This is a genomic window from Parabacteroides sp. TM07-1AC (assembly GCF_003480915.1).
Lineage (GTDB): Bacteria > Bacteroidota > Bacteroidia > Bacteroidales > Tannerellaceae > Parabacteroides > Parabacteroides chongii.
Window position 1 is genome coordinate 230,687 of record NZ_QUKD01000001.1, and the last position, 230,686, is coordinate 461,372.

Genomic DNA, 230,686 nt, shown 5'->3' on the forward strand with positions numbered 1-230,686 from the left:
CATCTGGGGTTGGCACCTCAAAGCATTCTGGCACTTACTTTTACCAACAAAGCGGCGCGTGAAATGAAAGAACGTATTGCCAAGATAACCGGTGACCAGACGGCACGCCGGTTGTGGATGGGAACGTTCCACTCGATCTTCTCACGTATCCTTCGTTATGAAGCAGAACATATCGGTTATCCTTCCAATTTCACGATTTACGATGCTGCCGATTCGAAAAGTTTATTGAAGGCTATTATCAAAGAGATGCAGCTGGACGACAAAGTGTATCGTATCGGAATGATACAAAGCCGCATTTCGAATGCTAAGAATGCGCTGGTTACTTGGAAGGCTTACGAGCAGTCTAAGGAGTTGATGCAACACGATATAGACTCGAAAGTCCCTTTGTTGCGTGAAATATATAAACGTTATCAGAATCGTTGCCAGCAGGCAGGAGCGATGGATTTCGACGATTTGTTGCTTCAGACGAATATCCTGTTCCGCGATCATCCGCAGGTATTGGATAAATACCGTAGCTTTTTTCAGTTTGTATTGGTCGACGAGTATCAGGATACCAACTTTGCCCAACATTTGATCGTCCAGAAGCTTTGTGAGCAACACCGCCGTATTTGTGTGGTGGGAGATGATGCTCAGAGTATCTATTCTTTCCGCGGAGCCAATATCGATAATATCCTGCAATTCAAAAATCAATATCCGGGTTGCCGTATCTTTAAACTGGAACGTAATTATCGTTCTACACAGAATATTGTGAATGCAGCAAACAGCTTGATCCATAAAAATAAAGAACAGATATTCAAGAACGTATATTCAGAAAAGGAGCAAGGCAGTAAAGTCCGTGTCTCTTCTTCCTATTCCGATTATGAAGAAGGATACGCTGTGGCCGCTATGATCAATGAAATGCGGATGCGCAAGGATTATGATTATTCCGAATTTGCCATCCTGTACCGGACAAATGCCCAGTCTCGTATTTTGGAAGAGGCGCTTCGCAAAAGAGGAATACCTTATAAGATATACGGCGGTTTGTCTTTCTATCAGCGTAAAGAGGTGAAAGATGTGATTTCATATTTACGTCTGATTATCAATCCTCATGATGAGGAAGCATTCAAACGTGTTATTAATTATCCATCGAGAGGGATCGGGGACACGACGGTTAATAAAATAATTAGTGCTGCGACCGAAAATAACGTAAGTCTTTGGACGGTTTTGAATGCTCCAATAGACTATGCGTTGCCGATCAATAGCGGTACAGCGAAGAAATTATCTGATTTCCGTGAAATGATCGAACGTTTTATACAAGAGAATGAACGTCTTTCCGCAGAAGAAATGGCGGCAATGGTTGTGAAGGAAAGTGGAATAGTCAGTTCACTTTTTCAGGATCGTTCGGTAGAAGGAATCAGTAAGCAGGAGAATCTGCAGGAATTATTGAAAGGTATCGCCGAGTTCTGTGAACTGAGACGTGAGGAAGGTGTCGAACAGGTTTCTTTGGCGGACTTCCTTTCCGAAGTATCTTTGTTGACCGATCAGGATAATGACAAAGACGAACAGGCGAATAAAGTAACTATGATGACGGTTCATGCTGCCAAAGGGCTGGAATTCAGGAATGTGTTTGTTGTCGGTTTGGAAGAAGAGTTGTTCCCGTCTTCCATGTCGAAAGATAATCCGCGTGCGGTGGAGGAAGAGCGCCGTTTATTTTATGTGGCAATCACTCGTGCCGAGGAAAACTGTGTGCTGACTTATGCGAAGAGCCGTTTTCGGAACGGACAGAGTGCCATGTGTTCTCCCAGTCGTTTCCTGAAAGATATCGATGTGCAATTTTTGGAACTTCCGGCTGATACGTCGGCAGATACGTTTGCTGTTGCTCGCGAACGGTTCGAGCGTCCGGCTTTTTCTTCTCCGTTCCAGCAGCCGCGGGCTGTGGAGAAAGAAGAATCTTCTTTCATTTCTCCGGTGGCGCAGGCACAGCAACGTCAACGTCTGACAAGAGTAGAAACAGCAACTTCCAAGCCTGTGACGTCTTCTGCTCCCGCATCCGATCTTTCCGGCTTACGTGTCGGAGCCAAAGTACGTCATGATCGTTTCGGTGAAGGAGAGGTTATTGCTATTGAGGGAGATGGTGGCAATGCTAAAGCAACGGTGGCATTCATCCATTTTGGACAAAAGCAATTGCTACTAAAGTTTGCCCGGTTGACAATTGTTGAATAAGTTATAACAGGTTGTTTATTTTTTGTTTGGTATGTGGGTTGCTGGGGCGTACCACTGTTCCGTAATCTACAATAACTCCTTCGCGGTTGATCAACAGGTAGTGAGGATACCCTTTTAGTGCCAGTCGATTTTGTATTTTCAAAAACGAGTTATTATCAGTCATGTCGGTATAATGCAAGCATTCTATTCCGGACTGTTTGAGTTCTTGTCGTTTGATAATATCTTCATATGTTTTTTTGTCTTCTTTAGAACCACTGGCACAGATGCTTATCATGGCAACATCTTCCGGAGAATATTCTTTACGAAGTTTTTTTAATGGCTCCATTTCTGCTAAACAAGGTGGGCAAAAGGTTGTCCAAAAGTCTATATAGATAACTTTCCCTTTATGTTTGTCTAATATATCATAGATCGGTTTCATGTAATCCATATGAGTTTCTAAAACCTGTTTGTCGGAATAATTGCCGTAAAGCATGTAGTCGGATACGGTACGCGGATTTTTTAGAAAGTCTTTTTTATTTTGGAAAGCCGCATGAAGTGTCTGCTTTAAAACCGGGATATGTACGATTGAGTCCAGTTGGCCCCGTCGTTGGGAGAAGAGTAAAGTGTCGTTAGCCTCCAATGATTGGGAGACGGATGCTGCAAAAATATACTGTTTGGTATTCTTTCCAGTTGGATAGTTTATAAAGTCATCGAACGTAGCTCTCTTATTTTCTTTGTAGAAGGTCTTGCTGAAGATAAAAGAGTTGACGACTTCTGCCAATTTGAATATGTTGGATGGAATAATTTCGCCTTCGAAAAGGGAGTCCGTTTTAGCTAATAGCTCCTGTTCGTTGTATCCGGATATATCTTTTTTTCTCCAAAGTTGTTCGTTTAGGTAGTCGATCAAACATCTATAATAATCAATCTTTAATAATTTGTCGGTATATTCCTGGATTACATTGTCTGGCTGGAAGGTTTCGATAAATTCCTGTCTGCGTTTTAAACGTTGCTGATATTCTTGCTGAAGTTCTTTATTGAATGCTTCCGGCTCTTGATCCCGTCGGATAGAATAGACTTCTATGTAATAACGTCCGCTTTGTGCAAACATATTTATCAGTTGATTCCTTTTCTCTTCATTTCCGAATACTTTTGGATTTAATAAGTCTTTAAAATTTATTTCCACATGCAGGCTGTCGCCCGGACTGACGAGTAGGTGATCGGCATATTTATGGATTTGCACATTGCGCAGTTGTGCATATGGAGAAAAACGAAACGAAAAACTTCCGTCTTCAGCAATAGGGACAATATACTTTGTCTCCTGACCACGGAAAAACGGAACGATGAGTGTTAAGTCTTTTTCCTGCGGGTAAAAATCACTGTTCAAGACTTTTCCGGTAATAATAACTTTCTTCGAGTAATCCTTATATTCTTTGTCGGATGAATTACAAGACAGGCATAAAAAAGGAATCAGAGGTAATAATAGTCGTTTCATGGTATTCGGGATTACAGGTACTTTGTAAACAAAAGTACGATTTTATATCGAGTAAGGAGTACGAATCTAATAAAAATCTATACTTTTGTAGTACTAACTACTAATAAATAAAAGTATTCCCTTTTTCGAGAGGGCGGGGCATGTTATCTTTATTATCGCCTGGCAGCATTTTGAAGATTTCATGCCTTCTTTGTGTCTACTCAAAAAAGGGAATATGTGTTAAACCGGATTGACTATTGTAATCTGAAAATAACAGGAACTGTATAAGCAATTCTTATAATTTCGCCATCCTTATTTTTACCCGGAGTCCATTTGGGCATTGACTTTGCAACCCGCACAGCTTCTGCATCTAAAGATGGAGAGACGCTGCGTGCTACTTTGATATCTGATATACTACCGTCTTTTTCTACGATAAATGTCAGGGTCACTCTTCCTTCTTCTTTCTTTTCAAAAGCTTCAGCCGGATATTTTATACTTGTGGCTAAAAACTGCAATAGTTTTCCCTGTCCACCAGGAAATTCAGGCATTACTTCACAAACAGTGTACACTTTATCATCCTGAGGTAGCGATACCTCCTCTGTTTTTTCCGGGACAAACTCGGGAGTCGTGACAGTAACAGGTGCTTTAGAGGCTTCCGTTGTCCGGTTATTTACAATCCGGGCCATTACATCGATGTTGTTGAATAGCAACATGGCAGCGGCCACCGGAATTAATGCCAGATACTTTACTTTTCCGACATTCTTCGTTCTTTTTTTGTTTAACATAGAAATTCTCTTTTTTAATGGTAAGACACTAAAATTATTATATAGATTTGCTATAGCCATATTTGAATGCTCCATTCCTATAAGGTGATACTGATATTCTTTTTTATTATATCCGGCATACATAACCTCTTGATCTGCCAAATATTCCAGATTTATATTAATCTCCTTCTTAAAGTACCAGGCAAACGGATTTATCCAACAAATAATCGAAACAAGTTCCCCAAGTAAAACATCGAAAGAATGCATTTGCCGGGTATGTGCCGTTTCATGCTGAAGTATTTCTCCCAGTACAAGTTTGTTTTGAGGTTTGGTTGGAATAAAGATCCATTTGAAGAAAGAGTAAGGTTCTTCTGTTTCCGGAATCAGACATACTTTAATTCCGTTTATCAAGCCCTTTTTACTCCGACGATAAGTGACGAACAAGTTTATCATTTCAGCAAAACACCGGATGGTTAAGAGCAAGACTCCGGCTAAGTAAACTATGATAAAACAGTTCATTACGACTTTTCCCCAATCTGCATTTACTTCCTCGGTTGTCTTGTTTATGTGGGTTGTTGCTTCGACGATAATATCTTTAGGTAAAATCGTTGAATAATAGGATACCATTTCCGATATAGTCGGGCGTGTCGACAACCAATTGCTGATATCTGGCAATTGATATAGAAAAGCAACCAGTAACATACCTAATAACGTTATTCGTCTCAGTCCGAAAAATGTATCATTACGGAACAACAGACGGTAGCTTATATAAAGTAAAGCCAACGCCAGGTTTGCCTTGATAAAATAGATAAATAGCGGCGTCATAACAGTTTGCTTTTTAATTATTCTTCGTTTTCAATCAAATCCATCAGATCCTGCAAGTCGCTTTTGGACAGCTTCCGGTCTTTCACAAAGAAAGATACCATTTCCTTATACGAACCGGTGAAATAATCTCTGACCACATTCGACATAAAGGTCCGCTTGTATTCCGTTTCCTTGACCAACGGGGAAAATTCGGTAATCGTTCCGTACTTTTTCGGAGAAACATATTTTTTGCGCTCCAAATTGCGTATAACGGAGGCGACACTGGTATAAGGAGGACGAGGTTCCGGTATTTCATTCAGTATGTCCCGAATGAAACAAGGCCCTAACTTCCATATATACAACATAATCTCTTCTTCTTGTGCTGTCAATCGTTCCATTTGTTCGTAATTTTCTGATTAATAGTCTACTATTTTTTAGCAAAGCTACTAATATTTAGTAGTAATGCAAGAGGAGAGCTTGTAAATATTGTTAATTGACAAAGAATGAGTGTTTACAAGTGGATGGATAGTATATTATGAAATATAACATTATCTTTGCTGCTTATTTAATAGAAAAGAGTAAATGATCGATTTCAATGTAATACCATCTCCTTGTTATGTGATGGAAGAGAAACTGCTCCGTAATAATCTGTCACTTATTAAGAGTGTGAAGGAGCGGGCAGGAGTGAATATAATTCTTGCATTCAAAGCATTCGCTTTATGGAAATCTTTTCCGATCGTTCGTGAATATATACCGTATTCAACAGCCAGTTCGAAGTTTGAAGCACAGTTGGCTTTTGAAGAAATGGGAAGTCCGGCTCATACCTATTCACCGGCTTATACAGAAGCTGATTTTCCTGCCATATTGAAATATAGCAGTCATATAACTTTCAACTCGTTGTCCCAGTTCGAACGTTTTTATCCGATGGTAAAAGCGGATGGGAACCGTGTCTCATGCGGCTTGCGTATCAATCCGGAATATTCGGATGTGGAAACAGAGTTGTATAATCCTTGTGCACCGGGTTCGAGAATGGGCATTATTTCCGATCTTTTAGGAGATAAGTTGCCGGAAGGAGTGGAAGGGTTGCATTTCCATACACTTTGTGAATCATCTTCATATGATTTGGAAAAAACATTAGGGGAAGTGGAAAAACGTTTCGCTCGTTTTTTACCACATATCAAATGGTTGAATATGGGAGGCGGACATTTGATGACACGTAAAGGATACGATACGGAACATCTGATAGCTTTACTTCTGTCTTTCAAGGCTAAGTATCCTAATTTAGAGATTATTATGGAGCCAGGAAGTGCTTTTGCCTGGCAAACGGGATTCCTGTTGACTACTGTGGTGGATATCGTAGAGAATCATGGTATAAAAACTGCTATTATCGATGCTTCATTTACCTGCCATATGCCGGACTGTCTGGAAATGCCGTATAAACCGGCTATCCGTAATGCCACTGACGCGGTCGAAGGGAAACCGACTTATCGTATCGGCGGAAACAGTTGTCTGAGTGGTGATTATATGGGCGACTGGTCGTTTGAGGAACCGTTGAAAATAGGTGATAAGATCATTTTTGAAGATATGATCCATTATACGATCGTAAAGACATCCATGTTCAACGGTATCCCGCATCCGTCATTGGCTCTTTGGAGCAAAGACGACGAATTGATAATATACAGGACATTTGGTTATGAGGATTATAAAGGGAGAAACAGTTGACAGGTGATAGTTGACAGTTTACAGATTTTGGATAACTTTCCACTGTCAACTGTCAACTGTCAACTAAAAAAGTTGTAACTTAGCGGTCTCATTCTAAGCAGAAATAAATTAAGCGGATTAATATATGGGTATTTTTAGCTTTTTCAGTAAAGAAAAAAAGGAAACTTTAGACAAAGGGTTATCTAAGACCAAAGAAAATGTTTTTTCTAAAATCACCAGGGCTATTGCCGGTAAGAGCAAAGTCGATGATGAAGTGTTGGATAATTTGGAAGAGGTACTTATCACTTCTGATGTCGGTGTAGATACAACGTTGAAGATCATCGAGCGTATCGAGAAACGTGTGGCCCGGGATAAGTATGTGACTACCCAGGAACTGACAACGTTATTGCGGGATGAAATCGCAACTCTGCTGACCGAGAATAATACGGAAGATGCCGAAAGCTTTACTGTGCCGGAAGATAAAAAGCCCTATGTAATCATGGTTGTCGGAGTAAACGGAGTAGGTAAGACCACGACAATCGGAAAACTCGCTTATCAGTTCAAGAAAGCAGGAAAGAACGTTTATCTGGGAGCTGCCGATACATTTCGTGCAGCAGCAGTGGAACAGCTGGTTATATGGAGTGAACGTGTGGGTGTTCCTATCGTAAAACAAAAAATGGGTTCTGACCCTGCATCAGTGGCATTCGATACACTTAGCTCAGCTAAAGCGAATGGTGCCGATGTTGTTATTATAGATACGGCAGGCCGTTTGCATAATAAGATAAATCTGATGAATGAGCTGACTAAGATCAAAAATGTGATGAAGAAGGTCATTCCTGATGCTCCGCATGAAGTTCTGTTGGTGCTGGATGGTTCTACAGGGCAGAATGCTTTTGAACAAGCCAAACAATTTACTGCTGCTACGGAAGTAAATGCACTGGCAGTCACAAAATTGGACGGAACAGCTAAAGGAGGTGTGGTAATAGGCATTTCCGATCACTTCCGTATCCCGGTGAAATATATTGGTTTGGGTGAAGGTATGGAAGATCTGCAGGTCTTTAATAAAAAGGAATTTGTCAATTCATTATTTGGAGAATAACTTTTGAAAAAGAATAAAGTAGATATAATAACGCTTGGTTGTTCGAAGAATCTGGTCGATTCGGAACAGTTGATGCGTCAGTTTGTAGCGAATGGTTATACGGTCGAACATGATCCTCATAAAATAAACGGAGAGATCGTGGTTGTAAATACCTGCGGTTTTATTGGCGATGCCCAGGAAGAGTCGATCAATATGATTTTGGAATTGGGTGAAGCCAAGAAAAAAGGAAAGATCGGCCAACTATATGTCATGGGATGCCTTACGGAACGATTCCTGGAGGAAATGAAGCAGGAGCTGCCTGAAGTGGATCGTTTTTACGGCAAATTTAACTGGAAACAGCTTCTGTCCGATATTGGCAAATCCTACCATCGTGAACTGGCTTCCGACCGTGTGTTGACAACTCCGAAGCATTATGCCTTTCTGAAGATTGCGGAAGGATGTAACCGTACTTGTTCATATTGCGCGATCCCTATCAGTACCGGACATTATCAATCTCTTCCGATGGAACAGATCGAAGAGGAAGTTCGTTTGCTTGTAGCCCAGGGTGTAAAAGAGTTTCAGGTGATAGCACAGGATCTGACCTATTATGGACTGGACTTATATAAAAGGTATGCGCTGCCGGAGTTGGTCGAGCGTATTTCCGATATTCCTGGTGTAGAATGGATCCGTCTGCATTACGGTTATCCTTCCCATTTTCCTTATGACCTGTTGCGGGTGATGCGTGAGCGTGATAATGTCTGCAAATATCTGGATATAGCCTTGCAGCATATCAGCGATCCTATGTTGAAAATGATGCGTCGTAATATAACGAAAGAAGAAACATATGCCTTGTTGGAACGCATCCGTAGAGAGGTGCCGGGCATTCATCTTCGTACAACCTTGATGGTCGGTCATCCGGGAGAAACGGAACAGGACTTTGAAGAGCTGGTCGAATTTGTGAAGAAAGCACGTTTTGAACGTATGGGAGCTTTCGCTTACAGCCACGAAGAAGGCACTTATTCTTTCAAAAATTATACGGATGATGTTCCGTCTGAAGTGAAACAGGAACGTCTGGATTATTTGATGCGGATACAAGAACGTATCTCAGCCGAGATAAATGAAGAAAAAGTAGGCCGGACTTTTAAAATAATACTTGATCGGGAGGATGAAGATTATTATGTCGGACGTACCGAATTCGACTCACCCGAGGTTGACCCGGAAATCCTTGTTTTTAAAGAACAATCGCTGAATCCGGGAGATTTTTATAACGTAAATATCGAAGAATCACAGGCTTTTGACCTTTACGGAAAAGTGTTGCTTTGATATAAAAACCATTAATAAGTTTGTCTGTTTACAAAAAAATAACTAATATCGCTGCTGAATCTATTGATGAAGCAAGTATGAAAAACAAAGAACTGATAACAGAGTTGTCTGCAAAATTAGGATGGACTTCACAGGAGGTGACAGAAATGTTGTCTGCTTTTGGAGCTGTGGTCGGTTCGAAGTTGATGGATAATGATGCTGTCTATTTACAGGGATTTGGTCTGTTTGAAATCAAAAAGAAGGCAGAGCGTATATCTGTAAATCCGGCAACAGGAAAGCGTTATCTGGTGCCTCCGAAGCTAGTGCCTGTTTTCAAGCCCGGGGCAACCATTAAATCTAAACTAAAAGAATTGAGCGACAATGAATAGTCGGCTAACGATACAAGACCTGGCTGGTTTACTCGCCGAGCGTACCGGAAAGGAAAGGAGTAGCTCTGAGCAATTCCTCCGGGAGTTTATTACAATCGTATCACAGGGTGTTTTCACAGATAAAATAGCCAAAGTGAAGGGATTGGGAACCTTTAAAATTGTTTTGGTAGAAAAACGGGAAAGTATTCATGTGAATACAGGAGAGCGTTTTACAATTCCGGCACATTATAAGTTCTCTTTTCTGCCTGATAAGGAGTTGCGTGAATTGGTAAATAAGCCATTTTCCTTCTTCGAGACGGAAGAACTGAATGAGGGTGTTGATTTTACGGATCTGGATATATCTAAGGAGGCTGAAGATAAAGAAATTGAAGACGAGTCGGTTGAAGAGATACTTCCTTCTTCTGTTCCGGATGAAACAGAAGAAGTAGTCGAGTCTGATTTACAAACTGCAGAGATTGTAGAAAATAAGACGGAAGAAATAGCTGATGAACCCATTGAACAGAAACCGGCCGAAATAAAAGAAGCGGAAGAACCTGTTCCTGAAGAACCTCAGGAGACTGTAGAGGAGCCTGCTGAGACGGAACAGTCGGAGCCCGAAACTGAAAAGGCTGCAGAAGAACCGACTGAACAGTCAGAAGAAGAAACACAGCAACCATCTATAGCAACTGATTTTAGTGAAACGGATTACCAGTTTGAAGACGAAGAATCGGCTCCGTCCCATTGGGTGAGAGTCTGGGTTTCGGTTGGTGTCGTAGCCCTGGTTGCCGTGGCAAGTTTCTTTTTGTATCAGAATCGTAGCTTCTTCCTGGGACCGGAAATACCGAAAGCCTCTTCATTGGTTGGTAATTCCTTGCCGGGTTCGGCAGTTGCTTCCCCCGATACTGTTCAAATAGAAAATACAGACGAAGTCATTGCTGTGGAAGAAGAGAAGCCGGATACAGTTTCTACCGTATCTCCGGAACAAACAACTGAACCTGCTACGCAAACGCCTAAGGTTTTGGCTAAAGTGAAAATAGAGCCTGGAAGCCGGTTGACTTTGATTTCCCTTGAATATTATGGAAGTAAGATCTTTTGGGTTTACCTGTATGAGTTCAATAAATCGGTGATCAAAGATCCTAACAACGTTCCGGTAGGCACTGAAATACAAGTCCCTGCTCCGGAAGTATACGGTATAGACAGATATAGTCGTGCTTCCGTAGATAAAGCAGCGGCACGTCAGACAGAAATACTGAGCGGAAATTTGTAACTAAAAATCCACCTTTTTAAGTAAAATAAAACAAAATAGTTATCGTTGGGTTAGTATTATTTAACTGCAAAAGTGAAGGATACGAATTTAACATTTCTAATTTTGTGCAACCATAAAAACAAGCAGAAACAATAAACAATATAAATAGAAAAATCTATGAGTCAGACAGTAGACATTCGTGAGTTGAATGAACGGATTGAGAGTAAAAGTTCGTTCGTAAACATGATTACGATGGGCATGGACCAGGTAATTGTAGGACAGAAGCATTTGGTGGAATCTTTATTGATCGGTCTGCTTTCAGATGGGCATATCCTTCTTGAAGGTGTACCCGGTTTGGCTAAGACCTTGGCCATTAAAACATTGTCTTCACTGATCGATGCAAAATACAGTCGAATACAGTTTACACCGGACTTGCTGCCGGCCGACGTGATCGGTACTATGATTTATAGTCAGAAAAGCGAAGAATTTCAGGTAAAACAAGGCCCGGTCTTCGCTAATTTTGTGTTGGCGGATGAAATTAACCGTGCACCGGCTAAAGTTCAGAGTGCACTTTTGGAAGCCATGCAGGAACGCCAGGTGACAATCAGCGAAAATACGTATAAACTGCCGGAACCGTTCCTGGTAATGGCTACGCAGAACCCGATCGAGCAGGAAGGTACTTATCCGCTGCCGGAAGCGCAGGTCGACCGTTTCATGATGAAAGTGATCATTAACTATCCGAAGAAAGAGGAAGAAAAGTTGATCATCCGTCAGAATATCTCCGGCGTGAAACCGGACATCAAACCGATCCTGACAAAGAATGAAATTCTGGAAGCCCGTAAAGTGGTCCGCGAAGTATATTTGGACGAAAAGATCGAACGATATATCGTCGATATCGTATTTGCTACCCGTTTCCCGCAGGAACATGGTTTGGCAAACCTGTCTAACATGATTTCTTTCGGTGCATCTCCCCGTGCTTCTATCAATCTGGCACTGGCTGCACGTGCTTACGCATTCATCAAACGCAGAGGTTATGTGATTCCTGAAGATATCCGTGCCGTGTGTCATGACGTGATGCGTCACCGTATCGGTTTGAGTTATGAAGCGGAAGCCAATAATTTGACATCAGAGGAGGTTATCAGCGAAATCCTTAATAAGGTAGAAGTACCTTAATTTTAATCCCATCCGGGTGAAAAATAAATTTCTCTCGGATGAAAATTGATTTTCTTCCGAAAGGAATCTTTTTTCCGTTCGGAAGAAATAAGAGATACAGTGATTAAATAATTAAAAGGATTACGATGGAAACAAGTGAACTATTAAAAAAAGTCCGGCGAATCGAGATAAAGACCCGTGGCTTGTCGCGCAATATTTTTGCAGGACAATACCATTCGGCGTTTAAAGGTCGTGGTATGGCGTTCAGTGAAGTTCGCGAATACCAGTACGGCGACGATATCCGCGATATCGACTGGAATGTGACGGCTCGTTATGTTCGCCCTTACGTAAAGGTGTTTGAAGAAGAGCGAGAGCTGACCGTGATGTTGCTGATCGACGTGTCGGGTAGTAGAGACTTTGGTTCCGTGAACGTAATGAAGAAAGAGGTGATTACCGAGATTGCTGCTACACTGGCGTTTTCTGCCATACAGAACAACGATAAGATCGGTGTGGTGTTCTTCTCTGACAAAATAGAGAAATTTATCCCTCCGCAGAAAGGGAAAAAGCATATTCTTTATATCATTCGCGAACTGATTGATTTCAAACCTCAGGATACGAAGACCGATATCGGTCAGGTTCTGAAATTCCTGACCAACGCCATTAAGAAACGTTGTACGACATTTCTGATATCCGACTTTATCGATAAGGAAGGTTTCAAGGACGCCCTGACGATTGCCAACCGCAAACATGACGTGGTGGCTATTCAGGTATATGACCGTCGGGAAACCGAATTGCCGTCTGTCGGACTGATGAAAATAAAAGATGCTGAAACTGGAGCAGAACGCTGGATCGACAGTTCTTCTGCCCGTGTCCGTGAAGCCTATAAGGAATGGTGGGACCGTCGGCAGGCAGCGATGAGCGATTCGTTCAAGAAATGCCGTGTCGATTCAGTGTCTATTCGTACGGAAGATGATTATGTGAAAGCATTGATTGCTCTTTTTGATAAACGTAGTTAAGCATGCAAAAGAAAATTATGAATAAAGGCTTTCTGTTTCTGCTTCTGATTCTGCTGGCGGGAGGGAAGATGTTTGCGCAGCGGACACTGATCGATGTGAAGCTCGACTCGGCTGCCATTCTGATCGGGGAACAGACGGTTTTACATTTGACGGTTACAACAGATAAGGATAAATCGGTTCAGATTGTGATCCCCAATGATACGCTGATGCGTGGGGTAGAGGTTCTGAGCCTTTCCAAAGCGGACTCGTCGGTGATAGAGAATGACCGCTTGCTCATCAAGCAGGATATTCTGGTTACTTCGTTCGATTCGTCTTTGTATTTATTGCCGCCGTTCAAAGTGATCGACGGGATGGATACGGTTTATTCCAATCAGGTAGCCCTGAAAGTTTCGACCATTCCTGTGAATGTGGACAAACCGGAAGAGTTCTATGATATAAAGGATATCTGGAAGCCACCTTTCGTACTGGCTGATTATTATCCGATTATCTATGGGATTTTACTGGCTCTTTTCCTGATTTGCGTGATTGCTTATATCATCAAACGTATACGCAACAAGCAATCTCTTATCCCATTCAAGAAGCCGGAACCGAAACTTCCGCCTCATGAACAGGCTATCAAGGAACTGGATGAGATCAAACAGCAGAAACTATGGCAGCAGGGACGCAGCAAGGAATACTATACACTGATTACTGAAACATTACGTCGCTATATTGTCGATCGTTTCGACATCAATGCGATGGAAATGACTTCCGGTGAAATTTTGGATATCATCCGCAAGCAGCATGAAGCTGATTCCGTATACGAAAATCTGAAACAGATATTGAACCTGTCTGATTTCGTGAAATTCGCTAAAATGAATCCGCTCCCTGATGAGAATGACCTGAGTATGGTAAATGCATACTTGTTTATTAATCAGACGAAGATTGAAGAAGTTGTCACTCCTGAGGCTGCAGAGGCCGAAGAAAAGGCAACAGAAACAAACGATTCTAATATAACAAAAGAATAAAATGGTATTTGCAAATCCTACATATCTGTATTTGTTATTGCTGCTTATCCCGATGATAGGATGGTATATCTGGAAGCTCTGCAAAAGTCAGGCTAGTTTGCAGGTATCTTCTTCGGAAGCATTCGATGCACCGGGGGCAACTTCGTGGAAAGTGTATCTGCGGCATGTCCCTTTTGTCCTGAGAATGGCAGCAATAGCTGTACTTATTATTATATTGGCACGTCCGCAGTCGACGAATAGCTGGCAGAACACTTCTACGGAAGGTATCGACATTGTCATGGCGATGGATATTTCCAGTAGTATGTTAGCACAGGACTTTAAGCCGAACCGTCTGGAAGCATCCAAAGATGTGGCAGCTTCCTTCATCAACGGTCGTCCGAACGATAACATCGGACTGGTGGTTTTTGCGGCTGAAAGTTTTACGCAATGTCCGCTTACAACCGACCATACCGTGCTGTTGAATCTGTTCAAGGATATCCAACCGGGTATTATCCAGGATGGAACAGCGATCGGTTTGGGACTGGCAAATTCGGTAAGTCGTATCAAAGACAGCCAGGCTAAATCGAAAGTGATCATCTTGCTTACCGACGGTGTGAACAATGCCGGCGAGATCGCCCCTGTTACGGCAGCTGAAATTGCCAAAACATTCGGTATACGTATTTATGCGATCGGGGTGGGGACACAAGGTTCTGCTCCTTATCCTTTCCAGACCGCATTCGGCGTACAATATCAGAATATTCCTGTCGAGATCGATGAACCGACTTTGAAGCAGATCGCAGCAACGACCGGCGGACAGTATTTCCGTGCAACGGATAATACAAGTCTGAAGGAAATCTATTCTGAGATCGACAAGATGGAAAAGACCAAGATCAGTGTACAGCAATACAGCAAGAAACAGGAAGAATATAAGAACTGGGCTTTGCTGTTATTCGCTTTGCTTTTGGTTGAGATTTTATTGAGAAATACATTGTTAAGAAATATACCGTAAATAGAAAGGCTTATGTTTCGTTTTGCACATCCGGACTTTTTGTACTTGCTTTTCATCCTTCCGGTACTCATTGCATTTTATGTCTATGCAATGATTCTGAAGAAAAAAGCAATAAAGAAATATGGTAATCCCGAATTATTGGCAGAGTTGATGCCGGAGGTTTCTCCCAAGCGTCAGCATCTGAAGTTTTGGCTATTGTTCGGAGCCATCACAATGGTTATCTTTGTTATTGCCGGGCCGCAGTTCGGCTCCAAGTTGGAAACTGTAAAACGGCAGGGTGTGGAGATCATGGTCTGTCTGGACGTGTCCAACTCCATGCTGGCAGAAGATGTTTCGCCCAACCGATTGGATAAAGCTAAACAGATGCTGTCGAAACTGACGGATGGATTTAAAGATGACAAGATGGGACTGATCGTTTTTGCCGGTGATGCTTTCACACAGCTTCCGATCACTTCCGATTATATTTCAGCCAAGATGTTCCTTTCGTCTATCAATCCGTCGATGGTTTCGACACAGGGCACGGCAATCGGATCGGCTATCAACCTGGCGATGCGCTCGTTTACTCCGAGTGAGACATCCGATAAAACGATAATCCTGATCACTGACGGTGAGAACCATGAAGACGATGCGGTGAAAGCGGCTACAGCAGCTGCAGAAAAGAATATCCATGTAAATATTGTCGGTATGGGTGACCCGAAAGGTTCGCCGATCCCTGTAGCAGGAGCCAACAATTATATGAAGGATAAAGACGGCAATGTCGTTATCACGAAGTTGAACGAACAGATGTGCCAGGAAATTGCTGCTGCAGGTAATGGCATGTATGTACGTGCGGATAATACCAACTCAGCATTGAAGGCATTGCAGAAAGAGATAGAGAAGATGAATAAATCGGAACTCGACAGCAAAGTCTATTCCGAATATAACGAACAATTTCAGACACTGGCATGGATCGTACTGATCCTGTTGATAGCAGACTTCCTTACATTAGACAGGAAGAATCGTATTTTCAGAAAAGTAAAATTGTTCTCTTTAATTTTCCTGTTTTGCTCGGGAGCGATGTATGCCCAAAAGGCTGAACGTAAGAATGTACGGGAAGGAAACAAGTTGTACAGCAACGAGAAGTTTACCGAATCGGAAATCGCTTACCGTAAAAGCTTGGAGGTAAATCCCCGTTCTGTTGAAGGTACTTACAACCTGGGAAATGCTTTATATAAACAGAAAAAGTTTCCGGAAGCAGCCGAGCAATATCAGTTGCTGACCGGACAGGCAGAGAAGATGGTCGAAACAGAAGAGGGGAAAGCCCGTCTTGCCGGTGTCTTCCATAATCTGGGTGATATCAGTATGCAGAGTAAAGAATATGCCAAGAGCGTGGAAGCATTCAAACAATCCCTGCGTCTGAATCCGCAGGATGATGAGACCCGCTACAATCTGGCATTGGCACAGAAGTTGCTCGAAGATCAGCAAAATCAGGATCAGGATCAAAACCAGGATCAGCAGAACGAGGATAAAAAAGAAGATCAGGAAAATAAAGATGATCAACAGCAACAAGACCAGCAGCAACAGCAGCAGGATGACCAAAAAGAAAATAAGACTCAGCAAGAACAGCAGCAGAATGAACAAATGAGTCAGGACAACGCTCAGCAGATGTTGGATGCATTCCTGCAAGACGAAAAGAATACGCAGGAAAAAGTGAAGAAGGCACAGGCCCAACAACAGCAGCGTCGTAAAACAGATAAAGAGTGGTAATAGATACAGAAAACAGAAAAAACAACAATATAATGAGAAAATTAGCTTTCTTATTCGTTCTCTTTCTAACAGCCGGGATGATGGCAAAGGCCGCTGACGTGACCTTCAAAGCTGTCGCTCCGAGTGCTGTTGTGATGGGGCAACAATTCAGATTAGCATACACCGTAAATGCAGAAGCGAAGGCCAGCGATCTTCGTATACCTGAACTTGCGGATTTTGATGTCTTGATGGGACCTTCTACTTCCAGTAGTATGAGTACTCAGATTATCAACGGAAATGTATCATCTGAGACGGCATTCACATTTACTTATATCCTGATGCCTAAAAAGGAAGGTACATTCAATATCGGGGCAGCATCCATAAAAGTAAAAGGAGCGAATTATACATCCAATGCGCTAAGCATTAATGTGCTTCCTCCTGATAAGGCAGCAGAAGCAGCCGGTGGTACTGGTTCCGGACAGTCCGCTTCCATAGGAAAAGACGATTATTTTGTAAGGATGGAAGTTTCCGACCGTAGTGTGTATGAGCAGGAAGGTTTTTTGGTGACGTTCAAATTGTATGCAGCGCGTATGTGCGGATTGGATAATGCTAAATTCCCGGAGTTTGAAGGTTTCCTGGCACAAGAGATCGAGCAACCGAATCCACAATGGATACAAGCACATTATAATGGTCGTAATTATTTTACCGTTGTTTTGAAACAAACGGTTCTTTATCCGCAGCGTTCCGGAAAACTTACTATAGAAAGCGGGAAATTCGATGCTGTTATTCGTGTTCCGACCCAGCGGAAAATACGTAGTATCTTTGATGACTTTGCCGATACGTATGATAATGTAAAGAAAATATTGGTTTCAAGTCCTGTTACGATCGATGTGAAAGCGTTGCCATCGGGAAAACCGGCTTCATTCTCCGGTGCAGTGGGTAATTTCACCATGACATCGGACATTAATTCCAATAATGTAAAAACAAATGATGCGGTAACGATCAAACTGAAAATTACAGGTAACGGTAATATCAAACTGATAAAGAATCCGGAAGTTGTCTTCCCGAACGATTTCGATATTTTCGATCCGAAAGTAGAAACAGACGTGAAAACGACAGCAGCCGGAGTCAGTGGTAGCAAAACGATCGAATACATGGCTATTCCTCGTTATGCCGGCGATTTTGAAATACCGGCTATCTCTTTCTCTTATTTCGACCCTAAATCTGCCACTTATAAAACATTGAAATCGGAACCTTATAAGTTGCATGTAGAGCAGGGCGAAGGAGGAAGCAGCAGCTCTCCGGTCGTTTCAAACTTCAGTAACAAGGAAAGTGTGAAGTATCTTGGCAAAGATATTCGTTTCTTGAAAGTAAAAGACTTCAATTTCGTTGCCAATAACGACATCTTCTTCGGATCGTTCATGTATTACATGTGCTATCTCGTTCCGGCAATTTTGTTCATAGTCTTTTTCTTCATTTACCGCAAGCAGGTGAAAGAGAATTCCAATATCGCATTAGTCCGTACCAAAAAGGCCAATAAGATCGCTGTAAAGAGATTGAAGAACGCCGGTAAGCTGATGAAGGAAAACAAGAAAGAAGAGTTCTACGATGAAGTTCTACGTGCATTGTGGGGATATCTGAGTGATAAACTCAATATATCTCAGGCAAGCCTTACCAAGGACAATGTCGAGACCGAGTTGACCAGATATGGCGTGGATGAAGCCTTGATAAACGAATTTATGGATATTCTGAATACCTGCGAGTTTGCCCGTTATGCACCGGCACAGGCTTCGGATGCTATGGATAAATTATATGAGTTAACCGTAGATGCCATTGGTAAGATGGAGAATACAATTAAAAAGCAATAAAATGAAGACGAGTATAAAGATGAAAAAAATATTGTTTTTTCTATTGATTCAGTGTCTGGCATTAACAGCTTATGCGCAGGATGCAGCGATCAAAGAAGCTGAAGCTGCATATACGAAAGAGGATTATGGAAAAGCAATCGAATTATATGAAGGGATACTGAAAAGTAATGGCGATTCTCCTGAGATATTCTATAATTTGGGAAACGCCTATTATAAAGCAGGTAAGATAGCCTCTGCTATCTTGAATTACGAACGGGCACTTGCCTTGGATCCGGGTGACAGCGATGTCCGCTTTAACCTGCAGATGGCGCGTCAGAAGACAGTTGACAAAATTGAACCTGTTGACGGATTTTTCCTGTCCAGATGGTTTGATTCTATCCAGAATATGGGGGCAGCCGACTCATGGGCTAAAACAGGAATTGTTTGCTTCATTCTGTTTATCGGGTGTTTGATCTTATTTTTCTTTTCAAAGCAGATTCGCTTGAAGAAGGTCGGTTTCTATTTGGGAGTATTGCTTCTGTTGTGTGTGATCATTTCAAACATTTTTGCAAGAAACCAGAAGAATGAGCTTGTAAACCGTACACATGCTATCGTTTTTGCTCCAACGGTGACTGTGAAAAGTTCTCCTGATGCAAGTGGCACTGATTTGTTCATTTTGCACGAAGGAACCAAAGTCTCTGTAAAAAGTACATTGGGCGAATGGAGCGAAATTGCATTGGAAGACGGAAATGTTGGCTGGATGCCGACTAAAGATATTGAAACAATCTGATGGTAGAAAAAATATTAGCTTACGAACGAGATTTGTTCTTCATGCTTAACGGCAGCGATTCTCCTTTTCTTGACCGCTTTATGTGGTTGTTTTCAGGAAAGGCAGTCTGGCTGCCGTTAGCAGCTTTTATATTGATCGTATTGCTGTATAAAAAGAAATGGAAAGAGTCCATTCTGATCCTGTTGGGTATAGTGTTTGTTGTCACTCTTTGTGACCAGTTTGCTTCTCATGTGTGTAAACCCATTTTTACCCGTTTCCGTCCGACTCATCATCCGGACTTTATGGATCAGGTGAAAACTGTTTTTGATTACCGGGGAGGTAGATATGGTTTTATTTCCAGCCATGCGGCAAATGCATTTGGTTTTGCAACCTATATGTCGTTGCTTTTCCGCTACCGCTTATTTACATGGACTATTTTCCTTTGGGCAGCTCTTACTGCTTATACACGCGTTTATCTGGGAGTTCATTTTATATCAGATATCGTACCGGGAGCCATCGCCGGAGTCTTTTTCGGTTGGTTGGTATATTGGCTGTATGTAAAAGTGCATCCGGTCGTTACCGGTTCGGACGGGAAAGTCAGCGCCATCTATTCAGACAGCCGGAAACGTATTATTGTGTATGCTATATTTATCACAACCTTGCTAATCGCCATCTTTAATGTGCCTTTAGCAGGCTGGTTAAGATAAAGTTAATTTGTAGCAGAGTTTTGCACATGTCGTAAAGCATGTTTGTTTATGAGCTGATTTTAACTAAATAATTTGTGGCTCTGATATATATTGTTTAAGTTAGTGCCATAAATAATTAACCGAAGTATTAACCTTCAAAATAAAGGAACCATGACAAAGACAATCACTTTTAATGAATTGCGCAGAATTAAAGACCGTTTGCCTGACGGTAGTACTCATCGTATCGCAGATGAGTTAGGTTTAGCAGTTGAAACTGTCCGTAATTATTTTGGTGGATATAATTATAAAGATGGTAAAAGCTGTGGGATACACATCGAACCGGGTCCTGATGGCGGTTTGGTAGTATTAGATGACACAACAATATTTGAACGTGCTTTACAGATACTGGCAGAAACAGAAGGCGTATCGGAAGCACAACAGGCGTAAAGAAATTTACAGTACATAAAAAATCCCATAGCTGACTGAACAAAAACGCTGTGGGATTTTTTTATTAATATACATTTTCCGATTGTTTAATCTATAAAAACACACCAGTATGGAAGATAAATTAGTAACATTGGCTATTCACACGTTCGAGAAAGCACAAATCCTGAAAACAATACTTGAGACGGAAGGAATTGAAGTTTATATACATAATGTAAATCAGATTCAGCCGGTTGTTTCAGCAGGTGTTCGTGTGAGAATTAAGGAGAGCGATCTGCCCCATGCCTTGCGCATTATTGAGGACAGCAAATGGCTTAGTGAGGATGCTCCGGAAGAAGTTGCAGCCCAGCAGGTAAAGAAGATCCTGATCCCGGTTGATTTTTCTGATTATTCCATTAAGGCTTGTGAGCTGGGTATCAATTATGCTTATCATGCAGGTGCAGAAGTCATGATCATGCATGCCTATTTCAGTCCCTATTTCCCTTCGGCAATTCCTATGGGAGATACACTGGCTTACCAGGTGAATGAAGAAGAGTCTGTACAGAATGTGTTGAAACGTGTACAGATCGATATGGAAAATATCTGTACTTTGATCAACCGTAAAATACAGTCTGGCGAATTACCGAAAGTAAAATATAATTATATACTTCGGGAAGGCTTGCCTGAAGAAGAAATTTTGGCTTATTGCAAAGAATATCATCCAACGCTTATTGTCATGGGTACGCGTGGAAAGAGCCAGAAAGAAATGGATCTGATCGGCAGTGTCACAGGTGAAGTAATCGAGGTTAATAAGGTTCCGGTTCTGGCTATTCCTGAAAACGTACGGTTCAATGATTTAAGCGAAGCCAAGAATATCGCATTTGCAACTTCTTTCAATCAGCGTGACCTGGTAGCTTTCGACGAGTTTATGGAATTAGTGAAAGGATATGATATTCAGATTCACCTGTTCAATATATCGACCAGTAAAAATGAATGGAATGAAATACGTTTAACGGGTGTCCGTGAATATTTCCAAAAACAATATCCGGATGCGAATATCACTTATTCAGTATTGGCTGACGGTGATTTATTACTGGCAATTGAAAAGTTCGTACGTGACGAGCAGATCGATGTAATAGCATTAAGCACATATCGCCGGAATATCCTGGCGCGTATGTTCAATCCGTCTATAGCACGTAAGATGTTGTTCCATACGGATACGCCATTGTTGGTAATGCATGCTTAAAAAAGGACATAGGTTTATATCTATGAAAGATTTTTTTGTACAATAGTTGATTTTTTGTTGCTCATGAACTAATTATTTATATTTTTGTGCTTCGATTTAATAATAAAGAAAATCAAAAGTAAAATGAAAGAGTTAGTAGACAAAATCAATGTAGCAATTGAAGAGTTTAGCACAAATGCTAAAGCACAGGTTGAAAATGGTAACAAGGCAGCAGGTACACGTGCTCGCAAGGCTTCTTTGGAACTAGAGAAGTTGCTGAAAGAATTTAGAAAAGCATCTATCGAAGCATCTAAATAAAATTTTATTTCAGTTATAGGAAAGGTGGTTATCTGTTTATGGTAATCACCTTTTTCGTTTTATGAATATCAATCACTCCGAATATCTGTTTCGAAAAAAGACATTATGCATATGAACAATGTGAATTTAAGATTGTTAGATGAAAGATAAAACAATATTAATCAATCTAAAAGAATAGAAAGTATGATACCTAACACTGAATTGGAAAATGGTAAAGTAGAATTGATCCGTGAAATACTTGATATCAACGATATGCACGATATCGACTTGCTTAAAGAATACAATAAAGAACTGACCGATTCTTTAAGTATACAGGAAGTCGCCTCAGGCATGGAAAGTACCGACTGAAAACTCTTCCCTCTTTATAAATAATGATCATACAAAAAACGCAATCTGAAAATAGGTTGCGTTTTTTGTATAGATACACCAAATAGTTACGCAGCATCCCGCCGGGTGTTGCGCAGCTTTTTGTGTGTCTAAGAGTACCTTTTCCCTCTTCGAGAGGGGGCAGGGGGTATGTAAGTTTTGAATTGTTAATGTGCGTAAAAAAAGGAAAGAGAGAGTATGAAAAATGAAGCAAAAATAAAAAAGAATGATTTTGAGCAATCAAATGAAATTCAAAACGATAGGAGAAGAATGAAAATCTCTTTCTTACCGAGAAAGAGAGCGGGTATCAAAATGCTTGAAAAACTAGCATTATTGGGCGCTAAAGTAGCAACTTTTAACGACAGGAGCAACGTTTTAGGGTACTTATTTGATACAATTTATTAAAGTTAAAATATGTCTACTCCATAAGCCTAATGCGAAAACGTATTTTTATTGCATCTAACTAGCTGTAAAACAGCAGTTAATGAGAGGGATCAAAATTGGCTCTCTTTCTCGGTAAGAAAGAGAGAGTTGAAAAAGTCGGAAAACTCATAAATGATGTAGTGAAAAAAGGTAAACGGAATGGGACATATAGGCAGTAAATTACAAAAACAAGGAGTTCTTATAGTACTCTTTACACTGGTATTAATAAACGCAAGTTGCGATGGACACATCGACAATTCAGCTGTGAATCCGACGGATGAAAAGAAGGTGGAAGTCAGCATGGCTATCGGCTTTGCCGACGAAGCTGATGCCTGTAATCTGTCTGCCTCTACCAAGGCAAATGCAAAAGGGAAAGGCTCATTCGATGTGGAGTTGGTTCCGACAGCGACAACCCGTGCGGATGCGGCTAAACCGGATAAACTCTATAGGCTGGAGATTCGTCAATACAAACAAAATGGCGAATGTTATACCGGCAGTGGTCAAGATCCTACCGATCGGGAAATCGGTAAACGTCTTACTGTGTCATTGACGAAAGATGCCGACTGTCAGCTAGTTTTTGTTGCCTGGGGAAAAGATAGTCCAAAGTTGTTAGGAAAAATAGCTCTTTCCGAAGCACAGGAAATATCAATCGATGCAGCTACAATCAATGCTATTTCCACGGCTGATATGTCTCAAATGCCTTACGTTCTCCATCTGAAACATGTCAATGTGACAAGTGAAGGTAAGATTACCAATCCCGATGGTGAAGATGTCCGCATCCTTCTCAAACGACTGGCTACCCGATTAAATATTTTCTGGAATTATAATGTGCCTAATTATGACTTGAAGCAGATCATCCTGCAAAGTATCCCTCGTAATTATAAGGTAGTACCAGCTCCTGATGAAAAGAGCATGAATACAACATACCCTTCAGTTATGGATCAATATATGGATATTCAGTTGACAGACGCTCAGATAAGTGCAGCCGATAAAAGTTATTCCTGCTGGGTTCCTGCTAACGTGCGTGGTATCAACACCGTCTCCAACGGTCCGCAATATCGTATCAAGGAGAATGCGCCGGTGGGTAGTTCTTACGTTAGTTTTATTGCAGCTAATACCTCGGATGGAAAAAAGAAACTCAACTATCGCGTCTACTTGGGAGGAAAAGATTATTCCGATTACAATCTAAATGAAAATACGGATTATAGCTATAAGATCAACTTCAAACATATCGGTCTGCCAGTCGACGACAAGCGCGTGGCGATTATCGACCCGATACCGGCATCAGATAACAATGAGAATTTCGTTCCGACCGCTAACTGTTTCATGGTGGCTCCCGGTGGTGCGTTCTGCTTTAATCCTTACAAATATTATGTCAATGGAAGTATTTCCGAGAATGAATTATTGCAGGCATGGTGCGCTTCCTCTAAAGTCCAATCCGTAAAAGTTTTGTGGCAAACGAAAGAGAACGGTGACGTAGGCGACCCGGTATTAGGTGTAGTCAACTCTTCAACCGACCATACGAATATCGTGGACCTAATAGATGGAGACAATTTCGACAAAGCCCGTATTTATTGTCGTGTTGCTCCGAATACCACCGGAGGAAGCGGTTTGATAGCTGCTTATGATGGTAAAGACGGAACAGGTAATATCCTTTGGAGCTGGCATATTTGGGTGACCGATTATGCTCCGTCAGCAACAGCAAATGAAACAATTCTTGAACCGGCTAATAAGCGTATCCTGAAATTTACAATAGGCAGTGCAAATCAGCGACCTATGATGGATCGTAATTTGGGGGCAATATCCGGCTATATCGACCAAGCTCCCGATAAAGAAATCGATCGTGCCAAAGCGAACGGTTTCCATTATCAATGGGGAAGAAAAGACTTATATCCCAGCAGTTTTACCAATGACAAAAGTCAAAGGACAATTACGATTACATCCACGACAGAACCGACTCATGGTATCATGAACCTGTTTCAGGCTGATGGAGTAACCTATCAACCCTATGATGTAAAAGACGCACAAGCGTCTCACCAGGAAGCTTACCGGAATCCGTTGTCTCTTTATCTAAAGAAAGATTGTAGGCGTTGGATAAATCCCATGCCTGACGGTTTTCGTACGGTCTGGCTTAACAAAACGGTTCACGACCCTTGTCCCGCCGGATGGCGTATTCTTGTAAGTAGCGAATATACTCCATTGTGTAATCAGAAAGCGAACACGGGTAGTGTTGTTGACGATGGAGGTATATTATTGTATTTCGATAAAGAGAAGAAACATTCTACTTATATCCGTCTTACAGGCTATTGGTATAGTAATAATATATTCAAATTCATAAGTACGAAAGCATTGATTTGGAGTGGCGATGATACAAAAAGTGGTAACGATCCAACTGGAGGCGGCGATGGCTTTTATTTATTCATAGATTATGACGGTAGTGCGATGATAAACGGAGAGATCATAAACACCGGCCATGAAATAGCCGCTTTAAGCCTCCGTTGCATCCAGGATCGAAAGTAATAAACAACCCGGCGCAAGCTGGACTTGGATAAACAAAATATAAGGTCTACCCCGGACCTGCCAGCAACCGGGGCAAACGAGTTCTTTGACATGATGAGATTGATAAAAGGAGGGGAGTAATACCTATCCGGATAGCGATTGATAAATTTGCTTATAAAATAGTGATAAATATTCTACATCGTATGAAAATAAAAGTATATATTTGTCGCACATCCAATATCGGATGTACAAAACTATTTAGCTATGAGTAAATTTATCAATCCCTTTTCAGATTTCGGATTCAAGAAAATCTTTGGCAGTGAAGTCAGTAAAGACTTAATCATCAGTTTCCTGAATGGAGTCCTCCACGAAGAAGTAATTGTAAACATCACCTTTCGCAATGTCGAATTACTCGGTATGAAACAAGAGCAGGGTAAGGTCGTATTCGACATATTCTGCGAAAATGAGAAAGGCGAAATCTTCGTGGTCGAAATGCAAAAAGCCCGTCAGAAGTTCTTTTCCGACCGTATCCTCTATTATGCTTCGTTCGCTATCCAGCAACAAACGATGATTGCCCGTGAAAAGACGAAGAAGGGTAAGAAGAAAGGTGACAAGAAACAATGGGGGTATAATATAAATAAGGTATACATCGTCTGTATCCTTAATTATGTAATGGATAAAAGTTATCCTGCGAAATACCGCTGGGACGTGGTGCGTATGGAGCGTGAACTGAAGATACCTTTCAGCGAAACACTGAACGAAGTGTATCTTGAGATGCCGAAATTTGTATTACCTTTGTCGGAGTGTAAGAGCATTTATTTGAAATGGCTGTATGTCTTAAATAATATAGATATAATGGAACGTCTACCGGAAGAACTGAACAATCAAATCTTCAAGAAGCTTAAAAGCATCGTGGAGATTGAACGTATGTCAGCCAACGAACGTTTGGAATACGAACTGAGCATGGCCGCCGAACGTGATATGCTTGGCGCTCTTGATGCCAAATATGAAGATGGTTTGGAAGAAGGTGAAGTGAAAGGTATTAAGAAAGGACGAGAAGAAGGTATTAAAGAAGGCATTCAAAAAGGTCGTGAGGAAATCGCAACCAACCTGAAGTCATTAGGCATGTCTCTTACAGATATAGCAAAAGCAACTGGTCTCACTATCGAGGAGATCGAACAACTCTAAAACATTCCCTTAAATTTTATCAATCGCATCTGTAAACTATATCAGATGCACCGAAAAGTTACGCAGCATCCTGTCGGGTGTTGCGCAGCTTTTTGTGTGTCTAAGAGTACCTTTTCCCCTCTTTGAGAGAGGGCAGGGGGTGTGTAAATTTCGAATTGTTAATGTGCGTAAAAAAAGGAAAGAGAGAATATGAAAAATGAAGCAAAAATAAAAAAGAACGATTTTGAGCAATCAAATGAAATTCAAACGGATAGAAGAGGAATGAAAATCTCTTTCTTACGGAGAAAGAGAGCGGTATCAAAATGCTTGAAAAACTTAGCTTAATGGGCGCTAAAGTAGCAACTTTTAACGACAGTAGCAGCGTTTTAAGGTATTTATTTGATACAATTTATTAAAGTTAAAATATGCTTACCCCATAAGCCTGGTGCGGAAACGTATTTTTATTACATCTAACTGGCTGTAAAACAGCTGTTAACGAGAAGAACGAAAAATTGCTCTCTTTCTCCGTAAGAAAGAGAGAGTTGAAAAAGTTGGAAAACTCGCAAATGATGTAGTAAAAAAAGGTAAATGGAATGAGACGTATAGGCAGTAATTTACAAAAACGAAGAGTTATTATGGCACTCTTAACACTAGTATTAATGAACACAGGTTGCGACGAACGATTCGACAATCCGGCGGTGAATCCGTCGGAAGAAAAGACGGTCGAAGTCAGCATGGCTATCGGCTTTGCCGACGAATCCGATGCCTGCAATCTGTCCGCTTCTACCAAGGCAAATGCAAACGCAAAAGGGAAAGGCGCATTCGATGTGGAGTTGGTTCCGACAGCGACAACCCGTGCGGATGCATCAGTGAAACCGGATCAACTCTACAAGCTGGAGATTCGTCAATATAAGCAAAATGGCGACTGTTATACCACTAAAGGTCAGACTCCAACAGATAAGGAAATCGGCCAACGTTTTTCCGTATCATTAACGGAAGATGCCGATTGCCAACTGGTCTTTGTTGCCTGGGGAGAAGGCAGTTCACTGTCGTTAGGAACAAAAGCTCTTTCCGATGCACAGGAAATATCAATCGATGCAACTACAATCAATGCAATTTCCACGACTAATATGAATAAAATGCCTTACGTCCTCCATCTGAAACATGTCAATGTAACAAGTGACGGCAAGATCACCAACCCTGATGGCGTAGATGTCCGCATCCTTCTCAAACGATTGGCTACCCGATTGAATATTTCCTGGGATTATAATGTCTCTGGTTATGACTTGAATCAAATCATCCTGCAAAGTATCCCCCGTAATTATAAGGTAGTGCCAGCTCCCGATGAAAAGAGCATGAATACATACCCATCTCTGATGGATCAATATGCCGATATCCAATTGACAGCAGCCCAGATAAATGCAACCAATAAAAGCTATTCCTGCTGGATTCCCGCCAACGTGCGTGGCATCAACACCGTCTCCAACGGTCCGCAATATCGTATCAAGGAGAATGCCCCTACAGGTAGTTCTTATGTCAGTTTTATTGCAGCTAATACCTCGAATGGAAAAAAGAAACTTAACTATCGCATCTATTTGGGAGGAAAAGATTATTCCGATTACAATCTGAATGAAAATACGGACTATAGCTATAAAATCAATTTCAAACATACCGGTCTGCCAGTCGACGACAAACGAGTGACCATCATCGACCCGATACCGGCATCACAGAATAATGAAAATCTGATTCCGACCGCCAACTGCTTCATGGTGGCTCCCGGTGGTGCATTTTGCTTCGATCCGTTTACTTACCAGCAAAAAGGAATAACAATAAACAATGATTCTTTAATAAGTTGGGCGAAAAATGAAGGTGGTATCACCTCTGTAAAATTACTTTGGCAGACCAAAGAGAATGGAGATATCGGCGATCCGGTAATGGGTGTTGTAAATTCGGCAGACGATCATACCAATGTGGTTGACATCAAGAGAACCGATGGAACATCGATTAGTACTAACCCTTTAAAGGCAGTTGGAGACGGTCGTATTTATTGTCGTGTCGCCCCAAACACAACCGGAGGGAGCGGAGTTATAGCTGCATGCAATGCTAAAGGGGAGATTCTTTGGAGCTGGCATGTTTGGGTAACTGATTATAGCCCTGATTCAAGAGGAAATATAGATGTACAAACACCTGAAAACAAGCGGAAACAAAAATATTACAGATCCGATTTTACCTCTCAGCTGCCTATGATGGATCGTAACCTGGGAGCCGTAGCCGGTTATAATAATATTCCGGAATCGGAACTGGATCGTTCGAAAACGAATGGTTTCCTTTATCAATGGGGACGTAAAGATCCGTTCCGAAGCAGTTATTCGAATAAGGCGATGAACAAAATTGATGTCCCTGCCATCGATAAACCGATTGTAGGTTTACTGAGTCTCTTCAAAGAAGACGGAGTCACTTTCTATCCGTTTGAGACGATTAAGAAAAAGAAATATTACCGGGATGCTTATAAAACCCCTCAGTATATGTATAAAGAAAATAGTACTTCATGGTATCCAGACTACGGGTCAGAGAGCTACTATCTTAATTCATGGGGGCAGAATGGTGATAAAGGACTTCACGATCCATGTCCGGCTGGTTGGAGAGTATGTCAAAAGAGTGACTATTACCCCTTGTTTACTAGTTCAAGCTATGACCCGGGGACAGTATCTTATAAATCTGCTACTTCGATTGATAAAGATGGTGGATTACTCATTTGTTACGATGGGAGTAATTATACCTATTATAGGTTTGCCGGATATTGGCAGGGTTTGACATTATATAGAGGTATAAACTTATTTACTTTTTTATGGTGCAGAGACATGTATTTCAACTATGGAAAAGGATCAAGAGCATATCACTTGATACTTAATAGTGAGACTTCACCATTAATAACACGGATTTATAATGATGGTAGAGGAGTCGAACAGGAAGCTCTGTCGCTCCGCTGCATCCAGGAACAAAAATAAACAAACACCCGGCGTAAGCCGGACTCAATAAACAACTAGTATTAACATTTAAAATTTACCAACATTATGGCAGATTACGAAAAAGACCATTACTGGGAATTTACCTTACGTGACAACCCATTGACAAAAGACAATACGGAAGATTGTGTTGCCGAGGTGAAAAGCGGTCCCAGAACCCTCCGCAAAGATGATATGGCGAAGGAAATTAAACGTACCGGCTCCGAGCTGAAGTTACAAACAATCCTGTCGGTCGTTTCGCAGGACAGCGAGATCATTCTCGAAGCCTTGCTGGACGGGAACAGCGTGATAACCGATCTCTTTCAGATCACTCCGCGCATCATAGGTGCTTTTGATAATCCGGATGCACCTTTCGATCCCACTATCCACCATCTGACACTCGATATCGTGCCTACCAAAATGGTTCGCGAAGCATTGAAAAAAGTCAAAGTCATTAACAATGGAGTGAAAGGCGACGTGGCACGTATTTCTTTGGTGACGGACACGCTGACCGGTTTGACCGATGGCACGATTACTCCGAACGAAGATATCATGATTACAGGCAACCTTATTAAAATAGCAGGTGACGAATCCGTAGCCGGTATCTTCTTCGTTGCCGAAGACGGTACGACAAAGAAAATATCCCGTCGTCTCACTCAGAACGATCCCAGCAAGATCATAGCCCGTGTCCCGGCCCTGGCCGACGGCAGCTATACACTGCGTATCGTGACTTTTTACAACAGCGGCAGCACTTTACTGAAAAATGTACGAACGCTGGAATATAAGAAAAAACTGATAGTAGGTGATGCCGGAGATGGTGAAGACGACCGTCCGGTGATCGAGTAATTAGTGTGCCCCTTCCACTAACGTTGGTGGAGGGGCGGCACTAACGTTAGTGGAAGGGGCACACTAACACGGGTGGCGATGGCCCACTAACGTTAGTGTTTTTCAATCCCGTTTACCGGTTGGGAAAAATCGGAAAAAGCGTTCTTTGACATGATGAGATTGATAAATTGTTTATCTTTGTGTTCGTACTTAAAAAGCGGAAACATGGAAACAATGCCGATCAGAAAACTCCCGGTTGGGATACAGGACTTCACCTCTTTAATAGAGGATGGATTTATATATGTAGACAAAACAGCTTTGGTTTATAAGATGGCAACGACCGGGAAGCCTTATTTTCTGAGCCGTCCACGCCGTTTCGGCAAAAGCCTGCTACTTTCTACCCTTGAAGCTTACTTCCTCGGACGAAAAGAAGTGTTCAAAGGATTGGCAATCGAAAAGTTGGAGAAGGACTGGAAAGTTTATCCGGTGCTTTATCTGAGTCTCAATGCTAAATACTATGAAACGAAAGAGAGCCTGGAGCAAATTTTGGAAGCTCATTTCATTGAATGGGAAAAAAAGTATGGTGCAACAGATCGTGATCTGGGGTACGAAGATCGTTTTATGCAGATCATCCGCCAGGCATACGAAAAGACGGGTGAAAAAGTCGTTGTTCTGATCGATGAATACGACAAACCGCTGCTTCGCTCACTTTTTGATGACAAACTTCATCATACTTACCGTGAGATGTTGACCGGTTTTTACACCGTTCTGAAAGATGCTGACCGCTATCTGCGTTTTGTGTTCATCACCGGAGTAACGAAGTTTGCGCAATTAGGAGTATTCAGTAATCTGAACCAGTTGATGGATATCAGTATGAATCCGGCTTATGCAACTGTCTGCGGTCTGACCCGGAAAGAGATTGAACGCGAATTTCAACCCGAACTGGCGGCTTTGGGCGAGCTTCATAAGCTGACCTACCAGCAGACGATGGACAAATTGACCTGGCTATATGACGGTTATCGTTTTTCGCCGTTGGGACAGGAAGGCATTTATAACCCATTCAGTATCTTGAATGTATTCAGCAGTTTATTGTTCCAGAACTATTGGTTCTCTTCCGGTACACCGACCATGCTGGTCGACATGTTGAAGAAGACCGATTACGACCTGCGACAGTTGGATGGAATCGAAGTACCACAGGCGGCACTGACCGATTACCGGGCCGATTTCCATAATCCGGTGCCGATCATCTACCAAAGCGGGTATCTGACGATCAAGGGATATGATGAAGAGCTTCATTTTTACCGTCTCGGTTATCCGAATGCAGAAGTGAAATATGGATGGTTGAACTTCATAACACCTTATTATACTCCGTTATCGGAGGCAAATGCACCGTTTTATATCGGTAAGTTCAGTCAGGAACTGCGGGCTGGTGATGTGGATGTTTTTATGGAGCGTTTGCGTGCCTTCTTTGCCGGCGTACCTTACGAGTTGAACGATGAGACGGAGCGTCACTATCAGATCATTTTCTATATTGTCTTCAAACTATTGGGGCAATATGTAGAAGCCGAAGTGCGCAGTGCCCGTGGCCGTGCCGATGCCGTAGTAAAAACGGCCGATTATATTTATGTCTTCGAGTTCAAGCTGAATGGCAGTGTCGATGAAGCTCTCCACCAGATCGACGACCGAGGCTACCTGATTCCTTACACTGCAGATGGCCGCCAACTGGTCAAAGTAGGCGCCTCTTTCGACAAGAAGAAACGCAATATCGGGGAATGGAAGCAATTGACAGTTGAGAATTGACAATTGACAGTTGGGCTTCGCGATCGAACATAGAAAGATATGAACTATTTTAATAAGAACCAGGTACGCGGATGACACGGATTAGGCGGATCAAAACGGATTAAATGATCCGATCCGTTCAAATCCGCTCAATCCGTGTCATCCGCGTACCTGGTTCTTTTATTTCGACAAATAGACTCATATCTGATAAATACTGAACTTATCGCCATTGCTATCTCCATTGACAAATTGCCAAATTATCCCATTTGACACATTATCCCTTTTATCAATCGCATCTGTAAAACGATAAAAACAGATGCACCGATCGTTACGCAGCATCCTGACGGGATGTTGTGCGGCTATCTGTGTATCCATAAATAAATTTATAAACAAAAAGTATGAGACTGAATTACATTGTAGCAAAACCGTTCCTGCTGGGTATCCTTCTTTTGTTGGGAGCCTGTCACGACGATGATAAGTCCGGGCCGGAACATAAAGGGGAAGGGCAACTGGTTGTTACGGTCAAGAATCCCGCGGGGCAGCCTTTGACACTCCGTGTTTTCGGGGAAGGGCTGAAGGAACCCTTCGAAAGCCGCCTGGAAGCGACCGAGAAGGAGGGAACATTCGGTGCGTGGCTGGCAGAAGGAGAGTATGACGCATTGGTGACGGCAGATGCACCCGGAGAAGTCGTGATAGACGGTATCGGTAGTTTGGCTACTGCAACCGCCTCCATACCCGTTCCCGAAGGGTCGGCAACGCTGCCGGCATTGAACGAACCCGTCTACACAGCTGCCAGTTCGGGTATCGTCCTTACCGAAGGAAAGACGAATGAACTGACGCTGAACCCCAAGGATATCCGTAAGATCGTGCGTTTTACGGTAACGGTTCCTGACGGGATGATGTCCGGTCCGATAGCCGCCACCCTGCGAGGCATTGCTTCGGCAGTCAGCCTGGCAAGCGGGGAGGTCGCTGCTTCCGCCACACTCCGCCTGACCCTTCCGGCACCCGATGCACAGAATACCAGCCGTACGACAGCAGGGATACTCGGCGTTGTCCGGACGGAAAATGTAATCCCCGGTGTCGACGACGATTCCCATCTGCTGGCACTTACCTGGAAGGCTGCCGACGGCAAGGAACAGAGCTATAGCGAAGACGTATCCAGTCAATTATATAAGGCTCTCGAAGCCGATGCCGATACGATAGATGTAACCGTGACTATTGCCGCCCGTGCCGATGATGTCCCTATACATTTATATACGGCTATCCGGACGCGTAGCCTTGTCGATGAGTTCAAGGATACCCCTGTAAATATCGCCGCCGGGACAGCATCCGGCAAATATGCCGAAAGTTGGGAAGGCATCGCTTCCGCCAACGAGATCGTGCTCAACCCCGAACGCTATTATCCTGCCGACGGTTCGCCGGTCTACCTGCGCGGTTATTATCCGGTCGCCCCGCTGGAGAATGGCGAAGTACATTATACACTGACGGGTAAGGAAGATCTGATGCTTTCCGTAGAGCAAAACGGTTCGCTGGACAACCGGTTCACAGCCGTCAGCACGCCGCTCACCTACCAGCATTTACTGGCACAGCTCAACTTCAAGCTAACCTTGAAAGGGGTGACCAACCAGTATCGTATACGTTCTGTCAAGCTCAACGGCATGGCAGAACGGGCACGTGTCAGTCTGGCTTCGGGCACAGTGGAACCGATCGGGCAGAGTGCCCCGGTTGTGATCTATACCGATCCGGGAACGGGTGGTTTCCCTATCACGGACGGGTCGGTGATGTTGCCCGGTTATGTCCTGGTACAGCCGGAAGCGGAGTTGACGCTCGATTTGGTATTGAATGTGGATGGCAATCCGGCAAATGACAAGGTATTCAAGAATCTCCCTGTCAATTTCACCGAAGGAGGTACGGAAGGGGGAAGTGCCTATGAGGTGGAAATATCCTTTGAGGTGCCGGATGATCCGGAGCCAACACCCGACCCGGAACCAACGCCTGACCCTACGCCTGATCCCGACCCTGATCCAAGTCCCGATCCTGGTCCTTCCCCAAAGCCGGACCCCGATCCCGAACCTGAACCCGAGCCGGAAAATGGCATCAAGGTAGAGGTAACCGCCAAAGTGACGGACTGGAATACAGGTGATAACGGTGGAGTGATCATTTGAAGTAAAGAAACAACAAAGAATTATATATCACTTATTATTAACAATTTATACAAGTAAAAAATGAAAAAGATTTTAAGTATGGCAGCATTGGCATTGATAATGGCAAGCTGCTCGAATGACGAAGAAACTCCGGAAATCAATCCGGGAGAAGTGACAAACGCTGTACCTGTACAGATCAGCCAGAAAGTGGCTGGGGTAGAGACGAAAGCGGCAGTGGGTTTGGGGAGTGAAATGACGGCCAATATAATAATGGTCGATGCAGGTAGTGATGCTAATAATCCTGATTTCAGTGCTTTTAGCCCTAAAAAGCTAAATACATTTACCGACAAACAGAGTGGTGGCTCCGGAGAAAAAGAACTTGCAAATGATGCCGCCCGTGCCAATGTAGCAATCGCCACATTTACGGCAGATGCAAACGGAAATAAGATTAAGTTGAATCCTACATTGTATTATCCTGTAACAGACAGTAAAAAGACTTGGATACTGGGTGTTGCTCCACAGGGTGTAGTGGATCAAACAAAGGTGACCTTTAACGATGTAGATGGTTTACAGGATGTGATGTATGCTGCAAAGGCAGGTGGTGTTGACAAGACAGCAACAGAAGCAATTGCACTTGAGTTCAAGCACCAAACGACCCAGCTTCTCTTCGTTGCCAAGTTTGCGGCAGGTACTGATCTGAGCACAACAGAATGGAAAGGCAAAACAGTCAGTGTAACAAGCATTGAAATACCGAATGCACAGGTTCCTAATGCAATAAATATCAAAGATGGTACATTGGAATGTACAGAAAAGAAACTTACCGTTGCCGGATGCAAGGAAGCTCTTGGAACAGATGCTTGCGCCAAAAGTGTGCCTGTAATGATAAAAGCATCTGCAAGCTTGGTTGTTAATCTTGTTTTGAAAGTAGGCGAAGAAACAGTTACATACAGTAACTTGGAAGTTAAAAAAGCAACGGGGGATAATTTGGCAACGGTAGCAGGTAAGTCTCATCTTATCACATTTGAAATTACTGCACCGGTAGGTTCGAGCCAGCCCCAAGTTGGTGCAACAGCTAAGGTCGTAGACTGGACTGTAGGTGACGAAGGTAAAGTCGAAATAAAATAACATATACAAAATCAGATGCAAGTGAAACGACAAAACATATATCTGCTGTTAGCCACGGCGCTATTGTCGGTATCAGGCTGTTCAAGTCCGGAGGAATCCGGGCTTGAATCAGTCCCTATCGAATTGCGTGCATCCGAAGCGGGAGAAGTGGAAACGAAAGCCGACGGGAACGGGATCGATAAGGAATTTGACACCCGCATTTTTGCCTCTAAACGCGACGGCGATTACACCAAGCTGACAACACCGGCAACTGACGACGAGTGGTATGCAGACACGAAGGTAACAACGAACGGTTCGATCTCGCTGTCGGATAACCCTGTTTATCCCCAATACGGAGACTGGCTCTATCTGGTTGCCGTTGCCCCTAAGCCTACGTCGTATGCCGATGCCGGAACAGTAGGCTATACCCTCGATGGTCAGACCGACATTCTGTATGCCGAACAGATACAGGGCAACCGATGGGACGGAAGTCGTTTCAGTAATAACACAGATAAGACTGTAACACCTCTCGAATACACCCACCAGCTTACCCAACTGAAGTTCAAGGCAAAGAAAGCCGCGGACAAAGGGCTGACAGTGAAAGTAAAGAGTATCACCGTAAAAGCCGTGACCTCCGCCATGACACTTACCTTGAAAGATGGCAATGCCACTTTCTCCGGATCAACAGACCTGGCGCTGACTTTGGCTGGTGATGGTACGGAGATTAAATCTGCTACTGCCACCGAGCTGGGTGTTTTGTTATTACCCCCGTCAACGTCAGACAAAGCCTACCAGGTTACCGTCGATACTTCCGTCGGTAAATTTGAAGATTTATCGATCGACTTTAGCAGTTCGAGCAATTCGAGTAGTTCAAGCGGTTCAAACGGTTCGAGTGGTTCCGGCAGTGCATCCGGCGATCATTTTGCGAAGGGACATTCGTACGAAGTCACTCTCAATATCAGTGACAAGGAATTAGAGATCCTGTCTGTTACCGTCGCTTCCTGGAGTTCGGAAGATAAAGGCGATCTCGACCTCAACTGATAATCAATGTAAACATAAAAAAACAACTAGTATTAAATTCAAACAAAATGAAACAAGTAAAGAATCTAAGCCTACTTATTATGGCAAGCCTGATGCTCTCCAGCTGTGGTAAAGAAGAAAATCTCCAATCCCCCATAGACAACACCGAAAAGGTAGAACTGGGTATTACGGCAGGGGTGGCACTAACGAAGAGTGCGATTGATGGGGGAGAACAAAAAAATACAACAAGTGGAAGCTTGATGGGGGCGATCGCTGTGTATGCGAAAGATAAAACTACTACTACTTCTTATCAAACAGGGAACAACTATGCATTGTATACGCGAACTGATGATAAGTGGGCAGCTACAGAAATTAGTTCAGAAACTCCTAAAATATATCTGACCAGTGATGTGGCAACAATCTATGCCTATCATCCGGCGTATAAACCGAATACAACAACAAATGCAATGGAAACGTCGGGTACGGCTTTAAAAATTACAGGTACGTTAGGGACTGATGCAAAAATTCCGGTAACGGTTTTTGAAGGAGGAACAGATACGGGTAATTCTTTAGACACAAAAAGTATAATCACTGTTCCTAAAAATTTTGATGCATCATCTAGCAAGATAATACTTTCTGCCCCCGGTGAAGTAGATTATATGTGGGCTGAAAAATCAGATAATACAGATAAATTCGAAGCCAGTAATGGTAAAGCAAGTGGCACGCCTCCAACATTCTCAGTTGCTTTAAACATGAAACATACCCTTTCAATGGTTAGTTTCCGTATCTATAATAATGGGCATTATAATAAAGCAGGGCATTTGACACAGATTAAATTGGAGAATGCTTCAGATGCTGTATTAAGTAAAGGAACTAATCCGACAATGGATATTGCTTCCGGAAGCATAACTCCAGGTAATGGATCTGCAGCAACATTCACTCGTATAATAAAAACAGCAACAGATGGTGGTTCTAATGATTATTATGAGCTACCCAAGCAAGGAGCTAGTGGCTATGAAGGAAATGATGCCGCCAAAAACGCCGCCGCCACTTTCAGCATCCTCGTTTTACCCGACGCTTCAGCCGTTGCTAAAAATACCATTAAAGTGACTTTCACGATTGATGGAGAAGCTTACTCTGTTAATCTGGCAGCAGATGCAACAACAACTAAGTGGGAAGCCGGCAAAAACAACATCTACACCGTTACATTAAGTGGTCAGGAACTCACTCTTAGCTCAGTTACAGTTGCAGCCTGGGGCGATGGACCTAAAAAAGATCTTGATGTCAAATAATAACGATAGATGATAAGTGATTCATATTTAGAAAGTTCTGAACTATTTTAATAAGAACCAGGTACGCGGATGACGCGGATTAGGCGGATCAAAACGGATTAAATGATCCGATCCGTTCAAATCCGCTCAATCCGTGTCATCCGCGTACCTGGTTCTTTTATTTCGACAAATAGACTCATATCTGACAAATATTGAAACATTCAAATCTGACGGCAAATGAACCTGTAATGGTGAAGTGATCATGATTAATATTAATTACAACATATAAAAACATTCAAACAATATGAAACCGTATAACTACCAGCTATTATTCTTGTTGCTAGGTGCGATTAGTCTCTCCTGCTCAAAAGAGGTGAAGGAAGAGGAGAGCGGTCCGGTAAGTCTTACTCCCCATATAGCCGGTATCTCACTGACGCGTGCCGGAATAGATGCAGCCGAGAAAGTAGATGCAATCGGCTTTTACGCCGTCAGTAAAGAAAGTACCGACAACACCTACGGAACATGGCCTGTCGGTACATACGGCAAGTTCACCGGAAATACATCAAATGGTCATACGACTTTTGCCCCTGCCACAGAACAGGACATCCTCTGGCTGGAACCCGAGAAAAACGCCATAATCTTCTCCTGTTACCCTGCGCCAACCAACGCATCTGACATCGTCGATGCCAGCACACTGAACGAGGACGGAACAACTATCTCTACCGGAACAAATGCTCCTGCGGCTACCCTAGACGCCCCTGTTCCGGTCATTCCCGTATCAACCAATGTATTTAGCCTGTCCCCGGCATTTCCAGCTGATGCAAACTTCGACTTTACCCTTCCCGCATACGATTACATGTACGGGGTTGCCTACGACGACAGCAATCCCAGTGCAGGAGAAAGTACTAAATTTCAATCGACCCAGCCTGTTGCCAACGGTAACCGTTCAGGCGGAACCGTCAACCAATCCGGTCCTAACGTAGCCATCGGTTTGAAACATGCTTTCTCACAAATCAAACTTATCATCAAGAAAGGAGATTCATATCCGGGCACAGCAACTAGGGTTACCGAAGTGAAATATACCCGCAAAATGAATACCCTGACAGACAACACCAAAATGAAACTGACTGACGGTACATTTCTAGGGATAACCCTTACAAATGATGCCGCTTACACCTACGATCTGAAATCGGCTACTCAAAATAGTGAAGGATTCGAGCTTACCTCCGACAAGAACAGTAACCTCACAATCACCAATTACGCCCTGCCTTGCGATGCCGCTAAATCGGTCATCAGCCTGACCGTCGATAAAAAAGAAATGACTATCGAATATGCCGATGACCCTCAATGGAATGCAGGAAAGATATACACCTACGCAGTAACGATCAACGGTACCGGCCTCGCTTTTTCGGGTGTCTCGGTAGTCGATTGGGACGACGACGGTAATAATAACAGTTCAAGTGGAACCCTGTAAAACAATCAGATCATGAGAAAACAAGACCATATAAAAAGCCTTTTTACGGCATTACAAAGAGCCGCTATCACCGGTATCGTCCCTATCATCGGAAACAGCCTGATCGCAGCATTTTTATTCACCGCCTGTTCGTCCGATGAATGGCAGGCTGACAACGACCGTGTACTTCTCTCTCCCCAAATACAGGTAGGAGAGAGCACCACCCGTTCGGTTATAAGCGGAACGGCAGCCAATCCGGATGGAAATGGGAATCTGATCAATCAGGTTCAATTGTATATAACCCGCGACAAAGACGATCATACGGTCTATCCGGGCTTAAGCGAAAGCAAGGGGCTGGCTACTTTTACATTGGGAGCTAGTAACGACTGGACGAGTGACCCAAAGGTCAGCCTTTCCAGTGATATGGCACGTATTTTTGCCTTTTATCCACCGATAGCAGCAGGTGATGTATCTACCAATTTTATAGCTTCCTCCAGCGATGAAAAGCATAAAATAAAGGTAAGCATACCTTCCAACCAGACTTTCGACGGTGCAACTGCCTGGGGATGCAGTACAACCGACTATCTGTACGGCTCGTCTTCTTCTACCAAAGGAGATGCCAAACCGATCACCGCCAACAATGGCAATGGGGATGCCACGGGTCCGAAACCCTTTTCCCCCGAAATATCCATGCAACATGCCTTGTCGCTCCTGGTCTTTTACCTGGAGAGTAAATCGGGACGTGATGTGGATAACACATACGATTATGTAAAGGAAATACGCCTGTCGACAACAGATGCTACTCATACGTTCCGTATCTCCGGAAGTGCTGACGATCAATGTACCATGTTCATCAACGACGGTACACTAGCATTAACAACAAGCTCGTTATTGAAGTTCAAGGCAACGACTGCGGCTACCGGTGGAACCGCCACCACCGCCCAGTTATGCGGCAAAGCAGGTTCTCCCGCATTAGTCGCCTACGGCTTGGTAGCTCCTTTGACGGCAGCTCCTTCCGACCTGACACTGACTGTTGTGCTGGATAAGAAAGATGAAACAACCGACATGAAGCGTGAATTATCCCTCACATTCGGTACTTCGGGTAACACCCCGAAAGCCTGGAAGAAAGGGAACCGCTATAAATACAACCTCACACTGACCGACCGCGACATCGCCATTAAAAGTACGTCGATCACCGAATGGCCGGATGGTTGGAGCGGAAGTAGTAACGATAAGGGTGACGGTTCGCTCAAACCCGATGGTTTCTAATCCATTCGGGTCGAGTAACCACCCAATAATCAGCAATAACATAAAAAATAAATAATATGAAAACAGTAAACTTACAAATCCGGACAGTCCGGCTGGCAGGTCTTTTCTGCCTGCTCCTGGCGTGGACTGCCTGTTCGGATGAGACGGCGATCGACCCTCCCGCAGAGGATACCCCTATCATGATAAGGGCGGAGATCAGCACATCCGATGCCGATACCCGGGCAGACGGGAGAGAGACGACGGAGACGGTAGCCGATGATCCGGCAAATGCCTACGACCGCAGCAGTTTTATAGCGGGTGATAAGATCCGTGTGACGCGTACCAACCCCAGTGACTCCAAGGATTATCAGTTGAGAGCAGATGGAAAATGGGCTGTCGTCGGTACTGCACCGCTCACCTTGCGTATCGGGGCAAACTATGAAGCTACTTTCCCCCACGATTACAAAAACATTCAACAGAATCAATCAACGCAGGCGAATTATCTGGCAAGCAACCTGCTGAAATCACCGGCAGCAACATCTTCTTCCGGTGAATTGAACTTTACGGGAAACAATGCTTTCCTCCATCAGAACACGAAAATCACTCTGGTCTTTACCGGTAAGGCAGGAGCTGACGCAGATGGTGCTGCATTGACCGGCACTTTTTCTGATTTCACGATAACCGGCACCGGCTTATACACAGGAGGTACATCTCCCGAACATATGTCTTTCTATCGTCCGAAGACCAATGTTGCTACCTGGCACGGTATCGTCTATCCCAAAAAAGGAACCGGTACAACCGGTACAGATATCTCGCTGGCACTGACCTATGACAATGTGAAGTATTCAGCGACGATCAAATGCCCTATGGTAGCCGGCAAACATTATCAGTACGATCTGAAGATTGAGGATGACATACTTGTACCTGACGGCATGAAGATAGAAAACTGGCAAAGCGGCGATTCATATACGGGCGGGTTTGATACGGCTCCAAACACTTAATAGTAACACAGTATGAAACAGTATTCAATACAAATAGCAGGTATCATCGGGATATGTTTCCTGATGCTGACAGCCTGTTCAAACGAATCTCCTGCCGATAACACATCGGAGGGAAAGGAGCTGGTCGTATCTGCAGAGATCATCCCTTCGGGTGAGAGTAAAGCCGTGGGAGCAGCTACCAATGGGACGGATAAAGTGTCCTTTGTGAAAGATGATCAGATTCTGATCACTCAGGCAGAGAAGAAAAAGACATACAAATTATCGCAGAATAATCAATGGCTTCCGCAGACTGATGGGGAGAATTTAGCTGCCGATGGAACGGAACAGACGTATACGGCTTCATTCCCTCACGATTTTACCAGTATTCTGGAAAAGCAGAATGAAGCAGCCGCGAGTGGAGCTTTGAGCAATTATGAAAAAAGCAACAAGCTGATATCGGAAGTGACAACAGCGAGCAATTATGTGCCTTTCAAATTCAGCCATGCTTTTTCAAAGATCACCGTCATTGTCGCCTATAAAAACAAACGAAAGAATGTGAGTGCGAAGTTGGTCGGTAACAATATACGGACGGATGAAGTAAATGGAACAACAACTGAGGAAACGATTCAGATGTTGCGAATCTCGCCTACAGACGAAACAGCATCGGTAAGTCATACATTTATTTGTATCCTTAATCCGGGTACCTTGCGCGGATTTAAGCTTACGGTATCCGGATATGCAGTAGATGTTACGCCAACTGGTGACGCAGCAACTCCTGCAACAGGTGATGTAGTTTCTGATGAAACATATACTCAAAAAGCTAAAGAGTTCAACCCCGGATTCAATTACGTCTATAACTTCTCCTCCAACGATAATCTGATCCTGACGGGTGTCAAGGTAGTCGATTTTGAAAAAGACGGAGCTGACTACGATGCCGGAAATGCGACCTGATACATGGAATAGTCCGATTACTAACAGTTAATAACAGAATTATATGAAGTACATATCAAACAGAAATATCGGCTGGCTTGCCGGCTTTTTGCTGACAGCCTGCCAGTCGGAGGTCGTAACGGTGCCGGACAACGATAACGCGTTGCAGGTGCTTTCCGTCGGTCTGAATCAGGATGAAGGTACACGGTCGGAGATGACGACGGATGAGATCAAGCAAATAAATGTGTATACAACGACCAATGATCATAAAGAGATAGATGCTAATACACTGGCAACCTATACAAATGACGGGAATGCCTGGAGTTGTACCGCACCGTCGGAGCTGACGACCGCGACATACAATATTTTCGCTTATTATCCTCCTACACGGGTAGATGGCGGGGAGGCAGTTACGGTGACGAACAGTTCTATCGGCGAGCATACCATTAAGGTCTATATCTATGCCGAAGATGCCTTCGGTAGCCCGAAACAGGATGACTATTTGTATAACTATCAAACAGATAAATCTACGGGAAACTATGAACAAATCACGGCTTCTACGGCATCCAAGACGGTCAGTTTCTCGATGAATCATGCCTTGTCGAAAGTAAGTTTCCAGATCACGAAAGATGCATCGGCTACGGAAACGCTGACCTTGACGCAGATAGATATTATCGGGAAGACCAACAGTCTGCAAACCGGAGCAGGCGACATGTATCTGAAAACGGGAGGGCTGGTCGGCCTGCAGTCCAAAGATCAAATCAGCCTGACCGGTTCGGTCGCTTTGCAGAACACACTGACTTCTCCGAATATTACCGCTTTGGTGGCTCCTATGAGTAAAGAGGAAAAGGTGCTTTCATTCCGTCTGACAGTAATGGTCGATGGGGTGTCGCGCGTCTTCGAGACAGGGACCGTCAAAGATGAAGCACCTACTTGGCCCGGTGTGAAGTGGCTGGCAGGAAAGCATTACGTTTATAAGATCAAAGTCAGCAAAATGGGAGGTGCCATCAACGGTGTTTCCGTATATGACTGGCAAAAGGATTCGGACCAGAATACGCAAGTAGGTATTTAATATAGGAGGATCAGACAATGAAAATAAAGCAATTATTTATACAACTAACGTTAGGGATGCTTCTGCTGCTGTCAGCTTGTCAGAACGAAGTGATCCCGGAGCAGACCGGCGATAAGATCGCTTTGTCGTTTAACCTCTATTGGGGGGAACTGACCAAAGCGGCAAACGCTACTTCTTTATTACCCGAAGGCAGTAAGATCCGGGCGTATGCCTATACAAAAGACGCAGTGACAATCAACTCTCCTGTCGGTTACGGCGATTATGTAGTAGATGCCAGCGGTAGAGCCACCGCATTACAGGAGAACGGGGTAGATAAAGGACTTACGCTCTATCGCGGAAATTACGATATTTACCTGGTATCATACAATGACAAAAACTACGTACCTGAAACCGCAGACGATTATCTGCTCCATGTCTCCAACGGGAACGATTTTATGTACTCTACCCTCAAAGGCATTACGGTCCAGCCAACCTCAGGCGGTAAAAATATGATGTCAGTCGACCTGCCGGAACCGTTTACACGGCTTTGCTCGCAGGTGATTGTGACGGTGAAAGCAGGAGATAAGCAACCTGTAACAGTATCTGGCTTATCAGTAAGTTCTGTGAATATAAAGAAACTTTCCAGTGATCTATCTTATCAATTGGGCAAAACGGCCTGGAACATAGATTCCGGTATTGAACAAACCGGAACAGGGGCATTGAATACTTTTACAGAAGGGGATGTAGATAATGTAAAGATACCTCGTGTAAGTGATCCTTTAGTTGTTTTACCTTTGGTAGGAACTGATCCTTTGGAATTTGAGCTTAATCTGAATATTGGATATACGAAAGGAGGAACATTGGTAACCAAACTTTTTACATATAAACCCAAAGTTTATAAATCATTTTTACCGGGAATGACGTATCGGTTTGAGTTTACTTTGACATTCTTTGGAGATGCAGAAATAACCAATTTGGAATTGGCTATTTTGGAATATACAACTGTAACATCCTCGACAGATAATGTTGGAATTTAAAAAGAAAGGAGAAATGATTATGAAAATAATAGCAGAAAAAGGAATATGGCTTTTGTTGTTGGCGATATATGTTTGTAGTTGCCAAAAAGAGGAACAACCGGAGAAAGTAAAACAGTTATATATACAATTGACTATGCCGGAATCCATACATGTGGATACAAAAGCTGATGACACAGGTAAGAGTACCGTTCCAAAACTAGGTGACATAGAAGTGAAGAATGTTTGGATAGTACAATTTGATGCGAAGACTAATTCCTGTCTTAAAGCTCTCTATGTCCCTCAATCCGGCATTTCTCAAAATGAGAGTTTAGCAGGACTGGTTGTAAATTTGTCAACGGGAGATTCAGGAGATGAAATAGCCAAATTCATGGATAATGACAGTCGCTTTTATGTGATTGCCAATGGCAACAGGAATTTGCTGACGGAGGATACAACCAACGATGACATGTATTCATTGACTGAGGCTGAGTTACAGGCTTTAACAGAAGAGGATTTAAAAAAGAAAGCGAGACTGATAGGGCAAGAAGGTGCTCCATTGGTTGCAACCAGTCCAACACTGTTAGCATCCGAAGCCTTTGAATATATACCTAGTAATGATGGTGTAATAAAAGTCAGGGCTCAGATGTTTAGAGCTTTTGCCTGGATGACAGTCAAGATCAAGTCTTCTTCACCTTCCGGTCTTTTTAGTTTGGATAAGAATGAGGCAAGTCAGACTATTTTCAAAATCCATAATCTGCCTCAAAATATGGCGGTTTATAGAGCCGGAGGTGGGAAAGGAATAGCTTATCCGGAAGTAAAAGATACAAGTATAATTAAAGGTCCCTTCAATGTCAATATTGACCCAATTACAACTACCGGAGGAGAGGTGACTGCAACGTTTTATATGGCGGAAAATCTGCGTGGTATCGGAACATCGACAACCCAGCAGGGAAAGAATCTGCCAGCGAATGGACCTGGAAGCAGTTCCGATAAATTAGCGGGATGTACCTATATAGAACTGACTGGAACCTATAAATACAACTCCAGTCATACCGACGGCGTAAAAGTAAAATATACTTTCTACCTGGGCGGTAACTTTACAAACGATTATAACATAGCACGTGACTATTCTTATGAGCTGACATTCAATATAGCGGGTCCTAACAGTGCCGATGTGCGGGTACAGATTACGGATGGGAATGTGGCTGTTTTCGATGAAGTGCACGTAGTAGATAATATTGAAGTAAATTTTTAAAGTATGAATAAAACGGAGTTTACGAAAAAGCTGGCTTCCCGCTTATCAGTTTCTGTTAAGGAAGCCCAACAGTTCATGAATGTTTATCAGGAGATGTTAGGAGAAGTTATTCTGGACGAAGGCAATATGGTTTGCCAGGGATTCGGAACGTTCTCTTTATGGCAGCAAACGGAAAGGATGGGACGCAATCCCAAAACAGGCACGGAGGTCCTTATCTCCGCCCGTAACAGCATCAAATTCAAACCGGGTAAAGAGTTGCTGGATTTCTTGAACCGAGAGAAAAAATAATGTACCAATTTACCAATATGCCAATTTAGAAAATATTGAACCTACTTTTGGCTTGATCCAAAAGTAGTCAAAAGATCAAGGCTGAACCGGCTTCACTGCTCCGGTGAAAGACTACGCTGAAAAATCCGAAACTCGCTGCGCTCAGACAGCGGATTTTTTAACCGCTTCGTCTTTCCCCTCCGCGGACGTTCACCCGCTTAGGCCTTTCATAGGAAGCAGAGCTTCCTTTAAAGATTGCCGATACCGACACCTAATATAATATAACAGGTGCTTTCAGTTTTAACAAGCTGTATCGGCCATCCCAGGAGAACGCTAAGCGTTCTATGAAAGGCCTCAGCTGGCGAGCGTAAAGCGCAGCAGCCGTAGAGAGCGCCCGGAGCATCCGCTGTTTGAGCGTAGCGAGTTTCGGAGGCGACAGCGAACGCAGGATGCGGAGTAGCGAGGCAGGTGCAGCCTTGAACTTTTGGTTACTTTTCTTTCAAGAGAAAAGTAATATTCAATTTTGATAAATACTGAACTTATTGCTATCTCCATTGGCACATTGGCAAATTAGCATATTAGCACATTATTCTTTTTAAGTCGTCATAAACGGTAACAGTTTGGCTGTTAAAGAGGACAATACATTCCTCCATTTGCTGCCTAAAGAGGGTTTGACCTCTTTTTCTATTATAGAGGGAGAGACCGTTTTTGGTTCAACAGACTTTTCCTCATGCTTCTCTTCGCTATATTTCTCCTGTTTGCTCTTCCCTGATTTCGGACGGACCAGGTTATCCAGCATAACCTCGGATGCCTTGTCCATTTTCGACTTTGACAATTTTCCCAGGTAGATTTCCGTTGTCTGCAACGACATATGACCGAGTGACTGGCTGATCACACCTATCTCCGAACCGGCTTCCAGCATTAAAGAAGCCCAACTATGACGCATCACATAAGTCGTGAGAGGATAAGGAAGTCTCAGTTCGTCCCCGATATCTTTCAAGTAACTATTCATGCGATGTAACGATGATTGGGCTGTCAGAGTACCTTTCCCTATTAATTTCTCATGTAGGAACGGGAATACCCAGCGGCACTCTTTTCTCTTGTACAACTGCATGATCTGGTGCATTTCCGGCGTGATCTTGACCTGAAGGATTGCCTGGGTCTTGCTACGGTTGTACTGGATATATCCGTTGTGCACATTATCCTGTTCCAGTTTATAGGCATCGACAAAACACATGCCCCGTGCATAAAAAAGGAAGAGCGAGAGATGAAGCGCATCCATTTGTTCAGGTTTGCCGGTAAGATCGAGACGCGCCAGCTTTTTGATATCCCGTTCGGGAAGTGCCCGTTTCCGAGTAGACGGAACGGTGATATGGAGCCCCTCAAAAGGATTACCTGCCGGATCATGATAATGCAAGTCCTTCTTTATGTTATTATAAATCGCTTTCAGGTTACGCAGGTAGAAATCCTGGCTTCCCGGACTAAGCAGATTATTTCCCGATTTTTCGTCTTCCAGCAACCACATGACGAACTCCTGTACCAACCCGGCAGACAGGTCTGTTATGGTCAGTATCCTCGCTCTACGGCCCAGAAAAGTCGAAAATTTGTTCCATGTACTGCGGTAATTGGCAGCTGTCCGCTCCCTGTCCGCTTCTATTTTCCGTTCGATCAAACGTGCAACACAATCGCGTAACGACGGGTAATAAAATTGTTTTGCTTCTATATTCATTTTAATTGTTTATTTAATAGGGTAAAAATGCAAGAAAAATCAACAAAAACATTTGATATATAGAAACAAAAAAATGCAGGATAAGTTGATTTACATTGGAAACTAACTTTTTAAACAAAAAGCCCCGGATTTTCGTCCGGGGCTGAAGAATAAGGATTCGTATCCGATTTACCCTACAATATATTTAGCTTTTTTACCGGCAACCCGGTAGATCAGATAAACAATTGCCCATGAAACAGCGAATGCCAATACCGCAGCACACGGGATTTGCAGACATAGCGGAATGCCGATCATACGCATTACGACTACACTCGGACCGGTAAAGAAAAAGTGCACCATATAGACTCCGAAACCACAAAGCGTGAGGTTTGCCAATGCTTTCTGTACAATTGGCGATTTTATATTCACCTTCTTGACCAGCATAAAGATCGGGGCAGTCATCATGACAACATTCAGCGAGTTGTAAGTAAAGAAAAGCTCCAGCTGTTCATCGCTGAACTCCGGCAATCCCGTCATATGCCGGAATCCAAAGAACGTAACGGCGTAGCCGATCACGAACATCGGGATACCGATCGCCAGTATCTTACCGACAGGCCACTCCAGTTTGCGCAGATAATGTCCCAGCATCAGATAACCGTTGAAACCGGCGAAATAATAGAGCATGCCGTATGAGTTCCAGGAACAGGTTCCCCACAGGTACGGTGATACGTATTCATAATAATAGGGAAGAAGCGTTGTTATTCCCCAGGCTGCCAGGAACCACAGCTTGGCTCTGTCGGAGGCTTTCTCCACCCAGGCGGAGAAGATCGGCAGATAGAGATACAGACCGATCAATAGGTAGATGTACCACATATGCACATCCAGCAGAGAAAAATTAAGAGGTATGTCAGCAATGTTTTTCAACGATACACTCAAAGATTGACGAGTGGCTTCTTCGCCGGAGAATGGGAAAAAGTCGAGTATCACATCCGGACTAAATCCTAACAGACCAGTGAACCAGGGGAAAAGATTATACAGGACCGACCAGATCAGGAACGGCCATAATACACGGGGAATACGTTTTTTGTAAAAAACAGAGGCTTCTCCTTTTACCGGCAAAAGCAAGGCTCCGGTAATCATTACAAACAAGGGGACGCAGGGACGGAGAAAGGCCCCATAGGCGGCTCCCCAAAATTTTATTTCCCCGATATTGGCAGGAGCTTCCCCGGGGAAAAAGTTGAAAGGGTCGGCACAATGGCAACATACGACTGTAAACATCGCGACGAATCGCATTACATCCAGCCAGACAATATGGTTGCCGGCATTTGGAAGAGTTTTGTTTTCCATAAGATTAAAATATAAGTTTCTAATTATTTGTTTATTGGCTTTTATTGATTGTGCAGAGCCTCGATCAGCAAGGTGATATTGGCTGTGAACAACCTGACAGAGATCGCCAGCAGGATAATACCGAAGAATTTGCGAATGATGTAGATACCGCCTTTCCCCAGCAAATGTTCCACTTGTTTGGTCATGCGGACAACAAAATAGACCCACAGCATATTCAGTATCAAGGCGACTACGATATTGATATTGGCATATTCGGCCCTGAGTGAAAGCAGTGTGGTGAATGATCCCGCACCCGCCAGCAAAGGGAATACAAGGGGTACCAGCGTGGCTTCTTTGATCGGTCCGTTATTTTTGAATATCTCGATATCCAGTATCATTTCCAGTGATAACAGGAAGATGACAAAAGCGCCTGCCACGGCAAAGGATTCTATATCCACATGAAAAAGTTTCAGTAGAAAGTCTCCGGCATAGAAGAAACCGATCATCAGGATAAAAGAAATGACCGTAGCTTTTAAAGCGTTCACTTCTTTACCTTTTTCCTTTAGATTTATAATGATAGGAATGGAACCGATGATGTCGATTACAGCAAAAAGCACGATAAATGCACTGATCATTTGTTGAAAATTAAATTCTGAAAACATATACGGTCCTCCTTTTTTTAGTTTCTCCCGTGAAGATACTATATTTCAATGAGAAGACGTATCTTTGAATCCGATATTAACAAAAAAGTTATGGGTATAGTAATTGGTATAGACGTAGGAGGGAGCACGACGAAGATCGTCGGCATAGATGGTAAGGAAATCAAAAATCCGATGTTCGTCAGGGCAACCGATCCGGTGACATCTTTATTCGGTGCTTTCGGAAAATATTTGTATGATAACGATATTCCTCTTTCTGCCATTGAGAAAGTGATGCTTACCGGCGTGGGAAGTGCATCTATCAACCAACCTTTGTATGGTTTGCCGACAGCTAAAACGGATGAATTTCTGGCGAATGGGCTGGGAGCACAGTATATGACACAACTGGATAAGCTGATCGTTGTCAGTATGGGAACTGGTACTTCGTTCGTTAAAGTGGACGGAACAAAAATAGAGCATATCGGCGGTATTGGGATCGGCGGCGGAACAGTATTGGGATTATCCCGGTTATTGCTGAAGACACAGGATTTCCATCAGGTGGTCGCCCTTGCTTTGAAAGGTGATATTACGACCATAAACCTGCAGATCAAAGATATTTGTAATATACCTTTACCAGGTTTGCCGCTGGACGCTACTGCCTCTACCTTTGGTAAAGCTGATGCAAATACTTCGCATGAAGATGTTGCTTTGGGTATTATTTATATGGTACTGCAATGTATCGGCCAGTCGGTGATCCTGGCTGCTTTAAACAGTGATATACGCGATTTCGTATTGATTGGGAATCTGACCAAACTGCCTCAGTGCAAGGATATATTTCCCCGTCTTGAAGATATGTACGGCGGTCGTTTCCACATACCTGATTATGCAGAATACCGGACGGCGATCGGGGCGGCACTGACCTATATAAATAAAAGAAATTATCTGCCTATCGGCTGAATAAAAAAGCTCCGGAAAGTTCAAAGTGACTTTCCGGAGCTTCTGTTTTATCCGAAGTAAAGGCCCTGTATCACGCCATTACTTACATATATCTGCCCATTTTTACGCTGTATGTAGATTTTGTTTTCACGTGCCAGCCAGCCGATAGCCATTGTCGTATTTTCGTGGCTTTGGTCGATTCGTCTGCTCAGTTCTGGTATTGTCAATTCTCTTCCTTCATTCAGCACATGCCAGATTTTTCCGGCGTTTTCTCCGATCTTCTCTAGTTCCATAATTATTATTTATTAGATGTAATACATGTCCTCTTTCTATATAAAAACAAAAGAGAACTCTTTCGGTTCATTTTTCTTTGATTAATCATTTGCAAAGTACACGGATTTGAAAAGAATGGTCAATTCCTATTATTGGGTTTATATGTTCTGTTTTTGCGATTATTATTGTAGAAAAATCAAATATACTATCTTTGAAAATCATTAATCGGTACAATATGGGAGCAAACATACAAATATTTGACATTCCTACGGATTTTATTGCTGGTGACAATATCTCCGGAGATATGCTGAATCGTTACGTGCATTTCTCATGCAAAATGAAAGCTGCGCTCTTTGCTCTATGCGTTAAAGGCTCTGTGAAAGTCACTATCAACTTATCCGAACATAAAATAAAAGAATACGATTTCGTCACATTAACCCCTGATTGCTTTGTGCAGATCAATGAGGTATCGGCGGATGCCCGTTTCTTTTTTGCCTGCTTTTCACAGGAGTTTATGGATAACAATAATCTGATCTTAACGACTATCCGGTTACTTCCCATGCTGGCGGAAGAGCCTGTTATCTGTTTGTCGGAAGATATTTGCCAATTATATATGGATTTGTTCAAGCCTTTGATCCATGCTTATTCTTTTCCTTGTACGCTGGAAAATAAAGATATTATCAAATCCGTATTTACCATTTTCATACAGGGGACAGCCGAGTTATACAAGAACCACGGGAAATGGAAGAACCAGTTGCGCACACGAAGCAAAGAGATGTGCCGGGAGTTTATCAAACTAGTCATGTCGCATTATACAACACAGCGCAATGTCGCTTTTTATGCGGAGCAACTCGGGGTTACTGTTTCACACTTCTGTTCGACTATCAAGAAAGAAACAGGAAAAACGGCTTTGGGCATTATAACGGCGATCGTACTGATGGATATCAAGGCACAACTCAAATCGACCGAACTTCCCATCAAGGAGATTGCTTTCTCGTTAGGGTTCAACAATATGTCTTTCTTCAACCGGTATTTCAAGCGGCATACGGGCATGACTCCCCAGGAGTATCGTAATAGTTAGTCATTGGGACTTTAGTAACCGGAGGAAATCATCTTTGTAACTGGTAGAAACTTCTATTTCCGTATTATCGTCCAGCACGACATAGCCACCAGAGCTTTTATGATAAGATTTGATGCAATGAAAATTGATAATATGCGATTTGTGTACACGGACAAACGGGAACGGGAGTATTTCACTGAAGTATTTCAGGAAACGGCAAACCATCTTCTTACTTTTGTCTTTCAAATAGATATCGGTAAAGTTTCCGTTTCCCTGTAACCGGATAATATCTTCCATCCGGATCACTTCAAAACCTTCGAGGGTAGGAAGTATGACCTGGCGTTTTTCCGGTTTAGGTTCATGCAGGTTTTCGACCAGGATCTTGTTCCGGTTGAATATCTCTCTGTTTATGATATGTTGCTGCACCTTGTTTACGGCGAGTATCAGTTCTTCGATGCTGACAGGTTTCAGCAGATAGTAGGCGGCACTCTGATTGAGTGCGCGAAGTGAATATTCGGAAAAAGCTGTGACGAAGATTGTTTCGAAATACAAATCCCTGCAACCTTCCAGCACATCGAACGCGTTGCCGTAGGGCATTTCAACATCAAGAAAAACCAATTGAGGTTCCAGCTCGTGGAGTAGAGGAACGGCTGATTTACAATCGTGGGCTTCACCGATCACTTCGACAGCCGGACAATATTTTGTCAGGTAGTTTTTCAGTGCTTCACGGGCAGCCGATTCGTCTTCAACGATTACACTTCTTATTTTTTGCAGCATTTCCATATCAGCATTCTATATCGATCATTCAACAATTTAACTGATTTTACTCAGGCAAAGATAATATAATCAGTCATAAAAAATCCCTTGTCTCAGCACAAATGTCTGAGACAAGGGATTGGGATGTTTTATCTAAAATCGTTTAGAATTTGCACATATTTAAGTCCTGGTCGACCAGTATGCCGTCGATGGCTTTCAGGTTAAATTTGACTTTACGTTTTGCTTTCAGCTTCAGAATGAACAAGTCGGAAGTGCCTTCCAGTGTTTCCTTGTCGCCTAGATTGACGAAAGTAGGATACAGGGCTTTTTGGCCGCTGGTATGCAAACGGTCGTAAGTCAGGTTTTCCATCGCTTTCAGGTTTAGCGGTTCTACGCCGATAAATTCGTAATCCTGCTGGTCGTAAGGTAAAGCGAAGCTTAATGCGTTGACAGCTTTCAAATCTGTACCTTTTACCTTTATTTCAACGATTTCGTCTTTGTTGTAGTTCTGTTTCGGAGTACTGAGTTCGATTGTACCGGCTACTTTTTCCGTTCCCTGTTCTTCGATACCGCCATCCAGCTGGGTTGCGACAACCGAAATATCATATGCATCGATCAAACCGTTCTGGTTGATATCGCCTGCACTTACATAATCGAAATCGCTGTCGCCTTTGCGCAGACCGGTATAGTTCATGTAAGAAGTCAAGTCGTTGCTGTCGATCTTCTTGTCGTTGTTGATATCACCCGGCAGATAGCTTTCTGTTCCCGGAACTTTGAATACATACAATTCGCGTCCTGAACCGTAATTGCCTACACCTTCCGTTATATTTAGCTTGATGTAGCGTGCTTTCGGTTTATCCTTGAATTCGAAAATCTTCACATCGCCGTTGCGTTCAAACTTGAAGGAGTCGACCGGTGTCCAGTTTTCTTTATCCATACTATAAGAAACGAAGCCTCTCAGCATAGTACCGTTGCCGCCGTCCTGACGGGACAGATAATGGAACTTATCCAGTTGGTTGACTGTACGCAGGTCGATGATCATATCGAACGGTATAGCATTCTTGCGATATTTCGTATGGAACATATCACCCAGTTCTGCAAAGTCGAACAGACGGAATATTTCAAAGCCGTCCTGCTCTTCTGCCGTCACTTCACCGCGGATACCCTTAATGGCAAATTCAAGCGGGTTGGATTTTGTCTTTACACCGAAAGAAGCCCAGTCAGAATAACCGTCTTTGTTAACTGAACGGATCTTGAATGTGTAATCTGTTTCAGCATTCAGTCCGTCAAACAATAGTTCTGTATTCTTGATAGTCGTATACAGCATATCGTTGAACTCGATTTCGTAGAAGTCAGCACCTGTCACTTTGTTCCAGGTCGGTTTCAATGTGTAGGCTTCCCTGTTTTCTTCTGTTACCTGTGCAGTAGGAGCGGTCAGGGTTCCGGTTGAAACACGGTGGCTGTCACCCATATCGAATTTATAACCTTCGAAAGTAACTGTTGTCGTATTTTCCGTAATATCCGTGGCGGCTAGTTTAACCAGCAACTGAGGATTTTTGGTAATCGTAACCTTTTCAAAATCGCTTCCTTTCGTGGCGAACTTGTTCAAGTTAGGAGTAGCGTCGTAGAAATAAACGTTTTCACCTTTCAGATATTCGTCCATAGAACGGGCTTCTGTCAGTTTTACTTTGTCTTTGCCTACTTTTGCTGCGACTTTTTTCGGCATTTCGGAAACATTGAAACGCAGCTCTGTCGCTTTATCTTTTACAAAGCCGTTGAAGTATCCAGTAGCCGGCTGGATCGTGACAGTTACGTTATTCTTATTACCCACTTCCGATTCGATCAGTGTCGTTACACCTTCACCTTTCAGATAGGCCTGTGTGATACCATCATCGTCATATTCGGTAAATGAACTGTAACCATCCGGATAGATTTCGTAGATACGCAGATTCTTATTGATTTCCGCCACGTTGTTGTTCGGGTTTGTCATCGGGATGATAGCACCGCTTTTTACAAATACCGGCAGTTTCCACAGTGGAGAAGCGAAGTTATTGATCACACAGTTGCCTGCATATTTTTCTCCGGTGAAATAGTCAACCCAGGTACCTTCCGGCAGATAGATTCCGTCGCGGATATCATTTCCTTTCTCGTCAGCCTGTGTTTCCTGGTAGATAGGAGCCACCAGGAAGTACGGTCCGTACATGAACTGGTATTCTGTTGCCTTACCATACGTATAAGGATTCGGATATTCAAGGAACATTGCACGGATCATCGGCTTACCGTCCACCGCTTCTTTAGCGATACTGTAGGCGTAAGGCATCAGTTCGGACTTCAGTTTCAGATACCAGCGGTTGATGGAGGTAGCCGGTTCGCCGAGGGCATGCGGATATTTCTCGTTAGCCCCCCAGCCGTCCATGTTTAACTCCATTGGTGTCCATGTCTTCCACTGGAAATCGCGGGTATTCATCGCCAGGTTTTTGCCACCGAAGATACCGTCCATATCAGATGTGATATTCGGTTGCCCGGACAATCCGGAACCGATGTATGTCGGGATATGGAAGCGGATATATTCCCACTGGCCGCCTGTCTGGTCGCCCGACCAGATACCGGCATATCGTTGTGTTCCGGCCCAGCCGTCCAAAGAGATAATGAAAGGACGGGCGTCATTTCCGTAATAAGGCATGATGTGGCCTACATCGGCTACACCATTCAGGCCGAATGAATAACCGGCACCAACCCATGCCACGTCTGTTTTCAGTACACGGACACCGGCATCACGAACCTCTTTTACGATATCGCGCTGCAGCAGGGCACTGACTTCTGGTTTCGGATGCAAGTCCGATTGTGTCCAGAGTCCGATTTCCACACCGTTCTTATGGGCATAATCAGCCAGGCTCTTCAGGTTTTGAATATTTCCGTCCAGGGTTTCCGTCTGTCCGTATCCGGCACCGTAACCGTCGTTAGGTAACAACCAGCCAAGCGGCATATCCTGATTTTTATAGCGGTCGATCACGGCACGGGCGGAGAACTGGTAGTTATTCTTTTCTCCGTTCAATGATTCTTTGATACCGCCGTTATCTTTTTGACTTTCTTTATAACGTTTACCGTCTTCGAACAGGATTCCCTTTTCGTCTTCCACCCAATAGTCGCGGTTGTAGGCATTCAGATGTCCCTGGTAGAAACCGAACTTCGGCAATAAGACGGGATTACCTGTCAGCTGGTAGAAGTCGTTCAGCAGAGGCACTGCACCATCGCTGACCATACAGAATGCGTCCAGATAATCGGTATCATGAGAAAGTATTACGCTGCCTTTTTCAGCTGCACCAAAATCATATTTACCTTGTTTGAAAGTATACCACATGAAACCGTAACCGTTGGTTGACCAGTAATAAGGAGTAGGAGAGGCAACTCCGCCGTCTGTCCAGCTGTTCTGATTTTCGATGGCTATCGCTTTTCCTTTGTGAGAGAAACGTCCGTTCTGCACACCGCCGCCATAAAAGTATTCACCCGGATTTTCTTTCAAGGTAAGGATTGTTTTTCCTTTGTCATAGAGAACCGGTTTTACTTCCTCGAATGCTACTTTGTCAGTAACCAGATTGATTACTTTCAGCAGGGAGGTGCTTTTATCCAGTTCCAGTCTTATCTTATTAGTGCTGATAGAAATAGTGTTGTTATCTTCTTTCAGCGTCAGTGGAGAGAGGTTTCTTCTGGGGTTGTCGACCAGGATCTGTGCTTCCGGTTTGGCTTCCGGGTCACGGAGGATTCCGCCGTTGACATCCTGAAACATTCTGAAGATGTTTTCCCCGTAAAAATCATAGGTTACTCTCTGATTGTCGGAGAACAGAACTTCTACTGTCGTGGGATTGATCTGTTTTACACCGACAATTGTTTTACCCTGCTGCATTTCCATACATACATTATCGGCTTTTTGCATGGCCTGCATGGGTAATGGTGAAAACAAAGGAAAGGCAAGAGCGAGTATGAGCACTTTCTTTTGCTTCATTTTTCTAATAGTGTCATTCATGTTTGTCTGTTTTAACGAATAAATGATTTAAGCAACAAACTTACTGGTTATTATTTTCATGAGCAAAAAATAATAAATATATCGAATAATAAAAATAAAAGATGCAATCAGACAATAAGGGGGAAGCGAAGCAGGACGATTACACCGGTGCCGTTTTCACTGTTTTCTTTTTCGGTTATTTCGATTGTTATGTGCATATTGTACAAACTATTCAACAGGTTGATCCGTTCGCGGGTATTGGTCAGCCCGCGTGAATGATGTTCTTTCTGATGACGGGTTTTAAGTTCGTTACTTTTTTTCAAGCCGATGCCGTTGTCTTCAATTTTGACACAAAGACTGTTGCTTTCCGATTTGACGGACAGGCGTAATAATCCGCCGGATTCCTTATAGCGTAGCCCGTGCCATACTGCATTTTCCAATTGCGGTTGTATCAGCATATTAGGAATGGAAATATGATCGGGGTCGAGCGATTCGTCCACGTCTATTTCATAGACAAACTTATCGCTGAAACGCATGTGTTCCAGGTCCAGGTATTCTTTCAACTGTTCCAGTTCCGTCGAAAGAGGGGTGAAATCTTTGTTAGAGTTTTCCAGTATGTTTCGCATCAAGCGGGAATAGGAGGAAAGGTATTTGTTTGCTTCCAGCTCATTGTTCTGGGCTATGAACTGATTTACACTATTCAGGCTGTTGAAGATGAAATGGGGATTCATCTCACGGCGTAACGACTGAAGGGCGATCTTTTTGTTTTTTTGGCGAATGGAATACCAGGCTTTTACCGTGAATATGAGAAAGACAAGGATCAAGACAATCGAACCGATCAGGACATAGTTGAATGTGTTTTTCTTTCTGATTAGTTCATCTTTAAGAATACGTTCCTTCTCCAACTGGGCGATCCGTGCCTCGTGTGCCTGGAAGAATTTCTGATCGATCAGTGTGCTGTCCGACTTGACCAGCGGTTCCAGATTCTCTATAAAGCCGGCATACAGGTCCAGCGCTTTCCGGGGCTGGTTGTCTTTCCGGTATTGATCGACCAGCTGTTCCAGGCTTTTCTTCGCTTCCATGGTGTGCCCTTCTTTTAATGCCATGTCGTAGGATTGCTGGAGGGAGGCTATTGCTTTAACCTTTTGGCTGTCGGCGGCATAGACTTTGGCTATTTCCCGTTGGACTTTGATGGTCTCCACCGGTTTGTCTTTCACTTCATCTAATATGCTGTTTAAGTTGCTTAGGGCGGCTTCCTTATTATTCATGGTCAAGTTTACATTTGCCATCTGGTGGAAAGCGGCGACACGGTCCACCTGCTGTTCCGGCTTGTTGGAGGCGTTCAGTAATTTTATATTGCTCTTGATATAAGGTGATTGAGCTATCGGATCGGATATATTCTTTAACCGATTGACATCATTATTGTTCAACTCCCTGAACTCTTTATTCCGTGATAAATGAGCAGCACTGGCGTAACTAAGAATGGCGGCATCTATCTTTCCCAATGTCTCCTGGATGCGGCCGATCTCCCGGTCTGCACGGGCTATTTTCTCTTTATCTTTCAGCTTTTCATATAGTTTTCTGGCATTGAGAAGGTAGTTTTCCGCTTTTTCATATTCTCCTTGTACGGTCAGTGTCTTTGCCAGTTCTTCATAATCACTTGCTAGCAATTCATCCGATTTACCACTTTCAAGCGAAGTGGATAGTTTCATGACGGCGCTTTTCGTACTTTTTTTCGACACAGAAGGTATTGAATCCTGCGCTGTTATAGTCACAGAAAGGCTACCAAGTACCCATATTGTCAGATATATGATCAGTCTGTTCATTGAATGTTTTATTGAGATTGTAAAGTAAGCATATGTAAAACATTTATATCCTATATTTCACCAACTCAAAACGCCGGTTCACCCATTCTTCCCGGAATCTTAATTTCTAACATCTTATTTTTGAGCCATAAACCTATTAAAAAAAATCCGAATATGAAAAGAATTATTCTACTATGCATCTTATTTACTGCATTGACAACGGCCATAGGCTGTATGTTGGAGGCGAGAAACACAACGGCATCGGCAGAGCCTGTCTGTACTCCGGTTGTAAATGAAGTGTCTGCCAAAAAGACAAAAATACAAGTGGCTATCCTGTTGGATACTTCCGGCAGCATGCAGGGATTGATTGAACAGGCTAAGTCCCGTTTGTGGAATATCGTGAATACACTCACCACGCTGAAATATAATGGTGAAGCGCCGGATATTGAAATTGCGTTGTACGAATATGGTAGTTATAAACGGTACGATGGCGATTATATACGCCGGATCACTCCTTTGACAGCGGATCTTGATCTGATCTCGAAAGAGCTGTTTGCTTTGACGACCAACGGTAGTGAAGAATATTGCGGTACGGTTATCCAACGTGCTGTGAATGAATTGGAGTGGGGGAATAGTAAGGATGATATGAAGCTGATCTATATAGCTGGAAATGAAGAGTTCACCCAGGGAAATATTTCCTATAAAACGGCAATAGCCAATGCACTTAAAAAAGATATTTTTGTTAATACGATCCATTGTGGCAGTGAAGATGTCGGTATAGGTGATTTCTGGCAGGATGCAGCATTAAGGGGTAATGGCAAGTTTTTCAATATAGATGCGAACGCAACGGTCAGAGCGATCAAAACACCTTTCGATCCGCAGATCATTTTATGCAATGAAAAGCTGAATGACACGTATATCGGTTATGGTATAGTTGGAAAAGAACGTAAAATGAATCAGACCGTTCAGGATAGAAATGCCGGTTCTATTTCTTCTGCCAACTATACGGAACGGGCTGTCAGTAAATCCAAAGCTGTTTATAAAAACACTTCCTGGGACCTGGTCGATAAGGTGAAAGAAGACAAAGATGCTTTGTCACGTATAAAAAAAGAGGAGTTACCAGAGGAATTACGGAACAAATCTCCGGAAGAACTGAAAACATTCATCAAGCAGAAAGAGGAGGAGAGAACTTTAATTCAGAAAGAAATCAATGAATTGGCTGTTAAACGTCAGATTTATATAGATGAACAACTGAAAAAGGAAGGAGAAAACAAAGGGGATGATCTGGGAAAGGCTATTACGGAATCTGTTCTTGCCGTAGCAAAAATAAAAGGATATACGGCTGAATAATACCCTTTGCCTATTTGGAATAAAGACTTTAGTTTATAATAGAAAAGCCTTGCAGTTTCTGATGTATAACCATCCGCGATAGCAGATAAGGCAATAAAAAATAGCCGTCCAGTTTATTTGGACGGCTATTTTTGCGTATGTATCCAACGATCAGGCAGTAAATCGCGATATTTTTCTATGGGAGTGTTTGGTGCCCATGCAGCACATTTGTCAATGATGTCACAGAAGTAATCAAACACATAAACTCCACATCGGTGACATGTTATTGCCAACGAGTGATACAATGCGGCAGCTTCGGCTCCTGTGTGGGAGCCTATTGTAAGCCTGCGGCGCGTCAGGGATATGTAGCGATTGATCCGCTCCACTTCATTGTTGTCAAGTCGATATGTCGGTGATGCAAAAATCAACGGTATCTCATGCCATTGTTTAAGAGCGTGATTAGTAGCTGCGAGCAAAGGGTCATCGGGTGGTATGCCAGTACGGTCTTTTACAGCAATTAGCCTCATGTAGATTTTCTCAAGTATCACCTTTGAGTATCGCTGTCTCCACTGAATGTGTGTGTTCTCTGTCCATCCATCTTTACCGATGCGATGCATGTGCTCAAAGTGATACAGCAAACCAAAGAGTTTTGCTATTTCCTGAGCTTGACTATTATCCTTTATATCAAGAAACTTGCGCTTTATATGCTGAAGACATGGCAGTCGTTTTATTCCGGTCATCTCACCGATGCCGATATTGCGATAGCCAGAGTAATAATCGCATTGAAAGGCTCCTTTGAAGCCCTTAATCTGGCGTTCAAACACCTCAGCACTGCGTGAGCCGTCATCATAAAAGAAGAAAACAAGACCTGTGGTCATACCGACGAATACCCATATATCCTTTTTTGATTTTCTTTCCCGATGGAGTAGCTACCTGAAGTCGCACTTTTTGATATGTTTCATCACCACAGATATAATTGTCATCAAGTATGGCTTTAGCAAGAGCCTTATACAGATTTTCCAGTTGCACCTTTGTCTTGCTGACAAGTTTCTGTGCGGTACCCTTGTCAAGATCAAAGCCGTGTGCACGGAAGTATTCGACTGCATTCTCAAGTGGCATTCCATGTAGATAGCGCAGTTCCGCGAGTCCGGCTATAAAAGATGCCGTATACTGAGAGTTGAAAAGAGGCGCTACAGGTGCCATTCCTTTGAAGACCTTGTCATCCTGAACATACTTCTTTATCTTGTATATTTTCTTGATAAAGCGTGTTGGTATCATTTCATACCGTACCACCTCACATGTTCCGATAAATGTAGCCAACTCAGCTCTGAAGTCAGGAGTGTCAGGCTCAACCTCGATAATTTCAACCTTACACTCCGGATGAGTTTTTCTTTTAGCACCATTATTAGTCCGTTTTCTTTGAGGCTTCTGCTCTGTCTGCCCGGCAACAGCTTCTATCGGTTTTGCCTGCATTTCAGAGGATGAACCTTGTAAACGCTGCACCGCTTTACGTGCAGCCTTCTCTTTGCTTAGTTCTGCACCTTTTCCTTTGACCACATCCTCCAGCGAGATTATCTGTTTGCGCAGTTCTTCTACGGTTGCAATCAGTTTTTCATTTGCTAAAGTAAGCGAACTGACAGAACTCAGTGCCACATCTAACTTCCCTTGAAGAAAGTCGATTTGGCGTTGTAACAGTTCTATCAGTTCATCTTTTTTCATACTCTAAAGATATGAAAAATATCTGATACAGGCAACTTTAATAGGTGTTATTATTGCTGATTGTCAATACATTAAATACTATTTAACGGCCATTCTGAAGCGACTTTCGACTGTAACCTTTACAGGCGTCAGACCTCTCATCAACATATAAAAATCGTCCCACTGAAGCCGGCGAACACTCGTATCATCTTTTTTGGCGACTTCTCTGAAATGCCCTTGCGACAATCTTTTAGTGTACATTAAAAATCCATCGCCATCCCATCTTAAAGCCTTCATGGTCTTGCGGTCACGTGAGAAAAACACATAAACATCACCCGAGGCAGGTGAATGGCCTTTCCATGACCACACCTTTTGTGTCAGTCCGCGTATACCATAACGCATTGATACCGGAGATGGGCATACCCATAATCGCAAACCCTGTTCAAGCCCCCACATAACCTGCCTCCTTTCTTGTCCTGTCGGCAAACTTTGCTATAACATCAATATCTGTGTCAGAGGGAAAACTGACAGTTACGTGTCCATCCACTTTCACTGTTATAACACGGTCAAGGGTGGAGGGAAGAAAACCTGCTTCATCAAAGATAATGTCTTCAAAAGGTACTTCCTGGTATTGTTCTCGTTTATGCCCTATCGGTTCCGAGTATCCGGGCAAACCGACAACCTTTAGTTTGTGGGAGTTAAGATAATTGTGTATTTGCTTACGGGTTACTCCATGTTTGTCACAAAAACTTTGGAATGTTCCCGGTTGTTTTCCTTCAGCACACAGTTCTTTAAAATCATCGTAAATTTGAGAGTAAAGGAGGCCTTTCCCTGTTAGTCTTCTATATCCTGTAATAGTTTGTACCTGTTGGAATTCACCCTTGAGAACAATTGGCATTTGACATTGAGACACCCCATGTTCCCGACAATAATCACTAAATGAACCTGGTTGCTTTCCTGAAGCACATAGTTCTTTAAAAGCAGAAAAAACCTGCCTGTAGAGTTTAACTTTATCCATAATTTTATTTTTATGGCAAGGTTAATATTTCTACAGGCAGGCTACAATACGCTATCGCGGATGGTTATACATTACAAACTGCAAGGCTTTTATCTTTTTTGTGACGTTTCAGTTAAAAAGGATGAACTTATCCGATCAACTGGACGCTACGTTTGATAAACTGGCTTAATGCCTCGCCTTTCAGCATGCCGTTGGCGAGCAGAGCCAGGTCGATCAACTGGCTGACCAACTTGTTGCCAGCAGCATATTCGGCCAGGATGGCATTACGCTGTGAAACCAGTTCGTCGATCTTATGATTCGTATTCGTCATGTCTTCTTTTTCTTCAGAAGTGATCTCTTCTTCTTTCTTGTTGTTTTGAGCATCACGAAGATCTGATTGACGAGCTTTCCAACCTTTCAGATCTGCCAGGATCGGTTTCAGCCTTTCTTCACAGTTCTGTTCTTCGTCCGAAAGTACTTTCTTAACCAGTTCGTGATCCGTATTCAGTACCAGGTTGTAGTTGTCAGGCATTTCGCCATAGAATGACATACCCGGCTGCATAGCAGACATTTCACGCATACGGCGCATATATTCGCTCTGTGTCAGCATGACAGGATTTGAATTTTCACCCAATGCTTCGAAAGTAACGATAAAGTCTGTCTTTTCTATCTTCGGCAACTGACTCTTGAACATTTCCTGCAAGGCATTCTTCTGATCTTCATCCAATGTTACCTGACCAACATTCTCTTTACGGATCAGATTGTCGATCGTATCGCTGTCTACACGGACGAAACGAGTCTTTTCAAACTTCTGTTCCATCTGGCTGATGGCATGCACATCCAGCTGACCGTCCATGATCAATACGCTGTATGCTTTATCTTTAGCAGCCTGGATATAACTGTACTGGTCGTTTACATTCGTTGTGTACAGGTAGATCAGGTTGCCGTCCTTGTCCGTCTGATTCGTTTCAACCAGTGCTTTGTATTCTTCGAATGTGTAGTATTTGCCGTCCACGTCTTTCAGAAGAGCAAATTTGGCAGCACGGTCATAGAACTTTTCGTCGCTCAACATACCATACTGGATGAATAACTTCAGACTATCCCATTTTTCTTCAAACTGAGGACGGTCGTTCTTGAAGATTTCTTCCAGGCGGTCGGCCACCTTCTTGGTGATGTGGTTGGATATCTTCTTCACATTCTGATCGCTCTGCAGATAAGAACGGGAAACGTTCAGAGGAATGTCCGGAGAATCAAGTACACCATGCAACAGTGTCAGGAACTCAGGAACGATACCTTCTACGGAGTCGGTTACGAACACCTGGTTACTGTAGAGCTGTATCTTATTGCGATGCAGGTCGAGATTGCTCTTGATACGCGGGAAATACAGGATACCTGTCAGGTTGAACGGATAGTCTACATTCAGATGAATCCAGAACAGAGGTTCTTCTGACATAGGATAAAGGTCACGGTAGAATTTCTTATAATCTTCATCGGTCATATCGGTCGGTTTGCGAACCCATGCCGGTGTGATCTCGTTAATGATATTGTCTTCGTCAGTATCGACATATTTACCGTCTTTCCATTCCTGTTTTTTACCGAATGCAATAGGAACCGGAAGGAACCGGCAGTATTTTGTCAGCAAGCCGTTGATCTTGTCTTTATTCAGGAAGTCTTTGTTTTCATCATCGATATACAGGATGATATCTGTTCCGCGATCGTCTTTTTGTGTTTCTTCCAATGTATACTCAGGTGTACCGTCGCAACTCCATTTCATAGGAACAGCACCTTCTTTATAAGATTTGGTGACAATCTCCACTTTCTTTGAAACCATGAAAGAAGAATAGAAACCCAGACCGAAATGTCCGATGATAGCTGCTGCATCATTCTTGTATTTCTCTACGAACTCTTCAGCACCAGAGAAAGCAATCTGGTTAATATATTTGTCGATCTCTTCAGCGGTCATACCGATACCACGGTCGGAAATCTTGATGATCTTGTCGTCGAAACTTACATGGACTGCCAAATCTCCCAGCTCGCCTTTGAATTCTCCGACAGATGCCAGTGTTTTTAATTTCTGAGTAGCATCGACAGCATTTGACACTAATTCACGAAGAAAGATTTCGTGGTCACTATACAAAAACTTTTTAATGATAGGGAAGATGTTCTCGCTTGTAACACCTATGTTTCCTTGTTTAGCCATTTTATTTATATTTTTATGTTATACTATTCGTTTGACGTTACGATATAAACAAAAAAAATGCCAGATAGGTTCTATCTGACATTTTGACTTTATTACCGGAAGAAACGGCTTATTCCTGTTCCTTCTTTTCTACGGATGTTACTATTTTCTGTTCTTCTTTGTTGAAGTCTACAACGATCTTGTCGCCTTCACCTACAGAAGCACGGATGATCAGTTCTGCCATTTCATCTTCCAGGTATTTCTGGATAGCACGTTTCAGTGGACGGGCACCGAACTGTACATCGTAGCCTTTCGTTGCGATGAAGTCTTTTGCCTCATCGGTAAGAACCAATTCGTAACCCAGACCACAAACACGTTTGTAAAGTCCCTGTAACTCAATATCGATGATCTTGTGGATTGCATCTTTATCAAGCTGGTCGAACATGATGATGTCGTCGACACGATTCAAGAATTCCGGAGCGAACGCCTTGTTCAACGCTTTCTGAATTACGCTGCGTGAGAAATCCTTATCCGGTTCACCGGCAGCCTGCGAACTGAATCCGACACCACGACCGAAGTCTTTCAACTGACGTGTTCCGATATTGGAAGTCATGATCAGAATAGTGTTCTTAAAGTCGATCCGTCTGCCAAGACTGTCAGTCAAGCGACCTTCGTCGAGTACCTGCAACAACAGGTTGAATACATCGGGATGCGCTTTTTCGATCTCATCCAGCAATACGACAGAGTAGGGTTTACGACGAACTTTTTCTGTTAACTGACCACCTTCTTCATAACCTACGTATCCCGGAGGTGCACCGATCAGGCGGGAAACCGCGAACTTTTCAAGATATTCACTCATGTCGATACGAACCAAAGCATCTGCCGAGTCAAACAGGTATTCTGCTAACTTCTTGGCAAGGTGAGTTTTACCTACACCTGTCGGACCTAAGAACATAAAGGTACCGATCGGCTTGTTCGGATCTTTCAGACCGACACGGTTACGCTGGATCGCTTTTACGATCTTCTGAACGGCATCGTCCTGGCCGACTACCTGCTTTTTCAGGTTCTCTGCCATTTCCAGCAGTTTCAGGTTTTCAGCTTTAGCGATACGCTGAACGGGAACGCCTGACATCATGGCTACTACTTCGGCAACTTTGTCTTCATCCACTGTTTCGCGGTGCTCCTGCAATTCCTGTTCCCATTTGGCTTTTGCGGCTTCCAACTGCAGCAGATATTGACGCTCTTTATCACGGAAACTTGCGGCCAGTTCGAAATTCTGAGACTTCACGGCTGCCAGTTTTTCTGTTTTTGTATCTTCTATCTTTGCTTCCAGTTCTTCGATGCTTTTCGGAACGGTGATATTAGATATATGTACGCGAGAACCTGCCTCATCCAGGGCGTCGATCGCTTTATCCGGGAAGTTACGGTCGCTGATATAGCGCTCTGTCAGCTTTACACAAGCATCGAGGGCTTCGTCAGTATAGATCACATTGTGATGTTCTTCGTAACGCGGTTTAATATTTTTCAATATCTGCAATGTCTCTTCGGCTGTTGTCGGGTCGACGATCACCTTTTGGAAACGACGTTCCAAAGCTCCGTCTTTCTCGATGTTCTTACGATACTCATCCAAAGTCGTAGCGCCGATACATTGTATTTCACCACGTGCCAGGGCCGGTTTCAGCATGTTGGCCGCATCCATAGAGCCGGAAGCCGATCCTGCACCTACGATCGTATGGATCTCATCGATGAACAGGATGATGTTCGGGTTCTTCGAAAGTTCGTTCAGGATGGCTTTGATGCGTTCCTCAAACTGTCCGCGGTATTTTGTTCCGGCTACGATAGAAGCCATGTCCAGGCTGATCACGCGCTTGTCGAACAATACCCGTGATACCTTTCGCTGGATAATACGTAGGGCAAGTCCTTCTACGATAGCAGATTTACCAACTCCCGGTTCACCGATCAGTACCGGATTGTTCTTTTTACGACGGCTTAATATCTGTGCCAGACGTTCGATCTCTTTTTCACGACCGACGATCGGGTCCAACCTATTCTCGGCAGCAGCACGTGTCATATCTGTACCGAAATTGTCCAGTACAGGTGTATCGTTTGGCGACTTCGGTTGTGCGGCTCCGGTTCCGGAAGAGGAGCGGGGAGACTCTTTGCGGGAAGAGAAGTCTTCATCTTCGTCGTCTTCATCATCTGTGTAACCGTCGCTGATCTCGTCGATCTCTTCCAGCTCTTCCATGCGGTTCATGTCGGTTCCGCCAACCAGGTTGTTGTATACGTTACGATAGTTTATACCGGCTTCGCTCAGTGCTTTGGCGGCTACGTTGAACTCTTCTTTCAGGATGGCCAACAACAAATGTTCCGTGCCGGTCTCGTCTGTCTTGAACAAACGGGATTCCAACATGCTCATACGTAAAACACGTTCTGTTGTCTTACTGATCGCTATATCATGCAGTTCGGCCTCTTCTGTCTCAAATGTATTTTTGATCTCCTGCTCAATTCTTCTCTTTATATCGAATACGTCGGCATGCAAATCACGCAATAACTGCATGGCTTTACCTTCACCGTCGCGGATGATACCAAGCATTAAGTGTTCCGGCCCGATATAGCTGTTTTGAAGCCTGGCGGCCTCTTCGCGGCTATATTCTATAACGTCAATAAGCCTTTTCGAATAATTATTTTTCATATTAAAATGAATCCTTCTCTTTATAAATAATGTATGTGAATACAAAGTTAGTAAACTCTCTCTATATATCTAACAAAATTCATGCCATTATTCCTAAGAAAAATGAAGAAAGTGCTTAAATATCCTTATTAAGCTCCTTGTCTATCCGGTAAAAGTACGGCAGAAGAATAGTGTTTCACTAGGGTGAAACAGTTGTTTCTCCTAGATGAAACACTTGTTCCATTAGGATGAAACACTTTTTTGAAAAAAGAGCTGTTTCCCCCGGATGCGGAATAAAAACATTTTTTTCAGCATAAAAACTTTCGTGATACAGGGAAAAGCCTTACCTTAGTGCACTTTTTAAAAGATGAGATATTGAGTGTAATTAATATAAAACTAAATGGTTGATCAAGACAGAATTATTAAGATTAACATCGAGGAGGAAATGAAATCGGCATACATTGACTATTCAATGTCTGTCATCGTTTCACGTGCCCTTCCGGATGTTAGGGATGGTTTTAAACCGGTTCATCGTCGTATTTTGTTTGGAATGAATGAATTGGGAAATACATCCGACAAACCTTATAAAAAATCTGCGAGAATTGTTGGTGAAGTTTTAGGTAAATATCATCCACATGGCGACTCGTCCGTCTATTTCGCAATGGTTCGTATGGCACAGACATGGTCTATGCGTTATACATTGGTCGATGGACAAGGTAACTTTGGTTCTGTGGACGGTGACAGTCCTGCCGCTATGCGTTACACGGAGGCAAGATTAAGTAAGCTTGCCGAGGAAATGCTCCGGGACATCGAGAAGGATACAGTAGATTTTCAGCTGAACTTTGATGATACGCTGAAAGAACCGACTGTGTTGCCGACCCGTATTCCTAATCTGCTGGTAAATGGAGGTTCGGGTATTGCTGTTGGTATGGCTACAAATATGCCGACACACAATTTGACCGAAGTACTTGACGGATGTATTGCCTATATCGACGCTCGTGGAGATATTGACGTAGAAGGATTGATGCAATATATCAAAGCTCCTGACTTTCCGACCGGTGCAACGATCTACGGATATGCCGGCGTAAAAGAAGCTTTTGAAACCGGTAGAGGACGTATCATCCTCCGTGGTAAAGCAGAGATTGAAGTAGAAAACAATCACGAGAAGATTGTTATTACCGAAATTCCTTATCTTGTTAATAAGGCTGAATTGATCAAGTATATAGCTGATCTGGTAAACGATAAACGTATTGACGGTATTTCCAACGTGAACGATGAATCCGACCGTAACGGTATGCGTATTGTCGTCGATGTGAAACGTGATGCCAACTCTGGTGTTGTACTGAATAAATTGTATAAGCTGACTGCACTGCAATCTTCTTTCAGTGTAAACAATATCGCTTTGGTCAACGGTCGTCCGAGACAGTTGAACTTGAAAGATATGATCAAGGCTTTTATCGAACATCGGCATGAAGTTGTTATCCGTCGTACACGTTTCGAACTGAAGAAAGCGGAAGAAAGAGCGCATATCCTGGAAGGTTTGATCATTGCCTCAGACAATATCGACGAAGTAATCGCTATCATCAAATCATCGAAAAGCCCGAATGAGGCTATCGAACGTTTGATGGAACGTTTCTCGCTGTCTGATATTCAGGCACGTGCCATTGTTGAAATGAGACTTCGCCAGTTGACCGGACTGGAACAGGATAAACTGCGTGCGGAATACGAAGAAATAGAGAAGTTGATCGCCCGTTTAAAAGAAATTCTTGAAAACGAGGATGTTCGTATGGACGTTATCAAAGGAGAACTGGAAGAAGTAAAAGAAAAGTTTGGCGATGAGCGTAAAACGGATATCGTATATGCTTCCGAAGAACTGAATCCGGAAGATTTCTATGCGGATGATGAAATGATCATCACCATTTCTCACATGGGATACATCAAGCGTACGCCACTGAGCGAATTCCGTGCCCAGGGACGTGGCGGAGTAGGAGCAAAGGGATCGGTAACACGTGACGAAGACTTCGTAGAATATATCTATCCGGCATCCATGCATGCAACCTTGCTGATATTTACGGCAAAAGGTAAATGTTATTGGCTGAAAGTATACGAAATACCTGAAGGAGCTAAGAATGCGAAGGGTAGAGCTATCCAGAATTTATTGAATATCGAACCGGATGATAAAGTAAATGCTTTTATCCGTGTAAAGAAACTGACAACTGATACCGAATTTATCAATTCACATTATCTGTTGTTCTGTACCAAGAAAGGTGTTATCAAGAAAACATTGCTTGAAGCATATTCACGTCCGCGCCAGAATGGTGTAAACGCCATCACATTGCGTGAAGACGACGGCTTGATCGAAGTTTGTTTGACAAACGGCAATAATGAAGTGCTGATTGCAAACCGTAATGGACGTGCTATACGTTTCCATGAAAGTGCTGTTCGTGTAATGGGACGTACAGCATCCGGAGTAAGGGGTATGACATTGGATGACGATCCTGCCGATGAAGTTGTAGGAATGGTATGTATCAAAGACAAGGAAGCCGATACGGTATTAGTTGTTTCTGAGCAGGGTTACGGAAAACGTTCGGTTGTGGAAGATTACCGTATGACGAACCGTGGCGGTAAAGGTGTTAAGACGCTCAACATTACAGATAAGACAGGTAAACTTGTTGCCATTAAAAATGTTACAGTAGAAAATGATATCATGATCATCAACAAGTCCGGTATTGCTATTCGTATGAAAGTTACCGACTTGAACGTTATCGGACGTGCAACGCAAGGTGTACGCCTGATCAACTTAGGTAAACGTAACGATGAAATAGCCTCGGTATGTAAGGTATTATCCGAACCGGATGAGCAGGAGGTGGATGACGAAAACGCTGAACTGGATGCTCAGAATGAGAATAATGAAAAATTAACCGGGTTTGGAGGATCTGAAGATATCGCAAATGATACTGAAGAGACAACAAATGAATAATTTAAACAAATAGAAATATTAATCTCAAATTACTATCACAATGAAACGATTATTGTTAACAGTTGCATTATGTGTTGCAGCATCTTCTGCCTCTTTCGCTCAAAAGAAAGCCGTTAAAGAAGCACAGGGTATTGCAAAAGGAGACAAGGCTGACTTTACTGAAGCAAGAGCCTTAATCAAAGGAGCCATGGAAAATCCTGAATCAAAGGATGATGCTCAAACATGGTATGTTGCAGGTTTTATCGAAGATCAGCAGTTTAGTGCAGAAAGAACAAAACAGATTTTGGGACAGCAGCCGAACGAACCGGTTATGTATGATGCATTGATCGCTATCCTTCCTTATTTCAAGAAAGCTTACGAACTGGATCAATTACCTAATGAAAAAGGTAAAATCAAACCTAAATATACAAAAGACATCAAGAGTATCTTGAGTGCTGATCATGTATATTATTTCAACGGTGGTGCTTACTATTTCGATCAGAAAGATTATAAGAAAGCTTATGATTTCTTTAATCAGTATCTGGAAATCTCTGAATTACCCATGTTTGAAGGAACTCAGACTGCAGAGAAAGACTCTACTTTCATGACAGTTCAGTTCTATGCTGCTGTAGCTGCAACTCAGCTGGGTGATTCTCCTACAGCTATCAAAGCTTTGAGCCGTGCTAAAGACACAGATTTCAGACAGAATGATGTTTATCAGTATCTGGCTTATGAATATCAACAGGCAGGTGATTCTGTAAATCACATAAAAACATTGGAAGAAGGTTTGGTAAAATTTCCGAATGAAGACTTTTATCTGATGAGTTTGATCGATACATATGTTCGTTCAGGTCAGAATGAAAAGGCTATCGAAAATCTGACAACAGCTATTGCTAAGAATCCGGAGAACGGACAGCTTTATCATGTGATGGGTATCGTTTATGAAACAGGTTTGAAAGATTATGCAAAGGCTGAAGAATTCTTCAAGAAAGCATTGGAAATCAATCCGGAATCAGCTGAATCTTTGTCTAGCTTAGGTCGTGTATATTACAACCAGGGTGTAAACAAACAAGGTGAGGCTAATATGATCAATGATAGTAAGAAATATCAGGAAGAATTAGCTGTAGCTAAAGATCTTTTCAAAAAAGCTCTTCCTTATTTTCAGAAAGCTCACGAATTAAAACCTGATGAATCAGAATATATGATTGCTTTAAGAGGTATCTATTATAATCTGAACATGGGTCCGGAACTGGAAGCTATCGAAGCTGAAATGAACAAATAATAATCATTTTATTATATAAAAAATAGCCGTCTCACAATCGAGACGGCTATTTTTTTGTCCGTGTATCTCCAGACTATCGTATTTTCCATGCGTTTCAAATTCAAGAAAATAGGCAAGAGATAGAGATTTCAAATATTTCTATTAAACATAATGGTGATTATAAAAAGTAGTAGTGAAAGTATATTATATTGATAAAGTGTAAAACAACGAATTATACTATATAAAAAATCCGTATATAACTTCACAGTTACATACGGACCAAACAAATAACAAACTCTACTTATATGAAAAAACAAATACTACTAACATAATTATTACAGAATCTTTCTTCTAAGCTCTGTGTATCATTATAACAATGATAAGGTTTATTTAGTTCTGACTACTAACTAATTTTCTGTTATTTTTTCCTGCTTATTTCAAGCATATATACAGAACTATTTTCGTCAAAGAACTATATTTTATACGCTATTATAACAAAATGTCATTTATATATGTTTTGCTTCCGTATGCTAATAAAAGCTAAAAAGGCATATGTCGTATCAGGTAAGATACGACATATGCCTTTTTGCGTTGTATTTGTTCGTTTTTAAATAAATGCGATATGCATATCCCTATACCTGTTAATCTGACAATTAACAAGGTTTTCCTTTGCTATCATCTCACAATCTTCTATATCCATGCCGTTTTCAGGAACACTCCAATACCACAACATAGGTACTTGATTTTCTCTTTTTGTTGTTTCCATTTTTCTCCTTTTTAAATTCAACTTCATACATAAGACAGAAAAAAAGAAAATACCCCTATCATCTTCCTTAATTATTTAGAGATTTTCTTTAATCAAGAGCTACAATGTTTTTAATTGAGCTATTAATATATTTTATCAATCTTCTTTGCAGCATTTTCAAACTCTTATCCATCTTCTTTCATATAAACAATTAATAATTTAGTGATATAAGCTATGAAGACGTTGAGATTATTTTTAATGGCCACAGGCGTTTTGTTTACTTCTCTGACTTTTCAGTCATGTTTAGATGATAATGATGACTATCATTATGGATATATGATTCCAAACGCACTAGTGACAGTGAAGCCGGTTAGTGATAATTCATTTTTCCTGCAATTGGATGACACAACAACCTTGCTACCTGCAAATATAACCTCCTCTCCTTTTGGGAATAAGGAAGTTAGAGCATTAGTTAATTTCAGTGAAGTGAACGAACCTAGCGAAGGTTATAGCAAAGCTGTTCATATCAATTGGATAGACAGTATATTAACTAAGCAAACTGCTCCGGATTTGGGAGTCGATAATGACTCTGTATATGGAGCTGATCCTGTTGAAATGATTAAAGATTGGGTGACAATAGCAGAAGATGGTTATCTGACACTTTGTTTCAGAACATTATGGGGAGATCGTAATAAGGCTCATTTCGTAAATTTATTGGTAAACCAGGATCCTGCTAATCCTTATGAGGTAGAATTCCGCCACAATGCTTATGGAGATGTTTACGGTGCTGAAGGTGATGGATTAGTCGCGTTCAAACTGGACAGTCTGCCTGACACACAAGGTAAAACCGTTAAACTGAAATTAAAATGGAAATCATTTAGCGGAGAAAAATCTGCAGAGTTCGATTATTGTACACGTAAGTCAACTCCTTCCAACAAGTCTGGAATTGGTGAAGAAAGAAGTGTTTTGAATCTGAAATAACTTTTTCTCACTATGGTATAGAAAAAAGGCATCTGCAATACGGATGCCTTTTTCTTTTACGGAACTATTATGATTATGAAAGATTCAGAACGACAGTCTCATTGTACAGCGAACTCCTTTTGTTTGAATACCTGGATGATCACGATAATTCAAACGCCATACATAATCAATACGAAGGAACTGAAAGATATTTTCAACACCTACACTAGCTTCCATATAAGGAGTTTTGCCCAATGTATAAGAACCATAAGGGAAAAGATACAGTCCCTCCCTCCCTTTCGCAGGATTATTCTTATCTGTCAGATGTCCCCACAAACCGCGAAAAGCAAAGACTTCTCTTGCTTTTAACTTCTTGATAAGGGGAAGACGGTTCAGGAGATTTCCATTCATATAATATGTTAAATCCCAGGATGCATACTCATCATTGATGAATTCCATCGCATTCATATTCGTATAGGCTTCCGGCTGAATAGTATAGGATAGATTGGCATTCGGCAGGATCAATAACGGATATGGAACTTTGGTCCACACTTTTCCTGCTTTGGTTATAATATCGAGATAACCGAAAGCCGAGAACCATAAACGTTTCTGAACACCAATATCTGTACGATGATAATCATAAGCTGAGCCTAGCAGGTCTTTTTTGGCCATCACATGGCTGAAATTAAAAATTAGAGCATCGTATGTAATTGGAATACGATTGTTGCGTGTCTGATAAAACTTTTCATTTCTAGCATAACGAAACTTCAGTTCCAGTTCAGTCATATCGTAATGTCTAAGAGAGCTGATGGTTCCGTCTGTGTTGATACGATCGAAAACAGCATATTCTGTGGCATATTCACGACGGTTGCGTACAATTGTATTATATGACAGGCCATTGTAATGTTCATAAGAATAAGTCAACTCAGCTTGACGGAGATACGTAGCCCGTGTATCCTTTTGACGTCTTATTGACAAAAGGATGTTATCTTTACTTGTATACATATATTGTTGTCCTAATTTATTGATATCGTACATATATTCAAAACGGATTGAGTTCAATGGAAATTCTTTGCGGAACTCCTTACGATCATTGAATGAATATTCTACAAGAGCATTGTATTTCAGCTTCTTGTCTTTTGTTCCATATGCCATGTAACCATCGAAAAATAAATTTTTGTTGAATGCCGGTGTCGTTGTTCCTCCTACACGAAAACGGGCACCTTCAATAGAATTACCACTGATTGTTGTATTCATTGGACCAAATTCGAATTTGCTTTTCATTGGGTCTTTATTTGTTGCGATATAGCCAGACACTAGTGTCGAAACAACTTTTTCTGTTACATAAAAAACTGGAACAGAACGAAGTTTCGCCATCAAATTTTTCACCGAGTTTGGATTTTTCTTAGCTGCTTCATCAGGTCGGTTGTCTGTCCAAAAATCTTCTGGCTGCTGATATGCTTCTTTCAAGGTTATAACAGGTGCACTTTCTTTAAAGATCCGGGCCTGTTCAGCATCAGGTTCCTCAAAGGATTGATTGCTGTAAATATTCAACCGTCGTGCATACATTCCCTTAGTTTTCTCATTTAACTTAAAGTTCACACTGATATCGTCTTTTGTGATAATACGAGTACCATCCGGTACACGTTCGAAAGCCTGCTCGATTGTCATTCTGGATACAAAATTCAGGTTGATGTCTTTAGGCACATTGAATATTGCTTTCTGAACAAAAAAGGTAGAATCAAGTGTCACGTAAAGATGACCGGTAAAACCAAATGTTTCTGAATTGAAGGGTACAAAACCCAGATCCACGCATTTTTGCCCGCTCACATCCAGTGTATCGAGTAAATAGTATTTATAATAGTTCGGTCCAATCGTAGAAAGCGGACTTACAAATCTCTGCAGAAATAAAGGTATATCATTTTTGAAAATATCGACTTCCCGGAACACTTCATTCAGAAATTGCTGAATACCGTCGCGGGAAAAAACTTCATCTACTCCGGATGATTTGTTACCTTTCACAATAAATTTCTCTGACTTCGGATTTTTGCGATAATAAACCGTTCCGACTTTTTCTTTTTCAGAAACAGGAAGAATAGTCGTACCTATATCCAACGTGTCAATAAAATCAATCAGAAAATCAAATTTTCCAGTCTTACCGTTCTTTTTAGGTTTTGGAGTATAATCATTCATTGCAAAGATCATTTTTTCATACTGGTCGTACCGGAAATAGTCATGATTGCGAGGATTATTGCTTTCCCGCAAAGCAATCACCTGCTTCACAAATTCGACAGCCGGATTTTCTTTTTTACTGTATCTTTCCTTTTGGGGTTTGATAACCACTTCATTCAATATAATTCCGTTCGGAGCCAATTGTATTTTTAAGTCATTTGTTTTTCCCAAAGCAATTTTCACCTCTTTCGGGTCATATCCCAGATACGATACTTCCAGTATCCGAGCTGAAATTACAGTTGAGAATGAAAAATTCCCATCACCATCGGTAGCTGTTCCTATAGTCGTACCCTTGAATATGAGAGAGACATAAGGTAGTCCTTCTCCAGTAATTGAATCGATTACGATACCCTTTATTGTCGTATTCTGAGCATTTATTTCCCAGACGAAGAACAAGGATATCAGCAAAAAAACAATCTTTTTTCCCATTACAACATCCTATCATCAATTTCTACTTTACCCCTAAACAAAACATTACAAAAGTACGACAGTCTCTTTTTTATCGAGTGTCCCGAAATACGCGTATAATATTCTATTGAGAACATAGTTCTTTGCAGAATTTTTCATGTTTGAAACGCATGTGATAATAGATCGCTGTCATTATGACAATCTCAAAAAAGAAGTAAATCCATGGTAAATCAATCAAGCAAGTAATATATAATACGATGGCGCGAGTATTGAACGTAAGAATGTTAGTCCATTTCATCATCGGTAGTGAAAGTGAGCGAAACTTGTCACGGAAAGATTGTGGAATATTCTCTGTTGTTCCATATTTTTCACGAAGCTTTTCCATCAACAATTGAAAGTTCGGAGTTCGTATTTCCTGATTTTTGGTATAACCTACATAGGTTTTTAGAAATACTTTCCAAAGTAAGTTTCCCTTCCAGGGTGTTTCATTGTATATTTTTTGCTGCTGGATCGAGCTATCAAGTTCGCTACCTGACTCCCCTTTTAGGAAAAAGAGGTGGATCTGCCGATAATAGTCGGCAAGCCCACATTGACGGCTGTGGCAACCAAAACCGGAGTACAGCGCCAATACAAAGAGTATCAATGTAATGATCAGCGTATTCTGTTGATTGTTCTCAATACCCAAAAGGCTAAACTCAAGTTCGTGATGAATATAGAACCGATAGACGAGACCAAGATAGATAGGAATAAACCATACCTCACTGGCAGCTCCGTCGAGAATCCGTCCGAGTTGGGTTTTCTTTCCCGTCATACGGGCCAATTGCCCGTCTGCACTGTCGTAGAAGTTAGCCCAGGCCAATAATAATATGGCTATTACATTACACAATAATCCATTCATTCCCTCTGTTCGGTAAGAACCTTGTGCAAAGAAGAAAGCAGATCCTGCACCGATGATCATTGAAAGAACTGTTACTGTATTTGGGTGAATATCCAGTCGTTTGAAGAAAAGTGCCCATTGATAACCTATGGGACGTGTCCAAACGGTATCGAGCCATTCTTCTGTATCATTGGACTTATAAGTGGATTTGACATTTTCTGTCATAAATTTATTCGATTTTGATTCATTATTTATTACAATATCATTCATACCTACTTCAGGTATTTATCCTGCCATTTTTGATAATAATCAGGTTTGTCTACCATTAATTTCCCCTTAGGATCGATAAACAGCTGTACGGTACTTCCAACGGCACATAGTATATGGTCATGTTCACGATATATCTCATAACTGTAATCAAGCCGTGCTCCCGGCTTGTAGATATAAAGCGTATGCACGATGGCCGTTTCATTTATGGCAAGGGGCGCATAATATTTGATATGGATATCATAAATGGGCGCATAAATATTGGCATGTTGCATGTCTGCATAGCCTATACCTGGATAATGTCGTCCGAATGATTCACGTCCATCCTCAAAATAGGTAACATATGTCCCATGCCAGACCCTTTTCATAGAGTCTATCTCGCTGAATTTCACCTGTACGCGACAAATATCTTTAAGTATAAAGTCCTCCATTGATTGAAATTATATTGCCAGTAATGTAGCCGGCGTTTTTTGATGCTAAAAATCCTACAGCTTCAGCAACTTCTTCAGGAGTTCCAAAGCGATGAGCAGGAATCGTTTTTTTCAAGGTTTCCTCGTCGAGTCCCTCTACCATATCTGTCTTGATAAAACCTGGTGCAACAACATTGACTGTTACATTTTTACGTGCAACCTCCTGGGCCAGAGCTTTTGTAGCTGCAATAATTCCTCCCTTTGCCGCAGAGTAGTTAGTCTGTCCGGGCATTCCCTTGATACCGCTTACGCTTGCCATATTTATGATGCGACCGAATCTATGAACTAGCATAGATTGTAGTAGCGGCTGTGTCACATTGTAGAAACCATTAAGTGTGATGTCGAGTACACAGCTCCAGTCCTCTTCTGGCATGAACGCCATAACATTGTCACGACGTATGCCCGCATTATTCACCAGTACTTCGATATATTCTTCTGTATGGGCCATCTCCCAGGAGTCGAGAGCTTCACGGGTTTGCTGAAGGTTACTCACATCGAACTTGAGCATTTCACCATCCTGCCCTGCTTGTCGTACCAGTTCAAGTGTCTTTTCAGCTTCTGTTGCGTTGTTTACGTAATTAATAATGATGTGATAGCCCATTTGGGCCAGTTTCACACAGACAGCACGACCAATCCCGCGACTGCCTCCGGTTACTAATGCATACTTCATTGTTATATTTCTTTTTGGTTCTTTACTATATTCCATATATGTTCTTTTCCCAGTATCTCCGCACAGGTAAAGAGTGTTGTCATTGTTACGCCATGCAGACCGTGCAGCATAAGATTCTGCCCTGTCAGGTACAAGTTTGAAATAGGTGTACGCGGTGAGAGCAAGGTTATCACCGGATCCCTGTAATCTTTACGTAGACCATAAGCAGATCCCTCCGGAGTTAGAGTGTAATCGCGGTAAGTGAGCGGTGTACTGGTATAGTAGCCGGTGATCATATCCCGGAGTCCGGGTATGAACTTTTCAGCAAGTGTGATACATTCATCGGCAACACGTTTCTTCATTGCTTTATATTCATTTCCACGACATCCGACCTTTGTGTGATTCCACTGTTCACACTTATCCCAGGTCATCGGCGTGAGCAAATCCAACTGTTGTAGGTATTCACTGCCATCTTCCGGAATCCGGCTGCTTATCAGTATTCCATTGACCGGACCATCTTCAAGATAGAATGTCCATACATTAGGTTGTTTATAAACATATTGGTTCCAGTTGAAGTATTTAAGACTTTGGCCTTTGAGACAAAGCGATACGGTAAACATACCGAAAGTATTTTCCATACTAGCCAGGCGATTACGATAGATTTTTTTCATCCTATCGCTTTGTTTTACTAAATTACAAGTTGCTGCAGGATGAACATTACTGATGAAAATGCTCCCCTCGTAAGTTTCACCATTAGAACATATAGCATAGACGAGTTTTCCGTTTTTTTCCACTAACTCCTGTACCTCGGTATTACAAATGATCTTGCCGCCATATTTACGGATATCATTAACCAATGAGTTTACGATCAGTGAACCATCGCCTTTCAATCGCCAGCTACTTTCGATGAAGCTACTGTTACCATGAGCGAAAGTAAACAACGGAAGTGATTCTTTTCGTAATTCCATTTTCAGAGAAGTGCCGCTGAGTATGTTTATAAGTAACGGATCATGAAATGTCTCTGTTAAATAGTGATAGGCACTTGTTTCAAAAAGATTGAAAAACTGTGATGGTTTACTGATTTGGGGGTTCAATGCATCAAACTGATGTTTTTCTGCCTGTTTCAGCATATTTACATATTTATTCAGACCATCCCGTTCGGTAGGAAAATCAGCAGCCAATGTCTTGGCAAACATATCATATCCTTCTGCAAAAGCAAAGGTACGCTCCCCTATTGTCACCCGGTCAAAGTGAGGATCAAGGCGTTGCCAAGGAAGATGTAACAAGCCCAAATGTCTGAAAGCTAAATGGAGTGACTGGCCTTCGTCGAGTCCTCCTACATAATGGAACCCGGTGTCGAAAGCTATACCATGCCGTTTGTAGCTAAGAAGGCAGCCACCGGCTTGTGTTCCTCTCTCAAGCAAAAGGACGCTCATTCCGGCTTGTGAAAGAATGTGGGCACATTCCAATCCCCCCAATCCGCTGCCTATGATAATTACATCGTATTTCATTTCGTATTCTTACTGCTGAGTTCTGTCAATAATCATATCTCCTTTGTACTCTATGTATGTTCTGTCCGTATCAACTATTGTTGCAGTGATGGTAAATCCATTGTCTGTAAGTGAGATACCTATTGTCACATTCACTTCCGGACAAACGACAGGTGAAGCAACTGCTGTTAAACGGCATTGCTTAATAGTACTGATCAACAGTTTTTCACCAGTCAACAACATTGCACATTCTTTGATGGTTTGAATGTTACAAACTCCTGGACAGACCGGATTATCAGGGAAATGGCCGCGATAAACATCACAATCGGACAAAAAGACGATGCGGAAAACTGCGTTCAATTCTTTATTGCATATGTCGGTTATTTTATAATATTTATTCTCTAACAGCATGTCAAATATGTAATTCAATTATTTTGCCTAATGAAAATCTTCATTTGCGTATCAGCGATTATCTCATCTTGAAGGCGAGTTTCACCGGTGATGATGGTCACCCCTGCTATTTCTGTTCCAAGAATAATTGTTGTACGCAATTCTGCTCCTATATACGGACGGCGATAACAATGAAATTTTTTTATTTCACCGATGTAACCTACAGGAGGAACAATAGCTCCTGCAGTTATTGCCTTGTGCCCTGCAAAGGCCGAAGCCGACTGAGCAATATGTTCTATAAGCCCTGACTCCGCCAGCAGACCGTCTTCATCTATAAAATAATTGTCGTACCTGACTGTGAGCGTAGTTACGGCTGCATCACCGTTCACATCCAGTACTTTATCGACCATTATGATAGGATCACGTTGCGGTATCAGCCTCTTTATATCTTTATTATCCATTCTGCCCGAAGTGCGATTCTATGTAGTCATAGAGATTATTGAAAGTCTGAATTTCCCGCAAATCAGTTGCCGGTATTTTTATTTTATAGGTTTGTTGAATGATAGCCACAAGATCCACCAGGCTGAGACTGTCTAGCGAGAGCGTATCCTTAACATTTGCATCCGGTGTAAAAAGGTTAGAATCGACTTCAAATTCTTCTGCCAATATAGCATTTACCTGTTTGATAATGTCTTCACGTGTCATAATAATCTATTTTATTTGTTTATTATAAGTTTTTTACAATAAGGGTTGAGTTTGTTCCACCAAATCCGAACGAATTGGAAAGGAATATGTCGAAATGTTTTTCGTATGTTTCCGGTACGACATTGATGGAAGCCATTTTTTCGTCGGGATTTTCAAAGTTGATGTTTCCGGCTATAAAACCGTTCTTCATCATTAGCATCGAATAAATCAATTCACTGGCTCCGGCCATCCACATCTCGTGACCTGTCTGGCTTTTGGTAGAAGTCACCGGCACTTTGTAATCGTCAAATATTTGTGCTATGGCAGATGCTTCCCTGAGATCACCAATACGTGTCGAAGTGGCATGCGCATTGATATAACCTATCTGGCGTGTAGTTATACCTCCATTCTTCAGGCATAATTCCAATGAACGAGCGGGACCGACTACATTCGGAGTAGAGATATGATCTCCGTTACCAGAGAATCCCCAACTTACTATTTCTGCAAGTATTGGTGCACCTCGTTTCACAGCATGTTCGTAACTTTCGAGTATTACCGTTGCAGCACCTCCTCCTGGAACCAAACCATCGCGGTCACGATCGAACGGACGGCAGGCTTTCGCCGGTTCGTCTTCCCGCATGGAGAACGACTGAATACCATCGAACGAAGCAACACTGTATAAATTGGCCTCCTGAGCACCCCCACATATGATGCAATCCTGTAAGCCACTGCATATGAGGGTCTGTGCCAAACCTATTGCCTGCGAACCGGAAGCACAAGCCGCTGAGGCTGTCAGATTGATACCGCGTAGTTTAAACAGGCAGGCAAGATTCATTGACACAGTGGAGTTCATAGACTGGAAAATGGCACCACTTCCACAAGCTGATGTATCTTTGAACTCACGAAACTTGTCTAGTGCATGCATAGTCGCTTCAGCAACAGAATCGTTTCCATAAATAATACCCACCTCGTGACCATCTATATAGTCTTGATCCAGTTTGGCATTTTCCAAAGCCGAACGTGTCGCCATATAGGCATATTGTGCTTCTTCGGGCATGAACTGTCGCAAATTTCGCGGAAGAAACGGCTTGATGTCAGGTAGTTCTATGTTAGCGCATAAAGCGGAACGAAATCCGGCATCCTTACGTTCCTGTCTAAAGATGATGCCACTCTTCCCATTATACAGCGAATCGCGTACATCTTCAAGTGTCTTTCCCAGGCATGACCATATGCCCATGCCCGTTATCACTACTCTTTTTTCCATATTTTTTTCGTTTATAATTTCTTTTTATAGCATCGCCTTCTTTTGGTAAAAGTGGGATGCAGAGGTTTCCATTGTGTCAGTTCTCTGATGTTATCTTCCAGTTGCGGACCTGTTTCTGCCCACTTAAAGTTACATTTATTATAGATCGGTATAAGATCATCAAAAAACAGTGCATTTACACCTAACCCCTGATAATCCGGACGAACTGCCATTAATAAAAGTTCAGCTTTCTCTTCTCTTTTCCATTTCAAGGACCGAACCAAGTGATACCATCCAGAAGGGAAAAGTTTTCCTTTAGCTTTTTGCAGTGCATGTGACAAACTGCCCATTGTTATTGCTACTCCTACAACTTCACCTTCTTCATTTTCGACAACAGGCAACAATTGTTTATCAACCAAAGGCAGGTATCGTTTAATATATAGATCAATCTGTTTGTCAGATAGTTCAGTATACCCGAAAAGAGGTGCATAAGCAACATTCAATAAGTTAAATACTTTTTTTCCGTACCCATGCTCTGATATATCTGTATTCGTCAACTTCCTGACATGCAATCCGAACATCTCTTTTGCCAGTTTGGCTACGCGAGTATATTTTGGAGGGACCTCTTCCGGTACTTCAATACACACTTGTACCCAGTCTACCTCTTTCTCATAGCCTAAAGCATCCATATGTTCGGGATAATAAGGATAGTTATATATCGCAATCATCGACCCCAACTTATCGAAATCTTCAATGAGCATACCTTCCTTGTCAAAGTCAAAAATACCCATCGGTCCCTGTATATATTCCATCCCCCGTTCTTTACCCCATTGTTCCACTGCTTTTAGTAAAGCGGCTGACACTTCCGGATCATCGATAAATTCAATGAAGCCAAACCTGGCATTTTTTCTTTGCCACTTCTCATTCGCATGGTGATTGATAATACCGGCAATGCGACCTACAGGCTTCCCTTCTTCGTTGTATGCAATGAAAGGTTGTATATCGGTAAACTCCAGTCCTGCATTTTTAGACGGATCAAACGTTTCGCGAATATCCATTTCCAAGTCAGGTACATAGTATTGACAGCCAGCATATAACCTGCCTGGAAACTTCACGAAATCGTCCATTTCGCGTTTTATTCCAACCTTTTTTACATTAACAATTTTCATAATGAGAGTAAATTTATGAAAGGTTTATTTAATTCCAAAGCGAGTAAAAATAGCTGCGACTTATCCACCAATATTGAAGAATTTGAGAATATTTCCGGAAAAGTGCAGGAGATATGAGCTCATTTTTTATATCCTAACTGTTTACGAAACTCTTTAGGAGAACATCCCAAATGTGACTTTACATATTTTCCAAAAAAGGAAATATTGGAAAACTCCAGGTATTCGGATATCTCTTTAATAGACTTATCCGTATGTGTTAGTAAATGCTGAATATCGTCTACGACATATTCATTGATCCAATCCATTGCCGTTCTCCCACTGACTTGTTTACTGACTGTTGAAAGATATTTGGAAGTGACAAATAACCTATCCGCATAATAGTTCAGGGTACGTTGTTTTATTTCACTGTTTACCAGTATTTCTATAAACTTCTTAAATAAGATATCACCTTGTTTCATGGAAGTTGGAATTGATTCAACCGTATTATGATCCAGATCCGCCAACAATTCATAGATTGCTGCTTTCACAAAAGCGGTCATGATCTCTTTATGATAAGGCCGTTGGGGAAGCTTCAGTCTTAAACGTATTATCTCAGAGTACAGAGAAAACAATTGTTGACTATCTTCACCTATACAAATGACTGGATTTTGACTGAACAACAGGAACTTATTCCAAATATCACTTCCATTATGAAGGATATTTTGGACAATCCGGGTAGAAAGGCACACAGCATTACCCTTGAAGTAAGAGATGTTTTCATGATCATATAAAATAATATTAGGTCTGCAAATCAAAACTTCATGCGGGTGTAGAGTATAGAATTTGCCATTCAAATTTATATGCATCTTTCCTTCCAGACAAGCCATTATCATAATCATATCTTTCGACAGCTTGATAGATCCGCGTTCCGTCATGTCCTCCAGGTGTTCTATTACAATAATGTCTTTATCGGTATAAGTTATACCCGCATTGATCTTTTCACTGGCATCTACAATATCATTTATACCTACTTGCCGAATTGTATTTTCTCTTTCCATATTTTTCAGATTTTCAACTCTGTGCAAATATAGTCTGATCAAGCTATTCCAATATACTTCATATTCCCCTGAAAGTGTTCTATTTTCCTGATTTTGAGACACTAGAAGCATAACGGAACATTTGTTGCACATTTGAGAACACACAATGCATACATCTTTTCATCAATTTTACAACAAAAAGGAAAAACAGAGATGAGTATGAAAAACGCAAATTTACTTATAGATGTCCATCATCATTATAATCCGTTACCATTGTTGTCGCTGGATGAAAAGATAAAGCAAATAGTCATGAAAGAAGAAATACGTTTTCAAGATATATCTGAAAGCCTAAAGATGATGGAAACATATGGAATAACTAAAAGTATCCTATCCTATCCGGCAAATTTTCCATTATTATCAGATAAAGAATATGCTATCTTGTGCACCCGTATAAATGAGCATTATGCAGAATTAGTGGATAAGTACTTCTGTCTGGGAGCCTTTGCCTCCCTCCCGGTTTCCCGAAATACGGAAATGATGATACAGGAAATGGAATATGCTTTGGATATATTGCATTTAAACGGCGTTTTATTACCTACTTGTATTTCTGGTATATATCCGGGATGCGATATTTATAACGAATTATACAAGGGGCTGAATGAGCGTAAGGCAACCGTTTTTCTTCATCCTGATGTTTGTATGACAAAGACTGAGAAAACGAATAAACATACTTACGAGTTGATAGCCGAAGTAACCAAAGCGGCATGTGAACTTACATTCAACAGAATTATGCATCGGTATCCCAATATACGTTTTATCCTACCCTATGGAGGTGGAAATGTGTCTTTTTTCTTTCAGGAAATGGAATACGGTATCCTTCATTTAGGGAATTATACTTTCGGTCCATCCAAAAATACGACTAATGGTATAGAATCACACTTAAAAAGCTTACATTATGATACCGTATTTTTTGACCCAACGAATCGGATTGATTATTTAAGAAGATTTGCTGATAAAAATCATATTCTATATGGAAGTGATTATCCTTTTACTTCAATAGACAAAATAGAAAAGAATATGAAAATACTGGAAGTTAGTAAATATGAAGACTATAAAAGCATTATTGAATATTGTAGAAGAAATTCTATGCAAATATAGTCTTTATGTGTGACCGCGACAGGATTCAAACCTGTAACCGGCTGATCCGTAGTCAGCTACTCTATTCAGTTGAGCTACGCGGCCAATCTTTCGTGATTGCGAGTGCAAAGGTAGCTATTTCTTTTAAACCTGCAAGTCTTTGCGCTATTTTTTTTCAAATTAATCCAACATTTTTGGATTAAAGATCAGATAACCGATATTCAGCCCGAAGTTGAAATTCTTGGCCGGATAACTATACCCGTTGGCATACAGGCTGATAGATGCAAAAGGCAATTGAAGAACCAGAGCAGCCTCCCCCATATACTTAAATGAATGAAGAAATTTACCATAATAAGGAGCTGCCACATATGGATTTTCACTTTTGACTTCTTTCTTTATTTCATATAATGGTGCAAAACCATATAAGTCCAGCCTGAAATGCAGAAGCTTACTGAATTTATAGATAGGTGAAATTCCGGCAGCAAAATATTGATTCGCCCTGAAAGCTTCGTTGAAAACGATTTTACTATGTGGCGTAGGAGTAAATGCCGGAGCCTGTAAAACCGATGCCGTATAGTTATTCATCAGATTTTTGCTTGACACGACCAATTCCCCCTGGAGTCCCAGATTAAAGCGATTACTTAATACTTCATAATGCTGCCACTCCCCTTTCAGCTGCAACCAACTATGAACTTTTTTCTTGAAGGACCGATTTTCGTTCGTTTGGGATGAAGGATCATAATTCTCCGTTCCTGTGACATACTGTGCAATCAACTGTTGCTTTCGTCCGGATATAGGATACTGTTTTGCATCCAGTGAATTCCGCTCGATACTGAGTGAACCGCTAAATAGATTGTACCAGCCATGATCAAATTTTGAATTTGGGAGCATCATGCTGTTGCTTTGATAATAATAATCATTTAGCTGCCCGTAAGCGAATCCTATTTCTGATTTCGCCCTATTCAGGAATGGAAATCCTAACTTCACTTTTGTATACAGTTCTTTTTGCTGTATAAAGGCCGGCAGAACATCCTCATAGAACAGAGATTGGCTTTCCTGATATCTTTTATCAGAATATACTCCTTCCCAATTAAGATAAGTCGGAATTTTAGTCTGCAAATAAATTCGTCCATTCAGCAATACTCCGCTAAAAGAGTTTCCCACCTGGAAATTGGCATTGACATCCGCAGCAAATCGACCCAGGTATTGATACCCCAGTCCCAAGAATAGTTGGTTTGCCTGATGTGATGAAATATTGCCGCCGAAGCCAACCGTTATCTCTTCTTTCATTTTTACGTCCAGATACAGGTCGAACTTTTTCTCTCTGCGGTTGTAGACCGCATGCGGCATAATCTCCCTGATCTTCGAAGAAGTAAGCATCTTGAAATAAGCCCGCTTAAATTCTTCCATCGAGAAGTCATGATTCATATCACGATGCAACTGCGATTCAATATATTTACGCTGTGATTCGGAAACCCCTGTCACATAGATATTTTGAAAAATCAATGGAGGCAAACTTTCCTTATAAGCAGCCCTTCTCATATTCACTTCTGCAAGCGGCACTCTGCGGGGAACCCTTTGCTTGATTGAATCGATCATACCCATAGTACGTTTATAACCGATATCCATCAGCTCCTTTGCTTTTTGAAAATCCAATAAGGAGACAGTCGGGAAACTGAATTTGATCATCATGCCGTCTTCTTCGGGAACATCATAATCCGTCTTTTGCATGATCATGGTTTCCAACTGGTTGTATGCACTGTTGGATGGTTTATTGTTTCCTCCTGCCACTGTGGAGCCGAAGATGAAATCAGGATGAAAAGCCTCTTTCATCGGACCGACCGGGAAATTATCGTAAATACCGCCGTCAAACAAAGGGACACTATCCTTCCAAATCGGTTGAAAGAAGAAAGGAAAGGTCATGGAAGCACGAACGGCATCCCCTAAGTCTCCATTCTTGAAGATGATTGCTTTCTTATTATAAATATCGGAACCGACACAGCGGAACGGAACGAACAGATTATCAAAATTCCATCCAGCCTTGGCTGTTGCCTGCGAGAAAAGAGCCATAAAAGCCTGATTCATCTGGATCGGATTGATAAGGCTCTGTGGCAAAAAGTTTGCTTTTATCTGCAGGGAGTCGGTCATGTCGATAGAGAAATGACCAAATTCAGGAGTTGGGTCCGGTCGCTTGAAATAATATTTATACTCATTCTCAACCGTTCCCGTCTGCCAGTAACCGAACTCTTCGGACAACATTAATGCCAGCATTTCTTCCGGCGAATATCCCATAGCATACAAACTACCGATAATGGATCCGATAGAAGTACCAGTTATATAGTCGATAGGTATTCCATTTTCTTCCAGCGCTTTTATTACCCCGATATGTGCAGCACCTTTCGCACCTCCTCCACTTAATACCAACCCTACTTTCTGGGCATTGAGCAGTTGCAGGGAGAGCAGAAAAAAGGTTGCCAGAACAGCTACTTTCTTCATAATCACTTTTTCTCTGTTTACATCTTCAAATGTAAAGCTAATTTCTCAAACTACAAGGAGAGTTGATTGTATATTGTGGAAATATTTAGGGGAGTAATTGAAAAATATTATGAAAATCAATAAATTTCAAGAAGTATTTGAAATATAAATGATACATTTGTCAAAATTTGCAAGGGGTAAATAATTATTACAGTTTTATGGGAATGCTTATTTTGATGAATAGTATATTTTTGATGGTAACAGTAGAAACAACCCTATCACTTCTGCTTCTTCTGCTAGTATTTGTTATTATCCTTTTACTGTATAGAAATCAGAAATTAACCCGCGAAAACAATCAGTACAAAAGCAAGCAGGCTGGGGAGCAAATACTGGACGAAACTGTGAAAGAACGCCTTTTCAGCATCGATATCCTTGATAATCTTCCTTTTCCGGTATTTGTCAAAGACATCAATGACGATTATAAATATCTCTATTGGAATAAAGAAGCAGAATTGCGGTCCGGAACCCGGCGGGAAGAAGTTTTGGGACATACGGATTTTGATATTTATGGTGCAGAGAGAGGTTTGAAATATCGTAAAGTCGATGAGCAGTTAGTCAGGAAAGGTGAAAGCTACAAAGCTGAAGAAGACTATGTAACTCCTGACGGTGTCGTGCATAATACGATTGTAAATAAATCTATCATCTCCCACGACAAGAACAGATGGCTTCTGATCGTCCGCTGGGATATTACCCAGATAAAGGATTATGAAAAAGAATTGATCCAGGCTAAAGAAAAACTGGAAGATGCTGCCGATACACAAAACCTGGTATTGAACAGTATAAACTTTGGGTTGATCTATATTGATAAAGAATATAAGGTACAATGGGAATCTACGTCCAATCTACAGGGAAAAGTAAAAGGACGTCGCTATACACCGGGAAAAATCTGCTACGAAACGGTTATGGGCAAAAAAGAACCCTGCGCCCAATGTGCGCTTAGTGAGGCAATCGTAAAAGGGCAGGCTGTTCGTCATGAGTTTTCGGATGGTGAAACCACATTCGAGATCAGCGCGATACCGGTCTTCGACCATTCGGAAACGAACATTCTTGGCGGGTTGATGAAGATTGAAGATATTTCAGACAAGAAGAGAATAGAACATCTGATGTACGAGGTGAAGAAGGCGGACGAAGCGAATCGTTTGAAATCAGCGTTCCTGGCCAATATGAGTCATGAGATACGTACACCGCTGAATGCAATAGTCGGTTTTTCCAATCTACTCATGGAGTCGGATGATCCGGAAGAAAAGCAGGAATTTGCACATATCATATCTACCAATAATGAGCTTCTGCTCCAATTGATAAACGACATTATAGATATGGCAAAGATCGAGTCCGGCTCTTTGGATTATGTATATACGCAGACTGACATAAATGAGCTGATGGAAGAAATCGAAAGCCAGATGAAGCTGAAGAATAAGTCGGAGGAGGTCACTGTTTTGTTTGATCATAAACTTCCTCAATGCGTAATTTATACGGATCGTAACCGTTTGATGCAGGTCATGATCAATTTTCTTACGAATGCGTTGAAGTTTACCTTTAAAGGAACTGTCACCTTCGGATATACATTGGATGAAGCCAGCAAAAAGATTCGTTTTTATGTGAAAGATACCGGTATAGGCATACCGGAAGATAAAAAAGATAAGATTTTCGACCGCTTCGTTAAGTTAAATTCATTCGCACAAGGCACAGGTCTGGGACTTCCTATCTGTGCTATGATAGCCGAGAAGTTCGGAGGAAGTATCGGCGTCGAATCAAAGGAAGGCGAAGGCTCCCTGTTCTGGATGGAAATTCCGGTGCAAAAAACTGAATAAACCTAAAGAAATACAAAGGCTGAGAACTAAAGTGTAGGTTAGTATGTTTTCTTTTTCATACTTTTGCAACCTAAAATAAAAAAACAGCCGATGTCCAAACATTTAATCGTTTTCACAGGTATACTCCTATCTGTCTCTTTTTTATCAGGAAAAGCTCAAAACACAGAGCTATCCGATGCGATCCATAAAGATACTGTTTTTGTAGACGGACAGCAATTGAACGAAAAGCAACTTAAACGCTACTATCGGCAGTTACGAAAAGATTCCATCAGAGCGCATAAAAAAATATGGTGGTCAGTCCTCGGAGGACCGTCTTATACACCTGAAGCATCTTTGGGCGTGGGAGGAGCTGTACTGGCCAGTTTCAGAATGAATAAGAACGATACTCTTTCGCAACGTTCTTTCCTTCCGGCAGGCATCAACCTTTCAATCAATGGCACAGTCGTCGTTGCCGGAGCCGGAACGTTCTTCTTCAATCAAAATAAGTTCCGCATTTATGCCAGCTACGGATACAGGAACGAGCCGGCACATTATTACGGTAAAGGCTACGAAACTATCGAGCATGTGGACAGAAGTGATTCCACCACCCGTTACCATCGAAGTTATTTCCAGCTCTATCCCCGTTTTGTCTGGGAAGTTCGCCCCCACTTTTACCTGGGAGGGTTGTTCGATATAAATTTTACGAATGCCTCAGATATTAATCCGGTAATGGAAAAAGATCCCTATTTCAATCAGTTCAAACGGAAATATCTGAATGTCGGTATCGGCGGACTGATCCAATACGACACCCGTGATGATGTAGCCACACCGACCCATGGTGTATTGCTTAGTGGTAATATAAAAGCTTTTGGCAAATATCTCGGCGGGGCTTACAATTATGAGATACTGGAACTTGAATACCGTCACTTTGTCAATGTGTTTCGTCCCAGAAGCACATTGGCATGGATCGCCAAGAGTCAGATCGGTATGGGAGATGTCCCCTACTCCGAGTTACCTTCTTTTGGTTCGCCTTTCGACCTGCGCGGATATTATTGGGGAAAATACAGAGATAAATCTATGGCGTATGGGATTATGGAGTATCGCCATATGTTCGGTTCACCGGCAAAATACAAAAGCGGGAACTTTTGGGCTAAATGTGGTTTTGTGGCCTGGATGGGAACAGGAACGATCGGTAATACTCCTTTTGACTGGAATAAATGGAAACTGAATTTCGGTGCCGGACTGCGCGTACAAATGCAACCGGGGAAAAACTTCCGACTGGATATAGGTAAGGAACCGGGACTGGATGGAGTGCAGGTTTATATGAACATGACAGAAGCTTTTTAGCGGAATTGTCAAAATAAGGTACTAGTTTAATTATCTGTTAATTACAGTTTCCTCGTAGTTGCCTGACTAGGAAACTCCAGTTCCCTCCGCAGGGAACTACAATTTCCTGCCTGGGAAACTCCTGTTTCCTGCTGAGGGAATTACAGTTTCTTGCTTAGGAAACGGGAGCGATACGGCATAAAAAAACTTCCGCTACCAGCAAGATAACGGAAGTTTTATTTATATTTCAACCAGACTGGCTAGAATGACAACTTCATCATAAAGCGTATACCTTTCGTTTGGATGCCCGGATGATCGCGATAAGTCAAACGCCATACATAATCGAGACGCAGGAACTTAAAGATATTTTCGATACCGACACCGGCTTCCATATACGGTGTATTTCCTAAAGTGTAGGAACCTTCCGGGAACAGATACAGGTCTTTGCCTCCGTAATAAGGATTATTCTTATCCGTCAGGTTTCCCCACATACCACGGAACGAAAGCACTTCTCTCCATTTCAGTTTCTTAATCAACGGCAGGCGGTTCAGGACAAGTCCGTTCATGAAGTAAGTAACATCCCAGGATGCATATTCATCGCTGATGAACTCCATCGCGTTCATATTAGTATAGGATTCCGGCTGAATCGTATATGATAAGTTTGCGTTGGGCAATATCAATAACGGATAAGGAACCTTGTCCCATACTTTACCGGCTTTACCGATAATATCGATGTATCCGAAAGCCGAGAACCAGAAACGTTTCTGGATACCCACGTCCGTACGGTTATAGGTATAATCGGCACCTAAGACACCTTTCCGTGCAGTAATATGGTTCAACGTGATTACCGGAGCATCGAAAGTGATCGGATAACGGTAGTTACGGGTCTGATAGAATTTCTCGTTCGGGGCATAACGGAATTTAAATTCCATTTCCGTCATCGAATAAGATTTAATCGGAGATATGCTGCCATCAGCTTCTATTCTGTCGAAAACGGCATAATCTGTCGAGTATTCTTTCTTATTACGAAGAACCACTCCGTAAGCGATTCCGTTGTAATGCTCGCGATAGTAAGTCAGTTCGGCATTTCTCAAATAAGTAGCACGCGTATCTCTCTGACGTTTCCAGGCCAGGAAGATATTATCCTTGTTGGTATACATATACTGCTGTCCCAGCTGGTTGATATCATACAAATATTCGAAGCGAATGGAATTGACAGGAAACTCTTTACGGTATTCTTTCTTATCGTTAAAAGAATATTCTATCAAGCCGTCATATTTGATTTTTCGGTCCGTAGTACCATAAGCGGCATATCCTTCCAGGAACAATCGTTTGCTGAACGCCGTTGTAGTCGTACCTCCGACACGGAAACGGGCTCCTTCAATGGCATTGCCACTGATGAATGTATTGGCCGGACCGATCTCGAACTTGTTTTTAGCAGGATCGGTACTTGTTCCTATGTAGCCGGAAGTCAGGATAGTTACGACCTTTTCTGTCACATAAAAAATAGGAACCGAACGTAGTTTCGCCATTAGTTTCTCAACCGTATTCTGTTTTCGTTTTCCGGCTTCCTCGGGGCGGTTCAGATCCCAGAAATCTTCCGTCTGCTTATAAGCATCCTGCAAGGTGATGACAGGAGCACTTTCTTTGAATATGCCGTCATCCTTAGGAGGAAGGAAAGAGTGATTGCTGTAAATGTTGAGCCTTCGTGCATACATGCCTTTCGACTTCTCCGTCAGTTTGAAGTCTACATTTATATCGTCTTTAGTAATAATACGTGTTCCGTCTTCTGTCTTTTCAAAGGTCTGTTCAATTGTCATTCCACTGACAAAGTTCAGGTTGATGTTTTTGGGAACATTCAGAATCGCTTTCTTTACGAAATAGGTAGAATCGAGCGTCACAAACAAGTGTCCCGTAAAACCAAAGCCTTCGGATACGAAAGGAACGAATCCCAGGTCCACACATTGCTGCCCGTTTACTTCCAGCGTATCGAGCAAGTAATACTTATAGAAATTCGGTCCCATGCTGGACAGCGGACTTACAAAACGTTGCAGGAAGAGAGGAATATCGTTTTTGAAGATATCTACTTCACGGAACACTTCGCCCAGGAACTGCTGCATACCGTCACGTGAAAATACTTCATCTACACCGGCCGACTTAGCTCCTAGCACGACTCTTTTCTCTACTTTCGGGTCTTTACGGTAGAAAACACCTTCGACCTTTTCTTTCTCGGACACCGGCAAGATAGTTTTTCCGATATCCAGTGTGTCGATATAGTCGATCAGGAAGTCGAATTTGCTGGCTTTACCATTTTCTTTCTTGGGCTTCGGTTGATAATCGTTCATAGCGAAAACCATCTTCTCGTATTGACTGTAACTGAAGTAATCGTGATTGCGAGGATCATTACTCTCACGTGAATCGATCACATGCTTCACGAAAGCAACGGCCGGATTCTCTTTCTTACTGTATTTTTCTTTTTTAGGCTTGACTATGACTTCTGAAATAGCGTAACTGGAAGGAGCTAAAGCTACTTTAAAGTAGTTCTTCTTTCCTACAGCGACTTTAAACTCTTTCTCTTCGTATCCCAAATAGGATATGGATAAAGTTTTGGCATTAGATGATGTTGTTAATGTAAACTTACCATCATCGTCTGTTGTTGCCCCAATGGTTGTACCCTTCAGTATGACTGAAACATATGGTAACGTTTCTCCCGTGATAGAGTCCGTTACAATTCCGTTTATTATAGTGTTCTGACCCTTTGATGCGATTGCTATCAAAACAAATGTCAGAATAAAAACAATCTTTTTCCCCATTATATATTAACTCCCTCGTTAAACTCCGCAAAATTATAACAGATTCTTTTTTCTGAATGTTCCAAATTGAACCGATTATATTCCAATTGACTACTAAATTCATTAAAAGTCCCCAAAATTGATGTTTTTAGACTGAATTTATACAATCGATAATAAAGTCCTTTCTTGCCTTTACAGAAAGTTCCGGAACTTCGATCAATGTATATCCAGCCTTCTCATAAACATCTTTCATTACATAATACGTATCTACCGCTTCATCAAATGATTGTTTACGTTCTTTATCCGTGTGGTATATACTTTCCCATGGAGGAAGTATGAATACCTGTTCACTATACCTATATTTATCAACGGCCAGTTCTACATACTCCCGGTCGTCCAACTCTATCAGCCGTGCATAAGCCAATGTGTCGGGTATTCCCCTGTCAAAGAACATAGGACCTTCTTCCTTTGCATGGGTAAGATACGAATCGACTGATCGTTCCAGCATTATCTTCGTATACAGCCCTGTATTTTTCCAGGGCAGGGCCTCTCCTCCCTGCTGTTGTTGTTCTTTGATTATGTCTCGTGCAACCTCTTTAATCGTTTTTAATCCATCTCTTTCAAGTGCTTCTATTAGCGATGTTTTACCTGTTCCAGGCCCTCCGGTGATAACATATAAGCCTTTGCTATTCAACATGTTTTGTCATCTTTAAGATTGTTATGGTAAAAGGAAACACAACCCGGAAGAAAAGCTATTGTACCGGATTTGTACAGGCAAATATACTGGATTATTTCTTTATATCTATCAAATCTCTCTTAAATTTAACAATTCACTTTTGTTTTCTCCTGTCAATCTTTCTACCTTTGTCCGCGAAAGGGGGTGCCATACTGTAAACGGGCTGAGATTATACCCTGTGAACCTGATGCGGGTAATGCCGCCGTAGGAAAGACAGACAAGGCTTATCCCTCCTTTGGTATGTGAAAAATGAAAACAGATACGACGTATCGCTATCCGGTAGCACTTACAATCGCGGGTTCCGACAGTGGCGGCGGAGCCGGTATACAAGCAGATATTAAAACATTCTCCGCCATCGGCGTTTACGGAGCTTCCGTCATAACTTCGGTCACGGCACAGAATACCCAGGGTGTCAGAGGTATCCAGGCCATTTCTCCTGAGATACTGAAAGGACAACTCGATGCTGTCTTTGAAGATATCACAATCGATGCCGTAAAGATAGGCATGGTGCATAATAAGGCTGCGGCTGAAATTATCGTCGAAACAATCGACCGGTTTTCTCCTGCCTACATTATATTGGATCCGGTTATGATCTCTACCAGCGGGAATAAGTTATTGCAGGATGATGCTATCGAAGTCATTGTCCGGGAGTTATTTCGCCGGAGCACTCTGGTTACTCCCAATGTGGATGAAGCGGAATACCTGTCCGGCTTAAAGATATCCTCTGAAAAAGATATGGACCTGGCTGCCGGAAAGTTATTGTCTTTGGGTTGTAAGGCGGTTTTAATGAAAGGCGGACACTTGAAAACCAAAGATATGACCGATATATTATATATGTCGGGAATGTCTCCTGTCCGCTTGTCGGTTGAAACAATCGAAACGTTCAACGGTCACGGAACCGGTTGCACATTATCATCAGCTATTGCCGCTTACCTGGCTTTAGGAATGGAACTGTCCGATGCGGTCGGTTCTGCCAAAAAATATATCACACAAGCCATACAGAACGGAAAAGATGTCAGAACAGGACATGGGCATGGTCCGTTGAATCATTTTTTCGCTCCGGTTCCTTTATATAAAATAGAAATAAAGAAGTCATGAAGCTGATAGTCATTACAACTCCTTATTTCTTTGAAGGCGAAGGTGAGATCCTGACGGCTTTGTTTCAGGCAGGAATGGAAAAGCTACATATACGTAAGCCGCAAAGTCGTAAAGAAGAATTACGCTCGCTGCTAGATGCTGTTCCGGCAGAATATCATTCCCGTATTGTCATACACGATCATTTTGAGCTGGCAGCAGAATATGCTCTTGCCGGTATTCATCTGAACAGCAGAAATCAGAACATACCCGAAGGTTTCCAGGGAAGTATCAGCCGCTCCTGCCATTCTTTACAGGAAGTGAGGGAAAACCGACAACTGGATTATGTATTTCTCAGCCCGGTCTTTGAAAGCATATCCAAGGAAGGATATGGAAGCGGCTTCTCTTTATCGACCTTGCAGGCAGCTGCATCCTGTCGGATAATAAATGAAAAAGTAATCGCCTTAGGCGGTATCAGTGAAGAAACAATCCCCGCAATACGACACATTGGCTTTGGCGGCGTAGCCGTCTTGGGTGCGTTGTGGGGAACGGCTCCGAGTATATCGCAAAAGGACAGAATCATCCATCAATATAAAACATTACAATTATGATTGACTTAAGAGGTTTTAACCGGTCTCAATATGCAGCTTTTTACGAAGATGAGCTTCCCCTCATGTTTATTACCCATCGTACGGAAAAGTACACCGAAGAAGAGCAGACCAAAATGGCTCTAAAAGGCGGATGTACCTGGATCCAGTTACGGATGAAAGAGAATCTGAACTTGGAGACAGCCAAAAGGATCGTAAAGATGGTCGGATTCAGTAATCGGGTGTGCATAGACGACGATCTGGAAATTGCCATTAAAAGCGGGGCCTTCACTGTACATTTAGGAAAGAATGATATGCCGGTCAGTGAAGCGTGGAGAATCATTTTCGAACGATATTACGACGACCTTTTCCTGGTAGGCGCTACCGCCAATACCTTTGAGGATATTGTGGAAGCAAACAGGCAAGGTGCTTCTTATGTCGGTCTCGGTCCGTATCGTTTTACGGAAACGAAAAAGAATCTGAGTCCGATACTCGGTCTCGAAGGATACGAAAGAATCATGGAGCAATGCCGGGAAGCAGGATTAAAAATTCCTATATTTGCGATCGGAGGAATCCGGTACGAGGATATCGATCCTTTGATGGAGACCGGAATTACAGGGATTGCCGTATCGTCGGCCATTACCCAGGCTCCTGATCCTGTTAAAGAGATGAAACGTTTCTGTTCAAGAATAAAATATTATGTCAAACAAAGAGGTCACTTTGATTAAAATATAATACAATATAACAATGGCAAACAAGAAAAATACGATGCGTATAACCTATCCGTCGTCGGAGAAGATTTATATTCCGGGAGAGATCAACAAGATCAAGGTAGGAATGCGCAAGATCAAACTGCTGGATACTGTTACGGTGGATGAAAACGGGGAAAAGGTTTTCAAGAAAAATAATCCGGTAATTGTCTATGATACAAGCGGACCTTTCTCTGATCCGAAGATAAACATTGATATTGCAGCCGGTATCCCGCGTATCCGCGAAGAATGGTGCAGCAAACGCAAAGACATCGAGCAGTTGAGCGAACTTACTTCGGAGTACGGCCGTGCCCGGCTGGAAGATAAAAGCCTGGACACTATCCGTTTCCCGAAACGCCACCTGCCCTATCGTGCAAAAGAAGGCAAGAACATCACTCAGATGTATTATGCCAAACGCCGTATCATTACACCTGAAATGGAATATGTTGCCATACGCGAAAACCAGCAGATCGAGGCTTTGGGACTGAAATCGTACATTACACCGGATTTTGTCCGTAAGGAAATAGCTGCCGGACGTGCGATCATACCTTCCAACATCAACCATCCGGAAGCCGAACCGATGATCATCGGAAAGAAATTTCTAGTAAAGATCAACACGAATATCGGCAACTCCGCCCTTTCTTCCGGCATCAGCGAAGAGATCGAGAAAGCAGTATGGAGTTGTAAATGGGGAGGCGATACATTGATGGACCTTTCTACAGGCGACAATATCCACGAAACGCGCGAATGGATCATCCGCAACTGCCCTGTTCCGATGGGAACCGTTCCTATCTACCAGGCTTTGGAGAAGGTGAACGGAGACGTGGAAGCATTAAGCTGGGATATCTATCGCGACACTTTGATTGAACAGGCCGAACAAGGAGTCGACTATTTTACGATCCACGCCGGTCTGCTGAAAAGTCATATCGATCTGACCGCAACGCGCCTGTCCGGTATCGTATCACGTGGAGGTTCCATTATGGCGAAATGGATGCAGTTGCATAACGAAGAAAACTTCCTTTACACACATTTTGCGGAGATATGCGATATTCTGAGCCGGTACGACGTAGCTGTTTCCATCGGTGACGGACTTCGTCCGGGTTCTATCTATGATGCGAACGATGCCGCCCAGTTTGCCGAACTGCATGCTATGGGCGATCTGACGAAAATTGCCTGGGAGAAATTCGTTCAGGTGATTATCGAAGGTCCGGGACACGTTCCTATGAACAAGATACATGAAAATATGAAGGAACAGCAATATGCCTGCCACGGTGCACCGTTTTATACATTAGGCCCGTTGACAACGGATATAGCTCCCGGTTACGATCATATCACTTCAGCTATCGGTGCTGCACAGATAGCCTGGCACGGTACTGCCATGATCTGTTATGTAACTCCGAAAGAACATTTGGGATTGCCTAATAAGGAAGATGTACGTAACGGTGTGGTCGCTTATAAGATTGCCGCTCACGCAGCCGATCTGGCCAAAGGTCATCCGGGTGCCCAAGTACGTGACAATGCATTAAGTAAAGCTCGCTTTGATTTCCGTTGGAAAGACCAGTTCAACTTGTCTCTCGATCCGGAACGTGCTTTGCAATATTATAAGGAGAGTGCTGTCACTGACGGCGAATACTGTACGATGTGCGGTCCGAACTTCTGCGCAATGCGTCTGAGCAAGGACTTACACAAAGAATGTAAAGATTGATTTTTAGCGGGCGGTTGTAAGGGCCGCCCCTATTAAACGCTCTGCCAGCGCATACCCTTCATTATATAACGCTTCCAGCTTTTCCGGATTACTTTCCGTCCGGCCTACTTCCATTTTGTTTTCGGGACGGATCACGAATGCTTTCCCTTCTGCTTCCAGCCGGTCGATATAATCGAGTACTTCATTATACCGTTTATATCTCAATTTGAGTTGCTCCCGTATAGCCGGATACTGTTTATAGATGAATCCCGGCAGATAGAAATTCTTATCTTCTTTCCGGTATCCTTTGTTTCGCGTGAGAATAATTACATTCTTTTTGAAACCGTCGTCAATAGCACGCTGGATAGGAATCGCATCACAAACACCGCCGTCCACCATCGGAATCCCGTCGACATGGGCAACCGGACAAAGGACAGGTAACGTACAGGAGGCACAACAAATATCCACCAACCTGTTTTTATCCTTCTTCTCTTCAAGATATTCCGCTTTTCCCGTCAGGCAGTTGCTTGTGACCATTACGAACCGGTCCTTTGACTTGAAGTAGGTATCATAATCGAGCGGGTAATATTTCTCCGGATAGATGTAGAACAGATATTTCATATCGATATATCCCCTGCCGCGCAGAAAATGCCGCAGACCGATATAATTATATTCTTTCAATAAATCTATGTTACTGTATTTTGAGCGTCCTCGTTGCCGGGAAGCATATGAAATGCCATTGCTTGCTCCTGCCGATACCCCGATCGTATAGGGAAACCAGATATTGTGATCCATAAAGTAATCCAATACTCCAACCGTAAAAATGGCGCGCATCCCTCCGCCTTCTAAAACAAGTCCTGTCTGATTGTCTATTTCCATAATAAGTAAAATTAAAAGACCATTGCCTGGCTCACACCGGACAATGGCCACAAAAATATAATAAATCAGCGATAAAAAATAGTCTGTTTATAGAATAACTTCGTTCACTAGTGGACGATTTTGCCTGAAATCTTCGATATTCTGCAAAGTCGTTTCTGCAATATTATGCATTGCCTCCTTAGTAAAGAAAGCCTGATGTGAAGTTACGATCACGTTATTGAAAGATAATAACCGTGCCAGCACATCATCGTCGATGATCTTGTCGGATTTATCCTCATAGAAGTAATCACCTTCTTCCTCATATACGTCCAGTCCGGCTGCCGATATCTTCTTTTCCTTCAATCCCTCGATCAGGGCATTGGTATGGATCAACTGTCCGCGGCCGGTATTGATGATCATTACGCCGTCTTTCATTTTGTCGATCGAATCTTCGTTAATGATATAACGGGTTTGATCCGTCAACGGACAGTGAAGCGATATGATATCCGATTCACGATATAGTTCGTCCAAAGTTGTATAAGTAATGCCTTCTTCTTCCGCAAATTTGTGATCGGGATAAAGATCATAAGCAAGAATGCGCATGCCCAGCCCTTTCAATATCTTGATCAGTATCTTGGCAATCTTTCCGGTACCGATGATACCGACAGTCTTTCCATGCATATCAAATCCCATCAACCCGTTCAAAGAAAAATTGCCATCACGTGTACGCCAGTAAGCACGGTGTATTTTCCTATTCAACGACAGCATCAGCGCCAATGAATACTCGGCTACGGCATAAGGAGAATAAGCCGGAACACGGACAACCGGCAGTTTGCCTTTGGCTGCTGCAAGGTCTACGTTATTGAAACCGGCACAGCGCAAAGCCAGCAGCTTAACGCCATTCTTTGCCATGGCATCGATAACAGTCGCATCAGCAGTATCGTTTACGAAGATGCAAACAGCATCGGCATCTTTCGTCAGGACAACATTATTAGGGTTTAGATGTCCTTTATAATACTTGATATCATAATTATATTTCTCGTTTACCTGATCAAAGGAAGCTATATCGTAAGGTTTAGCTCCAAAAAATGCAATCTTGTATGACATATTCTATTATTTGTTTCTAATAGAACAGAATAAAGATATGAAATGTTGAGAATACCAATAGATTAATACAAATCCTGCAAGTGTTATCCAAAGTCTATAATAACTCTTGTTCCTTTATCTATTTCGGAATGTATATTCACTTTGGCTCCGTATGAATTTAAAATGCGTAGTGATAAACTAAGTCCGATGCCATGCCCGGCAAACTCACGTGTATTACTGGCACGATAGAACGGTTGATGGACACGCTTTAGCTCTTCAGTCGGGATACCTATGCCGGAATCTTGAATCTCAAGGACAGAACCTTTCAGACGCATTTCGACAGGCTTCTCTCCTGAGTATTTACAAGCATTGTTCAGGATATTACCGATGGCGATCTTTAGCAGGTGAGGATTCGCTTCCAGACAATAGGCAAAGGTATCGGTTGTAAAACGGATACGGTTACCGACAAACTGCATCAGAAAATCAGCCAGCATAATGTTTTCAGTGGCATTCTTCAAGATCTCTTTATCGCCGTGCGACAGGAAGAGAAGATGCTTCATTAACTGGATGATACGTTTCGTCTCGGAGGCAATACGCTGTAATGCAGCCTGATATTCGGCAGGGGTTCGTTCTTTCAACAGACTTATTTCGCATTCACCTTGTATGGCAGTAAGCGGATTGTTCAGTTCATGAGAAGCATTGCTGATAAAAGCTTTCTCGCTTTGGTAAGCAGCATCGATACGATCGACCATACGGATCGCATACAGTTTCCCGACAAAGTAGATCAAGACGGCACTTATAATGATCAGGGCAAGCAATAACCAGCCGATACGTTGCTGGATATCCCCTCCGTACTGGTTGTTCGAGATAACAAGGACGATGAAATTTCCCTCATTGTCCGGATAATAAAGGGCAGCTCCTACTTTCTCCTTTTCATGGAAAGTGATCACATTACCATTATATAATTGTCCGATCTCTTTCTCCGTCATATAACGGATCAATGTCGTATGCGTCTCCGAAATACTGTCCGCGTTCAGTAATATTTCGGTAGCAACAGGCAACGTCTCTTCATACCGTTTTTGTATGCGGGCGTAACTTTCCTCGTCCACTTCGTCCTTTTCCCAATGCTTCTCGGCAGTGGCATAGGCTTTTTCCGTCAGATAAGAATAATACAGACGGCTGATATAACTAGTCGCAATAAAATAGAAGAGGATCGTGACGAAAGCAATGATGCCGACTGTCATTGCCGTATAAAAGAAAGCTATCTTGTTCCCTGTTTTCATGCTTCCATCATATAGCCGATACCCACCACGGTACGGATCAGTTTATGATCAAAATCCTTGTCTATCTTGGCGCGAAGGTAATTGACATAGACATCGACAACATTGGTATTCGTGTCGAAATCCTTGTCCCATACATGTTTCAGAAGCGTCAGGCGATTGAGGGCTGTACCCTGATTGAGTATAAAGTATTCCAGCAGGCGATATTCCTTGACGGTCAGGTCGATGACAGCATCTCCCCGGAATGCCCGGTGGCTGGTCGGATCGAGAGTCAGATCACCACATCGCAAAGAGCCCGACGTTACCTCTGTTCCCGACCGTCGTAAAAGAGCCTTTATGCGGGCTTCCAATTCCTGGAAACTGAAAGGTTTAACCAGGTAATCGTCGGCACCGGCATCGAGACCGTTCACTATATCCTCCGTCGTTCCCAAAGCGGTCAGCATAATTACCGGCGACTGGAAACCATAGAGTTGGCGGTACTGACGGCATAGCTGTAAGCCATTCATCTTAGGCATGATAATATCCAGGATCAGCAGTTGGAAGTTTTCTTTCTGCAATAACTCCCAACCTGCCATACCGTCATAAGAAACACATACTTCATGACCGAATTCCTGCAATCCCCTCTCAATGAAAGAGGCTATATTTACTTCATCTTCTACTAATAATATTTTTGCCATCTGATTGCTTGTTTACATGGAAACACAAATATACGACAAATTTACAACCTCCGTTGTATCAGTTTTCCATCTTTGTCATAAAGCATCCGGCGATAGAATGCTTCGACCATCAGCGGGAAAACGAAGAGAGTGAAGAAAGTGGCTCCTATCAGACCGCCGATGATAACGATGGCTAACGGACGCTGGCTTTCCGAACCTATACCATGGCTGAGTGCTGCCGGCATCAGACCGATAGCAGCCATCGATGCAGTCATAAGCACCGACCGTACACGCGATTTCACACTCAACTTGACAGCATCCGACAAAGGCTCCCGTGCTTTCAGATTCCCTTTAATATCCGATATCATAATAACTCCATTCTGGATACAGATCCCGAAAAGGGCAATGAAACCGATACCCGCCGAGATCGAGAAGTTAAAACGGGTGATCAGAAGTGCCAGAATACCCCCTACTGCAGCATAAGGAACATTCAATAGCACCAAACCGGCATCCCGCGCATTCCCGAACAGCACGAACAGGATAACGAATATGATAGCAATGCTGACAGGCACAACCTGTGCCAATCGCTTCGTTGCACGCTGCTGGTTTTCAAAATCGCCTGTCCATTTCAACGTATAACCCTCCGGCAGCTTCACTTGTTTGCTTACTTTCTCCTGGGCTTCAGCCACTGCCGTACCCATATCCCGTCCGCGGACAGAAAATTTCACGGCACAGAAACGGGCATGATTATCACGATAAATGATGAGTGGTCCGGTTATTGTAGTAATGTCGGCCAGCTCCTTGATGGGAACCATCGTCCCGTCTCGGGCCGGAACCAGTATCTTCCCAATCTCATCTTCACTCCGGCGGAAATCCGATTCATAGCGGACCATAATGTTGAATTTCCGTTCATCTTCGTATAGCAGAGAAGCACTCTTACCTCCTATCGCCATTTCAATGATCGACTGTACATCTTCCTTTGCTACACCGTAACGAGCCAGACGCGATTCATCGAGCTCGATCCGCAGTTCCGGCTGACCGATATTACGGATCACGCCCAGGTCTTCAATTCCATCGACGGTCTCCAACACCTTGTATACCTCCACGGCTTTTTTCTCGGACTCATATAAATCCTTCCCGAAAACCTTTACGGCAATAGATCCCTTAACCCCACTGGCAGCTTCCTCCACATTGTCTGTGATCGGCTGTGAGAAGTTGAAATCGACTCCCGGATAGATAGCCAGGTTTTCTTCCATCTTTTCAATCAAACCGGCTTTGGTCAGCTTACTTTCCCATTTCTTCTCAGGATAGATATCCACGTGAAATTCAATGTTATAGAAACCGGTAGCATCCGTTCCGTCATTCGGGCGGCCTGTCTGCGAAAGTACCTGACGCACTTCCGGATAAGATGCCAGTTCACGGCGCATTTGGTTGGCGAGCTTGACAGATTCATCCAGGGAAATACTCTGCGGCAAGGTCGCACGGATATAAATGGAACCTTCATTCAACTGAGGAAGAAATTCCGTACCCAGCAACGTGAAACACCACAAACCGGCAGCAGCTGCCAAAGTAGCCAGACCGATCGTTGTTTTCTTGTGGGCATGGCAACGGTCAAATATAGAAACGGAAGTCCGGTTCACCCATGCCAGGAAAGGATTATGCTTTTCACGCACATTCTTCTTCAGCAGCATGGACGAAAGTACCGGTACCAATGTCAATGTAAATATCAGGGCACCCAACAAAGCAAATCCCAGGGTATAAGCCAACGGGCTGAACATCTTCCCTTCCACTTTTTGGAATGCGAAGATCGGAACCAGTGCAGTGATAATGATCAGTTTGGAAAAGAATACCGCCTTGGCACGGTCTTTTGCCGTATGACGGATCAGTCCCATCTTACTCATCACATTGAAAGCAGGCATCCCTACTTCCCGCGCCTTCTTGTCGAGAGCGACAAAAAGACCTTCCACCATCACCACGGCGCCGTCGATAATGATACCGAAGTCGATTGCTCCCATCGAAAGCAGGTTGGCACTCATCCCCATTGCCCGGAGACAGATAAAGGCAAAGAGCAGCGCCAACGGGATAATAATGGATACAATCACCGTTGTACGCCAGTCTGCCATAAAAATCAACACAATGAAAGTTACCAGCAAAATACCTTCTATCAGGTTATGCGTCACCGTATTCACAGCCAGGTCGACCAGATCCTCCCGGTCGTAGAATGAAACGATCCGGACATCTTCAGGCAATGCGTTCTCCTGTATGTCCGCTATCTTATCTTTCAGGGCTGCTATTACTTCGCCCGGATTTTCTCCTTTCCGCATAACGACAATACCTTGTACGACATCATCTTCATCCATCCTGCCCACCTGCCCCAGGCGAGGGAGGCTCGATTCATGTACACTTGCCAAATGTTTTACCAGGATCGGCGTTCCATTGATGTTCTTGACTACGATATTCTCGATCTCTTTCGTATCGTTGATCAGTCCGATACCGCGTACCACATAAGCCTGCGAACTTTTAGTGATCACATCGCCGCCCACATTAATATTACTCTTGGCTATGGCATCAAAAAGCTCAAGCGACGTCACATTATAATTAATGAGCTGGTTCGGATTGACACTCACTTCAAAAGTTTTTACTTCACCACCGAAACTCACGATATCCGCCACTCCCGGAACGGCACGCAGTTTACGTTCGATCACCCAGTCCTGGAAGGTCTTCAGCTCCCGGACGGAACGTTGGTCGCTTCGTAGCGTATAACGGAAAATCTCTCCCGTCGGTCCGTACTGAGGCTGAACCTCCGGTGTAACACCCTCGGGTAAGTCTGCATCATTCAATAGGTTATAGACTTGCTGACGAGCATAGAAATCGTCAGCATCATCATCAAACATCACATTGATCACCGAAAGCCCGAACAGGGTCGTACTGCGGATATCCGTCTTCTTCTGTACCGGATTCATGGCTATCTCGATGGGGATAGTGATGAACTTCTCTATCTCTTCCGCACTACGTCCCGGCCATTGGGTTATGATCGTTACCTTCGTGTTGGTAACATCGGGGAAGGCATCGACAGGGGTATGAACAAAGCTGACGGCACCGGCGATAATGGCTATGACGGTGCAGAAGAAGATAAAGAATTTGTTTTTCAGCGAGAAGGCTATTATATTGTCTATGAACTTATGCATATCCGTTTACTTTAATGCGTTATAGACCAAAAGTGCATTCCGGTTGACGATACGGTCACCGGCTTTCACACCGGATTCGAGGAAACAATCTTTTTCGGTCTGTTTGAATATGGTAACTTCGTTGGTTTGCAGGATATTGTCGCTGCCTACGCTTACGATATAATGCTTGCCGTTCTCGAATATGACGGCACGGGCATTTACGCGGGGCATTTCTTTCCCTTCCACTTTGCTTTGTACGTACACGTTGGTAAACATGCCCGGTTTCAGCATATAGTCTTCGTTTTTCAGTTTTACCCGTATGCTCATGGTTTTACTTTCGCTATCCAGCATGTTATATACCTTGTCTACCGTCCCTGTAAACTCTTTATCCCTGTAGGCGAGTGTTGTTATACGGACCGGAGCGCCTTCGTAAACCTTGCTGATATCGCTTTCGTAAACATCCGCCATCACCCAAACGTCAGCCAGGCCGGAGATGGTAAACATCTCTTCTGTCTGGTCGGAACGTATCTGCATATTCCGGCTGACATTCTTTTCGATCACGAAACCGGATACCGGTGATTTTATTTCGTAAGTGGAATGACCGGTCATATGATAAATGGAATAGACTTCACCGATACGTTTCAGTTCTGCCCGGGCATTCGCAACCTCCTGTTCTGCCTGTAGTTTGTCCCGTTCGGAAGCCATTCCGCTCCGAAACATATCCTCTGTCGCTTCCAGGTTCCGGCTTGCCAAGGCGAACTGTTGTTCCGCCTCTTTCCGTTGCTTTTCATAATCGGCCACTTCGCTGCTGTGTATGACGGCAAGTATATCTCCCTTTTTCACATAATCTCCTGTTTCGACATTCACCTCCGTGATGTTTCCGCCGAAAATAGGATACACATGTGCCAGCTGTTCGGGATTGAAACTGACGCGTCCGTTCAGCAACAACTCATCGCTCAAAGGGAGATTCTGAACAGTCTCAACCGAAACAACTTTCAGCAAACTGTCGGTCAGCATGAGAGGGGCCGGACCGTCTTCCGCTCCGGTTGTCTTTTTACCACAGGCCGCCAACAAAGGAAGCAGGAGCATTAATACGATACAATTCTTATTCATCTTATTTCTCATTTTCTTATTCATTGTTATTCGTTAATAGCTGAAAACATCACTGCCTGTCACCGTATTGATCTCTTCCATAGCCAGGAAGACATCTTTTCGTGTCTGATAGAGTTGCAGGCAAGTCTCCTTATACGCCTGGTAATAATCGATGAATTCCAGCAGACTGATATTACGTTTCCGGAAGTTCGTATTTACCCCGTCGATAATGGTTTCAAAGTCCCGTTCCAGCTCATAATTGGAGGAGCTATAGAGTTTTACGGCCTTTTCCAGCCGGGCATAGCTGGTAAAGAGTTCCTTTTCCGCCTGCTTGCGTGCCAACTCTTCCCGGTTGGTATTCTGCAGGACGGAGAGACGGGCAGATTTGATGTTTCCCTGGTTACGGTTAAAGACTGGGATCGAGATGCTTAAACCGATTGCAAAATAGTTATCGCAAAAGTTACCGGCACGATCGTAAGAACCTTTCAGACTGACTTCCGGAAATGCGAGCGACTTTTGCAGGCTTACATTGGCACGGGAAGCCTGTATATTGGTTCGTGCTATCTTCAGATCCGGACGTTCGGCTAGCCGGTTGTTCAATTCGACAAAAGGGACCGACGCTATATCGACCTGTTTCAGTACGGATTCGTCGAAGACAGGCTCAAAGATGTCGGAAGCATTCAGTCCCAGTAATAGCTTCATATCACCTTGCAACGAAATGAGCTGATTGGAAGTGTCGTTCCTTTCCTGCTGAAGGGATAAAAGAAGTGCCTGTATCCTGGACTTTTCCAATAATGAAACGTTTCCCTTATCACTCTGCACTTTCATGACTTCCAGCAATTGTGACAGGTATTCAATCTCCTTGTCATAGACAGAAAGTGACTTTTGTGTGTAATAAAGTTCAATGAATTTACTGTTCAGCTCGCTTCTCAATGTACGGAGTACTTCTTCGAACTGGTGGACAGCCATCTCCTTATTGAGTTTTTCTACCCGAACCCGCTTATTACGCTGTCCGGCAATATAGATCAGCTGTTCGATCTCGACAACAGCTTCTCCCTCTTTTCCCATATCGAAATACTTTCCGTTGAGCCGGTTGTAGACGTTCTGTTCAAGAGATATGACGGGATTCTCAAACAACTTTGCCTGGATAACCTCGGCTTCCGCCATATCAATGTTATAACGTTCGGCTATCAACTCCAGGTTGTTGGTAGAAAAGCGTTCTCCCGCCTCCTGCAGAGTTAGTTTTATAGATTGGTTTTCGACCTTAGCGCTGCCGTTAAATGCTTGTAAGATAAGTAATAAAAGAATGAATCGTTTACCCATTTGCCTTTGTTTTTTGGAAGCAAAGGTATAAGCCGGGCGTATTTTGACCTTATTAAAGCGATTAGAATACTCTTAATTGAAATTAGAAATTGATTAGAAGGCTTTCAGGGTTTTATTTTCATGTGATAAGGAGCTGCCGGTTGTTCTTTCGGCTGAAGATAAGGTGCCGGTTTCGGATAAATAAGTTCAAGCCAGCGTAAATCGATCGGGCCCGGTACTTCTTCGATACGCACACGGGCAATACCCTTTTTCTTGAATCCTAAGATTTCAGCGGCGGAAGAAGAAACATCTATGATTCTTTTTCTACGGTGCGGTCCCCGGTCGGTAACACAGACAATCACAGTATTCATATTATCCAGATTGGTTACCCGCAGATAAGTACCGAAAGGATACGTACGATGAGCTGCAACTAATTCGTCTTTATCATGTATGCGTCCGCTGGAAGATTTGCGGCCATGAAAACGTTCATGGTAATAAGAAGCAAGCCCCTCCTCTTGTCCCCACGCAACCCCTACGCTTTGTAAAGCGATGAAAAGGAGTATTATATGGGACAAGCGGAAGGGCATGTGCAAATATAATAACTAATTTGTATTTATTGAAGAAGCTGTCCGTTATATTCTCCGGTCAGTGTGTTCAGGAATGCAACGATCTTTGCCGTTTCCGCATCCGAGATGTGCTTGCCGATCTGGAACTCATGCATTACCTGGATAGCATCTTCGATTGTCGTGATCGAACCGTCGTGCATATAAGGTGTTGTCAGCATGACGTTACGGAGTGTCGGTGTTTTGAATTTATGACGGTCGGCTTCGTTTTTGGTAACAGCCCATCGTCCGTTGTCACCGTCTGTCAGACCTGTACCGCGATAATCGAAATAGTTATCTTTGATACCCATATATTCATATGACTGTCCGCCGAGATTCATACCGACATGGCAGGTGGCACATTTGTTGTCTTTAAACAGCTGATAGCCTTCCAGTTCTTCTGCAGTAAGCGCATTCTTGTCTCCGCTCAGATATTTGTCGAAACGGCTTGGGGTAAGCAAAGTCTTTTCAAATTCGGCAATAGCTTCCGTCACTGTCGATTCAGTGAAACCTTCGGGGAATACTTCCAGGAAGCGTTTGCTCAGTTCCTTATCTTCTGCCAGTTTAGCACAGATTTCATCGAATGAGACACTACCCATTTCTACCGGGTTCAATGGAGGTCCGGCAGCCTGTTCTTTCAGGTCGGCAGCACGTCCGTCCCAGAACTGTACGAAGTTAAGTGCGGCATTATAGACAGTCGGTGCATTGACACCACCGAATTGTCCGTGGATACCTTCGGAGAATTGCTTGCGGTCTACACCGGCAGTATTCAGCCCGTGGCAGGTTGCGCACGAGATTGTGTTGTCGCCCGACAGGCGGGTGTCATGATACAAATCAAATCCTAAAGCAACTTTAGCCGAATCGGTAGGAATAAAAGCCATTAGCGGCTGTACCGGTTCGTTGGCAAACTCTTCTGCTACCGTAGGTGAAACATAATTATTCTTACGGGCTTCTTTAGCCCATGAAATAATTACTTTCTTCTCGTCGTCATTCAGACTGGTGCCCCAATGCATCGTGTAATATTTGGCTGGAGGCATCGAACCGCTGAGAGCCGTGTTCTCTACTTTTGCCAAATCTACTTCAGAAACAGGCTGTCCGTTGTCAAGGGCGGTCAGCATAGCTGTAAGATCCAGATAATGTGTGCCTTCTTTCATGTCAGCCTGTACGACCGGACCGATAATCGGAAGTTTTCCGTAAAAAGGAACATTTGCAGTGGCTGAGTGACATTCCATACATCCGTTGTTGCGAATGATAGAGGCTACCTGCTTTGCTTTGTCACCTTCCAGTTTCTTATACTCGTTGGATGAGCAGGAAGGCATTGTCAAAGCCAATGTAAGCAGTCCGACAGGAAGTGCTGCCATCTTACTAAAACTAGTGTTGCGCATAATTATTGGTTGTTTAAGATTTGTTTAGTGCAAATGTAGATATATTTATTAATATGTGTTCACGATGCTGATAGGTTTTATTTATCGGAAGATAGGTAATCTTTATTAAGTGGATATTTTTATATAGCTTTGCAAGACTATGTATAACAATTAAAGCAAAAAGAAAAATGTTTAAGAACAAAGCTTTGTGGATTACACTTGCCATTATCGTGGTACTTTTATTTGCCGGATACTCTTGGGTGAAAGGTACATACAACACAATGGTTACACAGGATGAAGGAGTAAAAACAGCCTGGAGCCAGGTAGAAAATCAATATCAGCGCCGTATGGACCTGATCCCGAACCTGGTCAATACGGTAAAAGGATATGCAGCTCATGAAAAGGAGACATTGGAAGGTGTGGTAAGTGCCCGTGCCGAGGCAACCAAGACCACTATCGACCCATCCAACCTGAATGAGGAATCGATGAAGAAATTCCAGGCAGCACAGGGAGAGTTGAGCAGTGCCCTTTCCCGCCTGATGGTCGTACTGGAACGTTATCCGGACCTGAAAGCCAATCAAAACTTCTCCGAACTACAGGCTCAGCTGGAAGGTACGGAGAACCGTATTTCCGTGGAACGCAAGCGTTTCAATGAAACAGCGCAAACCTACAATACCTATATCCGCAGTTTCCCGACCAATATCCTTGCCGGTATGTTCGGGTTCCAGCCGAAAGCTTATTTCAGTGCGGAAAGCGGTGCAGAGAAAGCTCCGAAAGTGGAATTTTAATCCGATAAGTTCAGATAAAGAATGAGAAATCTGAATAAAACACTGACAGGCAAACGTCTGCAGGCACTGTTGCTTGCAGGCTTGTTTCTCCTCTCCCTTTTCCCGCAGCAACTTGCTGCAGCAAAGGACTATACGATCGAGACGATCCCTAATGTCCGTCTCTCGGACCGGAATAATCATGTGAGTAATCCGGACGGGATCATTCATCCGGAGGATGTCGGGCGCATCAACCGCTTGTTGCAGACCGTGGAAGACAGCCTGGGGATAGAAGTCGCCGTGGTTGCCGTGGAGAGCATCGGCGATAACGATGCCCGTATGTTTGCCACCGACCTGTTCCAACATTGGGGATTGGGAAAAAAGGACAAGGACAACGGTCTACTGATTCAGCTTGTCACTGAACCGTCGCAACGTTCCGTCGTTTTTGAGACCGGTTACGGCATAGAGGGTATTCTGCCCGATGCGATCTGTTACCGTCTGCAACAACGATATATGATCCCGGACCTGAAAGCCGGTGATTACAGTGCCGGTATGCTTAAAGGAGTCGCTGCCGTAAAAAAATATCTGATGGCAAGCGATTACGAACGCACTGCCATGACCGGAGGTCAAAACCGGCAGGCGGAAGGTGATGATCTTTTCCTATGGGTATTCCTGATCATAGCGATCCTCTTTCCTGCCGGAATCTTTCTACTTGTATCTATCCTCAAATACCGTCCCCGCATCTGTCCCCGTTGTGGACAAAAAACATTGGTATATGTGGGGCAGCAAGTAATACAAAGAGCGACTTACAGTTCAGAAGGATTGGCGGAAGATACCTACAGGTGTAAGAATTGCGGCTATACCGAAAAGAAAAGCCGTCATATCAGCCGGCTGAGACGCAGCACAGGTCCTGTCATCATCGGTGGCGGCGGACGAGGCGGGGGCTTTGGAGGCGGTTTCGGTGGTGGCGGCTCCTGGGGCGGAGGACGTTCGGGAGGCGGTGGCTCTATCAGTCGCTTTTAAGCGGTAGGCTGATTAATTTGAGCGAAAAGCTCGCCACTTTCGCCACTTTCGCCACTAAAGTATTTGATTTTTCCGTATTGTGTAAGTCTCTTGTTATTAATTAATTACAGATACGAAAGTGTTGCTCGGAAGCGATTTCAGGGACACCGGAGGGACATGTTTTTTCAAATGTTTCACGTCTGTCTGCTTGTTGATTCGTCCGACAGGGTTTTAAGAGTCGGAAAATTCCTGTATTCGTGTCCCTCTTAAAACCGATTTATGGGATGAAGAAAATAGTATATATTTTCCAATAGACTGATAGTCATTATGTTACAGGATTGTTTTGGCTATAAAAAACGATAGTGAAAATCAAATACTTTAGTGGCGAAAGTGGCGAAAGTGGCGAGCTTTTCAAGGTAAAAACGTACATATTACAGAGAAAAAGCTTACGTATTTTCAGAAAAATACGTAAGCTTTTCAAAATCCAAATTTCGTCTTACTCCTCGCGAATATAATATTCGGACAGGATATCCCTCACTTTTTCCGGAGTAATCCTACCGTATACCTTACCACCTATGGTCACTACAGGTGCCAGTCCGCAGGCTCCCACACAGCGCAGGCAGTCCAGCGAGAATAACCCGTCGTTAGTCGTCTCCCCTACTTTGATTTCAAGCTGACGCTGAAATTCGTCTAGCACCTTTTCCGCTCCGCGTACATAACAGGCGGTTCCCAGGCAGACAGAGATCGGGTACTTTCCTTTCGGTGTCATGGTAAAGAACGAGTAGAAAGTAACTACGCCATAGACACGGGAAACAGGGATATGCAGTTCGGCTGCCACTATTTCCTGTACTTCACGAGGGAGATAACCGAATATTTCCTGTGCTGCATGCAAAATGTTGATCAGTTCACCGGAGTCGTTATCATGCTCCTTACATACGGCCTGTAACTCCTTTATCTTTGATTGGGGCAAATGTATCTTTTCCATGCTTATTCGTCTTTATCGGTTTCCAAAAACATATTGACTACTTCTTTGCGGTCGAAGTAATGTGTATGCAGCAACTGATGCGCCCTGGGGCCGCAAGGTTCGCCCAGATATTCCTTATATAATTGCTGGATATAAGGGTTCTCATGGCTCTTACGAAGCGGCTTGCTTTCGTCTTCGCTGTAAAGGGCGGCAGCACGTTTACGCAAAACGTCCATCCTACCCTGATGGAACGGCTGGCCTCCGCCGCCGATACAACCACCGGGGCATGCCATTACCTCGATCACGTGGTAAGGCGATTTTCCGCTCTTCACCTCTTCGACCAGTTTACGGGCATTCCCCAGACCGTGGGCGATACCGATCTTGACAGGGACACCGTCGAAATTGATCGTCCCACTGCGGATACCTTCCAGTCCTCGCAGTTCTCTGAACTCGATTTTCTCCAGCGGCTTTTTAGTATATAGCTCGTAAGCCGTACGGCAGGCTGCTTCTATAACACCTCCGGTTGTTCCGAAAATAACGCCGGCACCGGTCGACTCTCCCAAAGGACGGTCGAAGTCGCTGTCGGGAAGTTCGTTGAAGTTGATGTTGGCATACCGGATCAGACGAGCCAGCTCACGGGTATAGATCGAAATATCGACATCCGGATTACCTTCGACGGCAAATTCCGGACGGCTGGCTTCATATTTCTTTGCCAGGCAAGGCATGATGGAGACGACAACAATATTCCTGCGATCCACTCCCAGCTTCTCTGCGAAATAGCTTTTGGCTATGGCTCCGAACATCTGCTGCGGGCTCTTGGCTGTCGACAGGTTATCACGCAGTTCCGGGAAATGTTGTTCTACGAAACTGACCCAACCCGGACAGCAACTGGTCATCATCGGCATTTTCACTTCCTGATCTCCCGATAGGTATTTGCCTAATCGCTGAAGCAATTCGGTGCCTTCCTCCATGATGGTCAAGTCGGCGGCGAAGTCGGTATCGAATACATAGTCGAAACCTAACTGGCGAAGAGCCGATACCATCTTTCCGGTAACCAACGTCCCCGGCTCGCAACCGAAATCGCGTCCGAGAGCCGTACGTACTGCCGGAGCAGTTTGTGCGATCACGATCTTGGTCGGATCAGCCAATGCGTCCAGTACCGGCTGCTGGGTGTTACGGCCGCTAAGGGCGTTCACCGGACAGACAGACACACACTGTCCGCAATAAGAACAGGTACTGCCGGCTATATCCCGCTCAAAGGCAGTAGAAACGGCGGCATTGAATCCGCGATGAACGGCTGTCAGGGCTCCTACCGTTTGAATACTGTTACACATGGTTTCGCAGCGGCGGCACATGATACATTTATTCATATTCCGCACGATGGAAGGAGAACGGTCGATCTCGAAAGTGGACTGTTCACCCTGATATCTTATCTCACGGATACCGAGGTCGTGGGCGATCGTCTGCAACTCGCAATATCCGTTACTGCTGCAGGTCAGGCAACCCGCCGGATGGTTGGACAGGATCAGCTCCATCACCGTTTTGCGTGCATTCATGACACGGGGAGTATGGGTTCTGACAACCATTCCCTCCGTACATTCCATCTTGCAGGATGGTGCCAGGTTACGGCGTCCTTCGATCTCTACCACGCAGATGCGGCAGGCTCCGGGATTGTTCTCGTAATTCAAGTCTTCGAGTTTCATGTGGCAAAGCGTCGGGATACGGATCCCCAGGCTTTTGGCAGCATCCAGGATTGTTGTCCCCTTGGCTACTTCCACCTCTCTGTTATCTATTGTTAGTTTAATTTTTTCCATATTCTTATCTGTCAACTGTCAATTATCCACTGTCAACTTATTTAGTGTACGTATATTGCATCGAACTTACACTTCTCTATGCATGACCCGCAACGGATACAGATATCCGAGTCGATCGTGTGAGGTACTTTACGGCTACCGGTGATAGCATGTACCGGACAGATGCGGGCACACATGGTACAGCCTTTACATTTCTCCGGATTGATAAAGTACTGGGTCAGTTCGCGGCACTGGTGGGAAGGACAACGTTGTTCGTCGACATGTGCCAGGTATTCATCGTAAAAGTTATCCATGGTAGAAAGGACGGGGTTGGGTGATGTTTGCCCTAAACCGCATAAGGCCGTATCCTTTATCACCATGGCGAGATTACGCAGTTTATCCAGGTCCTCGATGGTTCCCCTGCCCGATGTGATCTTCTGCAGCATTTCATGCAAACGCTTATTTCCGATACGGCAAGGGGCGCATTTGCCGCATGACTCTTCTACCGTAAAGTCGAGGTAGAACTTGGCCATCGCCACCATGCAGTCGTCTTCGTCCATCACGATCATTCCACCCGATCCCATCATGGAACCGGCAGCGATCAGATTGTCATAGTCGATCGGCAGATCCAGATGTTTCTCCGTCAGGCATCCGCCGGAAGGTCCGCCGGTTTGTACGGCTTTGAATTTCTTTCCGTCTTTTATTCCTCCTCCGATACCGAATATCACTTCACGGAGTGTCGTTCCCATCGGGACTTCGATCAGTCCGACGTTGTTCACTTTGCCGGCCAGGGCAAAGACTTTCGTCCCTTTACTCTTTTCCGTACCGATGCTGCTGAACCATTTGGCTCCTTTCAGCAGGATAACGGGGATATTGGCATACGTCTCTACGTTGTTCACGTTTGTCGGACAGCCTTTGTAACCGCTTTCACTGGGGAACGGAGGTTTAACCGTTGCTTCCCCGCGCAATCCTTCCATACTATGGATCAGTGCCGTCTCTTCCCCGCACACAAAAGCGCCTGCTCCATAACGTATCTGAATATCGAAAGAAAAATCTGTACCGAAGATGTTATCTCCCAGAAATCCGTACTCTTTCGCTTGTTCTATAGCGATCTTCAGACGTTCCACCGCCAGGGGATATTCGGCACGGATATAGACCAGCCCTTTACTGGCTCCGGTACAATATCCGTTGATCGCCATGGCTTCGACGATGGAGTGCGGATCGCCTTCCAGGATAGAACGGTCCATGAAGGCACCCGGATCACCTTCGTCAGCATTGCAGACTACATATTTCTGCGGAGCCTGTACCTTACGGGTGATATGCCATTTGAGCCCGGTCGGGAAACCGCCGCCGCCCCTGCCTCTGAGGCCGCTGTCCATGATCTCCCTGATTACGTCGTCGGGGGTCATTTCAGTCAGTGCTTTACCCAAGGCGATATAACCGTCACGGGCGATGTATTCGTCTATATTTTCAGGGTTGATGAAACCGCAGTTGCGCAAGGCTATACGTAACTGCTTTTTATAGAAGTTGATATGTTTGGAATCGAGTATCTGCTCATTCGTCTCCGGATTTACATAAAGCAGACGTTCTACTTTACGGCCTTTTATCAGATGTTCGTTGACGATATCGTCTGCATCTTCCGGAGTGACCTGCACGTAAAAAGTATTGTCCGGTATCAGTTTTACGACCGGCCCTTTCTCACAAAAGCCGAAACAGCCTGTCCGGATCACCTGTACACTGTCCTGTAATCCGTTTTGCCTGACTGCCTCCTTCAGGTTTTGTAGTATAAGCTCGCTCTGTGATGCACGGCAGCCTGTACCGCCGCACACCAGAATATAGTTGCTATATTGTGCCATTATGTAAGAATTTGTATTGGTTTTTATTCTGGACCGACCGAGTTATAGTTGACAGGTATGATGTCGTCTATCAGAATACCTTGTTTGATATAACTGGTAATGATCTCGTCCACTTTTGTTTTGTTGACGCGACCGAATACGAGCGGTTCCTTGCCGGGAACTGTGATCTCTACGGTAGGTTCTGCATAGCAATATCCCATGCAGCCTGTTTGAGTAACTAAGGCATCTACGCGTTCCCGGTCGAGGGCTTCGATAAAATAGCTCATTACCTCTTTGGCTCCGGCAGCGATACCGCAGGTCGCCATAGCCACCTTGATCTGAACCATTTGCTCGGGATTATTACTTTTCTCGCGTAAATCGAGGGAGGTACGTAAGGATTCACGCATCTTCCGAAGGTCATCTAACGTTTTTACTTTGTTCATCATCGTACACATTTAAGGTATTATTACCACATGGGTATGACGCAAACATACGTATTTATGTTCAATTTAAGGGTGTCTTTTGCGCAAAAAATATAAAAGATTTATTTGTCTTCGACAGCCCGTGTCTGAAGAACTTTGGAGTTTGGCGGAACGCTATGGGTTAACCAGATATTACCACCTATCACTGAGCCTTTCCCTATCGTGATACGACCGAGAATGGAAGCATTGGAGTAGATAGTAACATTGTCTTCAATGATCGGGTGACGGGGTACATCGACAGGCAGCCCTTCTTCATCCAGCGTAAAGTTTTTAGCTCCCAGAGTAACACCCTGATACAAACGGACATGGTTACCTATAATGGCGGTCTGTCCTACGACAACACCTGTCCCGTGATCAATACTGAAATATTCTCCGATCTGTGCCCCCGGATGGATGTCGATCCCTGTTTCGGAATGGGCCATCTCGGTGATGATACGCGGCAGGACCGGCACTCCGAGCTTTAACAGCTCATGCGCTACCCGCTGATGAAGAATGGCGTGTACGGCGGGATAACAGAATATGATTTCGCTAAGACTCTTGGCTGCCGGATCGCCATCCAGTATCGCTTTTACATCGGTGGATAGCAAATACTTGATATGAGGTATCTTATTTATAAAATCAATCGCTATCCGGGACGCACGGTCCTTCGAATCACAACAACGATCAACTTCGAAACAGAGACCGTTATATATCTGTTCTTGAAGCAGGTCATATATCTTCTCCAAATAGACTCCTGTATAGTATTGGATGGAATCCACCTGTGCCTCCTGCTCCGAACCGAAGAATCCCGGAAAGATCACTTTCCGTAGCAACAACATGACTTCACGAAGCGAAAGCACAGAAGGTGATGGCTTCTGATGCAGCGGAATATATTTATACTCCGGCAGATCGGAAGCCGACAGACGTTCCACGTTTTTCTGTATTTGGTTTAATATATCAGTTCTGTTCATGTTTAGTTATCCCATGCCGGGTCGTATGTCACTAATGTTTTTTGGTAATAATCCAAACTTAAAATATACACAACACCATTCAACATGAATAGTTCGTAATTCTTACTGCCTTTCGAATAAGCATAACGTTGATGCCACTCATCATTATCTATATTATATTGCCACATTACGCCAGATTCATCAATAACATATATACTTCTGTTATAAATAATGCCACTTGAAACATTGTCCATTTTCCCCGGTAGTTCTGTTAAACTACTCCAGCTGGTAAAATCTCCTCCGGTAGCTTTCCATAACCCTCGTCCTGCAATTTTATCTCCCAGACCAACGAAGACTTCACCTTCGCCTGAAACCAAAGCAATACCATTACTTAGAGCAACCGCGAACTTACCATAATTATACCATTTATTGTCATTTGTATTGTAACGACAAATGGTATCAGTTGGAGCATTATTTATGTTTCCACCAATAAGATAAATGTCATCTCCATAAGGGAAACAAACGGCTTTATTACGTATATTCCCATTTTCCAATGGAGCTAAATCTGTCCATTCATTGTTTGAATATGAATAACATCCGGTTATGTTCATAGCTAATGTGTTTCCTCCAAACAGATAGGCTGTATTATCCATTGTACATGCAGCCATGTTCATTGCTTCTATCGGGTAAGACTCAAAAAGCTTCCATTTGTTATAAGTCGGATTATATCCATACAGTTCATCTGTTCTTTTTGGACCTAAATCTCCTCCTACAACAAATGCTTGATCATCCAGTGTGAAAACCGTATAATTCATACGCCCACTGCCCTCAAATCCCGTTAGATTTCCTGAAACAATATTGGGTGTTTTAAACTCAACAATGTTACTGCCCTCTGTCCCATTCTCATTCGTTGCATAAGCTTTGACATAATACTTCTTTTCCCCTTTCAACGTAAAAGATACTTGAAATTTTTTATCTTTATCCAAATCTTCTCTTGTGAGAGTAACCTTTTGGTCGGATTCGTTATCCGGTCCCGGAGTGCTCGTCAACGAACAATAAACAACAATCTTTTTAACATCGGTTCTACCGTCATTCTCCAACAGACCACTGACTGTTACATTCCCGTCTTTCATGGTATAATTCAAAGATTCATCCATAAGGATAGTAGGAACATCTCTTTTGGCATAAAAAGCAATACTGTCTGAAGTATAGACAGGACCAAATTCATTTACAGCAAAACCGCGTACGAAATATTGTATTCCCGGCTTCAAAGAAGGAATGACACCTAAAATAAAGCCATCTTCGTTAACCGTACATTTAATGACTGAATCTTCAATGATATTAGGTCGATTCAAGTCTTTCACTGTCCCCCAGCAGAACCCGATAGAATCCAGCTCTCCATCACCTTTTTCAACCAATCTGGCTCTTACGGTTGCATGTGTATAATCTATCTCAATCTTTTCAAGCAAATCGAGTTTGGGATGTCCGTCCAATGTCGTGAAGCTTTGTTTATTGGTATTGAACAAGCCAAAACTATTTTCTACTATGGCTTCAACTGTATATTCCGTTTCCGGATCCAGCTCAGTTAAAGTATAAACAAATGTAGAGTCTGTCAGCATATCATTCATGTTGACATAAACCATTGAATCAGCCTCTGCATTCTTATGAAAACGGAAACCTACCTTTTTGATTTCACCTTCGCCTTTTTTCCTGATCGTACCTCCCAGCACGGCGGTCGTTGCTGTGAATTCTTTAATTTCCGAGGTGATAACTGATCCTATACCCTCATTTGTTGTAACATCTAATGTGTCTCCATATGCAATACCTCCCTTTTCACTTTTTGCGAATGGACTGATATGATAGGTTGTATCATTAATAAGCTCATTTATGGTAAGTTCATATGTACTTTTACCTTCTTTGATGGTAGAATCTTCCTGTTTTTGGATATCTTTTGAATCTTTCAGCCAATAAACGAAACCACGTTCAACAACCGGATCTCCATTTTCTTTCTTTATGGTAGCTTTTGCATGAATACTCGTGGCAGTAAAGCTGACATCTGCTTGTGTAAATTTCTCGAATTCCGGAGGCAAAACATTCTGCAGGTTAGTATCCATATCCGGCTCTTCCACACAGCCGGATAAACATATAGCAAACAAGGTGAATAATAGTAAGTATAGTTGTTTCATATTATTATCTTTTAAAAGAACATACCCAGACCTGCATTCAGGTCGACATATTTAAAGTTTAAAGTGTTGCATCCGGCACTGACAAAGAATGAACCGAATTTAACCATAAAATCCAAATCGGCAACAACACCAGTATAAGACTGATCCGTATTCTTCGCCCAAAAAGATTCTTTATTTTTGGAATCCGAATAAGGTATTGTGTTATATTCATACAATAGTTCTCTTTTCCCGTATCCCAGTCCTACGGAAGTATATAACCAGGGAGCACATTTAATGACCAAACCGGCCGATGCTGCTATATTATTAGATTTTTTCTTATTGGTAAATCGATATGCGGCATTATCAGGTATAGTGACCAATTCTTTATCTCCCCGACACTCATTCGTATAATTGTCAAACGACAGGTTCGTCCTGAAACGTGCATACCAGCCGAATCTTTTGCCAACACCTCCTACAGTTAATCCGTATGGCGCTTCAATAGAAAATGCATATCCGACGAAAAACTTCATCGGCTCTCTCGGCTTTTTCTCTTTGGCTGGCATATAAGTGATCACTTCTACAGGTTTGCGCAGCTCTTCGAGGCGATTACTCCAGCTTCTGGCACGCTCTTCATTGGCGAGAGTGCCTATACCCTCTCTGTAATAAAGTATCAATTGCGATATGGCAGTCGTATCGTTATCTATCGTCGCTTTATCTCTGAGACAATCAAAGCATTTACTCATCAACCCGCGCATGGATGAACGCATCTTTTTATTCAGCTTCCATATGGTAGTCAGTTGCTCGATGCTATACGAGTCACATTGCATAGCACCTTCTTCATACCACATTGTAGCTTTTCTATAATCCTGGCGGCGCATAGCTTCATCGCCTTTTCTATTGTAGTCAGGCTGCATCTGTGCCATCAAATGTCCCGGCAATAGAATTATAAATAAGAGAGTAAGTATTTTAAGTATCTTCATAAATTTCATTAATAATAACCTGATAAACGTTCACTAATCATCACACCTTTTGTATCGTAAATATCATACAATTCATCTTCTCTCAAAAATGCACTGTATCCTTGCTGTGTTCGATAAGCAGCCAAATACTTGCATTTGATACGCTCCTTTGCATCGGCATCTATAGCTCCATATTTTTGGTTATCCTTTTTCTGAACGATCATCAGATCTCCAAAAGGTTTTATTTCCTCATACATTGCTTTTCTGCCGGCAAGAAGTATTTCATCCTGTTTAACTCTGCATTCTCCTATAAGATCAAAAAGTTCGTCCGTTGTTTTAAGTTTTCCAGCTTTGCTGAATGCACTTCCGGCCTCCGAGATTTCTTCTGTCGCTTTCACAAAATCAGCAGCTTCACTGGATATTTGTGCTGCTGCCATTTTCTCTTTTCCGGTAGCGATCAATGTTTCAAATTCGGCATTGATCTCTTCCGCCGAAGGAGCCGGTGGTGTAACAACTGTTTTTTCAATATCTTTTACTACAGGCTCTTTCTGAGGTTTTACCGGTTCTGTGCGCGGAGTCGTAACCTCCGGTTTACTTACTGGCTTCTCCTCAGTTTCCTGTCTGATATCCGTGTTTTCAGTCTCGGCATCGTCCTTTGGCTCTTCTTTTACAACTTCCGAAGTGCTATTTTCTTCCGTCACTTCAGAAAGCATAGCTTTAGAGACCGGAAAACTATCTTTTTCGGGTGTAAAAGCTATGTTTTTCGTTTCTGTAGCTTTAGAACTATTACGTTGCACCAGAAGGGCTACTGCCGAACCTATACTTGCAAATATAATAATTAGTAAAGAAATTAACGTTGTTTTTCTTTTTTTCTTTTTGGAGACTGGAGATGCATCAACTGTATTTAATACCGTATTTAAAACAGTCTCATCCCCTTCATCCGTTTTCGACTGGGGTAAACGAGTTGTAAATAAAATAGTTGTTTCATCTTCCTCAAAATATTCAGGGGAAGATAAATCTTTCTTTATTTCCTCTTCTTTCATCTCCGGATAATCCAGGGCAGCCAACATTTCCGATACCGTCTGAAAGCGGTCTGCCGGTACAATTTCCATTGCCTTGATGATGGCGGCTTCTGTTTTCGGAGAAATAGCCGGATTCAATTTTGCCGGAGCCGGCAAGGGACGTGTCGCCCGGAGAATAGACTCTGTCGGTATCTTTCCCGTCAGCAGGTTATACATGGTTGCCCCCAGCGAATAGATGTCCGGACAAGGAGAAAAACTTTGCGTACCTTCATTGTCATATTGCTCGATAGAGGCAAAACCTTTTGATAAGGTCAGCATGGTCGTACTCGTTTCCTGCTGTTCGATATCATATCGTTTACTTACTCCGAAATCGATCAGACGTGCTTTTCCGCTTTGATCGATCAGTATATTGCTGGGTTTGATATCCAAATGAAGGATATTTTTCTCATGAACGAACTGAAGAGCCTCTCCTATCTGATGTACGTATCTGAGTACTTTCGCTTCCGGAAGTATCCCTTCCTTATCCATCATATACTTCAGACTATTCCCCGAAATATATTCCATAGCAATATAGGCCGTGTTATTTTCTTCAAACACTTCCAATACATTGACGATATGCGGATGATGAACATCAGACAATATCTTTGCCTCTTTGATAAGTTTTTCTTTAAACTTATCAAAAAGTGCCCTTCCTGTCTCGGAATGTACCTTGACTTCGAAAGATTCAGGATCTCTATAGCAGTAATCCTTGAAAAAATATTCTTTTACACATATAGGAACCTCTGTCTTGATAGTTCCTAATGGCCCTTTAACTTCGGTAAACCAAACGCCTCTGTAAGTTATACCAAAGCCGCCCTGACCAACTACATGCGTAAGCCGATATTTTCCATTTTGAAGAAGATGTCCGTTTGGCAAATTCATAACTTATAGCGTAACTCTTTTTAATCTGCCAAAATTACGTTATTTATATAAAAGAATAAAGGAAAGAGAGAATATTTTGTTTTATTCCGATAGATTCACCTACATTTTGCACGGGTAAAATATAAAAAGAAAAGTTATCCCGCGTCTTACCACAACAGGAAGCCATGATGGAATCTTTGATATCTTCCGGGTTAGTATGAGTCGAAAAGATAGAGGAAAGATCTTCATTTTTCAGCCTTTCCAGTACGCCGTCAGTACACATGAAGAAGTAATCGCCGGCCTGTACGTCCTTCAGCAGGATAACATCTGCTTCTGTCGGATGCTCTGTCCCTTGTATGGCACGAATAATAACATTTTTTTGTGGATGAGTCAGTGCTTCTTCTTTGGTTATTTTTCCCAGTTTGACAAGTGAATTAACCAAAGAATGGTCTTCCGTCTGATAAAGAATTTCTCCTTGGCGGAACTGATAAATCCGGCTGTCGCCTACATGAGCCAGTGTTACGCCTGATGTACCGACTGAGACCATAGTCAGTGTCGTTGCCATGCCTTTGGCTTCCGGGTGGGTATTCACATAATCGTCGAAACGTGCTTCTGTATATCTGATAGCTTTATTTACAAACTCTTCGGATGGTTCATCGTCCAGAAATGTAGAAAAGAATGTCTGGAAAGATTCACAGGCCAGCGAACTGGCAATCTCTCCTTTTTCTGATCCGCCGACACCATCGCAAACCAGAAATAATTTTTGATTGGAATTAACCATCTCCGGTAACGGATAGATTGAATCCTCGTTGTTTTGTCTACCGCCTTTCTCACAAACGGCCCAAGGCTTGCCAATCGTTATATTCATAGCACGAACAGATTTTATTCATTAAAGCGAAGAACTGTGTGCCCGATAATGATCTCGTCATTGTTCTTTAGCACGACCACTTCTCCATTTTCAAGGTAATTGCTATTATATAACGTATGGTTCTTACTATTATTGTCAGAAAGATAATGTTTATACCCTCCTTTAGGGTCTTTTTTTACTTCTATCCGTATATGTTCCCGACTCATTGATTTATCAGTCGTGATAATTCCTATTGTTGCGCCTGACGCATTGGACTTACGACCGATTACTGCAATACCTTCATAGAGGGGGAAAATCTGTTCCGGGGTGGCATCGTCACTAACTACCAAAAGCTGTCCTGTACTGTTCGAAACAGGATGGACCAGGATCGTATCCTGATCGAAATCTGCTCCCTGCTTCCCCAGTTGAAGCAAAGAGACAGGAATTGACTGTTTACACTTCGGACATTTAAAAGAAGTTAGATCGAGGGGAAGTTTCCCCTCGTCTACCTTTAATCCTACGTGACAATGTGGACATTTTACTGAAATCATATCATGAACGATATATCAGATCCGTCGATATCAGTAGAGAAAGCGTCATGTACGTCTGTATCGGACAATATAATGGTGTCATCAGATAATGTGATAAAATCCGAAACATCCATGCTATCGTCTTCAATCATAACGATACCAGATAAATCATTTTCTCCATCCACATCTACTACTACCGCATCATTAAATACGGAGTCGTCACTGTCTAGTGTAACGAATGTGTATTCCTCCTCTTGCATACTGGTTTGAATTAAAATTATTCTTTATGGAAACAAAAGTAGAAAAAGTAATGGATTAAATGAGTATCCAATAATCTCTTATAATCAAAGGTTTGGGTTTTATGTACAAACTGTCCGATTTGGGATACGAAACAACTTATTCACTGACCCACTTTGCTTTACAGGAAGAAACGGGACATTGCTTTCTGTTTCTCAATGATTCCCAGGGTATTTCTCCCAAAAATGTACCACATTTAGGGCATACATAGTCTATTTTGAACTGATTTGCAATGTCTTGCAGTTGTTGTGGCGTTTTGGAGGCTTGCTTTGCTCCCATGTAGATCCCGACTGTAGGGGCACAAATCGTTATAAATAGGCTTATTCCTAAAAATTCAGGACTTCCTTTACCCAAAAAGCCGATAACAACACCAATTATGCCGGGCAAAGCAAAAGGGAGAGACTGAAACAATCTGGTTTTAAACTGATTAGATGATTGTATCTTAACTTTTGCTTGAACATAATCATCGTACACTTTCTTTAGTGCAGCAAACTCTTCACTATAGTCGTTGTTGTATTTTAGTGCTTCAGACAGATTCAAGACATATCCTGTCCCCAGGATTATCTTATCTGTTGGTGTAACACGTTTTTTGACGATCTGTGAACCATTGACGAAAGTACCGTTCGTAGAGCTGAGATCTTCCAACAACCAACAGCCATGATCCTCACGAACCAGACAAGCATGGTGCCTGCTAACATGAGGATCATTTACTATAAAATCATTATCTTCAGCTTTACCGATTCTAATTTTCATCTTTAATTTCCTTTGGTTCTTCCGGTTTACCCATCTCCTTTTCCAGGGATTCTTTTAGCACTTTTAAAGGATCTTTGGATATTATAAGCTCTCTAGGTTTCCCCTCTTCTGTCAATAATAACAGTTTTTGCTTGGGTAAATTGATTTGCAGAATATGATTTTTATTTATGATATGACTTTTTCCTACTCTCATTAATATCTTGTTGCATCCGGCTACCTGTTTTTCGAGTATCTCTTCTATTTTACCTATATTAATTGCAAAGGTAAACTGGATTCCATTGGATAATAGTAATTTAGTATAATTTCTATCAGCTTCAAAGTAGAGTATTTGCCCTATCTTTATTCGTAACAACTCATCCCTCGTCTTAATTATTAAATACCGCTCCATACGTTGATATTGTTTTTTTATTTTCACCGAGTAACAAATATACGGTATTTTATCTTTATCCCGACTATATTTTATAAAGAAATATAAATGAAATATGGAATATTGGCTAATAATATTCTGTTTTCAAACTTGAATATGAGCTAATTTGGCAAGAATAATTCACCATTTAAATTTCAACAGCTCTGTAAATATAAGTTTCAATAAGAAATATAACTGAAAAATGAATACGGATCAAATCCCGAACAGAAGCCGATAAACACAAAAAAGGGATATTCTGTAATGAAATATCCCTTTTTGATAGAGTATAAACCTTAATTTAATTCTTCATTTTCAGATTAATTGCGCGTACTAAACGTGTCTGAATTTTCATTAACGTAGCCAAATCCTCGTTTTCGAAATCGATATCAGATATTTTAATCTTCTGTTCTATCACAACTTCTTCTCTCTTTGAACCATTTTCAATGTCATTCACCAACTCATCCAACTGAGCTTTAATTTTCTCGATCTTCTTCGAATAATTAACTTTACGTGCCATAAAACTTAATACATTAATGGATAATAAAAAATCATTTATGCAAAAGTAATTATAATTTGATAATAATGAAATATATGGTATGTTTTAAAGCAAAATAAGAAGGATATTCAAAAAAGAATACCCTTCTTATAATTACTTTATTTATTATGTATATTAATCTTCAATTGCAGCTTGTGCAGCAGCGATGCGAGCGATAGGCACGCGGAACGGAGAACAAGATACATAGTTCAATCCTACTTTATGGCAGAACTTCACTGAAGAAGGTTCACCGCCATGCTCACCACAAATACCACATTTCAGATCCGGGCGGATTGCACGTCCTTTTTCCGTAGCCATTCGAACCAGCTGGCCTACTCCATTCTGGTCTAATACCTGGAACGGGTCTACTTTCAGAATCTTCTTTTCCAGATAGATCGGTAAGAATGAAGCGATATCGTCACGTGAATAGCCGAATGTCATCTGAGTCAGGTCATTTGTTCCGAATGAGAAGAATTCAGCAGAAGAAGCGATACGATCGGCAGTCAGAGCAGCACGAGGAATTTCGATCATTGTACCTACCTTAAAGTCGATACGGTCTCCTACTTCGGCAAATAACTTTTCTGCAGCATCACGGATTACTTTTTCCTGTTCTTTGAATTCGTATAAGATACCTGTCAGCGGCACCATGATTTCCGGTTTAGCCTCAATGCCTTCTTTCTTCAATTCCAGTGCTGCACCCAAGATAGCACGTGTTTGCATTTCTGTAATTTCGGGATATGTATTACCTAAACGGCAACCACGGTGACCTAGCATCGGGTTATGTTCGCAAAGAGATTCAACACGTTTCTGAATTTCTTTTACAGATACTCCCATAGCTGTTGCCATTTCTTCCTGACCTTTCAGATCGTGAGGAACGAACTCATGCAAAGGAGGATCGAGCAGACGAACGGTAACAGGACATCCTGCCATTGCCTTGAAAATGCCTTTGAAGTCTGCTTGTTGATAAGGCAAAATTTTTGCCAAAGCAGTCTTACGACCTTCCGCATTTTCTGCCAAAATCATTTCCCGCATAGCTTTAATTTTTTCGCCTTCAAAGAACATGTGTTCCGTACGGCACAATCCGATACCGACAGCACCGAAGTTGCGCGCGATAGCAGCATCATGAGGAGTATCCGCATTTGTACGAACCTGCAGTTTGGTATATTTGTCAGCTAAAGCCATCAATTCAGCGAAATCGCCGGACAGTTCAGCTGCCTTTGTTTCTACTTTACCTACATATACTGTACCGGTTGTACCATTGATAGAGATATAATCACCTTCTTTTAAAGTAACATCGTCTACTGTTACAGTTTTATTCTTGTAGTCGATTTCCAGTGCACCTGCTCCTGATACGCAACATTTACCCATACCACGAGCGACTACAGCAGCATGTGAGGTCATACCACCACGGGCTGTCAGGATGCCTTCGGCAACAGCCATACCTGCTAAATCTTCCGGAGACGTTTCGATACGAACCATAACGACTTTCTTTCCGTCTGCATGCCATTTAGCAGCATCATCAGCAAAAAATACGATCTGACCTGTAGCTGCACCCGGAGAAGCAGGTAAACCTTTTACCCAAACCTTTGCCTGTGATTCAGCCACCTTGTCAAATACCGGGTGAAGCAATTCATCCAGTTTATTCGGTTCGATGCGTTTCAAAGCTGTCTTTTCATCGATCATTCCCTGATGCAACAGATCGATAGCGATCTTCACCATAGCAGAACCTGTACGTTTACCGTTACGTGTCTGAAGGAACCAAAGTTTGCCTTCCTGTACGGTAAATTCCATATCCTGCATGTCGCGGTAATGATTTTCCAGTTTTGTCTGCAGTGCATCCAGTTCCTTATAGATTTCCGGCATGGCTTCTTCCATTGAAGGGAATTTAGCAACTCTTTCTTCTTCCGGAATACCGGCACGTTCTGCCCAGCGCTGTGAACCGATCTTCGTGATCTGCTGCGGAGTACGGATACCGGCAACAACGTCTTCACCCTGTGCATTGATCAGGTATTCACCGTTGAATAGGTCTTCACCGTTACCGGCGTCACGAGAGAAACATACACCTGTAGCAGATGTATCACCCATGTTACCGAATACCATCGCCTGAACAGAAACAGCTGTTCCCCATTCTGCCGGAATACCTTCCATCTGACGGTACAGGATAGCACGTTCGTTCATCCAGGAGTTGAATACGGCACAGATTGCACCCCACAATTGTTCGTAGGCACAAGTCGGGAAGTCGCTTCCTGTTTGTTTCTTAACAGCGGCTTTGAACTTTGTCACCAATGTCTTCAGGTCGTCGACAGTCAGTTCGTTGTCCAGCTTCACCCCTTTGGCTTCTTTCACCTCTTCGATGATCGCTTCGAACGGATCGATGTCTTCCTTACTGGTCGGTTTCATACCCAAAACCACATCACCATACATTTGTACAAAACGGCGATAAGAGTCCCATGCAAAACGAGCGTTGCCTGTTTTACGTGTCAACCCTTCTACTACCTCGTCGTTCAATCCCAGGTTCAGGATGGTATCCATCATACCCGGCATAGAAGCACGTGCTCCGGAACGGACAGAAACCAACAGCGGGTTTTCCACATCTCCGAACTTGGAGTTCATTAACGTTTCTATGTTAGCAATAGCTTTTTCAACGTCCGACTTCAGTAATTCTACGACTTTGTCTTTGCCCAGTTCATAATATTCCGAGCAAACTTCTGTTGTAATTGTGAATCCCGGAGGAACCGGAACGCCAATTAAATTCATTTCGGCAAGGTTTGCACCTTTACCACCCAGCAGATTTCTCATATCTGCTTTACCTTCGGCTTTTCCATTACCGAATGTGTAGACTCTTTTTCTTTCCATGTGTCAGACTGTAATTATGTTTATTAGATTTCAGTTTTGCTATCTCTACATTGCAATACTGCAAATATATGCTATTTACGAGTACACCAGATACAGAAAGTTAAAGATTTTTATATGTTTTAGAACTATTCTTTACTATTCGTATCAGCTAAATATGTACATTTGCGTGGCGAAAATTTTAAACACAGATAAAATTGGCAAGAAATAAGAAGCAGTTACCCTTGCTTGAAAAGGTAACAATTACAGACGTAGCCGCTGAAGGTAAGGCGATTGCACGTGTAAATGAGAAAGTGGTGTTTGTTCCTTTTGTCGCTCCCGGCGATGTAGTAGACATCCAACTTACCCGTAAAAAGAATAGTTATGCCGAAGGGAAGGCTGTACACTTCCACGAATACTCTACAGAACGAGCCACTCCGTTTTGCGAACATTTCGGCGTATGCGGTGGTTGCAAATGGCAACATCTCCCCTATGAAGCCCAGTTAAGATACAAACATAAGCAGGTTATAGACAACCTTACCCGCATCGGAAAGATCGAGATGGAAGAGGTTTTGCCTATATTAGGTTCCGAACGTACCACCTTCTACCGGAATAAACTCGAATTCACCTTCTCCAATAAGAAATGGCTGACGGAAGAAGAAGTGAAGTCAGGAGCCACTTTCGATTGTATGAACGCTGTCGGTTTCCATATCCCGGGAATGTTCGACAAGGTACTGGATATACACAAATGCTGGTTGCAGAATGATATTTCCAACCGCATCCGTCTTTGTATCAAAGAGTATTGCTTGTCACACGAAGGCTATCCTTTCTTCGATCTAAGGAATCAGGAAGGGTTTATCCGTACATTGATGATCCGTACCGCTTCAACGGGCGACCTGATGGTGGTAGTCGTATTCTTCCACGAAGATAAGGAACGCCGCGAAGCCTTGCTCTCGCATGTGGCTGAACAATTTCCGGAGATCACCTCTTTATTATATGTAATAAACGAGAAATGCAACGATACGATCACCGACCAGGATGTTCTTGTGTTCCGTGGCAAAGACCATATCATTGAGGAGATGGAAGGGCTGCAATTCAAAGTAGGTCCCAAATCTTTCTACCAAACGAACAGTGAACAGGCTTACAACTTATATAAGGTAGCTCGCGAGTTTGCCGGATTGACCGGAAACGAAATGGTGTACGACCTTTATACGGGAACCGGAACGATCGCCAACTTCGTTTCACGCCAGGCAAAGAAAGTAATCGGTATCGAATATGTGCCCGAAGCTATCGAAGATGCCAAAGTCAATTCTGCCCTGAACAAAATCGACAACACATTATTCTATGCCGGTGACATGAAAGATATCCTTACGGCAGATTTCATAAACCAACATGGCCGTCCGGATGTTATTATTACCGATCCGCCTCGTGCCGGAATGCATGATGATGTAATCAACACCATCCTTTTTGCCGAACCGAAGCGTATCGTATATGTAAGTTGTAATCCGGCAACACAGGCCCGCGATTTAAGCCTGCTTAGCGTGAAGTATAATGTGAAGAAGGTACGTCCCGTCGATATGTTCCCACATACACATCACGTGGAAAATGTTGTCTTACTGGAAAAGAAAGAATAACATATATAATAATGTATAGGAAAATCGTCTCCCTTTTGTGCTTAACTTTGCTTTTGAGTAGCTGTTCCGGCAATAAGCAAGAGCAAAAGGAAGACGATTTTGTCTATACCGACCTGCCCCAGCTGAAAGCGGAGGGCGAGATCACGGCCGTGACACTTTACAGCTCCACTTCCTACTTCCAGTATAAAATGGAACCGATGGGTTATGAATACGATCTGATCAAAGACTTCGCCCGCTCCGAAGGGTTGAAGCTGAACATCAAAGTCGCTGAAAACGCAACCCGTTTGATCGAGATGCTGGAAGCCGGTGAAGCAGACGTTGTTGCCTACCCTATCCAGATGAGTAATAACCTGAAAGAGAACTATCTTTACTGCGGGCGCGAAGAGTTGACCAGCCAGGTGTTGGTTCAGCGTGCCAACAAAGGAGATACGATCCTTAAAGATGTGACTCAACTGATCGGGAAAGAAGTGTATGTAAAGCCGGATACCAAATACTACGAACGGCTTAAAAACCTGGATAAAGAACTGGGCGGCGGTATCCATATAAAAGACATCAAGAAAGATACGGTAACGACCGAAGACCTGATCGCCATGGTTTCGCAGGGAGAAATACCTTACACCATCAGCGATGATAATATCGCCCGTCTGAACAAGACTTATTTCTGGAACATCAACGTATCACTGAAAGTCAGCTTCATGCAGCGTTCTTCCTGGCTGGTTCGTAAGACGAGTCCGAAACTGGCAGAAGCGATCAACGCCTGGGCATCCGACAAATCAGGAAACCATGTCTACCGGGCATTGGTGAAACGTTATTTCGAGCTAGGCAAACAACCGCTTACCGCCGACCTGCCTCCGGTAAAGAACGGGCATATTTCTCCTTATGACGAGCTGTTCAGAAAGCATTCCAAAAACATCGGCTGGGATTGGCAGCTTATCGCATCTATCTCCTATCAGGAGTCTCATTTCAACCCATCGGTCGTTTCATGGGCTGGAGCGGAAGGATTGATGGGGATCATGCCTAATACAGCCAAGGCACTCGGCGTCACTCCGCACGAACTGAAAGATCCGGATGTCGGCATCCGTACCGGCGTGGACTGTCTGCGCAAATTCCGTCAGGGCTTTTCTGAAATAACCGATCCACAGGAGAAGATCAAGTTTACTCTGGCCTCTTACAATGCCGGTATCGGACATATCTACGATGCCCAGCGGCTGGCGGAGAAATACGGGAAAGATCCGAAAGTCTGGGATAACAACGTAGCCGAATATGTCCGCCTGAAAAGCGATCCCGAATATTACAACGACCCTGTCTGCAAGCATGGATATTTGCGTGGTTCGGAAACGTATAATTATGTGCGTGAAGTGATGCAACGTTTCGAATACTACAAGACAAAGACCAAACGTAGTTGATCAGGACAGATTGGCAGCGATCATCTCCCGGATGGCAAGTATGACTTTCGGATGGCTTAACGGGATATCTTCAAAGACGCTATGCAAATCCTCCGAACTTATTTCAAATAACAATTCCTCTTTCCTGTAAGAAAAACAGACATTAATCCCCGGATTCCCGCTTATCAGCATAGCAACCGTTCCGGGCAGATCACCCATTGGCGGACAGTCGATATTAGAAGTAATGAAGCAAGCCGTTACCGCCGTTCCTTTTCCCGGCTCCGATGTGATGCTGACATGACCGCCGGTTTGTTCTGCATTCTGAATAAGGAAAGGGATTCCCAGTCCCACTTTCCGGGTTGTCCGGGTCGTATAGAACGGATTGGTTATCCGGGAGACCGTTTCTGCATCCATACCACAACCGTTATCCGTAATACGGATAGTCGTATGGTCTTCATGAATCGTTATTTCCAACGAAATACGGGTGGCGCCTGCACGAACACTGTTCGAGGCAATATCGGTGATATGGAATGTAAGCGTATTCATACAGACGGAAGTATCAAATGTTCCTGACTTCCGGCATACGCCATCTTTATATTCTCAAATAAAGGAGCCGACGCCTGTATCATACAAGGCTTACTTCCTATTTGTTCCGGGTAATGGGCATCAGAAGCCGGATAAGAGGTATAGTCCGACAAATACTTTTGTTTGTCCACAAGCCTTGCAAACCGGGACGCATCCGTATATTCAATCGCATCCAAAGGCAATGCCGGGTCAATGAAACCAAGCTGGCTGATCAGGCTGAAAGACGGACGTTCCACATGAGCAGCAATAAACAGACCGCCCAGTTCCTTTACAAATGCCGCTACCTGGTTCACATTGCGGTCGAGCGCAGAGAGCAACAAATACGGAACCTCCCCTATTATTTCGTCCAGCCGGTTCACCCACACCTGGTCACCGAACCGTTCAGGGTCGTTCGGGACAGGCGGCAAATACATCTCCAGATATTGCTGAAAAGCAACACGCGCCTCTTCCGTTCCCAAAAGAACCACACAATGCGCCTCCTCACGGGTACAAACCTCGGCCCCGGCAAAAACCGTCAATCCGGCTTCGGCCCCCAGTTTTTGTATCTCAGGACATTGCAGGGTACTGTTATGATCCGTTACGGCAATAATATCCAGTCCCCGGGCAAGTGCTGTTTCGACAATGACCGTGGGGCTCATTTCCAGGCTTCCGCAAGGGGAAAGACAAGTATGAATATGCAGATCAGCCCGGTAAAGATTCATCCGTTCTGCAGGAGTTGATATATTTTACCACTGACGACGAAAGCGGAAAGCGGCGTCCCCAGTAAAGGAACCCCTTCTTCTATCCCTTTCTGCAACGTTTCTTCATCCGGTGAAGCACCGTTCACGATCAAAACAGCCGCCGCATCTTTCAAGGTTGAAACGGCAACGATGTTCTGATGGGTTTGCATGGTGATCCAAAGCATTCCTTCTTCCATATGCCCCATTACATCACTCAACAGATCGCTGGTATAACCGCCTTTAACGACGGCATCCAGGTTCTCTTCACCGCAGAAAACGGTGAGTTCCAATTCTTTTACAAGATCACTGACCTTCATATTTGGCTCCTTTCTTATAACAGTCTTTATTTAAACGATCCTTCCCCCATATTTTTTCTACCAGGCGGAAAGCATGCTCCTGGTCCAGTTTGCCATGTTTCTCCATATTGCGCTGCATAAAAATACAGTCACTGAACTGGGCTTCGTGGCGGACAATATCTTCCGCCAGGCTTTGGCAGTTCGGATTTCCACATGCACCGCAATCGATTCCCGGAAGATAACACATCAACCGTCTCACCTGCTCCATCTTTTCCAATACCTCTTCGATGCTGCCGTCGTAAAGCAACTTCGGGTTCGGCTTAAGCGGACGGATCGTGATATGTTGTTTCAGGTAAGCTAATGCCCCCAGCCGTTCAGAAGCATAAATAAGCGGGGCCTTATCCCGTTTCATCGAACGTTTCATGATCCGCTCGGCAGTCAGGAAACGGTTGGCTACAGCCAATACGCCTCCGGCACAACTGCGGTCACAGGCACGCAGTTCGAGAAAATCCACATTCCGGACCTCCGTCGTCGTCTCCATCCGTTCCAGAAAGTCGATCACGTTGTGTATTTCGTCGATAGCCAGGCAACGGCCGGAGAAATGCTTTGCCTCCCCTCCCGTTTGGCTCCATCTCATTTCTTTCTTGGTCAGGGCGGGCGGAAGGACACATTCGGGCTTGTAGCCTTTCGGACGGTTTTGCAGGATATGATATACCTTATTATATAGGGTATCCATATTGATCACACCGTTAATGGTGGATGAATAGCCATCCGCACTTTTCAATGCGGCAATCTTGGCGGCACAAGGCGTCACGTAAAAGAGTCCGATCTGTCCGGGCTGATAACCTTCTTCCGTCAACACTTGATGATAATAGGTGGCAGTCGCATTGACCGGACTTTTCACCAAAAGAATATTATCGACCAACGCCGGGAAACGAATCTGTATCAACCGTACGATTGCCGGACAGAAAGAGCTGATTACCGGCTTCTCCTCCGCCTGTTCCATCTGCCGGAGCATCTCCCGGTGGATCATATCGGCAGTGAATTCGACCTGGTACACATGGGTGAACCCCAACTCATACAGGGCACTGAATATCTCCTCTTCTGTCGTATATTTGGAAAACTGGCCGATAAATACGGTCGGAACAAGCGCCACCCGGCATTCATAGTCGAATATCTTCTGGAAGTCGTCCTGCTCCACATAGATGGCTTCTGTCGGACAGGCTTTCAGGCATTCCCCGCAATCGACACACCAGTCTTTGCGTATCACGGCTTTACCGTCACGGATACGGACTGCACGGGTCGGGCATTTGGTCATACAATGCGTGCAACCGATGCAACGTTCCTGATTTATTTTAAGTGCATGATAAAACTTCGTCTCTTCCATGGTGTTTTACTCCTTCTTCCCGAACCAGGTGACCATGCGTACGGTTGTGCCTACGCCGACCTCGCTCTCTATATTAAGTTCGTCTACATTCTTTTTCATATTGGGCAATCCCATTCCCGCACCGAACCCCATTTCCCGCACAGCAGGCGAAGCGGTCGAGAACCCTTCCTGCATGGCCTGCGGAATATCGGGGATGCCGGGACCTTCATCCTTCAACAGCAAAGAGATCTTATCGGCATCGAGTTCCGCCAGTACTTTTCCCCGCCAGGCATGGGCAACCACATTTACCTCGGCTTCATACAGGGCGACAACCACCCTCTTGATGATGCGGGGATCGATGGACAGCTGTTTCAGTATCTTCTTGACCTGGCTGGACGCATATCCGGCTTTCGAGAAATTTCCTCCTTCTAATTCAAACCTCAGTTGCATACTTTCTCCTTTCTTTAATAGACCGGTACGAGGCCGCTGCAATACAGTTCGCCCACCGTATGATACATGGAATGTTCCGTTTCGAGTAAGATCATGTTATTCTCGGATGCCAGTTGCAGCATCTCCGGAGTAATCCTTTTTCCACGGACGAAAAGAATACAGTCGACATCTGCCATTTCCGCCGTACGGATTGTTTGCAGGTTACAAAGTCCGGTGATAAGAATAACTTCATTACAGTCCAGTGTCAGCACGTCGCTCATCAGGTCGCTGGCAAAAGCACATTGTACATCATGGTCTAGCTTGTCGTTTCCGCACGCCACGACCGCATCGGTAAGTTCTTGTATTTGCTGAATCTTCATAATCGCATGCAAGGTTTAATTCGTGATGGCAATGTAAGAAATATTTTTTAATAGATGTCCGTTAGTCTATATTAATTACTATCTTTGGTAGCAATAAATAAAATTCTAATCTTATGTTTAGTAAAGAAACCTATATCGCCCGCCGGGCTAAACTAAAACAGACGATAGGCTCAGGTCTGTTACTTTTCCTTGGAAATGATGAGTCAGGAATGAACTATGCAGACAACACGTATCACTTCCGCCAGGATTCCACTTTCTTGTATTTCTTCGGACTGCCGTATGCCGGACTGTCCGCCATCATTGATATAGACAACGACAAAGAGATCATCTTCGGTGACGAACTGACCATCGACGCAATCGTATGGATGGGCACGCAACCGACTTTGAAAGAAAAGAGCGAAGCTGCCGGTATCACGGAAGTACATCCGTTCAAGGAAATTGAAACCTATCTGAAAGCGGCTGAGCAGAAAAGCCAGCGTATCCATTACCTGCCGACGTATCGTGCAGAACATCAGATCAAGCTATTCCAGTGGTTAGGCATCGTACCGGGAACCGAACAACCTTCCGTTCCTTTCATCTTCGGTGTCGTTAACCAGCGTAATTATAAAACGGCAGAAGAAATCGTCGAGATCGAAAAGGCTTGTGTGGTCACTGCCGACATGCACCTGACTGCCATGCGTACGGTCCGTCCGGGAATCCGCGAAAGCGAAGTGGCTGCTGCCGTGGCAGAAGTGGCTTATGCCAACGACTATCAGCTCTCCTTCCCTATTATCGCGACAATCAACGGACAGACATTGCATAACCATGATCACAGCAATATGATCAAGAGCGGCGATATGTTGTTGCTCGATGCCGGTGCCGAAACGGAGATGGGCTATGCAGGTGATATGTCGTCTACTATTCCGGCCGATTCCAAATTCACCACCCGTCAGAAAGATATTTACGATATCCAGGTAGCTGCCCATGAAGCTGCTGTTGCCGCCCTTCGTCCGGGTATTCCTTTCGTCGATGTATATGAGCTGTCTTGTAAGGTCATTATGGAAGGTTTGAAAGATCTTGGTTTCGTAAAAGGCGATCCGATGGATGCTGTAAAGGCTGGTGCGCATGCCATGTTCATGCCTTGTGGCCTGGGACATATGATGGGACTGGATGTACATGATATGGAAAACCTGGGTGAGGTATATGTAGGTTATGACGGACAGCCGAAGAGCACTGAGTTCGGCCGTAAGTCTCTCCGCCTGGGACGTAAACTGGAACCGGGATTTGTTCTTACGATCGAACCGGGGGTTTACTTCATTCCTGAACTGATGGATTTATGGAGAGGCCAGAATAAGTTCACCGAATTTATCAATTATGAAAAGCTGGTAACTTATAAAGACTTCAGCGGTATCCGTAACGAAGAGGATTATCTGATCACGGAAGACGGAGCACGTTTATTAGGAAAGAAGATTCCTTTGCATACGGAAGAGGTAGAAGCACTGCGATAGTATGGTTATAATCCTCCCTGATTAAAAAAGTGTTTCACCCAATGGAACAACTGTTTCACCGTAATGAAACAAGTGTTTCTATTAGGTGAAACACTTTCTAAGATGAGACAGAATAAAATAAAACCCCGTGAAGAACTAAGCACTTCACGGGGTTTCTTGTTTTAATATCTATAACCTGTCAGATTAATAAGTAAACATATCTGCATTAGGTAACTCTTTTCCGTCAGCTGTCAGAACTTTCATTTGGAGCATTCCGCCGTTATGATCGAAATATTTCACTTCAATCGGATGAAGACCTTTTGCCAATGCCTTTTGTCCGACAACTTCACGAGGTGAATGAGGACCGTCATTATCGACAACCAATTCCCCGTCGACTTTCAATGTACTGCCGTCATCAGACATCAGGTTGAAGGTGTAAATACCATCTTCCGGAGCATTGAAATAACCTGTTACGACCAGGCCGATATTGCCTTTTACTTCTGCCGGAATAGTCACTTCGGATATCTCATAAGTACCGTTTACCGGAGCCTTTTCTATCTCGTCGCATGCACTGCCTCTGAACTCATGCCATACAGCCTGCAAACCTTTCTTTGAAGGGGTTGCTTCTGCTGCCGGTGCATATTCGCTCTTGATAAACCGTGTCTTTACGATGTCGCCTTTCTTACCGTTCGGGCGGAATGTACGGAAAGTAAAGTCGGTTGTTTCCGTCACTTTGACCGGTTCTTTATATTGAGGAGATTCCAAAGTCGGAGTACTTCCGTCGGTTGTATAATGGATCTCCGCACTTGGATCGAGGCAAGTCACTGTCAATGTACCTTCACCGACAAATGCATTGGTATTATTGAATCCTTCCAGGTCCGGAATACGATAATTCACGTCCATGATGTTCAGGCGCGGGAACTGCTTAACCATCCGTTCTTTAAAACCATCCCAGCTTTTTACGGAAGGATCGCTCCAGGCCAGTTCCGCCATAGCCATCATACGAGGCATGATCATATACTGTGCCCGTTCGAAAGAAGGAATATATTCGCACCATAGATTTGCCTGAATACCCAGGATCAATGCCTTCTGCGCATCGCTTAACGATTCGAGCATCGGATTGTAGTTATAGACACCCGGCAAAGAGTTTTTATCCTGCTGGTAATCGAAATAGAAGTTTGCATTCGGGGAAAGAATAGCATGGTTTCCCTGTGCCGTTGCTTCCGGAACAGCGTTCGGAGACCAGGTACGCCACCACATGATCGTTGCCGTCGGAGACAATCCGCCTTCCAGGATCTCATCCCAGCCGATCATTTCTTTTCCGTTATCGTTGAAGAATTTCTCCATATTATGAACGAACCATGCCTGCAACTCCTCTTCTGTCTTCAGCCCGTTGTCCTTCATCCGTTTCTGGCAATCCGGACATTTCTTCCAGTTTGCTTTCTCCACTTCATCCGCTCCCAAATGAACATATTTATAAGGGAAAAGCGGAATGATTTCGCTGTATACATTCTTACAAAATTCAAGAGCTGAATCTTTTCCGGGACAAACCGGAGAAGAGAACAGAGTTCCCCATCCTGTCTGGCTGAAACAGGAAACTCCCGAATAGTTGCTTACAGCAGCCAGCATATGCCCCGGCATATCTACTTCCGGAACTACGTCGATACCTCTTACACCTGCATACGCTACAATTTCCTTAATATCATCTTGCGTGTAGTAACCACCGTACAGAGTATCGCCTTGTACAATCTGCAATTTTTCAGCCGGTAATTCATAATCCGGATTATCCTGTGTTTTCGCCAATCTCATACATTCCCGGTCGTGCTTGTTAAAAGTACGCCAGGCACCCTTCTCGGTCAGCAGCGGATATTTCTTGATTTCAATACGCCATCCTTGGTCGTCGGTCAGATGCCAATGGAATTTGTTCAACTTATAAAGAGCCATCATATCCAACAGTTCCTTTACCTCTTCTTTGGTATAGAAATGACGCGACACATCCAGCATCAACCCTCTCCAGCCGAAACGGGGTGCATCGGTGATCTGAACAGCCGGGGCACTCCAGGTAATATCATTCACTACTTCCGGTGATTCGATCTCTGCCGGCAAAAGCTGACGAAGCGATTCGATACCGGAAATAACTCCGCCATACGTATTTCCTTTGATCTGAACTTTGCCGGAAGAAACATCCAGCGTATAAGCGCCTTCATTCTGGCCGGCAATATCACTTACTGCCAAAGATATATCACCGTCTCCCTCGCGTACATTATATATATAGCCGGTTGCACGTGATAAAAGGCCGGAAAGATAATTCGCAGCCGGTAATAACTGCTTATCGGCGACACCGATAGTCATGCCATTCTTCAGAACGAACTGCCCATTCGCATTCTCAATCTCTTTCGGAACGGGAATCAAGGAAACATCATGTGCCGCAGGCGTTGTGGGCGAACATGAACTCAGCAATAAGGCTCCGGTCAGGGAGCAAGCTGCAAGAAGTTGTTTGTACATTTTTAATGTGTTTATTTGTTTGGTAATAAATTAGGAAACAAATGTAACAAAAAAGAGCTGTTCCTCGTTGGGCGGAACAGCTCTTTTTTAATAAATAATCTACAGATTAAATTCTATTCAAAATTTCAGTCAGTTTGTCCGGAGTAACATTTTCGGCGATGATAACTCCTTTGTCGTCGATCAGATAGTTCTTCAAACCTTTCTTCAGGTTAAACTTTCCATACAACTCTGACTTTTTACCAAGTTCTTCATGAAATTGCTTTGTATTGCTTAATCTGTCTGCTTTTACCGTCTCGGTAAAGATTGATTCTTTCTCGTCGAAAGATACAGAATACATAGCCACTTTGTCCGAACTCAACTTGTTAATCTCATTCCATAATTGAACGTTACGGGCCCGCGATTCAGCATCGTAAGCTGCCCAGAAATTCAGCAATGTGTAACGTCCTGAATGATTTTGGAAACTGAAATTACTTTCATTTCCTAAAGACTCTATTCTCGGAGCCAGATCACCTGGGTTAGTACCCACGGTAGGTCTTGCTTCTTTTGTACCGAACGACATTGTCACCAATGCAACCGCTACAATGAGAACATAAGCTCTTACCTTCATAATTTAATATTTACGTTAAACTTAATCGGAACACACCCTTCAACATCCTACTCGCCGGTCTGCGTTCGGCTTTTATCTGCATATCTTTATGTCCGACTCCTGATTTTCAGGAAATAAACAAGTGCTTTTCCTTCGCTAAGGAGCCACTTTCTTGTTTTTAACGCTGGCAAAGATACGGGTAAATTACCTATCCCTCCAAAGGATATAACATAAATCGACTAAAATGCAAGATTTTTTATATGTTTTATTGCATGAAAATCCACTAAAACGGTTGTTCTATAACATAAATTTAGTTTTGGCAATAGGCTAAAATTGGGCTAACAATCATAAAAACGGACGCAGATGACACAGACTTTACGTTCGTCTGCGTGATCTGCGTCCGGTAAATCGTTTCTTTTGACCTTTTTCTCTTGTTATTCTTTATCATAAGGGGAAGGCATCGGCATCCCTTCCTTGATATATTCATCATAAACGACCGTCGGATGGTCCTGCAACGACGTTCTGTTGTATTCTTCCTTGAAATTATCACGACGGAAATTTTTCAATTTGAGGTTTTCAGAACTATAAGTTCGCAACGTTTCCTTTCTCTTACCGGTCAATGAACTCTCAATAACAATAGAATCCAATATATTCAGCTTGGGAGTCAATGTAGGAAGCAATGTCTGTTCCTATAATCCCCGGTATGCTCCAATATATTCACACCAACAAGAATCACCCCGTTTAAAAATACGGTAGGTATAATTAGACCATGCCGTACGGACGTGAATCTCATGTTCCCAGATCTCTACACAAGCTTCTGAATCATAATTAGGATCTTTGATCGTAATTCTTTCAAGGCTGTGTGTTTTTTCCACTACTTTCGTTTGCCATTTGTCTGAATGCCGTACTTCGGCAATAATCTCAGGCAGCTTTTCCTTAATTTCAAACTGAATCTTCATCTCATTTGCCTGCCAGTCAGGACTTATTAAGGTTGCCAGGTTCTAAATTAAATATAACGTCTCTGTAAAAATAACAATTTCATTTGAATTTTTGTTTATCCGGATGCCTGAATTTGCATATAACTTGTTTACCTTTGCCTTATAAAACAAAAAACATGGGACAAAAAGACGAAATTATACTATTAAATATAAATGGAGCCGACCGTCCGGGTGTCACTGCCGCCCTTACAGAGATCTTAGCTAAAAATAATGCAGCTATCCTCGATATCGGTCAAGCCGACATTCACAATAACTTATCATTGGGTATTCTGTTCCAAAGTTGCGAAGGAAATTCGGGAGATATCCTGAAAGAATTACTTTTCAAAAGCTATGAATTGGATGTAAATGTCCGCTTTAACCCGATCACGGAACAAGATTACAGAAAGTGGGTCGATATGCAGGGTAAGAACCGGTATATCATTACTATTTTGGGACGAAAGCTGACAGCCAGGCAAATTGCAGGAGTAACCCGTATTGTCGCTGACCAGGGAATGAACATCGACGACATCAAGCGTCTGACCGGTCGTATCCCCCTGGATGAAGATGCCCGTACTCCTAAAGCCAGTGTTGAATTCTCCGTCCGTGGCACGCCTTGTGACAAAGAATTGATGAAAGCGGAGTTCATGAAACTTTCAGCCGAACAGGTGATGGATATTTCTTTTCAGGAAGACAGTATGTACCGCCGTATGCGTCGCCTTATTTGTTTCGATATGGACTCGACGCTTATTGAAACAGAGGTAATCGACGAACTGGCAGTACGTGCCGGTGTCGGTGACCAGGTAAAGGCTATCACAGAATCGGCTATGCGCGGAGAGATTGATTTCAGCGAAAGTTTCCGCCAGCGTTGTTCATTGTTGAAAGGACTGGATGTGTCTGTGATGCAGGAGATTGCAGAAAACCTGCCTATAACGGAAGGGGTCGACCGCCTGATGCGCATCCTCAAAAAGGTAGGATTCAAGATCGCTATTCTTTCCGGTGGGTTCACTTATTTCGGTAACTACCTGAAGCAAAAGTACAATATAGACTATGTATATGCCAACGAGCTTGAAGTCGAGAACGGTAAGTTGACAGGCCGTTATGTAGGAGATATTGTCGATGGCAAACGAAAAGCCGAATTACTCCGGTTGATCGCCCAGGTTGAAAACGTAGATATCCGCCAGACCGTAGCTGTCGGCGATGGTGCGAACGACTTGCCTATGATCAGCATAGCCGGACTGGGCATTGCTTTCCATGCCAAACCGAAAGTAAAAGAAAACGCCAAACAGTCGATCTCCACGATCGGACTGGATGGTATTTTATATTTCCTGGGATACAAAGATTCCTATTTGGACGAACAAATGTAATTAATTAAAGCGTTTATGGTAAGACACATTGTAATGTTTAAACTGACGGAGTTTGCATCTCCAGCCGACAAACAGGCAAAAATGCAGGAAATCAAAACGGGACTGGAAGCTTTGATCGATAAGATCGATGTATTGCGTATGATCCGTGTCGATTTCAATATCAATCCGGAAGAAACATGGGATATTATCCTGACAACAGAACTCGATTCGCTCGAAGATGTAAAAACATATGCTAATCATCCTGAACACGTAGCTGTGTCGAAAGGTATTATCGGCCCGGTAAAAGCCGACAGGGCATGTGTTGACTACGAATTCTAATAATAAATACTTCCTTTATGAAGGAATTTGACATTGAAGAACGTGTAAGACTTGCCGTTCAGAATTTTGAATCGGGGTATAACTGTGCACAGTCTGTATTCCTGGCTTATTCAGATGTATTCGAACTGAATCTGGATATGGCAAAGAAAATGTCCGTATCGTTCGGTGGCGGTGTAGGCCGGATGCGGGAAGTGTGCGGAACCGTCAGTGCTATGGCTATGCTCGCAGGATTCAAATATCCGGTACTGGATCAGAGTGACCAGGAAGCCCGGACAAAGAATTATGGAATGGTGCAGAAAATGTCTGAATTGTTTAAGGCAGAGCATGAAACAATCATCTGTCGTAGTCTTTTGCCTGCTGCGGAAGCCAGCCAGACCACTCCTGCCCCTTCTGCAAGAACAGCCGAATATTATGCCAAGCGTCCTTGCAGTAAATATGTGGAAACGGCTGCTCGTATAGCTGGCCGGATGCTGAAAAACGAATTGGATTGATGGCTTAGGCCATCAATCTTATTTGAGAAACATACCCTAATGTCCTTATTTCGCTGAATAAATTCATGTAAGAGGACTGAGCCTTGACATTCACTTTATAGGTGATAATCGCTTTATTCTGCTCAAAAATCGATTCGAATGAAACACTGACAATATAAATATTCTTTGACTCCAATATCTTGCGGACAGCTTTCAAATCAGGGGTTGCTGTCGTACAGATAATGGTCAGGATCTTATTCACTCCGTTCAGGAACATTCTTTTTTCAAGCTTTTCAAGACTGATCAGGATAACCAGGGTAAGCCCTGTTCCTATCAATGCAGGTATGTACATCCCCGCTCCCACAGCCAGGCCGATCACGGCTACCACCCAGATACAGGCGGCGGTTGTCAATCCGTGAATACTTCCGTGACTTTGCATGATCGCTCCCGCACCAAGGAAACCGATACCGGTAAGTACCTGTGCCGCAATACGTCCAGGGTCTCCATTCAGAAAGTTCGGATAACATTGCGGTATCCAAATAGAAATAAGCATGGCTGCAGCCGATCCCATGCAGATCAGTGTAAATGTGCGCATTCCGGCTTCACGACGGCGGAATTGGCGTTCTATACCGATAATAGCACCCAAAAAGAAACTGACAAGCAGTTTGACTGCTGCCGTAGAGGGTGTTATAGTTGTATTTTCCAATATTTCATTGAGGTGTTCAAGCATATATTTTCTTGTTTTAGTTATTGGCAAATATAACCAATTATTTGAATATCTCTATATATTGCAGATAGCTTCCATGCAAAGAAAAAAAGGTTCTATATCTCAATTTTTTAAGGTAAATTTGCCGTCTCAAATGTAAAGTATGAAACAGACATTGAAAGAAAACGGAGGTCTGCCTGCTTCGATCCTCTGGACATTATCTATCGTGGCCGGCATATCGGTAGCCAATCTTTATTATAATCAACCGCTCTTAAATATGATACGGCGTGATCTCGACGTTTCCGAATTTACAACCAATCTGATCGCGATGGTTACCCAGATCGGTTATGCGCTGGGATTGTTGTTTGTCGTACCGCTGGGAGATATGTACAAACGTAAAAAGATCATTATTACCAATTTTTCTCTTTTGGTACTCTCCCTGTTAAGCATCGCCGTCGCTCCCAATATTCATATAATTTTGGTCGCTTCACTGGTCACGGGTGTTTGTTCCGTCATACCGCAAATATTCATTCCTATCGCCGCTCTCTATTCCAAACCGGAAAATAAAGGGCGCAATGTCGGGCTGGTCGTTTCGGGTTTGTTATCCGGAATACTGGTATCACGGGTGATCAGCGGACTGGTTGGAGAACTGTTCGGCTGGCGTGAAATGTACTATATTGCAGCCGGACTGATGGTCGTTTGCGGTATTGTCGTGATCACCGTATTGCCGGATATACGTCCTACATTCAAAGGAAAATATGTCGGACTGATGAAATCGCTGCTTTCTCTTGTGAAAGAGTTTCCGGCATTACGCATTTACGCGATTCGGTCAGGGCTGGCTTTCGGTTCTTTCCTCGCTATGTGGTCATGTCTGGCATTCAAGATGGGGCAAGCGCCTTTCTTTGCCAATAGCGATGTGGTTGGTATGCTGGGACTTTGCGGAGTTGCAGGGGCCATGTCGGCATCACTTGTCGGGAAGTATGTCAAAAAAGTAGGTGTCAGATGCTTTAACTTTTGGGGATGTGGACTTATTTTGTTTGCCTGGTTGTTACTCTATTACGGAGGGAGTTTTTATATTTCCATCATAGCAGGTATAATTATTATCGATATTGGCATGCAATGCATCCAGCTCAGCAACCAATCGAGTATTTTCGAATTATGTCCGGCAGCTTCGAATCGGGTAAATACCATATTCATGACCACTTATTTCGTAGGCGGATCACTGGGAACCTTTCTTTCCGGAACTGCCTGGCAATTGTTTGGCTGGGCTGGTACAGCCTGTGTGGGTATCTTGCTCTGCTGTGCTTCCCTGTCTGTTACTCTGCTGTCAAAAAGGAAAATATAAAGTATCCGGTCCATATTTAGAATAAAAAAGGGAGAAGCTAATGTTAAGCCTCTCCCTTTTTGCCAAAGAACGGATCCGTTCTTGTTATTTTTTAGATATCTCAATAACCCGGCTGGCAAGTTGTCTGCCCGAAAATACCGGGATTCCGACTTTCATCAGATATTCACCGGAGTATGTCTTTCCATTGCATTTCAATATCGATTTGGTACCCGGTAGTAAATTGATTTCCTTTATCTCGTACTGAGCATCCGGATTCAACCCTCGCAAACGTACCGGCTGCAGGTTTTCCGCATATCGGGGATGGATATCGAAAGCAAAAAGAACCGCTTTGTCTACCGCCTCATTTACATACATTACGGCTGAATGATTTCCCTCATAAGGAGACACCAGACGGTACAGATCTCCTTCTAAGATCTCTTTATTCAATCGGTTGAAGTTCTTCACTGCCCCCTTGCAATATTCCTGCTCTGCCGGAGTCATATCATGGATACGGATGTCAAAGCCCAACTTACCCATCATGGCTACATCTGTACGGAATTTCACACTGGCGCCTTTGTTCCAGCTTGTTACATGTGCCGCCATTGTCTTTGATGGGAAGAAATGGGAATATCCCCACTGGATGAAAATACGTTCGATAGGATCCGTGTTGTCACTCGGCCAAAACTCGGTGAAGTATTTCAATCCTTCGTAATCCGTACGTCCGCCGCCACCCGAACAAAGCATCATCGGAAGCTTCGGATATTTCGCCTTTACCCGTTCCAATACATTATACAATCCTCTCACATGTTCGATATACAAGTGGGATTGCTGGTCCTTCAAATAAGGTGAATAAATGTTGGTAATCGGACTGTTGCAATCCCATTTAAAATAAGCGATACCCGGATACTTCGTCATCAGGTTATCCACGATTCCGAATACATAATCCTGAACTTTCGGATTGCTGAGATCCAATACCAATTGATTTCTGAAATAATATTCCTCCCTGTTCGGTAGATGGATTACCCAGTCTTTATGTTTTTCATACAGTTCGCTCTTCGGATTCACCATTTCCGGTTCGATCCACAGGCCGAATTTTATACCTTTGTCAGTAGCTTCTTTCACCAGTTTGCCAATGCCGTTGGGCAGCTTGTCTGCTGTTTCATCCCAGTCTCCCAGACCCTGGCGATCACTGCTACGCGGATATTTATTGGCAAACCATCCGTCATCCAGCAGGAACATATCGACTCCGAGTGATTTCGCTTCGTCCATAATATCGACCAGTTTGTCTTCATTGAAGTCGAAATAAGTAGCTTCCCAGTTATTCAACAAGGTCAGACGCGGCTTATCACCGTCTTTTACCTGGTATTTACGAGCCCATTTATGAAAATCGCGACTGGCTTTCCCTTTTCCTTCCGCACTGAAAGTAAAGATGAATTCAGGAGTCCGGAACACCTCTTTAGGCTTTAGGGAATATTCTGATGCATAGTTATTTATGCCTGAAAGGATACGCAGATTATTCAGGTTGTCGACTTCGAAGGTAAACCGGAAGTTTCCTGTCCAGCCGATTGTTCCAAAAAGGACTTCACCTTCATTCTCTTCTGCTTTCTCGTCCAATGCCAGCAAAAAGAAAGGGGAATTGAACATGTTTGCACGGCTTCCCAACTTTGTATCCAGTACCTTCTTGCCGAATGAAAGCTGCTGCTCGGTCATATTGACTTCGTGTGCCCAGTCACCTGCAAATTCTGTCAGAAAATACTTGTCACCGTTCAGATGCAGCATGGAAGAAGCATAATTATAGAGTGTAACCGGCTTTTTCTCCTGATGGGATATTTCGGTATAGGTCTTGATTATGTTCTCTTTGGCATACGCTATAAAATAAAGGTCTACTATGACGGGATACACATCATCTTTCAGCTTGATGACAGTTTCTGTAACTCCCGGTTGCAGCTCCCTGCTGTCGGAAGAAACATACTTCAGAAGCAGCGAAGGATTACCGTCATTATGCAAAACACGGATAGCCGGTTCGAAATAATCTTCCATTCCATGCGTAATATAGGTTTCCTTACCCATCGGTAACTGATCGATATCGCTGTCGAAACGAAGCTTTTGCCCCAGATACGACTGGTATAAACGACCGTTATCACCGACCTTAAAAATCAGGCTGGTATTTTCCGTTGTTATAGGGATAACGTTTTCATCACTGGCTCTCAGCGATATAGACAGAATCACCAAACAGATTAAAAGAAATAATTTGTTTCTCATTTTATTATTTTTACTTGGTTCAAAATATATAACTCTTACATACTCAAAAATTGAAAACAACTATCATACTATCATTTTTACGCATAAACATCTATAAATATGGTCTTTACAGTATGATAGTTGTCCTTTTCAACTATCATTTTACTATCACTGAACTATCACTGTCTATCTTGAAACAGGTTGCCGACAAATACAACTATCATGGTCTTCCGAATCTAATCAACGAAATCATATGGCTAATCTTCCGCTGATGCTTGTGCTTTCCATAAAACCCTACTATATCTTTTGACAAAGGTCAGTAGTAAAACTGATCGACACCCGGATCTCAAAAGCTTGACACCCGGGTGTTGACCTTAGTGACATCCGGATCTATCTATCGATGACATCCGGGTGTTACAAATAATAAGTAACTTCCTGTCGCAAAAAAGGTAAGGAGGTTCTTCTGTTTATATAGTAACCTTATACTTCCAAAGCTCCGATAAGCTCTTTCGCAGACTTAAATCCATGTCTGTCCAAATACTCATTCATGCCGTCGATCACTTTCACCGATACGGTCGGATCAATAAAATTATAAGTTCCGATCTGTATGGCAGTAGCTCCCGCCAGCATGAATTCGACGGCATCTTTCCAATTGGAAATGCCGCCCAAACCGATGATAGGAATCTTGACAGCCTTATAAGTTTGCCATACCATACGGAGAGCAACCGGCTTTACACAAGGACCGGAAAGGCCACCTGTTATTGTAGATAATATAGGTTTGCGCTTCTCTGCATCGATAGCCATTCCGAGCATGGTATTGATCAGCGAAACAGAGTCGGCTCCTTCGGCTTCGACAGCTTTTGCAATCTCTGTAATGTCGGTTACATTAGGAGAAAGTTTTACAATAAGGGTCTTCGGATAAACTTTACGGACAGCCTTCACAACTTCAGCCGCACCACAGGTTGTCACCCCAAAAGCCATACCGCCTTGCTTCACATTCGGACAGGAAATATTCAGTTCGATGGCCGGAATTTTATCCAGCTCTGCGATTTTTTCTGCACATTCCACGTATGTTTCGACAGACGATCCGCTCACATTTACAATCATATTGGTATCGATATCCTTAATGGCAGGATAGATATTATCGACGAAATATTGGGCACCTTTGTTTTGCAGACCTACGGCATTCAGCATTCCGGAAGGAGTTTCCGCCATGCGGGGATACAGGTTACCTTCGCGTGGCTGGATAGTTGTTCCTTTCACAAAAATACCGCCCAGTCTTGAAATATCCATAAAGTCTGAATATTCCACTCCGTATCCAAATGTACCCGAAGCAGTCATTACCGGGTTCTTCAACTGCAAATTACCTATGTTTACATTTAACTCAGCCATGTCAATTTCTCTATATTAAATACGGGACCTTCAGTACAAACACATACATGACCTTCTTTCGTATTCTCTACACAGCACAGGCAAGCACCTATACCACAGGCCATTGTATTTTCAAGTGAGACTTCACATGTGATCGATTCAGCAGCTGCATATCTGGCTACCGCCATCATCATCGGCTTCGGTCCACATGTGTAAATCCGGTCAAAATGAACGTTTTTCAATACGGAATGGTTGGTTACATAACCTTTTTCCCCGAGAGAACCATCTTCGGTAGTTATGTGAACAGTTCCGATCTTTGTAAACTCATCCAACTGTAGTACATCATCCTTTGAACGTGCTCCTAACAGAAAGACAGGTTCAAAACCGGCGTTCTTCAGGACAGAACCCAGACACAACATCGGGGCTGTACCGACACCACCACCGATAAGCAGCAATTTCTGATTTTTATCTTCATCGGCAGGAATTGTAAAACTGTTACCCAGTGGCAACATGATATTTACAATATCTCCGGGGCGATATTCTCCCATACGGCGTGTTCCATCGCCAATCAACTGGATAAGCAACCATAATTCATTGGTTGTCCGATCTACAAAATTGATTGAAATGGGCCGACGAAGAAATGTTGTAGGAGAGTTATCCACCAGTACCTGAACGAACTGGCCGGGAAGCATTTCCGGCAAAGTATCGTCGCTGGTTAATTTTAGCAGGCAATAATTTTTATGAAGGCGGTTGTTTTCAGTAACCTTCATATCTAACATGTACTTCTTCATATAATATGATTACTCAATTTCTATACAAAGATACATGAATAAGATGTATATAGCAATGCTGGCTTAGTCTTTCTTGTTTTTTTCAGGAGTAAAAGTCTCAAATGTATTATCTGAATAGAATATCATTATTTTGCTCACATTTCTGGAAGGTTGTTCAGGAAGCACAATTTGTTCTATTACAGGTTGTTTAGGTGTGTTTACAGGTGTCTCAACCCTAATTTCCTTGCGATATTCGGGAGAATCCGGCTGGTTGGACGGATTTATCGTCGTATTTGTAAACAAATCGGGCTCAGTTAACACATGTTCGCGCATCATATTGCCTTTACCGAATAAAAGCCAGTCAGAATCTACATACGTAAACCGTTCCAGAATTTTTACCAGTACATCCAGGCTGGGATTATTTCTGCCGGATATAATATGTGACATAGCTGATCGCTGGATGCCGATTGCCTCGGCAAATTTGGAAGGAGTTAGTCCTTCATGTTCCATTACTGCTAAAATACGATCTTTCATAACCAAAATGCGGATTATATATCAAAAATAGCTGCCAATATGACTGTTTACAAGAATTTAATACAGAATTAAATCATGACACAAATATAACACATTATTTCCAATTGTACAATTTATATTTATAATCATAAACCGATACAATTGTGATACATGTTGTACATTTGTAGCTGACTCGTTTGTAAACCTATACAAGAAAGCATAAAATAGGATTAAAGTTGTGTTAATGAATTTATATAATAAATACCTGTAAAATAGATCGTTATTGCTTTTCTATTTATGAAATAAAGAAGCAATTTCACATTTATATACGGAATAATAGGAAGAAATTAATGTATACAATTAATATATCTGGATAATGAGCTGGTTTTTGATGTATTATCATACATCTTTGTAGTAACAGTATTTAAACCTATTTTTATTGATTTATATTAGTAATGTATACTACTACATTTGTAACGCCATTCTATACTATACAAAAGTAACTTGCAGCGTTATCCGATTGTATACAAATACTTCTGATTACAAAAGTAACCTGCTTCAAGCTGTATACCTTTGTAACATGATATCTTTTATTATAAAATGATCACTGCCAATATGTCTTGTTTTTGTTGTAACTCTTTCCTCTATGTGATATACTTTTGTATCCTATACCCTAAAAGTTGATTTTTTCGTGATATTTGTAAACAACTATACAGGAAGAAATAAATATTAAATTCTCAGAGGGGTAAAACATAAACCGAATCATTGAAAAACAAAACAGATACCCTATTTTTCCATGTTCGGAAATCTGACTGTTCTAGAAAAATAAGGGCAAAAAAACGTTATCAAGACTCGTAACGGCTAAAAAAGAAAAAAACTGCATATGGCGATCACTCCAGGATCATCCATATGCAGTTTGCACTACCGATTCTATTTTTTTAATGAAGTATTTTATATAATAATTCTTTGAGTAAATCTGCATCCGAAGCAGAAGAGTTGTCTACTCCTTTTGACCTGGCATCAGTAGTCCGGATGTCACTGATCAAATTAAAAACTTTCATAGCAGGATAATTCCTTAATCCAGTCATATAATCTTTCACCTGAAAAGTCCCTCTTAAACCTAACGCTGTCATTAAGCCTGTTTCCGATCTGTCCTTCGTATAATAGCAGATTAACAAGTTTGAGAAATAATTAAAAATTACAGGAAGGGTCATCTGTATCGGATTACTTTTCGGGTTCTTTTCGAAATACTGAGCAATCCGGTTTGCTTTTAATACATCCTTTACTGCAATCGCTTTTATCAACTCGAAGTTATTGTACTCTTTACTTATTCCGATATTTTGTTCAATCAACTCCGGCGTGACGCGTTTTGGGGCTTTTTCAGGCAAGATCAGAGCCAGCTTGTCCAATTCCTTACTTAGACGGCTTAAATCGTTTCCAAGGAAGTCTGAGAGCATTTGAGCGGCCTTTGGATCGATCCCGATGGAACGCTGCTGCATGAACGAAACGATAAACCCAGGCATTTTATAATCAGGAATCTTTTTCGCTTCGAACAAAACGCCTGTTTTTTCAGTAGCTGCAGCCAAAGACTTCCTTCTGTCCAGATTCTTGTACTTGTAATTGACAACCAGCACGGTCGATTTAAGCGGATTTTTCACATAATTGGTCAGCAATTCTATATCACGGACCAACTGTGCTTCACGCACGACCACCAGTTGATATTCAGACATCATAGGGAATCTCCTGGCGGCATTGATGATCATAGCCGCGTCTGTATCAGCACCATACATGATCATCTGGTTAAAGTCCCGTTCAGACTCCGACAACACGTTCTCAATAAGCAGATCGGTTATCTTATCCATGAAAAAGGGTTCTTCGCCCATTAAAATATAAACGGGCTGGAATTTCTTAGCAACGATATCCCGGCATATTTCCTCGAACGTATTTTCTTTTTTAGCCATAATAAAGCATTAAATATTACCAACTGAACCGGATATGACGAACTGTTTTTTTATCATCGATGATTTGACGGAGGGCTTCGATACCCAATTTTACATGTTCGGGAGCAAAGTTACGGGTAACAACCCGGTCGCTGGCTTCTGTTTTAACCCCATCTTCCTCCAAAGGCTTATCCGAGATCATCAGCAAGGCTCCCGTCGGTATTTTATTGGCAAAGCCAGCTGTAAGCAGCGTGGCTGTTTCCATATCGATACCGGTGGCATGCGTACGTTTCAAGTATTCCTTGAAAGAAGTATCGTATTCCCAGACACGGCGGTTCGTTGTATAAATCGTTCCGGTCCAATAATCTTTCCCCTGGTCTCGAACGGCAGAAGAAATGGCACGCAACATCGAAAATGCAGGGAGCGACGGGACTTCGGCCGGCAGATATTCGTTGGAAGTTCCTTCTCCACGAATGGCGGCGATCGGCAATACATAATCACCCAAATTATTGGCTTTCTTCAAGCCACCGCATTTACCTAGAAATAAGACGGCTGTCGGACTGACGGCTGACAGCAAATCCATGATTGTTGCCGCATTTGCGCTCCCCATGCCGAAATTAATAATCGTAATACCTTCCGCCGAAGCATTCGGCATGGAACTTTTCAGTCCGAGTATGGGCACATTAAAAGATTCGGCAAACAGCTCTACGTATTTGGTAAAGTTCGTGAGTAATATATACTTATCAAAATCTTCCAGCTTACGATCGGTATAACGAGGCAGCCAATTTTCAACGATTTCTTGTTTTGTTTTCATAAATCATTACCTTTGAGGGTACAATCATAGTGTATAATATAAACGACAAATATAATAAATGCTGTCATTAAATTTACCAACATTCGCTGCTAAAGTAAAGGAAAAAGATGGGAAGCACGTCATATTCGATCCGGTGCGCCGTAAATTTGTTGCTCTGACCCCTGAAGAGTGGGTACGGCAACATTTTGTGAATTATCTGATTAGTGACAAGGGATATCCCAAAGAACTTCTGGCCAATGAAGTTCCTTTAAAATTGAACGGCACATCCAAACGATGTGACACGGTTGCATATAACCGCTTTTTAACCCCTTTAATGATCGTAGAGTACAAAGCCCCCCATATCGAGATCACGAGTTCCGTATTCGACCAGATAGTGCGTTATAACATGGTATTACACGTGCGTTACCTTGCAGTTAGCAACGGTATCAGCCATTTCTGCTGCAAAATAGACTACGAAAATTTGACTTATTCTTTTTTGGAAGGAATTCCGGAATATGATGTGCTGGAATAAACAAAACTGGTAAAAAAAGACAATAGACTTATTCTTATTCATCTGAAAACAGGACAGATAATAAGTATTAGATTTTTTCACACAAAGCCTCTCCCCTTATCCTTCAACGTCTAATTGCCGGATAAGGGTTCGTCAGCCCAACCGGAGACTGTAATTCCTTATCAAAGATTTATCCGGGACTATATGATGTGTGAATCCCCTATTAGATTCAGCCAATCTTTTCTGTTCCCCCGCAAAAACAGAATCAGATATGACCGGAATCAATAAAGGCAGACATAACAAAATCAACACTCCGAGGAGCATTGTTGTCAATAATTCAGAAGTATATATAGTAATAAACTGGTGTAGCATTTCCGTATATTCATAATTATACGGAACAAACATAGCAATATTTATTTAATAAACAAACATTTACTGAATAAATATTGCTATTTGGAGTATTTTTATAAAACTGATGCAGTTTTATTATAATAAATGGCCACGGAGTCCACTCGAGGAGTATCGGACTTATGAATATACACAGAATTATCAATTCCATGTATTGGCTGACTTATTTCTTCTTTTTCATTAAAAAGAAGAGAGTAACCTAGTATAACTGCGAAAAAAGATAGAATCAACAACTTCATAATCTTGCTCAATTTTATGTCTATATTAGCTAAGATGTAATAAGAACGGAAAATGCTGCATGATATTACAAAAAAAGGGAAGAAAATATTATTTCTTCCCTTTTTATTTATTGAGGCTTGTAAATACCTACCGTTTTTTATGCACCGAAGTCATCGAAGTGTAACATTTCGCGAGGTACACCCAAATTGTCAAGCATATTTTCTACCGCTTTCGACATCGGGCCCGGACCACACATGTAATATTCGATATCTTCCGGAGCTTCATGATCCTTCAGATAAGTATCGTAAATTACCTGATGAACGAAACCAGCTGTATACTTCACGCCTGCTGCATCAGCTGCAGGATCCGGGCGGTCAAGCGCCAGATGGAAAGTAAAATTCGGGAATTCTTTTTCTATTTCCAGGAAGTCTTGCAGATAGAACACTTCATTCAATGCACGTGCACCATAGAAGTAAGACATCTTACGATCTGTTGTCTTCAATGTCTTAGTCATGTGCATGATCTGAGCACGCAACGGAGCCATACCGGCACCACCGCCGACCCACATCATTTCTCTCTTAGAGTCGAAGATCGGATGGAAATCACCGTAAGGACCGCTCATGATTACCTTATCACCCGGTTTCAGGGTAAAGATATAAGAAGAAGCGATACCCGGCATCACATCTTGGAATCCAGGACCCTGTTCTTTCGGTTTGAAAGGAGGAGTTGCGATACGTACCGTCAACATGATACGGTCTCCTTCTGCAGGATAGTTGGCCATAGAGTAAGCACGGATAGTCGGTTCAGTGTTCTGACATTTCAGACCGAACAAACCGAAATTCTTCCATGCCGGCAGATAACCTTCACCGATCAGGTCTTTATCGATATCCTTGTCATAATCCATAGTATATGCAGGAATCTTGATCTGTGCATAAGAACCCGGAACGAAGTCCATGTGTTCACCCTTAGGCAGAGCAACGATAAACTCTTTGATAAAGGTAGCCACGTTCTTGTTGCTGATCACTTCGCATTCCCATTCCTTAACTCCGAATACTTCATCAGGAACTTTGATCTTGATATCTTCTTTTATCTTGGTCTGGCAACCCAGTCTCCAATGATCTTTAATTTGTTTACGAGAGAAGAAACCAACTTCCGTAGGAAGAATGTTTCCGCCACCTTCCGGCACCTGACAACGGCACTGTCCACAGCTACCGCTACCACCACAAGCAGACGACAGGAAAATACCTTCACTCTGAAGCGTATTCAATACTGTTCCACCTATGGGAACATCGTATTCCTTTTCTCCGTTAACAACCATCCTCACATTGCCCGATGGTATTAATTTTGCTTTCGCAAATAAAAGCGAACCAACAAGGATCAGTGTAATCACGAGGAAAACAACTGCTCCGACTGCAATGGTAAGTCCGCCCGACATTAATATAATCATCTTTATTCTTGTTTAATGCGTTAATACTTAGATCTTAAGTCCTGAGAAGCACATAAATGCCATACCCATCAGACCGGTAATGATAAAGGTAATACCCAGACCTTTCAAAGGCTTCGGTATATCCGAATAAGCCAATTTTTCACGGATAGCAGCCATACCAACGATAGCCAGCATCCAACCGATACCAGAACCTAAACCGTATACAGTAGCAACTCCTACATTAGGAAATGCTCTTTGTTGCATAAACAGAGAACCACCCAGGATAGCACAGTTTACAGCGATAAGCGGCAAAAAGATACCCAGAGATGCATACAATGCCGGAGCAAATTTCTCAACAACCATTTCAACCAACTGCGTAAATGAAGCAATGATGGCGATGAAGATGATCAGAGAAAGGAAACTCAGGTTTACTCCTGCATATTCAGCGCCCAACCAGCTCATGGCGCCTTCTTTCAATATATAATTTTCGAGCATATAGTTGATCGGCAACGTACATACCAGGATGAACGTTACAGCCATACCCAATCCTAAAGCAGTCTTTACGTTCTTGGAAACAGCCAGGAAAGAACACATACCCAGATAGTATGCGAAAATCATGTTGTCTACGAAGATCGAGCGGACAAACGTGCTTAAATATTCTTCCATTCTATTATTCGTTTAATAGTTTGTATTAATTTTCTTGAAGCTCTTTGTTCTTAGAACGGTGAACCCATATAATCACGGCAATCACGATCAAAGCCATCGGAGGCAGGATCATCAAACCGTTGTTTACATAGCCGAAGTCGTAGAATGCCTGCGGGATCACCTGGAATCCAAGTAACGTACCAGAACCCAATAATTCACGGAAGAAACCTACGATCACAAGGATCAGAGCATACCCCAAACCATTACCGATACCGTCCAGGAAAGATTCCCACGGACCGTTACCCAGGGCGAACGCCTCCAGACGTCCCATCAGGATACAGTTGGTAATGATCAGACCAACGAACACCGAAAGCTGCTTATTTACATCATAGGCAAATGCTTTCAATACTTCACTTACAATAGTTACCAATGCGGCAACAACTACCAACTGTACGATAATACGGATACGGTTAGGAATTGTATTACGCAGTAACGAAATAATCACGTTGGCAAACGCCACCACAGCCGTCACGGAAATACCCATTACAATAGACGGCTCAAGTTTTGATGTTACAGCCAATGCAGAGCAGATACCCAACATCTGTACGATGACAGGGTTGTTTGTGCTCAACGGGCCTAACAGAACTTCTTTATTCTTACTTGATAATAATCCCATCTTCTTACTGATTTTGTGAGGTTAAAAACTTAACATAACCATTCAGGCTATTGAACAACATATGGTCAACCCCCTGACTGGTGATCGTACCACCTGAAATACCGTCAACATAGTCCTGACCGGCTACGCTCTTACCCGGCTTAACAATAGCTACGGATTTGAATTCGCCGTTAAAGAACAATTTTTTACCTTTAAATTCATTACTGAACTGAGGTTTTGAGATTTCAGCACCTAACCCCGGAGTTTCCCCCTGGTGACTGAAGTCTGCACCAAAAATTGTATTCTTATCATCATCAACGGAAAGATATCCCCACAGAGGTCCCCACAAACCAGCACCAGACAAAGCCATGATATATTTGTTTTTACCATCTACATTGGCTACGAATACCGGATGTTGATCTGGTGTTGCAGTAAATGCATCACCTTCCACCTTTTCTCCATTTTCATTCACAAGGAAAGATTCTTTGATCAGTTCGCTGTATTTTGCTTCAGCTTCATTAGGCTGAACAGATACATTGATTGAACGCAGAATCTGCTGTCTTTTGTCGTTATCTTCGTTCTTCTGCTGGAAAGTTCTCAGCGATTGTGAAGTAAATGCCAATACAACAGCTACCAAAACAACCATTACAGAAGCATAAACTACTGTATATACGTTGCTGTCTCTATCCAATCCCTTCTTACCGGCAGCAGCCTCTTTGATTTCTTCAAATTCAGAAGCAGGAACGCCACATACAGGACAAACATCCGGAGCTTTATTTCCTTCGTGGATATATCCACATACTTTACATTTATATTTTGCCATACTCCTTCTTACATTATTTGATTACACGTTTCAATCTGCGGTTGATGTTAGCTTCTACCACATAGTAGTCGATCAGCGGAGCAAATACATTCATCAACAGGATAGCAAGCATCATACCTTCAGGATAACCTGGGTTCAATGCACGGATAATGATAGCCATTGCTCCTACCAGGAAGCCATAGATATATTTACCTGTTTCAGTACGTGCAGATGTCACAGGGTCGGTAGCCATAAATACGGCACCAAAAGCAAAACCGCCCAGGAACAAATGATCGATCGGAGATACACACATAGCCACCGTTGTGCCGATCATATTGAAGATAGCAGCCATAACAGCACCACCTACAAATACAGACAGCATGGTCTTCCAGCTTGCGATCTGAGTATACAGAAGGATAACAGCACCGATCAGGATAGCCAATACGGATGTTTCACCGATTGAACCCGGAATCAGTCCCAGGAACATATCCCAGGTAGTCATCGGGTTACCCAGTACGTCAACTGTCTGGAATGAACCGATCATATCTTTACCGGCAATAGCAACCTGTCCCAGCGGAGTGGCTCCGGAGAAACCGTCAACTACTGTTCCTGCACCCAGTCCGAATGTATCGGCTGTGCGAACGAATACCTGGTCACCAGACATGGCAGCCGGATAAGCAAAGAACAGGAATGCACGTGTTACCAATGCAACGTTAAATACGTTATAACCTGTACCACCGAACACTTCCTTGGCAAAAACAACTGCAAAAGCAGTAGCCACAGCGATCATCCACAGCGGAGTATCGATAGGAACGATCATCGGGATCAATATACCGGAAACCAGGAAACCTTCCTGAATTTCTTCTTTTTTCACCTGGGCAACAGCAAACTCGATACCCAGCCCTACTACGTACGAAACAATAATTTTAGGCAGTACAGCCAGGAAACCGAAGATGAATGTCATCAAAAATCCGGGATCAGCACCAACAGCCAGATTGTGTTGATAGCCGACATTGTACATACCAAAAAGCAAAGCAGGCAACAAAGCGATAATAACCACAGTCATGGTACGCTTAGAATCGATATAGTCGTGAATATGCACGCCTGATTTCGAAGTGGTGCTCGGAACAAATAAGAATGTTTCAACACCTTCGAATACAGAACGGAACATCGCCAGCTTTCCGCCTTCCTCAAAGTTAGGCTTAATCTTGTCGAGGTAATTCCTTAACGCTTTCAATGTATTCTAATTTTTTATGTTATTAATTCATTTCCTTGTATAACAGATCCAATCCCTGACGTACGATCTTCTGGATCTCGATCTTGGAAGTGTCAACAAATTCACAAAGTGCAAAATCTTCCGGAGCAACTTCATAGATACCCAGATTTTCCATTTTATCGATATCGAAAGCGATAATGGCTTTCAGCAGGTATTCGGGATAGATGCTCATCGGGAATACTTTTTCGTATTCGTTCGACATGATCATGGCGCGTTTACCTCCTTTGATACGTGCATCGATTACATATTCTTTGCTCTTCGGAGCCAACCAGGTAAAGAAAGAATGGCTTACACTGTATTTTCCGAATCCCGGAGTTGCCCAACCGAAGAAGTCATACGTTTTGTCTCCTTCAGGGATCACGGTGATCTGATTATCGTAAGCACCCAAATAATCGTCTTTACGAACTTTCGTTCCGGTCAGCACATTTCCGCTGATGATACGAAGATCTTCCTTGCCTTCCAGGATCTTTCCTGCAACCAAACTGTTGATCGTACAACCGGAAATAGTTTTAACGTATCCTCTTTCTGTTGTTTCAGAACCTGTAATAGCAACCAAACGGCTGAAATCAGCTACACCTTTGTTAAACAGACGACCGATAACGATCACATCTGCCGGGTTTACCACCCAAACTACTTCGAGTTTGTTCACCGGTTTGATATGGTTGATCTGTACCCCTACGTTACCTGCAGGATGTGGTCCTTCAAACTCAACCGTTTCAACACCTTTCACATTCACGGAAGAACCTTTTCTGACGCCGACATACACTTTACCTTTGGTAAGTTTTGCCAATGCATCCAACCCGGTCTGGAAATCAGCTTCCTGTCCTTTCAAAATGAAATCGAAATTCGGAGCCAACGGTGCAGAATAGAACGCAGACACGAAAATGTCACGCGGCTCATCTGACGGCGTAGCTACGATATCGTACGGACGCTGTTTGATAAAAGGCCACATACCACCATTGAGCAGGGCTTCTTTTACCTCTTCACTTTTCAGTGAAGACACATTTTTCTTACCGAAATCCTCGTACTCGATCTGCGTGTCCGGCTTAACTACGATGCTAAGCACTTTACGCTTCTCTCCTCGGTTTACGGCAGTTACTTCACCGCTAACGGGTGAAACGAACTTGATCTCCGGGCGGTTCTTATCGATCATCAATACAGAACCGGCTTTGACTTTTTCTCCTACTTTAGCAACAACTTTGGGGGTAATACCGTTATAATAATCGGGGACGATAGCATAACTGTCGCTTTTCCCGGTGTTTAACAGTACGTCCGAAGCTTTGCCCTTCAGATTAATGTCTAAACCCTTTTTAATCTTAATCACATTTGCCATGATACAACTAAAATTGTTTATATGTAATTTTCCCGCAAAAGTACATAAATTTTTATGCTTTAAAGCAGGATTAAAGAAATAATTAAAGAAATAATTCCATAATTTTGTACCGTCAAAGAAAGAGACATGAAAATGAGAGTACATTGTTTATTATTTTTGTTGTTTTGTGCCGCTGTAATGCAGGCCAATGCTCAGCAAACGTACTTTACCGACGTTAACAGCAAGCTGATAAAAACCCTTCAGGTGAAGGTGGCCGGAGAGTTTATTTCCGAGCCTTATATCGAATTGAATGGAGGTCAGCAGATCCAGATCAACTTCGATGCGTTGGAACAGGGCGGTGTCCGTTATTCCTACTCCATCATCCATTGTGATGCCAACTGGCAGAAGTCCATCCTCTCTCCCATTCAATATATGAGTGGTTTTCAGGGATTAACAATAGATGACTTCGCGAATTCCATTAACACCACGACGCAATACACAAACTATAATCTGCTGTTGCCGAATGACGACATACAGTTTAAAGTTTCGGGTAATTATGCCGTGCAGATTTATAATGAAGATATCCCTGACCAGATAATTCTCACGGCCTGTTTTTCGGTGGTAGAACCGATGGTCGGCATCTCTGCATCTGTAAGCGGAAATACCGATATCGATACCAATCAGAGCCATCAGCAGGTCAGTTTCAGTATCAATAACAAGAACTTTCCTATTCCATATCCGCAAACCGACCTGAAGATATTCGTTTATCAGGATAATCGCCGAGATAATGCAGTCTCAGGCCTTCAACCTATGTCCATCGCTGAGAATCAGATCACATATTCTTACAACCGGAGTCTGATATTCCCTGCAGGGAATGAATATCGCCGTACAGAATTTCTAAGCACAAAATATAACGGAATGCATGTGGAAAGTATTTCTTTTCACAACCCCTACTACAATGTTGAGCTGATGACGGATCACAAACGATGTGACCAAACATACCAGTATGACCAGGATCAGGACGGTCGTTTCTTTATCCGTTGCAGCAGTTGTGACGATCCGGATACGGAAGCGGATTATTTCATTGTTCATTTTGCCTTGGCGTGCGATCCTTTTCTCGACGGAAGTGTCTATCTGAATGGCGAACTGTACCATAATGTACTCGATGAAAAGAGTAAGATGGGGTATAATTTTGAAACTCACCAATATGAAAAGGCAGTGCTTCTAAAACAAGGAAGTTATAATTATCAGTATCTGTTCGTACCGAACGGCAGTACTGTCGGAGAAACAGGACCGATAGAAGGCAATTATTATCAGACGGAAAACGAATATACCATCTACGTCTATTATCGCCCTATGGGAACACAATATGACCGGCTCATCGGAGTCACAAGCGTTAAAAATGCCATGCAGGTATTTTGATTAAGCTAAACTAAACATCCTGGTTGTTCTTTATCTAAGAGACCGGGATGTTTGGTTTTACTAGAGCTAATTATTCATTCCTAAGATTTTTCTGCTTCAAAATTAATTCCGGCTTTTCTTGCCTGTGAATGTTGGAACTGACGGGCTATCTTGTATTCATGTCCTTCTTTCAGCAGATAGGCACCTGTCTGCTTGAACCAAAAGCTGATATGTTCTTCCATGCATTGCCGGCGGATATCCAATACCCAATCATAATTACATACACGAGCTTCCTTTCCGGATTCCCCTCCCGCCACAATCTGTTCCACCCATGCCCCCAGTTCTCCTCTGAAATCGATTGCACTAAGAAGGGGTTCACAAATAATGATTTTATGTTTTATCGGAGCAGCTTTATAAATAGGCAAACGATAGTCTACTCTATCTTGATTCTCCATTGTACAGCAAATAGTTACATGATCATACCCATTTCCCCAATCAGGCGGAAGACATTTATGCAGCCGGTCTATCCGTTTGGTAATAAAAAGAAAATGAAGATCCTGCCTTTCCCGTATCATTGCCCAGGCTTCCTGCCTCCATTCATCCGCATCTTCTACTAGAAAATCAGAAGTAAAGCAGGTATAAACAAGGTTTCCCGAAGGAATCTTATATGTTTTATTCTTTTTCTGCTGCAAAGGCAAATCAAATTTTTCCGTCTTTGTAACAACAGAGCTATCTTTCCCATATTTACTATCACTACGGTATACATAACAATGCCGGCAACCTTCACTTAATTTGTGACAGCCATGCCAGGGATTCCATATTGAAGACTTTTGTCCCATTCTATATTTCCTCAAAACTAGTTTTTAAACGTTCCTCCGGACTGGCAAATATAGAAAAGAGATATGATAACCCTATGATGTTTGAATATAAAAAGTATCTTTGAAAGCTGGAATTAAAAAAAGCAGATGCTATGAAAACTGTTATTATACCCAAATATCTTTATACCTCTATCCTGGTAGCCGTACTGATCGCCATCTTACTGACTATCGTACAGGTTATTCCGGAAAAACCGTTGCTTTTATCAGAACGATTAATGTCCTCCGGAGGTTGGATCCAAATTGGCATAGCTGTTATTTACGGAGCAATACTCTCCTATAAAATGCAAGACCGCAAAGAACGTCCGAAATGGAGAATTAGGGCATGGCTACTTTTTTCCATTGTTTTCTTCGGACAATTATTATTAGGAATCCTTGTCGATCCCATATTTCTTATGACGGGAAAGCTGCATTTACCGGTTCCCGCTGTTATACTTGCAGGGCCTTTGTACCGGATGGAAGGATTATTCATGCCGATACTTTTCCTGAGCACGCTGTTATTATCCGGTCCTGCCTGGTGCAGTCAGCTTTGTTATTTCGGAGCATTTGATGCCTGGAGCGCAAAAGGCAAAACAGAAAAAACAGCTTTTCGCTATCATCGACAGCTACGTTACAGCGTATTTTTATTAGTAATTGCCGGAGCCATCACGTTAAGACTAGCAGGAGCTGAAGGCTGGATCGCAACACTCGCAGGAGTTACAGTCGGAATAATCGGATTAGGAATCATGCTGACTCTTTCACGACGAAAGAGAAAAATGATCCATTGCAGCAGCTATTGCCCAATAGGGACATTGGTTTCTTTTATGAAGAAACTCTCTCCTTTTCGGGTCAGCTTAAATACGAACTGTACCCATTGTATGGCTTGCCTGAAAGCCTGTAAATATGATGCTTTGCATAAAGAAAATATTGAAAAGGGAAAACTCGGTTATACCTGTACGTATTGTGGCGACTGCCTTTCTGCCTGTAAACATAGCGGATTGGAGTATCGCTTTTTAAAACTGCGTCCGGCCACAGCCGAACGCCTTTGGATCATCATTACAGTCGTTTTACATACCTGTTTCCTGATGATTGCACGCATCTGATAGGTAGACAAGCTTTCCGGCTACATAAGTAGCTAAAATATTACGATCATCCCCTAATGTCTGAACACCGAATAATTTGTTTTCAAGATTCCATTTCCCATTACGTTCAAGATAATTTTTGCGCATTTGCAGGGAAGAGGTTGCCATGCAATCGACAACAATAAAGTCAGCCTCTCTTCCCTTTTCAAAGCTACCGATCTTATCATCCAGCTGTAACGCCCTGGCTGTACCGAGAGTACATTTATATAATGACTCAAATACAGACATCGAATAACCATTCAATTGCTGTACTTTATAAGATTCTGCCATTGTTTTCCAAAGAGAAAGAGAAGTTCCTCCCCCCACATCTGTGGCAAGCGTTGTCTGTATATTGATCCTGTTAGCCTGTTGCATATCGAACAAGCCACTTCCCAAGAACAGGTTCGATGTCGGGCAATGGGCTATTATCGCTCCGGCTTCTGCCATTCGCCGGCATTCCGAATCAGAAAGATGGATGCAATGTCCGAATACAGAACGATTCGTCACTAGTCCGGCACGTTCATAGACTTCCAGGTAATCAGAACATTCCGGAGAAAGAGAAAGTGTCGAATCTATCTCATTCTTATTTTCTGAAAGATGAGTCTGGATATATGTATCGGGATATTCTTCATGCAAGCGGGCTGCACTGATCAGTTGACCATGTGTGGAAGTGATCGAAAAACGGGGAGTAATCACATACAGATTACGCCCTTTCTTATGCCAGGTCTCGATCAGCTCCCTGCTATCGGTTTCTCCGGACTCTTCCGTATCTGTCAAAGCCTGTGGAGCATTACGGTTCATCAACACCTTACCGGTCATCATCAGCATGTTATAATCGGAAGCCACGGAAAAAAGCGCATTGACCGATTCCTTATGAACCGTGGCATAAGCCATACACGTTGTCGTTCCGTTACGGAAAAGCTCATTCACAAAGAGACGGGCTACCCGCTCTGCATATTCCGGGTTACTGAAGGCTTCTTCCGTCGGATACGTATATTCGTTCAGCCAGTCAAGCAACTGTCTGCCATACATACCGATCATCTCCGATTGCGGATAATGAACATGCGAATCAATCAACCCCGGCATCAATAATTTACCGGAGTAATCCGTGAGGGATGCTCCCGGATAACGATCTTTTATATCTTCATATGCACCGGTTTCCACAATCTTCCCCTCCGAAACCACCAGAAGCCCGTCAGAAAAATAACAATAGCAGTCTTTTGATTCTAAAGGAGAAGACTTAAAGTAAAAGACTTCTCCCCTGTATAAATATATCGGCTCATTCATTTTCTTACCTGTTGTTGGTTCTAATGACCAAAGATACAAAAATTCACTTATAATTGACTAAGAGAGCAGCTGCAACTTCCTGTGCAATTTCTTCGTCACGAAGTGCCCGTAGAATAGTTAAACCAAAATCAAAAACGAATCCCGGACCTTTACAAGTAATGATATTGCCGTCCTGCTCCACACCGTTCTCTGTAGGGATTGCTCCAATCATTGTCGGTTCAAAATAAGGGAAACAAGTAGCTTTGCGCCCTTTCAACAATCCTAATCCTCCGAGAACCATAGGACCGGCACATATGGCAGCCAGTATTTTATCTTCCTTATATTTCTCCATTACCAACTCTTTCAGCCGGGTACAGGTGTTCAGATGGTTACTGCCAGGTATTCCTCCCGGAAGGATCAAAGCATCCGCAGAGCTGTAGTCAGCATCTTCAAATACATAATCGGCAACTACCGGAATATTATGTGCTCCCATGACCCGTTTATTTCCATCGATAGAGACTGTAGTAGCCCTGACACCACCTCTGCGCAATATATCGGCTGTGCCCAATGCTTCAATTTCTTCAAATCCTGTAGCCAGGAATACAAATGCTTGTTTCATAATGCTTATCATTTATTTTTGTTCAGATAATACTTTATCTTATATTTTAATAATGGGATATCGACCGGCTTTACCAGGTAGTCATTGAAATTACATTCTTTTGCTTTCTCTTTTTCCTTGTCGTAGGCAAAAGCCGAAAGAGCCAGTACTGGAATATCCGGAGATAATTTCCTGATTTCACAAGTTGCAGCAAAGCCATCCATTATCGGCATTTTTATATCCATCAAGACAAGATCCGGCTTATAAGTTTTGAACATCTGTACGGCTTGCAATCCGTTTACCGCATAGATCAAACGATACTGCTGTTTTAAAACAGCTTGTATCAAAAGATAATTTTCCAATACGTCTTCTGCTATCAGTAAAGTATATTGCCCGGGTAATGCTTCCGGAATATTATCAGGCAAACTTCCGTCAACTTTTTCATCCAAAAATGAAAATGAAGCGTTTAAGGGTAATGTAAACCAAAAAGAAGAGCCTTTTCCCCGTTCCGATTCTACTCCTATTTTCCCGCCCAATTTTTCAATGATCATCTTGCATATTGATAATCCCAAGCCTGTACCTTGCCTGAAATCATCCAGCTTCACAAAACGGTCAAAGATAGTATCCTGCTTTTCTTTCGCGATACCTATTCCTGTGTCTGTCACAGAAACCCGTACAAACCCCTCCTCCAATTTATAGGACAGTGATATAAAACCTTGATTTGTACATTTTATCGCATTGGAGAGAAGATTCAGAAGAACCTGTTCAACACGTTGTGCATCAGTCTGTAACTTAACAGAAGGCAGCATATCTCCATTATATAACAGAGCAACATCCGAAGTCATTTTCAATGACTGAGACACATATACTTCATGGCAAATATCTTTCAAATCGACACACGAAACATTATAATTCAATGTCCCTGATTCTATCTTCGCAAAATCCAGAATATCATTGATCAATTGGAGTAACAGATCGCTGTTATTTTCAATAATAGTAAGATATTCCTGTTGTTCACTGTCATTATCCGTTTCAGTGATCAATCTAGAGAAACCAACGATTGCATTCAGCGGGGTACGTATTTCATGGCTCATATTAGCAATGAAAGCATTCTTCATTTCGTCGGCTTCACGTGCTTTGATCAAGTCCAGTTCGTTTTGCCGCTGCTCGGTAACGTCCCATAACATTACTAACAATAAAGGAGAAGCTCCCGGGTCCGGATTGGTTATCAACAAACGAATTGTATTTACGATCCGAATATCACCATCGGGTTTTTCATATTCCACCATAACCTTCTGTGTTCTCCCGTTCTTTATCGTAGAATAATCCTCTGTTCTTATTTCATGGGCTCTTCGAGGATCCGGATAAAGCTCGAAATCCGTTTTTCCTAATACATCGGATGCATTGACCCCGGTAAAATCCTCTGCAGCCTGATTAAAGTAGATGTACTTAAACCCATCGAAAATATCTTTTACACTAATTGCAACGAAAACATTCGACAGAATTGTGTTCATTAATATACTCAGGAAATTGATCTTGCGTTGCTTGGCAAGATTCTCACTCATTTCTTCTATTTCTGCATCATTTCTTGCAGATTGGGAAAGATTTGTTTCCAGTTCTTTAATGCGCTGAATCAATTCTTCTCTTGAATAATTTTCATATTCTCTCATTTCTTAGATTTTAAGGCTTGTATATTAATTATAGCTGCTTATATCGAATAGCAAATGTAAATATATTTTTCATTGAACCTTGAAAAACACCGATTTAATTCATCCATACCCATTATTTTAATATAAAATGCTGCTCCAATCCAAAATAAAAGATACATTTGCAGTCTAATTACATGAATTAAACACAATATAATACGAAAAAGCTATGATGTATTGGCAGAAAGATATTGAGACGATGAGTCGTGAAGAACTGAATAAACTACAGTTAGAACGACTGAAACAAACAATAGAATTAGCCGGACACTCCCCTTTCTACAGTAAAGTGCTAAAAGACAACGGCATAACAGCGGATAGCATCCAGTCACTGGATGACCTGCAGAAAATCCCTTTCACAACGAAAGACGACTTGCGTAATAATTACCCGTTCGGAATGGCTGCTATCCCTCTCAAGGATTGTGTGAGAATACACTCTTCAAGCGGAACGACCGGAAACCCGACCGTGGTATTACATTCGGCAAAAGACCTGGACCAGTGGGCGAATCAGGTAGCACGTTGTATGTATATGGTCGGTTTACGGGATACGGATGTCTTCCAGAATACTTCCGGATACGGTATGTTCACCGGTGGTTTGGGATTTCAGTACGGAGCGGAAAAACTGGGGGCATTGACCGTTCCTGCCGCTGCCGGCAACTCCAAACGCCAGATCAAATTCATTACAGACTTTGGAACGACCTGCCTGCATATCATTCCCAGCTACGCAACCCGCCTGGCGGAAGTGATGTATGAAATGGGATTGGACCCACGTAAGGATACCAAACTGCATACTGTATGTATCGGTGCCGAACCTCATTCGGAAGAACAGCGTAAACGCATTGAACAATTGCTGGGCGTAAAAGCTTACAATTGTTTCGGTATGTCAGAAATGAACGGTCCGGGTGTCGCTTTCGAATGTACTGAACAAAACGGCTTACATATCTGGGAAGATTATACCATTGTCGAGATCGTCGATCCTGTAACATTGCAACCGGTTCCGGAAGGAGAAGTCGGTGAACTGGTATTGACCACGATCAATCGGGAGGCAATGCCATTGTTACGCTACCGTACCCGCGACCTAACTTGTATCATCCCCGGCGAATGCCCTTGCGGAAGAACTCACAAACGCCTGGCCCGGTTCAAAGGACGTAGCGACGATATGATCATCCTGAAGGGTGTCAACCTCTTCCCTATTCAGATTGAGAAGATATTAATGCAGTTCAAAGAGCTGGGCAGCAACTACCTGATCACACTCGAAACTGTGAACAACAGCGACGAAATGCTGATCGAAGTAGAACTAAGCGACCTGTTTACAGACGATTACAGTGTGCTTCAACGTCTTGCCAAAGATATTACAAGACAACTGAAAGACGAACTGCTACTCACTCCGCGTCTGAAACTGGTAGCCAAAGGTTCATTACCTGTGCAGGAAGGCAAAGCCATAAGAGTAAAAGACTTGCGTAAGTTCTGTTAAAATAATTGTTCAACAAATAAAAAGATACAGCTATGACAGTAAATCAAATTTCTATTTTCCTGGAAAATAAATATGGAAAACTTAGTGAAATCCTGGCTTTGCTTGCTGAAGAGAAGATACGGATCATTGCTGCGACAGTTGCGGATACATCGGAGTATGGTATTCTACGCATCATTGTAAGCGATCCTCAAAAAGCATATAAGATACTGAAGAGTAATAATGTAAGTGCAAACCTTACAGATGTATTGGCGATCGTTACCAATTCTTGTGCAGGAAGTTTTGCTGAAACGCTGACACACTTTACAAAAGCTGGTTTAAGTATCGAATATATGTACTGTTTCTCTCTGAATGACAAATCGATCCTGATTCTGCGCACCAATAACCGGGAAGCTGCCCGCGAAGTGATCCGTCGTCAGAATCTGGAATATATCTGCGAAAGCGACTTGATGAAATTATAAAAACAAATAACAAATGTTCGGAATAGAAGATCCCGGTATCTGGTTAGCCTACTTGTTAGCCTTCGCGTGTTTAATTTTTTCTTTATGGTTCGGAATTACCTATTGGAATAAAGGAGATAAAGAGAGTGATAACCCTAAACAATCTGATAAATGAGTACCCTTACCCTTGGAATTATTGTTATTGTTTACATGTTCGTTATTGCCTGGTTAGGCTATATAGGATATAAACAGACAAAAAATGCCAGTGATTACTTATTAGGGGGAAGAAAAGTCAACCCCATTGTTATGGCTCTCTCTTATGGGGCTACATTTATTTCCGCATCAGCTATCGTTGGTTTTGGCGGTGTTGCCGCCACTTTCGGTATGGGTATTCAATGGTTGTGCCTGTTGAATATGTTTATGGGAGTGGTTGTGGCTTTTATTTTCTTCGGCAGAAAAACCCGGAAGCTGGGAGAAGAGCACAATGCACGTACATTTCCGCAACTGTTGGGGATGCATTATAATTCGCGTAGTATCCAGATATTCATAGCTACGGTTATATTTATAGGGATGCCGTTGTATGCTGCTGTCGTCATGAAAGGAGGAGCTGTTTTTATCGAACAGATGTTCCATATCGACCTGCATCTGGCACTGCTGATATTTACGCTGATCGTTGCTGCCTATGTAATTACAGGGGGGATCAAAGGTGTTTTATATACGGATGCATTGCAGGCCGTTATCATGTTCGGTTGCATGTTGTTCCTTTTATTCTGGTTTTACCATGTAATGGATATGGGATTCATAGAAGCGAATCAAAAACTGACAGAGATTTCACATCTTGTCCCCGACCGCTTCAAGGAACTGGGCCATCAGGGATGGACAGCGATGCCGGTCACTGGTTCACCTCAATGGTATACTTTGGTTACTTCGCTGATCTTGGGTGTAGGTATCGGTTGTCTGGCGCAACCTCAATTAGTCGTGCGTTTTATGATGGTAGAAAGTACCAAACAATTGAACCGCGGAGTGCTTATCGGTTGTGTATTCCTGATTGTTACTGTCGGAGCAATCTATCATGTCGGAGCATTGTCTAATCTGTTTTTTATAAAGACTGAAGGCGTTGTGGCTTCCGAAGCAATAAAAGATATGGATAAGATCATTCCGTTATTTATAGACCGGGCCATGCCGGAATGGTTCGGTGCAGTCTTTATGCTGTGTATCCTGTCCGCCAGCATGTCTACCCTAAGCGCACAGTTCCACACTATGGGAGCTGCATTCGGGGCAGATGCCTTTCCGAATCTCGGACGCCGTAAAAATACCAATTCCACTATGGGAGTCCGTATAGGCGTTTTGTGTTCCATTCTGTTGAGTTACATAATCTGTTACACGTTGAGTGCAGGTATTATAGCCAGAGGTACAGCCTTATTCATGGGAGTTTGTGCAGTTACATTCCTTCCTGCGTATTTCTGTGCTTTATATTGGAAAAAGGCAACCAGGCAAGGTGCTTTAGCAAGCCTGTGGACCGGCGCATTGGCAAGTATGTTTGCTATGTTATTCCTTCATAAAGCAGAAGCAAGTGCAGTGGGTTTATGCAAAGCTTTAACCGGAAAAGACGTACTGATCGATGTATACCCCTGGTTTGCAATAGATCCTATTCTGTTTGCTCTTCCGTTGTCGGTCGCTGCTATCATCATAGTCAGCTTGATGACGCAGAAAAAGGCTAATAACATATAATATGAAACACATTAATATTTATTACATGTTAGAAAACATACATTAGCATTTTAACTATTGCTACTTATGAAAAAATCTGTACATTTGTACTGTGGTTTTTTCATAATAGTATTAGATTTAAGGTTAACAAAGTTGGTTAGGGGTTGTCGTGATGACAACCTTTAATGTTTTATAGACCTCCTTTCTTTTTATTTTATCTATTAGTCCTAAATTTTTACCTTTGTACTCAAAAAAGATGATCAAATACTTTTGTCTGTTTCTTCTGATCTTATGCAGTTGTAATAAAACGGAAAAAGGGCGGAATGTACTCCATGTTGCCGTTCTCCGCGGTCCTTCTGTTATAGCATTCGCCAAGATGATTGAAGACTCTCCCGAAATAGAAGGTAAACGGTTGTCGGTCGATATAGTGGACTCGCCGGAACAAATGCAGGCGTTGCTGATAAAAGGTGAAGCAGATCTGGCGGCACTCCCCATGATCAATGCAGCTAATTTATATAACAAAGGACTGAAATACGCTTTACTGGGATGTCCTGTGTGGGGAAACCTTTATATTGTTAAAAAGAAGGATACTGATGTTCTCTCCCGGGAAACAAATACTTTACATGTCTTTGGTGCAGGTACTACACCGGATATTTTAACCCGCTACTATCTGAAACAAAACGGATTGACTTATTCTTTGAATTATTCTTTCTCTACTCCCCGCGAGATAAGCCAGGGGTTGCTTAGCGGTCAGGTTCAGACAGCCGTAATGGCTGAACCGTTTTTAAGCCTTATCCTCCGGAAAGACAGTACGATCTATATTCAAGAGAGCCTGAACAATCCTGACAGTCTTTCTCCCGGATTTTCCCAGACTGCCATTGTATATACACCTGCGTTACAAGGGAAAAGAGCTGAACTAGACAGTCTGTTGAATGAATCCTGCCAGTTTGCAGTCAGCCAACCGGAACAAACGATCCGGATACTTGAAAACCGGAATATATTTATACCCGGATCACTGACACCGGAAAGTATAGAAAGATGTCAAATTAAATACCTGTCAACGGCAGAAGCCCAAGAGAGTATCCTTGACTTCCTTCGTCTGATAGAAAAATATGAACCGAAAGCCATCGGCGGAAAACTTCCGGACAATGGTTTTATGCCGGAGAAACAATGAAAAAAGGACTGATCTCATTTATATCTATATGCCTGTTATTGCTGGTCTGGCAACTGACAGCCCTTTCTATGGATCAACCGGAACTGATACCATCGGTTCCCGATCTTATAAAAGCCTTATTCCAATTGTTTGCCACCGGAACCTTTTATAAAAGCATATTTGCTACCGTTTTACGTGGTATATCCGGCATATTGCTGTCGTTCGCTGCCGCAATTACGGCAGCCTTTTTATTTGCCCGTTATGAGCTGCTTTATGAGCTATCCCGACCGTTGCTGACGATTATGCGGTCTGTTCCGGTTATTTCTTTCATCTTATTGGCTTTGATCTTTCTTGATCCTGAGGGGATTCCATTGATGATCGCCTTTCTGACCATGTTCCCTTTACTGGCGGAAAACCTGACAAAAGGAATTATCAATCTGAACCCCGGACTTTCCATCATGGCGGACCAGTTCAGGATCAGTCGTAAAAACAAGCTGATGCACATTTTCTATCCCCAGCTCAAACCGTTCCTGTTCAGCGGACTTACCTCTGCCATCGGATTCGGCTGGCGTGCGATCATTATGGGTGAAGTCCTCTCACAATGTGCTTTTGGGATTGGCGGGGAAATGAAACGTGCACAACTCTTTATATCTGTGCCGGAATTGATTGCCTGGACTATTATAGCCATTCTGATAAGTTTCTTCTTTGATAAGGGAATTAACCTGCTGTCGAAAGTAAAATGGAACATACAGTTCAGCAATACGACGCGGGAAAATAATCACATCTCCCCTGTTTATCCTATAAAAGTGACGGATGTTACTTTCCGGTATGCCGATACCAAAGTATTATCCCACTTTTCATATACTTTCGAGCCGGGTGTCATTTATGGCATAAAAGCTCCTTCGGGTAGTGGAAAGACCACTTTATTGAATCTGTTGGACGGCTCACTGAAGCCTCTCCATGGAGAAGTATCATCAGGTAAACAACAACTATTCTCTGTTGTATTTCAGGAGCCGGAACTTTTATCTCATCTGACGGTCATGCAAAATATCTGTCTGCCGCTGGCATCCGACTATGATCCTGCCTATTCGGAACAGGAAGCCCGGAAAGCATTGGAGATTGTCGAAATGGAAGCATTTCAAAAGCGTTATCCGAACGAACTCAGCTACGGGCAACAACAACGCGTCGCTCTTGCCCGGGCATTGGCATATCCCTCTGCAGTGATGCTTCTCGACGAACCGTTCAAAGGATTGGATAAAGCACTTACCATCCGCATTATCGATCGTATAATCGCGCGACAGGCAGGCTACAGACAAACTATTATTTTCACATCACACGACCAGGAAGAAATAGACCGCCTTGCTTCGGTGATCATTCGACTAACGGTTGTCAATTATATATAAACTAAGAATCCCCTGTCTTATCAACCGATAAAACAGGGGATACTACTATGTTAAATACTAAATATTACACCGGAAGAGTTCCGCCGATCAGGATAACAACCAGCAAAGCCAAGATAGCATACAACTCAGGGAATACGGCCATTACCATTGTTGCACCGAATACGTTATGACCAGCACCAACACCGGCAATACCGTTTGCACAAACTTCTGCCTGACGGATGGAAGATAATAAACCTGCAAATCCTAATACCAGACCGGCACCGAATACCGCTGTTGCATTCAACATGGTAATGTCTGCAACCAGGAATTTCTGCATCATGAAATAACCTACGAATCCGTACAAACCCTGTGAAGAAGGCAACGCACTCAATGCGATGTAAGTACCCAGTGCATCCGGGTTCTTCTTCATTGCTCCTACTACTGCGTTACCGCAGATTGTTACACCATAACTACTGCCGATAAAGGTTAAACCTGTCATCAACGCAATACCAAGATAAGCTAATAAAATTGGTTCCATAATGAAATTTGTTTGTTTAATTATTTTTTTGTTATTATTTAAATCACGTTTTGTTTATGCTTTTTTGAAAGGTTGGTAAGCCTTACCGCCACCTTCGAACTCTGCATTCTTATAATACTCTACGAAGATCAGACGGAGCGGGTGAACCAGTGAACTGATGGTACACAGACCGATGTTGATCGCATGGCCGACCAAAAGGATCAGCAACATACAGATCACACGCAATACGATGTTCATACCTTCCGTCATATCTACAGCCAGCGAATTGAATACGCCTCCCAGGATCGCACCGGTCAGACCGATAGCGAACAGACGGATATAAGACAATGTATCACCCAGCAGTCCGGAAGCCATGTTATAGGTATTCCACAGACCTGTACCGAAGTTCAGGAAGATATTCTTACCCGGCGTATTGTAAAGGAAGGCTACCAACAATCCCAGTCCGGCTATCACCAGGAAGATATTTTTCACTACTTCCGGCAATTGTACGTCCAGCATCGGTAAACCGAAAACAAGACATAATGCCAGGATAATGAATACCCATGCCAACGGTGCAATGCCATATTTCTTGCCCTTCTGTGACATGATCTTCAGTGCTGCGATCGTCTTTCCGAACAGGATCTGTACCAATCCGATTATGATCGAGAACGTCATCAGGTTATCGCTCGAAACGAAGTAATCTTTCACCGATGCGAAAGCCGGTATATCGACCAAAGCGATACCAAAGAACGATCCTGTACAAGTACCGACGATCAGTGCCGCCAGTCCGAGATACTGGAACAGACTCAGGAACGGTTTGAAATCCGGATTGACTTTCCGTTTCAGGATCGTACAAGCGATCATTACCAGTAATCCGTATCCGCCATCTCCGAAACAAAGTCCGAAGAACAACATAAAGAACGGTGCAAAGAACGGTGTCGGGTCAAACTCGCCATAGTTAGGTAAAGAGAACATCCGCGTGATCGGTTCGTACAACTTGGCGAACTTACCATTCTTTAGCAGGATAGGAACTTTATCCCCCTCTTCGATCTCCAATGCCTGATAGAAATAGCCATCTTTTTCAAGAGCTTCCTCCATTGCCTGCGCCTTTTCAGTAGGTACCCAGCCTTCCAGCAACATCAACTTATCGCCTGCCTGACGATCGGTTTGCACAAGCACATTCGACAGATTGAACTCATTCTGCAAATTCTTGTCAAACAAATCGAGCGTATTATAATCAGACGCTGCCAGCTTTTTCATTTCAGCATCCAATACCTTCATTTCCTGCTTTAACAGGTCGAGACGTGCATTCAGTTTCTGCAAGCCTCTGTCCGGCATCTTCGGACGTTCCGCATCTATGTCGATCGTCGTACCGACTTTCGTTATAGTAAGGAAATAAGTAACCGACTGGAAATTGTTGATCAATACGGCATTGTATTCATCACCCCATTTCGGTTCATACTTAGCCGTCGGGCAAGTCCAGAACGTAATATCATATCCAGCCTTCTTCAGACGATTGAAATTAGCCCAACTGAAATCACCCCAGATCTCCATATAAGCAATATCCTTTTCAAGGGATGCCTTGACAGATTGAAGTTGCACTTTCTTATCCTGCAATTCTTCGATCTTCTGGATCAACTTCAGTCCCGCTTTCTTATCCAGTTCACGGGCCGGAGCCAACTGAAGGTCTTTCGTTCCTGAATTCAGGTTCTTGAAAAAGCGCATTAACAAGTTGACACGCTTACGTATAGCCAGAATATCCTGAAGTTCTGCATTATCAAGAATAGACTTTCCCTCTTTCACATGCACGACACCCAGTTCGCGCAATTGTGCCAGGAACGAATCATATTCCCTGTGATATACCATAAAGGCATATTTACTCATTTTTACTATCATACGCCAGCCTCCTCTTTTTGTTCTTTTGCTTTACGCTTTTCCTGGTTAGCCCGCATGATCTTCTGTGACGACTTGGAAAGACTTTCTTCGTCTTCCATAAATCGTTTCACCTTACGGATCGCATCTTTATAGCCGGGGATCTGTACCTTCTCAAAGAGGTTTACCTTCTGAGTGGTCTTCTTCCTGGCATGCTCCAATAACTCCAGCTTCATTCCCGAAAACTCGGCTTCTATCCCGGTACGCGCCAGCTTTTTCAGCAGCTCGACACCATCGGTAAACCAGGCAGGGGAATTAAAGAGACTGTAATGTCCGATCTCAAACTGAATCTCGTCCAATACAGGAACGATCACACCGGCAATCTTCTTCGTAGAGAGTGTCACATCCTTCACCGCAATCAGTTCGGGAGAGAACTCGTTCCACAAAGCCACCATGTTCTCGTAGCTCTGAATCTCTTTTTCCAGCTGAAGTTCCAATTTGGTCACTTCATCCTTGGTCCGCTTCACTTCGATACGCAACGCACTTTCCTTGCTTTTAATCGTAGGCAGGGAACGCTCGCGCATCTTCAGCTGCTTTTCCAATTGCTGAAGAGAGGTTTTATTATATTGAAACTTTATTGCCATATTATATCGTTTTTTAATTCCTTTCGGATGGAATTCCGGTTTCTTCCGAGAGAAATTCTTTTTTCATCCGAATGGAACGGTTTGCGGACCGTTCTTACTTTTTCCAGTATTTGTCTACCAACTCCTGCTTGATATTCACTTCCGCCGGTTTGAAGTATTCGCCGAACAAGCCCCATGCCACGTCGAGCATTTCGGTTGTGTCGAGGTTTACGTCGATAGCCAACAGCTTTTCCGAATAATCCTTTGCAAAAGACAGTGTACGGTTGTCGTAGTCCGTCAAGTCGAAACCATTCTCCATCTTGGTCTTTGCATTGGCAGCATCGGCATACAGACGAACGGCAGCATTCATCACCTGCGGGTGATCTTCGCGTGTCTTCTTTCCTGTTACCAGCTGTTTCAAACGTGACAAGCTTCGGAACGGGTCGACGATTACTTTACCGACATCGCTATCACGGCGCAGATACAACTGACCTTCGGTGATATAACCGGTATTATCAGGCACGGCGTGTGTGATATCGCCACCGGACAAAGTCGTTACCGCAATAATGGTAATGGAACCACCTGCCGGGAACTGTACCGCCTTTTCGTAGATCTTTGCCAAGTCGGAATAAAGTGAACCCGGCATAGAGTCTTTCGACGGGATCTGGTCCATACGGTTCGATACGATCGCCAGGGCATCCGCGTAGTTGGTCATGTCGGTCAACAATACCAGCACCTTTTCATTCTTTTGTACGGCGAAGTATTCAGCAGCCGACAGCGCCATATCCGGAATAAGGATACGTTCTACGGACGGGTCTTCGGTTGTATTGATGAAGCTCACGATACGATCGAGTGCACCGGCGTTGCTAAATGTATTTTTAAAGAACAGGTAGTCGTCGTTGGTCATACCCATACCACCAAGGATAATCTTATCCGATTGGGCACGCAGGGCTACCATCGCCATCACCTGGTTGAACGGCTGGTCAGGGTCGGCGAAGAACGGGATCTTCTGTCCGGTTACCAGCGTATTGTTCAGGTCGATACCGGCAATACCCGTAGCGATCAGTTCTGACGGCTGTTTACGGCGAACCGGGTTTACAGACGGGCCACCGATTTCCACTTCCGTTCCTTCCGGGATCGGACCACCATCGATCGGGTCGCCATACGCATTGAAGAAACGTCCGGCCAACTGGTCGCCTACTTTCAGCGTAGGCGCTTTGCCCATGAATACCACTTCGGCATTCGTACGGATACCTTCCGTACCGGAGAACACCTGCAGCGTAACCTCGTCACCGATGATCTTTACCACCTGTGCCAGCTTGCCGTCTACGGAAGCCAGCTCGTCATACCCAACTCCCGTTGCCTTCAGCGAACAGGTAGCTTTCGTGATCTGGGTAATCTTCGTATATATTTTTTGAAATGCTTTTGTTGCCATACGTTCTGTTATTTTTCCATACGCTCTGCGAGCAGGGCGTCGAGTTGATCGTTGAACTTCTTAAACTGATCGCTTTCGTATTCGGAATAGTTCATCTGCTTGAAGATGTTGATCATCTGTTTGAAATATTCCATTACTTCGAGGAAGGTGTCGAAACGGAATTCCGCATGACAGATCTTCACCACCTTGTCCAGCATAAATTCCTGACGGGCCAGCGGTGTCACGGCATCGATCGCGTCGAACGCATCCTGTTGCAGGATCACGAAGTCGATCAATTCCGATTTCCAGAAAGTAACATGGTATTCTACAGGTACACCGTCGTCACCCAGGATGTTGATCTGTTCGGCAATTTCCTTACCACGCAACATACGGGTCTTGATCTCGTTTACCTTGTCGATCCATTCCGGAGAGATATGTTTAGCGATATATTCCTGAAATTCGGGATATTCCAGATATTTTGAATAACTGTCGATCGGGTTTACGGCCGGATAACGTTTACGGTCGGCACGTTCCTGCTCCAAAGCGTAGAAACAACGGGCTACCTTCTTCGTATTTTCCGTTACCGGTTCTTTCAGGTTACCACCGGCGGGCGATACCGTACCGATAAAGGTTACCGAACCTGTCGCCCCATTATTCAAATGAACGAAACCTGCACGGGCATAGAAGTTAGCCACGATTGCAGACAAGTCCATCGGGAATGCATCGGGTCCCGGAAGTTCTTCCAGACGGTTAGACATCTCACGCAAAGCCTGTGCCCAACGGGAAGTAGAGTCCGCCATCAACAATACCTTCAGTCCCATGCTACGGTAATATTCAGCCAGAGTCATCGCCGTATATACGGATGCTTCACGGGCTGCCACAGGCATGTTTGAAGTATTGGCGATAATGATGGTACGTTCCATCAATTTACGTCCTGTATGCGGGTCGATCAGTTCGGGGAACTCGGTAAAGATTTCCACTACCTCATTCGCACGTTCACCGCAGGCAGCGATGATCACGATATCGGCTTCCGCCTGTTTGGAGATAGCGTGCTGAAGCACAGTCTTACCTGTACCGAACGGGCCGGGAATAAATCCTGTACCGCCTTCGACGATCGGGTTTACCGTATCGATTGTACGAACACCTGTTTCCAGCAATTTGTATGGACGAGGTTTTTCTTTATAACAAGTGATGGCTCTCTTTACCGGCCAGCGCTGTATCATATTAATATCGATATCCTTACCATCTTCGTCTGTCAATACAGCGATCGTCTGGTTGATGGTATATTGTCCGGCTTCCACCAGGCTCTTTACAGTATAAGTGCCTTTAAACGTGAAAGGGACCATGATCTTGTGAGGCTGGAAGTTTTCATCCACTTCGCCCAACCAGTCACCGGCAGTCACTGTATCGCCTACCTTCGCCAGCGGCTTGTAATCCCACAATTTATCGTTATCGAGTGCAAATGTATATTCACCACGTTTCAGGAACACGCCGTCCATTTTATCCAGGTCATTCTGCAAACCGTCGTAGTTACGCGACAGCATACCCGGCCCCAATGTCACTTCAAGCATGTGCCCTTCAAACTCGGCTTCGTCACCTACACGCATCCCACGTGTACTTTCAAATACCTGTACAAAGGCATCTTTCCCTATTACTTTAATAACCTCCGCCATCAGCTTTACGCCTCCTACGGAAATGTAACAGATTTCATTTTGAGAAACCGGCCCATCCACCTCGACGGTTACCAGGTTGGATACGATTCCTCTAACAATTCCTTTCGTAGCCATAATTATTTATTATTGTTTCTTTTAAATTCTTCCAACGCATTATCACTTCCCTTCTTCATCGCTCCTACTATTTCGCGGAAAGTCTTCTCGCCTGTCACCCTATCCAGCGTAACCCAGCGTTCGATCATTTCCAACTTTAGTAAATAAGCGAACACACTTTCGATATCGAAAGTCTTGAAGAACGTATTATCGTCCAGCCATTTCCATTTCAGCAAATCCACTTTCTTTTCGCGGGCCATCAGGTCGGGCTCTTCAGCAATGCGTTGCAGATCGGGCAGATAGTCTACCGCATCTCCCAATCCGAAATCACGGGCATTGGAAGTACGGATAGCCTCGGCTACCTCGTTGTTTCCCACTATATATTCTGCTTTATCAAATCCATACTTACGGCAGGTTATGGCGGTCAGCATGTTATTGATATTGAGGTTCAGTTCAAACCAGTTACGGATGAAACCGTTGCTGCATTTCATCGCATAGTCGTAATAAAGGGCTGCCAGACGGTCTTCCCAGGAGATCGTTTGTTTTTCCTCTTTCTTCTGGCTATCCAGATACTGTTTGAAGAACTCTATGAAATAAGGAGGAATCTGTTTGTTCTTAGGCGGCTTCTCGCCATCCTTCAAAGCATCGAACAGACTTTTGTACTCGTCGTATGTTATACTTCCCTTTTCATCCGGGTCACTGTCCGGACGCTGTGAGAAACTAAGCAGGTTCTTATTATCGAATTTGAGGAAAAACAAGTCTACCAGCTTCTTATCACGGGACGTAAGAATACCGTCCAACTCCTTTCTGAATTCAGAAACGGAATAGGTCAGCTTACTATCATCCAATGATATATTAGGGAGTCCGGCAATCAGACAGTAGTATTTACTCATATCAGAACAACATTTCTACCAGCCCGGGACGCAGGAATTCTTTAAAGAATGCAACAAACTCGTCTTCCCCGAAGCTTACTTTATAGGATCCGTCGGCAGGAATAATGGTAAAATCGGCTTTCTTTCCGCTTACTTTTTCTATTTTCACGCCACCGTCGAGCAACGATTTGGCATTTGCTTCAAAATATTTAGTTAATGCATCCGCATCGGCTGTCTGGATAGTGATCGCTTCTTTCTTAGCCCATTCCTTAGCCATTTCAAGGATCACCTTCTGCATAAATGCAGTGTCAGAAACGATCGCTTTCACATTCGAGGAAGTAATCTTTCCGGTTATAAGGTTTACCACTTCGCTCTTCAGCGCTTCTACAGCCTGGGTAGCGAATAACTTCAGTTCGGCTTCTGTATTCTTTTTCAGCTCGGCAGCTTGTTTTTGTGCTGCTGCAACAATACGTTTTGCTTCCGCTTCCGCCTCGCTAACAATCGCTTGTTTCTGAGCATTCGCATCGGCAATGATCCGTCCAGCTTCTTCGTTCCCCTTCTCTACTCCTTCTTTGTAGATCTTGTCGGTCAGTTCCTGAATCTTTGTATCCATTTCTATATATATTTATTAAATTGTATTTTTCAATAATATTAAACGCCTACAAAGTTATTCTTTTCTGTGAATAAACATTGAAATAAATGTAAAATCAAGCTAAAAAATAAAACGCTATAAATTAATTTTTAATTTTGCTCGTCTAAAATTCGCATAATATGTTCTCAATTAGAAAAACGACAACAGATGATGTCCTGTTAATCAGAAACTTGGCATCTCAAATATGGGAGCCTACTTATGGCTCTATCCTCTCCCGCGAGCAGCTCGACTACATGTTCGAGATGATGTATGCCCCGGAAAGTATTCTCAATCAAATGAATGAACTTCATCACGAGTTCTTCATTATCAACAAAGACGGCGAGCCTTCGGGTTATCTCTCTATCGAAACGGTAGAAAAAGACTTGTACGAGTTCCAGAAAATCTATTCACTCCCCTCTTTGCATGGTTCGGGTATCGGACGTTTTATCATCGAACAGGGAGTTGCTTACTTGAAAAGTATCCATCCGGGACCATTTACTGTCGAGCTGAATGTAAACCGCGAAAACCCGGCTCTCGGTTTTTATAAGCATATGGGCTTCCATGAACATGCAACACGCGATTTCCATATCGGTAATGGGTATTATATGAATGATTACATTATGCGGATGGAGGTGCCTAACTAATAATCTGTAAGTACTTAGAGCTTACAAATTATCACTTTCGCGCACATATTATTTACCATTTAAAGCGTGACAGGCAAAAGCGCGTATTTGTGACAGACTGCAACTACTGATTATCAAATGCCAGAATAAGCTTACAGGACATTACTATGACAGGTGTTTGTACAGTCTCTTTAATATAGAATAAATATTATATATAATAAATACAAAGGGAGGATGATAAAAAATTCAAGAAAATCTCCTCTCTGAAAAAAGCATAGGACTTTACAAATGTTAAGACTGGACTTTTAAAGAGAAAAGACTGGACTTTTAAAATCAAAAGACCGGTCTTTTTTTAGAGGAAATAATTGCGTTTTAACTTCAAAACAACTATCTTTGGAAAACACTAAATCTGAAGAAGTTATGAAGAAAAAAGCCTATCAACTACTATACCATATTTTATCGACCTGCAGCAATAGATTTAACAATAAATTGCTTATCCGATGTAAACTAATCATAGGTAGTTCGTTGCTATTATTGAACAATGGATATGCTCAAAGCAAGCAGGAACAATCTTCCAATGCTTCCTCTCCTTTACAACAAGATACCATTCAAGCGAAGGACGATCATAGCCAAATATTCTGTTATGTAACGGAAACGATGCCGGAATTTCCAGGAGGGCAAGGTGAACTTTTGAAATATCTGAAAGAAGAAGTTTCCAAATATGCTCCTTCCGATTCGTGGAATGAAGGACGAATAACCGTCTCTTTCGTTGTCGATAGTGTGGGAAAAATCTGTGATCCTGAAGTTTTCCGATCATTAACGATTGAACAGGATTCTATCGCAATTCAAATTATTAAAAATATGCCGGACTGGTCGCCCGGTAAACAAAGAGGAAAGCCAGTGAGAGTAAAATACACGGTTCCTATAACATTCAAGAATTTCAAAAAAGATAAAGAATAAAAACAAAAGAATAATGGATGTTTCTTTTCTTGAATATGCAATAATAGAACTTACTCAGGTCTGTAATCTGCGATGCTTACATTGTTATAACCATTGGAAATCAGGAAAAAGTACGGCAAAGGTTTCGGCTCATTCTTACAGGAAGACATTCAACTTGCTCGATTATTTGTTGCAACATACTAATGTCAAAAATATTGTTTTCACAGGCGGGGAACCGACCTTGGCTGATCGTTTCAGTGAACTTGTTTTACATGCTAAACTGAATGATAGGAAAGTAACCCTAATAACAAATGGGAATGGCCCTGAAAAGATATATAACCAATTGGTATCTCTACATATAGACCAGTGCGAGATATCTATTCATGCCTCAAACCCAACTATACATGACAGGATAACCGGCATATCCGGTTCGTGGGATAATGCAATAGCAACCCTACGGTTAATGCTGGCTAACAAAATAGCAGTGACCCTGATTATCGTCGTTACTTCTATCAACTGGGCTTACGTTGCTAAAACTATCCGTTTCTTTTATGAAATGGGTATCCGTCATATGATGGTAAACCGTTACAATGTCGGTGGAGAAGGCCTTAAACATATTCATTTATCGACAACAAAAGATGAACTACAACAGGTGTTTTCCGAGATCGATCAATTGGCGGAAAAGCATTCTATTCGGATCGTATCGGGGGTTTGTACCCCTCATTGCTTACTCAATCCGGAAGATTACCCTCATATTGGCTTCGGTTCATGTTCAGGAAATGTATACCAACGCCCTCTCACATTCGATCCGGACGGGAACCTGAGAATGTGCAACCACTCTCCAGTTATTGCAGGTAATATTTATCAGCAGTCGTTTGAAGAAATCTTCAGTTCCGATTATGTGAATGAATGGGACTGTTTAGACGAAATCGATCATTGTAGTAAATGCCCGCTTCTATCAGCCTGTAAAGGAGGATGCAGAGCTGCCTCCGAACAGATGGGATCGACTCTTAAAAATGCAGATCCAATCATTGAAGCACTTGGATTAAAATATATTTAATTATATTCGTAAATAATTTAATACTTAAATACCATGAAACACTTCATCACAACCGTATGCCTCTTGATTTGTATAACAACCAGCAGCCTCTCTGCACAAACAAACGTAAATCGGCTAGACAGCATTATCCCCACCCGAGGTCTGGCAATAGCTGCACCTTCCGTACAGAAGATGGATCTTTTCCTGAAATTTATAGAAGAAGAACTGGCTCCCGGACATTTCAATCTGCTTATTCTGCGGGTAGACTGGAATTACGATTACCAATCGCATCCGGAATTAAGTGATCCCAACCCACTTACGCTTCAGGATGTAAAACGTATTGTCACCACCTGCCGGAAACATAACATACGGATAGCTCCACAGATAAACCTGCTCGGTCATCAGTCATGGGCAGAAACAACTTATGCCCTGCTTCGGGTGTATCCGGAATTTGATGAAACGCCTCATGTAGACACTAAGAACTATACAGGATGGCCTAATCCGGATGGTTTATACTGCAAAAGTTATTGTCCGCTCCATCCCGATGTACATAAAATTGTATTTGCCCTGGTCGACGAACTGACAGACGCTTTCGAAACCAATCTGTTTCATGCCGGCATGGATGAAGTTTTCTATATCGGCGATGATAAATGCCCTCGTTGCAGCGGTCGGGATAAAGCCGAATTATATGCAGGAGAAGTGACTAAAATACAAAATCATCTGGCACTGCAAGGCAAGCGGTTAATGATTTGGGGCGACCGGCTGATCGATGGAAAAACGACCGGTATCGGTGCCTGGGAAGCCAGCATGAATAACACCTACCGTGCAATAGACCTTATCCCCAAAGAGGTTTTCATATGCGATTGGCATTACGAGCGTCCGGAACAGACTGCCGTATATTTTGCCATGAAGGGATTCGACGTAGCCACCTGCCCCTGGCGTAAACCGGAAGTTGCCCTCAAACAACTGGACGACATGAAACGTTTCCGTCAGCAATCCGGCCCTCAAATGAGTAACCGTTTCCAGGGTATTATCGAAACCGTATGGTCAGGTGCCGATCGTTTTCTGGAAAGTTATTATAAGCCGGAAACATACCAACAGGATATATCGGAAGCTGTTGTGATCAAAAAATTGATCGAGGCTTATAAAGAAATGGATAATAAATAGATTTCCTGATAAAGTACAGGAATTAATAAACAGTAAGGCCGGACTTATTAAAAAGCCCGGCCTCTTTTTATTATATTACAATCGATTTATAATAGATCGGACGCTAATTCCGATAACTGGCTTCGTTCGCCTTTGATTAGATTGATATGGGCAAACAACTCCTGCCCTTTCATCTTATCCACCATATAGGCCAGACCATTACTCTGGGCATCCAGATACGGTGAGTCGATCTGCTGAATATCACCGGTAAAGACCATTTTCGTTCCTTCTCCGGCACGGGTAATGATCGTCTTGATCTCGTGCGGTGTCAGGTTCTGTGCTTCATCGATGATACAGAATGTTTCTGACAAACTACGACCGCGGATAAAAGCCAAAGCCTCGATAACCAACTGATTATTCTTCTGCAGATCATCTATCTTACGAACATCCTGGCTTCCCGGAGCAAACTGGTTCTTAATTACATTCAGGTTATCGAACAAAGGCTGCATATAAGGAGCCACTTTCTGCTTCTCGTCACCCGGCAGGAATCCGATATCCTTATTCGCCAATGCAACGATCGGACGAGCCAATAAAATCTGTTTGTATAACCCAGCCTGTTTAAGGGCGGCAGCCAAGGCCAGCAAGGTCTTTCCGGTTCCGGCTTTACCTGTCAGTCCAACCAGCTTAACATCCGGATCATTCAATATTTCAAAGGCGAAACTCTGCTCCGCATTACGGGGTTGTATCCCATAATTCGAACTCTTTTCCACCTTCTTTATCTTTCCTGTAAATGGATTATAACGAGCTAAAACAGAAGCACGTATACTCTTTAATATAAAGCATTCGTTCGGCTCCAGTTTCGACTTAAATTCAAACAGATCCGCATCGAGTCCTTCGGGTGTCGAATATATCTTGTCGATCAGGTCAGGATCAATATTTTCATAGGTATCCTGTGCCCGTTCAAAGATATCGACATTGACCACTTTGTCGGTGATATAGTCTTCCACCTGAATACCCAAAGCACGGGCTTTCATACGAAGATTGACATCCTTCGTTACCAGGATAGTCTGTACTTTCGGATTCTTTTCCGCAACGGAAAGTGTACAGGATAAAATCCGGTGGTCCGGTGTCTTTTCCGGGAAAGACAATGCAATCTTTTCCTGATACTTATCGCCGGTTACCACATGTAATGTTCCTAAACCTGCTCCTAACGAAGCACCCTTCAGGAAGAGATCATTACTGGTTATCAGATCCAACTCGCGTACAAATTCACGGGCGTTATAATTAATCTGGTCGCTCCCCTTTTTAAACTTATCCAACTCTTCCAACACGACGATAGGAAGATAGATATCATTCTCCTGAAAATTTTCGATACACTTGTAGTCATGCAAGATAACGTTCGTATCCAATACAAAATTCTTCTTTGCTCCCATGATCATTTCGATTTAATGATTATCGCTTCTAAGTTAAAAACATTTTTGAGACTTATTTAGTTTAAAAGGTAAAATAAAGTTGAAAGACCAATTTATTCCGTATTCAGGCGAATTGCATAATTCTAATTTAAATCTTGTATGTATATTTGCCGTACAATGATTTTTTACAAACAATAAAATCTAACACTTATGATCTTTAGTACTAAAAAACTCAAACTCGTATCTCTGTTTCTATTAACAGCGGCTTGCTCATTCGGGCAAAGTAACACGTCCGCATTATTGCCTTTGCCCAATCACATCGAACAGGTTACAGGCAAGAAAAATTTCACTATCACTCCGCAGACAACCGTAAAAACAAATTTACCGAAACAGGCATTTTGTTTATTCGAGTTGCAGCGTATATTAAGGAATAGAGTTGGCCAACCTGCGATTATGGGAGGTTTTACCGCCAGTGGAAACTCCCTGATCGAATTATCGACAGACCCCAGAATAAAAGGGAAAGAACATTATATTCTCGATATATCAGAGAATAAAGTCTCCATCAAAGGAGCCACACAAGATGCTCTCTTCTACGGATTAAAGACGTTGGACCAAATATTATTGGGAGATGTTTGTAACACGGCAAATAAACAGATCGCCCCCATTCGTATCGACGACGAACCTCGTTTCGGCTACCGTGCTCTTATGCTCGATCCGGCCCGTCACTTCCTTCCTGTCGAAGATGTAAAATTCTACATCGATCAGATGGCTAAATACAAATATAATGTACTGCAACTTCACCTGACGGATGATCAGGGTTGGCGGGTCGAAATAAAAAAGCATCCGGGATTGACTGAAACCGGTGCCTTCCGTAATCCCCAAACCGGACCTAACGGACCGGATAACGGCTATTATACCCAGCAACAACTGAAAGACCTCATCCAATATGCAGCCGACAGGAACGTGGAAATCATCCCGGAACTGGATATACCTGGACATACGGTTGCCGTATTGGCTACTTATCCGGAACTCGGCTGTACCCATACCGATACGATTCAAAAAATCATGGGTAAGACGGTCGACCTGATGCTTTGTGCCAATAACGACAAGGTATATACCGTATACGACGATGTCATCAAAGAGATAGCCGAACTTTTCCCTTCCTCCAAAATACACCTGGGAGGCGACGAAGCCGTTATCGAAAAGAACTGGACGAAATGCGACCGTTGCCAGTCATTAATGAAGCAATTAGGCTATACCAAGGAATCGCAGTTGATGAATTATTTCTTCGATAAGATACTGGCCTCTGTCCGCAAATACGGAAAAGAACCGGTTTTATGGTGCGAGTTGGACAATATCCGTATGCCGGCCAATGAATATCTGTTTGACTATCCCAAAGATGCCACACTGATAACCTGGCGTGCCGGACTTACTCCTAAATGTATTGAACTGACAGCCAAACACGGCAACTCGCTAATCATGGCTCCGGGTGAATACACCTACCTTGATTATCCTCAGTTCAAAGGCGACCTTCCGGAATTTAATAACTGGGGAATGCCTGTTACCACGCTGGAAACCTGTTATCAGTTCGATCCGGGTTACGGACTTCCGGCAGCACAACAGGCACATATCCTGGGTATCTCCGGCACATTATGGGGAGAAGCGATAAAAGATATCAACCGGGTAACCTATATGACTTATCCGCGCGGGCTGGCTTTGGCAGAAGCCGGATGGACGCAAATGGAGTATCGTAACTGGGATTCGTTCAAAGAAAGGATGTATCCGAATTTGATGAATCTGATGAAACTAGGCGTATCGATCAGGATTCCTTTTGAGATCGTACCCCGATAAGGCTGAAATATAACTCTTTCTGAACCTGATCGATCTGTTCCAACCGCACTGTTACCAAGTCTCCCAAAACAAATTTCCGTTTGGTACGGCGGCCGGTCAGGTTCAACTGTTCTTCATTATAATCGAAATATTCGTCTCCCAAGCTACGGACAGGAATCAGTCCCCCACATTTTAGATCGATCAACTCCACATATAATCCCCAAGACTTTACATTCACGACAATACCGGGAAATACTTCTCCCTCCTTTCCTTTCATATGCTCAATCTGCATATAGTTAACCGAATCCCGTTCGGCACTGGCTATAATCACTTCTTTTTCAGAACAATGCCTACAAGCTGCTTCATATTTAGCTCGTCTCACATAAGCTCCTCCGGCCAGGTAATGTGCGAGCAAGCGATGTACCAGCATATCCGGATAACGCCGGATGGGAGAAGTAAAATGTGAATAACAATCCAAAGCCAATCCATAATGACCGGTATTGCAGGTAGAATATTTAGCCTTGTGCATGTGGCGAATAGACAATAACTCCAAAGCACCTCGAAGAGAGTCATCGGTTATATTTTCCAACAAGTGGTTCAAATTTCGCGAATCTTTCAGCTGTTTCTTATTTATTTCCGGCAAATAATAATAAATCAGATCGCATAGTTTATCTAACTTTTCTTTCTTAGGAGAAGAGTGAACGCGATAGATAAAAGGTCTCTTTCGCTTGCCTTCCTTCGGCATATAAGTAACCAATTTGGCCACACTTTGATTGGCCAACAACATAAATTCTTCGATCAACTTATGAGAGTCCAACCGGGCTTGACCATGGTTAAAGCAGACAGCTCCCTGCTCAAAACGTTTTTTGCGTAACAACCGGGCCATTTGGTTTAATGCTATTATTTCATCTTTGTAATCGCCGTTACCAATTTCCAATATGCATTGAACCTCTTCATAAGAGAAACGGCGGTTGCTCCTGATCACAGTCCGACAAACATCCATATTACTGATACGAGCCCTATTATCCAACTCAAAAATGACGGAGAAACAGAGCTTATCCGCGTCCGGCTGTAGAGAACAAATCTGATTGCATAAACGCTCCGGTAACATCGGGACCGTTTGATTTGGCATATAGATAGACATTCCACGGGATGCAGCTTCCCGGTCTATCGCACTTCCTGGTTTTACGTAATAAGTAACGTCTGCAATGTGCACCCCGACTTCCCAATTCCCATTGTCCAGACGGCGTGCAGAGAGTGCATCATCAAAATCTTTAGCCTCTGCCGGATCGATTGTAAATGTTTTTATTCCCCTAAAATCTCTTCGGTTGATTATTTCATTCTCGGAGATTGCGGAAGAAATCCTATCCACCCTCTTTGCGATATGAGGCGGATATTGATAAGGCAAACCGTATTCTAACAGTATGGCTTTCATTTCTGCTTGGATTTCCCCAGCCTTTCCCAACACTTCGAGAATCTCACCGGAAGGATTGTCTTGATCTTCATTCCATGAAATGATACGGACAAGTACCTTGTCGCCATCTCTCCCGCCATGAAGTCTGTTTGACCGAATAAAAACATTATTTTCCAATGTTTTACTTTCTGTAATCAAAAAAGCCAGTCCCTTCGTTATGCATAATGTTCCTGTCAGCCGTTGTTCCTTTCTGTGAAGTATTTCAATCACTTCACCTTCAGGTGAAGGACCTGTTCGCTTCGTCAGCAGCCTGATCTTCACCAAGTCGCCATCCAATGCCCGAAAGGAACAATGAAGGCTGACAGCAATACGGGGTGTACTATCATCCGGAAGGAAATAGTTATTTCCATTGCGACGACGAATAAACCGTCCGGATAAAATGATTCCCTTATCATTGTAACGGTAACGTCCGCGATTTATCTCTGTAATGAAATTTTCATCTGCCAGATCATAAAGAATTTCTACGACTTGCAACATTTCCTCGGGTTTTACAATACCGATTTGTTTGCTTATCTGTTTATAATTAAATAGTTTATGAGGAGACCGAGTAAATATTAGAGCCATAACATGCTGTAATATATATCTTTTCTTCATCTAATATTTTCGTGTAATTAACATTTATAATCAATACACAAAATTAAATGAATATTATCGATATTCGCCTAGTATCCTACAAATATTTAACAACAGAGAGACCATCAATCAAAGGATTACACTACTTCTCTCCTTCTAAAACAAGCAGATATATGCGATTTTTATTTACCGAATCGGGATGTATCTACCTTATCATGCTTTTTACTTTTATAACCACCGAACTTCCATATAAAGGAAACCGTCACACAACGTGTATCGTCAATCTTCGTCAAGCGACTATATTGGTTTGCCTGATTAATCTCTACCTTTTTCGGAAGATTGCTTCGGAAGATATTATCGCACTTCAAGAGAACCGTCGCTTTATCATTAGCGAACTGCCATTTCAAACCGGCTGAAACATTATATACGTAACCCAGGTCGTAGATACCCTGCACTGCTCCTGTTATATAATAACCATTCAAATCCAGCTTCAGGTTCGGACGTGATTTGGAAAGCGTGAACGTATTATTCAGAAAGAATTGTCCCAGATATTTACTGTTATCAAAAGAAATATCATTGAAATGATCCAGTTTCTGACGCATCCTGATTCCTTGTGCCGTAAACTGGCTATTCATGAACTCACCGATACGGAACGGAATAACAGCCCCTATTCCTGCCGTTAAATTATAATCCATATTTTCATAACGGAACACATTTTTCAGTTCCGTAGAACTTTGATACGGCAACTGGGCAAAGTAATCCGGTTCGTACTGCGCGAAAACCATAAAGGTATACTTCTGTTTCAGGATATAGAGGAATTGCCCTTCATACGAACGATAAGGCTTCAGAGCCGGATTACCCATCACGACAGAATAAGAATTTAGGGGTGTTATCTGCGGTGTTATTTCCCAATAAGAAGGATAGGTTTTGTTGCTGTTCACGTTTAACTGCAAAATATGTTGCGGTGTAAAAACATAACTCAAAGAAGCGTTCGGAAAAAATGTCCAGTCATTCCAAAGAGTCGATTTACTCCCGTTAGAGTTATAATCCGACCTGAAATACTCTCCTTTCAATGAAGCGGTTGCCGAAAAATGCTCTCCGAAATCCTTGGACACTTCCGCAAAGAGATTGCCCGTATATTCCTTTTGCGTATTATTTTCCAATAAATCCGGATCTGGTTCATACCCATTACCTTTATTATATAGATAATCGATATAAGTTTTCGAGGAAGTGTAGCCACCGTGGACACCGTAGTTCAGTGTCCATCCGGTGGCAAAAGTGTGTGTATGATTGGCAAATAGTGCCCATTGTGAAATATTCTGCCTGGAATTATTCTGCATATCCGTCAACGTTTCCTGTCCGCGGTTTTCCAAAAAGTTCTGGAAAGACGGAGATTTATAGCGTGTAAAATCCATTCCGGCAGTGATACCCGTATGACCGTCATATTGCACACGGATATTATGTAAAGTTATTTTATCCTCTCCGGTAGTCCGGCTGAAACGTTGGTCACTTGTCTCTGCATCCTGCAGTACAGAAAAAGAAGTTTCTGCTACACGATTCTTTTTTATATTATTGCCACCCAGAGTATATGCAGCAGATAACTTATCTTCATTCTTCAATTTATAGTCTACGCCTAACCGCATATCTCCGCTGTTTATACGGCCATTGCCACGGCCTGACTGATAAATTTCCGTCACACTATTCTCCAGGGTATGTCTTGCCATAATATTTTCCCCTTCAAAATATCGTCCTTTCTCTCCGTTTACCAAAAAATCGACAGTCAGGTTAGATGTAGAATATAAGAGATTCGCATGTGCCTTACCTGTTGCAAAATGTTTCTGCAGATAATCAACACCGGCTTCACCCTGTAAAGCCGTTTCTTCTGTCGACCCCTTATCTAATATAACGTTAATAACAGCTCCTTTAATATTGTATTTTGCAGGGGCATTATACATAACCTCTACATTTTTTACCCGCGAAGAAGGAATACTCTTCAACATCGTGATCAACTGGTCCAGCGACATCGTCGTTAACTGTCCATTCAGGATAATTCTCGGAGCCCCTGCCCCCAACAATTGAATCTCGTCTGCACCGCCGATAATACCGGGTAATTGTTTTACAGCATCGAAAGCATTACTCACTGATTTATCTTTCATCAGTTGCGGAACATCGTATTTCAATGCGCCATTCTCCACTTTGACCTTCGGACGTTCGGCTTTTACCACCACTCCGCCCAGTTCATAATCTTTAGCTGTCAGACGAATCGTTCCGGCATCCGCCTGTGAAATCTCTTGCTGGAAAGGTTCGTATAAGAGATGTTGAAAGAGAAGCCGGTAAGCCGGATCAGCTGTCCGGTTCAGGTTAAACTGTCCGAGACTATCGGTCACCACAGCATCCACATAAACGGAATCCAATGTCTGAAGTACGACAGCTACGCCATCTATCGGAACATTATCCATATCGGTTACCTTTCCGTGAATCATATTTTGAGCGATCAACATCCCATTACCGGTAACCAGCAAAAACATCATGTAGTAAAGTATTCGTTTCATATCCATCGATTTTATTTGTTTCTCATTGCAAAGGAAAGGAGTTACAATGAGAAACTGTGTTACCGTTGGCTTATGAAGTGTTATTTAGTCTTACCGCCGATTAGAAAACAAAACGAGAATTGATTATAAAATAATTCCAAGAATACTTTTTTGATATTTAATTTATATCTTTGAGACTATTAATAACATAGCGCCTTAGATTAAAAGCTACAAAAAGCAATCACACAGTTAAGATGCGCTACATAAATATAATCTGTAATGGGAAGTAGCGATAAAATCTCCAAGAATTTCAACGGCACTGTTCATTTGGAATATTTGCCATGTATCAATTATGCAATGATACATAACCATGTACCAGCATTCAGTTTTTGTGAATTGATAAATAATGACGAGATAGATTGGAACGAGGTAAAGATCTCCATAAGCGGAGAACTCATCAAATATTCCGATTGTGTTTTTGATATCGTGCCACAGGGACAAAATATACAAATCGTTTCACTCGAAATATCTCCCGAAGTTGAAAGATTAATCGAACTTACGGAAGGAATAGATACTACTTTTAACCTGATCATCTCAACTGGTGGCGAAGTCCTTTATCAACAGGCTTACCCCATCCAATTAATGGCGTACGACCAATGGCCCGGCGCCAGCATCATGCCTGAACTCCTGGCCTCTTTTGTAACCCCTAACCATCCGTTGCTATCGAGGGTTAGCGTAAACGCGTCACGGTTCCTTGAAGAATGGACCGGCAATTCCGCATTAGACGAATACCAGACACAAGACCCAAATCGTGTACGTGTATAGCATTTGATGATGCGGTCTTATTAGCGCAGAATGAGCTGAAGGACGAGAACAGATTTGATTTATTCATAGACGTCTACCGTTGTCGGTTGAATAAAATCAGACACTCCCCCAACGCATTGAAAATAATGGAAAATGGCAAGTAAAAAATGAAGGCATTGAACATGAAAATGCCACAAAAAAGGTAAACAGCCTGGACCGATTCGAGATAAAGTTGGATACTGCCAAACAAGAAACTACCAAACAAATTATCTGGGAACGAAAATTATTAGATTTTTCCTTACGAAATAATCTGATCAATGTGAAGTTGGGCAAAAGAGTAATACCGTTTATTTCTTTTGAGATCGACCATTTGGAAGACCGATTGCAGGCCGGAGAGAATTATCAGATACACCCCTGCCCCATTAAAGGAAAATTAGAGCCGAGAGATACCGGCATGTATGATTCCTCACTACTGAAAAACGAACTTGAGGAGTTGGTGATCAGTGAGCTGAAAAACAAAAGAATCTGTTCTTACCTAACCGAGAGCGAGCTCCAGAACGCACTGAAGTTTGTGTACAGGACGTCCCGTACAGCGATAGAGGAAAATGGGGCAAATTCATTATTTCTGGTACTGGGCATTCTCTAATGGTATGAGACCCCCAAAAGTATAAAGCCTCGTTTCGCTCCTATTTTATTGTTACCGATTGATATTATACGACGAGGAGGTACAAATGGATATGTAATTCGAACCAGGGACGAAGAGATCATATTGAATATCACCTTGGTAGAGTTATTAAAACAACAATTCGACATCAATCTTTCCGGACTTAATCCACTACCCAAGGATGACAGTGGAGTAGATGTAAAAAAGATATTTGCCGCAATTCGTACCTGTATCCGCAATCAAAAACGCTGGGACGTGGTGGAAGAATCCATGATCGGACTGTTCTCATTCAACAAGTTCGTTATGTGGAATGACATCCATACCAATGCTGACAAGTTGAAGGAGAACCTTATTCTAGCCAGTCTGATGGAGAATCGTATTAAATGGCAGGATACTAGCCAAGAAGTTGACGCAAGGGAAATTGACAAATATATAGAACCTTCCGGTTTTGCGATTCCAATTGATGTGGACTCTTCCCAACTGGAAGCAGTTATCGAATCGGGAGAAGGAAAGAGCTTTATCCTGCACGGGCCTCCAGGAACCGGAAAGTCCCAGACTATCACCAATATGATAGCTAATGCTTTATACAAAGGGAAACGTGTTTTATTTGTCGCAGAAAAAATGGCAGCACTCTCAGTCGTCCAGAACCGATTAGCCAAGATCGGCTTGGAGCCATTCTGCCTGGAACTACATTCCAATAAAGTAACTAAAACTCATTTCCTTGCACAGCTTCAGAAAGCGATCGAGGTTGTACATATCCAGTCTCCTTATGAATTCGAGAATATTTCCCAGCAATTATTTGAACGTAGGAGGAAATTAATCGATTATATGGAGGCCTTGCATAACCCTCATGCATACGGTTATTCCCTTTTTGACTGTATTACGAATTATTTATCCATTCAGGGTGATGAGTTAGTAATCGATTCTACCCTATTGGATTCCATTACGAAAGACGAGCTTACGGTCCTTACAGAAAAAATAAAAGAGCTCGATACAATCTTTCAGATAATAGGACAGCCGGAAACACATCCGCTAAAAGGATTGGAACCATATGATATTTCACTTGAGAGTAACCAAAAGTTAGAGAATAGCATCAGCCGTCTTATGGAGCTACTTCCGATAATATCCACCGGAAGAACTTTTTTCTCTGACAATTGGAATTTCGTAATCCCTGACAGCTGGGAGGGGATTGAGTTAATGGCCCAGATGAGCAGCAGACTGGTCGCTATCCCCTATCTGAACAAAAGCTTACTGGAACTGGGAGGCAAAGAGGAACTGATTGGGGAATGGCAGGAGATCATTAGCTCCGGACAAGAACGTGACAGAATATTGGCAGAACTTTCCAAAGATTACGCGCCGGAAATTTTGGAAGAAAACGTGTTTACCCTCCAACAAGAATGGAAAGCCATCGAAATGAAATGGTTCCTCCCTAAATACTTTGCCAAACGCTCTTACCTAAAAAAGTTGAGATTTTATAGCCCCAGCCTGCAAGAGACAAAGATCCCGAATCTCCTCGATCAACTTGGGACCTATCAAAAACAGAATAAGATCGTCCAAGAACATTCATCGGAACTACAATCTCTTTTTGGCCATTTGGGGAGACGTAATAAAGAGAAATGGGATGAGATTACCTCTATTTTATCGGCTATCCCAGGTGTTTATCAGAATTTATTAGAATACGCACGGCTCACCCAAAGAAGCTTACCTGAGACACTTAACCGTTTTTCCGATAAAATGGGTGATGACTGGAACCTATTCTTACAGTCCAACAAAAATTTACTGAACCAGTTGATACAAACATCCGATCAAATGAATCAGGTTATCCATGATTTGAGAAGATTATGTAATATCGAATTGCCGGAAAGCAACCTTGAAGCGCAACTTCCAATACTGCTAAAAAATTGGAAGGAGCACCTGAATATGACTAAAGATTGGTATCAATGGTGCATCCGGAAAAGAGAACTTGAAGCACGAGGTTTATCCATGGTTACGAATTATATCCTAAACGAGCATAAGAACGGTACCGAAGCCTCTAATACACTTCTTAAAGGTATCTATCATAAACTCGCCTTAAAAACTGTTGACGCTGACAAGACCTTACGCCTATTCAATGGATTGCTTTTTGAGGAGATAATTACCAAATACAAACAACTAACCTACGAGTTTCAAAAATTAAGCAAAAAAGAGCTATATAGCAGATTGGCCTCACGCATACCTTCATTAACTATGGAAGCGACTTCCAATTCTGAGGTTGGCATTTTGAAACGAAATATATCCAACGGAGGACGCGGCACATCGATCCGTAAGCTCATAGACCAAATACCGACATTACTTCCGAAGCTATGCCCATGTATGTTAATGAGCCCGATATCTGTAGCCCAATACATTGATTTAAGCGCTGAGAAATTCGATCTTGTGATTTTCGATGAAGCCTCACAAATGCCCACCAATGAGGCTGTTGGAGCAATAGCACGAGGCAAAGCACTGGTTGTCGTCGGAGACCCTAAGCAGATGCCACCAACGAGTTTCTTCTCTTCTACTCAAGTGAATGAGGAAGATGCCGCATTCGATGACATGGAAAGTATCCTGGATGACTGCATATAGCTTTCCATACCATCACGTTATCTGACATGGCACTATCGTAGTAAACACGAAAGTCTTATCGCTTTTAGTAATGCCCAGTATTACGGGGCTAAATTATATACTTTTCCTTCTGTTGACGACCGGATATCCAAAGTCCGCCTGTTTAGGGTCGACGGCTCATATGACAAAGGGCGCACACGCAGTAACCGTGCGGAAAGCGAAGCTATAGTAAATGAAATACTTCGCCGTCTAAGAACACCGGAACTTTCCGGAAAAAGTATAGGTGTTGTTTCTTTCAGCCAGGTTCAACAGAACTTGATAGAAGATATGCTCCTCGAAGAATTAAGTAAATATCCGGAACTGGAAGAGAAAGCATACCAATGTGATGAGCCTATTTTCATAAAAAATTTAGAAAACGTACAAGGGGATGAGCGTGATATAATTCTATTCTCTATTGGATATGGTCCGGACAAAAACGGAAATGTATCCATGAACTTTGGTCCTTTAAATAATAAAGGAGGTGAACGACGACTGAATGTGGCTGTATCCCGTGCCCGATATGAGATGATCATTTTCTCTACCCTCAGATCTGATCACAATCTGAATATAACATTCTCTTGTTAACTTTTAATTTTTTAATATGCTTCCACTAAAGTTTTATGTATGTAGTGTTTTTCAATTCACGTATTGTAATTGAACTGTTTATTTTGGCAATACCGTTTATGCGTGTCAGTTTTTCGAATCTGAATTTATCATAGGCATCCAAGTCTTCAAGAACGATTTTGATTAAAAGTTCGTATTCACCCCCAATGGAATAACATTCGACAACTTCTTCCAATTGAACGATTTCATTTACGAAACGGGCGTAGTTCTCATGCTCATGAACCAATAACGCAAGACGGCAAAACACAACTAACGGTTTACCGATTTTGTCTTTATTTACAATAGCAGCATAGTGAGAGATATATCCATCGCTTTCCAAACGCTTTACCCTGTCATATAAAGGGCTTTTGGATAGGTTTAACTCATCTGCCAATACTTTCATGTTCTGTTTGGCATCCTTTTGCAGTGCATTTAATATGATTTTATCCGTTTTGTCCATTTTGTACCGTATTTTTTCCTGTTTATCTTTTTTATTTAGTTAGTTATGCAGGATTATTTCCTGTTTTATACGCAAAAATACAACATCTTCCTCATTTTTCAACATGATACCCAGCATATATATTGAATTTCTTATCTTTGCACAGGAAATAATTCTAGAAGTTAAAAAGATAAGAATATTCAAACTGTACTTGATGAATAATAAGAACCAAGCTTTTTATAATGCGCGTAAACTGGCACTGACTAAAGCATTTCCGGTAATGCTCGGTATAGCTTTCCTCGGTGTCGGATATGGGGTATATATGCGTTCCTGCGGGTTCGGCATAATATGGCCTGTCTGCATGGCAGCTACTATATTTGCCGGTTCGATGGAGTTTGTTACTGTTAGCTTATTGCTTAGTACGTTCAATCCCGGTTATGCCCTGCTTTTAACGTTGATAGTGAACGGAAGACATTTGTTCTATGGAATATCCATGTTGGAAAAGTATAGCGACATGGGGAAAAAGAAAATATGGGCTGTTTCCGGACTGATAGATGAAGCGTTTTCACTCAACTATATGACAGATGTCCCTCCTGGAACAGACCGGAATTGGTTCATGCTCTTTGTTTCGGTCTATCTTTATGTGTCATGGATAGGAGGAACTATTATTGGTGCGATTTCTGCCAGTGAAGCCATTGCAAGCACTAAGGGAGTAGGTTTTGTCATGACAGCCCTGTTTATCGTGATATTCATCAGCCAGTGGCAAAAAGAACAAACGCACGGCAGTTCTATATTAGGACTATTAGTTGCAGGCGCGTGCCTAATGCTTTTCGGCAAGGCATATTTCATGCTTCCTACGATCTTGATTATCACTGTAATTTTTATGGTTCGTTGGCTGACTACAAAAGATAAGGAGAAACTGACATGACGGTTACGGAACAAATTATCACCATACTTATTGTGGCACTCACCACACAGTTAACCCGTTGGATTCCATTCTGGATCTTCAGGTCTAGCGCACACACTCCCCAGTATGTAAACTACTTGGGCAGGGTATTACCTCCTGCCATATTTGGTATGTTGGTGATCTATTGCTACAAGGATACGGATTTTCTATCACCTTCATACGGCATCCCGGAAATAGTATCGGGAATCTGTGTGGTAGTTATTCAAATGCTTTTTAAAAACATGGCTTGTTCTATTTTGTTAGGGACAGGGTTATATATTCTTCTTGTGAACTGAAATATAGCTATGGTGACTGCCTTCTCCCGAATATGGGAGAAGGCGATGAAGCAGCTCAATATATTCGTCTGTTATGGCATAGATTCCCTATTTCAACCTCTTACCATCCGAAAAAGCATTACCTACCTTTTTACCCACTTCCAGGTAATCGTTATTGAACGGGTCGAATATAATGGGAGACACTTTGGATACATCCACTTTACCGTTTTCGTCGAGAACGCGCTCATCTACGCTTACGTTTATTATTTCACCTCGCAAAATACAGGTCTCTGGGTTATAGTCCTTCAATTTACATTCCAGCACTACAGACAATTCGTCAATCAACGGTGCATCCACAAACTCCGAACGAGTAGCATGAAAACCTGCACGGGCGAATTTATCCGAAACTCTATTACCGGAAACAATACCCACGTAATCACAGGCAACCACCTGCCCGACTTCTGCCATACTCACGGTAAAAGCTTTACGCTTCAGGATATTTGCTGTCGTTTTATGTCCCTCACTGATACAAATACTAATTTCATGCATCTCGCTGATACCACCCCAAGCGGCATTCATAACATTGGGAGTTCCATCTTCATCATAAGCAGCGATAATAAACACCGGCTGCGGATAAGTAAAGGGCTTTGACCCAAAATTCTTTCTCATAATAATTTATTTTTTAGTCCACTTCTTAATATCTTCCTTTGTCGCACCATTCAAAAGTCGGCCCTTCTGCCATTTCAGATCAGGATAGGTTTCCTGCAGCTCTTTTTCTGCATTAGAAATACTGCTGCTACCCGATGTTGCAAACGGGATAATCGTCTTGCCTGCAAAATTATTGCTCTCAATAAAAGTATTGATGATTCTCGGAGCAGAATTCCACCAAATAGGGAAACCTATATAAACGGTATCGTAATCTGCAAAATTCTCAGGTTTGGAATTCAATGCAGGACGTGATTTGGCATCTGACATCTCTACACTGCTACGCGAGGATTTGTCATGCCAATCCAGGTCAGCAGCGACATATTCTTTTTCAGGTTGTATTTCGTAGAGCGTTCCACCTGTAACTTCTACAATCAACTTAGCAGCTTTCTCCGTTGTTCCTGTTGCCGAAAAATAAGCGACCAATGTCTTATCACTCTGCGTCTGTGCATTTATGGGGATACATAACATCATGATCACTACTATAATCATACCTTTAACTTTCCTTGTTGTCATATGTAATTCTTATTTTTATTGTTATGACACAAAATTACAGAATAGTATCCAATATAAAAGTATATAAATCACTGATTATCTAACCCAAATTACTGGTAAATTTAAATGCATGAACCCCATAGCGGCATCACTATAGAGTTTCATTAAATGTCATTCATCCGGCTCACTTACATGAGCCGTTTCTTTTTAGCAATATCTCTTATTGAAATTTCTTATCCTCTTCGAGGAGTTCCTGGCTACATTGCTCCACAGTCAAAGGGGTAAAGAGTTCTATAAGATTTTCTTCGGGATCGCGCAGGTACAGGGTACGCATTCCCCAATCGGGCATATCCGTAGGTTCACTGATAAACGTCACGCCTTTTGCCTTTAGGGTGGCAAAGGTTTCGTCTACGTTATCTACACTGAAAGAGACCATTGATTTTTCGCGCATCGCTACGGGCTGCTGTTTATCGGCATTGCCTACCGATGGAGCCATCCAGTCGGATACAAAAAGGGCAAATCCTTCTATTCCTTCGGCTACTTTAAAACTGGCATATCCGCTATTTTCATCTCCCCAGGCTGGTTCTAATCCAAGCTGTTCGGTGTAGAATCTAAAGCATTTAGCGAAGTCTTTTACTAATAATCTTACATTACTGAATTTCATTGTTTTCTGATTAATGGTTTGTAATTAGATTCTTATAATCAAGATACAAATATAGTCAATTAGACGAATTACTGATCGTAAACCGCCAGCAACAAGCACACGACAGATCTGTTACATCCGGGAAACAGCTAACCATTTCTGTAACGATTCTTTCATCGATTGCGCTGGCGAAACCGGCATGTTCGATAAAACCGACCGGCGCACAAGGGTGATAAGGCATTCCTTTATCTTTTCGGGCTGATTGTACCCTGCAAACATTCACCCGGTAGATCAGGGATTCGCCCTCCCTGAAAAGATCCACAGAAGGATTTGCCAAAGCTGAAAATCGAATAGCTAACGCTTTCTCTAGCCCGTCGAGCCCCGGCTTTTCGGGAAGGTTCAGAAAGTTCTTAATTCTTAAGGCCTCGGTACGGGTAAACCTCGTCCACGCTTGCTTATCATGCAACATAGCGTCATCCATTCCACATTCCGCTTCCACGGACTGAAACCACACTCCGTCAAGAGCATAAATATTCCTGGCATATATTCTTACCAAATCTTTTAATTCCTCTTTTGTCAATAGGTCAAGCTGATCTGTCATATTCTTCAAATTAAAATAGCTACTACTATATTTTTTTACCGGTCACAGTGATAGAATATATCCCTACATTCCCCGCTTTATAGCTGGATATTGTCGATTCATCCAAATGTTCTTCCAATACCTCGTCAGGAATCAGGACTGTTTTTGTCCGTTTGACTTCGATATTTGCAAATGCCGCCTTTTCAATCTCAGCTAAATAATCTTCCCGTTGAATTGCACTGGCAATACAACCGGCATACATGGAAGCATTGTCCGTAAACTCTTTTGGAAATACGCCGTTCAAAACCACATCCGACACACAAAAATGACCTCCGTGTTTGAGAACACGATGTATTTCTTTAAAAATCTTATTCTTTTCAGGAAGAAGATTCAAGACGCAATTACTCACGACCACATCTATTGAATTATCAGCCAGTGGGATATCTTCTATATCTCCTTCGATAAACTCCACATTCGTATACCCCCGCTTTATCGCATTTTTACGGGCTTTCTCGATCATTTGCGGAGAGAAATCAACCCCGATCACTTTACCGCTTTCACCTGTTTCAGCTCTGGCAATAAAGCAGTCGTTACCAGCTCCCGAACCCAAGTCCAAAACTATATCTCCTTCCTTTATACCGGCATATTGGGTAGGAAGTCCGCACCCTACACCTAAATCGGCATCAGCTTCATATCCCTTCAGCTGGCTGTAATCCTCACTCATAATGGTAAAGACCTTTTTTGAGGGAGCCATGGGTTTTGTACCGCAACAACAACCGGATTTTAATAAATTACTGTTTAGTGCCAGTTGGCTATACTGTTCTTTGACTAATGCTTTTTTCTCTTCGTTCGTTTTCATATATATAATTTTAAACGATCCGTACTTATACGGATTAATGGATATTTCTATTTATTATTACAGTTTTCTTTCTCATCAATAGCGACAAAGAATAAAGAAAATAAGTTTTTCGCCTCTTCCCAACTCTCCTGATTAATGCAATATTTAACCGTAGGAAGAATAATTTCTCCTTGTATCAATTCGGCATCTTTCAGCTCTTTCAAATGCTGTGAAAGGGTACTTTTGGCAATTGGCAGCACTTCCGACATGTCCCCATGATAACAACATTCCTGACTTGCCAGCATTTGTAATATGGCTATACGGATAGGATGTCCCAATGCTTTAGCAAAACGAGCCAATCTTTCTTGTTCAGTTGTAAATTCTTTTCTTGACATAGAATAAAAATATTATTCGCAAATATACGAACAATATTCAATTCGCAATATCACGAACAATCATTTATTCTTTTTTAATACATAATCCACTATCCCCCGCAAAACTCCACAATCGTCATCTTCCCAACCAACAGTTGAAACACAAAAAACAACCCCTTGCATCCCCTATATCCAAATAGAACCGGGAATTAAGGGGATAATTATCAGAATGACAATTTTCAATTTTGCGAATAACGGTAATCGCTGGGTGCAACACCCGTTATTTTCTTGAATATAAGACTGAAATACTGTACATTCGGATAACCCAGTTGGCGGGCTATGATGGTAGGTGTGGCATCGGATTTCAGTAACATTCGTTTAGCAACTTCCAACCGTTTGAATTCGAAATACTGTTCCAGCGTCTTGCCCGTTTCAAATTTCAGCAGGTCGTTGAAATAGGATGTAGAAAGATTGAGCCTCTTCGCAAGATAGTCGGGTGCAGGCAGTTTGCCGTTTTGCAATCTGCCGGAGCTTATATAGTCATCGAGCAACTGCTCCATTTTTTCCAGAATGGTCTTATTCTTATTCTCACGGGTGATAAACTGACGTTCGTAGTAGCGGGTACAATAGTCCAGTAACAATTCAATGTGCCGGGAAAGGATAGTGCTGCTATGCATATCGATCGAATGATGCAGTTCTTCCTCTATATTCCATAGACAGCAGGTGACTTTCTCCGTTTCACGCTGCGACAGGTGCAATGCTTCCTCCTTACGATAATGGAAGAAAGTGTAATTCTCTATGTGGTTCTTCAGTGTGGTCTGAAACAGCAAGTCCGGATGAAACACCAGCAGGTAGCCTTTGCCGGGCAAGGTTTTCTCCTCACTCATACGGAAAATTTCGCCGGGGGTAAGAAATACCATTGTTGCATTGGAATAATCATAGTATTTCCGTCCGCAACATGAACATTCGTCAGGGCAATTCTCTATCAGCAAGATAGCATAAAACTCAAACTTGACGGTATCCTGTTCCAACGACGGGCTCTCCAGATTGATAAGACTTACCTGTGGATGCAACGTCTTGCAGGCCAGACAACAGTTACAATCATATACGGTCTTAAAATCCAATGTATTTTTCTTTTCCATATCCTACTTACAGATTATTCAGTGTACAGTATTCGTATCTCGATTACAAAAATACGGGATACTTCCGTCACTTTTACAACCCAAATTACGGATTGTATAACCTTGTTTACGGATTACATAAATTACATATTTCGTCTGCTTCATAAATCTGTAATTGGGGTTATATAAGCCGTAATTCATCTACCAAGAAAACGATTAATTTCGTCGTTTATTTGTCTATATTGATTATTGTGTATATGTTTGCCACTAAATGCATAATACTTATACGTCATGAAAAAGCTCATCTTAGCGGCAATTCTCTGTTTCTGCTTTTCTATCCAGCAACAACATGCTTGTACCTCTATCATTATCTCAGGGAAAGCGACCCCCGACGGACGCCCTTTGATGTGGAAACATCGTGATACCGGTGCCCCTTACAATCATATTACCTATATTGACGAAGGAGGTTATCGTTTCCTTGGACTGGTGAACAGCGATGATCCGGACGGGGCTGTATGGACCGGTAGTAATGAAACAGGTTTCTCCATTATGAATACGGCTTCCTATAATCTAAAAGACGATGACGTAAAAGAAATGGATCATGAAGGACTACTGATGCGCCAGGCACTAAAAGTATGCAAAACCATACAAGACTTTGAGCACCTGCTCGATACCCTTCCCCGCCCTCTACGTGTAGAAGCCAACTTTGGTGTGATCGATGCTTATGGAGGCGCTGCCTATTATGAAACAAATAATAAACACTACTATAAAAAAGATGTCAACGATACCACCCTGGCTCCGGAAGGATATCTGATCTATACGAACTTTTCTTTCGAAGGCCGCACTGATGAAGGACTGGGATACATCCGTTATGATAACGCCCGAAAGATATTCAAACAAATGGAAAAGGAAGGATTTACCCCGGAACGCATCTTCAGGGAAGCCTCCCGTTCATTTTACAACAGCCAGCTCGACATAGACCTGAAAAATCCGGAGCAAAGTCCGAACAATCATTCCGGATGGTTTGTAGAACAGGATTTCATTCCACGAGCCGAAAGTACGGCTTCTATCGTGATACAAGGAATTAAACCGGGTATGCCGGCAGAACACACCATCATGTGGACCGCATTAGGATATCCTCCTGTTTCGGTAGCTCTACCGCTGTGGGTAAAAATGGGAAAAGACCAGCCCTCCCTGGTACAATACGATACAGCCCTAAAGACTGCCCCTCTCTGTTATTATTCCTCCCGCCTGAAAGACAAAGTGTATGCGATCCATCGTGGCAACGGACAAAAATATCTCCACTGGCAACTTCTCTGGAATAATGAAAAGACCGGTTATATACAGCAATTACAGCCGGTGGAAACACAGGTCTTCAAGCTATTCGAAACAGCTTCATCCAGCCATGACACACTGGATACAAAGAAAACAACGGATATCTATAAGCAAGCAGAATCAATCATTTCTGCCGCCTATAGGCAACTCGGGGCGTATTAAAGATGTGTTATTTAGTCTTAGATCATTTCCTAAAATCAACCCGATCAGGTTGTTTTATTTAAATCAACTCAATTAGGTTGTTTTTCTAAAATCAACCCGATTAGGTTGTTTTATTCATAAATAACAGTATATTTGTTCCTAAATGAATCCATCAAATCGTTTGTATGAAAATAAAAGGAGTTATAACAGGAGACATCATTCAATCGACCCATATAGATCCGGCAAACAGAAGTCTGTTATTGGATACGATCAACAACATTGTGCATGACACAGAGAAATGGGGAAGCATCCGATTAGATATCTATCGTGGCGATAGTTTTCAAATCATCATCAACAATCCGGTCAAGGCATTACGGACAGTTTTGTTGCTGCGTATCGGCCTGCAGGCAAAGTCACCTACATCTTTCAGGTGGGATGCACGGATGGCTTTAGGTATAGGTACTATAGATTTTGAAAAAGAAGAAAGTGTTATCGAATCCGACGGGGAAGCTTTCCGTTTTTCCGGTTGGGAATTCGATAAATTGGGACGTTCTAAAAACCTGGCTCTTAAAACTCCCTGGGATGAATTCAATGACGAGTTCAAAGTCAGTACAGCTTTTGTCGATGATATAGCATCCAATTGGACAATCACTCAGTCACAGGCTTTGTACTTGTCACTATTGACAGGTAAAACACAAAAAGAAATTGCAGACGACCTCCAAAAATCTTCTCAGGCCATCAGTAAATTATTAATCGGTGGTAAAGCTAATTTAATTGAACTATACCTTAACCGTTACGAACAACTCATATCAACCAAAAACCTATAATATTATGGAATGGACAGACCTTGATCTTCTATTAAAACTATTATTCTCTCATCTTGTCGTCGATTTCCTGTTACAGACGAACTCCATTGTCAGGAAAAAGAAAGAAGGGAATTGCCTGTATCACGTCATTCATAGCCTGACACAAGCGCTCGTTGCATATCTGATCGTTGGTCTATGGAATTGCTGGTTTATCATACCGGTTATTTTTGTTACTCATTTTGTTATCGACTACTGGAAAATAACATACAAAGAGAGACTCTCTTCTTTCATTATCGATCAAATATTGCACATTATTGTACTTTTTATTCTATGGATAGCCATTACCGGACAATACAGCATGATTGGGGAATCATGTCAGGCATTAATGAAATGCAATAAATGTTGGATCATCCTGATCGGATACCTGCTTGTTCTAAAACCTGCCTCTATCTTTCTGGGACTCTTTACCAGAAGATGGAGTTTAGGAGGAAATGTTTCCGAAAGTCTTCAAAATGCAGGTCAATGGATCGGATATCTGGAAAGAATACTCATTCTTACTTTCATTCTGATCGGTCAGATAGAAGCTATAGGATTTCTTCTGGCTGCAAAATCTATTTTCCGTTTCGGTGAATTGAATAAAAGTAAAGAAATTAAGACCACTGAATATGTGTTGATTGGAACTTTGGCAAGTTTCACGATTGCTATTCTCATTGGATTAATTATGGTCAAACTGATGGTCTTTCAACAAAGTGTTATTTAGTCTTACCATAACCCGTAGATTCTGAAACTTATCCTTTATTTTTGTCGGAAAGAAGAAAATGAAAGATGAAAACGAAACTACGTTTTAAGATTATTGCTGCACTGATCTGTTTGTCACTGGCTGCATTATTGTTTTCACAGGGATACTGGTTGAAGGGACTCTACGATTCAACCTGGGAACAAGTAAACGGAAATATACAGGATGCCATGCGTATGGCTGATTACAAGGAGCTATTCATCCGTATGGATTCACTGAGCGAGAATAAAGGATCCGGAACAATCACCTCCGAGATTAAACTTTCGAAGGACAGCACAGAAGAAATTTCACGAAACGGATTAATGGATACATTTTCCATAAAAGCAGATAAGAACCCCTTCAAATATAACGAAGCAGCCGAATCGCTCAATGAATACCTTGACCTGCTGACTTCACTGGAAGGTCAGATACAAGAGGCCTTGCACGTAAAACTCGATTCATTGATACCTATCGACTATATCCTGTACGATACTTTGCTCGTCATGGAACTCAAACAGTACGATATTTCCGTCCCCTATAAACTGGAAGTAATTCAGATGAAGGACAGCGTGCCCGAAACCATTATGACATTCCGGTCAGTCGAGACGTTCGACAATAAAGGAGTACAATTCAGCTATCCGATCAAAAGCGTAGAACCGGAACTATATTACCAACTAACATTAAAAGCCCCCTCCCAACTGGTATTCAAACAAATGGCAGGCATCCTCACTTCATCTCTTCTGCTGGTCATCCTGATTCTGATCGCTTTCATCTACCTACTTTATACGATCCTCAGACAGAAGACGATCGAAGAGTTGAAAACGGATTTTACCAACAATATGACACATGAACTAAAAACCCCGATATCCGTCGCCTATGCTGCCAACGACGTTTTGCTCAACTACGACACCCATGTCAGCGAGAAACAGAAGAAATACCTGGGTATCGTCCGGGAACAACTCACACAGTTGACCGGCCTGGTCGAACAGATACTCACCCTCTCTGTAGAGAACCGCAATACCTTCCGGCTGAAACAGGAATCGATCTGCGTAGCCGATATGATCGCCCCGCTCATTGAACAACATAAGCTGAAAGCAGAAAAACAGGTCGATATCACAACAAATATACCAGAGAACATTGCAGTATTTGCTGACCGTACGCATTTCTATAATATATTGGGTAACCTGATCGACAATGCGGTAAAATATTCCGGCGATAAACCTGCAGAAATATCTGTCAGTGCGGAGATACAGCCGAACGAGATCCGTGTATCCGTTACGGACAACGGTATCGGCATCAGCGATACGAATCTGCAACACATATTCGATAAGTTTTACCGGGTCCCCAGCGGCAACCTGCACAATGTAAAAGGTTTCGGACTAGGGCTATATTACGTAAAAGATATGATGTCGAAACATGGGGGATCAGTGACCGTCAAGAGTCAACCGGGAAAAGGCACGACATTCACCCTCCATTTCAAAAACTAAAAAAGAAAAAACTATGGCAAAGATAAAAGTATTATTAGTAGAAGACGAACCGACACTGGCAATGATCATCAAGGATACGCTGGATGGTGAAGAGTTCGATATCGTATTGGCTGCCGACGGCGAAGAAGGACTGGCGCTTTACAAAGAAATCAAACCGGATATTATCGTGACCGACATCATGATGCCTAAAATAGACGGCTTCACCCTGATACGGCATATCCGTAAAACAGACAGCCAGATACCTGTCCTCTTCCTCTCCGCTCGTTCTGCCGCGAACGATGTTGTCGAAGGTTTCGAGCTGGGCGGCAACGACTACCTGAAAAAGCCTTTCGGCATGGCGGAGCTGATCATCCGTATCAAAGCCTTACTGAATAAGATCACAGTACGCAAGGAAGAAAAAACAACTTTCAACCTCGGTCAATATACATTCGATGCAGTTACGCAAACATTATTATATTGCGGGGAGAAACAACTCCTGAGCAACCGCGAATCGGAAATACTCAAACGGCTTTGCGAAAACAAAGACCATGTATTGCCAATGAAAGACGTACTGCTCGACCTGTGGGGAGACGATTCTTTTTTCAATGCCCGCAGCCTGCACGTCTTCATTACCAAACTGCGACATAAACTATCGAAAGACGACTCGATAAAGATCCTGAATGTCCGGGGAATAGGCTATAAACTGATCATCGACTGAATCACCTTATAAACGATCCGTATGCAGACTAAACTATTTCTATCCGTACTATTTATCTGTTTCAGCCTTTTTCTGACGGCTAATAACGACCGGTATGTCATAGAAGCACACATCGGCGGAGTAAAAGATGGAACGGTGTTCTTCCTCAAACAGTTCGACAACCAGCGCATCATCAACTCCATGCGGATCGAAAAAGGAAAATTCCAGATGAAAGGGACACTGACCGACGTACCCCAACACTTATGGCTATGCACAACGATAGACGACGAGTTCCATTACTGCGACCTGCTCATCGACAAAGACACATTATACGTGGAAGGCCACCTCTCCGACTTCCCTAACGGACTGCATTTCAAAGGAGCCGATACCCACATGGGATATGCCGTTTACCTGGAAGAGACGCACGACCTTAACCAAAGGATCGACAGCCTGAATGCCGTCTCGATGGCCCAACACGAACTAGGTGCCATCGGTAAAAAACGTTCCGACGGCAAAGAGAAAAAGAAGCCCGCCTTCCTCCAATCCCTGAGCAATCTGAATGCTCAACCGGTACGGGGAAGCCAGGAACTGGATGTAGATATCGAACTGCATGCCACCCAGCAGAAAAGGGATTCGATCCGCATTGCTTTCATCGGAGATAATATGGATAAATATGCGGGCCAGTTCCTTTTGACCCGTATCATGAAAAAACTGTCGCCCGATTCACTCAGACAGTTCTACCGTCTGATCCCGGTGGAGATGAAGAAAACAAAATTCGCCCGCCTGATCAGTAGCCAGATCAACCCTTATGCCGATAATTGCATCCGGCAGGCGGACAACCTGCTCTCTCTTAGCGGTACCCCGATTAACATGTACAAATATACCGAAGAGGCTTACAGACTCTATGAACAGGGTGTGCGGCTGGACCCTGAACGCACCGACGGATATATTGCACTGGCAACCATGTACGAACGGTTGCTTCCTTTGAAAGGGAACGAAGCATACGATATCTCTATCTCCTACCTCAATAAATTCATTGAAAGCGATGTAAGGGAAGAAGACCGGAATGAGGCCCGGAAACGGATGAAAGAGATTGAATTCCGAAAATGGTTATCAACCAACATCAATCCGGAAATGATCGAAGTGAAAGGAAGTACTTTTAAGATGGGCTCGACCTATAAAGAAGATAACAATCCGGTTCACGAGGTGAAAGTAAACAGTTTCTCCATCAGCAAATATGAAATTACCAACTTCCAGTTCGTCCAGTTCCTGAAAACATACGAAAGTAATGTAATCAAAGAAGGTCCCGATGCCGGACAGCCTTTATATTATGAATGTAACTGGGGAATCCAAAACGGAAAACCGGTCCCCGGCTACGAAGCCAACCCTGCCATTTACATCACCTGGTACGGAGCTAATGCTTATTGTCAATGGGCAGGCGGACGTTTACCCACAGAGGAAGAATGGGAATATGCTGCTCGCGGCGGCATGTACGGCAAACGGGACCATTTATATAGCGGCGGCATGGAACTCGACAGCCTCGGATGGTATGCCGGAAACTCGGAAGGCAAACCGCACCCTGTCGGTATGAAGAAACCGAACGAACTGGGAATCCATGATATGAGCGGGAATGTATGGGAATGGTGTTCCGATACATTTGAAAAAGACGGCAAACTATATGCTGTCGTACGCGGCGGCACCTGGTTCAACGAACGGGCAACCTGCCGGCCTACCTGTCATTACTATATCTACCCGGGAAGTAAACACTTCAACAACGGATTCAGGTTGGTAAAAGATATCCCCCTAAATCCGTAAACCGGTCGAATGTACGCCGGCAATCAGCTAAGTTTTCGTAATGCCTGTGCCAACTGATCCGGGCAGGACGTACCCCGTTCACGGCAGTCGATACCTTCCAGGCGCTGTATAGCTTCAGGCACTGCCATACCGATCAACAGTTTGCTCAGCCCCTGCGTATTACCCTGGCAACCGCCCACGATCTGTACACCGGTAATAATGTTATCTTCAGCATCCACAATCATCATTTTTGAACATACTCCCCCAACCGGAGTATAAGCGACACGTTGTTTATTCATCTCCTTTTTACTCTTATTTTATATTACGGGCGACAAAGGTATAAATAAAATTAACTACTTTTGCGAATTATAAAAACGAACAGCATGACTTACGAAGAAACGCTTCACTATCTATATACAAGCATTCCGGTTTTTCAGCACAGCGGCGCATCCGCTTATAAGCCGGGATTAGATACCAGTATCGCACTGGATAATTATCTGGGTAATCCGCACAAAGCCTACAAAACGATCCATGTAGCGGGTACAAACGGGAAAGGTTCGGTCAGCCATTTGTTGGCAGCCATCCTCCGGCAGGCAGGATATAAAGTCGGACTTTTCACTTCGCCCCACCTGATCGATTTCCGCGAACGTATCCGTGTCAACGGCAAAATGATTCCCCAGGAATATGTTGTAGATTTTGTAGAACGCCACCGTACCACATTCGAACCTCTCCACCCCTCTTTTTTTGAGCTGACATCTACCATGGCATTCGATTATTTCCGTGCCGAAAAGGTCGATTTCGCTGTAATAGAAGTCGGTATGGGCGGTCGTCTGGACAGTACAAACATCATCACACCGATCCTGAGCATCATCACGAATATCAGCCTCGACCATACCCAGTTCCTGGGTGACACGGTCGAAAAGATAGCCTTTGAGAAAGCCGGTATCATCAAACCGGAAGTACCTGCCCTGGTCGGAGAAGTATATAGCCATAGCGTAGCCAAAGTATTCAGCGAAACTGCCGTAAAAAACAACACCCTGGTTTACTTCGCTTCAGAAGAGGACTTGCTCGAAGAATCTTATCTGATGGATACCGGCGAATGGTATCTCAACTCCGTAGAATACGGACAGTTATTCGGAGAACTGGGCGGCGTAGTCCAGGTCAGAAATGCAAAAACCGTACTGGCAGCCCTCAATCTGCTTGAGAGTACAGGAGTGAACATTTCGCAGGAAGCCGTGCGGGAAGGATTTGAACATGTAGTGGAACTGACCGGATTGATGGGACGCTGGCAGACCTTGCAGGAAAAGCCGAAAGTGATATGCGATACAGGCCATAACATAGGTGGCTGGGAATACCTGAATATACAACTGAACGAAGTCATAAAACATTCGCGGCAAACCCATATGATCGTCGGAATGGTAAACGACAAGGATATCAACGGCGTACTGGAACTGATGCCCAAAGATGCTTTCTACTATTTCACTCAGGCATCCGTCGAACGGGCGATGCCTGCCACCGATTTCGCAGCAATGGCAGTTGGGCACGGACTGAGCGGAGTGGTCTGCGACAGCGTAGCCGATGCCGTTGCACGTGCCCTGGGACGTGCTCATGAAGAAGATACGATCTTTATCGGAGGAAGTACCTTTATCGTAGCCGATGCACTTCCCCTTTTCATGAAATAAGACAAATAATATAACTTAATTAAAACAAATATCATGATTGAACAAATTCACCAGAAACTGAGCGACTCAAAAGTAGCTCGATGGAGCGTACTCGCGCTCGTCGCATTTACCATGCTTTGCGGATATTTCCTCACCGACGTGATGGCCCCGCTTAAACCGATGCTGGAAGAACAACTTTCCTGGAACAGTACCGAATATGGCTTCTTCACAAGTGCCTACGGTTGGTTCAATGTCTTCCTTTTCATGTTGATCATCGGGGGTATCGTACTGGATAAGATGGGTGTCCGTTTTACCGGAGTCGGTGCCTGTATTTTAATGATTATCGGTTGTTCACTTAAATATTATGCCATATCCGACTTCTTTACCATGGAAGGTGAACTGTTCGGATGGAAAGCCCAGGTAATGGTAGCCGCCCTCGGATATGCGATCTTCGGTGTAGGTGTGGAAACTGCCGGTATCACTGTTTCCAAGATCATCGTAAGATGGTTCAAGGGAAAAGAAATGGCATTGGCAATGGGTCTCGAAATGGCAACAGCCCGTCTGGGTACGGCACTGGCCTTGTCGATTACTGTTCCGGCATCGAAGTTCTTCGGTAGCATCTCCGCTCCGATCCTGCTTTGCCTCTGTATGCTGTGCATCGGCTTGATCGCTTTCCTTGTTTTCTGTGTAATGGACCGCAAGCTGGATGCTTCCATGAGTGCCGTCGAACAGGCAGAAGAGGAAGAACCGTTCCGTCTGAAAGATATCGGTCTGATCATTTCCAGTAAAGGTTTCTGGTTGATCGCCCTGTTGTGCGTATTGTTCTATTCTGCCGTATTCCCATTCCTGAAATATGCAACCGACTTGATGGTCAACAAATATAATGTAAGCCCCGACCTCGCCGGTAACATTCCCGCCATCCTGCCTTTCGGTACGATCCTGTTGACACCGTTCTTCGGAAACCTGTACGACCGCAAAGGTAAAGGCGCAACTATCATGATTTGCGGTGCATTGATGCTGATCGGTGTACACCTGCTGTTCACCTTGCCGATCCTGAACGAATGGTGGTTTGCCACGATCGTAATGATTGTACTGGGAATCGCTTTCTCACTGGTTCCGTCGGCTATGTGGCCATCCGTTCCGAAAATCATTCCGGAAAAACAGCTGGGTACTGCTTATGCCCTGATCTTCTGGGTACAGAATATCGGATTGAGCATGGTTCCGCTTCTGATCGGATGGGTACTGGATACGTATTGCAAGATCGATAACGGTACGGGAAAACCGGCATACGATTACACACTTCCAATGGCTATCTTTACCAGTTTCGGTGTGTTGGCTTTGATTATCGCCCTCCTCTTGAAACGTGAAGACAAGATCAAACACTACGGTCTGGAGCAACCCAATATCCAGAGCGATGCCGATAAAGCACGTATCCTCGCAGAAGAAACGATTGCAGAGCCTTAATGAACTAAGGTAAACATAAAAAAGTCCCGGTATTTTACTCGAAGAAAATACCGGGACTTTTTGTATATGATACCCGATGGGAAAGAGCTTTCGAACAGATTTTGCCCGATTTCCGAATGGTTATGCCATAAACTGTTTTATCTTTGCGTATCGAACACAAAGAATAAAATCTATATGACAACATCATTCAATACACTGATATCACAGATATTGAACATTCCTGCCGGACAAGTCGAAAAGACTATCGGCCTGCTTAACGAAGGGGCTACGATCCCTTTTATCAGCCGTTACAGGAAAGAAGTTACCGGGGGACTGGACGAAGTCCAAATCGGAAACATCAAAGATCAGCTGGATAAGCTCACGGAACTCCAAAAGAGGAAAGACACCATATTAAGTTCCATAGAGGAACAAGGAAAGCTAACTCCCGAACTCAAAAAACGTATCACAGAATCCTGGGACAGCACGGAGATTGAAGACCTTTACCTGCCCTATAAACCCAAACGGGTGACTAAAGCAGAGATTGCCCGCAAGAAAGGACTGGAGCCGCTTGCCAAGATCATCATGATTCAAAATGAGCCGAATCTGTTGGACAGGGTAAAAAACTTTATCAAAGGAGAAGTAAAAAATGCCGCAGAAGCCTTGCAAGGGGCACGCGATATTATTGCCGAATGGGTGAACGAAAATGAAGGGGCACGTAACGCCGTTCGTAACTCTTTCTCCCACACAGGGATTATTTCTTCCAAAGTCATCAAAGGGAAAGAAGAAGAAGGTGCCAAGTACCGGGACTATTTCGATTTCAGCGAACCACTGAACCGATGCAGTTCCCACCGCCTGCTGGCTTTGCGGCGCGGGGAAGCGGAAGGCATCCTCCGTGTCAGCATATCTCCGGATGTGGATACGACGCTCGACCGGCTGAAAAGACGTTTTGTAAAAGGAAACAATGAAGTCTCGGACCAGGTCGCCAACGCGGTGGACGATTCCTTTAAACGGCTTCTGAAACCTTCCATCGAAACGGAATTTGCCAATTTGAGTAAAGCGAAAGCCGATGAAGAAGCGATCCGTGTCTTTGCCGAGAACCTGCAACAACTGTTATTGGCTCCGCCATTAGGACAAAAACGAGTATTGGGAGTCGATCCGGGTTATCGTACCGGATGCAAATTAGTCTGCCTGGATGCCCAGGGAAATCTGCTGCATAACGAAGCGATCTATCCTCACCCACCTCAGAACGAGAAGAGTAAAGCTGCCGCCAAAGTATCCCAGCTGGTATCGACATATGCCATCGAAGCCATTGCCATCGGCAACGGGACGGCAAGCCGCGAAACGGAGCAATTCATTACCAACATCCGTTACGACCGGAAAGTTCAGGTATTCGTTGTCAGCGAGAATGGTGCATCCATCTATTCGGCATCGAAAGTAGCGCGGGACGAATTTCCTGAATATGATGTGACGGTACGCGGTGCCGTCAGCATCGGTCGCCGGTTGATGGACCCGCTGGCGGAACTCGTGAAAATTGATCCCAAGAGTATCGGCGTCGGTCAGTATCAGCATGATGTGGACCAGTCCGCGCTGAAGAAAAGCCTGGATCAGACAGTAGAAAGCTGTGTGAACAGGGTGGGTGTCAACGTAAATACGGCAAGCAAGCATTTGCTTACTTATATCTCCGGTCTGGGACCGACATTGGCACAAAACATTGTCGACTACCGGGCAGAGCACGGTCCTTTCCAATCCCGACGTGAACTGCTGAAAGTTCCCCGCATGGGCGAAAAGGCTTTCGAGCAGAGTGCCGGATTCCTCCGTATTCAGGGAGGGAAAACACCGCTCGACAATTCTGCCGTCCATCCGGAAAGTTATCCGATCGTGGAGAAAATGGCAAAGGACTTGAAATGCACTGTAGAAGAGCTGATCACGAATAAAGAATTAAAGAAAAAGCTGGACCTGAAAAAGTATATCACCGACAAAGTCGGTATGCCGACCCTGCTCGATATTATGGAAGAGCTGGATAAACCGGGCCGTGACCCACGCCAGGCTATTCAGGTGTTCTCTTTCGATCCGACGGTTAAAACGATCGAAGATTTGAAAGAAGGACAGGTTTTACCGGGAATCGTGACTAACATAACGAACTTTGGATGCTTCGTCGATGTTGGTATAAAAGAAAACGGACTGGTTCATATCTCAGAACTGGCAGACCGTTTCATCAGTGATCCGACACAGGTCGTATCCATCCACCAGCATGTAAAAGTGAAGGTATTGAGTGTGGATCTGGTCCGTAAACGGGTTCAGTTATCTATGAAAGGATTGTAATATGAAGATTAACAAAACGAATGTAGCCCGGCTGTTGGACAAAGCGAAGATTGCTTATCAGCTGGTTCCTTATGAAGTAGACGAAAATGATTTAAGTGCCATCCATGTGGCAGAGCAGTTAGGAGAAAATATCGAACAGGTCTTCAAGACACTGATCCTTCACGGGGATAAAAGCGGATATTTTGTCTGCGTAATTCCCGGAGCCGATGAAGTGGATCTCAAAAAGGCGGCCAAAGTATCCGGAAATAAAAAGTGTGAGATGATCCCTGTGAAAGAGTTACTGCCTCTGACCGGTTATATCCGCGGCGGATGTTCGCCCATAGGCATGAAGAAACATTTCCCTACCTATATTCATCAGACGGCAGAACAATATGAAAAGATATATATCAGTGCCGGCCAACGGGGATTACAGGTACAGATTGCCCCGACAGACCTGATTCGCGAAGTAAGAGCGGAGAGTGCGGATCTGATAGCCGAAAAAGAAGAGTGATAAAAAAAGAAGGTGTGTCGAAAGTCGGCGCACCTTCTTCATAAAAGGGTCAGCGGAAACGTATCCTAAGGGATAGTTTCAAACAGAGGATCAGCCCGTGCCGGAGAAGACGGCACAGGACTCGGATAAGATTCGATAACATCGGGTGTTTCATCATCCGGTACAGATTTAAAGTGAAACAAAAAGTTAAGCAAAGCCAGGATAAATTCGATGATTCGTTTGAATTTGGACATAAGAAAATGTTTATTAGAATGAATAATTTAACCTATCACTGAATAATCGCCATCACCGCCCAGATCGTCCGTTCGATACTGACGAGGCTAGTTCGGTAGACCTCGCGGTCGTCGCCATTGAGTTCGCTGATGTAGGGGCTGTAGGCAATCTCTTTAGCATAGGCAGCGATGTCGTCGCTCACCGACCAGGCGGAACGGTAGTTGTTACGGATCAGCCGGGCGAAATCGAGGAAAGAGTTCCCGCACGTATCGTAGCGGCGGAAGTCCATCGAATAATCGGCGGCCTTTACGGTCGTTTTCCCGCCATGCCAATACTCGTTGGCAGCTCCATAAGCTGTCAGACCGAAGAAGTTATTATATTTTTCCGACAGGTTACTGGTTCCCCATCCGCTCTCGAACGCCGCCTGCGAAAGGATAGCTACCGGATTCATGTTGAAAGCTGCTCCTGCCGACACGGCTGCCGGCAGGAGTTTTTTTACGAAATTGATTTGTTGTGCAACCATAGCTTTACGATTTACTGTTACTCACTTACAAATACTTTTACTCAATCACAGGGCGGTCGTCTTCACCGTCGCTGCCTCCGGAAGAAGAACCGGTTTCCGCATCGATGCGTTCGAAGCTCACTTTGTCGAGAATCTCCTTCAATTCGACGCCCGGACGGAATACGATACGGGGCTTACGAATCAGAGCGGCTTTAAATTCCTTGGCAGTAGCCGTACCCGTACTGCCGACGTTGATCTGGAAATTCCCGATTTCCCCCATCTGCACGATCTCGCCGCGCAACAGGGCATCTTTCATGAAAAACATCAAGCCGTCCAACACCACTTTCACATCGCCGGGCGAAGCCGTCGAATAGGCGGCGATCGACTGACACATCTGCTTGAAAGGCAGCGTACCGTTGTTGTTGACGGATGCATAATACTTTTGTGCTCCCGCAGGAGCATCTTTCGACAGGTCCTTACGTAAGACCAGTTTGTACCTTACTGACATAATTTTAAATTTAAGGGTTAGTGTTTTAATCAGTTGACAGTTGACAACTGACAGATGTAATCATATATATGTATAGAGGGCCTCGTATTTGATTACATTACAAAGATACGACACGGCAAGGCGCCGGGACGGTCATAGTCAGCCACAGGAGTGTGTAATGGGATATTTAATGGTAAAACAGGATAGAGTAATCCGATACCATATTAGTAACAGAGACAAAGCTATTATAAAGAAAACAAGGCAACCTCAAATGAAGCTGCCTTGTCTCTTTACATATTTATTGTGAATATCATAATGTCTGTATTTCCATCTCACTGAGGCCGGTCACCTCTGCGATTGTCTGAAAAGGAAGTCCTTTCTCTTTCATTGCCTTTGCCATCGAATAAACGCCTTCTTTACGCCCTTGAGCCACTCCTATTTCGAGACCTTCCTTTCGTCCTTCTTTCCGTCCTTCCTTTCTACCTTCTTTCCATCCTTTTTCCAAGCCCCTCTCTTCGGCATAGTCTATCGTATTCTTATAATCACGATAACGCTTCAAGGCTTCGTCATACAGGACACGCTCATCCTTGTTCAGATTAGCCACATCCGCCACTTCGAGCAGTTTGTCGAATACGGCCTTTTGTGCCTTGAAAGGCATTCTGTCTAATGTATCCATATGCTTTAATAAATATAACCAACGTTCAAAATCTGTTTCACAATCATCAGCCTCTTTCGTAAACCAAGGCAACTCCAGATATACCTGCCGGATCTTGTCGCTAAACATCTGTCCGGTATCACGGTCTGCCAATATAACATCTGTCCGGAATTTGGAGTTCATTCCCATCTTATAGTTTAACAGGAAGATTCCGTATACCGGGCACAGGTTAAACTTCCAGTCTTTACCCTTCTCCCCCTGATTACTAATAGCCCGCGATAAGTAGTAGATACCCCGGTCGTAAAAATAGGGTTGGGCTCCGTTCTGCATTTCGACTACAAACCAACCACCTTTGTCATCCTTGCAATGAATATCGAATATCACTCCCCGGTCTTCGATCGTTTCCGGTTGGAGGATCGGGTTTTGGAAGGTGATATCGCTGATATGGCGTTCGCCTTCCAGCAGTTGATTTAAGAAATCGATTAATAACTCTTTGTGTACCTCCTGCCCGAAAATCCGGTGAAAACCGAAATCGGTGAAAGGATTGATAAACTTTCCCATAGCGTATAAATTTTGGTCGCCGCCCAATAACAGGCGGTGCAACAAAGATAAAGAATATTTCCTTCGGACAAAAAAGAAAACGGGTTATTTGTCCCGAGCAAGCAAAAAAAATCTTCACAAAACCATGATTTTCAATCTGTAAACTCTTGTTTTTCTCAGATTTTATCCTTACCTTACGTAAAGCAATCAATAATATAACGATCATGGAAGAAAAGCGAAATTACTGCCGTGTCTGGGCATTTTACGAACTCGCCCTGTGTTATTTCCCAGAATCGACACCTAAGAATGCCAGTGAGAAGCTGACACGATGGATCAGGCTTTCGGGAAACCTCAAAGAGAAGCTGACCGCCCTGGACTGGAAACCGGGGCAGAAACTACTTACCCCCAAACAGGCTATGTGTATCGTCAATCATCTGGGTGAACCTTAGCGACCCCAACAATTTACAACTTTAGTGTATTACTTATGAAACAAAACAAAGAACAACAATTCTCCTGGTACGGCAGTCTTTACAAGACCAGGGAAGAAAAGAGAGTGACACTCAGCTGGCTCGATGCATTTATTAAAGGCAACTCTCTTCAGTTTATTACTAAAGAGATCCGGCGACTAAGTGCCGAAGGTCGTCACCAGGAAGCCAAACGAACGAAACTGCAACTGCCCGCCATTGCCGTATCGGCACTCTTTCCCAACGAAAGACTGACGGAACAGGCTAGTGAGCATACCGGCTACGTGCTGGTGGACGTTGACGGCATGAAGACACCGGTTGCCGAATACATGGAGCGAAGCAAAGGCTTCCCCTGGCTGGCACTGGCTTATGTCAGTGCACGGGGAGCAGGCGTACATCTGATCTTCCGGGTAGAAACGGATACCGTGCATCATGCGGAGACCTGCCTGGCATTGTATGATATTGTTGAAACGACGCTGGGAGAAGCGGTAGACAGGGGATGCACCGACATCACGCGGACGAGCTTGATTTGCCACGATGCGGGGTGCTATTACAATCCGGAAGCAACGATATTCAAGATCGATGCCGTTGACACCCCCTCTGCCCTCTCTCCTGAGGGGAAAAGTTACTCCACACGCCAGGAAGGTAACTCCGGACAGTGTAGGGAAAAGACGGAGACAAAGACAAATACGGAGCCGTTGACAGAGACGGAGCGACTGGACCTCTATCTGGACCAGGCGGACCGCGGAAACTGTTGGGTGAAAGGACAGCGCCATGCGCAGCTGGTCAGCCTGGCTTTTTGTCTGAACCGTGCAGGCTTCGGACAGCAGGCAGTCGAAAACGAATGCGTACGCCGTTATGCCGAACCCGATTTCGATGCGAAGGAAATCTGCAAAACAATCGCATCGGCATACGGCAAGGCACAGGCGGAGCATGGGGCAAACAGACGCGAAAACAAGGTGACCGGCGGCAAAAAGCTCGCCACTCTCGCCACTTTCGCCACTAAAGATACTGAAAAATACCCTCCTGTCGAAGAAGAAGAGGATATTGTTGTCAATCAAAACGTTACACCCACTCTACCCTATGTCGACAAGGACCTTTTCAATGCCGCTCCAGCCCTTTTGAGGGACATGATTCGTCCCGGTCTCGAAGGACGCCAGCGCGACATGGCGACGGTCTCCGCACTGACCATGCTATCCACTGTCATGCCTCACGTAAGAGGCAGCTATCATGACGGCACAATTGCACCCACGCTCTACCTCTACATCGTCGCACGTGCCGGCTCCGGCAAGGGAGTAATCAACGGGATGTACCAGCTACTCCGTCCCTGGCATTACTACGTACGCTCGAAATCGGCTTCGTATGTCAAGAAAAACAGGGAAGAGATAGAAGCGTACGAAGATGCCGTGGCACGAAGCAAGAAAAACGGAAAGCCGGTCATGATCACCCGACCGGAGGAAATTCTTCAGATGGAACTGAAAATTGCCGGCACCATCACCCAGGCGAAGCTCGTACAGCAGCTGAAAGCCAACGAACATTATCCCGCACTGATGCAGGAGTCGGAAATAGGTGTCCTGATCGAAGCCATCAACAACGATCATGGCAAATACACCTACCTGCTCAACCAAATTGCCCATCAGGAAATGATCGACCGTTCATCCATATCGGGCGGGACAGTGAGCTGCGACCGTCCGCTTATGGGACTGCTCACCAGCGGTACTTTCGGACAGTTTGCCCGTTTCATCCCGTCCGCCGACGACGGGCTCTTCAGCCGTTTCCTGGCTTACACCTTCAACGAGGCTCCCAAATGGAAACTGCTCACCAGCGAAGATGACAGCCTGAATGCAGACCGTTATTATGCAGAGGTTGGTGCCGCCATACTCGAAGCCGGTATCTTCCTCGACAATAACCCCACCTTCGTCCATTACACCGAAAAACAGCGAAACCGCATGAACCACCGTTTCTCCCGCATGTCGGAACAGGCACAGTTGTTCGGCGACGAAGACCGGCTGAGTGTTGTGCACCGTCTGGGACGTTCTCATTTCTGTATCTGCATGATCCTCGCCGCCCTGCGCAAAGTGGAGCGACAGAGCACCCTCGACGACCAGATCGTTTCAGATGTCGATTTCGACATTGCCATGATGTTTGTGCTCATGTTCCAGCAACATATACTCACATTGAGTACCATGTTAAAGCATGATTCAGATTTCACGCCCCTCTCCGATCCCAATATTTACGAACGTTTTTTCAATGACCTGCCCTCTTCTTTCAAAACCTCTCAGGCGAAGGCCATCGGCGTGTCCCTGGGAATCCCCGAAAGGACCATCGACAGGCATTTGAAAAGATGGATAGTAGAAGGCCTAATCATCAGACTATCAGTCGGTAAATATCAGAAAAAGATTGATAAATATGAGGGGTGAAAATGAAATAACTTTAGTGGCGAAAGTGGCGAGAGTGGCGAGCTTTTGAAATACAAAACGTGAAAAAAATGTCAGAAACCGGAAGTATTCAATACAAAAAGGCTAAGTATTTCGGACAAAAAACGTAAGTATTTTCAAAATAAACCGCTAGTTTTTTACTAAAAGACATTTCGGAGAATGACTAAATTAATCGTTCCTTTAAATTAGTCACAAAGTTACGGGTTATATTTTTATATTCAAACTTATCACGAATAAACTTTGATAATCTTACTTTCTCTTGTTTTTCAATAATTTTCAAATCTTATTCGTTCAATTTTTTCCGGAAACTTTTATTTTTTTAGACACCTCGGAAAATGACTAGAAAAAAGGAACGTTTTTTCTAGTCATTCTTATGAACAAGCAACAATTAATCAACGAACTGACCCTTCAGACAGGGTTCACTCGCACTACAGTCCAAAAGGTTTTCGAATCTTTAACCGGTATCATCACCAACGAACTGAAGCAAGGTGGAGAAATCCGCCTGCAGGGTTTTGCTATCCTTTCAAGATGGTATCAGACCGAACGCCCGGCACGCAACCCCAAGACGGGTGCCCCTCATACCATCCCCGCACGTTTCTCCGTAAAGCTGAAACCGGGAAAACAACTTCTTGAAGAACTTAATAATACTCAAACTAAAAATAAATGATGATGAAAAAGAATTTACATATTATCTCGTATCGTCTGTTAATAACGATAGCGTTTCTATGTTTCTTCTCCAAAGGGATGCGGGCAGATGATACCACACCGGACACATGGGAAAACCTGGCAAGCGAACCTGCGAACTGGAGTACTTCCCCTTACTCCACCGAAATATCTATATCTTCCGCAGCCGAATTAGCCTGGGTGGCGAAAATGGTAAACAACAATGAAGATACTGGAGATTCCGGCAAAAAAGGGTTTGAAGGAGTAAAGATAACGCTTACTAAAGAATTGGATCTGACAGGACACAATTGGATACCGATCGGTAAAACAAAAAACTATCCATTTAAAGGAACTTTTGATGGGAAAAACTCCCTCATTCAAAACATGAATATATCGACCGAGTTTGCAGCCGGATTATTCGGACATGCCAAGAATGCCAAAATAGAAAACGTTAATCTGGAACAATGTAGTATTGAAAAGAAACACAATACAAATGATGCCGGCAGCTCCGATATTTATGCAGGATGTGTAGTCGGATACAGCCAACTCTCAGAAATCAACAATTGTTCTGCCAAAGGATCTTTGACTTATCTGAAGGCACAAGGAGGCTACATGGGAGGTATCACCGGATACAATTTCGGAGGTAGCATTGATGGTTGCGTTTTTGAAGGTTCATTAAAATCCACAGCAGGCGACTTTCCCAATACATCTTCGACTTTTATCGGAGGTATTGCGGGAAACAACAAAAGCAACCAAACAGACATTGGCACCATAAAAAACAGCCAAACACATAATACGACCATTGTATCAGAGTATGGACATGCCGGAGGAATAACAACGATAAACGAAGGTTATATCAAAGATTGTTCCTCTGAAGGCACAATTACGATTACAACAGCTGCAACCAATTACGGGATCGGAGGAATAGCCAGTTGCACATCTTCAGGCACAACTACCGAGTATTCAATTGAAGGATGCACCTCCTCTTGCAATATTGAAGTGAAATATAAAATAAGTAGTTCGAACAAGTCTACAGATATTAATACCTATTCCAAAGTTGGAGGTATTGTCGGATGGCATGATCTCAAGATCAAACCCATCTTTAAATGCACAAGTTCCGGAACTATTTCAATGGAGTTAATAACCGATACCCCTCAGGCTGACCTGAGCAAAAATAGCTGTTATGCCGGAGGAATAGCCGGATATAGTCAAAGTAATATTATTGATTGTGAATCATCCACCGATATACAGGCTACAGCCAATTTTACCAAAACGAGTGTTTATGCCGGAGGAATCGCCGGATATATATCTAAACCCGTAACGAATTGCATTGCTTCAGGTAGTTTGACTACCAACGGATACTATAATTATAGCGGAGGTATAACAGGATACAGCTTTGCAACTATCACTAATTGTCAAGGTAGTGCCTCCATCGCAGCGACTGGAACAAATTGTTATGTGGGAGGTATTGCCGGTATAAATTATGAAAATGTAAAGAATTGCTTTTCTACAGCCCATATTACTTCAGAAGGAGGTAGTAATTATACAGGAGGCATTGCCGGGTATAATAACATATCTAGCCCTTATACAGGAAATATTCAAAACTGCTATACAACAGGGAATATTACATCAGCCAATGATGGCCAAAAACAGATTGGCGGTATCGCTGGAAATAATAAGAGTTCAGTCCTGAATTGTTATGCAACAGGAAAAATAGAAGCGACAAATTCGAGTACTCAGAGTTACGTTGGTGGCATTGCCGGAATAAACAATGCCTCTATAGAAAATTGTGTTGCACTAAATACTGCAGGAATCTCAAATAGTACCGCTAATATTGGTCGCATAAATGGGTATATTAAGACAGGAACAGCTACTACCTCTAATAATTATGCCCATTCAGAGATTCCCGGAGAATGGGACACTAGTAATACAAACCTGAATGGCAGCGACTGGGACGAAACAAACTATCCTTTCGCATCATCAGATGCCTGGAGTTTCACAGACAACCAACTGCCTAAACTGAAAAAGATCAACGCAGACGGAATATCTTACAGCGATATGGTTGCCAACCAACCGGACATTCCTCTCATAAATCTACAATACTTCACCATCACAATCAACTCTTTGGTGAATGGGACACTAACAGTTAGCACTGCAGATGGCACCTCCTATTCATCCGGAAAAAAGGTACAAGGCGGAACCGAACTCACCATCACAGCCACTCCCGAGGATATTTACCAGCTGGACAGGATAACGGTAAATGATCAACCTTTCACTTCCGGCACTACATTGATCGTATCGGAAGACATCACAATCTCCGCTACCTTCATAAAACTTCATACCGTCACTATCGACAATCCGGAGCACGGAACGATCACTGTTGTCGATCAAGCGTCAAAGACAATAAACACCAATGATCAAGTGCCGGAAGGAAGCGTACTTACCATTACTGCCACCCCAGAGGATACCTACCAGCTGGACGAGCTAACGGTCAATAGCACTTCTTTCGCCTCCGAAACGACATGGACTGTATCGGAAGATATCACAATCTCCGCAACCTTCAGTAAAACGTCGAAACCCGACCCGAAACCCGAGCCCGATCCAACACCTGTTCCTCCGATCTACCATACCGTCACCCTCCCTCAAATAGAAGGAGCAACCACCGACCCTGTAGCCGGCCAGTACGAAGTAGAAGCCTGGAGCAGTTTCCGTTTCTACCTGACACTCGACAAGGAATACGACCAGTCCTCTCCCATCGTCACCACCGACCGGGGCGAAACGATCACCCCACGTTCAAGCGACGGTGCATACATTATCAAATATGTACGCCAACCTATCGCAATCAGTATCGACGGTATCGTCCGCAATCCCGACCCGGTTGCCAACGAAACAATCAGCACAAACGAGACGACTGTCCGTGCAGAAGGCGCTTATCTACATCTCCACACGTCCCATCCCGAAACGGTATTCATCTACACGTTCAACGGGACACTCTTACATAAATACGACAACCTATCGGGAGATAAGTCCCTTTGGTTACCGCAAGGCAATTATATTGTCATAGCAGGAAATAAGAGTTTCAAGATACAGATACAAAAATAACACGAGGACACCATCATTACTCAGTTTCTGAACCGGCGTTCCTTCCGATATTGAAAACAATTTCTATCTTTGCAATACTATTCATCGAACAAATAGATCAGATAGAATAAGGCTAATACAAACCTTAAAAGAGAATTAAAATGGATGCAAATATGAGACTGGATGCAGATAAAATAGAATTAGCGAAAGCAATCCTATCTATCACAAGTAAAGATGTTTTGGATAAAGTCAAAAGCCGGTTGACAGATATTCTGGATTTCCATGAAAAGGAAGAGCAACTTACGCCATATACCTTGGAAGAACTTCATGCCCGTATCGACCACTCTATTGCAGAGTTAGATGCAGGAAAAGGTATTCCCAGTAGCGAGGTTTTTCATAAAATGGAACAAAAATATCCTTGGCTATGCAAGTAATATGGTCTCCTGACGCAGAAAAAGAACTTAACGACCTTGTCGAGTATTGCCTTATTACATTTGGGAAACGAACAGCAAGCAACGTTTATCAACGAATCAGGCATTATGAAATACTTTTAGCCCAAAACCCTTTAATGGGAAAATACGAAATATTATTAGAAAAATACCCGCAAGGATTTCGTAGTATTGTGGAGCACAGCCATTATAAACTCATTTATTTTATCGACAAACAAAAAAATATAATTAATATCGTTGATATTTGGGATACACGCCGTGCCCCTGAAAATCTTGTTAATAGGTTGAAGTAGATCCTTTTCACTTCAACCTATTAACCTTTGCTACATCCGTCAGTCTCACACAGCCTGTTGCACCCAGTTGCTCCAATATAAGTAAATTCAGAACTTTCTAAATATATACCTTTTCCCTTCACTATCCAGAATAAGCTGTTTTCCGCTCAGTTTCTCGATAGTAAATACACGCGTTTTGGAGTTCCAATCCGTATAGGGCAAAAACTTGTCCAAGGTATTCGGATTGTGTTCCAATTCCAATGTCAACTTGTTTTCATTCACCGTATTGTAACCATAACGGTAAAGAACAGAGTTGGAATCAGGCTGATATATCTGATACATAAACAGTATATTCTGAAAATTATAAAATACCGTATCAGCCTGTATCACTTCTCCGTTCGCCTCCACCTGCTGCAGTTGCCATTTGCCTTCCAGCTTGTGTTCCGTATCATTATTACATGCAGCCATCAAGATTGCAACAGCGGCTATTATCCAGTATTTCATTCCTTTCATATTATAACAAACCTTTTGTACTTGGTAGTTCATATTTATAAATATCACGACGTATAGCCATTTTCACAGCCCTTGCAAAAGCCTTGAAAATACCTTCTATCTTATGGTGTTCGTTCGTTCCTTCCGCTTTAACATTCAGATTCATGCGGGCGGCATCACTCAGGCTCTTAAAGAAATGAAGGAACATTTCCGTCGGCATATCTCCCACCATCTCACGGTGGAACTCAGCGTCCCAGACCAACCACGGACGTCCGCCGAAATCGAGGGCTACGCTACACAGGCAATCATCCATAGGCAGACAATAGCCGTACCGTTCAATGCCGCGCTTATCGCCCAGGGCTTTCAGCAATGCCTCTCCAAGAGCGATCGCCGTATCTTCAATCGTATGATGTTCGTCGACGTTCAGATCACCCTTTACACGTATAACCAAATCCATACCGGAATGTTTTCCTATCTGGTCCAGCATATGGTCAAAAAAACCTAATCCGGTCGAGATTTCAGTCTTTCCGTTACCGTCGAGATTTACTTCGACATAGATATCCGTCTCTTTGGTGGTGCGCTGTACGACGGCACGACGCTCACCGGCAAAAAGAAATTCGGTCACCTTATCCCAGTCATCCGTTATCAGGACCGGCGACAGGGATGGATTTTCAGCCAGCAACTGCGACGCCTCTTCGTCGGCAGGACGCAGCCAAATGCCTTTCGTCCCCAGGTTCACAGCCAGTTGCATATCCGTCAGGCGGTCACCGATCACATAACTGTTTGCCAGGTCATATTCACCGGTCAGATAGCTGCCCAGCATGCCGGTACGCGGCTTGCGACCCGGCGAATTATCTTCCGGAAAGGAACGGTCGATCAGGATATCGTCAAAAACAATCCCCTCGCCTTCCAGTGCCTTCAACATTTTAGTATGAGCCGGCCAGAAAGTATCTTCCGGGAAAGAAGACGTTCCCAATCCGTCCTGATTTGTCACCATGACAAACTCGAAATCCAGTTGCTTACGTATGAAATATAAGTTACGGAACACCTTCGGGTAGAACTCCAGCTTCTCCAGGCTATCCAGCTGGTAATCTACAGGAGGTTCTATCACCAAAGTTCCGTCTCTATCGATAAAGAGGGCTCTTTTCATGCTTACATATTTTTTAAAGCCTTCAACAAGGCGTCGTTTTCTTCCGGTGTACCGACTGTGATGCGCAGACAACCGTTACACAACGTCACATTATTGCGGTTACGTACAATAACGCCTTTCTTTACCAATTTATTATATACGGAATCGGCCTTACCTACATTCACCAAAATAAAGTTGGCGTCGGTCGGGTACATTTTCTGAACGATCGGCAGTTCCGGCAAAGCCGCCTGCAGACGGATACGTTCAGACATGATACGGCGCAACTGGTCCAGCATCTCCCGTTCGTTGTTCAACAGCTCCAATGCCTGCTTCTGTGTCAACATATTGACATTGTAAGGATATTTGATCTTGTTCAAAATCGCTACAATTTCAGGAGAAGCAAATGCCATGCCCAGGCGGAGACCGGCGGCACCCCAGGCTTTGGATAGTGTCTGCAGCACGATCAGGTTCGGGAATTTCTTCAATTCCGGAAGAAAAGAAGACTCTGCCGAGAAATCGATGTAGGCTTCATCCAGGACAACGATCCCTTCGAAGTGATTCAATATCTTATAGATCTCCTCCCGGTCCAGGCTGTTTCCCGTCGGATTGTTGGGAGAACAGAGGAAGATTATTTTCACCCATTCGTCCACTTCGTCCAGCAAAGCATCCGCATCCAATTCGAAATCGGAGGTGAGATTAACCTTTCTGAAATCGACATTGTTTACATTCGCCGCCACTTCATACATACCGTAGGAAGGAGCTATGCTGACGATGGTATCGATTCCCGGCTCACAGAAAGCACGGATCACGAGGTCGATCGGTTCGTCGCTGCCATTTCCCAGAAAGATGGAATTGCGGTCAACGTCTTTCAGCTCGGCAATCCGGTCTTTCAGTTCCCACTGCAAAGGATCGGGATAACGGTTATAAGGCTCGTTATAAGGATTCTCGTTCGCATCCAAAAAAACAGATGCACTACCGTGAAACTCGTCTCTTGCAGAAGAATATGGTTTCAATTCCCAAATATTGGGTCTGACAAGGTCTTTTAAATCCATCATATTGTTTTCAATCTTATTGTTACTGCATTACGGTGGGCATCCAGCTGTTCGTTACCCGCCATGACCTGGATGGTTCCACCTAAACTCCTGATACCTTCGGCAGTGATCTCCTGGAAGGTTATTTTTTTGATAAAGCTATCCAAATTCACGCCGCTGTATGCTTTGGCATATCCGTTGGTGGGAAGCGTGTGATTGGTGCCTGAAGCATAGTCGCCGGCACTTTCCGGTGTATAAGGCCCCATAAACACACTGCCGGCATTCTCGATCTGTTCGGCGATATGCGCGTAGTTCTTGGTCTGTATAATCAGATGCTCCGGAGCATACATATTGGTGAAATCGATCACCTCCCGTTCATCCTTTAACACGATTATACGGCTGTGTTCTAATGCCTTTTCTGTAATTTCCTTACGGGATAGTTCGGATAACTGACGGCTGATGGCATCGGCAACAGGAGACACCATGCTTTCGGCGGCTGTAACCAGGATAGCCTGGCTGTCGGCTCCATGCTCTGCCTGCGAAAGGAAATCGGCGGCAATGAAATCGGGGTTGGCTGTCTCGTCGGCAATCACTTCTACTTCGGAAGGACCTGCCGGCATGTCGATAGCGACATCTTTCAGGCTGACAAGCTGCTTGGCTGCCGTTACATATTGGTTTCCGGGACCGAATATCTTATAGACTTTGGGGACGGATTCCGTTCCGTATGCCATAGCGGCAATCGCCTGTATACCGCCTGCTTTAACTATTTTGCTGACACCGGCTGTACGGGCTGCGAAAAGGATGGCGGGGTGTACCTTGCCTTCTTTATTCGGAGGCGTACATAAAACGATCTCCTTACAACCGGCGATATGGGCCGGAACAGCCAGCATCAAAACGGTAGAAAACAGAGGAGCCGTTCCTCCGGGGATATACAGACCGACTTTCTCGATGGCAACAGCTTTCTGCCAGCAGGTCACGCCGGGAGTCGTTTCTACTTTATGTCCCGTGAAACGTTGGGAAGCATGGAACTTTTCGATATTGTCCTTCGCTGTGCGAATAGCCTGCTTCAATTCTTCGGAGACAAGTTCACAAGCCTCTTCTATCTCGGCTTCCGATACCTGAAGATTCGCCAACGTTACTTTGTCAAACTTCTCTTCATATCGTTTTACGGCAGCATCTCCTTCCTGGCGCACTTCATCCAGTACGGTACGAACCGTATCGAATAAAGTCGTCACATCCAGCGCCGGACGCTTGACCAAAGATGACCAATCTTCTTTTGACGGGTATTTTATTATTTCCATAACAACTATACTTTCTATAAGATCATTTTCTCAATCGGGAGAACCAGGATGCCTTCTGCGCCCAACGCTTTGAGCTTTCCGATGATTTCCCAAAAATGTTTCTCTGCAATCACTGACTGGACAGAAACCCAGTCGCCGTTTGCCAGCGGTGTCACTGTCGGGCTTTTCATACCCGGCAATACCTCTATGATCTCATCCAGCTTGTCTTTCGGAGCATTCAGCAATACATATTTCTTTCCTTCAGCTACCTGGATCGCTTCAAAACGGAACAG

Annotated in this window: 200 protein-coding genes, 1 tRNA gene, 4 pseudogenes and 1 riboswitch (2 of these 206 cut by a window edge); of the genes and pseudogenes, 95 read left to right on the plus strand and 110 right to left on the minus strand. The window is 43.1% G+C overall.

The annotated features are described in order from the left end of the window. Nucleotides 1-2,202, plus strand: partial view of an ATP-dependent helicase gene (locus tag DXD68_RS00960; RefSeq protein WP_122359895.1) — the 3' portion only. It extends 135 nt beyond the left edge of the window; 2,202 of the gene's 2,337 nt are visible here — the last part of the coding sequence; its start codon lies off the left edge, out of view; the stop codon is at nt 2,200-2,202. A gap of 1 nt (nt 2,203) precedes the next feature. Here DXD68_RS00960 and DXD68_RS00965 read toward each other — a convergent pair whose 3' ends face one another. From DXD68_RS00965 to DXD68_RS00975, 3 genes are all read right to left on the minus strand, one after another. Beyond that, on the minus strand, nt 2,204-3,673 hold the full coding sequence (locus tag DXD68_RS00965; protein WP_122359896.1) for a TlpA family protein disulfide reductase: 1,470 nt from the start codon (nt 3,671-3,673) through the stop codon (nt 2,204-2,206). Nucleotides 3,674-3,906: 233 nt separating this feature from the next. Continuing rightward, the gene (locus DXD68_RS00970; protein WP_122359897.1) at nt 3,907-5,241 is read right to left on the minus strand and encodes a TonB family protein; all 1,335 of its coding nucleotides are present in this window, start codon (nt 5,239-5,241) and stop codon (nt 3,907-3,909) included. 17 nt (nt 5,242-5,258) lie between these two features. Next, nucleotides 5,259-5,618, minus strand: coding sequence for a BlaI/MecI/CopY family transcriptional regulator (locus DXD68_RS00975; RefSeq protein WP_122359898.1), 360 nt, complete (start codon nt 5,616-5,618; stop codon nt 5,259-5,261). A 184-nt stretch (nt 5,619-5,802) separates the two neighbouring features. On the opposite strand from DXD68_RS00975, the gene nspC reads away from it, so the two are divergent. The 37 genes and pseudogenes from nspC (at nt 5,803) to DXD68_RS01145 (ending at nt 45,895) form a co-directional block, all read left to right on the plus strand. Then, on the plus strand, nt 5,803-6,942 hold the full coding sequence (gene nspC, locus DXD68_RS00980; RefSeq protein ID WP_122359899.1) for a carboxynorspermidine decarboxylase: 1,140 nt from the start codon (nt 5,803-5,805) through the stop codon (nt 6,940-6,942). Nucleotides 6,943-7,066: 124 nt separating this feature from the next. After that, on the plus strand, nt 7,067-8,020 hold the full coding sequence (gene ftsY, locus DXD68_RS00985; protein ID WP_122359900.1) for a signal recognition particle-docking protein FtsY: 954 nt from the start codon (nt 7,067-7,069) through the stop codon (nt 8,018-8,020). A 3-nt stretch (nt 8,021-8,023) separates the two neighbouring features. After that, the gene (gene rimO / locus DXD68_RS00990; protein WP_122359901.1) at nt 8,024-9,322 is read left to right on the plus strand and encodes a 30S ribosomal protein S12 methylthiotransferase RimO; all 1,299 of its coding nucleotides are present in this window, start codon (nt 8,024-8,026) and stop codon (nt 9,320-9,322) included. A 77-nt stretch (nt 9,323-9,399) separates the two neighbouring features. Beyond that, nucleotides 9,400-9,690: an HU family DNA-binding protein gene (locus tag DXD68_RS00995; RefSeq protein WP_122360483.1), complete on the plus strand. Its 291-nt coding sequence runs from the start codon at nt 9,400-9,402 to the stop codon at nt 9,688-9,690. Continuing rightward, nucleotides 9,683-10,936, plus strand: a complete 1,254-nt coding sequence (locus tag DXD68_RS01000; protein WP_122359902.1) for an HU family DNA-binding protein — start codon at nt 9,683-9,685, stop codon at nt 10,934-10,936. The genes DXD68_RS00995 and DXD68_RS01000 overlap by 8 nt, the downstream gene beginning before the upstream one ends. 156 nt (nt 10,937-11,092) lie before the next feature. Further along, nucleotides 11,093-12,088 (plus strand): AAA family ATPase, encoded by a 996-nt coding sequence (locus tag DXD68_RS01005; RefSeq protein WP_122359903.1) that lies wholly within the window; start codon nt 11,093-11,095, stop codon nt 12,086-12,088. Nucleotides 12,089-12,213: 125 nt separating this feature from the next. Beyond that, nucleotides 12,214-13,083, plus strand: a complete 870-nt coding sequence (locus DXD68_RS01010) for a DUF58 domain-containing protein (protein WP_122359904.1) — start codon at nt 12,214-12,216, stop codon at nt 13,081-13,083. Between the two features lie 2 nt (nt 13,084-13,085). Then, a complete protein-coding gene (locus DXD68_RS01015; protein WP_122359905.1) occupies nt 13,086-14,090 on the plus strand; it encodes a hypothetical protein in 1,005 nt (334 codons plus the stop codon). Between the two features lies 1 nt (nt 14,091). Further along, on the plus strand, nt 14,092-15,078 hold the full coding sequence (locus tag DXD68_RS01020; RefSeq protein WP_122359906.1) for a vWA domain-containing protein: 987 nt from the start codon (nt 14,092-14,094) through the stop codon (nt 15,076-15,078). Between the two features lie 12 nt (nt 15,079-15,090). Then, nucleotides 15,091-16,107, plus strand: a pseudogene (locus DXD68_RS24175) (vWA domain-containing protein); the annotation flags it as partial. Nucleotides 16,108-16,134: 27 nt separating this feature from the next. After that, entirely contained in the window at nt 16,135-16,824 is a 690-nt protein-coding gene (locus tag DXD68_RS24180; RefSeq protein WP_199715388.1) for a tetratricopeptide repeat protein, read from the plus strand. A 32-nt stretch (nt 16,825-16,856) separates the two neighbouring features. Beyond that, on the plus strand, nt 16,857-18,671 hold the full coding sequence (locus DXD68_RS01030; RefSeq protein WP_122359908.1) for a BatD family protein: 1,815 nt from the start codon (nt 16,857-16,859) through the stop codon (nt 18,669-18,671). A 1-nt stretch (nt 18,672) separates the two neighbouring features. Beyond that, complete coding sequence (locus tag DXD68_RS01035; RefSeq protein WP_122359909.1) at nt 18,673-19,440, plus strand: tetratricopeptide repeat protein; 768 nt, start codon at nt 18,673-18,675, stop codon at nt 19,438-19,440. Beyond that, nucleotides 19,440-20,126: a phosphatase PAP2 family protein gene (locus DXD68_RS01040; RefSeq protein WP_122359910.1), complete on the plus strand. Its 687-nt coding sequence runs from the start codon at nt 19,440-19,442 to the stop codon at nt 20,124-20,126. Before DXD68_RS01035 ends, DXD68_RS01040 begins: the two co-directional genes overlap by 1 nt. Nucleotides 20,127-20,276: 150 nt before the next feature. After that, nucleotides 20,277-20,552, plus strand: coding sequence for a DNA-binding protein (locus DXD68_RS01045; protein WP_122359911.1), 276 nt, complete (start codon nt 20,277-20,279; stop codon nt 20,550-20,552). Nucleotides 20,553-20,661: 109 nt separating this feature from the next. Next, on the plus strand, nt 20,662-21,774 hold the full coding sequence (locus tag DXD68_RS01050; protein ID WP_122359912.1) for a universal stress protein: 1,113 nt from the start codon (nt 20,662-20,664) through the stop codon (nt 21,772-21,774). Between the two features lie 123 nt (nt 21,775-21,897). Then, nucleotides 21,898-22,071, plus strand: coding sequence for a histone H1 (locus tag DXD68_RS01055; protein ID WP_122359913.1), 174 nt, complete (start codon nt 21,898-21,900; stop codon nt 22,069-22,071). A gap of 183 nt (nt 22,072-22,254) precedes the next feature. Further along, on the plus strand, nt 22,255-22,419 hold the full coding sequence (locus tag DXD68_RS24185) for a hypothetical protein (protein ID WP_199715338.1): 165 nt from the start codon (nt 22,255-22,257) through the stop codon (nt 22,417-22,419). 216 nt (nt 22,420-22,635) lie between these two features. Further along, on the plus strand, nt 22,636-22,842 hold the full coding sequence (locus DXD68_RS01060) for a hypothetical protein (RefSeq protein ID WP_122359914.1): 207 nt from the start codon (nt 22,636-22,638) through the stop codon (nt 22,840-22,842). A 177-nt stretch (nt 22,843-23,019) separates the two neighbouring features. Beyond that, a complete protein-coding gene (locus DXD68_RS01065) occupies nt 23,020-25,380 on the plus strand; it encodes a DUF4906 domain-containing protein (RefSeq protein WP_122359915.1) in 2,361 nt (786 codons plus the stop codon). Between the two features lie 243 nt (nt 25,381-25,623). Further along, complete coding sequence (locus tag DXD68_RS01070; protein WP_122359916.1) at nt 25,624-26,547, plus strand: Rpn family recombination-promoting nuclease/putative transposase; 924 nt, start codon at nt 25,624-25,626, stop codon at nt 26,545-26,547. 189 nt (nt 26,548-26,736) lie between these two features. Next, on the plus strand, nt 26,737-26,871 hold the full coding sequence (locus tag DXD68_RS24635) for a hypothetical protein (protein WP_255419256.1): 135 nt from the start codon (nt 26,737-26,739) through the stop codon (nt 26,869-26,871). A gap of 290 nt (nt 26,872-27,161) precedes the next feature. After that, the gene (locus DXD68_RS01075; protein WP_233576956.1) at nt 27,162-29,534 is read left to right on the plus strand and encodes a DUF4906 domain-containing protein; all 2,373 of its coding nucleotides are present in this window, start codon (nt 27,162-27,164) and stop codon (nt 29,532-29,534) included. A gap of 66 nt (nt 29,535-29,600) precedes the next feature. After that, nucleotides 29,601-30,377: a DUF4469 domain-containing protein gene (locus tag DXD68_RS01080; RefSeq protein ID WP_122359918.1), complete on the plus strand. Its 777-nt coding sequence runs from the start codon at nt 29,601-29,603 to the stop codon at nt 30,375-30,377. A gap of 204 nt (nt 30,378-30,581) precedes the next feature. Further along, nucleotides 30,582-32,156 carry an ATP-binding protein gene (locus tag DXD68_RS01085; protein ID WP_122359919.1) on the plus strand — a complete coding sequence of 525 codons (1,575 nt, stop codon included), beginning with the start codon at nt 30,582-30,584 and terminating at the stop codon, nt 32,154-32,156. 377 nt (nt 32,157-32,533) lie between these two features. After that, nucleotides 32,534-34,300: a fimbrillin family protein gene (locus DXD68_RS01090; RefSeq protein ID WP_122359920.1), complete on the plus strand. Its 1,767-nt coding sequence runs from the start codon at nt 32,534-32,536 to the stop codon at nt 34,298-34,300. Nucleotides 34,301-34,360: 60 nt separating this feature from the next. After that, nucleotides 34,361-35,404 (plus strand): fimbrillin family protein, encoded by a 1,044-nt coding sequence (locus tag DXD68_RS01095; protein WP_122359921.1) that lies wholly within the window; start codon nt 34,361-34,363, stop codon nt 35,402-35,404. A 21-nt stretch (nt 35,405-35,425) separates the two neighbouring features. After that, the gene (locus tag DXD68_RS01100; RefSeq protein ID WP_122360484.1) at nt 35,426-36,424 is read left to right on the plus strand and encodes a fimbrillin family protein; all 999 of its coding nucleotides are present in this window, start codon (nt 35,426-35,428) and stop codon (nt 36,422-36,424) included. A 47-nt stretch (nt 36,425-36,471) separates the two neighbouring features. Next, nucleotides 36,472-37,695 (plus strand): fimbrillin family protein, encoded by a 1,224-nt coding sequence (locus tag DXD68_RS01105; RefSeq protein WP_122359922.1) that lies wholly within the window; start codon nt 36,472-36,474, stop codon nt 37,693-37,695. 283 nt (nt 37,696-37,978) lie between these two features. After that, nucleotides 37,979-39,148: a fimbrillin family protein gene (locus DXD68_RS01110; RefSeq protein ID WP_122359923.1), complete on the plus strand. Its 1,170-nt coding sequence runs from the start codon at nt 37,979-37,981 to the stop codon at nt 39,146-39,148. Nucleotides 39,149-39,160: 12 nt separating this feature from the next. Then, nucleotides 39,161-40,396 (plus strand): fimbrillin family protein, encoded by a 1,236-nt coding sequence (locus DXD68_RS01115; protein WP_122359924.1) that lies wholly within the window; start codon nt 39,161-39,163, stop codon nt 40,394-40,396. Nucleotides 40,397-40,452: 56 nt separating this feature from the next. Continuing rightward, nucleotides 40,453-41,376, plus strand: a complete 924-nt coding sequence (locus DXD68_RS01120; RefSeq protein ID WP_122359925.1) for a fimbrillin family protein — start codon at nt 40,453-40,455, stop codon at nt 41,374-41,376. Nucleotides 41,377-41,388: 12 nt separating this feature from the next. After that, nucleotides 41,389-42,306: a hypothetical protein gene (locus DXD68_RS01125; protein WP_122359926.1), complete on the plus strand. Its 918-nt coding sequence runs from the start codon at nt 41,389-41,391 to the stop codon at nt 42,304-42,306. Between the two features lie 43 nt (nt 42,307-42,349). After that, entirely contained in the window at nt 42,350-43,357 is a 1,008-nt protein-coding gene (locus DXD68_RS01130; RefSeq protein ID WP_122359927.1) for a fimbrillin family protein, read from the plus strand. 17 nt (nt 43,358-43,374) lie between these two features. After that, nucleotides 43,375-44,373, plus strand: a complete 999-nt coding sequence (locus tag DXD68_RS01135) for a fimbrillin family protein (RefSeq protein ID WP_233576957.1) — start codon at nt 43,375-43,377, stop codon at nt 44,371-44,373. A gap of 13 nt (nt 44,374-44,386) precedes the next feature. Continuing rightward, complete coding sequence (locus DXD68_RS01140) at nt 44,387-45,607, plus strand: DUF4906 domain-containing protein (RefSeq protein WP_233576958.1); 1,221 nt, start codon at nt 44,387-44,389, stop codon at nt 45,605-45,607. Nucleotides 45,608-45,610: 3 nt separating this feature from the next. Further along, complete coding sequence (locus tag DXD68_RS01145; RefSeq protein WP_122359930.1) at nt 45,611-45,895, plus strand: HU family DNA-binding protein; 285 nt, start codon at nt 45,611-45,613, stop codon at nt 45,893-45,895. 574 nt (nt 45,896-46,469) lie between these two features. Here DXD68_RS01145 and DXD68_RS01150 read toward each other — a convergent pair. The 3 genes from DXD68_RS01150 to DXD68_RS01160 all read right to left on the minus strand — a co-directional run bounded on the left by DXD68_RS01150 (nt 46,470) and on the right by DXD68_RS01160 (nt 49,570). Further along, nucleotides 46,470-47,603, minus strand: coding sequence for a tyrosine-type recombinase/integrase (locus tag DXD68_RS01150; RefSeq protein WP_122359931.1), 1,134 nt, complete (start codon nt 47,601-47,603; stop codon nt 46,470-46,472). Between the two features lie 168 nt (nt 47,604-47,771). After that, nucleotides 47,772-48,929, minus strand: coding sequence for an acyltransferase (locus DXD68_RS01155; RefSeq protein ID WP_122359932.1), 1,158 nt, complete (start codon nt 48,927-48,929; stop codon nt 47,772-47,774). A 41-nt stretch (nt 48,930-48,970) separates the two neighbouring features. Then, complete coding sequence (locus tag DXD68_RS01160) at nt 48,971-49,570, minus strand: MarC family protein (protein ID WP_122359933.1); 600 nt, start codon at nt 49,568-49,570, stop codon at nt 48,971-48,973. 90 nt (nt 49,571-49,660) lie between these two features. Between DXD68_RS01160 and coaW the strand changes: the two genes are divergently transcribed. After that, on the plus strand, nt 49,661-50,503 hold the full coding sequence (gene coaW / locus DXD68_RS01165) for a type II pantothenate kinase (RefSeq protein WP_122359934.1): 843 nt from the start codon (nt 49,661-49,663) through the stop codon (nt 50,501-50,503). A 47-nt stretch (nt 50,504-50,550) separates the two neighbouring features. Here coaW and DXD68_RS01170 read toward each other — a convergent pair whose 3' ends face one another. Then, nucleotides 50,551-50,775 (minus strand): winged helix-turn-helix domain-containing protein, encoded by a 225-nt coding sequence (locus DXD68_RS01170; RefSeq protein ID WP_122359935.1) that lies wholly within the window; start codon nt 50,773-50,775, stop codon nt 50,551-50,553. A 215-nt stretch (nt 50,776-50,990) separates the two neighbouring features. Between DXD68_RS01170 and DXD68_RS01175 the strand changes: the two genes are divergently transcribed. Beyond that, on the plus strand, nt 50,991-51,836 hold the full coding sequence (locus tag DXD68_RS01175; RefSeq protein WP_199715340.1) for a helix-turn-helix domain-containing protein: 846 nt from the start codon (nt 50,991-50,993) through the stop codon (nt 51,834-51,836). Here DXD68_RS01175 and DXD68_RS01180 read toward each other — a convergent pair whose 3' ends face one another. From DXD68_RS01180 to DXD68_RS01190, 3 genes are all read right to left on the minus strand, one after another. Further along, the gene (locus DXD68_RS01180; RefSeq protein WP_122359937.1) at nt 51,837-52,598 is read right to left on the minus strand and encodes a LytR/AlgR family response regulator transcription factor; all 762 of its coding nucleotides are present in this window, start codon (nt 52,596-52,598) and stop codon (nt 51,837-51,839) included. It abuts the gene before it with no gap. Nucleotides 52,599-52,734: 136 nt separating this feature from the next. Continuing rightward, entirely contained in the window at nt 52,735-56,595 is a 3,861-nt protein-coding gene (locus DXD68_RS01185) for a TIM-barrel domain-containing protein (protein ID WP_122359938.1), read from the minus strand. 107 nt (nt 56,596-56,702) lie between these two features. After that, nucleotides 56,703-58,400 (minus strand): histidine kinase, encoded by a 1,698-nt coding sequence (locus DXD68_RS01190; RefSeq protein ID WP_122359939.1) that lies wholly within the window; start codon nt 58,398-58,400, stop codon nt 56,703-56,705. 153 nt (nt 58,401-58,553) lie between these two features. Between DXD68_RS01190 and DXD68_RS01195 the strand changes: the two genes are divergently transcribed. Continuing rightward, entirely contained in the window at nt 58,554-59,729 is a 1,176-nt protein-coding gene (locus tag DXD68_RS01195; RefSeq protein WP_122359940.1) for a vWA domain-containing protein, read from the plus strand. Between the two features lie 125 nt (nt 59,730-59,854). Here the strand turns inward: DXD68_RS01195 and DXD68_RS01200 are convergent, their stop codons facing one another. The 6 genes from DXD68_RS01200 to DXD68_RS01225 all read right to left on the minus strand — a co-directional run bounded on the left by DXD68_RS01200 (nt 59,855) and on the right by DXD68_RS01225 (nt 67,274). Next, nucleotides 59,855-60,586 carry an IS66 family transposase gene (locus DXD68_RS01200; RefSeq protein ID WP_122359941.1) on the minus strand — a complete coding sequence of 244 codons (732 nt, stop codon included), beginning with the start codon at nt 60,584-60,586 and terminating at the stop codon, nt 59,855-59,857. Continuing rightward, nucleotides 60,555-61,427, minus strand: a complete 873-nt coding sequence (locus tag DXD68_RS01205; protein ID WP_122359942.1) for an IS66 family transposase — start codon at nt 61,425-61,427, stop codon at nt 60,555-60,557. Before DXD68_RS01205 ends, DXD68_RS01200 begins: the two co-directional genes overlap by 32 nt. 78 nt (nt 61,428-61,505) lie before the next feature. Continuing rightward, nucleotides 61,506-61,862 carry an IS66 family insertion sequence element accessory protein TnpB gene (gene tnpB, locus DXD68_RS01210; protein WP_122359943.1) on the minus strand — a complete coding sequence of 119 codons (357 nt, stop codon included), beginning with the start codon at nt 61,860-61,862 and terminating at the stop codon, nt 61,506-61,508. After that, nucleotides 61,849-62,424 (minus strand): hypothetical protein, encoded by a 576-nt coding sequence (locus DXD68_RS01215; protein ID WP_122359944.1) that lies wholly within the window; start codon nt 62,422-62,424, stop codon nt 61,849-61,851. The genes tnpB and DXD68_RS01215 overlap by 14 nt, the downstream gene beginning before the upstream one ends. A gap of 127 nt (nt 62,425-62,551) precedes the next feature. Continuing rightward, on the minus strand, nt 62,552-64,603 hold the full coding sequence (gene htpG / locus DXD68_RS01220; protein ID WP_122359945.1) for a molecular chaperone HtpG: 2,052 nt from the start codon (nt 64,601-64,603) through the stop codon (nt 62,552-62,554). Nucleotides 64,604-64,712: 109 nt separating this feature from the next. Continuing rightward, nucleotides 64,713-67,274 carry an ATP-dependent Clp protease ATP-binding subunit gene (locus DXD68_RS01225; protein ID WP_122359946.1) on the minus strand — a complete coding sequence of 854 codons (2,562 nt, stop codon included), beginning with the start codon at nt 67,272-67,274 and terminating at the stop codon, nt 64,713-64,715. Nucleotides 67,275-67,653: 379 nt separating this feature from the next. On the opposite strand from DXD68_RS01225, the gene gyrA reads away from it, so the two are divergent. Together gyrA and DXD68_RS01235 are read left to right on the plus strand one after the other, a co-directional pair. Beyond that, the gene (gyrA, locus tag DXD68_RS01230; protein WP_122359947.1) at nt 67,654-70,233 is read left to right on the plus strand and encodes a DNA gyrase subunit A; all 2,580 of its coding nucleotides are present in this window, start codon (nt 67,654-67,656) and stop codon (nt 70,231-70,233) included. Between the two features lie 40 nt (nt 70,234-70,273). Beyond that, nucleotides 70,274-71,494 carry a tetratricopeptide repeat protein gene (locus tag DXD68_RS01235; RefSeq protein ID WP_122359948.1) on the plus strand — a complete coding sequence of 407 codons (1,221 nt, stop codon included), beginning with the start codon at nt 70,274-70,276 and terminating at the stop codon, nt 71,492-71,494. A 586-nt stretch (nt 71,495-72,080) separates the two neighbouring features. Here the strand turns inward: DXD68_RS01235 and DXD68_RS24190 are convergent. Next, nucleotides 72,081-72,239 (minus strand): hypothetical protein, encoded by a 159-nt coding sequence (locus DXD68_RS24190; protein WP_199715342.1) that lies wholly within the window; start codon nt 72,237-72,239, stop codon nt 72,081-72,083. 213 nt (nt 72,240-72,452) lie between these two features. Between DXD68_RS24190 and DXD68_RS01240 the strand changes: the two genes are divergently transcribed. Next, nucleotides 72,453-73,199: a NigD-like protein gene (locus DXD68_RS01240; protein ID WP_122359949.1), complete on the plus strand. Its 747-nt coding sequence runs from the start codon at nt 72,453-72,455 to the stop codon at nt 73,197-73,199. A gap of 84 nt (nt 73,200-73,283) precedes the next feature. Here DXD68_RS01240 and DXD68_RS01245 read toward each other — a convergent pair whose 3' ends face one another. From DXD68_RS01245 to DXD68_RS01295, 11 genes are all read right to left on the minus strand, one after another. Further along, the gene (locus DXD68_RS01245; protein WP_122359950.1) at nt 73,284-75,839 is read right to left on the minus strand and encodes a DUF5686 and carboxypeptidase-like regulatory domain-containing protein; all 2,556 of its coding nucleotides are present in this window, start codon (nt 75,837-75,839) and stop codon (nt 73,284-73,286) included. A gap of 103 nt (nt 75,840-75,942) precedes the next feature. Then, complete coding sequence (locus DXD68_RS01250; protein WP_122360485.1) at nt 75,943-76,920, minus strand: CDP-alcohol phosphatidyltransferase family protein; 978 nt, start codon at nt 76,918-76,920, stop codon at nt 75,943-75,945. A gap of 47 nt (nt 76,921-76,967) precedes the next feature. Continuing rightward, entirely contained in the window at nt 76,968-77,393 is a 426-nt protein-coding gene (locus DXD68_RS01255; protein ID WP_122359951.1) for an acyl-CoA thioesterase, read from the minus strand. Continuing rightward, nucleotides 77,374-78,102 (minus strand): 3-oxoacyl-ACP reductase FabG, encoded by a 729-nt coding sequence (gene fabG, locus DXD68_RS01260; protein WP_122360486.1) that lies wholly within the window; start codon nt 78,100-78,102, stop codon nt 77,374-77,376. Before fabG ends, DXD68_RS01255 begins: the two co-directional genes overlap by 20 nt. Nucleotides 78,103-78,104: 2 nt before the next feature. Further along, nucleotides 78,105-79,592, minus strand: a complete 1,488-nt coding sequence (locus DXD68_RS01265; protein ID WP_122359952.1) for a phytoene desaturase family protein — start codon at nt 79,590-79,592, stop codon at nt 78,105-78,107. A gap of 9 nt (nt 79,593-79,601) precedes the next feature. Then, nucleotides 79,602-79,982, minus strand: a complete 381-nt coding sequence (locus DXD68_RS01270; protein WP_122359953.1) for a beta-hydroxyacyl-ACP dehydratase — start codon at nt 79,980-79,982, stop codon at nt 79,602-79,604. A gap of 14 nt (nt 79,983-79,996) precedes the next feature. Beyond that, nucleotides 79,997-80,422, minus strand: a complete 426-nt coding sequence (locus tag DXD68_RS01275) for a beta-hydroxyacyl-ACP dehydratase (protein ID WP_122359954.1) — start codon at nt 80,420-80,422, stop codon at nt 79,997-79,999. Next, nucleotides 80,415-80,666, minus strand: coding sequence for an acyl carrier protein (locus DXD68_RS01280; protein ID WP_122359955.1), 252 nt, complete (start codon nt 80,664-80,666; stop codon nt 80,415-80,417). Before DXD68_RS01280 ends, DXD68_RS01275 begins: the two co-directional genes overlap by 8 nt. A gap of 22 nt (nt 80,667-80,688) precedes the next feature. Next, nucleotides 80,689-81,909 (minus strand): beta-ketoacyl-[acyl-carrier-protein] synthase family protein, encoded by a 1,221-nt coding sequence (locus DXD68_RS01285; RefSeq protein ID WP_122359956.1) that lies wholly within the window; start codon nt 81,907-81,909, stop codon nt 80,689-80,691. Between the two features lie 11 nt (nt 81,910-81,920). Then, a complete protein-coding gene (locus DXD68_RS01290) occupies nt 81,921-83,057 on the minus strand; it encodes an N-acetyltransferase (protein WP_122359957.1) in 1,137 nt (378 codons plus the stop codon). A 119-nt stretch (nt 83,058-83,176) separates the two neighbouring features. Then, nucleotides 83,177-84,094: a helix-turn-helix domain-containing protein gene (locus DXD68_RS01295; protein ID WP_158585839.1), complete on the minus strand. Its 918-nt coding sequence runs from the start codon at nt 84,092-84,094 to the stop codon at nt 83,177-83,179. Nucleotides 84,095-84,292: 198 nt separating this feature from the next. On the opposite strand from DXD68_RS01295, the gene DXD68_RS01300 reads away from it, so the two are divergent. Next, nucleotides 84,293-85,231, plus strand: coding sequence for an amidohydrolase family protein (locus tag DXD68_RS01300; protein ID WP_158585840.1), 939 nt, complete (start codon nt 84,293-84,295; stop codon nt 85,229-85,231). 10 nt (nt 85,232-85,241) lie between these two features. On the opposite strand, the gene DXD68_RS01305 is transcribed toward DXD68_RS01300, so the two are convergent. Together DXD68_RS01305 and DXD68_RS01310 are read right to left on the minus strand one after the other, a co-directional pair. After that, nucleotides 85,242-85,315: transfer RNA gene (locus DXD68_RS01305), tRNA-Arg, on the minus strand. Nucleotides 85,316-85,390: 75 nt separating this feature from the next. Continuing rightward, nucleotides 85,391-87,706 (minus strand): patatin-like phospholipase family protein, encoded by a 2,316-nt coding sequence (locus tag DXD68_RS01310; protein WP_122359960.1) that lies wholly within the window; start codon nt 87,704-87,706, stop codon nt 85,391-85,393. 215 nt (nt 87,707-87,921) lie between these two features. On the opposite strand from DXD68_RS01310, the gene DXD68_RS01315 reads away from it, so the two are divergent. Further along, nucleotides 87,922-89,556: an ATP-binding protein gene (locus tag DXD68_RS01315; protein WP_233576959.1), complete on the plus strand. Its 1,635-nt coding sequence runs from the start codon at nt 87,922-87,924 to the stop codon at nt 89,554-89,556. A gap of 90 nt (nt 89,557-89,646) precedes the next feature. Then, nucleotides 89,647-90,882 (plus strand): BamA/TamA family outer membrane protein, encoded by a 1,236-nt coding sequence (locus DXD68_RS01320; protein ID WP_122359962.1) that lies wholly within the window; start codon nt 89,647-89,649, stop codon nt 90,880-90,882. 239 nt (nt 90,883-91,121) lie between these two features. Here DXD68_RS01320 and DXD68_RS01325 read toward each other — a convergent pair whose 3' ends face one another. Both DXD68_RS01325 and DXD68_RS01330 read right to left on the minus strand, forming a co-directional pair. Next, entirely contained in the window at nt 91,122-93,674 is a 2,553-nt protein-coding gene (locus DXD68_RS01325) for a DUF5686 and carboxypeptidase-like regulatory domain-containing protein (RefSeq protein WP_122359963.1), read from the minus strand. 127 nt (nt 93,675-93,801) lie between these two features. Continuing rightward, complete coding sequence (locus DXD68_RS01330; RefSeq protein ID WP_122359964.1) at nt 93,802-94,350, minus strand: AAA family ATPase; 549 nt, start codon at nt 94,348-94,350, stop codon at nt 93,802-93,804. A 169-nt stretch (nt 94,351-94,519) separates the two neighbouring features. Next, nucleotides 94,520-94,617, plus strand: a riboswitch (TPP riboswitch). Between the two features lie 21 nt (nt 94,618-94,638). On the opposite strand from DXD68_RS01330, the gene thiD reads away from it, so the two are divergent. The 4 genes from thiD (at nt 94,639) to thiC (ending at nt 98,504) form a co-directional block, all read left to right on the plus strand. Beyond that, the gene (gene thiD, locus DXD68_RS01335; RefSeq protein ID WP_122359965.1) at nt 94,639-95,487 is read left to right on the plus strand and encodes a bifunctional hydroxymethylpyrimidine kinase/phosphomethylpyrimidine kinase; all 849 of its coding nucleotides are present in this window, start codon (nt 94,639-94,641) and stop codon (nt 95,485-95,487) included. Further along, complete coding sequence (locus tag DXD68_RS01340) at nt 95,484-96,074, plus strand: thiamine phosphate synthase (protein WP_122359966.1); 591 nt, start codon at nt 95,484-95,486, stop codon at nt 96,072-96,074. The genes thiD and DXD68_RS01340 overlap by 4 nt, the downstream gene beginning before the upstream one ends. A 62-nt stretch (nt 96,075-96,136) precedes the next feature. After that, the gene (locus tag DXD68_RS01345) at nt 96,137-96,778 is read left to right on the plus strand and encodes a thiamine phosphate synthase (RefSeq protein ID WP_233576996.1); all 642 of its coding nucleotides are present in this window, start codon (nt 96,137-96,139) and stop codon (nt 96,776-96,778) included. A gap of 19 nt (nt 96,779-96,797) precedes the next feature. Continuing rightward, on the plus strand, nt 96,798-98,504 hold the full coding sequence (gene thiC / locus DXD68_RS01350; RefSeq protein ID WP_122359968.1) for a phosphomethylpyrimidine synthase ThiC: 1,707 nt from the start codon (nt 96,798-96,800) through the stop codon (nt 98,502-98,504). A gap of 3 nt (nt 98,505-98,507) precedes the next feature. On the opposite strand, the gene DXD68_RS01355 is transcribed toward thiC, so the two are convergent. The 9 genes from DXD68_RS01355 to DXD68_RS01395 form a co-directional block, all read right to left on the minus strand. Further along, nucleotides 98,508-99,362, minus strand: coding sequence for a patatin family protein (locus tag DXD68_RS01355; RefSeq protein WP_122359969.1), 855 nt, complete (start codon nt 99,360-99,362; stop codon nt 98,508-98,510). 87 nt (nt 99,363-99,449) lie between these two features. After that, the gene (locus DXD68_RS01360) at nt 99,450-100,448 is read right to left on the minus strand and encodes a 2-hydroxyacid dehydrogenase (RefSeq protein WP_122359970.1); all 999 of its coding nucleotides are present in this window, start codon (nt 100,446-100,448) and stop codon (nt 99,450-99,452) included. A gap of 83 nt (nt 100,449-100,531) precedes the next feature. Further along, entirely contained in the window at nt 100,532-101,710 is a 1,179-nt protein-coding gene (locus tag DXD68_RS01365) for a sensor histidine kinase (RefSeq protein WP_122359971.1), read from the minus strand. Further along, complete coding sequence (locus tag DXD68_RS01370) at nt 101,707-102,384, minus strand: response regulator transcription factor (protein WP_122359972.1); 678 nt, start codon at nt 102,382-102,384, stop codon at nt 101,707-101,709. Before DXD68_RS01370 ends, DXD68_RS01365 begins: the two co-directional genes overlap by 4 nt. Before the next feature lie 41 nt (nt 102,385-102,425). After that, a complete protein-coding gene (locus tag DXD68_RS01375; RefSeq protein WP_122359973.1) occupies nt 102,426-105,551 on the minus strand; it encodes an efflux RND transporter permease subunit in 3,126 nt (1,041 codons plus the stop codon). Between the two features lie 6 nt (nt 105,552-105,557). Continuing rightward, nucleotides 105,558-106,643 (minus strand): efflux RND transporter periplasmic adaptor subunit, encoded by a 1,086-nt coding sequence (locus DXD68_RS01380; RefSeq protein WP_199715344.1) that lies wholly within the window; start codon nt 106,641-106,643, stop codon nt 105,558-105,560. Nucleotides 106,644-106,676: 33 nt separating this feature from the next. Beyond that, nucleotides 106,677-107,945: a TolC family protein gene (locus tag DXD68_RS01385; protein WP_122359974.1), complete on the minus strand. Its 1,269-nt coding sequence runs from the start codon at nt 107,943-107,945 to the stop codon at nt 106,677-106,679. Between the two features lie 104 nt (nt 107,946-108,049). Further along, nucleotides 108,050-108,511 (minus strand): septal ring lytic transglycosylase RlpA family protein, encoded by a 462-nt coding sequence (locus DXD68_RS01390; protein ID WP_122359975.1) that lies wholly within the window; start codon nt 108,509-108,511, stop codon nt 108,050-108,052. 26 nt (nt 108,512-108,537) lie between these two features. Beyond that, nucleotides 108,538-109,911 carry a cytochrome c peroxidase gene (locus DXD68_RS01395; RefSeq protein ID WP_122359976.1) on the minus strand — a complete coding sequence of 458 codons (1,374 nt, stop codon included), beginning with the start codon at nt 109,909-109,911 and terminating at the stop codon, nt 108,538-108,540. A gap of 167 nt (nt 109,912-110,078) precedes the next feature. On the opposite strand from DXD68_RS01395, the gene DXD68_RS01400 reads away from it, so the two are divergent. Both DXD68_RS01400 and DXD68_RS01405 read left to right on the plus strand, forming a co-directional pair. After that, entirely contained in the window at nt 110,079-110,678 is a 600-nt protein-coding gene (locus tag DXD68_RS01400; RefSeq protein WP_122359977.1) for a LemA family protein, read from the plus strand. 21 nt (nt 110,679-110,699) lie between these two features. Continuing rightward, nucleotides 110,700-111,677: a TPM domain-containing protein gene (locus tag DXD68_RS01405; RefSeq protein WP_122359978.1), complete on the plus strand. Its 978-nt coding sequence runs from the start codon at nt 110,700-110,702 to the stop codon at nt 111,675-111,677. Between the two features lie 475 nt (nt 111,678-112,152). Here DXD68_RS01405 and DXD68_RS01410 read toward each other — a convergent pair whose 3' ends face one another. From DXD68_RS01410 to ppdK, 15 genes are all read right to left on the minus strand, one after another. Further along, entirely contained in the window at nt 112,153-112,641 is a 489-nt protein-coding gene (locus DXD68_RS01410; protein WP_122359979.1) for a complex I 24 kDa subunit family protein, read from the minus strand. A gap of 2 nt (nt 112,642-112,643) precedes the next feature. After that, nucleotides 112,644-114,434 (minus strand): NADH-dependent [FeFe] hydrogenase, group A6, encoded by a 1,791-nt coding sequence (locus DXD68_RS01415; protein ID WP_122360488.1) that lies wholly within the window; start codon nt 114,432-114,434, stop codon nt 112,644-112,646. Between the two features lie 41 nt (nt 114,435-114,475). Next, entirely contained in the window at nt 114,476-116,269 is a 1,794-nt protein-coding gene (locus DXD68_RS01420; RefSeq protein ID WP_122359980.1) for an NADH-quinone oxidoreductase subunit NuoF, read from the minus strand. Between the two features lie 23 nt (nt 116,270-116,292). After that, a complete protein-coding gene (locus tag DXD68_RS01425) occupies nt 116,293-116,691 on the minus strand; it encodes a (2Fe-2S) ferredoxin domain-containing protein (protein WP_122360489.1) in 399 nt (132 codons plus the stop codon). A gap of 101 nt (nt 116,692-116,792) precedes the next feature. Continuing rightward, nucleotides 116,793-117,680, minus strand: coding sequence for a serine O-acetyltransferase EpsC (gene epsC / locus DXD68_RS01430; RefSeq protein ID WP_122359981.1), 888 nt, complete (start codon nt 117,678-117,680; stop codon nt 116,793-116,795). Nucleotides 117,681-117,682: 2 nt separating this feature from the next. Beyond that, nucleotides 117,683-119,845: a Kelch repeat-containing protein gene (locus DXD68_RS01435; RefSeq protein WP_122359982.1), complete on the minus strand. Its 2,163-nt coding sequence runs from the start codon at nt 119,843-119,845 to the stop codon at nt 117,683-117,685. A gap of 11 nt (nt 119,846-119,856) precedes the next feature. Next, nucleotides 119,857-120,804 (minus strand): hypothetical protein, encoded by a 948-nt coding sequence (locus DXD68_RS01440; protein ID WP_122360490.1) that lies wholly within the window; start codon nt 120,802-120,804, stop codon nt 119,857-119,859. Between the two features lie 8 nt (nt 120,805-120,812). Next, on the minus strand, nt 120,813-122,726 hold the full coding sequence (locus DXD68_RS01445; RefSeq protein WP_122359983.1) for a serine/threonine protein kinase: 1,914 nt from the start codon (nt 122,724-122,726) through the stop codon (nt 120,813-120,815). Nucleotides 122,727-122,769: 43 nt separating this feature from the next. Continuing rightward, a complete protein-coding gene (locus tag DXD68_RS01450; RefSeq protein WP_122359984.1) occupies nt 122,770-123,573 on the minus strand; it encodes a PP2C family protein-serine/threonine phosphatase in 804 nt (267 codons plus the stop codon). Nucleotides 123,574-123,587: 14 nt separating this feature from the next. Beyond that, nucleotides 123,588-124,103 (minus strand): FHA domain-containing protein, encoded by a 516-nt coding sequence (locus DXD68_RS01455; protein WP_122359985.1) that lies wholly within the window; start codon nt 124,101-124,103, stop codon nt 123,588-123,590. Further along, entirely contained in the window at nt 124,100-124,342 is a 243-nt protein-coding gene (locus tag DXD68_RS01460; RefSeq protein WP_122359986.1) for a hypothetical protein, read from the minus strand. The genes DXD68_RS01455 and DXD68_RS01460 overlap by 4 nt, the downstream gene beginning before the upstream one ends. Before the next feature lie 136 nt (nt 124,343-124,478). Then, complete coding sequence (locus DXD68_RS01465) at nt 124,479-125,132, minus strand: FHA domain-containing protein (RefSeq protein WP_122359987.1); 654 nt, start codon at nt 125,130-125,132, stop codon at nt 124,479-124,481. Next, nucleotides 125,122-125,520 (minus strand): LytTR family DNA-binding domain-containing protein, encoded by a 399-nt coding sequence (locus tag DXD68_RS01470; protein ID WP_122359988.1) that lies wholly within the window; start codon nt 125,518-125,520, stop codon nt 125,122-125,124. The genes DXD68_RS01465 and DXD68_RS01470 overlap by 11 nt, the downstream gene beginning before the upstream one ends. A 316-nt stretch (nt 125,521-125,836) precedes the next feature. Further along, the gene (locus tag DXD68_RS01475; protein WP_122359989.1) at nt 125,837-126,055 is read right to left on the minus strand and encodes a hypothetical protein; all 219 of its coding nucleotides are present in this window, start codon (nt 126,053-126,055) and stop codon (nt 125,837-125,839) included. Between the two features lie 153 nt (nt 126,056-126,208). Further along, a complete protein-coding gene (gene ppdK, locus DXD68_RS01480; protein WP_122359990.1) occupies nt 126,209-128,929 on the minus strand; it encodes a pyruvate, phosphate dikinase in 2,721 nt (906 codons plus the stop codon). Between the two features lie 194 nt (nt 128,930-129,123). Between ppdK and rlmD the strand changes: the two genes are divergently transcribed. Continuing rightward, nucleotides 129,124-130,539 carry a 23S rRNA (uracil(1939)-C(5))-methyltransferase RlmD gene (rlmD, locus tag DXD68_RS01485; protein ID WP_122359991.1) on the plus strand — a complete coding sequence of 472 codons (1,416 nt, stop codon included), beginning with the start codon at nt 129,124-129,126 and terminating at the stop codon, nt 130,537-130,539. Nucleotides 130,540-130,550: 11 nt separating this feature from the next. After that, nucleotides 130,551-131,945 (plus strand): transglycosylase SLT domain-containing protein, encoded by a 1,395-nt coding sequence (locus DXD68_RS01490; protein WP_122359992.1) that lies wholly within the window; start codon nt 130,551-130,553, stop codon nt 131,943-131,945. Here DXD68_RS01490 and DXD68_RS01495 read toward each other — a convergent pair whose 3' ends face one another. From DXD68_RS01495 to DXD68_RS01520, 6 genes are read right to left on the minus strand one after another with little or no spacing between them, the layout of a single operon-like run. After that, a complete protein-coding gene (locus DXD68_RS01495; RefSeq protein ID WP_122359993.1) occupies nt 131,946-132,470 on the minus strand; it encodes a sensor histidine kinase in 525 nt (174 codons plus the stop codon). Continuing rightward, complete coding sequence (locus DXD68_RS01500) at nt 132,467-133,210, minus strand: PHP domain-containing protein (RefSeq protein ID WP_122359994.1); 744 nt, start codon at nt 133,208-133,210, stop codon at nt 132,467-132,469. The genes DXD68_RS01495 and DXD68_RS01500 overlap by 4 nt, the downstream gene beginning before the upstream one ends. After that, entirely contained in the window at nt 133,207-133,545 is a 339-nt protein-coding gene (locus DXD68_RS01505; RefSeq protein WP_122352793.1) for a DRTGG domain-containing protein, read from the minus strand. The genes DXD68_RS01500 and DXD68_RS01505 overlap by 4 nt, the downstream gene beginning before the upstream one ends. After that, nucleotides 133,532-134,911, minus strand: coding sequence for a [Fe-Fe] hydrogenase large subunit C-terminal domain-containing protein (locus DXD68_RS01510; RefSeq protein WP_122359995.1), 1,380 nt, complete (start codon nt 134,909-134,911; stop codon nt 133,532-133,534). Before DXD68_RS01510 ends, DXD68_RS01505 begins: the two co-directional genes overlap by 14 nt. 6 nt (nt 134,912-134,917) lie before the next feature. Then, complete coding sequence (locus DXD68_RS01515; protein ID WP_122352791.1) at nt 134,918-135,340, minus strand: ATP-binding protein; 423 nt, start codon at nt 135,338-135,340, stop codon at nt 134,918-134,920. Between the two features lie 14 nt (nt 135,341-135,354). After that, the gene (locus DXD68_RS01520; protein WP_122352869.1) at nt 135,355-135,699 is read right to left on the minus strand and encodes a hypothetical protein; all 345 of its coding nucleotides are present in this window, start codon (nt 135,697-135,699) and stop codon (nt 135,355-135,357) included. Nucleotides 135,700-135,812: 113 nt separating this feature from the next. On the opposite strand from DXD68_RS01520, the gene DXD68_RS01525 reads away from it, so the two are divergent. Continuing rightward, nucleotides 135,813-137,186, plus strand: coding sequence for an aminopeptidase P family protein (locus DXD68_RS01525; RefSeq protein ID WP_122359996.1), 1,374 nt, complete (start codon nt 135,813-135,815; stop codon nt 137,184-137,186). 183 nt (nt 137,187-137,369) lie between these two features. On the opposite strand, the gene DXD68_RS01530 is transcribed toward DXD68_RS01525, so the two are convergent. The 3 genes and pseudogenes from DXD68_RS01530 to DXD68_RS01540 all read right to left on the minus strand — a co-directional run bounded on the left by DXD68_RS01530 (nt 137,370) and on the right by DXD68_RS01540 (nt 141,215). Continuing rightward, nucleotides 137,370-139,670 (minus strand): family 20 glycosylhydrolase, encoded by a 2,301-nt coding sequence (locus DXD68_RS01530; protein WP_122359997.1) that lies wholly within the window; start codon nt 139,668-139,670, stop codon nt 137,370-137,372. 106 nt (nt 139,671-139,776) lie between these two features. Beyond that, entirely contained in the window at nt 139,777-140,277 is a 501-nt protein-coding gene (locus DXD68_RS01535; RefSeq protein ID WP_122359998.1) for a thioredoxin-like domain-containing protein, read from the minus strand. 413 nt (nt 140,278-140,690) lie between these two features. Further along, nucleotides 140,691-141,215, minus strand: a pseudogene (locus DXD68_RS01540) (hypothetical protein). A 155-nt stretch (nt 141,216-141,370) separates the two neighbouring features. Between DXD68_RS01540 and serB the strand changes: the two are divergent. The 3 genes from serB to DXD68_RS01555 are packed head-to-tail and all read left to right on the plus strand — an operon-like array spanning nt 141,371 to nt 143,406. Continuing rightward, a complete protein-coding gene (gene serB, locus DXD68_RS01545) occupies nt 141,371-142,597 on the plus strand; it encodes a phosphoserine phosphatase SerB (RefSeq protein WP_122359999.1) in 1,227 nt (408 codons plus the stop codon). A gap of 15 nt (nt 142,598-142,612) precedes the next feature. After that, nucleotides 142,613-142,915 carry a Dabb family protein gene (locus DXD68_RS01550; protein ID WP_122360000.1) on the plus strand — a complete coding sequence of 101 codons (303 nt, stop codon included), beginning with the start codon at nt 142,613-142,615 and terminating at the stop codon, nt 142,913-142,915. 17 nt (nt 142,916-142,932) lie between these two features. After that, nucleotides 142,933-143,406, plus strand: coding sequence for a C-GCAxxG-C-C family protein (locus DXD68_RS01555; RefSeq protein ID WP_122360001.1), 474 nt, complete (start codon nt 142,933-142,935; stop codon nt 143,404-143,406). Nucleotides 143,407-143,410: 4 nt separating this feature from the next. Here the strand turns inward: DXD68_RS01555 and DXD68_RS01560 are convergent, their stop codons facing one another. Next, nucleotides 143,411-144,115 carry an MgtC/SapB family protein gene (locus DXD68_RS01560; RefSeq protein WP_122360002.1) on the minus strand — a complete coding sequence of 235 codons (705 nt, stop codon included), beginning with the start codon at nt 144,113-144,115 and terminating at the stop codon, nt 143,411-143,413. A gap of 139 nt (nt 144,116-144,254) precedes the next feature. On the opposite strand from DXD68_RS01560, the gene DXD68_RS01565 reads away from it, so the two are divergent. Further along, nucleotides 144,255-145,436 carry an MFS transporter gene (locus tag DXD68_RS01565; protein WP_122360003.1) on the plus strand — a complete coding sequence of 394 codons (1,182 nt, stop codon included), beginning with the start codon at nt 144,255-144,257 and terminating at the stop codon, nt 145,434-145,436. A gap of 84 nt (nt 145,437-145,520) precedes the next feature. Here the strand turns inward: DXD68_RS01565 and DXD68_RS01570 are convergent, their stop codons facing one another. The 6 genes from DXD68_RS01570 to DXD68_RS01595 form a co-directional block, all read right to left on the minus strand. Then, a complete protein-coding gene (locus tag DXD68_RS01570; protein WP_122360004.1) occupies nt 145,521-147,677 on the minus strand; it encodes an alpha-galactosidase in 2,157 nt (718 codons plus the stop codon). A gap of 459 nt (nt 147,678-148,136) precedes the next feature. Beyond that, nucleotides 148,137-149,048 (minus strand): dihydroorotate dehydrogenase, encoded by a 912-nt coding sequence (locus DXD68_RS01575; RefSeq protein ID WP_122360005.1) that lies wholly within the window; start codon nt 149,046-149,048, stop codon nt 148,137-148,139. Further along, nucleotides 149,036-149,818 carry a dihydroorotate dehydrogenase electron transfer subunit gene (locus DXD68_RS01580; RefSeq protein ID WP_122360006.1) on the minus strand — a complete coding sequence of 261 codons (783 nt, stop codon included), beginning with the start codon at nt 149,816-149,818 and terminating at the stop codon, nt 149,036-149,038. The genes DXD68_RS01575 and DXD68_RS01580 overlap by 13 nt, the downstream gene beginning before the upstream one ends. A gap of 63 nt (nt 149,819-149,881) precedes the next feature. Next, entirely contained in the window at nt 149,882-150,331 is a 450-nt protein-coding gene (locus DXD68_RS01585; RefSeq protein ID WP_199715346.1) for a helix-turn-helix domain-containing protein, read from the minus strand. A 917-nt stretch (nt 150,332-151,248) separates the two neighbouring features. Beyond that, nucleotides 151,249-152,271: a DNA polymerase III subunit delta gene (gene holA / locus DXD68_RS01590; RefSeq protein ID WP_122360007.1), complete on the minus strand. Its 1,023-nt coding sequence runs from the start codon at nt 152,269-152,271 to the stop codon at nt 151,249-151,251. A 16-nt stretch (nt 152,272-152,287) separates the two neighbouring features. Then, entirely contained in the window at nt 152,288-153,064 is a 777-nt protein-coding gene (locus tag DXD68_RS01595) for an AMP nucleosidase (protein WP_122360008.1), read from the minus strand. A gap of 58 nt (nt 153,065-153,122) precedes the next feature. Between DXD68_RS01595 and DXD68_RS01600 the strand changes: the two genes are divergently transcribed. Beyond that, the gene (locus DXD68_RS01600; RefSeq protein WP_122360009.1) at nt 153,123-153,575 is read left to right on the plus strand and encodes a type I restriction enzyme HsdR N-terminal domain-containing protein; all 453 of its coding nucleotides are present in this window, start codon (nt 153,123-153,125) and stop codon (nt 153,573-153,575) included. Between the two features lie 763 nt (nt 153,576-154,338). On the opposite strand, the gene nqrF is transcribed toward DXD68_RS01600, so the two are convergent. The 6 genes from nqrF to DXD68_RS01640 are packed head-to-tail and all read right to left on the minus strand — an operon-like array spanning nt 154,339 to nt 160,318. Next, nucleotides 154,339-155,628, minus strand: coding sequence for an NADH:ubiquinone reductase (Na(+)-transporting) subunit F (gene nqrF / locus DXD68_RS01615; RefSeq protein ID WP_082211848.1), 1,290 nt, complete (start codon nt 155,626-155,628; stop codon nt 154,339-154,341). A gap of 27 nt (nt 155,629-155,655) precedes the next feature. Further along, entirely contained in the window at nt 155,656-156,273 is a 618-nt protein-coding gene (nqrE, locus tag DXD68_RS01620) for an NADH:ubiquinone reductase (Na(+)-transporting) subunit E (protein WP_007656841.1), read from the minus strand. Between the two features lie 25 nt (nt 156,274-156,298). Further along, nucleotides 156,299-156,928: an NADH:ubiquinone reductase (Na(+)-transporting) subunit D gene (locus DXD68_RS01625; protein WP_075557435.1), complete on the minus strand. Its 630-nt coding sequence runs from the start codon at nt 156,926-156,928 to the stop codon at nt 156,299-156,301. A gap of 4 nt (nt 156,929-156,932) precedes the next feature. Further along, nucleotides 156,933-157,730: an NADH:ubiquinone reductase (Na(+)-transporting) subunit C gene (nqrC, locus tag DXD68_RS01630; protein WP_122360012.1), complete on the minus strand. Its 798-nt coding sequence runs from the start codon at nt 157,728-157,730 to the stop codon at nt 156,933-156,935. A 13-nt stretch (nt 157,731-157,743) separates the two neighbouring features. Continuing rightward, entirely contained in the window at nt 157,744-158,946 is a 1,203-nt protein-coding gene (locus tag DXD68_RS01635) for an NADH:ubiquinone reductase (Na(+)-transporting) subunit B (protein WP_122360013.1), read from the minus strand. 22 nt (nt 158,947-158,968) lie between these two features. After that, the gene (locus DXD68_RS01640; protein ID WP_075557432.1) at nt 158,969-160,318 is read right to left on the minus strand and encodes a Na(+)-translocating NADH-quinone reductase subunit A; all 1,350 of its coding nucleotides are present in this window, start codon (nt 160,316-160,318) and stop codon (nt 158,969-158,971) included. 132 nt (nt 160,319-160,450) lie between these two features. Here DXD68_RS01640 and DXD68_RS01645 point away from each other — a divergent pair, with 132 nt between their 5' ends. Continuing rightward, nucleotides 160,451-161,719: a DUF5103 domain-containing protein gene (locus tag DXD68_RS01645; RefSeq protein ID WP_122360492.1), complete on the plus strand. Its 1,269-nt coding sequence runs from the start codon at nt 160,451-160,453 to the stop codon at nt 161,717-161,719. A gap of 80 nt (nt 161,720-161,799) precedes the next feature. Here the strand turns inward: DXD68_RS01645 and DXD68_RS01650 are convergent, their stop codons facing one another. Beyond that, the gene (locus DXD68_RS01650; RefSeq protein WP_122360014.1) at nt 161,800-162,537 is read right to left on the minus strand and encodes a DUF5131 family protein; all 738 of its coding nucleotides are present in this window, start codon (nt 162,535-162,537) and stop codon (nt 161,800-161,802) included. 131 nt (nt 162,538-162,668) lie between these two features. Between DXD68_RS01650 and DXD68_RS01655 the strand changes: the two genes are divergently transcribed. After that, nucleotides 162,669-163,655: a 4Fe-4S binding protein gene (locus tag DXD68_RS01655; RefSeq protein ID WP_122360015.1), complete on the plus strand. Its 987-nt coding sequence runs from the start codon at nt 162,669-162,671 to the stop codon at nt 163,653-163,655. Here the strand turns inward: DXD68_RS01655 and guaD are convergent. The 3 genes from guaD to DXD68_RS01670 are packed head-to-tail and all read right to left on the minus strand — an operon-like array spanning nt 163,620 to nt 167,207. Next, nucleotides 163,620-164,960, minus strand: a complete 1,341-nt coding sequence (guaD, locus tag DXD68_RS01660) for a guanine deaminase (RefSeq protein WP_122360016.1) — start codon at nt 164,958-164,960, stop codon at nt 163,620-163,622. The genes DXD68_RS01655 and guaD overlap by 36 nt on opposite strands. A gap of 43 nt (nt 164,961-165,003) precedes the next feature. Beyond that, on the minus strand, nt 165,004-165,558 hold the full coding sequence (locus DXD68_RS01665; RefSeq protein ID WP_122360493.1) for a DJ-1 family glyoxalase III: 555 nt from the start codon (nt 165,556-165,558) through the stop codon (nt 165,004-165,006). Between the two features lie 8 nt (nt 165,559-165,566). After that, on the minus strand, nt 165,567-167,207 hold the full coding sequence (locus tag DXD68_RS01670) for an ATP-binding protein (protein WP_122360017.1): 1,641 nt from the start codon (nt 167,205-167,207) through the stop codon (nt 165,567-165,569). A 205-nt stretch (nt 167,208-167,412) separates the two neighbouring features. Here DXD68_RS01670 and DXD68_RS01675 point away from each other — a divergent pair, with 205 nt between their 5' ends. The 6 genes from DXD68_RS01675 (at nt 167,413) to DXD68_RS01695 (ending at nt 173,417) form a co-directional block, all read left to right on the plus strand. Beyond that, nucleotides 167,413-168,714: a phenylacetate--CoA ligase family protein gene (locus DXD68_RS01675; protein WP_122360018.1), complete on the plus strand. Its 1,302-nt coding sequence runs from the start codon at nt 167,413-167,415 to the stop codon at nt 168,712-168,714. 32 nt (nt 168,715-168,746) lie between these two features. Continuing rightward, nucleotides 168,747-169,172 (plus strand): acetolactate synthase, encoded by a 426-nt coding sequence (locus tag DXD68_RS01680; RefSeq protein ID WP_122360019.1) that lies wholly within the window; start codon nt 168,747-168,749, stop codon nt 169,170-169,172. A gap of 13 nt (nt 169,173-169,185) precedes the next feature. Beyond that, nucleotides 169,186-169,326, plus strand: coding sequence for a symporter small accessory protein (locus DXD68_RS24780; protein WP_337940218.1), 141 nt, complete (start codon nt 169,186-169,188; stop codon nt 169,324-169,326). Then, a complete protein-coding gene (locus DXD68_RS01685) occupies nt 169,323-170,882 on the plus strand; it encodes a sodium:solute symporter (protein WP_122360020.1) in 1,560 nt (519 codons plus the stop codon). Before DXD68_RS24780 ends, DXD68_RS01685 begins: the two co-directional genes overlap by 4 nt. Nucleotides 170,883-171,117: 235 nt before the next feature. After that, nucleotides 171,118-172,035, plus strand: a complete 918-nt coding sequence (locus DXD68_RS01690; protein ID WP_122360021.1) for an ABC transporter substrate-binding protein — start codon at nt 171,118-171,120, stop codon at nt 172,033-172,035. Further along, entirely contained in the window at nt 172,032-173,417 is a 1,386-nt protein-coding gene (locus DXD68_RS01695; protein ID WP_122360022.1) for an ATP-binding cassette domain-containing protein, read from the plus strand. Before DXD68_RS01690 ends, DXD68_RS01695 begins: the two co-directional genes overlap by 4 nt. A 64-nt stretch (nt 173,418-173,481) precedes the next feature. Here the strand turns inward: DXD68_RS01695 and DXD68_RS01700 are convergent, their stop codons facing one another. The 7 genes from DXD68_RS01700 to DXD68_RS01730 form a co-directional block, all read right to left on the minus strand. Beyond that, complete coding sequence (locus tag DXD68_RS01700; protein ID WP_028729164.1) at nt 173,482-173,934, minus strand: ATPase; 453 nt, start codon at nt 173,932-173,934, stop codon at nt 173,482-173,484. A 54-nt stretch (nt 173,935-173,988) separates the two neighbouring features. Beyond that, entirely contained in the window at nt 173,989-175,809 is a 1,821-nt protein-coding gene (locus tag DXD68_RS01705) for a V-type ATP synthase subunit I (RefSeq protein WP_122360023.1), read from the minus strand. Continuing rightward, entirely contained in the window at nt 175,806-176,429 is a 624-nt protein-coding gene (locus DXD68_RS01710) for a V-type ATP synthase subunit D (RefSeq protein ID WP_075557595.1), read from the minus strand. Before DXD68_RS01710 ends, DXD68_RS01705 begins: the two co-directional genes overlap by 4 nt. Nucleotides 176,430-176,523: 94 nt before the next feature. Then, nucleotides 176,524-177,843 carry a V-type ATP synthase subunit B gene (locus DXD68_RS01715; RefSeq protein WP_075557596.1) on the minus strand — a complete coding sequence of 440 codons (1,320 nt, stop codon included), beginning with the start codon at nt 177,841-177,843 and terminating at the stop codon, nt 176,524-176,526. An 8-nt stretch (nt 177,844-177,851) separates the two neighbouring features. Next, nucleotides 177,852-179,609, minus strand: coding sequence for a V-type ATP synthase subunit A (locus DXD68_RS01720; protein ID WP_122354514.1), 1,758 nt, complete (start codon nt 179,607-179,609; stop codon nt 177,852-177,854). A 2-nt stretch (nt 179,610-179,611) separates the two neighbouring features. Further along, complete coding sequence (locus tag DXD68_RS01725) at nt 179,612-180,481, minus strand: DUF2764 domain-containing protein (protein ID WP_122360024.1); 870 nt, start codon at nt 180,479-180,481, stop codon at nt 179,612-179,614. Between the two features lies 1 nt (nt 180,482). After that, complete coding sequence (locus DXD68_RS01730) at nt 180,483-181,073, minus strand: hypothetical protein (protein WP_122354516.1); 591 nt, start codon at nt 181,071-181,073, stop codon at nt 180,483-180,485. A 158-nt stretch (nt 181,074-181,231) separates the two neighbouring features. On the opposite strand from DXD68_RS01730, the gene DXD68_RS01735 reads away from it, so the two are divergent. The 4 genes from DXD68_RS01735 (at nt 181,232) to DXD68_RS01750 (ending at nt 184,859) form a co-directional block, all read left to right on the plus strand. After that, complete coding sequence (locus DXD68_RS01735; RefSeq protein WP_122360025.1) at nt 181,232-181,735, plus strand: GNAT family N-acetyltransferase; 504 nt, start codon at nt 181,232-181,234, stop codon at nt 181,733-181,735. Between the two features lie 399 nt (nt 181,736-182,134). After that, nucleotides 182,135-182,674, plus strand: coding sequence for an energy transducer TonB (locus tag DXD68_RS01740; protein ID WP_147382968.1), 540 nt, complete (start codon nt 182,135-182,137; stop codon nt 182,672-182,674). Between the two features lie 13 nt (nt 182,675-182,687). Beyond that, complete coding sequence (locus DXD68_RS01745) at nt 182,688-183,713, plus strand: radical SAM/SPASM domain-containing protein (RefSeq protein ID WP_122360027.1); 1,026 nt, start codon at nt 182,688-182,690, stop codon at nt 183,711-183,713. A gap of 33 nt (nt 183,714-183,746) precedes the next feature. Next, entirely contained in the window at nt 183,747-184,859 is a 1,113-nt protein-coding gene (locus tag DXD68_RS01750; RefSeq protein WP_122360028.1) for a family 20 glycosylhydrolase, read from the plus strand. Between the two features lie 86 nt (nt 184,860-184,945). Here the strand turns inward: DXD68_RS01750 and DXD68_RS01755 are convergent, their stop codons facing one another. After that, on the minus strand, nt 184,946-186,271 hold the full coding sequence (locus DXD68_RS01755) for a PhoH family protein (protein ID WP_075559996.1): 1,326 nt from the start codon (nt 186,269-186,271) through the stop codon (nt 184,946-184,948). 189 nt (nt 186,272-186,460) lie between these two features. Between DXD68_RS01755 and DXD68_RS01760 the strand changes: the two genes are divergently transcribed. After that, a complete protein-coding gene (locus tag DXD68_RS01760) occupies nt 186,461-188,101 on the plus strand; it encodes a beta-N-acetylhexosaminidase (protein WP_122360029.1) in 1,641 nt (546 codons plus the stop codon). Here the strand turns inward: DXD68_RS01760 and rnr are convergent. Both rnr and DXD68_RS01770 read right to left on the minus strand, forming a co-directional pair. Beyond that, nucleotides 188,070-190,148: a ribonuclease R gene (gene rnr / locus DXD68_RS01765; RefSeq protein WP_122360030.1), complete on the minus strand. Its 2,079-nt coding sequence runs from the start codon at nt 190,146-190,148 to the stop codon at nt 188,070-188,072. The two genes, DXD68_RS01760 and rnr, sit on opposite strands and share 32 nt — an antisense overlap. A gap of 161 nt (nt 190,149-190,309) precedes the next feature. Beyond that, nucleotides 190,310-192,679, minus strand: coding sequence for an outer membrane beta-barrel family protein (locus tag DXD68_RS01770; protein WP_122360494.1), 2,370 nt, complete (start codon nt 192,677-192,679; stop codon nt 190,310-190,312). 258 nt (nt 192,680-192,937) lie between these two features. Here DXD68_RS01770 and DXD68_RS24695 point away from each other — a divergent pair, with 258 nt between their 5' ends. The 3 genes and pseudogenes from DXD68_RS24695 to DXD68_RS24705 all read left to right on the plus strand — a co-directional run bounded on the left by DXD68_RS24695 (nt 192,938) and on the right by DXD68_RS24705 (nt 197,333). Further along, nucleotides 192,938-193,483 (plus strand): hypothetical protein, encoded by a 546-nt coding sequence (locus DXD68_RS24695; protein ID WP_317127500.1) that lies wholly within the window; start codon nt 192,938-192,940, stop codon nt 193,481-193,483. Between the two features lie 298 nt (nt 193,484-193,781). After that, nucleotides 193,782-194,198: pseudogene (locus DXD68_RS24700) on the plus strand (DUF4011 domain-containing protein); the annotation flags it as partial. Nucleotides 194,199-194,492: 294 nt separating this feature from the next. After that, nucleotides 194,493-197,333: pseudogene (locus DXD68_RS24705) on the plus strand (AAA domain-containing protein). Nucleotides 197,334-197,358: 25 nt separating this feature from the next. On the opposite strand, the gene DXD68_RS01780 reads toward DXD68_RS24705, so the two are convergent. Further along, nucleotides 197,359-197,811: an Lrp/AsnC family transcriptional regulator gene (locus DXD68_RS01780; RefSeq protein WP_075559998.1), complete on the minus strand. Its 453-nt coding sequence runs from the start codon at nt 197,809-197,811 to the stop codon at nt 197,359-197,361. A gap of 193 nt (nt 197,812-198,004) precedes the next feature. Between DXD68_RS01780 and DXD68_RS01785 the strand changes: the two genes are divergently transcribed. Together DXD68_RS01785 and DXD68_RS01790 are read left to right on the plus strand one after the other, a co-directional pair. Further along, the gene (locus DXD68_RS01785) at nt 198,005-198,718 is read left to right on the plus strand and encodes an AzlC family ABC transporter permease (protein WP_233576961.1); all 714 of its coding nucleotides are present in this window, start codon (nt 198,005-198,007) and stop codon (nt 198,716-198,718) included. Continuing rightward, entirely contained in the window at nt 198,715-199,032 is a 318-nt protein-coding gene (locus DXD68_RS01790) for a branched-chain amino acid transporter permease (protein ID WP_122360031.1), read from the plus strand. Before DXD68_RS01785 ends, DXD68_RS01790 begins: the two co-directional genes overlap by 4 nt. Nucleotides 199,033-199,119: 87 nt before the next feature. Here DXD68_RS01790 and DXD68_RS01795 read toward each other — a convergent pair whose 3' ends face one another. The 7 genes from DXD68_RS01795 to DXD68_RS01825 all read right to left on the minus strand — a co-directional run bounded on the left by DXD68_RS01795 (nt 199,120) and on the right by DXD68_RS01825 (nt 203,788). Continuing rightward, complete coding sequence (locus DXD68_RS01795) at nt 199,120-199,680, minus strand: flavin reductase family protein (protein WP_122360032.1); 561 nt, start codon at nt 199,678-199,680, stop codon at nt 199,120-199,122. Between the two features lie 6 nt (nt 199,681-199,686). Continuing rightward, nucleotides 199,687-200,232 (minus strand): flavodoxin, encoded by a 546-nt coding sequence (locus DXD68_RS01800; RefSeq protein WP_122360033.1) that lies wholly within the window; start codon nt 200,230-200,232, stop codon nt 199,687-199,689. 199 nt (nt 200,233-200,431) lie between these two features. After that, entirely contained in the window at nt 200,432-200,875 is a 444-nt protein-coding gene (locus DXD68_RS01805; RefSeq protein ID WP_122360034.1) for a VOC family protein, read from the minus strand. Between the two features lie 55 nt (nt 200,876-200,930). Next, the gene (locus DXD68_RS01810; RefSeq protein ID WP_122360035.1) at nt 200,931-201,455 is read right to left on the minus strand and encodes a DUF6125 family protein; all 525 of its coding nucleotides are present in this window, start codon (nt 201,453-201,455) and stop codon (nt 200,931-200,933) included. A 25-nt stretch (nt 201,456-201,480) separates the two neighbouring features. Continuing rightward, nucleotides 201,481-202,293, minus strand: coding sequence for an arsenite methyltransferase (gene arsM, locus DXD68_RS01815; RefSeq protein ID WP_122360036.1), 813 nt, complete (start codon nt 202,291-202,293; stop codon nt 201,481-201,483). A gap of 47 nt (nt 202,294-202,340) precedes the next feature. Next, on the minus strand, nt 202,341-202,667 hold the full coding sequence (locus tag DXD68_RS01820) for an ArsR/SmtB family transcription factor (protein ID WP_122360037.1): 327 nt from the start codon (nt 202,665-202,667) through the stop codon (nt 202,341-202,343). Between the two features lie 218 nt (nt 202,668-202,885). Further along, nucleotides 202,886-203,788, minus strand: a complete 903-nt coding sequence (locus DXD68_RS01825; RefSeq protein ID WP_122360038.1) for a helix-turn-helix domain-containing protein — start codon at nt 203,786-203,788, stop codon at nt 202,886-202,888. A gap of 270 nt (nt 203,789-204,058) precedes the next feature. Between DXD68_RS01825 and DXD68_RS01830 the strand changes: the two genes are divergently transcribed. The 6 genes from DXD68_RS01830 to DXD68_RS01855 all read left to right on the plus strand — a co-directional run bounded on the left by DXD68_RS01830 (nt 204,059) and on the right by DXD68_RS01855 (nt 210,802). Then, on the plus strand, nt 204,059-205,264 hold the full coding sequence (locus DXD68_RS01830; protein WP_122360039.1) for a hypothetical protein: 1,206 nt from the start codon (nt 204,059-204,061) through the stop codon (nt 205,262-205,264). Nucleotides 205,265-205,428: 164 nt separating this feature from the next. Beyond that, the gene (locus tag DXD68_RS01835; RefSeq protein WP_122360040.1) at nt 205,429-206,070 is read left to right on the plus strand and encodes a hypothetical protein; all 642 of its coding nucleotides are present in this window, start codon (nt 205,429-205,431) and stop codon (nt 206,068-206,070) included. A gap of 4 nt (nt 206,071-206,074) precedes the next feature. Continuing rightward, nucleotides 206,075-206,809 carry a DUF3307 domain-containing protein gene (locus DXD68_RS01840; protein ID WP_122360041.1) on the plus strand — a complete coding sequence of 245 codons (735 nt, stop codon included), beginning with the start codon at nt 206,075-206,077 and terminating at the stop codon, nt 206,807-206,809. 65 nt (nt 206,810-206,874) lie between these two features. Continuing rightward, complete coding sequence (locus tag DXD68_RS01845; protein WP_122360042.1) at nt 206,875-208,311, plus strand: sensor histidine kinase; 1,437 nt, start codon at nt 206,875-206,877, stop codon at nt 208,309-208,311. Nucleotides 208,312-208,324: 13 nt separating this feature from the next. Further along, nucleotides 208,325-209,008: a response regulator transcription factor gene (locus DXD68_RS01850; protein ID WP_122360043.1), complete on the plus strand. Its 684-nt coding sequence runs from the start codon at nt 208,325-208,327 to the stop codon at nt 209,006-209,008. Nucleotides 209,009-209,029: 21 nt separating this feature from the next. Continuing rightward, nucleotides 209,030-210,802, plus strand: coding sequence for an SUMF1/EgtB/PvdO family nonheme iron enzyme (locus DXD68_RS01855; protein ID WP_122360044.1), 1,773 nt, complete (start codon nt 209,030-209,032; stop codon nt 210,800-210,802). Nucleotides 210,803-210,825: 23 nt separating this feature from the next. On the opposite strand, the gene DXD68_RS01860 is transcribed toward DXD68_RS01855, so the two are convergent. Beyond that, nucleotides 210,826-211,080, minus strand: coding sequence for a TIGR03905 family TSCPD domain-containing protein (locus DXD68_RS01860; protein WP_122352810.1), 255 nt, complete (start codon nt 211,078-211,080; stop codon nt 210,826-210,828). A gap of 84 nt (nt 211,081-211,164) precedes the next feature. Between DXD68_RS01860 and DXD68_RS01865 the strand changes: the two genes are divergently transcribed. The 4 genes from DXD68_RS01865 to ybaK all read left to right on the plus strand — a co-directional run bounded on the left by DXD68_RS01865 (nt 211,165) and on the right by ybaK (nt 216,697). Continuing rightward, nucleotides 211,165-212,463 (plus strand): bifunctional folylpolyglutamate synthase/dihydrofolate synthase, encoded by a 1,299-nt coding sequence (locus DXD68_RS01865; RefSeq protein ID WP_122360045.1) that lies wholly within the window; start codon nt 211,165-211,167, stop codon nt 212,461-212,463. Nucleotides 212,464-212,496: 33 nt separating this feature from the next. Next, nucleotides 212,497-213,906 carry an MFS transporter gene (locus DXD68_RS01870; protein ID WP_122360046.1) on the plus strand — a complete coding sequence of 470 codons (1,410 nt, stop codon included), beginning with the start codon at nt 212,497-212,499 and terminating at the stop codon, nt 213,904-213,906. A 174-nt stretch (nt 213,907-214,080) separates the two neighbouring features. Then, the gene (locus tag DXD68_RS01875) at nt 214,081-216,207 is read left to right on the plus strand and encodes a Tex family protein (RefSeq protein WP_122360496.1); all 2,127 of its coding nucleotides are present in this window, start codon (nt 214,081-214,083) and stop codon (nt 216,205-216,207) included. Nucleotide 216,208: 1 nt separating this feature from the next. Continuing rightward, the gene (gene ybaK / locus DXD68_RS01880; RefSeq protein WP_122360047.1) at nt 216,209-216,697 is read left to right on the plus strand and encodes a Cys-tRNA(Pro) deacylase; all 489 of its coding nucleotides are present in this window, start codon (nt 216,209-216,211) and stop codon (nt 216,695-216,697) included. Between the two features lie 65 nt (nt 216,698-216,762). Here ybaK and DXD68_RS24195 read toward each other — a convergent pair whose 3' ends face one another. From DXD68_RS24195 to DXD68_RS01895, 4 genes are all read right to left on the minus strand, one after another. Further along, on the minus strand, nt 216,763-216,930 hold the full coding sequence (locus DXD68_RS24195) for a hypothetical protein (protein WP_199715348.1): 168 nt from the start codon (nt 216,928-216,930) through the stop codon (nt 216,763-216,765). 35 nt (nt 216,931-216,965) lie between these two features. Then, the gene (locus tag DXD68_RS01885; RefSeq protein WP_122360048.1) at nt 216,966-217,433 is read right to left on the minus strand and encodes a glucosaminidase domain-containing protein; all 468 of its coding nucleotides are present in this window, start codon (nt 217,431-217,433) and stop codon (nt 216,966-216,968) included. A 37-nt stretch (nt 217,434-217,470) separates the two neighbouring features. Next, a complete protein-coding gene (locus tag DXD68_RS01890; RefSeq protein ID WP_122360049.1) occupies nt 217,471-217,920 on the minus strand; it encodes an HU family DNA-binding protein in 450 nt (149 codons plus the stop codon). Nucleotides 217,921-218,209: 289 nt separating this feature from the next. Further along, the gene (locus DXD68_RS01895; RefSeq protein WP_122360497.1) at nt 218,210-219,115 is read right to left on the minus strand and encodes an Rpn family recombination-promoting nuclease/putative transposase; all 906 of its coding nucleotides are present in this window, start codon (nt 219,113-219,115) and stop codon (nt 218,210-218,212) included. Nucleotides 219,116-219,318: 203 nt separating this feature from the next. Here DXD68_RS01895 and DXD68_RS01900 point away from each other — a divergent pair, with 203 nt between their 5' ends. The 6 genes from DXD68_RS01900 (at nt 219,319) to DXD68_RS01925 (ending at nt 226,482) form a co-directional block, all read left to right on the plus strand. Continuing rightward, nucleotides 219,319-219,543 carry a DUF4248 domain-containing protein gene (locus DXD68_RS01900; protein WP_122360498.1) on the plus strand — a complete coding sequence of 75 codons (225 nt, stop codon included), beginning with the start codon at nt 219,319-219,321 and terminating at the stop codon, nt 219,541-219,543. 35 nt (nt 219,544-219,578) lie between these two features. Next, a complete protein-coding gene (locus DXD68_RS01905; protein WP_122360050.1) occupies nt 219,579-221,978 on the plus strand; it encodes a DUF3987 domain-containing protein in 2,400 nt (799 codons plus the stop codon). A gap of 391 nt (nt 221,979-222,369) precedes the next feature. Further along, a complete protein-coding gene (locus DXD68_RS01910; protein ID WP_122360051.1) occupies nt 222,370-222,663 on the plus strand; it encodes an HU family DNA-binding protein in 294 nt (97 codons plus the stop codon). 2 nt (nt 222,664-222,665) lie between these two features. Continuing rightward, the gene (locus DXD68_RS24200; RefSeq protein ID WP_199715350.1) at nt 222,666-225,761 is read left to right on the plus strand and encodes a GLUG motif-containing protein; all 3,096 of its coding nucleotides are present in this window, start codon (nt 222,666-222,668) and stop codon (nt 225,759-225,761) included. A 140-nt stretch (nt 225,762-225,901) separates the two neighbouring features. Next, nucleotides 225,902-226,174: a hypothetical protein gene (locus DXD68_RS01920; protein ID WP_122360052.1), complete on the plus strand. Its 273-nt coding sequence runs from the start codon at nt 225,902-225,904 to the stop codon at nt 226,172-226,174. After that, on the plus strand, nt 226,165-226,482 hold the full coding sequence (locus DXD68_RS01925) for a type II toxin-antitoxin system RelE/ParE family toxin (protein WP_122360053.1): 318 nt from the start codon (nt 226,165-226,167) through the stop codon (nt 226,480-226,482). The genes DXD68_RS01920 and DXD68_RS01925 overlap by 10 nt, the downstream gene beginning before the upstream one ends. An 87-nt stretch (nt 226,483-226,569) precedes the next feature. On the opposite strand, the gene DXD68_RS01930 is transcribed toward DXD68_RS01925, so the two are convergent. The 5 genes in view from DXD68_RS01930 to hisG are tightly spaced (at most 14 nt apart) and all read right to left on the minus strand, a layout consistent with a single transcriptional unit that may run on beyond the window. Further along, nucleotides 226,570-226,965, minus strand: coding sequence for a lipocalin-like domain-containing protein (locus tag DXD68_RS01930; protein WP_233576962.1), 396 nt, complete (start codon nt 226,963-226,965; stop codon nt 226,570-226,572). 10 nt (nt 226,966-226,975) lie between these two features. Beyond that, on the minus strand, nt 226,976-228,103 hold the full coding sequence (gene hisB, locus DXD68_RS01935; RefSeq protein WP_122360055.1) for a bifunctional histidinol-phosphatase/imidazoleglycerol-phosphate dehydratase HisB: 1,128 nt from the start codon (nt 228,101-228,103) through the stop codon (nt 226,976-226,978). A 2-nt stretch (nt 228,104-228,105) separates the two neighbouring features. Then, on the minus strand, nt 228,106-229,137 hold the full coding sequence (gene hisC / locus DXD68_RS01940; RefSeq protein WP_122360056.1) for a histidinol-phosphate transaminase: 1,032 nt from the start codon (nt 229,135-229,137) through the stop codon (nt 228,106-228,108). Beyond that, entirely contained in the window at nt 229,134-230,414 is a 1,281-nt protein-coding gene (gene hisD, locus DXD68_RS01945; protein ID WP_122360057.1) for a histidinol dehydrogenase, read from the minus strand. The genes hisC and hisD overlap by 4 nt, the downstream gene beginning before the upstream one ends. Before the next feature lie 14 nt (nt 230,415-230,428). Beyond that, nucleotides 230,429-230,686 carry the 3' end of an ATP phosphoribosyltransferase gene (gene hisG / locus DXD68_RS01950; RefSeq protein WP_122360058.1) on the minus strand. 594 nt of this gene lie beyond the right edge of the window, so only the last 258 of its 852 coding nucleotides appear in the window; its start codon lies beyond the right edge, outside the window — the gene reads right to left on this strand; the stop codon is at nt 230,429-230,431.

Excerpts from the sequence above, each read along its gene's own strand:
- DXD68_RS00965 (WP_122359896.1), bottom strand. The coding sequence starts at position 3,673 with ATGAAACGACTATTATTACCTCTGATTCCTTTTTTATGCCTGTCTTGT.
- DXD68_RS00970 (WP_122359897.1), bottom strand. The coding sequence starts at position 5,241 with ATGACGCCGCTATTTATCTATTTTATCAAGGCAAACCTGGCGTTGGCT.
- DXD68_RS00975 (WP_122359898.1), bottom strand. The coding sequence starts at position 5,618 with ATGGAACGATTGACAGCACAAGAAGAAGAGATTATGTTGTATATATGG.
- nspC (WP_122359899.1), top strand. The coding sequence starts at position 5,803 with ATGATCGATTTCAATGTAATACCATCTCCTTGTTATGTGATGGAAGAG.
- ftsY (WP_122359900.1), top strand. The coding sequence starts at position 7,067 with ATGGGTATTTTTAGCTTTTTCAGTAAAGAAAAAAAGGAAACTTTAGAC.
- DXD68_RS00995 (WP_122360483.1), top strand. The coding sequence starts at position 9,400 with ATGAAAAACAAAGAACTGATAACAGAGTTGTCTGCAAAATTAGGATGG.
- DXD68_RS01000 (WP_122359902.1), top strand. The coding sequence starts at position 9,683 with ATGAATAGTCGGCTAACGATACAAGACCTGGCTGGTTTACTCGCCGAG.
- DXD68_RS01005 (WP_122359903.1), top strand. The coding sequence starts at position 11,093 with ATGAGTCAGACAGTAGACATTCGTGAGTTGAATGAACGGATTGAGAGT.
- DXD68_RS01010 (WP_122359904.1), top strand. The coding sequence starts at position 12,214 with ATGGAAACAAGTGAACTATTAAAAAAAGTCCGGCGAATCGAGATAAAG.
- DXD68_RS01015 (WP_122359905.1), top strand. The coding sequence starts at position 13,086 with ATGCAAAAGAAAATTATGAATAAAGGCTTTCTGTTTCTGCTTCTGATT.
- DXD68_RS01020 (WP_122359906.1), top strand. The coding sequence starts at position 14,092 with ATGGTATTTGCAAATCCTACATATCTGTATTTGTTATTGCTGCTTATC.
- DXD68_RS24180 (WP_199715388.1), top strand. The coding sequence starts at position 16,135 with ATGTATGCCCAAAAGGCTGAACGTAAGAATGTACGGGAAGGAAACAAG.
- DXD68_RS01030 (WP_122359908.1), top strand. The coding sequence starts at position 16,857 with ATGAGAAAATTAGCTTTCTTATTCGTTCTCTTTCTAACAGCCGGGATG.
- DXD68_RS01035 (WP_122359909.1), top strand. The coding sequence starts at position 18,673 with ATGAAGACGAGTATAAAGATGAAAAAAATATTGTTTTTTCTATTGATT.
- DXD68_RS01040 (WP_122359910.1), top strand. The coding sequence starts at position 19,440 with ATGGTAGAAAAAATATTAGCTTACGAACGAGATTTGTTCTTCATGCTT.
- DXD68_RS01045 (WP_122359911.1), top strand. The coding sequence starts at position 20,277 with ATGACAAAGACAATCACTTTTAATGAATTGCGCAGAATTAAAGACCGT.
- DXD68_RS01050 (WP_122359912.1), top strand. The coding sequence starts at position 20,662 with ATGGAAGATAAATTAGTAACATTGGCTATTCACACGTTCGAGAAAGCA.
- DXD68_RS01055 (WP_122359913.1), top strand. The coding sequence starts at position 21,898 with ATGAAAGAGTTAGTAGACAAAATCAATGTAGCAATTGAAGAGTTTAGC.
- DXD68_RS24185 (WP_199715338.1), top strand. The coding sequence starts at position 22,255 with ATGATACCTAACACTGAATTGGAAAATGGTAAAGTAGAATTGATCCGT.
- DXD68_RS01060 (WP_122359914.1), top strand. The coding sequence starts at position 22,636 with ATGAAAAATGAAGCAAAAATAAAAAAGAATGATTTTGAGCAATCAAAT.
- DXD68_RS01065 (WP_122359915.1), top strand. The coding sequence starts at position 23,020 with ATGGGACATATAGGCAGTAAATTACAAAAACAAGGAGTTCTTATAGTA.
- DXD68_RS01070 (WP_122359916.1), top strand. The coding sequence starts at position 25,624 with ATGAGTAAATTTATCAATCCCTTTTCAGATTTCGGATTCAAGAAAATC.
- DXD68_RS24635 (WP_255419256.1), top strand. The coding sequence starts at position 26,737 with ATGAAAAATGAAGCAAAAATAAAAAAGAACGATTTTGAGCAATCAAAT.
- DXD68_RS01075 (WP_233576956.1), top strand. The coding sequence starts at position 27,162 with ATGGCACTCTTAACACTAGTATTAATGAACACAGGTTGCGACGAACGA.
- DXD68_RS01080 (WP_122359918.1), top strand. The coding sequence starts at position 29,601 with ATGGCAGATTACGAAAAAGACCATTACTGGGAATTTACCTTACGTGAC.
- DXD68_RS01085 (WP_122359919.1), top strand. The coding sequence starts at position 30,582 with ATGGAAACAATGCCGATCAGAAAACTCCCGGTTGGGATACAGGACTTC.
- DXD68_RS01090 (WP_122359920.1), top strand. The coding sequence starts at position 32,534 with ATGAGACTGAATTACATTGTAGCAAAACCGTTCCTGCTGGGTATCCTT.
- DXD68_RS01095 (WP_122359921.1), top strand. The coding sequence starts at position 34,361 with ATGAAAAAGATTTTAAGTATGGCAGCATTGGCATTGATAATGGCAAGC.
- DXD68_RS01105 (WP_122359922.1), top strand. The coding sequence starts at position 36,472 with ATGAAACAAGTAAAGAATCTAAGCCTACTTATTATGGCAAGCCTGATG.
- DXD68_RS01110 (WP_122359923.1), top strand. The coding sequence starts at position 37,979 with ATGAAACCGTATAACTACCAGCTATTATTCTTGTTGCTAGGTGCGATT.
- DXD68_RS01115 (WP_122359924.1), top strand. The coding sequence starts at position 39,161 with ATGAGAAAACAAGACCATATAAAAAGCCTTTTTACGGCATTACAAAGA.
- DXD68_RS01120 (WP_122359925.1), top strand. The coding sequence starts at position 40,453 with ATGAAAACAGTAAACTTACAAATCCGGACAGTCCGGCTGGCAGGTCTT.
- DXD68_RS01125 (WP_122359926.1), top strand. The coding sequence starts at position 41,389 with ATGAAACAGTATTCAATACAAATAGCAGGTATCATCGGGATATGTTTC.
- DXD68_RS01130 (WP_122359927.1), top strand. The coding sequence starts at position 42,350 with ATGAAGTACATATCAAACAGAAATATCGGCTGGCTTGCCGGCTTTTTG.
- DXD68_RS01135 (WP_233576957.1), top strand. The coding sequence starts at position 43,375 with ATGAAAATAAAGCAATTATTTATACAACTAACGTTAGGGATGCTTCTG.
- DXD68_RS01140 (WP_233576958.1), top strand. The coding sequence starts at position 44,387 with ATGATTATGAAAATAATAGCAGAAAAAGGAATATGGCTTTTGTTGTTG.
- DXD68_RS01145 (WP_122359930.1), top strand. The coding sequence starts at position 45,611 with ATGAATAAAACGGAGTTTACGAAAAAGCTGGCTTCCCGCTTATCAGTT.
- DXD68_RS01150 (WP_122359931.1), bottom strand. The coding sequence starts at position 47,603 with ATGAATATAGAAGCAAAACAATTTTATTACCCGTCGTTACGCGATTGT.
- DXD68_RS01155 (WP_122359932.1), bottom strand. The coding sequence starts at position 48,929 with ATGGAAAACAAAACTCTTCCAAATGCCGGCAACCATATTGTCTGGCTG.
- DXD68_RS01160 (WP_122359933.1), bottom strand. The coding sequence starts at position 49,570 with ATGTTTTCAGAATTTAATTTTCAACAAATGATCAGTGCATTTATCGTG.
- coaW (WP_122359934.1), top strand. The coding sequence starts at position 49,661 with ATGGGTATAGTAATTGGTATAGACGTAGGAGGGAGCACGACGAAGATC.
- DXD68_RS01170 (WP_122359935.1), bottom strand. The coding sequence starts at position 50,775 with ATGGAACTAGAGAAGATCGGAGAAAACGCCGGAAAAATCTGGCATGTG.
- DXD68_RS01175 (WP_199715340.1), top strand. The coding sequence starts at position 50,991 with ATGGGAGCAAACATACAAATATTTGACATTCCTACGGATTTTATTGCT.
- DXD68_RS01180 (WP_122359937.1), bottom strand. The coding sequence starts at position 52,598 with ATGGAAATGCTGCAAAAAATAAGAAGTGTAATCGTTGAAGACGAATCG.
- DXD68_RS01185 (WP_122359938.1), bottom strand. The coding sequence starts at position 56,595 with ATGAATGACACTATTAGAAAAATGAAGCAAAAGAAAGTGCTCATACTC.
- DXD68_RS01190 (WP_122359939.1), bottom strand. The coding sequence starts at position 58,400 with ATGAACAGACTGATCATATATCTGACAATATGGGTACTTGGTAGCCTT.
- DXD68_RS01195 (WP_122359940.1), top strand. The coding sequence starts at position 58,554 with ATGAAAAGAATTATTCTACTATGCATCTTATTTACTGCATTGACAACG.
- DXD68_RS01200 (WP_122359941.1), bottom strand. The coding sequence starts at position 60,586 with ATGACCACAGGTCTTGTTTTCTTCTTTTATGATGACGGCTCACGCAGT.
- DXD68_RS01205 (WP_122359942.1), bottom strand. The coding sequence starts at position 61,427 with ATGAAAAAAGATGAACTGATAGAACTGTTACAACGCCAAATCGACTTT.
- tnpB (WP_122359943.1), bottom strand. The coding sequence starts at position 61,862 with ATGTGGGGGCTTGAACAGGGTTTGCGATTATGGGTATGCCCATCTCCG.
- DXD68_RS01215 (WP_122359944.1), bottom strand. The coding sequence starts at position 62,424 with ATGGATAAAGTTAAACTCTACAGGCAGGTTTTTTCTGCTTTTAAAGAA.
- htpG (WP_122359945.1), bottom strand. The coding sequence starts at position 64,603 with ATGGCTAAACAAGGAAACATAGGTGTTACAAGCGAGAACATCTTCCCT.
- DXD68_RS01225 (WP_122359946.1), bottom strand. The coding sequence starts at position 67,274 with ATGAAAAATAATTATTCGAAAAGGCTTATTGACGTTATAGAATATAGC.
- gyrA (WP_122359947.1), top strand. The coding sequence starts at position 67,654 with ATGGTTGATCAAGACAGAATTATTAAGATTAACATCGAGGAGGAAATG.
- DXD68_RS01235 (WP_122359948.1), top strand. The coding sequence starts at position 70,274 with ATGAAACGATTATTGTTAACAGTTGCATTATGTGTTGCAGCATCTTCT.
- DXD68_RS24190 (WP_199715342.1), bottom strand. The coding sequence starts at position 72,239 with ATGGAAACAACAAAAAGAGAAAATCAAGTACCTATGTTGTGGTATTGG.
- DXD68_RS01240 (WP_122359949.1), top strand. The coding sequence starts at position 72,453 with ATGAAGACGTTGAGATTATTTTTAATGGCCACAGGCGTTTTGTTTACT.
- DXD68_RS01245 (WP_122359950.1), bottom strand. The coding sequence starts at position 75,839 with ATGGGAAAAAAGATTGTTTTTTTGCTGATATCCTTGTTCTTCGTCTGG.
- DXD68_RS01250 (WP_122360485.1), bottom strand. The coding sequence starts at position 76,920 with ATGACAGAAAATGTCAAATCCACTTATAAGTCCAATGATACAGAAGAA.
- DXD68_RS01255 (WP_122359951.1), bottom strand. The coding sequence starts at position 77,393 with ATGGAGGACTTTATACTTAAAGATATTTGTCGCGTACAGGTGAAATTC.
- fabG (WP_122360486.1), bottom strand. The coding sequence starts at position 78,102 with ATGAAGTATGCATTAGTAACCGGAGGCAGTCGCGGGATTGGTCGTGCT.
- DXD68_RS01265 (WP_122359952.1), bottom strand. The coding sequence starts at position 79,592 with ATGAAATACGATGTAATTATCATAGGCAGCGGATTGGGGGGATTGGAA.
- DXD68_RS01270 (WP_122359953.1), bottom strand. The coding sequence starts at position 79,982 with ATGCTGTTAGAGAATAAATATTATAAAATAACCGACATATGCAATAAA.
- DXD68_RS01275 (WP_122359954.1), bottom strand. The coding sequence starts at position 80,422 with ATGGATAATAAAGATATAAAGAGGCTGATACCGCAACGTGATCCTATC.
- DXD68_RS01280 (WP_122359955.1), bottom strand. The coding sequence starts at position 80,666 with ATGACACGTGAAGACATTATCAAACAGGTAAATGCTATATTGGCAGAA.
- DXD68_RS01285 (WP_122359956.1), bottom strand. The coding sequence starts at position 81,909 with ATGGAAAAAAGAGTAGTGATAACGGGCATGGGCATATGGTCATGCCTG.
- DXD68_RS01290 (WP_122359957.1), bottom strand. The coding sequence starts at position 83,057 with ATGAAAATTGTTAATGTAAAAAAGGTTGGAATAAAACGCGAAATGGAC.
- DXD68_RS01295 (WP_158585839.1), bottom strand. The coding sequence starts at position 84,094 with ATGGAAAGAGAAAATACAATTCGGCAAGTAGGTATAAATGATATTGTA.
- DXD68_RS01300 (WP_158585840.1), top strand. The coding sequence starts at position 84,293 with ATGAAAAACGCAAATTTACTTATAGATGTCCATCATCATTATAATCCG.
- DXD68_RS01310 (WP_122359960.1), bottom strand. The coding sequence starts at position 87,706 with ATGAAGAAAGTAGCTGTTCTGGCAACCTTTTTTCTGCTCTCCCTGCAA.
- DXD68_RS01315 (WP_233576959.1), top strand. The coding sequence starts at position 87,922 with ATGAATAGTATATTTTTGATGGTAACAGTAGAAACAACCCTATCACTT.
- DXD68_RS01320 (WP_122359962.1), top strand. The coding sequence starts at position 89,647 with ATGTCCAAACATTTAATCGTTTTCACAGGTATACTCCTATCTGTCTCT.
- DXD68_RS01325 (WP_122359963.1), bottom strand. The coding sequence starts at position 93,674 with ATGGGGAAAAAGATTGTTTTTATTCTGACATTTGTTTTGATAGCAATC.
- DXD68_RS01330 (WP_122359964.1), bottom strand. The coding sequence starts at position 94,350 with ATGTTGAATAGCAAAGGCTTATATGTTATCACCGGAGGGCCTGGAACA.
- thiD (WP_122359965.1), top strand. The coding sequence starts at position 94,639 with ATGAAAACAGATACGACGTATCGCTATCCGGTAGCACTTACAATCGCG.
- DXD68_RS01340 (WP_122359966.1), top strand. The coding sequence starts at position 95,484 with ATGAAGCTGATAGTCATTACAACTCCTTATTTCTTTGAAGGCGAAGGT.
- DXD68_RS01345 (WP_233576996.1), top strand. The coding sequence starts at position 96,137 with ATGTTTATTACCCATCGTACGGAAAAGTACACCGAAGAAGAGCAGACC.
- thiC (WP_122359968.1), top strand. The coding sequence starts at position 96,798 with ATGGCAAACAAGAAAAATACGATGCGTATAACCTATCCGTCGTCGGAG.
- DXD68_RS01355 (WP_122359969.1), bottom strand. The coding sequence starts at position 99,362 with ATGGAAATAGACAATCAGACAGGACTTGTTTTAGAAGGCGGAGGGATG.
- DXD68_RS01360 (WP_122359970.1), bottom strand. The coding sequence starts at position 100,448 with ATGTCATACAAGATTGCATTTTTTGGAGCTAAACCTTACGATATAGCT.
- DXD68_RS01365 (WP_122359971.1), bottom strand. The coding sequence starts at position 101,710 with ATGAAAACAGGGAACAAGATAGCTTTCTTTTATACGGCAATGACAGTC.
- DXD68_RS01370 (WP_122359972.1), bottom strand. The coding sequence starts at position 102,384 with ATGGCAAAAATATTATTAGTAGAAGATGAAGTAAATATAGCCTCTTTC.
- DXD68_RS01375 (WP_122359973.1), bottom strand. The coding sequence starts at position 105,551 with ATGCATAAGTTCATAGACAATATAATAGCCTTCTCGCTGAAAAACAAA.
- DXD68_RS01380 (WP_199715344.1), bottom strand. The coding sequence starts at position 106,643 with ATGAATAAGAATTGTATCGTATTAATGCTCCTGCTTCCTTTGTTGGCG.
- DXD68_RS01385 (WP_122359974.1), bottom strand. The coding sequence starts at position 107,945 with ATGGGTAAACGATTCATTCTTTTATTACTTATCTTACAAGCATTTAAC.
- DXD68_RS01390 (WP_122359975.1), bottom strand. The coding sequence starts at position 108,511 with ATGCCCTTCCGCTTGTCCCATATAATACTCCTTTTCATCGCTTTACAA.
- DXD68_RS01395 (WP_122359976.1), bottom strand. The coding sequence starts at position 109,911 with ATGCGCAACACTAGTTTTAGTAAGATGGCAGCACTTCCTGTCGGACTG.
- DXD68_RS01400 (WP_122359977.1), top strand. The coding sequence starts at position 110,079 with ATGTTTAAGAACAAAGCTTTGTGGATTACACTTGCCATTATCGTGGTA.
- DXD68_RS01405 (WP_122359978.1), top strand. The coding sequence starts at position 110,700 with ATGAGAAATCTGAATAAAACACTGACAGGCAAACGTCTGCAGGCACTG.
- DXD68_RS01410 (WP_122359979.1), bottom strand. The coding sequence starts at position 112,641 with ATGGAAAAGATACATTTGCCCCAATCAAAGATAAAGGAGTTACAGGCC.
- DXD68_RS01415 (WP_122360488.1), bottom strand. The coding sequence starts at position 114,434 with ATGGAAAAAATTAAACTAACAATAGATAACAGAGAGGTGGAAGTAGCC.
- DXD68_RS01420 (WP_122359980.1), bottom strand. The coding sequence starts at position 116,269 with ATGGCACAATATAGCAACTATATTCTGGTGTGCGGCGGTACAGGCTGC.
- DXD68_RS01425 (WP_122360489.1), bottom strand. The coding sequence starts at position 116,691 with ATGAACAAAGTAAAAACGTTAGATGACCTTCGGAAGATGCGTGAATCC.
- epsC (WP_122359981.1), bottom strand. The coding sequence starts at position 117,680 with ATGAACAGAACTGATATATTAAACCAAATACAGAAAAACGTGGAACGT.
- DXD68_RS01435 (WP_122359982.1), bottom strand. The coding sequence starts at position 119,845 with ATGAAACAACTATACTTACTATTATTCACCTTGTTTGCTATATGTTTA.
- DXD68_RS01440 (WP_122360490.1), bottom strand. The coding sequence starts at position 120,804 with ATGAAGATACTTAAAATACTTACTCTCTTATTTATAATTCTATTGCCG.
- DXD68_RS01445 (WP_122359983.1), bottom strand. The coding sequence starts at position 122,726 with ATGAATTTGCCAAACGGACATCTTCTTCAAAATGGAAAATATCGGCTT.
- DXD68_RS01450 (WP_122359984.1), bottom strand. The coding sequence starts at position 123,573 with ATGAATATAACGATTGGCAAGCCTTGGGCCGTTTGTGAGAAAGGCGGT.
- DXD68_RS01455 (WP_122359985.1), bottom strand. The coding sequence starts at position 124,103 with ATGATTTCAGTAAAATGTCCACATTGTCACGTAGGATTAAAGGTAGAC.
- DXD68_RS01460 (WP_122359986.1), bottom strand. The coding sequence starts at position 124,342 with ATGCAAGAGGAGGAATACACATTCGTTACACTAGACAGTGACGACTCC.
- DXD68_RS01465 (WP_122359987.1), bottom strand. The coding sequence starts at position 125,132 with ATGAAAATTAGAATCGGTAAAGCTGAAGATAATGATTTTATAGTAAAT.
- DXD68_RS01470 (WP_122359988.1), bottom strand. The coding sequence starts at position 125,520 with ATGGAGCGGTATTTAATAATTAAGACGAGGGATGAGTTGTTACGAATA.
- DXD68_RS01475 (WP_122359989.1), bottom strand. The coding sequence starts at position 126,055 with ATGGCACGTAAAGTTAATTATTCGAAGAAGATCGAGAAAATTAAAGCT.
- ppdK (WP_122359990.1), bottom strand. The coding sequence starts at position 128,929 with ATGGAAAGAAAAAGAGTCTACACATTCGGTAATGGAAAAGCCGAAGGT.
- DXD68_RS01490 (WP_122359992.1), top strand. The coding sequence starts at position 130,551 with ATGTATAGGAAAATCGTCTCCCTTTTGTGCTTAACTTTGCTTTTGAGT.
- DXD68_RS01495 (WP_122359993.1), bottom strand. The coding sequence starts at position 132,470 with ATGAATACGCTTACATTCCATATCACCGATATTGCCTCGAACAGTGTT.
- DXD68_RS01500 (WP_122359994.1), bottom strand. The coding sequence starts at position 133,210 with ATGAATCTTTACCGGGCTGATCTGCATATTCATACTTGTCTTTCCCCT.
- DXD68_RS01505 (WP_122352793.1), bottom strand. The coding sequence starts at position 133,545 with ATGAAGGTCAGTGATCTTGTAAAAGAATTGGAACTCACCGTTTTCTGC.
- DXD68_RS01510 (WP_122359995.1), bottom strand. The coding sequence starts at position 134,911 with ATGGAAGAGACGAAGTTTTATCATGCACTTAAAATAAATCAGGAACGT.
- DXD68_RS01515 (WP_122352791.1), bottom strand. The coding sequence starts at position 135,340 with ATGCAACTGAGGTTTGAATTAGAAGGAGGAAATTTCTCGAAAGCCGGA.
- DXD68_RS01520 (WP_122352869.1), bottom strand. The coding sequence starts at position 135,699 with ATGAAGATTCAGCAAATACAAGAACTTACCGATGCGGTCGTGGCGTGC.
- DXD68_RS01525 (WP_122359996.1), top strand. The coding sequence starts at position 135,813 with ATGTTTAGTAAAGAAACCTATATCGCCCGCCGGGCTAAACTAAAACAG.
- DXD68_RS01530 (WP_122359997.1), bottom strand. The coding sequence starts at position 139,670 with ATGTACAAACAACTTCTTGCAGCTTGCTCCCTGACCGGAGCCTTATTG.
- DXD68_RS01535 (WP_122359998.1), bottom strand. The coding sequence starts at position 140,277 with ATGAAGGTAAGAGCTTATGTTCTCATTGTAGCGGTTGCATTGGTGACA.
- serB (WP_122359999.1), top strand. The coding sequence starts at position 141,371 with ATGGGACAAAAAGACGAAATTATACTATTAAATATAAATGGAGCCGAC.
- DXD68_RS01550 (WP_122360000.1), top strand. The coding sequence starts at position 142,613 with ATGGTAAGACACATTGTAATGTTTAAACTGACGGAGTTTGCATCTCCA.
- DXD68_RS01555 (WP_122360001.1), top strand. The coding sequence starts at position 142,933 with ATGAAGGAATTTGACATTGAAGAACGTGTAAGACTTGCCGTTCAGAAT.
- DXD68_RS01560 (WP_122360002.1), bottom strand. The coding sequence starts at position 144,115 with ATGCTTGAACACCTCAATGAAATATTGGAAAATACAACTATAACACCC.
- DXD68_RS01565 (WP_122360003.1), top strand. The coding sequence starts at position 144,255 with ATGAAACAGACATTGAAAGAAAACGGAGGTCTGCCTGCTTCGATCCTC.
- DXD68_RS01570 (WP_122360004.1), bottom strand. The coding sequence starts at position 147,677 with ATGAGAAACAAATTATTTCTTTTAATCTGTTTGGTGATTCTGTCTATA.
- DXD68_RS01575 (WP_122360005.1), bottom strand. The coding sequence starts at position 149,048 with ATGGCTGAGTTAAATGTAAACATAGGTAATTTGCAGTTGAAGAACCCG.
- DXD68_RS01580 (WP_122360006.1), bottom strand. The coding sequence starts at position 149,818 with ATGAAGAAGTACATGTTAGATATGAAGGTTACTGAAAACAACCGCCTT.
- DXD68_RS01585 (WP_199715346.1), bottom strand. The coding sequence starts at position 150,331 with ATGAAAGATCGTATTTTAGCAGTAATGGAACATGAAGGACTAACTCCT.
- holA (WP_122360007.1), bottom strand. The coding sequence starts at position 152,271 with ATGGCTAAAAAAGAAAATACGTTCGAGGAAATATGCCGGGATATCGTT.
- DXD68_RS01595 (WP_122360008.1), bottom strand. The coding sequence starts at position 153,064 with ATGAAAACAAAACAAGAAATCGTTGAAAATTGGCTGCCTCGTTATACC.
- DXD68_RS01600 (WP_122360009.1), top strand. The coding sequence starts at position 153,123 with ATGCTGTCATTAAATTTACCAACATTCGCTGCTAAAGTAAAGGAAAAA.
- nqrF (WP_082211848.1), bottom strand. The coding sequence starts at position 155,628 with ATGATTATATTAATGTCGGGCGGACTTACCATTGCAGTCGGAGCAGTT.
- nqrE (WP_007656841.1), bottom strand. The coding sequence starts at position 156,273 with ATGGAAGAATATTTAAGCACGTTTGTCCGCTCGATCTTCGTAGACAAC.
- DXD68_RS01625 (WP_075557435.1), bottom strand. The coding sequence starts at position 156,928 with ATGGGATTATTATCAAGTAAGAATAAAGAAGTTCTGTTAGGCCCGTTG.
- nqrC (WP_122360012.1), bottom strand. The coding sequence starts at position 157,730 with ATGGCAAAATATAAATGTAAAGTATGTGGATATATCCACGAAGGAAAT.
- DXD68_RS01640 (WP_075557432.1), bottom strand. The coding sequence starts at position 160,318 with ATGGCAAATGTGATTAAGATTAAAAAGGGTTTAGACATTAATCTGAAG.
- DXD68_RS01645 (WP_122360492.1), top strand. The coding sequence starts at position 160,451 with ATGAGAGTACATTGTTTATTATTTTTGTTGTTTTGTGCCGCTGTAATG.
- DXD68_RS01650 (WP_122360014.1), bottom strand. The coding sequence starts at position 162,537 with ATGGGACAAAAGTCTTCAATATGGAATCCCTGGCATGGCTGTCACAAA.
- DXD68_RS01655 (WP_122360015.1), top strand. The coding sequence starts at position 162,669 with ATGAAAACTGTTATTATACCCAAATATCTTTATACCTCTATCCTGGTA.
- guaD (WP_122360016.1), bottom strand. The coding sequence starts at position 164,960 with ATGAATGAGCCGATATATTTATACAGGGGAGAAGTCTTTTACTTTAAG.
- DXD68_RS01665 (WP_122360493.1), bottom strand. The coding sequence starts at position 165,558 with ATGAAACAAGCATTTGTATTCCTGGCTACAGGATTTGAAGAAATTGAA.
- DXD68_RS01670 (WP_122360017.1), bottom strand. The coding sequence starts at position 167,207 with ATGAGAGAATATGAAAATTATTCAAGAGAAGAATTGATTCAGCGCATT.
- DXD68_RS01675 (WP_122360018.1), top strand. The coding sequence starts at position 167,413 with ATGATGTATTGGCAGAAAGATATTGAGACGATGAGTCGTGAAGAACTG.
- DXD68_RS01680 (WP_122360019.1), top strand. The coding sequence starts at position 168,747 with ATGACAGTAAATCAAATTTCTATTTTCCTGGAAAATAAATATGGAAAA.
- DXD68_RS24780 (WP_337940218.1), top strand. The coding sequence starts at position 169,186 with ATGTTCGGAATAGAAGATCCCGGTATCTGGTTAGCCTACTTGTTAGCC.
- DXD68_RS01685 (WP_122360020.1), top strand. The coding sequence starts at position 169,323 with ATGAGTACCCTTACCCTTGGAATTATTGTTATTGTTTACATGTTCGTT.
- DXD68_RS01690 (WP_122360021.1), top strand. The coding sequence starts at position 171,118 with ATGATCAAATACTTTTGTCTGTTTCTTCTGATCTTATGCAGTTGTAAT.
- DXD68_RS01695 (WP_122360022.1), top strand. The coding sequence starts at position 172,032 with ATGAAAAAAGGACTGATCTCATTTATATCTATATGCCTGTTATTGCTG.
- DXD68_RS01700 (WP_028729164.1), bottom strand. The coding sequence starts at position 173,934 with ATGGAACCAATTTTATTAGCTTATCTTGGTATTGCGTTGATGACAGGT.
- DXD68_RS01705 (WP_122360023.1), bottom strand. The coding sequence starts at position 175,809 with ATGATAGTAAAAATGAGTAAATATGCCTTTATGGTATATCACAGGGAA.
- DXD68_RS01710 (WP_075557595.1), bottom strand. The coding sequence starts at position 176,429 with ATGGCAATAAAGTTTCAATATAATAAAACCTCTCTTCAGCAATTGGAA.
- DXD68_RS01715 (WP_075557596.1), bottom strand. The coding sequence starts at position 177,843 with ATGGCAACAAAAGCATTTCAAAAAATATATACGAAGATTACCCAGATC.
- DXD68_RS01720 (WP_122354514.1), bottom strand. The coding sequence starts at position 179,609 with ATGGCTACGAAAGGAATTGTTAGAGGAATCGTATCCAACCTGGTAACC.
- DXD68_RS01725 (WP_122360024.1), bottom strand. The coding sequence starts at position 180,481 with ATGAGTAAATACTACTGTCTGATTGCCGGACTCCCTAATATATCATTG.
- DXD68_RS01730 (WP_122354516.1), bottom strand. The coding sequence starts at position 181,073 with ATGGATACAAAGATTCAGGAACTGACCGACAAGATCTACAAAGAAGGA.
- DXD68_RS01735 (WP_122360025.1), top strand. The coding sequence starts at position 181,232 with ATGTTCTCAATTAGAAAAACGACAACAGATGATGTCCTGTTAATCAGA.
- DXD68_RS01740 (WP_147382968.1), top strand. The coding sequence starts at position 182,135 with ATGAAGAAAAAAGCCTATCAACTACTATACCATATTTTATCGACCTGC.
- DXD68_RS01745 (WP_122360027.1), top strand. The coding sequence starts at position 182,688 with ATGGATGTTTCTTTTCTTGAATATGCAATAATAGAACTTACTCAGGTC.
- DXD68_RS01750 (WP_122360028.1), top strand. The coding sequence starts at position 183,747 with ATGAAACACTTCATCACAACCGTATGCCTCTTGATTTGTATAACAACC.
- DXD68_RS01755 (WP_075559996.1), bottom strand. The coding sequence starts at position 186,271 with ATGGGAGCAAAGAAGAATTTTGTATTGGATACGAACGTTATCTTGCAT.
- DXD68_RS01760 (WP_122360029.1), top strand. The coding sequence starts at position 186,461 with ATGATCTTTAGTACTAAAAAACTCAAACTCGTATCTCTGTTTCTATTA.
- rnr (WP_122360030.1), bottom strand. The coding sequence starts at position 190,148 with ATGAAGAAAAGATATATATTACAGCATGTTATGGCTCTAATATTTACT.
- DXD68_RS01770 (WP_122360494.1), bottom strand. The coding sequence starts at position 192,679 with ATGAAACGAATACTTTACTACATGATGTTTTTGCTGGTTACCGGTAAT.
- DXD68_RS24695 (WP_317127500.1), top strand. The coding sequence starts at position 192,938 with ATGGGAAGTAGCGATAAAATCTCCAAGAATTTCAACGGCACTGTTCAT.
- DXD68_RS01780 (WP_075559998.1), bottom strand. The coding sequence starts at position 197,811 with ATGGACAAAACGGATAAAATCATATTAAATGCACTGCAAAAGGATGCC.
- DXD68_RS01785 (WP_233576961.1), top strand. The coding sequence starts at position 198,005 with ATGAATAATAAGAACCAAGCTTTTTATAATGCGCGTAAACTGGCACTG.
- DXD68_RS01790 (WP_122360031.1), top strand. The coding sequence starts at position 198,715 with ATGACGGTTACGGAACAAATTATCACCATACTTATTGTGGCACTCACC.
- DXD68_RS01795 (WP_122360032.1), bottom strand. The coding sequence starts at position 199,680 with ATGAGAAAGAATTTTGGGTCAAAGCCCTTTACTTATCCGCAGCCGGTG.
- DXD68_RS01800 (WP_122360033.1), bottom strand. The coding sequence starts at position 200,232 with ATGACAACAAGGAAAGTTAAAGGTATGATTATAGTAGTGATCATGATG.
- DXD68_RS01805 (WP_122360034.1), bottom strand. The coding sequence starts at position 200,875 with ATGAAATTCAGTAATGTAAGATTATTAGTAAAAGACTTCGCTAAATGC.
- DXD68_RS01810 (WP_122360035.1), bottom strand. The coding sequence starts at position 201,455 with ATGACAGATCAGCTTGACCTATTGACAAAAGAGGAATTAAAAGATTTG.
- arsM (WP_122360036.1), bottom strand. The coding sequence starts at position 202,293 with ATGAAAACGAACGAAGAGAAAAAAGCATTAGTCAAAGAACAGTATAGC.
- DXD68_RS01820 (WP_122360037.1), bottom strand. The coding sequence starts at position 202,667 with ATGTCAAGAAAAGAATTTACAACTGAACAAGAAAGATTGGCTCGTTTT.
- DXD68_RS01825 (WP_122360038.1), bottom strand. The coding sequence starts at position 203,788 with ATGGAAAAGAAAAATACATTGGATTTTAAGACCGTATATGATTGTAAC.
- DXD68_RS01830 (WP_122360039.1), top strand. The coding sequence starts at position 204,059 with ATGAAAAAGCTCATCTTAGCGGCAATTCTCTGTTTCTGCTTTTCTATC.
- DXD68_RS01835 (WP_122360040.1), top strand. The coding sequence starts at position 205,429 with ATGAAAATAAAAGGAGTTATAACAGGAGACATCATTCAATCGACCCAT.
- DXD68_RS01840 (WP_122360041.1), top strand. The coding sequence starts at position 206,075 with ATGGAATGGACAGACCTTGATCTTCTATTAAAACTATTATTCTCTCAT.
- DXD68_RS01845 (WP_122360042.1), top strand. The coding sequence starts at position 206,875 with ATGAAAACGAAACTACGTTTTAAGATTATTGCTGCACTGATCTGTTTG.
- DXD68_RS01850 (WP_122360043.1), top strand. The coding sequence starts at position 208,325 with ATGGCAAAGATAAAAGTATTATTAGTAGAAGACGAACCGACACTGGCA.
- DXD68_RS01855 (WP_122360044.1), top strand. The coding sequence starts at position 209,030 with ATGCAGACTAAACTATTTCTATCCGTACTATTTATCTGTTTCAGCCTT.
- DXD68_RS01860 (WP_122352810.1), bottom strand. The coding sequence starts at position 211,080 with ATGAATAAACAACGTGTCGCTTATACTCCGGTTGGGGGAGTATGTTCA.
- DXD68_RS01865 (WP_122360045.1), top strand. The coding sequence starts at position 211,165 with ATGACTTACGAAGAAACGCTTCACTATCTATATACAAGCATTCCGGTT.
- DXD68_RS01870 (WP_122360046.1), top strand. The coding sequence starts at position 212,497 with ATGATTGAACAAATTCACCAGAAACTGAGCGACTCAAAAGTAGCTCGA.
- DXD68_RS01875 (WP_122360496.1), top strand. The coding sequence starts at position 214,081 with ATGACAACATCATTCAATACACTGATATCACAGATATTGAACATTCCT.
- ybaK (WP_122360047.1), top strand. The coding sequence starts at position 216,209 with ATGAAGATTAACAAAACGAATGTAGCCCGGCTGTTGGACAAAGCGAAG.
- DXD68_RS24195 (WP_199715348.1), bottom strand. The coding sequence starts at position 216,930 with ATGTCCAAATTCAAACGAATCATCGAATTTATCCTGGCTTTGCTTAAC.
- DXD68_RS01885 (WP_122360048.1), bottom strand. The coding sequence starts at position 217,433 with ATGGTTGCACAACAAATCAATTTCGTAAAAAAACTCCTGCCGGCAGCC.
- DXD68_RS01890 (WP_122360049.1), bottom strand. The coding sequence starts at position 217,920 with ATGTCAGTAAGGTACAAACTGGTCTTACGTAAGGACCTGTCGAAAGAT.
- DXD68_RS01895 (WP_122360497.1), bottom strand. The coding sequence starts at position 219,115 with ATGGGAAAGTTTATCAATCCTTTCACCGATTTCGGTTTTCACCGGATT.
- DXD68_RS01900 (WP_122360498.1), top strand. The coding sequence starts at position 219,319 with ATGGAAGAAAAGCGAAATTACTGCCGTGTCTGGGCATTTTACGAACTC.
- DXD68_RS01905 (WP_122360050.1), top strand. The coding sequence starts at position 219,579 with ATGAAACAAAACAAAGAACAACAATTCTCCTGGTACGGCAGTCTTTAC.
- DXD68_RS01910 (WP_122360051.1), top strand. The coding sequence starts at position 222,370 with ATGAACAAGCAACAATTAATCAACGAACTGACCCTTCAGACAGGGTTC.
- DXD68_RS24200 (WP_199715350.1), top strand. The coding sequence starts at position 222,666 with ATGAAAAAGAATTTACATATTATCTCGTATCGTCTGTTAATAACGATA.
- DXD68_RS01920 (WP_122360052.1), top strand. The coding sequence starts at position 225,902 with ATGGATGCAAATATGAGACTGGATGCAGATAAAATAGAATTAGCGAAA.
- DXD68_RS01925 (WP_122360053.1), top strand. The coding sequence starts at position 226,165 with ATGCAAGTAATATGGTCTCCTGACGCAGAAAAAGAACTTAACGACCTT.
- DXD68_RS01930 (WP_233576962.1), bottom strand. The coding sequence starts at position 226,965 with ATGAAATACTGGATAATAGCCGCTGTTGCAATCTTGATGGCTGCATGT.
- hisB (WP_122360055.1), bottom strand. The coding sequence starts at position 228,103 with ATGAAAAGAGCCCTCTTTATCGATAGAGACGGAACTTTGGTGATAGAA.
- hisC (WP_122360056.1), bottom strand. The coding sequence starts at position 229,137 with ATGATGGATTTAAAAGACCTTGTCAGACCCAATATTTGGGAATTGAAA.
- hisD (WP_122360057.1), bottom strand. The coding sequence starts at position 230,414 with ATGGAAATAATAAAATACCCGTCAAAAGAAGATTGGTCATCTTTGGTC.